202 protein-coding genes, 6 tRNA genes and 2 pseudogenes (1 of these 210 cut by a window edge) are annotated in these 230,686 nt (G+C 36.7%); 92 read left to right on the forward strand and 118 right to left on the reverse strand.

Features of this window, described 5'->3' with window-relative positions; translation table 11 throughout:
* The 5 genes from H4J52_RS16380 to H4J52_RS16400 all read right to left on the reverse strand — a co-directional run.
* On the reverse strand, positions 1 to 3,734 hold a 3,734-nt coding region (locus H4J52_RS16380; protein WP_182225185.1), incomplete at its 3' end, for an ATP-binding protein.
* A gap of 39 nt (positions 3,735 to 3,773) precedes the next feature.
* Complete coding sequence (locus tag H4J52_RS16385; protein ID WP_182225186.1) at positions 3,774 to 4,364, reverse strand: hypothetical protein; 591 nt, start codon at positions 4,362 to 4,364, stop codon at positions 3,774 to 3,776.
* Entirely contained in the window at positions 4,361 to 5,053 is a 693-nt protein-coding gene (locus tag H4J52_RS16390; RefSeq protein WP_182225187.1) for an RNA polymerase sigma factor, read from the reverse strand. Before H4J52_RS16390 ends, H4J52_RS16385 begins: the two co-directional genes overlap by 4 nt.
* A 117-nt stretch (positions 5,054 to 5,170) precedes the next feature.
* Positions 5,171 to 5,401 (reverse strand): hypothetical protein, encoded by a 231-nt coding sequence (locus tag H4J52_RS16395; RefSeq protein ID WP_182225188.1) that lies wholly within the window; start codon positions 5,399 to 5,401, stop codon positions 5,171 to 5,173.
* Positions 5,402 to 5,499: 98 nt separating this feature from the next.
* On the reverse strand, positions 5,500 to 5,697 hold the full coding sequence (locus H4J52_RS16400; RefSeq protein ID WP_182225190.1) for a hypothetical protein: 198 nt from the start codon (positions 5,695 to 5,697) through the stop codon (positions 5,500 to 5,502).
* A gap of 616 nt (positions 5,698 to 6,313) precedes the next feature.
* Between H4J52_RS16400 and H4J52_RS16405 the strand changes: the two genes are divergently transcribed.
* From H4J52_RS16405 to H4J52_RS16425, 5 genes are all read left to right on the forward strand, one after another.
* Positions 6,314 to 9,217 carry an ATP-dependent RecD-like DNA helicase gene (locus H4J52_RS16405; protein ID WP_182225192.1) on the forward strand — a complete coding sequence of 968 codons (2,904 nt, stop codon included), beginning with the start codon at positions 6,314 to 6,316 and terminating at the stop codon, positions 9,215 to 9,217.
* Positions 9,217 to 11,160 carry a DUF7017 domain-containing protein gene (locus H4J52_RS16410; protein ID WP_182225194.1) on the forward strand — a complete coding sequence of 648 codons (1,944 nt, stop codon included), beginning with the start codon at positions 9,217 to 9,219 and terminating at the stop codon, positions 11,158 to 11,160. Before H4J52_RS16405 ends, H4J52_RS16410 begins: the two co-directional genes overlap by 1 nt.
* Positions 11,161 to 11,293: 133 nt before the next feature.
* Positions 11,294 to 11,845 carry a hypothetical protein gene (locus H4J52_RS16415; protein ID WP_182225196.1) on the forward strand — a complete coding sequence of 184 codons (552 nt, stop codon included), beginning with the start codon at positions 11,294 to 11,296 and terminating at the stop codon, positions 11,843 to 11,845.
* A 1,011-nt stretch (positions 11,846 to 12,856) separates the two neighbouring features.
* Positions 12,857 to 13,333, forward strand: coding sequence for a hypothetical protein (locus H4J52_RS16420; RefSeq protein WP_182225198.1), 477 nt, complete (start codon positions 12,857 to 12,859; stop codon positions 13,331 to 13,333).
* 64 nt (positions 13,334 to 13,397) lie between these two features.
* Positions 13,398 to 13,814, forward strand: coding sequence for a hypothetical protein (locus tag H4J52_RS16425; RefSeq protein WP_182225200.1), 417 nt, complete (start codon positions 13,398 to 13,400; stop codon positions 13,812 to 13,814).
* A 431-nt stretch (positions 13,815 to 14,245) separates the two neighbouring features.
* Here H4J52_RS16425 and H4J52_RS16430 read toward each other — a convergent pair whose 3' ends face one another.
* The 4 genes from H4J52_RS16430 to H4J52_RS16445 form a co-directional block, all read right to left on the reverse strand.
* Entirely contained in the window at positions 14,246 to 14,398 is a 153-nt protein-coding gene (locus H4J52_RS16430; protein ID WP_310649996.1) for an MIT C-terminal domain-containing protein, read from the reverse strand.
* A gap of 495 nt (positions 14,399 to 14,893) precedes the next feature.
* On the reverse strand, positions 14,894 to 15,295 hold the full coding sequence (locus H4J52_RS16435) for a GNAT family N-acetyltransferase (protein ID WP_182225201.1): 402 nt from the start codon (positions 15,293 to 15,295) through the stop codon (positions 14,894 to 14,896).
* Positions 15,296 to 15,343: 48 nt separating this feature from the next.
* A complete protein-coding gene (gene folE / locus H4J52_RS16440; RefSeq protein WP_182225202.1) occupies positions 15,344 to 15,892 on the reverse strand; it encodes a GTP cyclohydrolase I FolE in 549 nt (182 codons plus the stop codon).
* A 54-nt stretch (positions 15,893 to 15,946) separates the two neighbouring features.
* Positions 15,947 to 16,138 (reverse strand): hypothetical protein, encoded by a 192-nt coding sequence (locus H4J52_RS16445; RefSeq protein ID WP_182225203.1) that lies wholly within the window; start codon positions 16,136 to 16,138, stop codon positions 15,947 to 15,949.
* A gap of 147 nt (positions 16,139 to 16,285) precedes the next feature.
* Between H4J52_RS16445 and queD the strand changes: the two genes are divergently transcribed.
* The 5 genes from queD to queC all read left to right on the forward strand — a co-directional run bounded on the left by queD (position 16,286) and on the right by queC (position 20,931).
* A complete protein-coding gene (gene queD, locus H4J52_RS16450) occupies positions 16,286 to 16,648 on the forward strand; it encodes a 6-carboxytetrahydropterin synthase QueD (RefSeq protein WP_182225204.1) in 363 nt (120 codons plus the stop codon).
* Between the two features lie 3 nt (positions 16,649 to 16,651).
* The gene (locus tag H4J52_RS16455; RefSeq protein ID WP_182225205.1) at positions 16,652 to 17,566 is read left to right on the forward strand and encodes a DUF6884 domain-containing protein; all 915 of its coding nucleotides are present in this window, start codon (positions 16,652 to 16,654) and stop codon (positions 17,564 to 17,566) included.
* Between the two features lie 74 nt (positions 17,567 to 17,640).
* A complete protein-coding gene (gene dpdA, locus H4J52_RS16460) occupies positions 17,641 to 19,053 on the forward strand; it encodes a tRNA-guanine transglycosylase DpdA (RefSeq protein ID WP_182225206.1) in 1,413 nt (470 codons plus the stop codon).
* Complete coding sequence (locus H4J52_RS16465) at positions 19,053 to 20,252, forward strand: DGQHR domain-containing protein (RefSeq protein WP_182225207.1); 1,200 nt, start codon at positions 19,053 to 19,055, stop codon at positions 20,250 to 20,252. The genes dpdA and H4J52_RS16465 overlap by 1 nt, the downstream gene beginning before the upstream one ends.
* 19 nt (positions 20,253 to 20,271) lie before the next feature.
* Positions 20,272 to 20,931: a 7-cyano-7-deazaguanine synthase QueC gene (gene queC, locus H4J52_RS16470; RefSeq protein WP_182225208.1), complete on the forward strand. Its 660-nt coding sequence runs from the start codon at positions 20,272 to 20,274 to the stop codon at positions 20,929 to 20,931.
* 190 nt (positions 20,932 to 21,121) lie between these two features.
* Here queC and dpdD read toward each other — a convergent pair whose 3' ends face one another.
* From dpdD to H4J52_RS16530, 12 genes are all read right to left on the reverse strand, one after another.
* The gene (dpdD, locus tag H4J52_RS16475; RefSeq protein WP_182225209.1) at positions 21,122 to 23,314 is read right to left on the reverse strand and encodes a protein DpdD; all 2,193 of its coding nucleotides are present in this window, start codon (positions 23,312 to 23,314) and stop codon (positions 21,122 to 21,124) included.
* Positions 23,301 to 23,903, reverse strand: a complete 603-nt coding sequence (gene dpdK, locus H4J52_RS16480) for a phospholipase D-like domain-containing protein DpdK (RefSeq protein WP_182225210.1) — start codon at positions 23,901 to 23,903, stop codon at positions 23,301 to 23,303. Before dpdK ends, dpdD begins: the two co-directional genes overlap by 14 nt.
* Positions 23,900 to 28,354 (reverse strand): protein DpdJ, encoded by a 4,455-nt coding sequence (dpdJ, locus tag H4J52_RS16485; RefSeq protein WP_220461110.1) that lies wholly within the window; start codon positions 28,352 to 28,354, stop codon positions 23,900 to 23,902. The genes dpdK and dpdJ overlap by 4 nt, the downstream gene beginning before the upstream one ends.
* Before the next feature lie 28 nt (positions 28,355 to 28,382).
* The gene (locus H4J52_RS16490) at positions 28,383 to 29,177 is read right to left on the reverse strand and encodes a hypothetical protein (RefSeq protein ID WP_182225211.1); all 795 of its coding nucleotides are present in this window, start codon (positions 29,175 to 29,177) and stop codon (positions 28,383 to 28,385) included.
* On the reverse strand, positions 29,174 to 32,251 hold the full coding sequence (dpdH, locus tag H4J52_RS16495; protein ID WP_182225212.1) for a protein DpdH: 3,078 nt from the start codon (positions 32,249 to 32,251) through the stop codon (positions 29,174 to 29,176). The genes H4J52_RS16490 and dpdH overlap by 4 nt, the downstream gene beginning before the upstream one ends.
* Entirely contained in the window at positions 32,251 to 33,201 is a 951-nt protein-coding gene (dpdG, locus tag H4J52_RS16500) for a protein DpdG (RefSeq protein WP_182225213.1), read from the reverse strand. The genes dpdH and dpdG overlap by 1 nt, the downstream gene beginning before the upstream one ends.
* Positions 33,192 to 35,717 (reverse strand): protein DpdF, encoded by a 2,526-nt coding sequence (gene dpdF, locus H4J52_RS16505; protein ID WP_182225214.1) that lies wholly within the window; start codon positions 35,715 to 35,717, stop codon positions 33,192 to 33,194. Before dpdF ends, dpdG begins: the two co-directional genes overlap by 10 nt.
* Positions 35,717 to 38,791, reverse strand: a complete 3,075-nt coding sequence (dpdE, locus tag H4J52_RS16510; RefSeq protein WP_182225215.1) for a protein DpdE — start codon at positions 38,789 to 38,791, stop codon at positions 35,717 to 35,719. The genes dpdF and dpdE overlap by 1 nt, the downstream gene beginning before the upstream one ends.
* Before the next feature lie 222 nt (positions 38,792 to 39,013).
* On the reverse strand, positions 39,014 to 39,694 hold the full coding sequence (gene queE, locus H4J52_RS16515; RefSeq protein ID WP_182225216.1) for a 7-carboxy-7-deazaguanine synthase QueE: 681 nt from the start codon (positions 39,692 to 39,694) through the stop codon (positions 39,014 to 39,016).
* A 161-nt stretch (positions 39,695 to 39,855) separates the two neighbouring features.
* On the reverse strand, positions 39,856 to 40,455 hold the full coding sequence (locus tag H4J52_RS16520) for a DUF1294 domain-containing protein (RefSeq protein ID WP_259367877.1): 600 nt from the start codon (positions 40,453 to 40,455) through the stop codon (positions 39,856 to 39,858).
* A 32-nt stretch (positions 40,456 to 40,487) separates the two neighbouring features.
* Positions 40,488 to 42,668 carry a VIT and VWA domain-containing protein gene (locus H4J52_RS16525; RefSeq protein WP_182225220.1) on the reverse strand — a complete coding sequence of 727 codons (2,181 nt, stop codon included), beginning with the start codon at positions 42,666 to 42,668 and terminating at the stop codon, positions 40,488 to 40,490.
* Position 42,669: 1 nt separating this feature from the next.
* Positions 42,670 to 43,077: a helix-turn-helix domain-containing protein gene (locus H4J52_RS16530; protein WP_182225222.1), complete on the reverse strand. Its 408-nt coding sequence runs from the start codon at positions 43,075 to 43,077 to the stop codon at positions 42,670 to 42,672.
* A gap of 1,330 nt (positions 43,078 to 44,407) precedes the next feature.
* Here H4J52_RS16530 and H4J52_RS16535 point away from each other — a divergent pair.
* Positions 44,408 to 46,780 carry a hypothetical protein gene (locus H4J52_RS16535; RefSeq protein ID WP_182225224.1) on the forward strand — a complete coding sequence of 791 codons (2,373 nt, stop codon included), beginning with the start codon at positions 44,408 to 44,410 and terminating at the stop codon, positions 46,778 to 46,780.
* A gap of 169 nt (positions 46,781 to 46,949) precedes the next feature.
* Here the strand turns inward: H4J52_RS16535 and H4J52_RS16540 are convergent, their stop codons facing one another.
* The 6 genes from H4J52_RS16540 to H4J52_RS16565 all read right to left on the reverse strand — a co-directional run bounded on the left by H4J52_RS16540 (position 46,950) and on the right by H4J52_RS16565 (position 50,927).
* On the reverse strand, positions 46,950 to 47,801 hold the full coding sequence (locus H4J52_RS16540; protein ID WP_182225226.1) for an ADP-ribosylglycohydrolase family protein: 852 nt from the start codon (positions 47,799 to 47,801) through the stop codon (positions 46,950 to 46,952).
* A gap of 21 nt (positions 47,802 to 47,822) precedes the next feature.
* Positions 47,823 to 48,053 carry a hypothetical protein gene (locus H4J52_RS16545; RefSeq protein ID WP_182225228.1) on the reverse strand — a complete coding sequence of 77 codons (231 nt, stop codon included), beginning with the start codon at positions 48,051 to 48,053 and terminating at the stop codon, positions 47,823 to 47,825.
* 48 nt (positions 48,054 to 48,101) lie between these two features.
* Positions 48,102 to 49,331 carry a hypothetical protein gene (locus tag H4J52_RS16550; RefSeq protein WP_182225230.1) on the reverse strand — a complete coding sequence of 410 codons (1,230 nt, stop codon included), beginning with the start codon at positions 49,329 to 49,331 and terminating at the stop codon, positions 48,102 to 48,104.
* Positions 49,328 to 49,672 carry a hypothetical protein gene (locus tag H4J52_RS16555; protein WP_182225232.1) on the reverse strand — a complete coding sequence of 115 codons (345 nt, stop codon included), beginning with the start codon at positions 49,670 to 49,672 and terminating at the stop codon, positions 49,328 to 49,330. Before H4J52_RS16555 ends, H4J52_RS16550 begins: the two co-directional genes overlap by 4 nt.
* A 58-nt stretch (positions 49,673 to 49,730) precedes the next feature.
* On the reverse strand, positions 49,731 to 50,090 hold the full coding sequence (locus H4J52_RS16560; protein WP_182225234.1) for a hypothetical protein: 360 nt from the start codon (positions 50,088 to 50,090) through the stop codon (positions 49,731 to 49,733).
* A gap of 438 nt (positions 50,091 to 50,528) precedes the next feature.
* Positions 50,529 to 50,927 (reverse strand): hypothetical protein, encoded by a 399-nt coding sequence (locus tag H4J52_RS16565; protein ID WP_182225236.1) that lies wholly within the window; start codon positions 50,925 to 50,927, stop codon positions 50,529 to 50,531.
* Positions 50,928 to 51,266: 339 nt separating this feature from the next.
* Here H4J52_RS16565 and hisF point away from each other — a divergent pair, with 339 nt between their 5' ends.
* From hisF to H4J52_RS16585, 4 genes are all read left to right on the forward strand, one after another.
* A complete protein-coding gene (gene hisF, locus H4J52_RS16570) occupies positions 51,267 to 52,043 on the forward strand; it encodes an imidazole glycerol phosphate synthase subunit HisF (RefSeq protein WP_182178444.1) in 777 nt (258 codons plus the stop codon).
* On the forward strand, positions 52,037 to 52,657 hold the full coding sequence (gene hisIE, locus H4J52_RS16575; RefSeq protein ID WP_182225238.1) for a bifunctional phosphoribosyl-AMP cyclohydrolase/phosphoribosyl-ATP diphosphatase HisIE: 621 nt from the start codon (positions 52,037 to 52,039) through the stop codon (positions 52,655 to 52,657). Before hisF ends, hisIE begins: the two co-directional genes overlap by 7 nt.
* Positions 52,658 to 52,894: 237 nt before the next feature.
* Positions 52,895 to 53,191, forward strand: a complete 297-nt coding sequence (locus tag H4J52_RS16580) for a DUF6559 family protein (RefSeq protein ID WP_182178434.1) — start codon at positions 52,895 to 52,897, stop codon at positions 53,189 to 53,191.
* Positions 53,192 to 53,268: 77 nt separating this feature from the next.
* Complete coding sequence (locus H4J52_RS16585; RefSeq protein WP_182178432.1) at positions 53,269 to 53,733, forward strand: GNAT family N-acetyltransferase; 465 nt, start codon at positions 53,269 to 53,271, stop codon at positions 53,731 to 53,733.
* On the opposite strand, the gene H4J52_RS16590 is transcribed toward H4J52_RS16585, so the two are convergent.
* The 3 genes from H4J52_RS16590 to H4J52_RS16600 all read right to left on the reverse strand — a co-directional run bounded on the left by H4J52_RS16590 (position 53,726) and on the right by H4J52_RS16600 (position 56,351).
* Positions 53,726 to 54,121, reverse strand: coding sequence for an MAPEG family protein (locus H4J52_RS16590; protein WP_182178430.1), 396 nt, complete (start codon positions 54,119 to 54,121; stop codon positions 53,726 to 53,728). The two genes, H4J52_RS16585 and H4J52_RS16590, sit on opposite strands and share 8 nt — an antisense overlap.
* 168 nt (positions 54,122 to 54,289) lie before the next feature.
* Positions 54,290 to 54,934, reverse strand: coding sequence for an adenylate kinase (gene adk / locus H4J52_RS16595; protein ID WP_182225240.1), 645 nt, complete (start codon positions 54,932 to 54,934; stop codon positions 54,290 to 54,292).
* Positions 54,935 to 55,355: 421 nt separating this feature from the next.
* Positions 55,356 to 56,351 carry a catalase family peroxidase gene (locus H4J52_RS16600; protein ID WP_182225242.1) on the reverse strand — a complete coding sequence of 332 codons (996 nt, stop codon included), beginning with the start codon at positions 56,349 to 56,351 and terminating at the stop codon, positions 55,356 to 55,358.
* Between the two features lie 296 nt (positions 56,352 to 56,647).
* Between H4J52_RS16600 and H4J52_RS16605 the strand changes: the two genes are divergently transcribed.
* From H4J52_RS16605 to H4J52_RS16615, 3 genes are all read left to right on the forward strand, one after another.
* Positions 56,648 to 56,908: a hypothetical protein gene (locus H4J52_RS16605; RefSeq protein ID WP_182225244.1), complete on the forward strand. Its 261-nt coding sequence runs from the start codon at positions 56,648 to 56,650 to the stop codon at positions 56,906 to 56,908.
* 228 nt (positions 56,909 to 57,136) lie between these two features.
* Positions 57,137 to 57,346 (forward strand): hypothetical protein, encoded by a 210-nt coding sequence (locus tag H4J52_RS16610; RefSeq protein WP_182223391.1) that lies wholly within the window; start codon positions 57,137 to 57,139, stop codon positions 57,344 to 57,346.
* Positions 57,347 to 57,744: 398 nt separating this feature from the next.
* Positions 57,745 to 58,182, forward strand: a complete 438-nt coding sequence (locus tag H4J52_RS16615; protein ID WP_182225246.1) for a thioredoxin family protein — start codon at positions 57,745 to 57,747, stop codon at positions 58,180 to 58,182.
* A gap of 66 nt (positions 58,183 to 58,248) precedes the next feature.
* On the opposite strand, the gene htpG is transcribed toward H4J52_RS16615, so the two are convergent.
* Positions 58,249 to 60,210, reverse strand: coding sequence for a molecular chaperone HtpG (htpG, locus tag H4J52_RS16620; protein ID WP_182178422.1), 1,962 nt, complete (start codon positions 60,208 to 60,210; stop codon positions 58,249 to 58,251).
* Positions 60,211 to 60,531: 321 nt separating this feature from the next.
* On the opposite strand from htpG, the gene H4J52_RS16625 reads away from it, so the two are divergent.
* Entirely contained in the window at positions 60,532 to 61,722 is a 1,191-nt protein-coding gene (locus tag H4J52_RS16625; protein ID WP_182178420.1) for a YbfB/YjiJ family MFS transporter, read from the forward strand.
* A gap of 123 nt (positions 61,723 to 61,845) precedes the next feature.
* On the opposite strand, the gene recR is transcribed toward H4J52_RS16625, so the two are convergent.
* The gene (gene recR, locus H4J52_RS16630; RefSeq protein ID WP_182178418.1) at positions 61,846 to 62,451 is read right to left on the reverse strand and encodes a recombination mediator RecR; all 606 of its coding nucleotides are present in this window, start codon (positions 62,449 to 62,451) and stop codon (positions 61,846 to 61,848) included.
* Between the two features lie 142 nt (positions 62,452 to 62,593).
* Between recR and H4J52_RS16635 the strand changes: the two genes are divergently transcribed.
* Positions 62,594 to 63,877 (forward strand): MFS transporter, encoded by a 1,284-nt coding sequence (locus H4J52_RS16635; RefSeq protein WP_182225248.1) that lies wholly within the window; start codon positions 62,594 to 62,596, stop codon positions 63,875 to 63,877.
* Positions 63,878 to 63,886: 9 nt separating this feature from the next.
* Here H4J52_RS16635 and H4J52_RS16640 read toward each other — a convergent pair whose 3' ends face one another.
* From H4J52_RS16640 to H4J52_RS16655, 4 genes are all read right to left on the reverse strand, one after another.
* Positions 63,887 to 64,450 (reverse strand): hypothetical protein, encoded by a 564-nt coding sequence (locus H4J52_RS16640; protein ID WP_182178414.1) that lies wholly within the window; start codon positions 64,448 to 64,450, stop codon positions 63,887 to 63,889.
* Positions 64,443 to 64,673, reverse strand: a complete 231-nt coding sequence (locus tag H4J52_RS16645; RefSeq protein WP_182178412.1) for a helix-turn-helix transcriptional regulator — start codon at positions 64,671 to 64,673, stop codon at positions 64,443 to 64,445. The genes H4J52_RS16640 and H4J52_RS16645 overlap by 8 nt, the downstream gene beginning before the upstream one ends.
* The gene (locus H4J52_RS16650) at positions 64,673 to 65,188 is read right to left on the reverse strand and encodes a DUF2975 domain-containing protein (protein ID WP_182178410.1); all 516 of its coding nucleotides are present in this window, start codon (positions 65,186 to 65,188) and stop codon (positions 64,673 to 64,675) included. Before H4J52_RS16650 ends, H4J52_RS16645 begins: the two co-directional genes overlap by 1 nt.
* 173 nt (positions 65,189 to 65,361) lie before the next feature.
* Positions 65,362 to 66,279: an aldo/keto reductase family oxidoreductase gene (locus H4J52_RS16655; RefSeq protein ID WP_182178408.1), complete on the reverse strand. Its 918-nt coding sequence runs from the start codon at positions 66,277 to 66,279 to the stop codon at positions 65,362 to 65,364.
* A 108-nt stretch (positions 66,280 to 66,387) separates the two neighbouring features.
* Between H4J52_RS16655 and lgt the strand changes: the two genes are divergently transcribed.
* On the forward strand, positions 66,388 to 67,176 hold the full coding sequence (gene lgt, locus H4J52_RS16660) for a prolipoprotein diacylglyceryl transferase (RefSeq protein ID WP_182178406.1): 789 nt from the start codon (positions 66,388 to 66,390) through the stop codon (positions 67,174 to 67,176).
* Positions 67,177 to 67,207: 31 nt separating this feature from the next.
* The gene (locus H4J52_RS16665; protein WP_182178404.1) at positions 67,208 to 68,044 is read left to right on the forward strand and encodes a ribonuclease H family protein; all 837 of its coding nucleotides are present in this window, start codon (positions 67,208 to 67,210) and stop codon (positions 68,042 to 68,044) included.
* 116 nt (positions 68,045 to 68,160) lie between these two features.
* Here H4J52_RS16665 and H4J52_RS16670 read toward each other — a convergent pair whose 3' ends face one another.
* The 5 genes and pseudogenes from H4J52_RS16670 to H4J52_RS16695 all read right to left on the reverse strand — a co-directional run bounded on the left by H4J52_RS16670 (position 68,161) and on the right by H4J52_RS16695 (position 71,681).
* Positions 68,161 to 69,120 carry a glyoxylate/hydroxypyruvate reductase A gene (locus tag H4J52_RS16670; protein ID WP_220460007.1) on the reverse strand — a complete coding sequence of 320 codons (960 nt, stop codon included), beginning with the start codon at positions 69,118 to 69,120 and terminating at the stop codon, positions 68,161 to 68,163.
* A 17-nt stretch (positions 69,121 to 69,137) separates the two neighbouring features.
* On the reverse strand, positions 69,138 to 69,725 hold the full coding sequence (locus tag H4J52_RS16675; RefSeq protein WP_182225250.1) for a phospholipid scramblase-related protein: 588 nt from the start codon (positions 69,723 to 69,725) through the stop codon (positions 69,138 to 69,140).
* Positions 69,726 to 69,972: 247 nt separating this feature from the next.
* The gene (locus H4J52_RS16680; protein WP_182225252.1) at positions 69,973 to 70,734 is read right to left on the reverse strand and encodes a DUF1835 domain-containing protein; all 762 of its coding nucleotides are present in this window, start codon (positions 70,732 to 70,734) and stop codon (positions 69,973 to 69,975) included.
* Positions 70,734 to 71,360 (reverse strand): annotated as a pseudogene (locus H4J52_RS20145) (DUF2785 domain-containing protein). The gene H4J52_RS16680 and the pseudogene H4J52_RS20145 overlap by 1 nt, the downstream one beginning before the upstream one ends.
* Positions 71,361 to 71,534: 174 nt before the next feature.
* Positions 71,535 to 71,681: a hypothetical protein gene (locus H4J52_RS16695; protein ID WP_182225258.1), complete on the reverse strand. Its 147-nt coding sequence runs from the start codon at positions 71,679 to 71,681 to the stop codon at positions 71,535 to 71,537.
* Positions 71,682 to 72,162: 481 nt separating this feature from the next.
* Between H4J52_RS16695 and H4J52_RS16700 the strand changes: the two genes are divergently transcribed.
* Positions 72,163 to 73,683 carry a M4 family metallopeptidase gene (locus H4J52_RS16700; protein WP_182225260.1) on the forward strand — a complete coding sequence of 507 codons (1,521 nt, stop codon included), beginning with the start codon at positions 72,163 to 72,165 and terminating at the stop codon, positions 73,681 to 73,683.
* A gap of 517 nt (positions 73,684 to 74,200) precedes the next feature.
* Here H4J52_RS16700 and H4J52_RS16705 read toward each other — a convergent pair.
* Together H4J52_RS16705 and H4J52_RS16710 are read right to left on the reverse strand one after the other, a co-directional pair.
* On the reverse strand, positions 74,201 to 74,530 hold the full coding sequence (locus tag H4J52_RS16705; RefSeq protein WP_310649998.1) for a nuclear transport factor 2 family protein: 330 nt from the start codon (positions 74,528 to 74,530) through the stop codon (positions 74,201 to 74,203).
* 506 nt (positions 74,531 to 75,036) lie between these two features.
* Positions 75,037 to 75,210 carry a hypothetical protein gene (locus H4J52_RS16710; protein WP_182225264.1) on the reverse strand — a complete coding sequence of 58 codons (174 nt, stop codon included), beginning with the start codon at positions 75,208 to 75,210 and terminating at the stop codon, positions 75,037 to 75,039.
* 521 nt (positions 75,211 to 75,731) lie between these two features.
* On the opposite strand from H4J52_RS16710, the pseudogene H4J52_RS20560 reads away from it, so the two are divergent.
* Together H4J52_RS20560 and H4J52_RS16720 are read left to right on the forward strand one after the other, a co-directional pair.
* Positions 75,732 to 75,785 (forward strand): annotated as a pseudogene (locus tag H4J52_RS20560) (hypothetical protein); the annotation flags it as partial.
* 133 nt (positions 75,786 to 75,918) lie between these two features.
* The gene (locus H4J52_RS16720) at positions 75,919 to 76,464 is read left to right on the forward strand and encodes a phage tail protein (RefSeq protein ID WP_182178381.1); all 546 of its coding nucleotides are present in this window, start codon (positions 75,919 to 75,921) and stop codon (positions 76,462 to 76,464) included.
* 167 nt (positions 76,465 to 76,631) lie between these two features.
* Here the strand turns inward: H4J52_RS16720 and H4J52_RS16725 are convergent, their stop codons facing one another.
* Complete coding sequence (locus H4J52_RS16725) at positions 76,632 to 77,462, reverse strand: ABC transporter substrate-binding protein (protein WP_259367879.1); 831 nt, start codon at positions 77,460 to 77,462, stop codon at positions 76,632 to 76,634.
* Positions 77,463 to 77,999: 537 nt separating this feature from the next.
* Here H4J52_RS16725 and H4J52_RS16730 point away from each other — a divergent pair.
* Positions 78,000 to 78,401, forward strand: coding sequence for a hypothetical protein (locus H4J52_RS16730; RefSeq protein ID WP_182178379.1), 402 nt, complete (start codon positions 78,000 to 78,002; stop codon positions 78,399 to 78,401).
* Positions 78,402 to 78,596: 195 nt separating this feature from the next.
* Here H4J52_RS16730 and H4J52_RS16735 read toward each other — a convergent pair whose 3' ends face one another.
* A complete protein-coding gene (locus H4J52_RS16735) occupies positions 78,597 to 80,354 on the reverse strand; it encodes a hypothetical protein (protein WP_182225266.1) in 1,758 nt (585 codons plus the stop codon).
* A gap of 449 nt (positions 80,355 to 80,803) precedes the next feature.
* Positions 80,804 to 81,508 carry a porin gene (locus H4J52_RS16740; RefSeq protein ID WP_182225268.1) on the reverse strand — a complete coding sequence of 235 codons (705 nt, stop codon included), beginning with the start codon at positions 81,506 to 81,508 and terminating at the stop codon, positions 80,804 to 80,806.
* A gap of 1,119 nt (positions 81,509 to 82,627) precedes the next feature.
* Between H4J52_RS16740 and H4J52_RS16745 the strand changes: the two genes are divergently transcribed.
* Together H4J52_RS16745 and H4J52_RS16750 are read left to right on the forward strand one after the other, a co-directional pair.
* Positions 82,628 to 83,143 (forward strand): TIR domain-containing protein, encoded by a 516-nt coding sequence (locus H4J52_RS16745; protein ID WP_182225270.1) that lies wholly within the window; start codon positions 82,628 to 82,630, stop codon positions 83,141 to 83,143.
* Positions 83,144 to 83,215: 72 nt separating this feature from the next.
* Positions 83,216 to 83,458, forward strand: coding sequence for a hypothetical protein (locus tag H4J52_RS16750; protein ID WP_182225272.1), 243 nt, complete (start codon positions 83,216 to 83,218; stop codon positions 83,456 to 83,458).
* Positions 83,459 to 83,579: 121 nt separating this feature from the next.
* On the opposite strand, the gene sucD is transcribed toward H4J52_RS16750, so the two are convergent.
* The 8 genes from sucD to sdhC form a co-directional block, all read right to left on the reverse strand.
* The gene (sucD, locus tag H4J52_RS16755; protein WP_182182097.1) at positions 83,580 to 84,452 is read right to left on the reverse strand and encodes a succinate--CoA ligase subunit alpha; all 873 of its coding nucleotides are present in this window, start codon (positions 84,450 to 84,452) and stop codon (positions 83,580 to 83,582) included.
* Positions 84,452 to 85,618 (reverse strand): ADP-forming succinate--CoA ligase subunit beta, encoded by a 1,167-nt coding sequence (gene sucC / locus H4J52_RS16760; protein WP_182173260.1) that lies wholly within the window; start codon positions 85,616 to 85,618, stop codon positions 84,452 to 84,454. Before sucC ends, sucD begins: the two co-directional genes overlap by 1 nt.
* A 170-nt stretch (positions 85,619 to 85,788) precedes the next feature.
* Positions 85,789 to 87,264 carry a 2-oxoglutarate dehydrogenase complex dihydrolipoyllysine-residue succinyltransferase gene (gene odhB, locus H4J52_RS16765; protein WP_182225274.1) on the reverse strand — a complete coding sequence of 492 codons (1,476 nt, stop codon included), beginning with the start codon at positions 87,262 to 87,264 and terminating at the stop codon, positions 85,789 to 85,791.
* Between the two features lie 19 nt (positions 87,265 to 87,283).
* Positions 87,284 to 90,091 carry a 2-oxoglutarate dehydrogenase E1 component gene (locus H4J52_RS16770; protein WP_182182094.1) on the reverse strand — a complete coding sequence of 936 codons (2,808 nt, stop codon included), beginning with the start codon at positions 90,089 to 90,091 and terminating at the stop codon, positions 87,284 to 87,286.
* A 159-nt stretch (positions 90,092 to 90,250) separates the two neighbouring features.
* A complete protein-coding gene (locus H4J52_RS16775) occupies positions 90,251 to 90,961 on the reverse strand; it encodes a succinate dehydrogenase iron-sulfur subunit (RefSeq protein WP_182182093.1) in 711 nt (236 codons plus the stop codon).
* 13 nt (positions 90,962 to 90,974) lie between these two features.
* Positions 90,975 to 92,747, reverse strand: coding sequence for a succinate dehydrogenase flavoprotein subunit (sdhA, locus tag H4J52_RS16780; protein ID WP_182225275.1), 1,773 nt, complete (start codon positions 92,745 to 92,747; stop codon positions 90,975 to 90,977).
* Positions 92,748 to 93,095: a succinate dehydrogenase, hydrophobic membrane anchor protein gene (sdhD, locus tag H4J52_RS16785; protein ID WP_182182091.1), complete on the reverse strand. Its 348-nt coding sequence runs from the start codon at positions 93,093 to 93,095 to the stop codon at positions 92,748 to 92,750.
* Positions 93,089 to 93,463: a succinate dehydrogenase, cytochrome b556 subunit gene (gene sdhC / locus H4J52_RS16790; protein ID WP_182182090.1), complete on the reverse strand. Its 375-nt coding sequence runs from the start codon at positions 93,461 to 93,463 to the stop codon at positions 93,089 to 93,091. The genes sdhD and sdhC overlap by 7 nt, the downstream gene beginning before the upstream one ends.
* Positions 93,464 to 93,870: 407 nt before the next feature.
* Between sdhC and H4J52_RS16795 the strand changes: the two genes are divergently transcribed.
* Together H4J52_RS16795 and tcdA are read left to right on the forward strand one after the other, a co-directional pair.
* Positions 93,871 to 95,157 (forward strand): citrate synthase, encoded by a 1,287-nt coding sequence (locus H4J52_RS16795; RefSeq protein WP_182182089.1) that lies wholly within the window; start codon positions 93,871 to 93,873, stop codon positions 95,155 to 95,157.
* Between the two features lie 775 nt (positions 95,158 to 95,932).
* Entirely contained in the window at positions 95,933 to 96,733 is an 801-nt protein-coding gene (tcdA, locus tag H4J52_RS16800; RefSeq protein WP_182182088.1) for a tRNA cyclic N6-threonylcarbamoyladenosine(37) synthase TcdA, read from the forward strand.
* On the opposite strand, the gene H4J52_RS16805 is transcribed toward tcdA, so the two are convergent.
* The gene (locus H4J52_RS16805) at positions 96,730 to 98,409 is read right to left on the reverse strand and encodes a SufS family cysteine desulfurase (RefSeq protein ID WP_182182087.1); all 1,680 of its coding nucleotides are present in this window, start codon (positions 98,407 to 98,409) and stop codon (positions 96,730 to 96,732) included. The two genes, tcdA and H4J52_RS16805, sit on opposite strands and share 4 nt — an antisense overlap.
* 180 nt (positions 98,410 to 98,589) lie before the next feature.
* On the opposite strand from H4J52_RS16805, the gene H4J52_RS16810 reads away from it, so the two are divergent.
* Positions 98,590 to 98,778, forward strand: coding sequence for a hypothetical protein (locus H4J52_RS16810; RefSeq protein WP_182182086.1), 189 nt, complete (start codon positions 98,590 to 98,592; stop codon positions 98,776 to 98,778).
* Between the two features lie 132 nt (positions 98,779 to 98,910).
* Here H4J52_RS16810 and H4J52_RS16815 read toward each other — a convergent pair whose 3' ends face one another.
* The 9 genes from H4J52_RS16815 to rimP all read right to left on the reverse strand — a co-directional run bounded on the left by H4J52_RS16815 (position 98,911) and on the right by rimP (position 110,616).
* Positions 98,911 to 100,308, reverse strand: a complete 1,398-nt coding sequence (locus H4J52_RS16815; RefSeq protein WP_182225277.1) for a hypothetical protein — start codon at positions 100,306 to 100,308, stop codon at positions 98,911 to 98,913.
* A 32-nt stretch (positions 100,309 to 100,340) separates the two neighbouring features.
* A complete protein-coding gene (nlpI, locus tag H4J52_RS16820; protein WP_182223383.1) occupies positions 100,341 to 101,237 on the reverse strand; it encodes a lipoprotein NlpI in 897 nt (298 codons plus the stop codon).
* A gap of 98 nt (positions 101,238 to 101,335) precedes the next feature.
* Positions 101,336 to 103,453 (reverse strand): polyribonucleotide nucleotidyltransferase, encoded by a 2,118-nt coding sequence (gene pnp, locus H4J52_RS16825; RefSeq protein ID WP_182182083.1) that lies wholly within the window; start codon positions 103,451 to 103,453, stop codon positions 101,336 to 101,338.
* Between the two features lie 344 nt (positions 103,454 to 103,797).
* A complete protein-coding gene (gene rpsO / locus H4J52_RS16830; protein ID WP_070376186.1) occupies positions 103,798 to 104,067 on the reverse strand; it encodes a 30S ribosomal protein S15 in 270 nt (89 codons plus the stop codon).
* 232 nt (positions 104,068 to 104,299) lie between these two features.
* On the reverse strand, positions 104,300 to 105,262 hold the full coding sequence (truB, locus tag H4J52_RS16835; protein ID WP_182182082.1) for a tRNA pseudouridine(55) synthase TruB: 963 nt from the start codon (positions 105,260 to 105,262) through the stop codon (positions 104,300 to 104,302).
* Between the two features lie 12 nt (positions 105,263 to 105,274).
* Positions 105,275 to 105,697 (reverse strand): 30S ribosome-binding factor RbfA, encoded by a 423-nt coding sequence (rbfA, locus tag H4J52_RS16840; RefSeq protein WP_182182081.1) that lies wholly within the window; start codon positions 105,695 to 105,697, stop codon positions 105,275 to 105,277.
* Positions 105,698 to 105,869: 172 nt separating this feature from the next.
* Positions 105,870 to 108,533, reverse strand: a complete 2,664-nt coding sequence (gene infB, locus H4J52_RS16845; protein ID WP_182182080.1) for a translation initiation factor IF-2 — start codon at positions 108,531 to 108,533, stop codon at positions 105,870 to 105,872.
* A 20-nt stretch (positions 108,534 to 108,553) separates the two neighbouring features.
* On the reverse strand, positions 108,554 to 110,047 hold the full coding sequence (nusA, locus tag H4J52_RS16850) for a transcription termination factor NusA (protein ID WP_182182079.1): 1,494 nt from the start codon (positions 110,045 to 110,047) through the stop codon (positions 108,554 to 108,556).
* A 101-nt stretch (positions 110,048 to 110,148) separates the two neighbouring features.
* A complete protein-coding gene (gene rimP / locus H4J52_RS16855) occupies positions 110,149 to 110,616 on the reverse strand; it encodes a ribosome maturation factor RimP (RefSeq protein ID WP_182182078.1) in 468 nt (155 codons plus the stop codon).
* A gap of 573 nt (positions 110,617 to 111,189) precedes the next feature.
* Here rimP and H4J52_RS16860 point away from each other — a divergent pair.
* From H4J52_RS16860 to H4J52_RS16900, 9 genes are all read left to right on the forward strand, one after another.
* A complete protein-coding gene (locus H4J52_RS16860) occupies positions 111,190 to 112,983 on the forward strand; it encodes a GGDEF domain-containing protein (RefSeq protein WP_310649682.1) in 1,794 nt (597 codons plus the stop codon).
* Between the two features lie 156 nt (positions 112,984 to 113,139).
* Positions 113,140 to 113,721 carry an electron transport complex subunit RsxA gene (gene rsxA / locus H4J52_RS16865; protein WP_182182076.1) on the forward strand — a complete coding sequence of 194 codons (582 nt, stop codon included), beginning with the start codon at positions 113,140 to 113,142 and terminating at the stop codon, positions 113,719 to 113,721.
* Positions 113,721 to 114,287 carry an electron transport complex subunit RsxB gene (rsxB, locus tag H4J52_RS16870; RefSeq protein ID WP_220460131.1) on the forward strand — a complete coding sequence of 189 codons (567 nt, stop codon included), beginning with the start codon at positions 113,721 to 113,723 and terminating at the stop codon, positions 114,285 to 114,287. The genes rsxA and rsxB overlap by 1 nt, the downstream gene beginning before the upstream one ends.
* A gap of 10 nt (positions 114,288 to 114,297) precedes the next feature.
* Entirely contained in the window at positions 114,298 to 116,427 is a 2,130-nt protein-coding gene (gene rsxC, locus H4J52_RS16875) for an electron transport complex subunit RsxC (protein ID WP_182225279.1), read from the forward strand.
* Between the two features lie 4 nt (positions 116,428 to 116,431).
* Positions 116,432 to 117,508 (forward strand): electron transport complex subunit RsxD, encoded by a 1,077-nt coding sequence (gene rsxD / locus H4J52_RS16880; protein WP_182182074.1) that lies wholly within the window; start codon positions 116,432 to 116,434, stop codon positions 117,506 to 117,508.
* On the forward strand, positions 117,508 to 118,170 hold the full coding sequence (rsxG, locus tag H4J52_RS16885) for an electron transport complex subunit RsxG (RefSeq protein ID WP_182223381.1): 663 nt from the start codon (positions 117,508 to 117,510) through the stop codon (positions 118,168 to 118,170). Before rsxD ends, rsxG begins: the two co-directional genes overlap by 1 nt.
* Before the next feature lie 2 nt (positions 118,171 to 118,172).
* Complete coding sequence (locus H4J52_RS16890) at positions 118,173 to 118,880, forward strand: electron transport complex subunit E (protein WP_182225281.1); 708 nt, start codon at positions 118,173 to 118,175, stop codon at positions 118,878 to 118,880.
* Between the two features lie 20 nt (positions 118,881 to 118,900).
* Positions 118,901 to 119,563: an endonuclease III gene (gene nth / locus H4J52_RS16895; protein WP_182182071.1), complete on the forward strand. Its 663-nt coding sequence runs from the start codon at positions 118,901 to 118,903 to the stop codon at positions 119,561 to 119,563.
* 194 nt (positions 119,564 to 119,757) lie between these two features.
* Complete coding sequence (locus H4J52_RS16900) at positions 119,758 to 120,177, forward strand: VOC family protein (RefSeq protein ID WP_182182070.1); 420 nt, start codon at positions 119,758 to 119,760, stop codon at positions 120,175 to 120,177.
* A 54-nt stretch (positions 120,178 to 120,231) separates the two neighbouring features.
* Here the strand turns inward: H4J52_RS16900 and H4J52_RS16905 are convergent, their stop codons facing one another.
* Complete coding sequence (locus tag H4J52_RS16905; RefSeq protein WP_182182069.1) at positions 120,232 to 122,307, reverse strand: fused MFS/spermidine synthase; 2,076 nt, start codon at positions 122,305 to 122,307, stop codon at positions 120,232 to 120,234.
* 250 nt (positions 122,308 to 122,557) lie between these two features.
* A complete protein-coding gene (gene topA, locus H4J52_RS16910; RefSeq protein ID WP_182225283.1) occupies positions 122,558 to 125,263 on the reverse strand; it encodes a type I DNA topoisomerase in 2,706 nt (901 codons plus the stop codon).
* Between the two features lie 398 nt (positions 125,264 to 125,661).
* Between topA and H4J52_RS16915 the strand changes: the two genes are divergently transcribed.
* Entirely contained in the window at positions 125,662 to 126,774 is a 1,113-nt protein-coding gene (locus tag H4J52_RS16915; RefSeq protein WP_182182067.1) for an arginase family protein, read from the forward strand.
* 72 nt (positions 126,775 to 126,846) lie between these two features.
* Here the strand turns inward: H4J52_RS16915 and H4J52_RS16920 are convergent, their stop codons facing one another.
* Positions 126,847 to 129,564, reverse strand: coding sequence for a hypothetical protein (locus tag H4J52_RS16920; protein ID WP_182182066.1), 2,718 nt, complete (start codon positions 129,562 to 129,564; stop codon positions 126,847 to 126,849).
* Positions 129,565 to 129,735: 171 nt separating this feature from the next.
* Between H4J52_RS16920 and H4J52_RS16925 the strand changes: the two genes are divergently transcribed.
* Positions 129,736 to 131,088: a dicarboxylate/amino acid:cation symporter gene (locus H4J52_RS16925; protein WP_182182065.1), complete on the forward strand. Its 1,353-nt coding sequence runs from the start codon at positions 129,736 to 129,738 to the stop codon at positions 131,086 to 131,088.
* Positions 131,089 to 131,166: 78 nt separating this feature from the next.
* Here the strand turns inward: H4J52_RS16925 and kdsA are convergent, their stop codons facing one another.
* The 7 genes from kdsA to hemA form a co-directional block, all read right to left on the reverse strand.
* Positions 131,167 to 132,015 carry a 3-deoxy-8-phosphooctulonate synthase gene (kdsA, locus tag H4J52_RS16930; protein ID WP_182182064.1) on the reverse strand — a complete coding sequence of 283 codons (849 nt, stop codon included), beginning with the start codon at positions 132,013 to 132,015 and terminating at the stop codon, positions 131,167 to 131,169.
* 35 nt (positions 132,016 to 132,050) lie between these two features.
* The gene (locus H4J52_RS16935; protein ID WP_182182063.1) at positions 132,051 to 133,313 is read right to left on the reverse strand and encodes a DUF819 domain-containing protein; all 1,263 of its coding nucleotides are present in this window, start codon (positions 133,311 to 133,313) and stop codon (positions 132,051 to 132,053) included.
* A gap of 62 nt (positions 133,314 to 133,375) precedes the next feature.
* Positions 133,376 to 134,176, reverse strand: coding sequence for a SirB1 family protein (locus tag H4J52_RS16940; RefSeq protein WP_182182062.1), 801 nt, complete (start codon positions 134,174 to 134,176; stop codon positions 133,376 to 133,378).
* 64 nt (positions 134,177 to 134,240) lie between these two features.
* Complete coding sequence (locus tag H4J52_RS16945) at positions 134,241 to 134,603, reverse strand: SirB2 family protein (protein WP_182182061.1); 363 nt, start codon at positions 134,601 to 134,603, stop codon at positions 134,241 to 134,243.
* Entirely contained in the window at positions 134,600 to 135,514 is a 915-nt protein-coding gene (gene prmC / locus H4J52_RS16950; protein ID WP_220460130.1) for a peptide chain release factor N(5)-glutamine methyltransferase, read from the reverse strand. The genes H4J52_RS16945 and prmC overlap by 4 nt, the downstream gene beginning before the upstream one ends.
* Before the next feature lie 8 nt (positions 135,515 to 135,522).
* Complete coding sequence (gene prfA, locus H4J52_RS16955) at positions 135,523 to 136,611, reverse strand: peptide chain release factor 1 (RefSeq protein ID WP_182182060.1); 1,089 nt, start codon at positions 136,609 to 136,611, stop codon at positions 135,523 to 135,525.
* 162 nt (positions 136,612 to 136,773) lie between these two features.
* Positions 136,774 to 138,033: a glutamyl-tRNA reductase gene (gene hemA, locus H4J52_RS16960; protein ID WP_182182059.1), complete on the reverse strand. Its 1,260-nt coding sequence runs from the start codon at positions 138,031 to 138,033 to the stop codon at positions 136,774 to 136,776.
* A gap of 233 nt (positions 138,034 to 138,266) precedes the next feature.
* Between hemA and lolB the strand changes: the two genes are divergently transcribed.
* The 3 genes from lolB to H4J52_RS16975 all read left to right on the forward strand — a co-directional run bounded on the left by lolB (position 138,267) and on the right by H4J52_RS16975 (position 140,908).
* The gene (gene lolB, locus H4J52_RS16965; RefSeq protein ID WP_182225285.1) at positions 138,267 to 138,902 is read left to right on the forward strand and encodes a lipoprotein insertase outer membrane protein LolB; all 636 of its coding nucleotides are present in this window, start codon (positions 138,267 to 138,269) and stop codon (positions 138,900 to 138,902) included.
* A complete protein-coding gene (gene ispE / locus H4J52_RS16970) occupies positions 138,895 to 139,824 on the forward strand; it encodes a 4-(cytidine 5'-diphospho)-2-C-methyl-D-erythritol kinase (RefSeq protein WP_182182057.1) in 930 nt (309 codons plus the stop codon). The genes lolB and ispE overlap by 8 nt, the downstream gene beginning before the upstream one ends.
* A gap of 136 nt (positions 139,825 to 139,960) precedes the next feature.
* Complete coding sequence (locus H4J52_RS16975) at positions 139,961 to 140,908, forward strand: ribose-phosphate pyrophosphokinase (RefSeq protein WP_182182135.1); 948 nt, start codon at positions 139,961 to 139,963, stop codon at positions 140,906 to 140,908.
* A gap of 212 nt (positions 140,909 to 141,120) precedes the next feature.
* Here H4J52_RS16975 and H4J52_RS16980 read toward each other — a convergent pair whose 3' ends face one another.
* Both H4J52_RS16980 and H4J52_RS16985 read right to left on the reverse strand, forming a co-directional pair.
* Positions 141,121 to 141,999, reverse strand: coding sequence for a hypothetical protein (locus tag H4J52_RS16980; RefSeq protein ID WP_182225286.1), 879 nt, complete (start codon positions 141,997 to 141,999; stop codon positions 141,121 to 141,123).
* A gap of 454 nt (positions 142,000 to 142,453) precedes the next feature.
* Positions 142,454 to 143,575 carry an alanine--glyoxylate aminotransferase family protein gene (locus tag H4J52_RS16985; protein ID WP_182225288.1) on the reverse strand — a complete coding sequence of 374 codons (1,122 nt, stop codon included), beginning with the start codon at positions 143,573 to 143,575 and terminating at the stop codon, positions 142,454 to 142,456.
* 350 nt (positions 143,576 to 143,925) lie between these two features.
* On the opposite strand from H4J52_RS16985, the gene H4J52_RS16990 reads away from it, so the two are divergent.
* From H4J52_RS16990 to H4J52_RS17035, 10 genes are all read left to right on the forward strand, one after another.
* Positions 143,926 to 144,537 (forward strand): 50S ribosomal protein L25/general stress protein Ctc, encoded by a 612-nt coding sequence (locus tag H4J52_RS16990; RefSeq protein WP_182182053.1) that lies wholly within the window; start codon positions 143,926 to 143,928, stop codon positions 144,535 to 144,537.
* 19 nt (positions 144,538 to 144,556) lie between these two features.
* A complete protein-coding gene (pth, locus tag H4J52_RS16995; protein ID WP_182182052.1) occupies positions 144,557 to 145,141 on the forward strand; it encodes an aminoacyl-tRNA hydrolase in 585 nt (194 codons plus the stop codon).
* 43 nt (positions 145,142 to 145,184) lie between these two features.
* Positions 145,185 to 146,276 (forward strand): redox-regulated ATPase YchF, encoded by a 1,092-nt coding sequence (gene ychF / locus H4J52_RS17000; protein WP_182182051.1) that lies wholly within the window; start codon positions 145,185 to 145,187, stop codon positions 146,274 to 146,276.
* Between the two features lie 279 nt (positions 146,277 to 146,555).
* Positions 146,556 to 146,903 (forward strand): DUF3718 domain-containing protein, encoded by a 348-nt coding sequence (locus tag H4J52_RS17005; protein ID WP_182182050.1) that lies wholly within the window; start codon positions 146,556 to 146,558, stop codon positions 146,901 to 146,903.
* Between the two features lie 216 nt (positions 146,904 to 147,119).
* Positions 147,120 to 147,196: transfer RNA gene (locus H4J52_RS17010), tRNA-Met, on the forward strand.
* Positions 147,197 to 147,224: 28 nt separating this feature from the next.
* Positions 147,225 to 147,309: transfer RNA gene (locus H4J52_RS17015), tRNA-Leu, on the forward strand.
* A 52-nt stretch (positions 147,310 to 147,361) separates the two neighbouring features.
* Positions 147,362 to 147,436, forward strand: a tRNA-Gln gene (locus tag H4J52_RS17020).
* 102 nt (positions 147,437 to 147,538) lie between these two features.
* Positions 147,539 to 147,613 (forward strand) — tRNA-Gln (locus tag H4J52_RS17025).
* A 131-nt stretch (positions 147,614 to 147,744) separates the two neighbouring features.
* Positions 147,745 to 147,829, forward strand: a tRNA-Leu gene (locus H4J52_RS17030).
* Positions 147,830 to 147,881: 52 nt separating this feature from the next.
* Positions 147,882 to 147,956 (forward strand) — tRNA-Gln (locus tag H4J52_RS17035).
* A gap of 101 nt (positions 147,957 to 148,057) precedes the next feature.
* Here the strand turns inward: H4J52_RS17035 and H4J52_RS17040 are convergent.
* A complete protein-coding gene (locus H4J52_RS17040; RefSeq protein ID WP_182225290.1) occupies positions 148,058 to 149,269 on the reverse strand; it encodes an FAD-dependent oxidoreductase in 1,212 nt (403 codons plus the stop codon).
* 250 nt (positions 149,270 to 149,519) lie between these two features.
* On the opposite strand from H4J52_RS17040, the gene miaB reads away from it, so the two are divergent.
* The 6 genes from miaB (at position 149,520) to H4J52_RS17070 (ending at position 156,758) form a co-directional block, all read left to right on the forward strand.
* Entirely contained in the window at positions 149,520 to 150,962 is a 1,443-nt protein-coding gene (gene miaB, locus H4J52_RS17045; RefSeq protein ID WP_182225292.1) for a tRNA (N6-isopentenyl adenosine(37)-C2)-methylthiotransferase MiaB, read from the forward strand.
* A 34-nt stretch (positions 150,963 to 150,996) separates the two neighbouring features.
* Complete coding sequence (locus tag H4J52_RS17050; RefSeq protein ID WP_259366517.1) at positions 150,997 to 152,043, forward strand: PhoH family protein; 1,047 nt, start codon at positions 150,997 to 150,999, stop codon at positions 152,041 to 152,043.
* Positions 152,043 to 152,501, forward strand: coding sequence for an rRNA maturation RNase YbeY (gene ybeY, locus H4J52_RS17055; RefSeq protein ID WP_182182047.1), 459 nt, complete (start codon positions 152,043 to 152,045; stop codon positions 152,499 to 152,501). Before H4J52_RS17050 ends, ybeY begins: the two co-directional genes overlap by 1 nt.
* Before the next feature lie 109 nt (positions 152,502 to 152,610).
* Positions 152,611 to 153,486, forward strand: a complete 876-nt coding sequence (locus H4J52_RS17060) for an HlyC/CorC family transporter (protein ID WP_182182046.1) — start codon at positions 152,611 to 152,613, stop codon at positions 153,484 to 153,486.
* Positions 153,487 to 153,488: 2 nt separating this feature from the next.
* A complete protein-coding gene (gene lnt, locus H4J52_RS17065) occupies positions 153,489 to 155,087 on the forward strand; it encodes an apolipoprotein N-acyltransferase (RefSeq protein ID WP_220460128.1) in 1,599 nt (532 codons plus the stop codon).
* Between the two features lie 9 nt (positions 155,088 to 155,096).
* On the forward strand, positions 155,097 to 156,758 hold the full coding sequence (locus H4J52_RS17070; protein WP_182182045.1) for an amidohydrolase: 1,662 nt from the start codon (positions 155,097 to 155,099) through the stop codon (positions 156,756 to 156,758).
* A 65-nt stretch (positions 156,759 to 156,823) separates the two neighbouring features.
* Here the strand turns inward: H4J52_RS17070 and H4J52_RS17075 are convergent, their stop codons facing one another.
* Together H4J52_RS17075 and H4J52_RS17080 are read right to left on the reverse strand one after the other, a co-directional pair.
* Positions 156,824 to 157,792, reverse strand: a complete 969-nt coding sequence (locus tag H4J52_RS17075; protein ID WP_182182044.1) for a diguanylate cyclase — start codon at positions 157,790 to 157,792, stop codon at positions 156,824 to 156,826.
* Between the two features lie 2 nt (positions 157,793 to 157,794).
* On the reverse strand, positions 157,795 to 158,904 hold the full coding sequence (locus tag H4J52_RS17080; RefSeq protein ID WP_182223378.1) for a response regulator: 1,110 nt from the start codon (positions 158,902 to 158,904) through the stop codon (positions 157,795 to 157,797).
* A gap of 175 nt (positions 158,905 to 159,079) precedes the next feature.
* Between H4J52_RS17080 and tpx the strand changes: the two genes are divergently transcribed.
* The 5 genes from tpx to H4J52_RS17105 all read left to right on the forward strand — a co-directional run bounded on the left by tpx (position 159,080) and on the right by H4J52_RS17105 (position 162,863).
* A complete protein-coding gene (gene tpx / locus H4J52_RS17085; RefSeq protein WP_182182042.1) occupies positions 159,080 to 159,745 on the forward strand; it encodes a thiol peroxidase in 666 nt (221 codons plus the stop codon).
* Positions 159,746 to 160,034: 289 nt separating this feature from the next.
* On the forward strand, positions 160,035 to 160,526 hold the full coding sequence (locus tag H4J52_RS17090) for an Hsp20 family protein (protein ID WP_182182041.1): 492 nt from the start codon (positions 160,035 to 160,037) through the stop codon (positions 160,524 to 160,526).
* A gap of 224 nt (positions 160,527 to 160,750) precedes the next feature.
* The gene (locus H4J52_RS17095) at positions 160,751 to 161,731 is read left to right on the forward strand and encodes a methylenetetrahydrofolate reductase (protein ID WP_182182040.1); all 981 of its coding nucleotides are present in this window, start codon (positions 160,751 to 160,753) and stop codon (positions 161,729 to 161,731) included.
* Between the two features lie 220 nt (positions 161,732 to 161,951).
* Positions 161,952 to 162,656, forward strand: a complete 705-nt coding sequence (locus H4J52_RS17100) for an ABC transporter substrate-binding protein (RefSeq protein ID WP_182182039.1) — start codon at positions 161,952 to 161,954, stop codon at positions 162,654 to 162,656.
* Between the two features lie 15 nt (positions 162,657 to 162,671).
* Complete coding sequence (locus tag H4J52_RS17105) at positions 162,672 to 162,863, forward strand: hypothetical protein (RefSeq protein WP_259366516.1); 192 nt, start codon at positions 162,672 to 162,674, stop codon at positions 162,861 to 162,863.
* On the opposite strand, the gene H4J52_RS17110 is transcribed toward H4J52_RS17105, so the two are convergent.
* Genes H4J52_RS17110 through H4J52_RS17120 form a run of 3 tightly spaced genes read right to left on the reverse strand, consistent with a single transcriptional unit; the run spans position 162,864 to position 165,247 of the window.
* Complete coding sequence (locus H4J52_RS17110) at positions 162,864 to 163,202, reverse strand: HopJ type III effector protein (RefSeq protein WP_182182037.1); 339 nt, start codon at positions 163,200 to 163,202, stop codon at positions 162,864 to 162,866.
* Positions 163,203 to 163,229: 27 nt separating this feature from the next.
* Positions 163,230 to 164,369 (reverse strand): RNA polymerase sigma factor, encoded by a 1,140-nt coding sequence (locus H4J52_RS17115; protein WP_220460127.1) that lies wholly within the window; start codon positions 164,367 to 164,369, stop codon positions 163,230 to 163,232.
* Between the two features lie 2 nt (positions 164,370 to 164,371).
* Positions 164,372 to 165,247 carry an alpha/beta fold hydrolase gene (locus H4J52_RS17120; protein ID WP_182182036.1) on the reverse strand — a complete coding sequence of 292 codons (876 nt, stop codon included), beginning with the start codon at positions 165,245 to 165,247 and terminating at the stop codon, positions 164,372 to 164,374.
* Between the two features lie 194 nt (positions 165,248 to 165,441).
* Between H4J52_RS17120 and H4J52_RS17125 the strand changes: the two genes are divergently transcribed.
* On the forward strand, positions 165,442 to 165,681 hold the full coding sequence (locus tag H4J52_RS17125) for a hypothetical protein (RefSeq protein ID WP_182223376.1): 240 nt from the start codon (positions 165,442 to 165,444) through the stop codon (positions 165,679 to 165,681).
* 196 nt (positions 165,682 to 165,877) lie between these two features.
* Here the strand turns inward: H4J52_RS17125 and H4J52_RS17130 are convergent, their stop codons facing one another.
* The 5 genes from H4J52_RS17130 to H4J52_RS20160 all read right to left on the reverse strand — a co-directional run bounded on the left by H4J52_RS17130 (position 165,878) and on the right by H4J52_RS20160 (position 169,612).
* A complete protein-coding gene (locus H4J52_RS17130) occupies positions 165,878 to 166,267 on the reverse strand; it encodes an acyl-CoA thioesterase (protein WP_182225294.1) in 390 nt (129 codons plus the stop codon).
* A gap of 184 nt (positions 166,268 to 166,451) precedes the next feature.
* Positions 166,452 to 167,933 carry a VCBS repeat-containing protein gene (locus tag H4J52_RS17135; protein WP_182225295.1) on the reverse strand — a complete coding sequence of 494 codons (1,482 nt, stop codon included), beginning with the start codon at positions 167,931 to 167,933 and terminating at the stop codon, positions 166,452 to 166,454.
* A 169-nt stretch (positions 167,934 to 168,102) separates the two neighbouring features.
* Positions 168,103 to 168,636, reverse strand: coding sequence for a redoxin domain-containing protein (locus H4J52_RS17140; protein ID WP_182225296.1), 534 nt, complete (start codon positions 168,634 to 168,636; stop codon positions 168,103 to 168,105).
* Positions 168,637 to 168,734: 98 nt separating this feature from the next.
* Positions 168,735 to 169,199 (reverse strand): hypothetical protein, encoded by a 465-nt coding sequence (locus tag H4J52_RS20155; protein WP_259367880.1) that lies wholly within the window; start codon positions 169,197 to 169,199, stop codon positions 168,735 to 168,737.
* A complete protein-coding gene (locus H4J52_RS20160) occupies positions 169,142 to 169,612 on the reverse strand; it encodes an alpha/beta hydrolase (protein WP_259367881.1) in 471 nt (156 codons plus the stop codon). The genes H4J52_RS20155 and H4J52_RS20160 overlap by 58 nt, the downstream gene beginning before the upstream one ends.
* A 296-nt stretch (positions 169,613 to 169,908) precedes the next feature.
* Here H4J52_RS20160 and H4J52_RS17150 point away from each other — a divergent pair, with 296 nt between their 5' ends.
* Positions 169,909 to 172,341 carry a DUF748 domain-containing protein gene (locus tag H4J52_RS17150; protein WP_182225297.1) on the forward strand — a complete coding sequence of 811 codons (2,433 nt, stop codon included), beginning with the start codon at positions 169,909 to 169,911 and terminating at the stop codon, positions 172,339 to 172,341.
* A gap of 37 nt (positions 172,342 to 172,378) precedes the next feature.
* Here the strand turns inward: H4J52_RS17150 and H4J52_RS17155 are convergent, their stop codons facing one another.
* The 4 genes from H4J52_RS17155 to H4J52_RS17170 form a co-directional block, all read right to left on the reverse strand.
* A complete protein-coding gene (locus H4J52_RS17155; protein WP_182182029.1) occupies positions 172,379 to 172,651 on the reverse strand; it encodes a hypothetical protein in 273 nt (90 codons plus the stop codon).
* A gap of 90 nt (positions 172,652 to 172,741) precedes the next feature.
* The gene (locus H4J52_RS17160; RefSeq protein ID WP_182182028.1) at positions 172,742 to 173,383 is read right to left on the reverse strand and encodes a LiaF domain-containing protein; all 642 of its coding nucleotides are present in this window, start codon (positions 173,381 to 173,383) and stop codon (positions 172,742 to 172,744) included.
* A gap of 189 nt (positions 173,384 to 173,572) precedes the next feature.
* A complete protein-coding gene (locus H4J52_RS17165) occupies positions 173,573 to 173,989 on the reverse strand; it encodes a hypothetical protein (protein ID WP_339379418.1) in 417 nt (138 codons plus the stop codon).
* Positions 173,990 to 174,120: 131 nt separating this feature from the next.
* Entirely contained in the window at positions 174,121 to 174,360 is a 240-nt protein-coding gene (locus H4J52_RS17170; protein ID WP_182225298.1) for a hypothetical protein, read from the reverse strand.
* A gap of 153 nt (positions 174,361 to 174,513) precedes the next feature.
* On the opposite strand from H4J52_RS17170, the gene H4J52_RS17175 reads away from it, so the two are divergent.
* From H4J52_RS17175 to H4J52_RS17185, 3 genes are all read left to right on the forward strand, one after another.
* The gene (locus tag H4J52_RS17175) at positions 174,514 to 174,840 is read left to right on the forward strand and encodes a DUF2956 domain-containing protein (protein WP_182182026.1); all 327 of its coding nucleotides are present in this window, start codon (positions 174,514 to 174,516) and stop codon (positions 174,838 to 174,840) included.
* A 239-nt stretch (positions 174,841 to 175,079) separates the two neighbouring features.
* Positions 175,080 to 176,951, forward strand: coding sequence for a GNAT family N-acetyltransferase (locus H4J52_RS17180; protein ID WP_182182025.1), 1,872 nt, complete (start codon positions 175,080 to 175,082; stop codon positions 176,949 to 176,951).
* A complete protein-coding gene (locus tag H4J52_RS17185) occupies positions 176,948 to 177,901 on the forward strand; it encodes a histone deacetylase family protein (protein WP_182182024.1) in 954 nt (317 codons plus the stop codon). The genes H4J52_RS17180 and H4J52_RS17185 overlap by 4 nt, the downstream gene beginning before the upstream one ends.
* A 79-nt stretch (positions 177,902 to 177,980) precedes the next feature.
* Here the strand turns inward: H4J52_RS17185 and H4J52_RS17190 are convergent, their stop codons facing one another.
* The 6 genes from H4J52_RS17190 to H4J52_RS17215 all read right to left on the reverse strand — a co-directional run bounded on the left by H4J52_RS17190 (position 177,981) and on the right by H4J52_RS17215 (position 185,332).
* Positions 177,981 to 178,898 (reverse strand): DUF808 domain-containing protein, encoded by a 918-nt coding sequence (locus H4J52_RS17190; RefSeq protein WP_259366515.1) that lies wholly within the window; start codon positions 178,896 to 178,898, stop codon positions 177,981 to 177,983.
* 197 nt (positions 178,899 to 179,095) lie between these two features.
* Positions 179,096 to 179,434: a ribosome hibernation-promoting factor, HPF/YfiA family gene (hpf, locus tag H4J52_RS17195; protein WP_182182022.1), complete on the reverse strand. Its 339-nt coding sequence runs from the start codon at positions 179,432 to 179,434 to the stop codon at positions 179,096 to 179,098.
* Between the two features lie 126 nt (positions 179,435 to 179,560).
* A complete protein-coding gene (locus H4J52_RS17200) occupies positions 179,561 to 179,905 on the reverse strand; it encodes a YajD family HNH nuclease (protein ID WP_182182021.1) in 345 nt (114 codons plus the stop codon).
* Between the two features lie 332 nt (positions 179,906 to 180,237).
* Positions 180,238 to 180,915 (reverse strand): hypothetical protein, encoded by a 678-nt coding sequence (locus H4J52_RS17205; protein ID WP_182182020.1) that lies wholly within the window; start codon positions 180,913 to 180,915, stop codon positions 180,238 to 180,240.
* A gap of 99 nt (positions 180,916 to 181,014) precedes the next feature.
* The gene (gene yegD, locus H4J52_RS17210; RefSeq protein ID WP_182182019.1) at positions 181,015 to 182,373 is read right to left on the reverse strand and encodes a molecular chaperone; all 1,359 of its coding nucleotides are present in this window, start codon (positions 182,371 to 182,373) and stop codon (positions 181,015 to 181,017) included.
* Between the two features lie 226 nt (positions 182,374 to 182,599).
* Positions 182,600 to 185,332 (reverse strand): M1 family metallopeptidase, encoded by a 2,733-nt coding sequence (locus tag H4J52_RS17215; RefSeq protein WP_182182018.1) that lies wholly within the window; start codon positions 185,330 to 185,332, stop codon positions 182,600 to 182,602.
* Positions 185,333 to 185,938: 606 nt separating this feature from the next.
* Here H4J52_RS17215 and H4J52_RS17220 point away from each other — a divergent pair.
* The 3 genes from H4J52_RS17220 (at position 185,939) to H4J52_RS17230 (ending at position 188,219) form a co-directional block, all read left to right on the forward strand.
* A complete protein-coding gene (locus H4J52_RS17220; protein ID WP_182182130.1) occupies positions 185,939 to 186,376 on the forward strand; it encodes a DUF3083 family protein in 438 nt (145 codons plus the stop codon).
* 146 nt (positions 186,377 to 186,522) lie between these two features.
* The gene (gene rlmF / locus H4J52_RS17225; RefSeq protein WP_310649598.1) at positions 186,523 to 187,488 is read left to right on the forward strand and encodes a 23S rRNA (adenine(1618)-N(6))-methyltransferase RlmF; all 966 of its coding nucleotides are present in this window, start codon (positions 186,523 to 186,525) and stop codon (positions 187,486 to 187,488) included.
* A gap of 8 nt (positions 187,489 to 187,496) precedes the next feature.
* A complete protein-coding gene (locus H4J52_RS17230; RefSeq protein WP_182223372.1) occupies positions 187,497 to 188,219 on the forward strand; it encodes a tRNA (adenine(22)-N(1))-methyltransferase TrmK in 723 nt (240 codons plus the stop codon).
* Positions 188,220 to 188,393: 174 nt separating this feature from the next.
* On the opposite strand, the gene hppD is transcribed toward H4J52_RS17230, so the two are convergent.
* The 4 genes from hppD to H4J52_RS17250 form a co-directional block, all read right to left on the reverse strand.
* Positions 188,394 to 189,449 carry a 4-hydroxyphenylpyruvate dioxygenase gene (gene hppD / locus H4J52_RS17235; RefSeq protein ID WP_182182016.1) on the reverse strand — a complete coding sequence of 352 codons (1,056 nt, stop codon included), beginning with the start codon at positions 189,447 to 189,449 and terminating at the stop codon, positions 188,394 to 188,396.
* A gap of 279 nt (positions 189,450 to 189,728) precedes the next feature.
* Positions 189,729 to 191,534 (reverse strand): DEAD/DEAH box helicase, encoded by a 1,806-nt coding sequence (locus tag H4J52_RS17240; RefSeq protein ID WP_182225299.1) that lies wholly within the window; start codon positions 191,532 to 191,534, stop codon positions 189,729 to 189,731.
* 505 nt (positions 191,535 to 192,039) lie between these two features.
* Positions 192,040 to 194,442, reverse strand: a complete 2,403-nt coding sequence (locus tag H4J52_RS17245; RefSeq protein ID WP_182182014.1) for a Lon protease family protein — start codon at positions 194,440 to 194,442, stop codon at positions 192,040 to 192,042.
* A gap of 118 nt (positions 194,443 to 194,560) precedes the next feature.
* Entirely contained in the window at positions 194,561 to 195,046 is a 486-nt protein-coding gene (locus H4J52_RS17250) for a zinc ribbon-containing protein (RefSeq protein WP_182182013.1), read from the reverse strand.
* Between the two features lie 246 nt (positions 195,047 to 195,292).
* Here H4J52_RS17250 and leuS point away from each other — a divergent pair, with 246 nt between their 5' ends.
* The 15 genes from leuS to H4J52_RS17325 all read left to right on the forward strand — a co-directional run bounded on the left by leuS (position 195,293) and on the right by H4J52_RS17325 (position 210,095).
* Complete coding sequence (gene leuS, locus H4J52_RS17255) at positions 195,293 to 197,896, forward strand: leucine--tRNA ligase (protein WP_182182012.1); 2,604 nt, start codon at positions 195,293 to 195,295, stop codon at positions 197,894 to 197,896.
* A gap of 19 nt (positions 197,897 to 197,915) precedes the next feature.
* Positions 197,916 to 198,437, forward strand: coding sequence for an LPS assembly lipoprotein LptE (lptE, locus tag H4J52_RS17260; RefSeq protein WP_182182011.1), 522 nt, complete (start codon positions 197,916 to 197,918; stop codon positions 198,435 to 198,437).
* Positions 198,437 to 199,480: a DNA polymerase III subunit delta gene (holA, locus tag H4J52_RS17265; RefSeq protein WP_182225300.1), complete on the forward strand. Its 1,044-nt coding sequence runs from the start codon at positions 198,437 to 198,439 to the stop codon at positions 199,478 to 199,480. Before lptE ends, holA begins: the two co-directional genes overlap by 1 nt.
* The gene (gene nadD, locus H4J52_RS17270) at positions 199,473 to 200,135 is read left to right on the forward strand and encodes a nicotinate-nucleotide adenylyltransferase (RefSeq protein ID WP_182182009.1); all 663 of its coding nucleotides are present in this window, start codon (positions 199,473 to 199,475) and stop codon (positions 200,133 to 200,135) included. The genes holA and nadD overlap by 8 nt, the downstream gene beginning before the upstream one ends.
* 70 nt (positions 200,136 to 200,205) lie before the next feature.
* Complete coding sequence (gene rsfS / locus H4J52_RS17275; RefSeq protein WP_182182008.1) at positions 200,206 to 200,523, forward strand: ribosome silencing factor; 318 nt, start codon at positions 200,206 to 200,208, stop codon at positions 200,521 to 200,523.
* 28 nt (positions 200,524 to 200,551) lie between these two features.
* On the forward strand, positions 200,552 to 201,022 hold the full coding sequence (gene rlmH / locus H4J52_RS17280) for a 23S rRNA (pseudouridine(1915)-N(3))-methyltransferase RlmH (protein WP_182223369.1): 471 nt from the start codon (positions 200,552 to 200,554) through the stop codon (positions 201,020 to 201,022).
* A 2-nt stretch (positions 201,023 to 201,024) separates the two neighbouring features.
* Positions 201,025 to 203,034 carry a penicillin-binding protein 2 gene (mrdA, locus tag H4J52_RS17285; RefSeq protein ID WP_182225301.1) on the forward strand — a complete coding sequence of 670 codons (2,010 nt, stop codon included), beginning with the start codon at positions 201,025 to 201,027 and terminating at the stop codon, positions 203,032 to 203,034.
* Positions 203,034 to 204,149, forward strand: a complete 1,116-nt coding sequence (gene rodA / locus H4J52_RS17290; RefSeq protein WP_182225302.1) for a rod shape-determining protein RodA — start codon at positions 203,034 to 203,036, stop codon at positions 204,147 to 204,149. Before mrdA ends, rodA begins: the two co-directional genes overlap by 1 nt.
* 32 nt (positions 204,150 to 204,181) lie before the next feature.
* A complete protein-coding gene (locus H4J52_RS17295; RefSeq protein WP_310649597.1) occupies positions 204,182 to 204,979 on the forward strand; it encodes a septal ring lytic transglycosylase RlpA family protein in 798 nt (265 codons plus the stop codon).
* Positions 204,980 to 205,081: 102 nt separating this feature from the next.
* On the forward strand, positions 205,082 to 206,269 hold the full coding sequence (locus H4J52_RS17300; protein ID WP_182182004.1) for a serine hydrolase: 1,188 nt from the start codon (positions 205,082 to 205,084) through the stop codon (positions 206,267 to 206,269).
* Positions 206,270 to 206,602: 333 nt separating this feature from the next.
* Entirely contained in the window at positions 206,603 to 206,866 is a 264-nt protein-coding gene (gene ybeD / locus H4J52_RS17305) for a DUF493 family protein YbeD (RefSeq protein WP_182182003.1), read from the forward strand.
* Positions 206,867 to 206,969: 103 nt separating this feature from the next.
* On the forward strand, positions 206,970 to 207,635 hold the full coding sequence (lipB, locus tag H4J52_RS17310) for a lipoyl(octanoyl) transferase LipB (RefSeq protein WP_182182127.1): 666 nt from the start codon (positions 206,970 to 206,972) through the stop codon (positions 207,633 to 207,635).
* The gene (lipA, locus tag H4J52_RS17315; protein WP_182182002.1) at positions 207,625 to 208,593 is read left to right on the forward strand and encodes a lipoyl synthase; all 969 of its coding nucleotides are present in this window, start codon (positions 207,625 to 207,627) and stop codon (positions 208,591 to 208,593) included. The genes lipB and lipA overlap by 11 nt, the downstream gene beginning before the upstream one ends.
* 247 nt (positions 208,594 to 208,840) lie before the next feature.
* The gene (locus H4J52_RS17320) at positions 208,841 to 209,221 is read left to right on the forward strand and encodes a GntR family transcriptional regulator (protein ID WP_182182001.1); all 381 of its coding nucleotides are present in this window, start codon (positions 208,841 to 208,843) and stop codon (positions 209,219 to 209,221) included.
* Positions 209,222 to 209,231: 10 nt separating this feature from the next.
* Entirely contained in the window at positions 209,232 to 210,095 is an 864-nt protein-coding gene (locus tag H4J52_RS17325) for a hypothetical protein (RefSeq protein WP_182182000.1), read from the forward strand.
* 87 nt (positions 210,096 to 210,182) lie between these two features.
* Here the strand turns inward: H4J52_RS17325 and H4J52_RS17330 are convergent, their stop codons facing one another.
* Both H4J52_RS17330 and H4J52_RS17335 read right to left on the reverse strand, forming a co-directional pair.
* Positions 210,183 to 211,577 carry a hypothetical protein gene (locus H4J52_RS17330; protein WP_182181999.1) on the reverse strand — a complete coding sequence of 465 codons (1,395 nt, stop codon included), beginning with the start codon at positions 211,575 to 211,577 and terminating at the stop codon, positions 210,183 to 210,185.
* Positions 211,578 to 211,711: 134 nt separating this feature from the next.
* The gene (locus tag H4J52_RS17335; RefSeq protein ID WP_182181998.1) at positions 211,712 to 212,044 is read right to left on the reverse strand and encodes a PBPRA1643 family SWIM/SEC-C metal-binding motif protein; all 333 of its coding nucleotides are present in this window, start codon (positions 212,042 to 212,044) and stop codon (positions 211,712 to 211,714) included.
* Between the two features lie 227 nt (positions 212,045 to 212,271).
* On the opposite strand from H4J52_RS17335, the gene H4J52_RS17340 reads away from it, so the two are divergent.
* On the forward strand, positions 212,272 to 213,006 hold the full coding sequence (locus H4J52_RS17340) for an EAL domain-containing protein (protein WP_182181997.1): 735 nt from the start codon (positions 212,272 to 212,274) through the stop codon (positions 213,004 to 213,006).
* A gap of 227 nt (positions 213,007 to 213,233) precedes the next feature.
* Here the strand turns inward: H4J52_RS17340 and H4J52_RS17345 are convergent, their stop codons facing one another.
* The 15 genes from H4J52_RS17345 to trmJ form a co-directional block, all read right to left on the reverse strand.
* On the reverse strand, positions 213,234 to 213,818 hold the full coding sequence (locus H4J52_RS17345) for a YceI family protein (protein WP_182181996.1): 585 nt from the start codon (positions 213,816 to 213,818) through the stop codon (positions 213,234 to 213,236).
* 47 nt (positions 213,819 to 213,865) lie between these two features.
* A complete protein-coding gene (locus tag H4J52_RS17350; RefSeq protein ID WP_182182126.1) occupies positions 213,866 to 214,426 on the reverse strand; it encodes a cytochrome b in 561 nt (186 codons plus the stop codon).
* A gap of 239 nt (positions 214,427 to 214,665) precedes the next feature.
* A complete protein-coding gene (gene cobO, locus H4J52_RS17355) occupies positions 214,666 to 215,295 on the reverse strand; it encodes a cob(I)yrinic acid a,c-diamide adenosyltransferase (protein WP_182223368.1) in 630 nt (209 codons plus the stop codon).
* A gap of 373 nt (positions 215,296 to 215,668) precedes the next feature.
* Complete coding sequence (locus tag H4J52_RS19705) at positions 215,669 to 215,809, reverse strand: hypothetical protein (RefSeq protein WP_220460124.1); 141 nt, start codon at positions 215,807 to 215,809, stop codon at positions 215,669 to 215,671.
* A gap of 87 nt (positions 215,810 to 215,896) precedes the next feature.
* Positions 215,897 to 216,067, reverse strand: coding sequence for a hypothetical protein (locus H4J52_RS20565; protein WP_404851989.1), 171 nt, complete (start codon positions 216,065 to 216,067; stop codon positions 215,897 to 215,899).
* Positions 216,068 to 216,895: 828 nt separating this feature from the next.
* Positions 216,896 to 219,313 carry an EAL domain-containing protein gene (locus tag H4J52_RS17365; RefSeq protein WP_182225303.1) on the reverse strand — a complete coding sequence of 806 codons (2,418 nt, stop codon included), beginning with the start codon at positions 219,311 to 219,313 and terminating at the stop codon, positions 216,896 to 216,898.
* A 257-nt stretch (positions 219,314 to 219,570) separates the two neighbouring features.
* On the reverse strand, positions 219,571 to 219,909 hold the full coding sequence (gene fdx, locus H4J52_RS17370) for an ISC system 2Fe-2S type ferredoxin (protein ID WP_182181993.1): 339 nt from the start codon (positions 219,907 to 219,909) through the stop codon (positions 219,571 to 219,573).
* 21 nt (positions 219,910 to 219,930) lie between these two features.
* A complete protein-coding gene (gene hscA, locus H4J52_RS17375; RefSeq protein ID WP_182181992.1) occupies positions 219,931 to 221,793 on the reverse strand; it encodes a Fe-S protein assembly chaperone HscA in 1,863 nt (620 codons plus the stop codon).
* A 116-nt stretch (positions 221,794 to 221,909) separates the two neighbouring features.
* Positions 221,910 to 222,440: a Fe-S protein assembly co-chaperone HscB gene (gene hscB, locus H4J52_RS17380; protein WP_182181991.1), complete on the reverse strand. Its 531-nt coding sequence runs from the start codon at positions 222,438 to 222,440 to the stop codon at positions 221,910 to 221,912.
* Between the two features lie 45 nt (positions 222,441 to 222,485).
* Positions 222,486 to 222,809 carry an iron-sulfur cluster assembly protein IscA gene (gene iscA, locus H4J52_RS17385; RefSeq protein WP_070376089.1) on the reverse strand — a complete coding sequence of 108 codons (324 nt, stop codon included), beginning with the start codon at positions 222,807 to 222,809 and terminating at the stop codon, positions 222,486 to 222,488.
* 15 nt (positions 222,810 to 222,824) lie between these two features.
* Positions 222,825 to 223,205 carry a Fe-S cluster assembly scaffold IscU gene (gene iscU / locus H4J52_RS17390; protein ID WP_182181990.1) on the reverse strand — a complete coding sequence of 127 codons (381 nt, stop codon included), beginning with the start codon at positions 223,203 to 223,205 and terminating at the stop codon, positions 222,825 to 222,827.
* 71 nt (positions 223,206 to 223,276) lie between these two features.
* Positions 223,277 to 224,491: an IscS subfamily cysteine desulfurase gene (locus tag H4J52_RS17395; RefSeq protein WP_182181989.1), complete on the reverse strand. Its 1,215-nt coding sequence runs from the start codon at positions 224,489 to 224,491 to the stop codon at positions 223,277 to 223,279.
* A 32-nt stretch (positions 224,492 to 224,523) separates the two neighbouring features.
* Positions 224,524 to 225,036: a Fe-S cluster assembly transcriptional regulator IscR gene (iscR, locus tag H4J52_RS17400; RefSeq protein WP_182181988.1), complete on the reverse strand. Its 513-nt coding sequence runs from the start codon at positions 225,034 to 225,036 to the stop codon at positions 224,524 to 224,526.
* Between the two features lie 170 nt (positions 225,037 to 225,206).
* Positions 225,207 to 226,013 carry a serine O-acetyltransferase gene (gene cysE, locus H4J52_RS17405; protein ID WP_182181987.1) on the reverse strand — a complete coding sequence of 269 codons (807 nt, stop codon included), beginning with the start codon at positions 226,011 to 226,013 and terminating at the stop codon, positions 225,207 to 225,209.
* A gap of 60 nt (positions 226,014 to 226,073) precedes the next feature.
* Positions 226,074 to 226,880, reverse strand: a complete 807-nt coding sequence (gene trmJ, locus H4J52_RS17410; protein WP_182181986.1) for a tRNA (cytosine(32)/uridine(32)-2'-O)-methyltransferase TrmJ — start codon at positions 226,878 to 226,880, stop codon at positions 226,074 to 226,076.
* A gap of 362 nt (positions 226,881 to 227,242) precedes the next feature.
* On the opposite strand from trmJ, the gene suhB reads away from it, so the two are divergent.
* Entirely contained in the window at positions 227,243 to 228,046 is an 804-nt protein-coding gene (gene suhB / locus H4J52_RS17415) for an inositol-1-monophosphatase (RefSeq protein WP_182181985.1), read from the forward strand.
* 168 nt (positions 228,047 to 228,214) lie between these two features.
* Positions 228,215 to 230,686, forward strand: partial view of a pitrilysin family protein gene (locus tag H4J52_RS17420; protein WP_182225304.1) — the 5' portion only. It continues 396 nt past the right edge of the window; 2,472 of the gene's 2,868 nt are visible here — the first part of the coding sequence; its start codon is at positions 228,215 to 228,217; its stop codon lies beyond the right edge, outside the window.

Genomic DNA, 230,686 nt, shown 5'->3' on the forward strand with positions numbered 1-230,686 from the left:
ATTTTTATTGGATAATTTTTTTGTTTCGTTTCGTTGGACAATATATGAATATATTGTCCCTTTTCATCATAATAATTAATTGATGATTTATAATTCCCCTTAACTGAATATTTAGTTATTTCTTTATGGTAATTAAGTTCCTCAGCAATAACAGGTTCATCAAATTCATCAAAATATGCTACTTCTGTTTTTCGGCCTAAATCATCGTATTTAGTCTTAAACTTTGTTTGACCTTCAATGTATACTGGTTTTTCATCCCTCCCCCAATAAGATTGCTCAATTCGATTCCCTTTAGCATCGTATTTGTACTTCTCTATAGCAGCACCATCCGTTCTAGAAGTTAAGCCCCCATCACCCCCAAAAAATTTAAATTCAACTTTATTACCTTTTGAGTCATTCTTAATAACTGCTTTTGCAAAACCCTCATTATTCAACGTTGGTTTACCATCAGTACCATAAAATGAAAAAGAATTAAGGTGACCCAACGCATCGTATGTAGCGTTAATCTTTGCTACTGGAATAACATTCATTAGTGTCAGTTTGTTATTCTGATCCAAACAACGCATCTCAGCCATGCTGCCATTTTCATTCAACAATACTTTTGTAAGGGCACAGCCTAGATTATTTAAACTCAACTCACCTTTGGGGTTATAACAAACTTCGCTAATCTCATTACCATTGTCATCATACTCACGTGAAACTTTATGGCATTTTTGAACCCCATAAGCTGGTTGCTCTCTTACATCAAAAAAAGCTCTGTCTGCAACACGACCATTTTCATCATGAGTGATTTTTTGTATTGCTACCCCGTACTTTTTAGCCACATAATTTCCACTAATATCGGTAAAGTAACGTTTGATAAGGTTCCCATCAACATCAACTTCGTAATGTCTTCTAGCTACACCTCCTTCAGAAATTATTTTTTTATCGTTATTTAGAAGTTCTTCGTGATTTAAATTCCCCCACTCATCGTAAGTTAATTTTTTTGATGCTACTTTTCCATTTTTATATACTCTTTTCTCTTCAACAACTTGACCAAATAAATTATAAACATATTCATTTTCATAACTACCAAAGACACCTCCGTTTTTGTCCAATGAAAAAGTAGTATTTTTTAAGCCTTTTTCATTATAGGTATATGAAAAGCCATAGTGTTCATTATTTAACGGCGTTGGTAAATCGTAAGGGTTTTGGTATTCACGCTTTAACTCATCCCCATCTAGCGAGTAAGTAATTAAGTGCTGAGAGATATCAGAGTTTGTTTTGGTCATATCAACGTTAGTTGAGTCGATATAGAGCATATATTGCAGATTATTTGATATTTGATTAAAGTTTTTATTACCAAAACTTTTATTAAACGATGCTATTGCCTGATTGTTTTTACCAAGCTCAAAGTTAATTGTTTGTACTTCTTTCGTGGTTTCACTTTTAACCGTTACTGATTGAATCTTCCCTTGCTCTGTATATTGATATTCCCATAAGGCATTGTTTTCTCTATTCTCATCTTTTGTTAATGTACCTACGCTATTAACATGACTTAAGCGTTTTAATACACTATTTTGGTATTCCATTTTATAGCTAAAGGTTCGGTGACTAACTTGCTCATCCGTTAACTCATTTATACCAAAAGGAACACTCCATCTCTCACCTACAGCCGAATAGTAATAGGTTTTAATGCGCTGCTTATCCCATTGATAAAGACCTACAAGGAACAGTGGAAGAAGAATAAACACAAAAAACACACTAAGTTGCTTTCTATTTTTTTGTTTTAATGAGGTACTTAAGTAATAATTAAGTTTTGAGTCTCGAATAAGGTTTAACTTAAGGTAGCCTTTACCTTCGTTAAGTAGCTGATTATCTTTTAATAAATAGTCTTTCTTGTTTGCTGTTACTTGTTGCCAACGCGTATATTGACCATCAATACTATAGCGCCATAGAAGATATTCTTTAGTATCTACAATCCACTTTTTTAAAGCAACCCAATGTGTGAACAGACTGTCATGGGCAAGTTGTACTGCTGAGCTGTCTGCATCTCCTCCTACGCTCACAATTAAGTTCGCATCGATAAAGCCCTTTACAAGATTAGCAAGCGTTGTGTTTGATGAAATATCCGCTAGCTCAACACATCTTGCAAAAGGTAGTCCTTCAGGGTTAACCCCAACAAAGTAATCAAATAAGGTTGAGATTGTTTTTTCTGATGCCTCACTCTCTTGTAAAACCGTTGATGCGCGATAAGCAATAGCACCTGTTAACCCACCCAGTGCTTGATAATGCTTATGTTGTAATACTGTTGCGTTTGTCTTTTCCTCTATACCTTTACTATAAAGCTGCTCAAGTAAAAAGCTCACCATAGGCAATGCATATGGAGTGTTGATAGCTTCTTCGATGATAATGGTATCTAATGCTTCATTATTTTCATCTTTTTGCTCAAAGGTAATACCTGAAAACAAAGCTTGCTCATGTACAATGGCTTCCCACTCTTGTGAGGTCAGTTGTGAAGCAACATTAGAGATAATCGGTGAACGAAGTGCTTGGTTATCGAGTAAACGCCCTAAGTATTCATTTCGTATGGCTAAGACAATATTTAATGGGGAGAGCGCTTTGGCTAAGTCATCAATAATGCTTAACTCACTGCCAATACTTTCAATATCTTGCTCGCTTTGACTAAACACTTCTTCATATTGGTCTAAGTACAACAAGCATTGCTTCGTATCAGGGGTTAACAAAGAAGATAAAGACGTTATTCCTTCTTCAATGGAGTGATTAAGTGTTGAGACTAGCTCATCAAGGTTTTGGTCTTTTATATCCCAAGCAATAAGTAGTTCTTCGAGAATAAAACGTAAAACACCTTGTTTTTCTTTTAAAGAATTCGGTGTGCAATACGCCCAATGTAGCCCATCATACTCTTGCTCTAGTTTGGGAATTAACCCCGCTTTGATTAAGGAGGACTTACCTGTACCACTAGCGCCTGAAACAATTAATAAACCACTGTTTTGTTTTATATCATTGTATAAGCGTTCAACATCTTTATCTCGACCAAAAAAACGCACACTGTCTTCATAGTCAAAGCTTTTTAATCCTTTAAAAGGTTGCCAGCGCCCTAACGGGTCGCCATTGTAGGCATCGCCTAACAATTGGCCTAGCGTGTGTTGTAATCGCTCAGAAGGAATGAGTATTCCGCCAAGACTCTCTACACGTTTTCGAAGCGGTTCTGGGATGTCTTTGTCGTTATCTTGAGGATAGCAAAGGTAAAAAGATGAAATGCTATCTTGATTTTGCTCAACATATTTACACGTAGATTCAAGCTTCTCAACGATATGACCAATCGCTTTTATATGACCTGACGTTACGACCTCTCCTGTAGCAAATACAGGATGAGCAAAGGCGCTATTTTTTTGTAAATTGATTCTCCACCAGTCATCAAAGCAGGCTAACGCATAGCCTAAACCACTACTTGAACTGCCCTGGGTGAAATTATAATTTTCATTATTACAGGGAAGTAAATTAACACTTGCGCGAAAACGATGGCGCTGGTCTAGCTTATTAAAAGACACATAAGCAGCCGTAGCTGAAGCTGTTAAATAGGCTTGCTGCTCCTCAAAAGATTGGGACGTTAAGGTTTGTTTGAGCTTTAGGTTTAAAACACCTTCAACATTTGAGTCACCAGTTCGACTTTCTTGCACTCTAACATCTACGTTAAGAATGGTTTTTGTGCTAGTTAGAATGTAGAGCATTATTAACTTCCGTGTTGCGGTTATACTTGATTTAAACTTCTATTTATCATCCAAAAGAATATTTATACTAATTTTTCCTTTAATATCTTTCGAATCACTATCTGTGCTCAGGTAACCACTTCCTTCCGCATTACAGCCTGATTCATCAACATATAAAGTAGCATTTAATAAGCTCGCACCATTATTATTCACATCTATCGTTAGTGACTTTCCAAGGTATGATAACAAAGAACTTTTCATTTTAGAGTTGTCTTTCTCATTTGGGGTAAGGTACAAATCAACTTCATTATCTGATCCTAAAACACGACGAACATCTAATACAAATCCTGCGCCACCAAAATTCATCGGTTGAGCGAACCAATCCGCTAATGATTTACCAGAAGCTGCAAGCAATTCTGTTTCTGCAAAAGGAAATGCGACTATATTATTTTCTTTTGGTGTGAATGAAATTACATGATCTGTAGATTTTCTCTCACTCATATTTGCTTTGCTTAAGCATAAATCTAATTCTTTTTGTAGATCACTAGGGATATCGCTTGCAAGCTCTTCTTGAGTATCCGTTATCATTTGTTGAATAACTTCTTCTTCATGCATTTTTAAAATTTGATCAGTTATATCAATAGGTTTCATGAGTACACCTCAGCACTTTCTATTTGCTCTCGTAAAAATTGAATTTGCTCATGAGGGTTATTAATGGTTATCCCATGAGGCTGAGTACACATTGAAACCTTTTCTACAAATCGTTTTAATTCTTGTGTTGGATTACTTGAGTCATATCCTAAGTGCTTTGCCAATGTTTTAAGTGGCATATCATATTCATTGAATTGCCAGAAAGCCGCTTCAAAAAAAGTTTTTCTATCGGTGTCATTTATTTTCGTTAAAAGGTTGGTATAGCACCCTTTGATCCATTGATAAGCTTCTTTAACAAACACATATTGATCTGGATTTTCAACACTAGGTAGTGCAATATCATTTTCATTAACATCTTCAATTAGTTCATGTTTAATATTTTCATATTTTTGGCCTGAGCTAATTGACTCGGCTTTAGTCAATCTTCTATTTATACCTAAGGTTTTAAGTTGATCCATAAAACATGAATAAATAGCTTTACGGATATAAGCTCCGATCATTTTTTTGTCATCTTCAGAATCAAGCTTATTGTTATTAAAAAAGTCTTGCTTATATAATTTTAAAAATGTCTCTTGAACTATATCTTCAGCGAAGCTTTGATAAGCAGGATCTTGTGTTTTCAATTTATAATGAGTTAATTTTTTAATTAATAACATATATTCAGCTAATTCTTTATTATTTGCTTCCACTTAACTACCTGTCATTTGATTATGTTGAAACCATCCATAAATCATAATATACAAGTAATTAAAACCTAATTGAAATAAAAACCATTGGAAGTTGATATTTCTTTGTTTTCTACGTTATTAATGTTTAATAACTTTTCCTCTTTGCCAGATAACATCACCATTAGATTTAAAGCCAATAGCTTTATATGCAGTGCGACTTGAGTAGCCATCTAACCAAACAACTTCACCTAATTCAGGATCTGGACAAGCTCGCTCCATTCTTTCAATCCAACTATTTAAATTTCCTTTTCTACCTAATGGCTGTGGCACCCAATTTTTTCTATTCGATTCAGTATTTTGATAACGCATAATTGTCTCTCTTTTAACAAATAACTTAAATTCAATTACCTAAGTTTGTCTGTTCATAAAGAGAACGTTGTGGTGATAGCAAAGTTAACAATTATTTTTTAACCACAAGAATTACAGTGAGAACAAATTAGCCAATCACATACCTCGCATTGTTCTTCAGTTGAGCTGTCTACATCATTTTGACAGTTAAAGCAGTGGTTATGATATTCACTCTCTTCATCATCGTTGTCTGTCTTTACAACTTGATCACGAGTAGATATATTATTGCCAGAAATCGATAAGCCGCTTTCTGCCATTTTTCATATGTATGTCCTTTTGCCAATTTGTTGTCCCCCTATAAAGCTTGAATTTTAATATCAGAAGTTCAAACTTTATGAGTAATGTATAATTAACAATTTTTTTATTTTGTTAATTTTGTTAATTTTACGGCTGAAGTCATGTTTGTTTATATAGGAAGCATCGACAATTAAATACAATGGGATAAGGTTATGCGACATAGATTTTCATACTTCTATAATCATGCATTGCAACGAATTCGGTGTTTTTCAAGACAGTTTTCGCCTAAATTGTTAAGCAGCTTCTTTGTGTTGCTCTGGATTTAACTCCACAGCGTCTATGTCTGGTATGTATTAATAAGTATCGGTTGGTTTTTTATATGGGGGGCCTTTCGCCATTCTTATATTCGTCGAATTGATTGTTAGTGATGCACTTGCCAGGAAAATACAGGGCAAGAAATACATTGATGGCTATAACCGTGGCAACTGGTTAGGAATTATTGAGTGGCAGGTAGAGCATATGTCTAAGTTTTTTATCGCACTTAAAGAACCATTGGTTTAGGTCAACAAATTAGTTAAGAGAACAGATAACCGATAACCGATAATAATAAAATATAAATTAAAAGGAATTAGCGCAATGAATTCAAACTTTGACTTTCTTCTCGTTTACAGTGATTTTAAAAGGTTAGCAGAGCTAGGCTCTGCTGCTGAAATATATGCCTATACAGACCCTCAGGCAGCGTTAGTTAAACTAAGATGTTTTACTGAGTTGTTTGTTGGAAACATATTTTTAGCGCTCTCCATTGAAATAGAGCCTCAGTCAGATCTATGTACAAAGATAAATCATCGCGGCTTTAAAGAGGTTGTTGATGCTAACATTGTTGCAAAACTACACGCTCTTCGAATGCACGGAAATAAAGCAGCTCACAACAGCACTAAACATACTGTTGAGCAAGCGCTTTGGCTGGTTAAAGAAGCTTACTTGGTGGTTAGATGGTTAATTCAAACTATAAATACCTCTTACCTTGATATCCCTGAGTTTATTGAACCAGCACAGCCTAAGAATATTGAAGATGTTTTGGCGGTAGAAAAAGAAAATCAGCAACTTACCGAAAAAATGAATAATGAATCTAAAGCTCTCGCTAGTGCTGAAGCGGAGTTATTGTTAGTTAGGCAAGACTTAATAGAAGCGCAAAGTAAAATCACTGAAACAAACAATTTCCATCAAGTTGAAAAATTTAAAGTAGCCAGTAGCCAAGCAGTCACAAGCTTTGACTTACAAATGGATATGACTCGCGCAAAAGTAAATATTTTTGATAGTTTTAAAGAGCACTCTCTTACATCTGGGCAGTCAGAGTTAGTTAAAGAACTTGATGTTTTTCTCAATGAAAGAAAAAACTCTGTATTTATATTAAATGGCTATGCAGGTACAGGTAAAACGTTTATCACTCAAGGGTTAACACAATACCTAGATGCAATTGGCCGCCAATTTGTATTAATGGCACCAACTGGAAAAGCCGCTAAAGTTATCAGTGATAAAGCAGGCCAAGAAGCCTCAACCATTCATCGTGTTATTTATAACCTTGATAATATAAAAGAGTATAAGGTTGAAGGCCTTGATGGCTCTGAAACATTTCGCTTCTATGCTGAAATAAAAGTGAATCAACATTGCTCAGAAACGGTATATATTGTTGATGAATCATCAATGGTTTCGGATATCTACTCTGATGCTGAATTCTTTCGCTTTGGATCAGGTTATTTGCTTACAGATTTACTGAACTATATTAATTTAGATCATAACGACCATACTAAAAAAATTATATTTATTGGTGATAATGCTCAGTTGCCTCCTGTTGGTATGAATAATTCTCCAGCACTTAATAGGGATTATTTAAAAAATAAGTATCAGTTTAACTCAGACAGTTATGAGCTTACAGAAGTTGTTAGACAGAAAGCTGAAAGTGGTATTATGCCTAATGCCAAAATATTGAGAGAGGCACTTTTAAAGAAGACTTTCAACCAGCTAGATTTTAAAACAAACGATACTGATGTGCTGTCGCTCAACACAAACGATTTAATAAGTGAGTTTTTGAATGTATGTCAGGGGCGTATTGCTAATACAAAAGACTCTATTATTATTGCATCATCTAACAGCCAAGTTAGCCAATATAACCGTGTTGTTAGGGAGCATTTTTTTCCTGAGCAAAAAGAGGTTGTGCCAGGAGATAAGATTATTTCTGTTGCTAACCATTATGTTCATGAAAAAGTGATCACTAACGGTGAGTTTGGTATGGTTAACCAAGTTCACTCTGAGCCTGAAATAAGAAACGTTATTCTTCGGAAAAAAGGCAAACATGGTGAAACAGTTACTATAAAAGTTGAGCTTTGTTTTAGAAATGTTGAGCTGGGTTTTAGGAATGAAAATGGAGAGGTGAGTTTTTTTGTTTGTAAAATTATTGAAAATTTACTTTATAACGATGAGCCTGGCTTAAGCTCAGATGAGTACAAAGCTTTGTATGTTGATTTTGTTAACCGCCATCCAGGATTAACAACTAAAGATAAGAAAAGTGAATTTAAAATGGCACTACTAAGTGACCCTTACTTTAATGCTTTTAAAGTGAAGTTCGGTTATGCCATTACTTGTCATAAGGCACAGGGCAGTGAGTGGCAGAATGTATTTTTAAAGTGTAGTTCACATTATAAAACACTGAGCCAAGATTATTTTAGATGGTTATATACGGCGATAACTCGTACCTCATCAACATTATATGTGATAGATGAACCGTATATTAAGTTAGGCAGTGGAATGAAGAAGGTGGCTAATATGGATTTTACAAATCACAATTCGATGGATGCTTCATCATCAAAATCAAATTCAATACCTCAACCGATTATAGAACAAGTTAGTGATTCATCAATAAGTTTGACACCAGATGTTTTAATTCCCCCACTAGTTACAGAGTCAACTAGTGATCAGTCTTTTGGTATTCCTGAAAACAATCCCCCCTTATTAGCTTTGTTGTCTGAAATTAAAAGTAGTTTAATAGGGTTATCAATTGAAGTAGTTGAAATTACTCATAATCAATACCAAGAGGCTTACTTATTTCAACAAGAAGATGACTTCTCTACAGTGAGAATTGGCTATAACGGTAAATATAAGGTTACCTCAATTCAGGCAAGTGATGATTTGGAGCTGAGTCGTTTAATTACAGATAGAGTTTTACCGTTAAAAGGTAGGATTTTAAATACCTTTAGTAAGAGTGAAATTGATTACATTATTGAGTTACCACAACCATTTTTGGCTGATTTCCATCAGAGAATGGTTGATGTATTTGATAAGTCGTTTGTAGTTATTTCTGAAGTTAGATCGAGAGATTACGCACAAAGGTATTGCTTTAAAAAAGAATCAAATAGTGCTGTTTTTGATGTTTTTTACAATGGAAAAAGTCAATTTACTAAATATGAAGCAAAAAAGGCATTATCTAACTCTAATGAGTTTGTTAATGAGATTGAAAATATTATTGCTGAGGCATTAGGTTAATGAGTGATAATAATATTTCAAGCAAACAAGTGTTTGCTATGCGTAAGACAGGTGCGTTAGATGATGCTTATCAAATGGCAACCAACCTTGTAAATCAACAGCCTAACGACGAGTGGAACTTACAAGCGCTGGCTTGGTGTTTAATTGATTTATGTAAAAGAGAGTCTGGAAACAATAATGTAGCGGCTATAAATAACTATTTACAGAAATTACAAGCAATTAACTTTTCATCTGTGAATGATATTTTATCAAAGCAAATAGAATTTGTTGCTAAGTTATCAAATCCTGCTAATGAAAAAATACAAAATGCCAAACAAGCAAGTAAGGCTGGTAATCATCAAGTTGCGGTTAATATTTATAGAGAGGTTTTACAGCAACAACCACAAAACCAAGATATTAAAACAAGTATCGGTTGGGAGCTATACCGGCTAATAAAACCCCTAATAAAGGCTGAAAATACGAATGTGTTTGCTGTAAAAAAATTATTGAATGAATATTTGCAATTACAATGTGAACGGCCAGCACTTTTACACTCTCTTATACTTGGAGTTGCGGATAAGTTAATTGCAGAAAGTAATTTTAATCTTGTTGGTTTTATCAAAATTTGGGGGATAGAAAATTTACGTGATGATGACTTTCAGCCATATGTTGATAGCGAATCGGGTAAGCGTTACCCTTGCCTAGCTCAAAAGATAGTTCAGCATGCGACTAAACAAGCGGTAGAGCAAAATGAAACCTATTTATTACAAGCATTCATTCCTTTAATTGATAGAGTGCTTTCTGTAGCTGATGAAACTATATGGTTAAATTTATACAAGGCAAGAGCTTTAAGCTGTATTGGTGAACATCAAAAAAGTTTTGCGCTTGCTGTTGAAGTTGCTAAACAAAAATCTGGAGATTACTGGGCTTGGGAGCTACTTGGTGATATTCAATTGTTTATCGACAGAAACAAAGCCTTAAGTTGTTATTGCCGTGCTTTATCTTCTAATCCTAAAGAAGGTTTTATTGCAAAGTTGCGTTTGAAGCTAGCAGAGTTGTTAGTTTCGATGACAATGTTTTCTGAAGCCAAATATGAAGTTGAAAAAGTAATAGAAGCTAGAGCTCGTGAAGGTTGGGCAATTCCTGATGTAGCAGAAACACTTCGTAACCAAGAATGGTTTAACCAAAGTAATGCCGTTCAATCTAATAAATCACTTTATATTAATTATAGTAAAGAAGCAGAAACACTATTGTTTGACAGTTTACCTTGGCTGAATGGTTGTTTAGGCGAAAGCTTTAGTTTACCGGATAAACCGGGTAAAAAGAGACGAAAGCTGTATTTGTTAAAAGCTGGAGAACAAGACCCAGTGGAAGTGATTATTCCTGATAATAAGTTTAATTTTAACTCTATTCAAAATGGTGCTCCAATCCAAATGAAAGGCGAATTTGATGCTAATGATCGATTTAATGCGCTTCAATTTTCTAAAAGAGATAGTGGTATTGATTGGGATATATTTCCTGAGAATATAGGTATTGTTGATCACGTAAATAAACCTAAGAGCCTAATTCATGTCGTGATTAAGCAAGGTCTTGAAACGGTAATTCCATTTAAGGAATTACCTAAGCTATTTAAGGTTGGTGATGCCGTTTTAATTAGAGTAAGTCAATCTAATAGTAAGAATGGAGTTCGAACAAAAGCTATTGATTGCAAAGAGACAAGTCAACTGCCTAGTAGCTCCATTTTCAAACCTTTTAGTGAAACAGTAAGGGTTTCAAATGGTTTAGGGTTTACAGGAAATGATATTTTTATAGATAGACCATTAATTGAAGGATTTAGCATTGAAGACGGCGGAAGTGTTTCAGGCCATGCAGTTATAAATTTCAATAAAAAACGTTCAACCTGGGGATGGAAAGCGTTAATTATTAAGGAAGCGAACAGGTGTTCACTGAAGAGCAGCTTTTGATCGGTGTATTAAACTTGTTACATGCGAAACGTAAAGCTCACTATGGATTGATTATATCGGATAGGGTATGTATATACTTAGCGTCAAAACTCAGCCACAGTCAAATATTTTAACACCAAAAGGTTGTCTTCACATGGAACTATTTTTGTTATTCTTATGGGCATTCTATGCTATATGGGTAATCTCAGTAACTAACTCATTTATAAGCTTTGTTCTATTAATTTTGGTAGGTCTTGGTGTTACATATTGGGGAGTAATGTCCTATGATAATATATGCAAGAAGAACGATGATGCTAAAAATCCAATCGATACTGTTAGTGTTGAGCCAACAGCAACAAAAATATCTACACGTAAAGTTGAACCATCCCAAGAAAATAACTTTGATTATGAAAGCTATTCTAATGGGCATTCAGAAAAAGCATGGGGAGATATTGGTTTCAAGGTCTCAACTAAATATAAAACAACGGCAAAAAAGAATTATATCTTTAAAGAGGTAGAAGCCTCTAATTCATTAAGGTATTTACACCTTACAAAGAATCAGAAAAAAGTAAAAATATTAGGTGATGCGTTAGTTAAAAATACGAAATCAAAAAGGCGAGCACGCGACATATTAATCAGCCAATATAATTTTAAAAACAATACGGCAGAATATGCTGTTGGATATGAAGGTTACAACGATTGGTAAAGTAATTCGAACTACTTTGGAGTGCTAAACTTAGCAACAAAACTGTGGCCAATATTACTTGATCAGGTCAGTCTGCTATATTATCTGAAAGTTGGCCTTCATATTTGGGGAGTTTTTATGTTTCCAATTAGCACCAAGGGAATGTGTTTTTCCCAAAGATTTAGCTCTACTGAACTTCTTATAGTGGTCAATTTTTTTGTTAGTTCGCAAAGATAATAACGTCCGGAATTTGTAGAACTCGTTACAAGCTAATGTGAAAAAACACTATGAACTACCTTTAGCTTTGATCAACAAAAAATCATGTTAATGATATTATATGAATGACCGCTGTGGTGGCGTTGTTCACACTCAGGCAGAACGACTCATTGGCAAAAATCCATCATCGAAACCCTCATCTTTTTATCTATGGGGAACGTCAACAATCGGGAAACTGCCAGAGTAATTTGATCGTTCAGTCATGTCCGTTGTAGATCAAAATCGACTTAAAATTTCGACCAACTTCTCAATTCTCTAATGTCGCGAATGTGTGCACTAGCAGTGTTGAATATATCCAACCTGATCGTTCTAATAAGCTCTAAATTTAATATAAAATAGATGTGGCAGCATTAAATACAATTGAGTGGTGGCACTGATGGTGTAGATTTTCCACCACATACTATACCATATAATATATACTTATAAAACATTTAAAAACCTAGTTAATTTCACTTTCAAATAAGTAACTTAACTAAGGCGACATCATGATCTTTAATGTAATAAAAAATAGTCACCTCTTCGTAATCCGCAAGGAATGATAATAAAATAGCACTTACAACTCTAAAAACAGCAAAATATTTATTTAAAAAACTAGTTGTAAAAAATACTTTTAAGTTGACCACTTAACTATTGACGAGATAAATAATTATGAATACAGATTACATTATCATTAAATAATAGATTGCCGTTATGTTTTATTTTTGAGAAAATAAACTATCAACTTAAAAAATAAAAATAATAAGAAAGGCAAACCTCATGAAATCATTATCACTTATCATTGCAACAGCACTAGCTCAAGGCTGGTTAGATATTCGACATACATCAAGTGAGCAGACTGCTAAATTAGTTGCTTTTACAACTGAACTTTGTTGCAAAGATAATCAGATTTTTATACCTGATCCTTTGGTTTACGTTTTGAACGATGAGAACCTTGAATACAAAGATACTCGCAAATTAATTGCTAAATTCTTAATTCATTTTGCTGCTTCATCATCAATGAGCAAAGACTTCAGGCTGACTAAAAAAGAAAGGTACGTAGTTGCTCAAGCAATCATTATTTATCATAAAAACAAATCAGATCTTAGAGCAACGAACATATCTCTGATGACAAATTGGGTACTTGATCAATCCAGTGTTCAAGGTCGCCATTTCTTTATTAATGATGTAGAACCCACTGCGGATGAATCTAATAATTGGGATAAATTATTTGAAGCGGCAAGTAAAGCAGCATAAACAATACTGGCTTGTCTTCACGCAAACGAAGTGAAGTGTGGTAATAGCAAATAAAGACTTAATTATGCGTAAATCAAAAACACCAAATTTTACTAAACACTATGTCTGCGCAGTATTTAAAACATGCTTGGATATAATTGAATTAAATACTATTTCTAGTGCAAAAAAGCACACAAAGAAAATGCTGCAAGATACGGCTATTGATTCTGACCAAGATGCTAGTTTTTTTGATAGCGAAATAGATGAGTTTACGTCAACTATTGCAGCTGAAGCGAAAGATATTGTTGAGTTTTATCTTGATTGCAGAGACAACACGTTATTAAAAATAAACTTAAGACAAAGAGAACAAGATTATCTAAATCAGATTAGCAAGATCTATAAAACAGTTGCAGAGTTTGTAGGTGCTAAATTTAACGAGGATTTTGAATTATCTCTAGCGTTACTGCATTATGAATTACACGTTAAAAAAGCAGCTAAATAATTTTAACTAGTTAAATATGAATACTTTTATATACAAAGGTTTCAAATTTTTTGCATATATACTCCAGATTTATTGGCACAATCCATGCTACTAAGAAACACACCCTGAAAGTAGTGTTTTCCAGTAATTTCAGTTAGTTAGGTATTTTAAGTTTGTAGCCAGTTACTAGTGATTTTAGACTTTTTGACAAGAAGCATCTATTTGATAGGATCTTTTTTCTGCCGCGTAGCTGCTTCGTCCAACACTTTAAATTAACATTGGTGGGACTGAATTGTTATTTTCTTTACAAATACCAAGTTGCGGTGCAACTTGAAGTTTAGGCCAGTATCCTACCAACCTATTCTAAATTAAATGGAATACTAACCTGGCATAATTTCGCTCTAAGAGCGGATAACAATGAAAAGTTATGAGCTTAATAATTACAATCGAAACTATGACTCAACCTTAATAAACGTTACTTCAAATGCCTTACAAGGACGGTGTTTTTGAAGGCGTGTAGTTAAACTAAAAGCATCATTTACATCGTATTGTTGAAATATGTCTAACCCACGATCCAATGAAACTTTCCAGCCAGTATCAGTCACTATATGTCTAACATGCTGGCCGCTGTCTGTCTGAAGTATCAAATGAATAAGCGAATTTGATACCCACCGCAATCACTAACTGATCGACTCTAATTGCACTGGGGTTATAACAAACTAGAACGAATACACACAAGCCACAAGAACAACCTAAACCAATGATTTAATGGAACATTATTAACTTTCTTTGTGTTCGTTTTGAAAGTAAATAAATATTGAGTGTTAAAATCAAAAACTGATAATAACTTTTAAAGTTCAAACTAAAATCAGTGAATTCTACCAAATATGTGATTAATCTCGCTGAGAATGGGTTTAGTCCCTGTGGTGGATTTACTTCCAGAAGCATGAAATTCTACAATACTGATATTTTCTAAATTATCACTCCAATCAAAATGTCTATTGTCGTTTAGAGTTCGATGACCTAAAGAGGTTAATCGTTTATTTAATAATGCCACTTGGTTTTCCCTAGTAAATGGAGTTATTAATTCCTTTAGATACTTATAATGGCGTGCTCATTAACTTATGACTACTAGAAAAACCAAATTGCTCATAAAGTGAATGTGCATCATCAGTTACAAGCAATTGAAATTTTCTTTTCCATCTGGGGTCATTAACTATTGTATCCACCAACCACTTTCCAAGACCTTCATTGCGGTGTTCCACATCAATAATTACGTCTGAAATGTATGCCACAGAGGCAAAATCAGTAACGACTCGACCAAAGCCAACTTGTCTTTTATTATGAAATAACGAAAAACAAATACTGTTGTTAATAGATGTTTGAATAGTTTCAATATCTCTATTATTAGCCCAATAAGATTGTTTTAGTAGTGACTTAACCTCATCAAATTGAACCTTATCTCGATCATCACTAATATAATAGTTATCTTTAAAGTACATTTATAACCTCGCAAAAATTAGTAATAATCTATTTTAATTAAATCATGATTATGGCTTAATTAGTGCTAGCATTTCTTGCCTAGCAGAGGCATCCTCTCTCATTTCCCCTAACATTACGGATGTTGTCATTGATGAGTTTTGCTTCTCTACACCACGCATCATCATGCATAAATGTTGTGCTTCTATAATTACACCTACACCAATAGACCCAGTTATCTCTTGTATAGATAAAGCTATTTCTCTCGCTAGGTTTTCTTGAATTTGTAACCGTCTTGAATACATATCAACAATTCGAGCAAACTTCGATAAGCCTAAAACTTTTCCACTGGGAATATAAGCAATATGACATTTACCTATAAATGGCAGCATATGGTGTTCACACATTGAATATAATTCAATGTTCTTGATAACAACCATTTCATCTGCATCCGATTCAAATAGAGCACCATTAACAATATCATCAATATTTTGATGATATCCTTGCGTTAGAAACTCCATTGCTTTCGCTGCTCGTTTAGGAGTATCAATTAAACCATCACGATTTATGTCTTCTCCGATAGCAGAAATAATATTTTGATAATTTTTCTCTATGCTCACTTATTTTTCCTAATTATTATCAGTAGTACTGTTCAACCAACTAAAAAATAGAACTTATATCAAACGCATAAATTTTTCGATCTGCTCTTCTGATATTTCATTTATCATTTCTCGTATAGAGTTGTGTTCGATTTCGATTCCAAGCGCTTCTTTTGCCATATTGACTGCTTCTTCTTTACAACCGTGATGATCACTTTGCAAAGTCAAAATAATCTTTACGAATAATTTTTTTTGATCTATTTCCACAACTCCACCACTCAGTTAATATTAAATTCCAATCTTGAAGTGCACTATAACAATTCATCGTAATTAAACAATCGATAGTAGTGGCTGGTGATTTAATTGTGGTGTACAATGCTGTCTTTATTGACAGTATGATATCTTAGAAAAACTATGAAAACAGCCATATATAAGGACTTTACGTTCGAAGCCGCACATAAATTACCCAATGTCCCCGCAGGACATAAATGTGGGAGACTTCATGGCCATTCCTATAAAATTAGAATTCATTTAGAGGGAACTGTGGATGAAAATTTAGGCTGGTTTATAGACTTTTCTGACGTAAAATCAATTTTCAAACCTATCTATGATCAGTTAGACCATAACTACCTTAACGATATTAAAGGGTTAGAAAACCCAACGGCTGAAGTCATTTCCAAATGGGTTTGGGGAGAGCTAAAACCGATCTTACCAGAGCTTTCTGCAATTGAATTAATGGAAACATGCACGTGTGGTGTTGTGTACAAAGGCAATTAACCCTTGAAAATCCATTTAATCACTAATTGTACAAACCTTAAGAAGTCGAATATTAAGGGTAAAATTCAATTAAAAAATTTAATTGAGAATAATAGTGCACAAACCATAGTTAATTCATGGTGTGAAAAACTTGAGAAAGCAGAACAAAAAGCTCCTGCAAATGAAGTATATGCAGGTGATCATTGGAAAGTTGCCAAGAGTATTATAAAGCCAAATCTCGAGTTATGGGTTTTATCGGCCGGTTATGGACTAATTCATAGTTCATCACAAATAGGTTCTTATGATGCAACCTTTTCAAGTGGAAGTGAAAACTCAATTAATAAATCGGGATTAACTAATAGTGAATGGTGGAACACATTACACCAAAGAAGAAATAGTGATGTATTTAAATGCGAATCACTCCATTCACTGGTCTCTATTAATACTGATGATATTTTTTTTATTGCTGCTTCTCCTGATTATTTAAAAGTAATACAGGATGAGCTAAAACAATTAGTTTTAGAGAAAAAACTAACGAATGAAAACTTTTTTATTGTTTCAAGTAAACATAAGATTAGCGAACAACTCATCCCATACTATCTAGAGTCAAAAGCAGACTTTTGTAGCACTTTAAAAGGCGGTAGAGTTTCCTTAAATATTAGATTAGCTAAATATTTACTTGGTGAATCTGAGGTTAATGTTTTCGAGAGTAAAAATGTAATTGATAAATACAATGATCTTGAAGCAAACGCTATTAAGCTATTAGTTAACAATCGTCAAAAGCTTTCAGATGAAGAAGTTATCTCTTTTATTAAAAACGAATTAGATATACATCAAGGGACTAAAGCATCGGCTTCTATGCTTTTAAAAAATTTAAGAAATAAAAACTTAGCATGCGAGCAAAAACGATTTAGTAGACTGCTCAAAGATTTACTTTAATGTGGTTATTTAAAACAGCAATACTCTAACAAATAATCGACGATATCTAACAATAAAGAATACATAGGTTTAATGTGACAACTTTTAATTATTACTTTCCAGACAACTTAGACTTTGTCGATCCTAATTTTAATGGCATTACCAACGAAAAAACCAAGAATCATCGTAAATATGATGATGATGCCTATCCACATGAAATCTTAAAAGAACTACCCTATAACGGTATGCTCGTTTCATTGGCTGGTGTTGGAACGATGCAGAAAAAAGGAAAGTACTACACCCAAGAACTCACTGAAGATTTCTATTATTACGGTGCTAAGAAATTTTTAAGATTAAACCAAGATAAATATTCAAATGTATTACTGATGGGGGATTGTGGCGCATTTGATTATGTAAATGAACCTGAGCCACCATTCACAATTGATGAGTTAATTGAATTCTATGACCGGGGAGGATTCGACTGTGGAATATCACTCGATCACATCGTATTCCCATATGCCAAAGATGATGAAGCATTAAAAGCTATGGATTATGCTGACATAAGAGAAGCTGAACGCAGAATAAAAATAACTCTAGATAATGCCGTTCTATTCTTAGAACGTTCTAAGGTTCTTAATACTTCTAAAGGTAAGTCTTTCATTCCTTATGGTGTAGCTCATGGTTTTAGCAAAGAGTCTTTTATTAGTTCGGTGAAAAAGCTAGAAGAGATCGGATACACTTATATTACAATCGGCGGTATGATTAAATCAAAAACGCCTGACTTATTAGATTTATTAGAAACCCTCTCTTCTATTAAAAAGAAAGAGACGCAGTTTCACTTACTGGGAATCTGTAGATTTGAGAATATACCTGCATACGCAAAATATGGTGTAACTAGTGCAGATAGTACGTCCCCACTAATGCAAGGCATTAAAGCTGGCAAATACTTTGAATTTAATGATGATGCCCATGAGCTTATTCAATCCTTATCAATAAGAATCCGTCAATGTGATCATGATAATGTTCAGAAATTAATTGATAAACATCGCCATGAAATTCGAAGCCTAGTAGTTAAAATGCTAAACAATAATGAAATTGATATAGACCTTTCCAACAATGCACTATCCACAAATGAATGTGTAAAAAGGCTTGAAACTGATTGTATCAAAAAATTAAAACAATATGACGCAACCGGCGAACACTTTGACGCTACATTTAAGGCTCTAATGGCTTATGAAAAAGTCACTACGGCCGATCATTTAGCAGAAATAACACCAGTTAAACAAGCTATCTTAAACAAAGATAAGTTAAGAATTAAAAAGTTTTTGTTAGAAAGGCCCTGGAAAACTTGTACATGCGGAGTTTGTGAAAGTGGAATAATGAACATCATTTTTCGTTCTAACCAAACAAACCGCCGCAGAGGTATACATAACTTAGCTATGGTGACAAAACATAAAGATAAAGTTATTGATGACATGAAAAGTACGATGATTAAGGCTAATAAATAATGAAACCAGTCATTTTAAAAATCCAAGTAATAAGAAAAATCGTTAATAATGTTGAAGTATTTTCTGGTTGGGTAGAAGGTAAAAAAGTAAGAGATATTGCTAAAATCGTCCATATAACAAGGGAAGGTAAGTATATCCATGGATATCAAAGAAGTGAACTACCAAAACACATTGAATCTATAAAGGACTATGTTGAATCTCCTAAATCTACTATTCTGGCAAATCTCGTTATTGGCTTTAATAAGTCAGTAACTTTTACTCCTTTAGAAGGACAAACTGAGTTCGGGCATTTGGAAGTTCCATACTTCCCTGAATCTCCATCACAAGAGTTACCAGGCTCAATTGTAGATGGCCAACAACGCTCAGGGGGAGTTAAAAATAGCTTTCATGAAAGTTATCCTCTCCCGGTTTCTATTTTCATCTCTGAGGATGAAAATGACTATATTCAGCAATTTTTGATTCTCAATCTTGGCAAGCCTTTAACATCTGTTCAGTTGAATGCTTTAGCACTAAATGATGACATTTATAAGCCGCCCGCATTAGCAATAAAAGCCTTCCCGTTATCTATCTCTGAAGAACTGGGCTTTGGGGATAATAAAAATGGAACGCCTCCTTTAAAGGGACTTATCAAATCAAATGGCAACCCTTTAGGAAAAATTGCTGAATCATCAATTACTGAGTTTGTTTCTAACGTCGAAAGAATGATCTTGAAGTCTATTAACGTAAGAGTCCATCAAGACTTAACAAAAGAGTCAAAGCAGTTGTTTGCTCAAATAATTAATAACTTTTGGATAGCGGTTACAATAGTGTTCGAAACTGAATGGAAAAACACCTCTAAAAGCATGAAAGATACTTATATCATTCATGGCACAAGCATATTTGGTTTCTCATTTCTATGTCGCCACATGATAAGAGTATTTCTCGAAGACAAACCTTTGAACACAGTAAACATCCCCACTATTGAATTTTTTACTCAAGAGTTAAAGCTTATATCTAATAAATGCCATTTCAGTAAAACATCATGGAATTTGGGACTTATAAGAAGTGATGAAGAAGGTGGTGATGATATAAAGTTTTCTCGAAGGTGGCATGATTTTCAGAATACGACCTCAGAGAAACAGTTATTTGCTGGAAACTTATTAAAAATTTATGAAGTGGCTAAAGGGTTTAAGACAGATTACGATGTTTACTTTAGCTAATTGGAAGGGAATTTAAGAAATGAAAAAGCTTGTTGTTATATATTCTGGAGGTATGGACTCTTTTACGGCTTTAAACAAAGCAGTAAAAGAAGGCTTTGATGTATATGCTCTGTCTTTCGACTATGGTCAAAAGCATAATAAAGAACTCATTTACGCACAAAATGTGTGTAATGAACTTAATGTTCCACACAAAATTTTAGATATAAAATCTATCTCAACATTATTTACCAGTTCGTCATTAGTTTCAGACAATATTAATGTCCCTGATGGCCATTATGAAGCTGAAAATATGAAATCGACTGTTGTCCCAAACCGTAACATGATTCTCATCTCCTTGGCTATTGGCTACGCTGTCGATATAGAGGCTGAAGGTGTTTGGTATGGTGCTCATTCTGGTGATCATTTAATTTATCCTGATTGCAGACCTGAGTTTGTGAAAGTAATGGACCAAGCTTCTAAAGTAGCTAATTTTGAGCCTGTTTATGTCCACGCTCCTTATTTAGATACCGATAAAATCGGTATTCTTAAAGATGGTATCAAAATGGGCCTAGACTATTCAAAAACATGGACATGTTATAAGGGGCAAGAGAAAGCTTGTGGTACTTGTGGTTCATGTGTTGAAAGACTTGAAGCTTTTCAAGCCAACAATATTAATGACCCTATTCAATACAATATTTAAAGAGTTGATTCTATGCGAAGTTCCTTAATTATTATCAATAGTGATGACTAAGTAAAATATAGGTTGGGGATTAGTAGAGAATAGCGAAGAATATTTTCTACTAATTGGAAAGATCATAACAGCCTGAAAATAGGCTCGAAAGACAGTTCAAATCGCCCTGAACTCGCACTAGCCTAGTCTTACAAATAAATTAGTTAATGAAGTCTGTTAATGCTCTTATAATAGAAGAGCTACCTTTCCCATCACAATATATAATATCTTTATTAATTGCCTTAACAGCATAATATGATTGGTGCGCAGCACTCTTATTACAGAAAATAAAGTAATCTGCGGTTGAAGCAAGATTCTTCAACTTATCTGTCGCGACTTTATCATGGTTAAGCTTAATAACAACTCCAGGAAACAAGTTCTGTAGCATTTCAGCGGCTCGTTGCCCTGCTTTTTCAGTAAGTGTTGATATACCTATTAATTTATCTTTTAAAGAAACTTTTACATCTTCATCAGATGAATTATCCACACTTATTAAATGATCAAAAGATTTATCTTCTGGTGCTATCTGTTTATCTAGCCATGTAAGAACTGTTTGTAGTTCGAAATCAATATCAGACCAATGAGTTATCGAATATTGGCATATGCCATTCCAAAATGGATATCTCACTACTTCTGGTGACTTTATTGCATAATCAAATAACATTTCGCTAAATTCAATAATGAGAGGTAGTGATTTTCGACTTATTTCTACTTTTACAACAACCTCAAAAGCTTCTATTGCAGACGAGTACTGTTCTTTAGAGTGAGGTGTCTTGAGTAAGCCTTGAATTAAATCTCTCATCAAGCCAATAGTTATGTATGACGTTTCATCATCCAGTGCAATTAACTCAATGAGTCCTAACCAAAAAGCGCTAGAGGTTTCTACCTTGTTATCATCTAGCCAACTTAGTAAGTGCGGTGCTATATTTCGAATACTCTCGGCATCTGCTGAAGTTGATATTTCCTCGGTAATAAATTTAATGTCGAACTCACATGGTTGCCACTCACTTATTAAATCAAAATTAATAAGCTCTCCACTAGCGTAGTGCTTAAAACAGTCATTCCAAGAGTTAATGACTGAACCTTTAGGGTTTTCGACTGTTGGTTCAACAATTTCACTTTCTTCAATAATTACAGCATCACTGTTGCTACCATATATAAAATCTTCTAATGAACTCCATAACTTCCTAAAGGGAACCGATGCTTTTGTTTTTTGACGAATTTCAAAAGGAAGCTCTTCTAACCAACTGAATATCTCACTAGCTTCAGAGGGCATACATGCTTTTGAGTAATCCAGAACTTGAATAACCACATCAAGACTTATAGGGGAATCAAATAAAGCTTGAAGTCTTGAAGACTCTATTGATAAAGCATTACGAGTTTCAATGAAGGATTCAATTTTTCCAAATAACTCACTCACCCACTCTTCTGTAATAAAACTGGGTGAAAATGAGATTATGTCGTTTTTATCAATCCCTATACTAACAGCCAAAGCAGACCAAGCTTCCCAGTCCTCTTTATATTTGTCTTCTTCTTTCAGTCTAGGTTTAGAGAGTAAAAATGACTCGTAATCGACTAAACTAGACTTTAAAGCAACCCAGTCTACATTTGATAAATCTGTTAAAACTAAATTGTTTACATGCATCAATGCACGAATTAATAAATGGTATATTCTCGTAGGGATTATACCAGCTAAATAATCAGGTAAATTCTTATGTTCAAGTATTTCATGCCATGAAGCGTTAATAGCCAAGGATTGAAGTTCAAGACCAACTAAGTTTCTATGACTTAACTTACCTGAGCCTTTAGCTTCATTATAAAAGACTAATGCACTTTCTCCGTCACTTTCACGACTCGCTAAAAAGAAATCACGTAATATACGCCCTATTGGACGCAACCTTATATTGGGAAAGTTAGGTTTTGCTTCAAACCGTGCAGAAACCTCATTTAACGTTGTAACTATATAGCTTGTATCTTCCTTAAAACTGTCAGTAATAACTTGAGAGAACCTAATTACGCCGTGCGATTGATTCTGTAATAACGACTGTTCAAACTTAAGTTCGGGTGACTTTATTATTTCATAAGATGATGTATGTGAAGATCCTAATCCGTAATATAAGCAGTTTTTCAACTCATTTAATGATTTTGTGTCTGGACACATACCATAGAAATACAATTGACCTTTTACATAAGCCGGTAGAAAGAATGGAGTTTTAGATTCCAAATTGCGTATGGACTTCAATAATAATAAATTTATAGAGTCAGAGATTTCTTCCACTGTTTTCTCTAATTCAATTGCATTCTCGGCTGTAAAAAAGTCTACAAACCAAGATGGATAGTTAGAAAAAGTCATGTTCATCATCCTCATCGTCTTCAATTTCAACAACTGGATTTTCTATCGCTTTTATTTTTTGTTGATAGTTTTTAAAATAAAGATTACTGAAATCAATCCTAGTGGTTGAAATCTGATGGGTATCACCTGAAATAGTGACTAACTCATCATTTCTATTCGCCCCTGAGAAAGTAAAGTTCATTGAACCGTCAAAAAAACACGACTCTGTAACTAACCCTTTAATATGCACTTTATCTGATATCTCAAACCTAAAGTCGTCTTCATTGACAAGCTTGTTTTTCAATAGGCTAAGTGCAGAATCATTTGTTTTAGTCTCATTAACTACAAGGTTGAGTTTACAACCATTCAGCACAGCTGTTTCTAATAACTCTATAAAGGTAACCATTCTATTACCCCAACTCGCATTAAGGTAACTCCAATTTCCAGAGCGATTATCGAGTATCTCAAAATCAGTAAACCAGGCTGTTACTAACCATATTTCTTGCGGTGATAGTATTAGCCCTGCAAAAGTACTTCCTAAAACCTCTTTTAAATGTCGCTTACCTAATGGCGTGTTTGTTAATATTTTACGAGAATTGGAATTAATCATTGAATAGCCTCCGCGAGCTCGACAAATAATATTATTTCACCTAATTGTCTATCAATTCTATTAACCCTAATGTGGAAAAACATACCTAGTTGATCTATCTGAATTGTATTTATTTTTAATATAATTTGATTTAATTTAGATAAGTGTTCAGGTGAAATTACAAGCTTAACTATCCCTTTACGACTAATTCTTTGTTGTAATTCTCCCTCCCAGTTATTTCCATAATTCATTGTTTCACTATTGCCAGATATCATTTGTTCGACAATTAGCCTTTCTGTTCTATTATTTCCACTTATGAAGCGATTATAAAACTGTGTACTGGACTGACGTATAACATTGCCTCTAGGCCATAACTGCCCAATGACCTTATCTTTAAGCTTGTTTATAGTTACATTCGTATCCGATGTAATTTCTTTAGCTATTAGAAAAGATGCTATGTTTAAAGGTATCTCTACTTTTAACTCTTTTTCGATTTCTCGCCATCTGTCCATCCAGCTCTTTAAATCTCTATCTGTTTCTTTAGAACTGCCGGCTTTTAATACTCGAGTATGAAGAATGCTATTGAAGCTATGAGATAAAATGACTCCCATTTTTCTTAAGTTTTCATTAATAGCCACATTTGCTTTAACTCGTGCACTAAATTTTTGTGAGTCTCTATGAGACTTAAAAGATGATTCTAAATTTTCGTCACACTCTAATTTTGATAATAATTGATGAATATCAAAATCAACCTGCTCATAATCACCTGCCTGAAAACACCTAGAAAAATGATTTAGAACATTAAGAGGATCACTACTGTATACCCTCTCAAACCTATTAATTATACCTACCCCACCTGATTCATTCTCAGTTAACCAAATAGTTAAGTCATCACCCATCCATACCGGATCTACATTTAAATCATTATCACCAACATCTGGTAATACCGTACTTACCAATTGATTAATGCCTCCAGAGAGAGTATTTGACATTAACATTCTCAACCATGAAATATACGAATCACCTGACAATTCAGTATATAAAGGGGTTAATAAGTTACTAATTTCACCAATAATTAAATCGTTCGATAAAAGGGAAATCAACTCACTTTGTAACGCCTGCTCTTCATCTTCGTCCTCACTTAATACATTCAATTGAAATAATTCTAGAGGGATAGTATTTAGTAACTCTCGTCCTTCTTTTGAACTCAAAAACGTAATAGAGTCTTGGATAGATAAGTTTTTTTGCGTTGAAATGAATATCACTGTGGTAGTAACACACTCAAATGCCCAATTTGCTTGAAATGTATTGTTAAAAATAGAAGAATTTACAAAGCTATCTTGAACAAAAGAAAAGCGTAAAGAAGACTCAACGTTTTCATTTGTCCCTAAACTAAGTAACTGATCATCTGAGAATGTAAAGTTCCACCTCATTCCATCGACAAAGAGAATAGTCCCTATACCAACTGATTCACCTTGTTCTTGCCAATTTAATTTAATATTAGATGCTTCTTTAGTCTTAAATTTAATCTGAGCATTAGAGCCCGTTGTATACCTTGTAACCTCAACTGGTTGCATATGTTTGTGCTCAAAAAAACAAACATTACTTAAATGACGTTTCCAGTCACAATTAGCAGGAAGTGACAGTTGATGCTTGTCTTCATCAATTTCAAATATGCTCTCCCAGTTCAAAAAAGCATTACTTGTTTCTGTAACATTCTTTAGTTCAAGTCGTTTCGTTAGTATTTGCCTTGGTTGATAAATTTTCATCTGAGTACCAGGCTTATAAATTATTTCTTTAATAAAGTCTCTATTTAGTCCAAAAGCATCTTCAACTTCGAAGCCTATTTCATCATCAACTCCTACCTCTGGCTCAAAACCTTCAGGGACTAGCCAATCAGTTTCATAACGGTTATTTAATGTAAATCGTTTCGAAATTCTTCCCGGAGCATATTCTTTTAATCCCTGAAAGAACCCCATACTTTGCCATTCCTGGATTCTCCCCTCTTTACTCCCCCTAAGTAAGGAGATATCAAGTGACGGGAGAATTAGCTCACTAAATAATGTAGCAGGTATAAACTCAGGCATAGGTGAACCTTTACTTTGAACACCTAACCACTCTTGCCCATTTACAGACCAATTAGTTCGTAGCTTTTGTAATAAGCTGGGAATAAAGTCCATAAATAATGAGCGAGGAGGTTGCCAACAAAGTTTTTCAACATCTGGTCTTTTAATTCCCAATGATGATATTAAATACCCTTCAAGAGAACGTTGTTGTCCTGAATCCTCCAACAGCTTATTTAAAATCCCCTTTAATTTTTTTAAATAGTCAGACTTATATAAATTAAATTGTTTATATTTGGGGTCATCACTTGGCTGAGGGTATTTTAATATTGTCCAAATACTTCCATATCCAACCTCTATCCCTAACCACTCGATAGTAGCTAGGCTTGCTTGCATCTTTTGAATATGACTGTTATTTACAGGTAGTTTATTGACTTTAATTTCTGGGTCTACGAGACTTTCATATCGATGAAAAGCAACTCTATCACGACCATAATCAGAGAGAACAGTGATCATCCAAGGTCTCATTCCTCTTGAGCGTCCAGCACGCCCCTTTCGTTGAAGATATGATGCTACGCCCCTTGGTGCTTTATGCTGAATAACAGCCCCTACTTTAGAGTCATTATAACCAACTTCTAAAGAGGCCGTTGCAACAATAATCTCAGCAGTTTCACTTACCCCTGAATCTTGACTTGAAGTTCGAGCAACATCTGCTCGATCTTCTTCATCTGTACTATGGCCAATATACTCACAATTCGACCAATCTTGACCAAGCAATTGCATTTGTTCTTTGTTAGCCTGATAGTTAGGGTGTTTTTCGCTTCTTAAAAATGCTAGCGGCTCAGCTTCGGGTGTTAGTTTTTTAAATGCGTGACTCCATCCCTCTGCGTCTGCAATCATCTCAAACAGTCTGTTATTTACATCTAAGTCATCTGTAAAAACAAATGTTTTAGTGCCAAAAGTACCTTTTGATACCCCTTCTTTTCTGCTATTACTATCTAACATACGCCGGGTTAGCATGGATGTTTGAATTGTTGTTGATAAAAGTGCTGATTGGGATACAGGGTCTCCGCGTAAAGCCAATAGATATTCAGCACCTTCCTCTATCATTTCAGAGGGTAAAGGCTCAATTAACTCAACATTATGTTTTTCCGTTCCAGTTAAACTGCCAAAAAAACCAGCAGCATCACTAAGTGTTGCGGATAATCCAACGAAATGGGGTTTGTTGTCTGAACGTTTCATCCATCGTTTCAGTAGATAGGACGTTTGGGCACCTGTTGTGCCTTCATAGGTATGAACTTCATCAAGTAAAACTAGTGGTATTGGTTGTTTGGTATCAACGCCAAACAGGTGGTTATATTTATTGTTTGCTAAATGTTGATTTAACATCTCCGTAGTTGTAAAAAGGATATCAGGGGCAGGTGATTGACGAGTTAGAGATATCTCATCGTCATTGACTTTACTTCCGCAGCGACTGCAAGTCAGGACTTCATTATTTATTTTTATATCTTCTTCTAGCCACTTTAATTTACCAGAGCATTTACAATTTAATAATTCGAATTCAATAGCATTAAATTTAATTTTTTTATTCAACTTATTGCGATCTAATGTTTCCCCAAAAAAAGACCCAATTCTAATTCTTCGTTTATTATTAGTTAACAAATAATCATCTAACAACCTCGCCTGTTTAAAGGTTTCATTAAATTGATCTTTAAGAAGTTCATTACGCGGGTAAATAGCTAGTATTTGAACACGATGACTTTGGTCACTGCAAATATTTTGTGATAGTTGTGTCAAAGCAGGTAAGTAGAAGGAAAGAGTTTTACCACTGCCGGTTCCTGAACATACAATAGTTCCTGAAGGTTGATTAGGCTTCGATGCAGACATGTGCTTTGAGTACTTATCTAATACCCTTTCTGTTGCTCTTATTTGAAAACCAGAAAGATTAAAAGGAGTTCGTCCTCCTCCTAGTAATGAAAGTAAGACCTTGGTGTGCTCATCAGTGATTTTCAGCTTTTCTTTCAATTGATTAATAGCAATTGAAGCGGATACATTTCTGTTAGGATATTGGCGCGGGCGACGAATAAAACGAAAGTCGGAGACTAAGGTTTTAGCATTTCTTAAATCTTGGCCATGAAACCATTGTCTTAAGTTGCTATAAAGATAAATTGCCTCAGCCATTCTAGATCGATAACAATCAACTATATAAGAAGATTTTACTTCTACAATTAGGCTTTGATCACTTAACGCTTCAAAAATCTCTTCCCAATCAGATGGTGTTCGTAACTTTATGAGTTCTATAATCTCACTCTTATTAAAATAAAAGCTCGTGTCACCCCATGTTAATAATTTAATTTCTTTCTCTTCTATTAAATCAAGGCATGACAATAGTAGGCTTTGTTCGATCATAATTCCCTCTATACTTTTAATAAACCTGCTACCGTGAAACTTTATACTTAGAAAGCAAATCTTTTTTGGTTAACCACTCAAGAACTTTAGGTGTTAATAACTCTAATGTTGTTGTGCTATAAGGTGAACTAACTTCTTTTAAAAATTTAGCCACACCTTCAGGTAGATCAGAGGTATCCATTTGCCCTCTTAATATAACTAACTTTTCTTTCAACGATATGAGAGAAGAAACTAAATCAGAATTAACATCTTTTGAAGTTTTTTCAGCATCAAAACGGGCTTTCAGCGTTATATACTTTTCGAAAATCCCTTTTTTACCAAGATTGCTTTGCCTCTCTAAAACGGCTTCTTCCTCAAAAAAGTCCTTCTCTAAATTAATTAACCACTGGTCCCAATACTTATCATTTAAACCGCTGATTATTTTTGTAAGACTTTTTAACGCAACAATTGAATTATTTAACGAATCATCCTGTTGCGCTTCATGCCCTAACTCTTTCCACTTTTCGGATAATAAAGGTAGAGAAACCTTAGCGCGATCTAATAAAGCCTTAATGTCATCACCTAGAACTAATCCTGATGATTCGCTAATTAAAAATCCGTCACTTTCATCACCTTCAGTACTCGGTATTAATTGCTCATCAAGTTGACTGATAAGAGGGATAACATTGAATTTAGTCTTATTACTTGTAAGTTCACCTAATGATTTATTTAGACGGTTTAATATATTGGAATTAGCCTCTATGATCGTTTCATTTTCCTGAGCATTAGAAGATAGCTTTATTTGGCTTTGGAGTTTGTCAACTTGAGATTTTAAGGTGCTCATTTAACTTCCTCCAGAACATGTTCATCTAATTGGTTTAAAATCAATCCGATAGAGGTAAAAGATGCATTTATTTCATTATTTATTTTATCTACCTGCTGGGTGCTTGATGTATCATTAACCTTCATGATTTTAGGAAGTACGTTAACATTAAATTGTTGCCAATTTTTTAGGACTTTACATACATTTTTGATAACATAACCATCCAATGACGAAAGAATTTTTAGTTGAGTTAACTCATCTTTTGCAGATAACAATTTTATACTATTTTGAATATCACTCCATTGACAGTTATCGACAACCTCTTTGATGTCTTTACTTAAAGTAGGTCTTGTCACAAAATCTTTAGGGTACAGTCCCATATCCAATATGGTTTTATAAATCGACTTAATATCCTCTAGCAGTTTGATAAAATCGTCTTTATTATCGCAATCAATAAGATGATTTTCCATTAAGTGAATATCTGATTTTAATTCATAAACAGATTCGTTCTTAAGTTTTTTTTGTGATGCGGTTAGTAGCTCTTGATTTAATTTTTTGGCTTCCTTTTGAGCAAAATTAAAAATGTCATTATCAATAGCTACATTGCTAGTTTGTATCAAACTCAACCACATTTGCTGTGTCTCATCCCAATGACTCAATAATTCCTCTCTAAACTCCTGATATTTTTCATTTATAGCAGGCTTCAAACTATCTACAATATGAATAGATCTTTTGAGTAAGGTACTTTGTAGAGTACCTTCAGATTTTATGCCTAACCCTTTCATGAGTAGTATATGCTTAGCTATAGAGTCAACCAAATATTTGCCCCTAATGTTTTTGAGCATATATTTAATCGCATTAGGAACCCAAATTTCTACAAATTTAGTAAAGTAAATAAAGTCGTCATAACCTTCAGGATAATTCCAATCTTTAGTTTCCTCTTTTTCATTAAAGCTATGATAACGAAGGATTGCTAAAGCAGAACGTTGATAAAACAACGAGGTTTTTTCATTAACAAAGTCGTCCTCTGAACAGAAAGTGTAATTTTCTCCTTGCGGGTTACCACCAGCAAATGGTAAATCAAATAAATACCTTTGACCTTGTTTGAAAATACATTCATAAACATTCTTATTATGTGTATTTGTAAAAATACTCAAGTTTTCGAACCCATTCCATCCAGAAGGTTGACGGTTTTTTATCATCTCGAAAAGTTGTGTTCTGATTTTATTTGCTGATCCAGAAGAAAGAGGTTGTTCACGATTAAACCAAAGCTGAACTTCTTTCAGAATAACATCATCTTTCACTTTAATTGTAGAAGGTACTTCAACTTCACCTGATGTAGGACCTTCGGGTGAATCAGGGATGTCTACTTCTGTATCAGCAGATAATTTTTGTGCAAAGTCCTCCATTGAAAAAGCTAAAGCCACATTGCTATTCAAAGATTCCTGGATAGATTTGAGACTTGATCCTTCTCCCCAGATTGTAGAAAGAATCTGTGCTTTTCTTGGAGAAACTAACCCTAAGTTCAAAATCTCACTATTTAGTCTTGTAATTGATTCTTTTATAGAAAAATTTTGTGGGAATGTTTTTTCTAAATATTCATCCCTATAATCACGAAGTAAGTTTAAAAGTATCCCGTTTATAATAGTTCTTGGGTTAAATACAACGTTTTTATCCTGATCTATACAGTACCATTTTGTTAAAGTGTTAATTGCTTGTTGATTATAAGGAAATAAAGGAATACCTATTGATGATGTACCAAAAGCATTTAATTCTTCTGATTCTCTTTCTGAAAGATCCCCCTCCCAGATAGGTATATCATCATGATTATTTTCTAAACTAATATGACTTTCCAGTAAATGTTTACCAAATCTTGCAGCATTTATATAACGACTACAAAAATCAACAATCCGTTTAGGTATGTTTTCCTGGGTGTCACTACCTTGCTCAATATGCCACTCAAAAAGAGCTCTTGACCTTATAGTAGCTTGCCTACGTATATACCCTTGGTAACCTGTGGTGACAGCTAGAACAGATCGTAATACACAGAGTTCTTCTTGACGCTCTTCCAATAAGCAATCAATTAATACATCCTCTATTGCCGATATTGCTGCTAAATCTTCGACTAGAATAACTAACGTTCTACCTAATTTCTTTAGATGTATTCTAATCTCTTTAAACAAGTCTTGGAAATTACCATTGTTAAACTGAAACAGTTGTTGAAAAGCTGTTTGAGTTGCTTTTCCTATCGCTTCATTTAACATAGTAACTGCTTTGTTTCTTTGCTCTTTATCTGAATCTAGCCTGAGATCACTTATAACCTTTCTCGCGGGCAATGCTAAATTATCGATTTCTATTGCATCAAGCATTGCCTCAAAGTCGCGTAGGGTAAGTTCGTATTCCGTATTATTAATATCTTCATCTGAAGCGCCCTTAATCCATCTTGTAGCAATACTGTAAACGCAACTTTCACCATCCAACAATTGAGACTTGAAAAGAATATCAGTAATCAATATAGGGAGTAATTTAGACATACTCATTCTTTCTCGTAATGCTGTATATGTAGCATTATCGGGTCTTTGAGTAAGGCTTTTAAGATGTTTTGATGTTTCAAGCCCTATGTCTTTTACTCGATGCGAAATAAAAGTAACAAACAAATCAGCAACTTCTTCTGCATTTAGGGCATTACCAACTTGATCAATTCTTTTTCTTGCTTGGTCAAACACCTCACCTTCCAAGCCCTCAAGCAATGAATTCAATGTTTGCCTTAAACTGGCATTTTTCGGTAGGCGAACAATCTGCCATTGTTCATCAATTACAACTTTCTGTATCTTTAATTTAGCATGTAACCATCGAATTAGATGTGACTTTCCCATGCCTGCGGCTGCTACAATAGGGATAGGCCTTTCTATTTTTAAAAAATGCTTAAGTAGATCATCCTCTGTTGCATTATCTTTTGTTCCTTTTTCATCATACTTTTTCAAATGCATAGGTTCATGCACTGCTAGTAAGGTATGTTCCGACAATTCTTCTGCTTCTGTTCTAATGCACTCAAATATATTCGGCTTAGTTGGCCAATAATTTTGTAAACTCATTATATATCTCCAACCATACGAATATGGCTTACAGTTCTGAGTTCACCATTTGGTAATAATAGAGTAACTGCTTCTAAAGAATCTGAAAGTCGGTCTAAATATATTAAACCTTCTAAATTTAGGCGGTATAATGCGTGACTCAAACTTTTAGACAATGTGTGAGGAGGGTTTGGCTGCCAATCACTTTTTTTAGTCTTCATCATTGCCTCTACTTCTACTCGATATTCCCCTCTATCAAAAACTGGAATATTACTATTAAGTCGATCTATAAAGGTATTAACACTAATACTACCTTCATTTTTTTCAGAAAAAATATCAGAAAGGTAAATCTTTATTAGTCTTGTAGGGTCAACAATATATTTATCCCTACTCACTTTCTCCATATACCCTAATAACAAGCCATACTCTAAAAATGTGGCATTTTCTGAAGGGTTAATTGAAAGTCTTGTATCATCAGTTGATCGCTCAGGCATATATTTAGCGCTAATTAATGGTATTTCTGTGGACTTAAATGAATTTTGTCTCGAAAATGTCAATTCATCTAAAGCCAAAAATAAACAAATTCCTCTAATAAGCGGTTCTATTTTTAAACCCGTTTGAAGATTATACTTTTCACTGAAAACTGTTCGTACAATACGTGTAGAAATATTCGTATCATTCGATAATGCTGAGAAAGCTTTGATGCCTTGTTCAGAACTATCCCAAAGACCGTGTTCTCTCCAGAAATCGATTGTTTGTCTTACCTTTTTCTTGGGATTAGGATTCGAAATAAAATTACCGTCATCTCCAACTTCATCACTAAGAAATAAATTACTTGGTCGATAATCTTCAAGAATTTTTTCAATAGAAATATATTCTGACTTTTTTATAATTTTTCGGTTTAGTATACGATCGATAAAAATTAATGATGCTATATGACTACCAGGGTATGAGTTATTAATTACTGACACGTGTTTTTCTCCACAAGATTCTTGAAATTAACTAATGGGATCGACCTATTATTATCTTGCCACCACAATCGATACTTACTTGATTTTGTTTTTTGAGAGCGCTCACCTATAAAAAATGTAATTTGCTCTTCGAATAAAGGAATTGTTACTTCTACATCACTTAGTGAAGTGATATAGAGAGAAGGCCATAAGTTACTACTATCGGTAATATCTTGAGAGATCCAGAATGACTTAAAACTTTTTGGAAGTTTATTTTGAATATTATTTAAAAAAGTCGAATCTGCTTTAACAGAGCAGACATGCTTGTTATCTAGCATTTTTTTGATTAGCTTAGACCATTGTAAATCCGAGGTAAGCTCGTTGCTATTATCGTAATAAACACTACAGACATTATCGAAAGATATATATTCAGCAAGAGATGATGGAAGGGAATTTGAAAAACTATAATTACCAACAGAGACACTATCACCTAACGAAGGTAAAAAACCATCACACATAATACACCCCCCACACGCTCTTTGGGGGCTAAAACTATTCAAGGTGTAATATTTTACTAACTCTTTACAAATAGGCTTTCGAAGAGATGATATATTATCAGATAGTGTTAAATATGCACGATCCTGAGAATTAATTTCATTTTTACGATGTTTTTCAATATTAGTTTCCCAATACAAATTAGAGAGTGATTGTTCATTAATAATTTGAACTAAAACTTTGCTTTTATAACCCTTCCAATACTCTTTTCGTTGGCTATTCCTTTCAAAATCATTTAATTCATTGTCATCTTCAATTTCTGGCACATCATAAAAAACTCTAATTGAACCAGCGCGTTGCATGAGGAGAAGTGTTAACCAATTCCAATCTTCATTTCGACCACTCTTCTTATCGAGACCGTCATGATAAAACGATGTGTCCAGTTGGTATAAATCACCTTTTAGGGTTGGATGAGAAGATATATCAACCTTTTTACTCCACATTCCTTTCCACTTTTTATAGCCTAACTCTGTAGAAATTAATATTTCCTTGTTTATTCTTTTCGCTTCAGAAAATTGTTTTTCATGATAAATTAATTCCGATGTTGCTGCTTCTCCATTTCTACCAGCGCGGCCTATTTCTTGATAATACCTATCGATATTATCCGGGACGCAAGCATGTATTACACTTTTTACATTTGACTTATCCATGCCCACACCAAATGCTGAGTTTGCAACTATTATATCTAGTTCGTCATTTTTCCATTGTTCAATTATTTCTTCTTTTGAGTTAGCTGGAGTATCACCAATAAACAAAGCTATTCTGTTAAGACCTATACCTTTTAGCTCATCTATGAAAGTAATAGAATCTTGAATAAGTGTTGTATAAAGAATCAAAGGCTTTGGTAAAACGACCACCCGGTTAGTAACCGTTTGAATATGACTATTCTTATCTACTTTTTCATATAATGAGCTAACCTCTGGGCGTAAAAAATTACCATTAACAATAATTGGAGCTATATTGGGTTCACAATATAAAGTGGTTAAAGAATCTATATTGCTTTGAGTGAAAGTAGCTGACATAAGAATAGTTTTAAAAGGTGAGTTACTTACTTGTCTTAATGATGCCACCAAAGCTCCAAACCTTTGAAATTCTGAGCGAAAATTACTCCCCCAAGTGTCAATCAAATGTGCTTCATCAATTATTATATTAGCAATATAGTTGTTTTCTGCTAAACGAAAGAGTAGAGGTAGTAGGCTTCCGGTAATTGATTCAGGAGAGGTGAAAATTACTTTTTGTTGTCCATTGTCAATATTATCGCGAATTTCTGATTTGTCACCATCAGACAATTGGCTATGCCAAGCATAGTTTTGAACAGAAAAGTTATCCGCTTTTTCAAGTAATTCTTTTGCTCTTTTACCTTGCTCTATAGCTAAACCAACAGTGGGCACAATAACGATTGTTAACGCCTTACTTTTACTAAACAACATGCTGGCATGAGCGACTAATGTTTTACCGCACCCTGTAGGTAAGTTAATAAAAAGGGTCGAGTCTTGAGGGCATGTTAAAGCAACCCTCACAGCCATTCTTTGCCCTGCACTAGAGTAGTGACTATAGTTTTGGTCTGATAACCTTGAAACTAAGGCTAAATCCATTTCTACCTTTTTCACTTTACGTTTTTGTTTCTGTTCGTACACATCCACCAACTTTTGACTAACTACTGGAGTTGATAAAGTAAGGAAGTTTGAACCAACTTGATAATTCAGCATAGCTTTGGCGCAGAGTACTCCCTCTTCACTAGATAAACTTCTAGGTAATGGAAAGTTATTGTGCTGGTTATCCAGCTCTTTTTGAGATGAATATAAGTAATCTTTAATTGATAAAAGCAAGTCCAATAAACTCGTGTTATCTCCATCAACTACTTTTTTTAATCTCTGTGCAAAATGATTATCAGGATAATGGCTAATCACACTATCAACCGTATGATGTAAATCCCTTAACTCGGTATCTGAAAACAATGAGGAAACAATTAAATTATTCATTACGACTTACCTACCAAAGTAACAGACCTCATCGTAGATAGATTGATGCCAAACTCCTCACTTGAAGATAAATCATATTGTTGAGTAAGTTCAGATCTTACTTTTTCGGTACAACTCGATGCTACACTCAACACTAAATCTCGCCATTCATCCTTATTTAAAAATGAATCAACTGCATCCCACATATCTTGTTCAAAACCTACACTAATATTGTAATCCCGGTATAGGCCTTTAGTTACATCACGTGACTTCTCATAGGGTTTATTCAGTATATTTAATAAAGCTTCTTTTTTTACTTCATTCCCCAACTCGTCTACCCAACGCTCTAAAATTTTAGGGGCAAGTTTTCGATCGTTGTTCCTCTGACTAACTCTTGTATGGCAACCACTCTCTAATGTACAAATCCAGTTTAATTTAAAGAAAGTTTTAGGCTCTTTAAGAGCTACATTAATCTCTCTAATTATCGCATTTGATATACCTAAAGTGGTTTGTTGGGAAAATGAATAAACTGTATCAACAAAAGGTTGTCCATACCTAAATGGATATGAACCAGTTTTCGCACTTTGGTCTCTAGATGCGTTCATGGGTTTAGTTGAAGGGTTTTTTAAACCACTATCAAAGTCCATTCCTAATATACAATGACTAACAAAGTCATCGACATTTAGGCGAGTTCGTCCTAATTGGTATTGAAAGACAAAATTGTCATCCTCAGTCTTCCTAGAATCAAATCTAAGACTCTTGTTAATCCACCCTTGCATCTCTTTACTTAAGTCATCGGCATTTTCATCAACAATTCTTAATCTTTCTGAAAATGTTTTTATTTCAGAAAGATCTACTTGCATTCCATTCCATACTTCCTGATCTGCAACTTTCTTTCTTTCTTTTGTAGCTAAACCAGACTCTCCTGCTATTTCTTCTGAGAGTTTATTTAATTGTGTATATCCCTGATGAATAATACTTTCACAATAAGATTCTATCTTCTCATCCAATACCAATTGAATACTTGAACAATTTTGATTAAAAACACCTATATCAGTTTTTAGTAACTGAGCCCAAAAACCATAAAAGCCCTCACGACAAGGAGTAAGCACTAAGTTCTCAACAGGAAGAACCCCTGTGCTACTTGCACTATATCTATTTAAACGACCGATTCTTTGTTCAATTCTCATTACCGTTCTAGGTAAACTATAATGGATAGCTAGACGACATTTTCCTTGTAGGTTTAGACCATCTTCTCCTGATTGGTCACATATCAGAACATTATATTGAGGTGATATATTGAAAATTGGGAGTTTGCCATCAATGTGCCTTTCAACTGAAGGCAAGTTGTGTTCTAAAAACTTATAGACATTATCAGCTACAGTTTTATCCCCACAAAAAACGACAATTTTACCATCCTTCTTTTTTTCCAACCATGATGTAATCTCTTCCAGTAATAATTCATCTTTATTGGATTGCTCAACATGACCCATTTCAATCATTGTTGTCAAAATCAATTTTTCTTCATCTGTAATGGTGTTACTAGATGCCAATACAGACTTTGCCTTTGCTACAAGTGAAGAGGGAGATATAAGTAAAGCATCTAACCATTGGAAATAGTTTTCACGTGTAATTCCGGCAAAATTTTGATCTCCGTGAATTAAAGAATTTCGGTAATCATCTAATTGCTCATCTAATGAAACAAATTCATCGCCTATCTGCCATGATGATGTATTACAATCTCCTAACCCTGGGAATATTTGCTCAATATAGCTATTTTTACTTCCTCTTCTGTTTCTTATAAAACGCTGGAATAATCTATACTTATCCCCAAAGTAATCTTGTAATGCCTTTACAGCCAACTTACGTTGATTTTCATCTTTTTCTTCAGAAAAGTAATCAATATGAGGTTTAAGATTAGCGATTAATAAATTTAATTCATCATCTTTAAAATCAAAACTATCAACCTGTTCTACTATACCCTCCAGAGTGAAATCATCACTTTCCGGCACTAGTGCACCATATATTCCTGAATATTTTTCTCTTTCTTCAATCTTGTTATTAAATGATGATATTCCATCATCATTTAATTGATAAGAATCGGGATTCAAGCAATGAAGCATAGCCAAGAAGTTTTTGGTATTCCCCGTTATAGGTGTACCTGACAGAACGATTGTCGAAATAGAATTATGGCAAGCTGATGCTATTTGGGAAAATACACCTTTATTGTCTTCACCCCAAGCAAATGAACCCAACTGGTGACCTTCATCTATAACAACCATTGTAGGTTTTTTAGTAATAAACTTACTTGTCAAAATATCTTGAAAACTTCCTATAAAGACTTTTTGATCTTCTTCATCAAGATCCTCATCCATAACATCTTCTAAATGAAATTTCTGACTCATTTCACCTCGCCATTGCTGAACAAGAGAAGGAGGGGTTAAAATGAAAACACAAGCCTTGTCTGTGTATTCTAATATATGTTCACGAACAAGAAATCCAGCTTCAATAGTTTTACCTAACCCTACTTCATCACCAAGAAGGTACTTCTGTACATTATCATTCAAGACTTGTAGAACTACGGATAGTTGATGTATTTCTAGATTAACAGCACTACTAGGGATTGAGGATATTGAGGAACATGAAGCTCTTTGATTTAAGTAGGAGTTAAAAAAGGATGTACGATCATTGATGTACATAGGAGAAGTTGTAGCTCTTCCAGCTAAGAAGTTGGCTGGGCAGAATTGAGAGCCTTCTAATAGGTTGGGTACAAAAACTTCCTCCAAAGGAACTACATCGGAGTCGTTATAGTTATATTTAATTAAGTGTTCATCATTAGGCCTTTGCCCATCATAAAAGCCTGCTCGCCAGTTATCTGACTTCCCAACTTTACAATAAACCACCGTTTGCTCGAACAACTTTGATTTACCAATAAGCTCGGAACCTGCAACTTCAATTTGATTTGAAATTGGAGATAGCGGAGAAGTAAAGAACCCCACTATTGCACTTTTTTTCTCACTGGAAATAGAGACTACTTTACCGACGCCTTTGAAAGCGCTCTCACTTTCAACTAAAGAACCTACACCTATCTTCACTATTTACTCCTTGTGATAATCAAAAATGATCTGGGTTCTAATACCCTACATATGAAATTATTTTAATTAAAACTAAGCAAAGATATTGTAAATTAATGTACTGTTGACACATCCATGCACTAAGTAAAATATTCCATAACTAAACGGTTACACTTTATTTGTACAATTAAACTATATTATATTTATTTAATCAACAATTTGTTTTATATCAAGTAATTATAACTATTCAATTCCAATGTATTTATGTACTTGTACAGATAATCTCCAATTATTTTCAATGCATGATCTAATAGCTAGCTCTGTAGCTCTCTTCTTTTGGCTTATTGGCTGTATATAAATTTGTTTATCGTGAATTTCATGCTCGTTTAACAGTGATTTCAATTCATCAATATGCTGCTCCGTTGCGACTGGGTGCTTTATTTCATTGGCACGCATAAGAGCTGAATTCAGTACTTTATAACCTCCTTTCATGTTCACTTTAGGGGATACTGTGACCCAGCATTTTTCTGAAACTTTAATTTCAAAAGTACCTGATGTTTCAACTTGACAACTGTAGCCAATATCCTCTAACTCATGACAAAGGGGAGTCAAATCATACATACACGGCTCACCACCAGTTATAACTATATGTTTAGCTTGATAACCTTCTGAGATAAATAGCGCTTTTAATTGCTCAATTGTGAATACTCCCCAGTTATCATTTTCTGATTTTTTAGAAACGATTTTTTGGGGTTCCATTTCCTGCTCTAGTGATACTGTCCATGTATGCTTAGTATCACACCAAGAACAGCCCACAGGGCAACCTTGTAATCTTAGAAAAATGGATGGTTGACCGGTAAAAGAACCCTCCCCTTGGAGTGTTTCAAATATTTCATTTACTTTATAGGATATTTCTTTTTTCATAAGTTCTTATATGCAGTCACATGAGACGTATATGGATTATTTATATTTAAAAACGTTAACATATCGAATAAGACTATTCTCAACAAATTGCCTGTTAAAATAGGGATTAAATAAACTGATAATCTGTTTGCGTAAACTTTAAGAATGTAAAAGTAATAATACTACTTAAATATTACCAATAATTGTTCTCCTCTGGATGACATTAGCCACATCAACGCACCAATATTTACAATAACAGTAAACCAGAAACCAAGCCTAAATTCTCTTTTCTGCGACTTATGCCGAAGTACTTGTTGCGCTATAGCAGCACCAGGCCAGCCACCAATTAACGCAAATAAATGTAATGTACTTTCCTGAGTTCGCCAATCACCTCGCTGTGCTTTTGATTTATCAAACGCATAAGCTATATATGTAAGGACGCTACCACCAAAATAAGCTAAGATCAGGTTTTGAGGAATGTGACCAAGGAAGTGCGCTACAGTTATTAAACTAAGGAATATGATGGATAAGTATATTGAAAACATACTCACTTTCTTTGCTTGTTTCTTCTTCAACTTTTCACCGGTGAATGTCGCTTCATCAGCACAATACCGACCTAGTTTATCCTTTGATATCGAGAAAGTAATGACATCATTAATTTGAGGTGTTCGATTTCGATTCGATAAAGCGGTTTTATGAATAAAAACATGATCGCCACCGCTATTGGGAGCAATAAAACCAAACGCTTTATCATCATTCCAATTGATGAGTTTTCCTTTCATGCGCATTTTAACATCCTTGTTTGTAATTATTTTTACTCAATGAATAAATCAAGCAAATCATTAATTTTATCTTGCTCTAATACGAATTCATTGTCGAGATTTGAAAGTGCTTTTTGCAATGTTTTCTCTGTATTTTTAGATAGAACACTTCCATATCGTTCAGACAATATTAACAGCAATTCAGCAAAATAAGCTTGATGTAAATCTTCTTCTAATTGCTTAAATAATTCAATAAGTTCAGCAAGTCTATACCCCGGAATTAATGTTTCATTAAGCTCACCTAAATCAAAATGAGTTATTTTATCACCTTTAAGTTCAACCAGGTTACTTATACTTTTCAATAAAATAGGAACATCAAACTCAAACTCTACATCATTATTTCCAAAGCAGAAGTTTTTAATTTTGCTGAATGTACTACTTACTTTATCAACTACTGCACTATCTTGAAGTAAATCACCATCGGCTGACTTTCTCATAAATGCCGGAATATCAAGATAGTTATCCATATCATATGAAACACACGCCATCGAAGATTCACAAACCGACAACATTTGTGGGATATGCTCAACTTGTGGCATTTGCTCAAGTGACTTTTTATCACGCTCTGCCACCATAATGAAACTTGTAAACTCAGAAACTTGCTGGTATTTTTCGGCTAAACTACATTGTAGTGCTCTGTCACTCGTTAACATACGTTGATTAGCAACGATGACCTTTAAAGCTTTGGCTTTAATACCTTCAAGTAATTGCCAATGAGCATCTATTTTGTGTGACTGCTCTGCATAAGTTTGTTCGCTAGCTATTCTTTCTGCCAAGCCCTCTTTCGTCATATAAAATGCATTACTAACACCATAACTTAAACATTTGTTCGGTATTTTTTGCCAGCTTGGCTCAAAACCTACAGTTAACTTTTGTGAACCTTTGACCGCTTTCATTTGCTTGAGAAATAATTCCACTTTTGCAGCAGTGTTTTCAGATGGATTTATTAAACAAAGTTCACCGTGCGTTCTTGAAGCTAAAGTATTGAGAAATGATTCGTTTACTGAACTGCCTAAGCCGATAACTGAAACTCTGCACTCTGCTTTCATAGCTTGATTAACAAGTGAATCTACATTGTTTTCATCACCCCACACTTCGCCATCGGTCAGTAATAGAATCTCAGCATTAGGAACTTTTTTTGCATTTTCAATAGCCTTGCTTACTGCTTGAAACAATTCGGTTCCCCCCATGTCAGCATTAAGCATTGAAATGCTGCGTCTAAGTTGTGATTTCGCTTTGCCTTCGAATGATTGCCACTGCTCAACAACTTGTTCTATATGACTGCCAAATTTAATGAGGTTAACTTTGTCATTATCATCAAAAAGGTTAAATAACTTGGTTAACCCTAATTTTACTTGCTCAATTGAACGGCCTCCCATAGAACCAGAGCAGTCTACGACTACTTGTACGTTTGCAGGTTTTTCAGGAAGCTCTATTCGAGTAGGAAAAGAAGCGATTGCGCAATATTCATTCTCTTGCTTTGTATATAATGCTTTAGCTACCATGTTAGATGGAAGAGAAAATGTCATGGTGAAGTCTTGATCTAAAAAACCATCAACACAGTACTTTCCCTCAATACTTTCTTCTTTTAACTTTAGAGGACATGAGATTTTCTGGTTTACTAACTCTTCTTCAACTGTAATGTTTGCTAAAAACTGATATTCAGCAAAAAAATCATTTGTTAAACTATGATAATCCTTAAAGGGATTTTCACCATATTTAGGTGCTATAACAGTAGGCAAAAAATACCGAGCAAATTCACTTGATTGCTCAAGCATGGTTGCAATCGTTAATTTGAATTCAACTTTATCATCAGGCGCTAAATTACCGATGTTAATTTGAAATATACCTTCGCCCAATTGCTCTAACAAAATAGCAGTGTTACATTCAGATATCGCTTCTTCATAGTTAGACTCGGCTTCCTTACTCGCTTTGATCACGCCATTGTAACTCGTACCGTTTAAAATGGTTTCAAAAGCAACAAAGCCAGACTCTTTCGGCAGCGGAAATTGATAAATACCTTCGATATTTTTTGTAGTACTGTTATGAAAAACCTGCTTAAGCTCTGTAATGGCAAACGGATGAGTAATGGTGATATCTGCTTCAAGGCGACTAAGTAAAGACTGTTGTTCATCAACAGGTAAAAACATTTCATTTTCTTGTAAAGTCGCCACGTTATTCATCCTTATCAAGTTCATTTAAAGTAGATAATATTTGTTTAGTCAGTACTCTCAATTGACTATTAGTTAACTGTGCTTTAAGCATATCGACTTCAAGGTGAACGCCATCAGCAATATGTATTTTACTAACCATTTTCACTGAACCTGGCTCAGGAACTGGCTCAGGAGGGAGTTGTTTTGATTCATCATGATGTAAAATCCCTTGAATCCTTTCAAGAGATAAGCCAGCCTTTTGCCATTTTTGAATAGTTAATATTTGTTCTAAATGGTCTTGGTTATATTTAGCCTTTTTTCTTGCGCCAACTGGTGGGTCAACTAAATCCCGTTGAATGTAATACCTAATTTTACGCTCAGAAATATCAACCAATTCTGACAACTGTTTCAGTGAGAATTCTTTCGACATTTAAATGACACCATTAAAAGACACAATAAGTGTCACTTAATATATGTCCGTTTAATTAAAAAATCAAATTTAGTTCTGTGACAATGGAACGTAAAAGGAATTTAAATTATTTTAATGTCAACAAAAACATGCATTTCCCTTAAACCACCAACACACAGAGACTAAACATTAACCGAATAAAATCAGATGGATAACCTATTCCTAATACTGTCTATTTTCATTGGGTTTTGAAATTACACACACTATCTTTAGTTATATCAAACTTAAAAAGAGGGGCAATTATGACAAATAAAAACAATATAATTTGCCTTGGGTAAATAAGATTTACCAAGATAAGCAAGTCCAATACCCTCCTACGATATTGCCTACCTTGTGCTTTTTCGAGTTCAATCAGGAGCTACAAGATACAATCGATGACGCAAGAAAGTTATTATTTGAACAAGACCTTCATGAAGTAACCATCAAAACATCAACGATAAATTGGTACTTTAATTTAACCAATAGATATCATCACAATATTCAGAGTTTAATACATATCGATGCAATGTTTATCCGCTCCTCCGGTATGTTAAGACCTTATAAAACCCTCATTTTCGACAGCAACAACAGGCAGGATTCTAAGGGCTAATTGGTATTTAAATAAAAATATCATTCTATCGGGCCTCTGTGATTTTTTAAACTAAATAGCCATCAAAATACATTTTGTACAGTGGCCTTTTTATTACCCTCTGCGAAACTTGTTATAGGTTAGGACTTACTATCTGAAGAATAAGTTCAAGCCATCATTTATTATATGACAATATAATCAATATACTTATTAAACATTAATAAGAGAACATAAGAATTGCGTTACCTTAAGCCTTCGCTGTAAACAATAGCTATTTAAAACATACAATTTTATTTTACCTTTTCGCAAGCTCAAAGAATTTAAACCAGTATTATTCCTGCTCTGCCTCCTCTTTTTTATTATCTAATGACCGTGGTACAAATACCAATACACCCCAATAATATAGAGAATTACTTAATTAATAAGATTTGTCCCACAGCAAAGAACAATAATTCTGGCTAAGATTCAGACGAAGTCTGGTAAATCCCAAAACAATAAAATATTTTTGACAATCATTTCAATTTATTTTTAAACTCTCACTATCTGATTGTACTGTATTTTTTTTAATATAATTACATAACCATAAAACAATACCATTATTATATACAATAGTATTGTTAAATCCTTATTGTTTTGGTAAAATAATTAAACAAGTCGAGGAATCAGAACTACTGAAACCAGCATCATTGATCAGATGTAGACACATAAAAAGAGAGTAAAACAATGAACTTATATATTAGTCGTAATGACACCTCAGCAATTCCAGCTAAAGCACAAAAGCAAATCACTAGCTACATAACTCAATCAGTTGTTAATGCAATCGAAGAAGAAGTTAAAAAATCAAACATTATTATCGTTTCTAACGAAAGCAACATTTATCGTGATGCATGTATAGCACGAACTTATCAAGTAAAAATCCAGCTTAATGAAGCAAAAATCAAACTAGGCTCTACACCGCTTTCTAAAGCACTTTTCATCTTAAATCTTGCACGTGCTAGCAGTGACATCGAACGAGAGAAGATAAGAGTGTTTAGAGAGTGCAAGAAAGCATTATCAAAGAAAAGCATTGAAGATATCGAGCTTATTATTAAAGAAGAAGTTCAAAACTCTGAACAGCTAATTGAAGAATTAAGAGACGATATCAAAATAACAAAAGAAGAAATCATTAATTCTATTAGCATAAGCAAAGATGACAAAAGAGTTGTTTTTGTTGATGTCGATTACAAAGATGACTTGAACTACTTACTTAACAAACCTGGCTTCCATATTTTCAATGGTGAAAGAGGCACTGGCAAGTCAGAACTATTTAAACGCCTTTTTGAGCAATCATGCCTTAATATTAATTATCCAATTTATATGTCAGCTTTAAAACTTTTAACAAAGCAGTTAATTGATGATGAAGATGTAAGAGAATACCACAATGCATATGCAAACACTTCAGCCCAGGGCGTTCTTGGCGTAATGCTTAAGCTAATGCTAGATGACAAATACGATAACATGCGCAATAAATCTAAGAGCTTATTTCTTGATGAAATAGAAGATCTAGAAGACCTTTCAACATCAAACATAGTCGGTAATGGCACATTAAGCGACAGAGCTTTACTTCAAGAACGATTAGATAAGCAAATAATTAATTCTGAATCAGTATTTATTGCTGACGAGTTCGCAAATGAAAATACTCTTGAGTGGTTACACGAACTTGCAGAAAATAATAACAAAACTATCTATGTTTATAATCAAAAAAGTCAGTTCAAAAAGCCAGTAGTCAAAGTTATAGCTTACGCTACAAATGTTGAACTAATGAGACAGTCATTAATAAATAATGAAAAAATAGCAGGCTTCATTGATGCTCAACATAGTAATAAAAAATCAAAATATGACGCTGACATCATAGCGATCAACGGTATACCTAAAAAAGATCCTAAAGATCCGAAAGAAGAGCAAAAATACATTGCTGAATACGCACAAATTGACGCTGCATTTATGCAGTCGGAGCAAGCAAAAAATATGAGTGATTTTTCTGAGGTAGCTAAATCAGTACAAGCAGTTTTTTATAACACAGCTGCAAAAAATGGTTTAAGTGTACTTGATTCTGATTATAAGAAAGTTTCATTACTAGCGAACGGCACATCAGCCCCAAATGATTTAACTCAAGCAGACAATAGATTTAGGCTTAGAGAAGAGATTCTTCTTAGTTTTAACAGAGTTGAGCGCAAACTTTGCACTAATCCCACAAGCATACTTATTGATATGATTAACAAGGAATTTAGTGATGACATTACTGAGGAAAAACTTGTAAAAATGATGAACAATGTTTACTTAAAGCGTATAGCGAATCGCATTGCATACAAAAATAAAATGCGTGAAAATTATGAATTTACAGTAATTACAATTTATGAGCACCTTGGCCATGAGATTGAGTTTTACTGTAATGATGAAGAAAATCAAAACGGCATTAAAAATCTAAAAGCTGGACAAAAAGAAGAAGTTATTGTTCGTGACAGAGAAACAATTGCTGCTGAAAAAATTGATGAAACAAAAGCTAAAAACATAATAAGAATGGGTGCTCATGCAAATAATGATAACAAACATAAACTTAGAGCTTTTAAATTGAGAAAGCTCTATCGCGTGTCTGAAGTTAATCAAGAGCTACTTGATTTCGACAAAACGGGTAATAGCACAATCAAGGCATTACTACTTGCTGAATCAAATGAATCTCTTACTATTGACATGCAATTCAAAAAACTCTTTATTAAGCGCTTAATAGATACAGTTAAACTTTACGATGAAGAATACAGTTTTAATAGTGATGATGCCGCTGAATTCCATGACTTTTTAGTTAATGCAGAATTAAATATTGGTATTCATAAAAGAAAAGTTATTGATGTTTTCAACAGTCACTTTGAAAACACTATAATCTCGTACACAAACAAAATGTCAACGCTAACATCAATACTTGAAAAAGAGTTTAATATCGAGGTTGTGCCAGCCAAGAAAAAAGATAGACAGCGTGCCAAAACAGCTAATCTAACAACTGAAACAAAGATGTGGTTGAATCATATTAGAAGTGAAAGTTCATGCTTACTTGCAGCATAGAGTCATAAAAAAGACATAAGAAAAGGCAGGTGATCAAACCTGCCCCTATGGCGACGAGAGTAGTGTCGCTTTCTTATACTTAATTATAACACTTCCAAGCCAACGTGTGCAGTAAATAAGCGCATTAATTAGTTAAAAACACTGCTTATTACGCTTTATTTTTAATTAACTAAAAAGGCAATCCGCATATCTGTTTACTTAGTTCATAAGACTGAATAGCATTTAAAACCGGATGGTATTTTTTACTTTGAAAAAGATACTTTTTGGTTTCAAATTCAAGCTTTTTATACTCCTTATCTTTGTTAGCATTCTTTGCATTGCCGCCAAAATGATAAGCATACGCAATACTTGATGCCATACTCATTATCGAGTCTGTATCCAGTCCATCATTATTTATATACAGAATATTTTTCAAAGTGTCAGTATAGCTTTTTCCAGACATACCCAGCCAAATTGCCATCGGCACAGTGTTAAATGCGGAACTACCGGTTTCATTTGTTTCCTTCAACTGCTCAAGCGTATAAAAGTCAAGCAGGTAATTAAACTCGCAAAAGAGGTATTGGAAAATTTGTGCCTTTGACTTCCCTCCGTGAACAATCGCCCAGACAGAATAAGTTATTGCTCTTGCTCCATTTATACCCTCCTCAGAGTTATGGGTAGGGGTTGCTGAGTCAGTCGCATAGTCTAGCAGTAATGACAAGGGCAGGTCTAAATAACCAATTGGTGCGGCTCTTGATGCAGCTAGATTCCCTTCTGAGTTACCTACAAAATCCGGGTTGTTTTCTATAATAAATTCAGAAGTACCAAACCCGTAATTAAGATCAGGATATCTGTTAAACCATTTCAAGAAAGACTCTGCATAGCTCAGGTTGTGTCCAAGCAATACATCACACACGGCAGAAATTGCGACCGACTCATCTGTAATATGAGATGCAGGTGAAATCAAAGGTAAATTATACGAACTAATTGATTGATCTTCATAAATACTGCCAAAATAATCACCCATTACTGCACTAATCATATATATAAAACCTTGTATAAATTAACGTGACAGCGCTGAGTCGATACTTAGACCAATGAGTCCAAAAAACAGAATATACACAATCATCATCACATCATTGATCAATAAGTGAGCCACCCCATTAGAAATGGCATGAGGAAACCAGCTAAGAAAGTCATCAATACCCCTGATGTAGTCTCGTTGATACGAAGGTTTTCTTAGCAACAACCACGTAACCCAACCGAACAACGGCCCCAACACTGGTGCACCCATAATTTTATCCTTTTTTTGAAACCAAAATTAAACTGCTAGTGCTAAGTGTTATTGAGACATTAAAGATTGATAGTCAGCTCTAAACTCCTGAATTGTTAAAACGCCCCCACCTTTTTGTGTCATGTTATTATCGAATGCTGACTCAAAAGCTACTCCTGAAACGTGGTTACTTGGAGAAATTTCGCCTTCGCCTTTAAAGTATCTAATGTCATAAAGCATTTCTTTCATTTGATTGGCGCTGTTGTTTTCATCAAGATAGCTGTATGCAAGTGCATAGTGTTTATAAGCATCACTAGTAGTAGCAAATACACTTGTTTCATCGGCCCAAGTCACGACATCAACCGGATTAAATCCATCCGTTGAACTTGCGGTTGTTTGACCAGCTAAAAATGTTGCTTGGCCTTCCTTGAACCAATGATCCAGGGTTCTGCCAATTCCGCGAACTGGTGAAGAAATATTTTGCTGAATGGTGTGTATTAGCTCGTGTAAAACAACTTGAGACTCATCACCATATTTTCTTGTAGCATAAGATTTTGGAGGTAAGTTCATTCCAAGAAGTGTACCCTCACCATAAACAATGCTATCCATTTCATCGGTTAAGCAAACCATGATCTTCTGAGTCATTCTATACTCACCATCATATAACTCTGATACCTTTCTATTACTTACAGATTCAAACTCTTTTCCAAACATATATTGTTCTGCATTATTTAATGCGTTCCAATAAGCTTCAACATGCTTATATTTAGTCTGATCATTCATGTCCACCCAAGCACTATGAGCATGAAATGGCGTAGTCAATTGCATGTTAGTAATATCATAATGAACACCATCCACATCCCACCCATACGACATAAAATCAATAATGGAATTAGCTACTTTTGTAATGTAATAAGGTCTAGCGTCACTAAATTCTTCTTTGTTAATTCCTATTTTTTCAAATGCAGAATCCAGGTTATTTTCAACAAGAGTTGCTGCATATTTGAAATCACTATCTGGGTAACCTGCACTACCAAACACAACGACATTTGCAGATTCAAAGTAATAATTATTATTGATTGAACATGCATAACCTAGGTTACCGTAGGCTGCATCATGAGCAGGTGCGTACAAATCATCAGCCCCTGTTGATACCTTCATTTCGCCAACGACATAAGTAATGTCAGTACCAACGTTATTGCCATTTGAGTTAGAATTGGAATCAGATTCTGACCCAGAACCACCTCCACAAGCCGCTAAGAAAAACACGAACAAAAACGATATAAATAATTTAGTCATTTAATTAATACTCCAAATTGATTGATTTTTTGAAAGTCTGTCGCTCTACTGACACTTACTTTAAAAACAATATTTTCATGATTAAAATGTTTCGCCTTAACTGCTTCCCCTGTTTTTTTATCAACTGTTGTTATGTGCCAAACTGCTGGTACACCGTTTATATTTATATAGCCAAGATTGCATTCGTCATACAAATGCAAAGGCTTAAATTTCTTTTGTATAAATAATTTCAACTTAATTTCATTGATGCGCTTTTCAAAACAAGCCTGAAGCCTGTCATCTATAACAAACATCAAACCGGCTTTTGCTAACTTGTAAGCGCGTTCAGCCGTATCGCTCAAGTGAAGCGCTTTAATCACAGCTGAATTTACATACGCTTCAATTTCGCAATGCCTGCTTTTATATATCAAGTATGATCACTCCATCTTCTAACCAATCTGTCATTTGTTTTTCCGACTCAACTTGCTCTAGCCACTCTTCCAGCAACCTAAAGCTAAAAAATTTAACAGGGTCACTATTTGTTGAACCAGGTTCTGTAAAGTTAAAAACATTAAGTCGTACATCAACATCATTAAAAGCAAACACAACCGCATTTTCATCGCTTAATGTAAGTTTGCTTACAACTCCAAAAAACTCAGTTTCATCACTCAACCTAAGCGCCTCAGTTGCTCTTCTGCTAAAGCTAAGACAGATAACATCAAACTCAATCAATAAATCACGTTGTTGCTTACTAGCTAGCATTTTAAGTAGTTTTATCATTCAGCTTTAACTTCTCCGGATTGATAATATGTAAATATTCATCGCATTCTTGTGTTTCAATATTTACTGGGAATCTCGATAAAACGACTGTCTCTCCGGATTTGAAACAGCACGATAGCGATAGCAATTAACGCGCTTAGTACAATCCTTGCCCATGCACTTGCTAATATCAGGCATGCTTACTCCAAAATTCCTCAGCATCCTCTAGCGACATAACTGGAGTAAGACCAACTGCTTTGAACGCCTTACAATGTTGTATTTTGTGATCAAAAGGCGCTTGAAAATATGGCTGCACAAAATCTGGTGCAGCGCGATATCGATAGCATAAATTTTTAACCGGACACTCAGATCCCTTGCACATACAAAAATCTGGCAAAATGACTTCTCCCTTCAAAAAAAAATTGAATTCAAAAATATGGTTTGTTAATTAGTGGTTGGTTAGAAGTCTTTAACTGCTTCTAAGCTGTAGTACTGATATTCAGCAAATCTTGAAATGTACTCAGTCTCGCTTAGAAAACCTATTAAAATGCTGCTGTGTCGCTCTCTAAAGAATATTTTGTTATCTTTGTGCTCAAAAAACCCAGCAGATTTAGTTAGAAAATCTTTTTCAGGATCTATTACATAAGCTGCTACTTCATTTAATAGCTCGCGCAGACCTTTATTTTCTTGTAGATGCTGTGCTAGTAGACAGCAAAAAGTTATTTTAAATGTTTCATCTTCGTCGAGCTTTAGAAGCTCAGAAATTGGAAGTGTTAATTTTTTGCGTTGGTTTTTAGATGGCGTGAATGGATTTTGGTACGTGTCTTTATCTCTGTTTTGTTTAATTTCATCTTGCATTAAAACTCCTTTATCAAAAACAGGATCACACTCTACCATAAATGTCAACACTTGTCAATCGAATTTTTTGCATGACGATATTTTACAGTGCTTTATTGTTCTATTTAATAACTATTTAATTTGCTATTTATCTTAAATTTGATATGTAAATACTGTATATTACACTGCACAAATGACTGCATATTTATGCATCTTAATTTTTATTATGAATTCTTATTCAGGGTTTATTAGCAACTGTATATATGAAGTGTATCCTATGTGTATCCTAAAAGAAAAAACACAATCAAAAAAAACAAGCGAAATACAGATTATTCAACGAGTTAACTGGTGGCTATTACTATGTTAGCCAAACGAATTATACCTTGTCTTGATGTTCGCGATGGCAAGGTCGTTAAAGGTATTCAATTTCGAAATCATGAAATAATAGGTGATATTGTTCCTCTTGCGCAAAAATATGCACAAGCCGGTGCTGATGAATTAGTTTTTTATGATATCACTGCCAGCGCTGATGATAGAGTCGTTGATAAGAGTTGGGTTAGCAGAATAGCAGAAGTTATCGATATCCCTTTTTGTGTTGCTGGTGGTATAAAAACAGAGCGAGATGCAAAAGAAATATTAATGATGGGCGCAGATAAAATATCGATAAACTCCCCTGCTTTACGAGACCCTGACTTGATCACCCGCTTAGCTGATGTATTTGGTCAACAATGCATTGTTGTTGGTATTGACAGTTTTTATGATAAAGAAACCGGTTTGTATCAAGTTTATCAGTTTACTGGTGATGAAACCCGTACTCAACAAACGAAATGGACAACGTTTGATTGGATCAAAGAAGTGCAACAACGTGGGGCTGGTGAAATTGTTCTAAATTGCATGAACCAAGATGGTGTTCGTCAAGGGTATGATATTGAGCAATTGCAAAAAGCACGCGCTGTGTGCAATGTTCCCTTAATAGCTTCGGGGGGAGCGGGCGAAATATCACATTTTTCTGACGTTTTTAAACAAGCCGATGTAGATGGTGCATTAGCGGCGAGTGTTTTCCATAAAGGTATCATTGAGATGAACGAATTAAAACAAACGTTGAAAAGTCAAAATATAGAGATCAGATTATGTTAGTTAACCTAGAGAATATCAACGAATTAGCTTGGGCTAAAATGGCTGATTTAATACCGGCAATTATTCAGCATCAAGATACGGGGGCCGTGCTAATGCAAGGATATATGAATATTGAATCCCTTGAAAAAACATTAACCACAGGCAAAGCCACTTTTTTTAGTCGTTCAAAGCAAGCGCTTTGGGTAAAAGGTGAAACGTCAGGAAACTTTCTGAATGTTAGCCAGGTTTTGACAGATTGTGATAACGACAGTTTGTTAATTGCTTGTCGGCCTATCGGTCCTAGTTGTCATCTGGGTACAGAGTCTTGTTTCCCTGAACAAAAATTAAGCCAACAAAACTTTCTGAGCAAATTAGAACAAGTCATTGCCAGTAGAAAAGGACAAGAGCCGGAAACAAGTTATACCGCTCATTTATTTTCTCGTGGCACAACCAAGATAGCTCAGAAAGTGGGTGAAGAAGGTGTTGAGGTTGCACTCGCCGCTGTTGCAGAAACAAGAGATGATTTACTCGGAGAATGCGCAGATTTGTTTTATCACACGCTCGTTTTACTTCAAGATCAGAATATTGATATGTCAGAGGTCATGGCTGTGTTGCAAAAGCGCCATAACAAATAGATAAACGAATAGCTGTGCTGCTTATAAAAACTCATAGGCAGCTCATTTTTTATAAACCCTGATAAAATCAAGGTTTTAAATGCTCAATAGTACAGTTAACTAAACCGCTAACTTCTCTACACCCCTTATTTTATATAGTATAAAAATCAGCTAATCGCTAAAACTATTGACATTTACATAGAACAGCGTATATTTTTCTCGAGAAAATGGATGATAAAAAACAGCTAAGGAATAGCAATGTTTAAATACTGGTCAATAAAAAGTTACGGCACAAAACTTCTTCCAACCCTTGAAAGAAATTTTGGCTGCAAACAATACTACACTGCTTCTGAAGTGCGTACGACAATATTTCAAAACAACTTTTCTCCAAAATACTTACCTTTAGGCTACATACTCTTTCTTGATGATATTTCATTAAAAGAGACGATGTACATTGAGTTTCCTCAAGTAAATATTAGTGAATATCGTAAAGACATTTCCAATTACTTAACAAGCAAAAGTTATCATGGTTATTTACAAGTGCTTCATCACTAAGCATATAGGTTATTAACTTTACCTGTATCAAAAATCATGAAAAAATAGCCTTTTTTCTCATCGTAATAGGTAAGATAATGACTATAGCTTGGCAAGTAAAAAATTTTAAAGATCTCAATATTGATGAACTATACGAAATATTAAAACTGCGTATTGATGTCTTTGTTGTTGAGCAAACTTGTTTTTATCCTGATATAGATAATATTGACCGACATAAAGATACTGTCCACCTATTTTGTTATCTAGAAGGTAATATTGCAGGCTATTTACGTATTTTAGCCAAAGGTCAAAGTTACGATGATTATATTGCAATTGGTAGAGTTATTGTGGCAGCACAAGCGAGAGGCACAGGTTTGGGTCATCGGCTAATGACTAAAGCTTTAACCGTTTGTCAACGGTACTTTCCCGATCAGAAAATAAAAATATCAGCACAAGAACACCTAGAAAATTTTTATAATAAACATGGTTTTGAACGTGTATCAAAAATGTATTTAGAAGATAATATTCCGCACATTGCCATGTTATTAAAGACGGTTAACTGATAAATAAACGTATATTTTCAACCGCTAAAATAAGAATAACGATAAATAGTGAGACCATACCTATTTGTCGCTGTTTTGAAAGTCCTGTTGTTTTTGATAGTCCTATAGCATGTAATATTCGGCCAATAAATAAAACCGCTCCTAGAAGGTGCAACGCTATAGGGTTTGCTCCATTGACTTCATATATTCCTAACATCAATAACGCTAAAGGAATAAATTCAGCGAAATTACCATGCACACGAATAGCTTGTGCTAATGCCTGATGACCACCATCACCAATCCCTGTTTTAAACTGTAAACGTAACCGGATAATATTCATGGCTAAACCAACAAATAAAAGTGCCAACAAACTCGTATAAAGACCGGTTATAGATAAACTGACTATCATTGTATTTCTTCTTATATTTATAAATGAGATATTATAGTTTACGTTCTAAAATCTATTTTGATAGGGAAAAACATAAATTTTCGACATGTAAAACAAAAAAGTTCGCCGAAGCGAACTTTATATTAATTATTTTATGACGAGTAAGGATTATCAATAAACTTATTTCGCTTAACTTAGTTCATCAGCAATTAAGGCACTCACTTCTTCAACAGGCTTAGTACCGTCAATAGTCAAGTATGAACATGCACCGGCTTTCGCTTCACTTTGATAATACGCCACTAATGGTTTAGTTTGTTCATGATAAATACCTAAACGTTTACGAACAGTAGCTTCTTCATCATCAGGGCGAATAGACAAGCTTTCACCCGTATCGTCATCCTTACCTTCAACTTTAGGTGGATTATAGACTAAGTGATAAACACGACCAGAACCAGCATGAACACGACGACCACTCATGCGGTCAACAATAACTTCATCTGGCACATCAAATTCAATAACACTATCAACTGATACACTATTATCTTTCATGGCGTCAGCTTGTGGAATGGTACGAGGAAAACCATCAAGTAAGAAACCCGCTTTACAGTCATCTTGTGCAATGCGTTCTTTTACTAGAGCAATGATTAAGTCATCAGAAACTAATTGCCCAGCATCCATAACCGCTTTAGCTTTTTTACCAAGTCCTGTACCTGCTTTAATTGCAGCACGTAGCATATCGCCCGTAGAAATTTGTGGAATACCAAATTTAGCCATTAGAAATTGTGCTTGCGTGCCTTTGCCAGCGCCCGGAGCACCTAATAAAATAATGCGCATAAAATATTGCCTTATATGTTTAATATACTAATTGGGCTGTTGTACTTGTGTACAACATACCGCTAATATAACAGCCAAATGAGTATTTTTTGAATGTGCAACACTATACAAGTTCAGTTGTAGTCAAACAAGTAGCATTACCGCTCTATCATCAAAAAAGACCGTTAAAAGACATTTTTTATACTAAAGTCTATGCCTTTTCGGCTCTGTTAATTAGCTACACCAACATAAATCATATAAATATAATAACCAAATGTGATACTGATGTCATATTACATCCCTCTCTCCCCAAGAATTCTAAAAAATGAGAGCTATTCTGTATTGACTCTTAAGCATTCAAAAAATCAATCGAGTAACGCTCATTAAGCCTCGTGTTTAGGACAATAATCCGATAATAAACATATCTTTTGTTAGCGGCTCTTTATTGACCACTTAACCTTTTACCAAAAGAAATAGCATAAGCGGGTGAGCGCATTTTTAACACAGGATCCGCGCTTGGTGTAAAGCCTGCGGACATCATATTAGGATCAAAGTTAATATTTTTACACGCATCACCACCACTCGCATTAACGGTTACAGTACCTAGTATTACTTGAGGGCGTTCACTCGGCCACTGTTGTGAGGGATCAATAACACTGTCTTCAGCTTCTCCTAAGCTTGCCATAATGGTAAAACGAACCGTTTCATCTTTAAGTTGTTGCGCAAAAGTATCAGCTAAAAACTCATTTGGCATCTTAGCTGCTTCTGCTTTTTCGAGTGTTTTTACACCTAAGTTTGGCTGAATATTCCAACGAAATTTAGTTTTCTGTCCATTGGGATGATCAAAGTAGAAAGTGTGCAAACCAAAAAATGCAGTATTCGCAAATGACGCAGCTGTTTTAGCCGTTTTATTCCACATTACGTTAGCTTGCACACTCGGGTTCTGCTGAATAAATGCCACTGTTTTAGCCGGATCAGGCTTTCCGTTTTCATCAGGAAGAAGTGTTGATAAAAATCCATAAAAAGTTTCAGGGTCTTTGCCAGCAAACACAGGAAAATTGTTACCTGTAAAAGTATGTAAAGCGCCATTAGGTAATTTTATTTGCATGCCCATGCCCCGAGTACCAGGGGATTTTTCATCACTGTTTGGGTTAGTCCCCCCTAATGAAAAGCGCATCGACACCGGCAGTTCACCATTTGAGAGTAGCGCGGCTCCTGAAAAGTGCTTATTAGGTGCTGGCATAAAAGTGCCCGAAGCACATAAACCTTTAGCATGTGCCTTTCTAAAACCAGGATATTTTCCTCCTAGCTTTTCGAACATTTCAACTAAATCATTTGCTTCAATTTTCTTTTCATTTGCTACCGCATTCGATGTTGTAGCCGTGCCAGTAATGAGAATAATAGCGGTTATACTTGAGGTGATAATATTATGCTTCATTTATATTCCTTAGTCTTATTGTTATACAGATAGCTAAAATTACGAAACTTTATAACCTTAAGATCATAATGTTACCTACAATGATAGCAAAAGATATTCGCAACACACACATTCTCCCGCATAGTGTATACCTGTTTAGGTAAATAAATTTTGGGGAAATATAGTCCTCCTTTTGTAGAATTTTAACATTGATCTGTTAACGTAAACTTAAATGCTACGATTAACAAAAATTTAACTTAATATGAACCAGAGAAGGCTTCTTTGATATAAATGTAACGAAAAGCCTTGTCGTTGTTATGTTTTTTTACATTATTAGTGTTTTCATTGCTCATGCTATCGAAAAAGAGGCCATTAATGTCTATGTGTATCACCTAAAACCTCGATTTATTATTCACTTAAAAAAGGAGCAAGGGCTTTATTATGATTTTTCTACTTATTTAAATAGTAAGAGTGAAAAGTATCGTTTTAAAACCGTGTTTATTCCTCGCAAGCGCATCGACCACATGATGGTGCAAAACACATTAAATGGCATATTACTGGGTGTAAATCCTATTTAGTTTAAGAACAAAGAAGAAAATAAATACCTGTGGACTTCAGATATTTTCATTGACCAAGATGAAGTTATCTCTCTAACAGATACCCCTATTGAATATACCAATCCATCCTCCTTAAAAAACCTTGAATTTGGGGGAGTTAGAGGGTTTTATTACTATGGTATAAATGAGTTGGTCGCTAAAAATGAAATAAATCGCATTAACACAATTAGCGAGCAGGCATTAATTAACATGCTTATAAGTAAGGGGATTGATAGCACAATAACCAGTCAGTCTACATTTAATTATATTACTAGACAAAGTAAAAAACGCGACCTCTTTCATGTCTCTCTTCATCGACACGATAAGTATGCAAGAAAAGTTATGGTATTACATAAAAACCAAGCCGTTTTTGAAGATATTGAACCGATTATTCAAAAAATGAATAATAATGAAGCTTAGTCTGAAATATTATTACGTTATACTCAAGATTAGGCTTAGGGATAAAGTTAAAGGTAACAACTAATCCTTCATTATTAATAGCGATTAACTAATAATAAGTTATTCCTTTTTCTCAGGGTGTATTTACTTTACTGAATATCTGTCATTAACATCAGAAATACATTCCCTTTCGTATCTAAGTCATTTATTAGAAAGAAAGTTTTACGCATAAATTAAAGCCGTTATACCATAGTGGTGACTTATAATTTACACTGAAAGCATTATTGCTTACTCCTCGAAATTATTTTTAAATTATAGCTAAAACGCTGTTATTGTTTTAAATTTTCATGATAAGTTGAAAGTATATAGCCGTTTTCAGGGTCTAGTTAATACTTATACTGTTGAACAATGAGCACTCTATGAATAAGTTTTTTATCGCACTAATTGCCGCTATTATTTTAATACCAAGCTTCTATGCTTTAATTTCACCGACGTTATATGAACCTAACGTTCAATGGCATAATTATAAAAGTGCTCGAACTATCGACTCAACAAAACCCATTTTTGTTTTTGCTAAAATGCGTTTTTGTACAACCTGTGCAGCGATGGAAAAAAATGTTTTTACTGACCCTGCATTAGCTGAAGTATTAAATGAAGACTTTATCCCCGTAAAAGCAACCATCAACTTTATGCTTTCAAGCTTTGTTTTTGATGACCTTAAAGATAAAGAAGGTAAGCAACTTACCTTTCGAGGTTTTCCGGCGGTTATGATTGTGCGCGGCGACAATTACTCATTGAGTCATGGATATAAAAGTGTTAAACAGCTACAAGCTCTATTAAGTGAACAAATAAAATAAAGACTTTTATGGGATCAAAAAAAGGGGCTAAAGCCCCTTTTTATATCATCAAATTTATACGTTAACTTACTTAGTGAGGCTCAACATTAATTTATTTAAACGTGCAACAAAACTAGCAGGGTCTTTTAAGCTACCACGTTCAGCTAACATTGCTTGTTCAAACAATACTTCAGTCCACTGGTTGAATTTCTCATCATCAGTTTCATCAGCAACATGTTTTACTAACTCATGTTCTGCATTAATTTCAAATATAGGCAAGGCATCTGGCACTTCCTGTCCAACTGATTGCATAAGCTTCATCATTTGGCTGCTCATGTCGTGTTCATCGGCAACAATACAAGCTGGTGAGTCTGTTAAACGTTGCGACAATTTAACATCTTTCACTTTACCCTCTAGTGATTTTTTAATACGAGTAACAACTGAGTCAAACTCTTTTTCAAGTTTTTCTTGAGCTTGCTTTGTTTCTTCATCATCCATATCACCAAGGTCTAAACCGCCACGAGTTACCGATTGCAATTGCTTACCATCAACTTCTGTTAAGTGACTCACTAACCATTCATCGATACGGTCAGACATTAATAATACTTCAATGCCTTTTTTACGGAAAACTTCTAAATGTGGGCTATTTTTAGCCGCTTCAAAGCTGTCTGCAACCACGTAGTAAATCTTTTCTTGGCCTTCTTTCATACGTTCTACGTATTCTGGAATTGAAACACTTTGCACAGCCGTGTCACTTTCTGTTGAAGCAAAGCGTAATAAGTTTGCAACTTGCTCTTTATTACCTTGATCTTCTGCAGGGCCTTCTTTTAAAACTTGACCAAACTCATTCCAAAATGATTGATATTGCTCTTTATCTTTTTTACCTAATTTTTCAAGCATTTTAAGGACACGTTTAGTACAGCCTTTACGGATTGCTTGGGTAATTTTGTTATCTTGTAAAATTTCACGAGAAACGTTTAATGGTAAATCATTTGAATCTAATAAACCTTTTACAAAACGCAAATAAGTTGGCATAAACTGTTCAGCGTCGTCCATTATAAATACACGTTGTACAAATAATTTTAACCCATGTTGCTTTTCACGGTTATGCATATCAAATGGCGCTTTACTTGGGATATAAAGTAATGACGTATATTCTGTTTTACCTTCTACTTTGTTGTGCTCCCATACAAGTGGGTCACCAAAGTCATGTGATACATGCTTGTAAAATTCTTTATATTCATCATCAGAAATCTCTGACTTTTCACGTGTCCATAATGCCGTAGCTTTATTTACAGGCTCCCATATTGCAGGAACTTCAGCAACAGCTTCAGCTGCTGGAACAGTAACATTGCCTTCATCATCTTTAACTTCAGCAACCGCTTCTACAACCGGAACTGCTGGCGTTAACATTTCAACAGAAACTGAGATATGGTCTGAGTACTTAGTGACAATTGACTTTAAGCGCCAGTCGTCTGCATATTCTTTTTCTTCTGCTTTTAGGTGAAGGATTATATCAGTACCACGGTTTGTCTTTGAAATTTTAGCCGTAGTGAACTCGCCTTCACCAGCACTTGTCCATTCAACACCTTCAGAAGCGTCGACACCAGCAGCGCGAGAACGCACAGTTACTGAGTCAGCAACGATGAATGCTGAGTAAAAGCCAACACCAAATTGACCAATAAGTTGTGAGTCTGAAGCTTGATCGCCAGAAAGTTGCGAGAAAAACTCAGCCGTACCAGATTTAGCAATAGTACCTAGATGATCAACAATTTGATCATGAGTCATACCAATACCGTTATCAGAAATAGTCAGTGTATTGTTTTCTTTATCACAACTAACACGTACACGTAAATCGGCATCACCTTCGTATAAATCAGCATGTGAAAGTGCGTTAAAGCGTAATTTGTCAGCGGCATCAGCAGCGTTTGATACTAACTCACGTAAGAAAATTTCTTTGTTTGAGTAAAGTGAGTGGATCATTAATTTGAGTAATTTAGCGTTATCAGTTGCAAACTGATGATTTTCTTTTTGGCCTGTTTCTGACATTTTCGATATTTCCTAAATTTAACAGTGTTTAAAAGCGCACATCGAAGCTGATGTTCACATAGATAGTTAACATGTGGGGGGTAGAGAAAACAATTTCAAGCAAAAAATTAAAAAATCTTACATAAATTATGCGCCCCTATTTTACCCCTCTTAGGAGAATAATTTTATTTATATCATTTTTAAATATCCTTCATCACAAATAATGATTTGCTTTCAGCCATTACTATCCTTAAATTGAAGCTTGTGCTTAGCAAAAAATTTTCATTCTAAAAAAGCGGCCTTGGTCGCTGTATTTATAAAATTGACAACACAGGATTTAAAATGTTGCTTGACCGAAATAACAATACGGCTATTTTATTAGCAGGTATCCTTGCTTTGGTTGTTGGCGTAGGCGTTGCTCGTTTTGCGTTTACTTCTTTATTACCCGCGATGCTAGAAAACCACCTAAGTATTGCTTTCGCTGGCATACTCGCCTCCATTAATTATGTTGGCTATTTATCGGGTTCAATTTTCTCAATTTTTATTAAAGATATTCATGCAAAAGTAAAATTTTTTCGTATTGGCTTAGCTTTGTCTATCATAACTTCGTTATTACTCGCCGTTACCGAAAACAATACACTTTGGTGGCTATCTCGGCTTTTTGCTGGATTTGGTGCTGCGATGGCATTAGTCGTTGGCTCAGCCATCGTGATGTCAAAATTACAAAATACGAATAAAACTAAAGCAATGGGCATACATTTTAGTGGCTTAGGATTCTCAATACTTATTGCTGATTTAATTATGCGTAGCGTATTTATTTATAGTGATAATTGGCAACATGCTTGGCTTGCCCTAGCAATTGCAGGGACGATATTCGCGAGTTATTCAGCCTATATTTTAAGTTTTGATAAACAAACATCAAATAAAGTTATTAAATACAAATTTGATAAATCGTTGTTTAATCCCTTGGTGATCATTTTAGCCCTAGCGTATTTCACAGAAGGCGTTGGTATGGTTGTACAAGCAACATTCCTCCCTGATATTATTAATTCATTAGAAGGATTGTCAGGGTATGGTGGTTATGCTTGGTTAGCCGTTGGTTTAGCCGGTATACCCTCGTGTATTATTTGGATGCGTTTGGCACATCGTTATAATAGTATCAACATTATGATGGTAGCGATGGCGCTACAAATTGTTGCTATTTTAATTCCTACCTTCTCTTCAAATATTGTACTTAATTTAATAAGTGGCGTGTTATATGGTGGAACCTTCATTGGCCTTGTTGCACTATTTATGAATTTTGGTGGGCAATTAGCAGGTAAAAACCCTGTATTTATCATGGGAACCATCACAGCCGCTTATGGTGTAGGACAAGTGGTAGCACCGCTTTATTGTGTCGCATTAATAGAGCACTTTAAAAACTATAATGCTGCGCTTTATCTCACCGCTTTTATTGTTTGTTGTGGCATATTATTACTCAAATACGCGAAAACTCATTTTATGACAGGAAATCATCTTGCCAATAATTTATAAAATGCCTAAGGGTATAATTATTTAAAAGATGACAATACTCAAATTGTTATTGCTGAACTTAGCTTTTAGTTAAGAGGACACGCTTTAGCCTGCATATAATATTCTGCTAAGTTTACAGCGAAACTAAAAGCTATAGTTTTTACGTCCTGACAACGCGTGAGATAACGTATTACCGTCAACATATTCCAATTCACCACCAACAGGCACACCATGAGCAATACGAGAAATAACAACTTGATGTTTTTTAGCCAGTTCAGCAATAAAATGAGCCGTTGCTTCACCCTCAACCGTCGGGTTGGTTGCTAAAATTATTTCTTTAAACTGTTGGGTCGCCAGCTGTTTTTCTAATATATCTAAACCAAGATCGTCTGGCCCGATTCCATCTAGCGGAGATAAATGTCCCATTAAAATAAAATAGCGTCCTTGAAACTCGCCGGTTTGCTCTATCGCGATCACATCTCCTGGACTTTCAACAATACAAAGCTGTTGATTAATAAGTCGTTTAGCACTTTGACAAATTTCACAGGTATCATCTTCAGTAAAGTTTCGACATTGTGAGCAATGACCAATATTTTCCATTGCTGACTTTAATGTTCCGGCAAGTTTAGCACCACCGATACGATTACGTTCAAGTAACTGAAATGCCATACGCTGAGCAGATTTAGCTCCAACACCCGGTAAACATTTAAGTGCATTTATTAATTCTTGTACAAGGGGACTAAATTTCATAACAACCTTAGTAACAGTATTTGTCGAATTTCAACGAACGCAGTTTATCATTTGAATAATAAAAACCAACATAAATTATGTTCTTTCAATTAAAAATAATACGTTATGATAGCAACAGAATAATTATCATAAATGAACAACTATGTTATCCAATATTTTTATTACCTTAGCCTTATTAATTGCCAGTGCTTTTTTATTGTCTCGACATTTCACCTTACCAAAAAATATTTGGCTGTTGTTTATTGCCCAACCTTTAGTGATGGCCGCATCACCAGTCATTGTTTTCATTGGGGGAATATTGTCAACCAGCATGGCAAGTGACCCATCTCTAGCTACCCTTCCCATTACGGTTATGATTTTAGGTGTTGCCTGTGGCGCGATTCCTGCAGCGATGCTTGCCAAAAACAAAGGCCGTCGTTTTGCGATTTTTACCGGTTATAGTTGTGGCTTATTGGCGACATTAACCGCTATGGTATCTGCGCTTATTGCCAATTTTGAACTTTTTGTTTTCTCAGGTTTACTCTTTGGTATTAGTACGGCATTTATTCAACAGTTACGTTTTGCTGCGATAGAAAGCATAAAAAAGGATAAAGATATCCCTACTGTATTGTCAATTCTTATGCTAAGTGGCATTTTTTCTGCCTTCTTAGGGCCTGAAATTGCCGTAGTTGCTAAAGACTGGTTAGTTTCACCTCATGGCTATGCTGGCTCATTTTTAGTATTAGCGGGCTTAATCATTTGCGCGATGATAATCATGTTGAACTTTAAAAATACGCAAATTGAAAGTCATCAGCAAGCAGAAGATATTCGTCCATTAAGTAAAATCATTAAACAACCCATATTTATTATCGCGATACTATCAGCGGCAATTGGTTTTGCCTTAATGAGTTACTTAATGACCGCAACACCTTTAAGCATGCATCAAATGCACGGACATAGCTTAAATGATACAAAGTGGGTTATTCAAAGTCATATTGCGGCGATGTTTATTCCTTCTCTATTTACCGCTTGGTTAGTAAAAAGAATAGGCTTAAAAAGTTTAATGTTAATAGGGACCGCAATTTACGCGATAGTAACTGTAGTCGCGCTTTCAGGCGAACAAGTCATGCACTACTGGTGGGCACTGATTTTGTTAGGCATCGGTTGGAATTTTTTATTTTTAACCGGTACAACATTACTACCGCAAAGTTATAAGCCGGGTGAACGACATAAAGTACAAGCGATTAACGACTTCATTATCTTTGGTTTACAAGCAACTGCATCGTTACTGGCAGGTTGGGTGTTATTTAAAGCGGGTTGGCATATGGTGGTACTTACCAGTATGCCATTTATCGCGATACTCTTTGCGGCGACTTGGTTTTATTATATTAAAGACAGAAAAAAAACGGCCGAAATAGCCGCTCAATCGTTGATAAATAATCGGTAAATTACAAAATCAAAGATTGTTGTCGTTATCTGAAAGACCAAAGCCAATAGAGAAAGTCATGTCGTTAGCGACTTCAAACTCTACACCTGTTATCGCTTTATAAGCAAGATCTTGGTTTTTTTCTTCACCAAAAAGTGTACCGTGGTTCGTTTGTACGGCGCCAACAGCTAACTCGATAAAAGGAGATACATTTTCACTCAAGCTAACATACTTAAAACGTGATGTAGCCCATAAACCAAGCGCGTCATAATTACCCGAAAAAATTTGTTGCTCTGCAGAGAAGTTATTAACATTCGTCTTTTCAACTAAACCACTAAAATGTGCTTTAGCATAATGCAGCGAAATCTCTGTGGCAACTTGCCAATCTTCGTTTAATTGATAATGCTTGCCTACCCCAAAAGAAATCTCCGGCACTAAATCAATTGTAGTGTGACTTAAATCTACGTTTTTTAGGCTATCGTATTTCGTTAAGTTCAAAGCCACAAATTTATAAGGTTCGTCATCGTTTGCTACCACTGAAATACTCGTGGCGAAGCAACTACCTAAAAGCATTATGACTAAAGATTTATTCATCATCATTCCTTGTTTGTTGATCTTTTTCGTAAAGTAAAATGTCGCCTGGCTGACATTCTAGCGTTTTGCATATCGCTTCAAGTGTTGAGAATCGTATTGCTTTTGCCCGACCACTTTTAAGCACCGATAAATTTTGTGCTGTGATACCTACTGACAGAGCAAGATCGTTTAATTTCATTTTACGTTTTGCTAGCATAACGTCCAGTTCTATAATCATAGCCACTAGATAACTAACTCCTGCTCTTGATGCAAGCTAGTCGCTTCGCTCATTATCCAAGCTATCACGTATATCACTAAACCAATTAATAAAAATCTTAACTCATCAGAGCCTAAGCTTATGTATAACGATAACGTATCAGAAGCGCCTGAAAATCGTAATACTAAGGTCACCACTATCGGATAAAGAAGCTTTAAGGCAATCCAAGCTAACAGCACAGTACCAATATTTTTAATGCATTGAATATTGGCGACAGTGAAGACTAAACCCTGCTGATATAAACCAAATAACTTAAACAAAGACCAATAAATTAAAAGGCTTGGCAACAAATCTGCACTGCCTAGTATAAGCAAAGCGTTAAAACCTTCATCCGTTAAGGCTAACGCTAAATTTTCCCAGCTACCTGAAAAATCGATACTGGCAGCAGAAGAAATAAATGAAAAATGTTCAGAAAGCTCATAGGTGCCATTATTATTAATTCCTAGTAATAACAAAAGTGCAAAACTGAAAATTTGCATCATAACGAAGAGTGCCACTAATGCCCTAACGATTTTACTTACTTTGCTTATCCGATAATGCGGTAACATAAAACTCATAATCTAAATTGATTCGATAAGCTTAATGTAGCAGATACAATCTGAATTTCAACCCCTTATTTACCGATAAACGATAACTTATTATTGATAGTTATTAGTTATGGAACTGATTGACCATTTCTGGCTTCCAATAATCGATACCAATCTTCGCGGCTGTAGTTAAGTTCAAGTGCGACTTTTGCCGCTACAATACGTTCAGGTGTGGTTGAACCAATAATAGGAAATATGTCTGCAGGGTGCTTTAATAACCAAGCGAGAATAACTTGCCAAGCTTCACAGTTATATTTTTGCGCTTGCAATGTTAATTCACCAGCAATGCGTTGTTCGTCTTTTGCCAAGAAAGTATTGCCCCATGCAGCGTAAGCAACACCTCCGAGGGGACACCAAGCAATAGGTGTAATACTATGCTGTTGACATTGATCCAATGTACCGTCATTAAGTGCATCAATATTATGAATATTAATTTCCACCTGATTAACCAATAATGGTAAACCTAAAGCACTTTGCAACATAGCCACTTGCGAGGGTTTAAAGTTACTCACCCCAAAGTGGGCAACTTTACCACTGGCTTTAAGTTGCTTGAATGTTTCAGTAACTTCATGAATATCAAGTAAGTAGTCTGGACGATGTAATAAAAAAAGATCAAGTTGTTCTGTGTGCAAACGCTTTAAAGAACCTTCTACACTCGATAAAATATATTGTTTACTAAAATCATAACGTGTTGGCGCATAAGGGTTCTCATTGTTTTTTGGGCGAATACTTGCTTTGGAGGTGAGGATCATTTTCTCTCGCAAGTGTGGTGATCGCTTTAACAATTCACCAAATAATTGCTCACTCGCCCCACCACCATAAATATCTGCGTGATCAAAGTGATTGTATCCAGCATCGATTGCACTATGAACAGCAAGTTTACCGTTAGCAATATCATTTACTGACTGATCACCTGCAATTCGCATACAACCATAGATTAATCGTGATGACTGAAGATTGCTCTTTCCTAAACTATAATTTTTCATTACAACTTTACGCTCGTTTTATCGCTAATTGACTGACATAATAGCGACTTTATGGTTGTTGTTCATCAATAACAAACTCATTGCATACGTATAAATAAGGTTTTTTCATTGCAACATTTTATTTGGGATATTGATCCAGTTTTACTTTCTATTGGTCCGTTAACGATTCATTGGTATGGCGCTCTTTTTGCAGCGGCAATCATTTCAGGCCTACAGGTGATGAAATGGGTTTATCAAACAGAGCACAAAGATATTGAGGCGCTCGACAATTTACTCATGTATGCCGTATTTGGTATCATTATTGGTGCTCGCTTAGGCCATTGTTTTTTTTACGACCCGCAATATTACTTTGCTAACCCATTGAAGATACTTGCCATTTGGGAAGGTGGACTTGCCAGCCATGGCGGCGGTTTAGGACTCATAGTTGCATTAGGTATATACGCAAGAAAGTATCAAGAAAACTATTTATGGCTACTCGACCGATTAGCTATTTGTACCGCTCTCTTTGGTGTATTTGTTCGTTCAGCTAACTTTGTTAATTCTGAAATATTAGGCGTTGCCAGTGATGCGCCTTGGGCTATTATTTTTGCGCGTATAGATAATATACCTCGCCACCCCGCGCAACTTTATGAAGCCATAGCGTATTTACTGATTTTTATTATTCTCTTCTTTATCTATAAAAAATCAAAAGATAAAACACCCAAGGGTTCATTATTGGGCTTATTTTTGATTTTAACCTTCACGGCTCGATTTTTAATAGAGTCGGTAAAAGTGAAACAAGCCGCGTATGAATCAATATGGGCATTAAATACCGGACAAATGCTGAGTATTCCCTTTTTCATTGCGGGTATTGTCTTATTAATTTGGTCGTTATCAGCTAAAAATAAACATAAATAAACATTCAATAAAAGAACATGAGTAAAAGAACATGAGTAAAAAATATTACGTCGTTTGGAAAGGGTCAAAAACCGGTGTGTTTGATAATTGGACGACGGTTCAGTCAGTAACGTCAGGCCGTGCAGATGCACAATTTATGGGATTCCCTTCACAGGCCGAAGCCGAAGCTGCTTTTAAATCAACATACACAAAAGCATTAACCCAGCGCTCTTTAAAAACGCCACCAAGAACAGGAACTGAATATCCAGCTGCCGCTAAAACAGCGAGTTCGTCGTCGAGTAGAGCGACAAGTTCAACAAAACCAGCGGGGAGCACGGTTCGTAGCGATCGTGAGGTAACTCAATCAAATATTGATATTTATTGTGATGGTGCATGTTCGCCAAACCCAGGAAAATCAGGAACAGGTGTAGCTGTTTATCACCAAGGCGAAATTAGTAGCCTCTGGTATGGCGCTTATAACGCAAATGGTACCAACAATACCGCTGAGTTAATTGGCATGTTACAGGCCTTTAAATTGGCAAAAGCTTATATCGACACTAACCCCGATAAAACCATTCAAGTGTTGTCTGACTCGAAATATTCTATCGACAGTATAACTAAATGGGCAACAGGATGGAAAAATAAAGGTTGGAAAAAAGCTAACGGTGAAGCGATTAAAAATCCAGAATTAGTCAAAGCTTGCTACACACTTTATCAAGAAATTAAAAAGCAAATATCTATTACTCATGTTAAAGGCCACGCTAATATTGAGGGTAATGAACTCGCCGATCGCATGGCGGTACTCGCTAGAACATCACAAGAGATAGGCTTTATAAAATACGAAAAAAATATCAATATTCGTGAAATATTAGCAACTGAGTCTGACTAAATGAACCTAGCTAAATTCATCTCAAAAGGTCTTTAACATTAACTGAAAATAAACCTCAACCTTTGTGAGGTTTTTTTCGGTTTATAATTTTAGATAATCCTTAAAAATAAAAAGTGCTAATAACCTTGTTGCCAATCAATACAAACAGGTAACTGACCGTTACTTCGATATTCACCGATATTACTAGCAACGATTTCGCCAGCACTGGCAAAGTGGGTGGGTGCAGAAATATGAGGGAGTACCGTCACTTTTTTATGTGACCAAAATGCATCACCTTCATCTAAAGGTTCTTGCTCAAAAACATCTAAAATGGCATGTTTAATATGACCGATATCTAAGCATTTAATTAGATCGTCATTAGCAACAATACCACCTCGGGCAAAATTAATGACACTGGCACCTAAAGGTAAATTCCTCAGTAGACTATTATTAATAAGTTGGTAGGTGTTTGGTGTGAGCGGAAGTAAACAAATTAATATATTGCATTGTTTCACCATCGCGAGTAATCCGTCATCGCCTGAGTAGCAATTAACCCCGTTAATTAACTTTTCACTTTGACTCCAACCAAGCACATTAAAGCCATTCTCATGCAGCCGTAAAGCACTACATTTTCCGAGTTTACCTAAACCTAAAATGCCTACCGTTCGCTCTTGAGGAAGAACATAGCGATGCTGTAGCCAAAGTGCTGATTGTTGTTGTTGTAAATATATGGGCATATCTCGATGCAAGTACAGTACCCAAGTTAATACTGCTTCACTCATTGTTCGCGCTAATGTCGGATCAATTAAACGCACTAACTTAAAAGGGGGGTCTGATTTATTCTTTGATAATTGCGAAACGAGTGCATCCACACCTGCCCATAAACTCTGTACCCATATTAACTTAGGGTATTGAGCAAAAATAGTGGGTTCTGGGTTAGCAACAATAGCAATTTCACATTGAAGCCTTTCCTTATCAGATAAGTCTTGGTCGAGCTTTATACATTCATTAGGCAGTTTAGCCGATAATAGCGCTAACCAATCGGCTTGCTCGCGTTGAGAAAGTTGACTAACAAAAGTAATTATAGGGGAATTCACGACGATTCTCTTTTCAATTATTCTTTTAACACCATATCGATACACATAACGGCAGCCAGTATTAGCTTTCTAACAGGATGATCATCAGGAACATCTTGAGATATTTCCAGTACATAATTGTCTGCACTGGTAAAAAATTCTTTACCTATTCCGCCCCACTCTTTTGAAATATGAGCTAACTCCTGATCACCGTCCATAAAACGAAAATTCCAGCCAACCCAGTTTCCTTTAAGTTGACAGACAAGGTTGTCTTGATTGTCAAAAAGATCGAACTTACCGCCAATTGAAAAAAGTTTTTGTTGAAAATAACCGATAGTATTACTTTCACTATCAGTGACCGTCACTTTTGAAACAAAAAGCGATATACCTCGCTGAATTCTAATAATACGTTGATCGTTTGGTGTGCGTATCTGAACATCAAACGGTGTCATGGTTTTATAGTCGCTAAAACGCAGCATTTTCGTAAAAAAACCTAAATTTGGCTCTCGACATTCCATAATGATATTGCCCGTTTCAGGATCATAAACATCATAATTATTAGCCGCTTTGAATATGCCGACATGCTCTTTGATTAAAAATAGATTGTTATTTAGTATGCTTGTCATTTTTAGAAATCCTTTTTCATTTTATACTGTTCAGTGACTTAAATTTATCTGAGAGTAATACTAAACGAAAAACAGCCGACACCGTGCTTACCTTCAATAATATTAACAGTAATTTATAAACTATTAAGTTATTTTAAGCGGTTGACGTTTTTCGTAAGTCATACTTCGCCATAACTATTCAAAAGGTCCGAATTGAAAACGTGTCATCCAAAAGTTGAGTTTTATTAAAAAATTAAAATATTTGGCTTTAACCCAGTGAACTAGATTTAATAAGTTCATCAAACATTCGTTTAACTTGCAGATCACCAAAACGGTAGATAGCTTCATTTTGGTGAAATACTCGGTATACCGTTGCGAAATCTTGAGTCTCTAGATTTTTCATCGTCAATAACAACTGTCTTTCAGGCCTGCCATAACCACTATCATCAGGTAATCTGTCTATTTCTGCATTGATAGCAGGAAGTAAAAAAGGAAACTTATCTAAGTGACTTTCGGCAATTTTTAACATTTCATCAAAATTCTTTTGTTGATAATGAGCCCACAAATTTCCTAAGCGCTTACATTCAAATGTCTCGATAATGCTAGCTGAATTAAAAGCTGTGATTAACTCTTCCTGGCTCATATCACCAAAACTATATTCATTGCCTTGATTAGGTCTAACTAAGTATATTTTGTAGATCTGCTGATTTTTAGCAAGTAAATGTAAGACGAACCAAAAATTGACCTGACAAAACAGATCATCTTCAAACCAACAGTATACAATTGATTCTTGTGGAATATTCGTTATTTTTGTTATTTCTGGTACGGTACTTTTGAAATAAGTCCCTTCTGGTACTTGCGGGTAACGCTCTAAATATTCAGATCGGTTGCCAAATAAGTCACTCAAGTTGTCCCCTTGAATATTCCCATCAACTAAGCATTCACGAGCAACAATTAATTCACCCAAAATAGATTTTGGGCATTGGCTTTTCAGCGTATCTCCATTAAGTATGTGATAGCGGTTATTCATTAGTTAACTTCTTTGATTGCCATTTCTAGGTTAAGAACCATTTGCGTTAGTGTTTCGTTCTTACTTGGCTTAATAGTGGCGTATAAAGCATAGATAAAACTCTGCGTGTTATGCAATTTTATTAAACCTTTTTCGTCTTGATATGCTGCTTGCCAATGATTAAAAGGAGATGAGTCTGTTACGCTTTTCAACCAGTTATTCCAATCATCTCCAGAGTGCTCTCCTCGCAAGAAAATATAGATGACTGCCATAGCAATACGCTTTGACTCACCATTAATATAATAGTGTTGTTCATGCGCGGTAATTTGACTTGCTAAAGATTTAAGCATTTTATCTCATTGAGTTTTTGTAATTGCGGGATTCAAAGCTAATTGCAGCATAAGATCTGATGAATGTGCAACCCCATGTCTCCAACCCACTTTAGTTGAAAAGCCACGATAATCCCTTAAATTAATCAAAAAGTCAGTACCAATATTAACTAAGTAATCTCTTTGAACATCAGTTAAAAAAGGTTTTTTACGATCTACTCTCGAAACTTCAGACAGCATTAATATTGAAAATGTTTGATAAACCCCCGCGGAATCATCTACTTCAGATGCAAGGACGTTGGTTAAGTAATGATACATATCTAGTTGTACTTTTTCACTAAGTTGCCCTGTCCTTAGCCAAAAACTTAATGCATTAAACGCAATTCCATCTCTTATTTTTGTGTCAGGATGTGCTAAACAATGAAGTAATTGTAATGCTAAAGCTTCTTTTTTTACTTTATTTTCAAGCGTAAATTTATTTTCTTTTAATTGCTATAAATTTTGTTTTTGCCATTTGTTTGATAAACACTGAGTATTAACTTGTTCAACACTGATAAATTTTTTTTCATCAAATGAAAAAGCAAAACAGCTAAAAAGTAACACCGAAGTAATTATCGATATATGAAGTGTTTTTTTCATTTTATTCCTTAATAAGTAAACTTTTATCCATTTATCCATTTATTCACAACAAAAAAACAATATTTAAGCTACAAAGTAAAAACTTAAAACGATGAAATAACGGATAAGTAAGGTAACAAGAAAAAATTATGAGTTACTTAGCACTACTCTTTTTCATTGACCACATAAATTATAATCTAATTGTTTAAATATATAAAATTACGCAAAATAACAGGCAGTTAACTATTAAAAACCCAAAAAATATTCAAATGGCACAATCAAATTCATTTATATTTTGTCGTTTTAATCCTAAAAATCGCCGTTTTTTTGCTATTAATATATCCCATAAAACTACAATACTCATTGCATGCTTTATTAAAGCGTCACACTAAGTGAATCTTTAATATCAAGTTACAAACTTAATGATTATCAACATCATTTGATAATACTTTTACGTTAGTACATATAAAAACTATAAAATAATAATCAGAGGTTTAATATAATGAACTTAACAAAATTATCTGTAGCAACTTTAATAGCTCTTTCAGCATCAACATCAGTAATGGCTGCTAATAGTGTCAGTGCAAATCACAGCAACATGAACGGTAAATCAATTAATAATGTTGCACAATTAAGTGCTGATTACAGTTTTAACAATGGTAAGTCCTTTTCAACCGTAAAAGGAAATACCAAACAAAAAGCGCAAATGTTTTATAAAGGTGTTCCCGTATTCGGACAGTCACTAGTAGTAGAACAAGATAGTGCTGGTCGTAATGTTGGTTTGCAGGGTTCTTTAATGGTTAACATTTCTGATGATTTAAATTCAGTAACACCAGGTATGCTGAACGGCAAAGCGCTTGGTAAGTTAAAACAGCTACTGGGTCACAATAATATTAAAAATTCAAAAACTGATTTAGTTATTTATGTAAACAGTGACAATAAAGCACAGTTAGCTTATCGAGTTGAATACCTAACAAGTGAGAGTGATGTACCAAGTCGTCCAATGGCATTTATTGATGCAAACGATGGCGGAATATTAATGTCTTGGGAAGGCATTAATCATGCGCAAAAATCAGTAAAAGGTAAACCTGGTGGCGGTAGTGGTGGCGGGTCAACAACACCTACAACATTAACAGGCCCCGGTGGTAACTCTAAAACAGGCATTTACTATTATGGCACTGACTTCGCGAATCTTATAGCCACTTCAAATGGCTCGACTTGTTCATTAGATAGCCCAAATGTTATAACAACTGATATGGGTAACAGCACACGTCGCGGAAGTACTGCACAAGTAACTTGTGGCGATACAGGTGAAGATTTAACAAATGGTGCTTTTGCGCCAATGAACGATGCTCAAGCTTTTGGTAATGTTATATTTGATATGTACGGCGAATGGTACGGCGTAACTCCTTTATCACAAAAATTAGAAATGCGTGTTCATTACGGACGTAACTATGAAAATGCATTTTGGGATGGTACAGCAATGTCTTTTGGTGATGGGGCAACTACATTCCACCCATTAGTTAGCCTTGATGTGTCTGCTCATGAAGTTAGCCATGGTGTTACAGAACAACGTTCTGGTTTAGTTTATAGTGGTGAATCTGGTGGTATGAACGAAGCATTCTCTGATATGGCGGGTGAAGCTGCAGAAAACTTTATGCACGGCACGAACGACTGGATGGTTGGAGAGCAAATATTTAAAGGTAACGGTGCATTACGTTATATGGATGATCCAACAAAAGATGGTCGCTCAATTGCTCATGCTTCGGATATGACTAATGGCTTAGATGTACATTTGAGCTCAGGCGTTTACAACAAAGCTTTCTACTTGTTAGCAATGACTAATGGCTGGTCTGTTGAAACGGCATTTGGTTTAATGCTACGAGCCAACGATTTGTACTGGACAGCAAGTTCTACTTTTAATGCGGGCGCTTGTGGTGTTGAATCTGCAGCGGCGGATCTTGGTTTAAATTCAAGTGACGTATCATCAGCTTTTTCAGCTGTTGGTGTCAACTGTCAGTAAGTATAAAACGACATTAATATGAGGGCCAGCAATGCTGGCCTTTTAAAGTTCTAATAACATAATTTATTGTCCAAATTAGCATAGCTAATAAATTCTCACTCCATAATAAAGAGGAGCTAACTGTCGTTTAATTATACCCAAGTATATAATGTTCATTATCTTCATTGAGTGATAATTCAATATCAATACTTTCATTTTTGTGGCTGTTATCCAATATTTCTTTTCTCTCTTGCTAAAAAGAATAAAGATTTTTTGCTGAAAGTATTAATCGTCTTTTGGCGTAAAATTATTGCTAATCATACTACTACCCTCGGTTTTAAATATAGCTTAGTACCTAAGGCTGCATTAATAATGCCACAAACAAATAAAAATAACCCATTGAAAAAATAATGGGTTTAAAAGTCAGGGTTTGTTTTTTATGCATCTTTTATTATATTAAAAAAAGAATTGAGCAACTTGCAAAAAATGAATGAATCCTTCCTTTAATCTATACACTCTAATTTTACTATTAACCTGGTTACTTTGAGCTATTCCACATATCAAGATGTATAAGCCAAACCCCGTCTATTTTTCTCCAAACAATAACATAAGCACCACTAAACTCTCTTTTACGACCCTCTTGATACTGAGAATCGCCGGTATAATAGCCAATATCGCTAGCCATGTTTCCTTCTATTATTAACTCTTCCGATATGACAGTATATGAAATAAGCTGCCATTGACTTTCTTTATTTGGTGTCCAATATTTTTTAATGGCTAAATTATCACTTGTGATTTTCTTATCACCACTGATAACATGAGCATTTGGTGTATAGATAGCCATCAGCTTATCAATATCACCATTAATGAAAGCTTAGAGAAAGCTTTATTTTGCGCCAAGATATCTGATCGGTCTGAACTATCTTCCTGAGCTAAAACAGCCCAACTCGATAAAGTAATAAATAACACTAAGATACTTTTAATAAAATTTTTAATAAAATGAACTGAGACCTCTAAATACACTTTGATAAAACTCAAAAATATACATCCACCATATCAATAATAAACGGATATTAAAATACTCCTCTATATCCCAAAGCGCAGTATTTAATTCAAGAGGGAGAAAATAAATCCTTATAATTATTCAACCTCAAAACTAAATTATTTTTAGATAATTAAAGAGCTTTAAAGTGATAAATAAGTCAGAACCATGTTCGTTCCTCCTCTTTTAGATAAGGATAAATATCGGATACTTTATAGGTAAAAACACCCTATTCATGTCAGCATTCTTTACACTTTATAACAAACAACAATCGTTTTCTTTCTGTACAGTCCATTTTTTATACCTTGGTACGCTACATGCCTATATCACGATTAAGTCACTAAACAAGCATCACTAAAATGGAATTTAGACATGAAAAACTCTGTATCTAATAAATTATTATCACTATGCGCTTTGTCGTTTTTCGTACTCACTTCGGTAGCTAATGCTGGCATTATCAGCATTACATTAGGAAATGGTGCATCAGGGTTAGTTGATGGCGACATGCCTACCCCTGTGATCTAGTCTGTGCCGGTGGTATATCATACGGCCAGGTCCCCCCTTTTGACGCTGTTAGAGGGCATGAGATTATATTGGATCCCAAAAATGTTAATTGGTCATTCAATTATGGTCCAATTACCGATACGATTCTTAGTGCAACATTTAGTTTTGGTATTTGGGATCATGACTCTTCTGCATCAGGTAGTCAGTTAGATTCGTTTGCACTAGATGGCATGAACCTTACCACTGAATTAGATGCATTGTTTGAGTCTGCTGGAGGCTCCCTTGATAGACAATTCAAAATTTACACGATGAATTTAAGCACTAGCCTTTTTGCTAGTTTAGCTGATGGGCTATTTTCAGCTAATTTAGACATTGGTGGAACAGGTTTACTCACTAATGGACTAACACAAGTAGTAAGTGAGTCACGATATAATGCTTTTCTCTTAGTTCATTCAACATTAAATATAACCACTCAAGATGTCGTTGACCCTGAACCCCTACTGATGTACCTGAGCCAAGTACTTTATTATTGTTTGCAGTCGCATTGTTAAGTTTTAAACGCTATAGCCGCAGATAAGCCCTTATTTCAATACCTGATGGTATCGATAGGATGAAGAGATAACAATGTTGCCTCTTCATCATTAATATGCTGATTTTACTGAGTGTTAGTAAAAACCAGCAACATAAAATTAATATACAAGGAAAATATTATGGAAGGATACATAGGTCAACTATTAATGTTTGCAGGTAATTTTGCACCAAGAAATTGGGCTTTATGTGATGGTCAGCTAATCGCTATTTCACAAAACCAATCACTATATGCCATTATAGGGACAACTTACGGAGGAGATGGACGCAGCACTTTTGCTTTACCTGATTTACGAGGAAGAACATCTACCCATCCAGGGGGAGGACCAGGCTTGACGCCTGTTAGATTAGGTCAACACGGGGGTAGCGAGAAACACACACTTATTGAAGAACAAATGCCGAGTCATAACCACCAAGTTACTGCCAGGGCAATGTGTGTTAATGGTCCAGGTAATACTAGTACACCTGTTGAAAATAGTTGGTCATCTGATGCTGGCGGTACCTCTATTTCTTATTCTAATCTAGCTTCAGACACACAAATGAATGGAAGTACCATAGAAGTTCAACAAGAAAGTAAGGGAGAAAATCAACCAATTAATAATTTGCCTCCTTACTTAGCGGTAAATTACATTATATGTACGGAAGGTCAATTTCCATCTCGTAATTAATCCCAAGGGTGATATCACTTAACGATTCACCCTATTCATATTTACCCTAGTAATCATTTACACTTTACTTATAATGGTTATTCTTTGAAAATAATAATAAATAATGATTCGATTTTTAGCCATTATACAAATTGCTATTCAACTTAATGATCGCTAATGAGTATAAATTACCGACGATTAACACTGAAAACATCTAGCTCAGCCAATTCTATTAACTTTTTCAATTCACCGCTTTCTTGAAGACGTAAGATTTCTTGATTAATAATAGGCACTAGTGTTGCGTGGTTTTTATTAATATAATGATAAAGCGGTAACACAGCTAAAGGTCTACTCGTCGGTATAATATTTTTGTAACCTAAACGCTTTAAGGTCAACTCTCCATCAAGCGTATTCGTTAATACGACATCGACTAGCCCCTTTTTCAGTACCTTAAACATATTTTCAGTACTGTTCATTTCATAAATTTCACTTAAACCCCTCGTTATATTACTCGTATGCTTTACACCACGGATCTTAGCCAATTTATACTTTTTCAAATCGTCTATTTCATGAATAATAAGTTGACGTTCTTTAAGACTAAAAGGCATGGTTTCCAGGTAATAATAAGGAGTGGCTACTCTAATCATTTGATTATTTTCAATGCCATATGACCAAATTCTCATTATTTCCCCGTCCTTCTCCCCCGTGTTTGCGACAAGTTGCGCTCTTTGTGCTGGTAATGGGGTAACCGTGATATTAATACCTATATTTTTATAAATTTGAGGGAGAACAATTCGACCAATTTCTTGCTCAATTAATAGTTCAATTGAAGCAAAATTGTAATGGATAACTTGGGGAATAACGTCGGTTTTTTTTTTTACATTAACGTCTGATATTACATTTACAATAAAGGTTGGCGCTATGATTGTTGAAGTGGCAAAAACAGGAAGCGAAACTATAAACAAAATGCATATAGCATTAAGCTTAAGTAAAAAATATTGGCTGAAGAGTATCTTCAATTACCCTACACCTTTAACTGAGTATTTATAAAATATAACGCTGTTCGCTTGACCTCCATGTGTGTTCTTTTGACTTGGCTTAATAACAACATTTGAAATATTAATTGACTAAGTATGGTCTATAAAATAGGACTATTGTATAAATTGGTGAATAAAAGGGCAAGTAAAACGTTTACGTGTCTCCCCTGTATACTCTGCAAACTTGGTTATAATAGCTATAAAATGGGTTACAGTTTTAGCGAAAAAGGCTTCAGCCAGGGTTGTATTTTCAAAGTAAGAAGACAAAACTTGAGCTAATTTAATAGAGTAAAAACAATTAAATCATGATATTTTGATTAAGTCAGTCTAGATGATAGTAAAAATTATTTTTTATATTCATAACAACTTTAGGCTGTGGTTACACTAAACATAAGTAGAATAAACAGAGTATTTTAAAGCAAGATTACCCTGCTCGCGGTGAAATTCAATTATATGAGTCGACGATTATGCTACTGTTTAAACATCAGTAAGCGACTTTTTTATTATTTAGGCTATTCAATGATCGCAAATAAACACACAATATTACCTGTATTGATCAGTTTTATTTTTTACTTTGCATGGACGTGGTACGCCAATAGTAGAGTAACAGATGATGTAGCCTTGTTATTACGAACAGCGCTCATTCAGAGCACGTACAGCGCGTTTATGACATTAACTTTTAGCACGCTGTTAATTTGGGTAATAAATAAAATGAAATGCCACGACCACCCATACATGGCGATTCTTCCTCCTTTGTTAATGCAATCAAGCATGGTTTATTTGATTAATGTCCTTAATCAAACACCCAACTTACTACTGACGATTATGCCAAGCATATTTTTTACTGCAATTTATGGGGCTATCTTTACATTCACCTTGTTAAAGAAGCCTGAATACCAATGTGATAGTAAAGTTAAATAATATCTCTGTATCCTAGGTGTCAAAGACTACAATCGTAACTATTATGGGGGATTAAAAACAATAAAAAACCCGCAGTTCAGCGGGTTTTAGATAATAAGTGAACGCCATCATTCATTTTACTGAATAGTGTAACGTTTTAAGTGAGGATATATATCCTCACTTAAACACTTGATATTAGACACTTTCAAACGTGATTTATTGCACAGGGATAGTTAGGGTGCCTGTAGCGACAACACCAGCTTTAGTTTCATAGGCATATTCAAACGTCATGCTGTTTTCAGAACCAACCAAATTGTCAGACATATATTCGTTTGTACTAGTGCGATAAACTTTTTGACTATCAAGTTGAGCGCTACCAATTTCGATACTTATGTTTAGATTATCACGAATTAAAGTTTCGTTTTCCGCTAATTGCACTAATCCTATAGCATACGCATTATAAGGGTTACCATTTCTGACAAGGTTAAAGTCTCTTATTGAATTAGAGTTTACGCCGTCTTGAGTTATAGAAACACTACGCAGTGAAAGCGTTTGTAAAGCGTTAATACTTGTAGGTAAGTACAAATAAGCATCACGATTGTAATTGTATGGACTAGACGAGTCGCCCGCTGAATTAGTTGGAGTTATAATTACTCCATTAGTCTTATAGTTATTATTATCTAGACGAATGTCATTAATATCAAAAGTATCACTGTTATCTTCAATAGAAAATGAAAGGGAATCACCATTAACATCAACTAATTTTTCAGTCGCTTTCACAGCTAAAGAATTAACCTCATAATTATAATCTTGCCCTGAAGTTAACGTACTAACTGGTGTAACCGTTAATTTTGTATCGTTTAAACTTGTTTCGAATGTTACAGGGATATCTACATTACCACTTACAATAGTAGTCCCTGCTAAAACGATATCATTTGAGTCATCATTGCCTTTTATTACTGTAAAACCAGAAGTATTTGTTAATGCAAGACTGCTTGCAGATACCGTAATTGGCTGTGAATAAAACACGCTAAAGCTATGATCAACAAAGTCTACTTTATTAGCAACTGCGATGACTTCTAAAGCAGAAGAGCCGTTATCGAGCACTCTTGGCATTACAGCCAACTCAACAACATTTGAATACGGGATATTATAATAATTATTTCCTGAAGTACCAGAAACATATACTGTTAAAGTTTCAATATCATCAAGATTTAATTGTACAGAACTACTTCGATAAACGACATCATTAGCAGTGAAAGAAGGTATTTCTATCGTTGAAGAATTAGCAAATTTTGCAGATAAAACATATTGCTCAGTTAATTCATCATAAGTAGAGGTAGATTTCTCTCCATCTGAACCTGTTGCTGTGAGATCTGCCCCTAAAATAGTGTTAGCACTTTCATCAATAAGTGTTATGCGATACTCAACTTCAGCTAATGGCATTTTGTCTTGAACATATATAGTTAATGACTCTTGCTTATTGGCAGATGGGTAATATAATTCAGTGCCATTGAGGTTGCTATTAGACTCAGGAACAAAGTCTATATCGCCATCTTTATTGAGATCTAAACTTGCTCTAATGGTGGTATTAATGAATTTTGGTAAGGTTATATTATAAACACCGTTCACCGCATCATAAACTGAAACATGCTTATACTTGTTAGCTCTTGAACTGGTACCAGAATGAGAATATGCGATAAATTCTAAGGTTGGCAGCGGTAGACCTGTCGTATTGTTCATAACAGTAACTTGCACATCTGTAGCTTCTGACACTGTTAATGTTCCATAGTCTTTTGGCGTATTAACCCCGTTTGAATCACCGGTATTTATAAAGAATGTACGGGATAAAAAACGGTTATCACTGCTTGAAATTATAAGCGTAATGTCAGAGCTAGATGGAAGGTTTTCAATCTTAAATTCGCCCCCCGTAAAAACAAGGTTTTCCTGAATAACAACATCTGCCGCAATCACGGTAATATTGGCTGCAGAGACTTCGGTATTGTCAACAGCATTAACAATTAAGCCGGTTAATGCAACTGTTGAATTTTCGGAAGTTGTAGGATTAGTGCCACTAAGAATTTCATTTTGCGCCTGATATGGCTTGTGCTACATCTGAATTACTATCGTCTTCAACTTCTTTATGCTGTTAACAAGCATAAAGAAGTGGTTATCAATACGAGGTTTACATACTTCAATTTAATTTTCCTTTTAAAATTTAGAAGGTTAACATAAAATTAAATTACTGTTAATTATAAAGTTAATTTTTTTGCACAATGATATAAAAAGGTAAAAAATATCGGGATTTATCGGTTGCGTGTCATATAACACGTTCAATGTTTTCGTTATTAAGGATTTGAAAATGACTTAACGATTAAGCAGCTATATTGCGCTTGATTTCATGGGCTAAAAAACACAGTATTTTAGAAACGATAGGTAGTATAAATACCAACAAAACGATCATAACTATTATCAAGTTTATAACCATTTTCTTGCGCATCGAAGTCGGAATAGCCTGTAAAGAAACCAATATCTGTATTCTTAGAAAGGGCATAATTAACACCCACACTGATTTCATTTGCGCCGCTTTGATTGAAATCTTTTAAATCACGGTAAGTGTAATTCGCCGTCGCGGTCCAATCTTTTGCTATATTAGTTTGTAAACCTACCGAATAACGATATTCATCTTTATTTTTGAGTTTTTCTTCATCCCACTTTACGTAGCCCACAGAGAAAATTAAGGCGAGGTTTTTATCAAAGACATATTTACCATTTAAATCAGCGCCATAAGCAACAGAATCACCGTTAATTGTTGACTCTTGATAACCTCTAACACCTAAGCCTGCGGCTAACTCTAAACCTGTATCATTATCCTGACGAGCTAAAAAACGGTAATTAAGGCCGCCTAAGCCGACGGTTAGGTTATCGGTTAAACCATAAGCAGCATTTAGATTTAATGCTACATGCCTCTGATCTTTTTCTTCGCCCCATGCTAATGCCCCACCAACAGAAATTGTGCCATCTGTTAATGTTAATGGTCGTAATACGGGATTTTCAGGATATTCCATTTCTGCAAAAACAGTTGATGATGCTAAAAGTAACGCGATGCTAATAAGTGATTTGTTCATAATGTTAATTCCCAATTTTTTGTGTTTGTAGTTTATAAGGGAATAATAAAGTGTTGTTACGTTCGTTTCCTTATGGGTTTTGTTGATTAAATGTAGGCGTAACGTGAGAAATTGTAAGAAGGTATACGGCTAAAAAACAGCAATGCTTGGAGTTTGATTAACTGTTTGGCATCGCGGTGGCGATGGTACAGAAAGGGAACGAACGATCCCCTTTCCAATCCCAAAAGCGCCCTGCTAAGCTAAAACTGAAATATTAATTTTAATTTTTGCCGTTATCTATACCTAACGAATGCTCGTCTCTGCGCGGCGTTAGTTATAGCCATCCATTGCTTCGATAAATATTGCACTTATCTAAATTAAGTCTCCGTTGCTGTGAGGGAACTGGAGTTTGTTGGACTAGTCGTGATGACTAACGAAAAAAACACAAATGAGTATATATTAACTACAGAAGAACCAAACACCAAATCTGCTCCATTAAACGCCGGAATGATGACCAATATTCACGTATCACTGGCATGGATGCCAGTGAAAGCGCTGTTGGCACAGGGAAGTGCCATCAGCGCTGGTACGTCGAGAATATTGAGGAGCATGGAGAAAACACGTTTAATGTTGCAGCGACGGGTGAGTCCAAAGCAGAAGGTTAGAGTGGAGGCAGTATGCTTTTCTTCTTGGGTGTCGTCACCACAGCGATAATGCATGAATAACGTACGCTAATTAATTTTACCCTGACACTATTTATTCAAGGTTCACCGTTTTACTGGACTAGATTCCGTACAAGAGACTTACGGAATGACGGTAGCTCCCCCCCACCCTACCAACGCGCACCAAGTCTGCTTGAATCAAGTTCCGAAATGAAAGGTAATATTCACGTATGTTCATCAGGGATGATGAACAAAGCGATGTCGGCACATGGATGTGCCATCAGCGCTGTTACGTCTAAGATATTACCTTGAATATAGGATAACACTTGATTAGCAGTGCCGAGGGAGTCCAGAGGGAGGTCGGCGTCAGCCTCCCTTTGGGTGTCGTCGCCACCGCGACAATGTACAGTATAATTAAACTAAATAAGTTGTTAACATTAAGAAAGTTGGATCATTAAAAGTTATAGGCGTAATATAAATGGAAAGCAAACCTAGAATTTTCATTGGGTCATCAAGCGATAGTATAGATATAGCTAATGCATGTAACGTAGCATTAGATTACTCCGCTGAAGTATCCGTTTGGCCAAACATATTTGACAAAGCTGGAACTGACACTTTGAGCTCTTTAATGACAAAAGCTGATAACGTTGATTATGCACTATTTGTTTTTTCTCCCGATGATGTGGTCACTATGAGAGGAAAAAACCAACCAACGGTGAGAGATAATGTTCTTTTTGAATTAGGCTTATTTATAGGTTCACTTGGTAAAGAACGTTGTTTCATTCTAAAACCACGTAATACCGAACTATATATTGCCAGTGACTTAGCTGGAATCAATACTCTTGGCTTTGATATAAATAGAAGTCATACAAATTTAGATTGTGCTGTGAATGCTGCTTGTATAAAAATAGCTACTCAAATGAAGCAGCAAGGAGCATTTACAAAAAGTTTTGCCACAGATAAAGTGTTGTCTCCTAAGGTTTCCAAAAGCTAATACTCAATAAATGACAAATCTCTCCGTTTGTTATCCGAGCTATTATCTACTCATACGACAACAGTAAATGGTATGTTTTTTTGGGATATAGAGCAAAAAGCACTTCCATTCACAGAAGCCCAGCTTCAAATAGCCTTGATAAAACTAACTCGAATAGGCTATATATCTAGAATGATCACCGAAGACTATAACGGTAATAGTGGATATGGCTTCACAATTACAAATGGTGGTATTGAGTATTTATTAGAAAACGAACAAAGACTAGATGAGATAATTAGGCTTGAAGAGGAACAGGCAAGGCAACAAACTCAGTAACCCCAACAACAGTTTGGCGGATTTAATCCGCAGATTAAAAATATATAGAATTCATATTATTAAACAAAAAACCCGCTAGCTAGCGGGTTTTTATTAAGAATTACAAGTTGTAAGCATTAGCCTACCAACCTGTTTTCTCTTTAAGTGCTACGCCGATATCAGCTAAAGAACGAACAGTTTTAACACCGGCCGCTTCTAATGCTGCAAATTTTTCATCAGCAGTACCTTTACCACCGGCAATAATCGCGCCAGCGTGACCCATACGCTTACCTTCTGGTGCAGTAACACCAGCAATGTAAGATACAACAGGTTTAGTAACGTGTGCTTTGATGTATTCAGCAGCTTCTTCTTCAGCAGTTCCGCCAATTTCACCAATCATTACGATTGCTTCAGTTTGTGGATCGTTTTGGAACATTTCCAATACGTCGATGAAGTTAGTACCTGGGATAGGGTCACCACCAATACCTACACAAGTAGATTGGCCAAAACCAGCATCAGTTGTTTGCTTAACGGCTTCGTACGTAAGCGTACCAGAACGTGAAACAATACCGACTTTACCTGGTAAATGGATATGACCAGGCATGATACCAATCTTAGTTTCGCCTGGAGTAATAACGCCAGGACAGTTAGGACCGATCATACGAACGCCAGATTGATCAAGCTTAGCTTTAACGTCAACCATATCTAAAGTTGGAATACCTTCAGTGATCGTAACGATAAGTGTAATGCCCGCATCAATAGCTTCTAAAATTGCATCTTTACAAAACGGAGCTGGAACGTAGATAACTGTTGCTGTTGCGCCAGTTGCTGCTACTGCTTCACGTACTGTATTAAATACTGGTAGGCCTAAATGCGTTTGACCGCCTTTACCTGGGCTTACACCACCAACCATTTGTGTACCGTACTCAAGTGCTTGTTCTGAATGGAATGTACCTTGACCACCAGTGAAACCTTGACAGATTACTTTAGTATCTTTGTTAATTAAGATAGACATTATTTGCCCTCCGCAGCTGCTACAACTTTTGTCGCTGCATCAGTTAATGACTCAGCAGCAATGATATCTAAGCCAGAGTTTTTAAGAACTTCACGACCTAATTCAGCATTAGTACCTTCTAAACGTACTACAACTGGTACTTTAACGCCTACTTCTTTAACCGCGCCAATAATACCTTCAGCAATCATGTCACAACGTACGATGCCGCCAAAGATGTTAACTAAAACAGCTTTAACATTGTCGTCAGAAAGAATGATTTTGAATGCTTCAGAAACACGTTCTTTCGTCGCTCCGCCGCCAACATCTAAGAAGTTAGCTGGCTTGCCGCCGTGTAGATTTACGATATCCATAGTACCCATTGCTAGGCCTGCACCGTTAACCATACAGCCAACGTTACCGTCTAAGGCTACGTAGTTTAATTCAAAGCGTGCTGCATGAGCTTCACGTTCATCTTCTTGAGATGGATCGTGGAACGCGCGCATTTTAGGTTGACGGTATAAAGCATTACCATCGATACCAATTTTGCCATCTAAACAGTGAAGATTACCTTCGTCAGTAATAACTAACGGGTTGATTTCTAATAAGGCGAAATCGAAATCTTCAAACATTTTTGCAAGACCTAAAAAGATCTTAACAAATTGCTTCATTTGCGTTGGATTTAAACCTAACTTGAAGCCTAATTCACGAGCTTGGTAAGGTTGAGCGCCAACAAGTGGATCGATTTCAGCTTGATGAATTAACTCAGGAGTCTCTTCAGCAATTTTCTCAATATCAACACCGCCTTCAGTAGAGGCCATGAATACGACTTTACGACTTGCGCGGTCAACAACAGCACCAAGGTATAATTCGTTAGCAATATCAGTACAGCTTTCTACTAAAATTTTAGCAACTGGTTGACCGTTCGCGTCAGTTTGGTAAGTCACTAAGTTCTTACCTAACCAGTTTTGAGCAAAATCTTTGATTTCTTGCTTAGATTTAACTAGCTTAACGCCGCCCGCTTTACCGCGACCGCCCGCGTGAACTTGAGTTTTAACAACCCACATAGTGCCGCCGATTTTATCAGCCGCTTCTGCAGCTTCCTGAGGTGTATCGCAAGCGAAACCTTCAGAAACTGGTAAACCATATTCAGCGAATAATTGTTTCGCTTGATACTCATGCAAATTCATGGTGTATTTCCATTTATCTGTGAATGATAATGACAGCTGCTTTTAGTTATAAATATAAATAAAATTCGCTGTCATCGAAAAAAGTTGATCGATTATAGTATAAAAGCTCTAAGGAACAAAGTCCTCAGAGCTAATACTATAGTCTAAATCAAAAGATTTAATATTCTCGACTATATATCAAGAAGTAGACGTGTTGGATCTTCTAACAAGTCTTTAATTGCCACTAAAAAACCAACAGATTCTTTACCATCAATTAAACGATGGTCGTAAGAAAGTGCTAAGTACATCATAGGAAGTATTTCAACTTTTCCATCAACAGCCATAGGTCTGTCTTGGATTTTATGCATACCTAAAATAGCCGCTTGCGGTAAGTTTAAAATAGGTGTTGAAAGTAATGAACCAAAAACACCACCGTTAGTAATCGTGAAATTACCACCTGTCATATCTTCAATTGAAAGTTTACCGTCACGACCTTTGATTGCTAAGCCACGAATACCATTTTCAATGGCGGCCATACCTAATTGGTCAGCATCACGTAAAACAGGTGTAACTAAGCCACGTGGTGTAGAAACAGCAATAGAGATATCAAAAAAGTTATGATAAACAATATCATCACCGTCGATTGAAGCATTTACCGCGGGGAAACGTTTCAATGCTTCGGTAACTGCTTTAACATAAAACGACATAAAGCCTAAACGTGTGTCATGTGTTTTCTCAAACAAGTCTTTGTATTGTTTACGAAGATCCATGATTGGCTTCATGTTAACTTCGTTAAACGTTGTTAGCATTGCTGTTGAGTTTTTAGCTTCTAATAGACGTTTGGCAATTGTCTTGCGTAAACGTGTCATAGGTACACGCTTTTGAGTACGTTCACCTAGATCTTGAACAACAGGAGCTGGAGCAGCAGCTTTTGCCACAGGTGCAGCCACAGGTTTATTCAGAGCCGCTTCAACATCTTCTTTAGAGATACGCCCGCCTTTACCGGTGCCTGAAACATCAGCAGCAGTTAAGCCTTTTTCCGTCATTAAACGACGTACTGAAGGACTCGCTAATTCGTCAGAGCTGATTGCTTCTTCTGCAGTTGCAGCAGGAGCGCTAGTTGTTGCCCCCGCATTTAGTTGACCAATAACTTGTGAACCTAATACCGTATCGCCTTCAACATGAATGATTTTACCAATCACGCCATTGTCTTGAGCAACAACTTCGAGTACCACTTTATCCGTTTCAATATCAACCAAGTTTTGGTCAACAGAAACCGTATCGCCTTCCGCAACATGCCAAGTAGCAACCGTTGCATCAGCAACAGATTCAGGTAAAACCGGTACAATAATGTCGATAACTTTTACTGCTGTTGCCGCTGGAGCTGAAGCTGCAGGCTTTGCAGGAGCTGAAATATCAGCTGATGCGTCGCCTTCAGTAAGGATAGCAATAACTTGCTCGCCTAATACTGTTGCGCCTTCAACTTGAGAAATTTCAGTGATTACGCCATCAACGACGGCTTGTACTTCAAGCACGACTTTGTCAGTTTCAATATCTACTAATACTTGGTCACGTGAAACTTTATCACCTACTTGTACATGCCAAGTAGCTACGGTTGCGTCAGCAACTGATTCAGGTAAAACGGGAACCTTAATTTCGGTGGTCATTTATTTTATTCCTTACTCACTAGTCTTCAACAGATAGCGCGTCATTGACTAGCGCTTGTTGTTCTTTTACATGGACAGACATATAACCTACAGCTGGTGCTGCAGAAGCCTTGCGACCTGCATATGTCAAATAAGTACTTTCAGGTATTGCCGCTCTAAAATGATGCTGTGAACAATACCATGCACCTTGGTTTTGCGGCTCTTCCTGGCACCAAACGAATTGCTTCACATGCTGGTATTTCGCCAACTCTGCTTGCAGCTCTTCTTCTGGAAATGGATACAGTTGTTCGATTCGAATGATGACAACATTGTCTTGCTCACTCTTGCGACGCTGGTCAAGTAATTCGTAGTAAACCTTACCACTACAAAATACAACACGTTCAACTTTTTTAGGGTCGATATCGTCAATTTCACCAATAACATTATGGAAAACACCCGTCGAAAGTTCTTCTAATGAAGAAACAGCTAAAGGATGTCGTAATAATGATTTAGGTGACATAACAATTAAAGGGCGACGCATTGGACGTACGACTTGACGACGAAGCATATTAAATACTTGCGCAGGCGTTGACGGCACACAAACTTGCATATTGTGATCAGCACAGAGTTGTAAGAAACGCTCTAAACGTGCTGATGAATGTTCTGGACCTTGACCTTCATAGCCATGTGGTAACAACATAGTTAAACCACACAAGCGACCCCACTTTTGCTCACCAGAACTAATGAATTGATCAAATACTACTTGTGCACAGTTAGCAAAGTCGCCAAATTGTGCTTCCCAAATAGTTAAACCAGCAGGTTCTGCTGTGGTATAACCGTATTCAAAAGCGACCACTGATACTTCAGACAAGACTGAGTCATGGATATCAAATGGACCTTGACCTTCACGAATGTTTTTTAAAGGTAAGTACTTGCTTGAATCTTCTTGGTTATGAAGAACAGCGTGACGGTGGAAAAAAGTGCCACGACCAGAATCTTGTCCGGTAATACGAACACGCTTACCTAGGTCAACAACAGATGCATAAGCTAAGTTCTCAGCCATACCCCAGTCGAGTAATTTCTCTCCCGATGCCATTTTAACACGGTCGTCGTATATTTTCTTGACACGACCTTGCACAGGATGAGATTCAGGATATGTTGAGAGTGTCCCTGCAAGTTCTTTTAACTTCTCAATAGAAATTTCTTTCTCGTAATCATCATCCCAGTTATGGCCGATGTATGGTGACCAATCAACTGAATGTTCAGTCATTGGTCGCCATTGCTCAACGGTACACTGGCCTTCGTCAAGTAACTTACGATAATACATCGATAATTCATTCGACTGTTCGAGGTTAATTGAACCTTCCGTGTCAAGTCGCTGGGCATATAACTGACGAGGTGTTGGATGTTTTTTAATTTTTTTGTACATCAATGGCTGCGTTGCACTAGGCTCATCAGCTTCATTGTGACCATGACGACGGTAGCAAACAAGGTCGATAACGACATCACGCTTAAATTCGTTGCGATAATCAAGGGCAATTTGTGTAGCCAAGATAACAGCTTCTGGGTCATCGCCATTAACATGAAGAATCGGAGCTGAAACCATTTTTGCTATTTCAGTACAATATTCACCACTGCGCGTATCTGCAGGATTAGACGTTGTAAACCCAACCTGATTATTGACAACGATACGTATCGTTCCGCCCACTTTAAATGCACGTGCTTGTGACATATTAAAAGTTTCTTGAACCACACCCTGACCGGCAATAGCAGCGTCACCATGAATAGTAACCGGAAGAACCGTATCACCGACTTTATCACCACGTCTGTCTTGACGTGCCCGGACTGAGCCAATAACAACAGGGTTAACAATTTCTAGATGCGATGGGTTAAAGGCCAAAGCTAAATGAACATTGCCACCAGGCGTTACAAAATCGGATGAATAACCTTGGTGATATTTAACATCACCTGAAGATAAAATTTCATCGTGTTTACCGCCAAACTCGTCAAATAACTTTGATGGATTTTTACCCATCACGTTAACTAAGACATTTAAGCGGCCACGGTGAGCCATACCAATAACAACTTCTTTAGTGCCTTGCGTACCAGCACGAGTAATAAGCTCTTTTAGCATAGGTATTAACGCATCACCACCTTCAAGGGAGAAACGTTTAGCGCCTGGAAACTTAGCCCCAAGGTATTTACAAATACCATCGGCAGCGATAAGACCTTTAAGAATTTCTTCTTTTTGGTCGACAGAAAATTTTGCTTGCGACTGAACAGACTCTAAACGTTGTTGGATCCAACGTTTTTCATCGGTGTCAGTAATGTGCATATATTCAGCACCGATAGAACCACAATAGGTAGTTTTAAGGGCATTGTATAAGTCACCTAACTTCATCGCATCTTGAGAAGTAGCAAATGAGCCGACGTTGAACTCGGTATCAAAGTCATTTTCTGAAAGTTCATGATGCGACAGTTGTAAATCGCGTACCTTATCTCGCTTCCACAAACCTAATGGGTCAAGGTTAGCATTTTGATGTCCACGAAAACGAAAAGCATTAATTAGCTGTAAAACTTTAACTTGTTTGGCATCACTACTACCAGAAACAACAACAGTTTTATGGGATTGCTTAGCTAATTCTTTAAATTCATTGCGGATTTCAGAGTGCCTGAATTCTAAGTCAGCACCTTCAATTTTTGGAAGTTGTTGGAATAACGTTCGCCATTCTGCAGAAACAGATTGGGAGTTATCCAAATAAGATTCGTATAATTCTTCAATGTAAGTAGCGTTAGCACCACTTAAATGAGAAGACTCTAACCAAGCCTTCATTGTACCTTCGGGCATTGCCTGTTCCTTTATGGGATAAAAGCAATAAAAAAATAAACAATTATCGTTAGCAAGTCAACTAGACTAATAGCTAATTGTCATCTGCTAATGATGACTATTCCTGTTTTAAAACACCAAAGTGCTAGATAATTTCATCTAACACTCTGCTATTTAATTTTATACTGCGCGTGAAATCAACATCGACTTAATGTGGCCGATAGCTTTCGTTGGGTTTAATCCTTTTGGACAAACATCAACACAGTTCATAATACCATGACAACGGAATACGCTGTAGGCATCTTGCAAACCATCTAAACGTTCTTCAGTTGCAGTATCACGGCTATCAATTAAGAAGCGATAAGCATGCAACAAACCTGCTGGTCCAATAAACTTATCTGGGTTCCACCAGAAAGACGGACAAGAAGTTGAACAACAAGCACATAAAATACACTCATATAAACCATCAAGCTTTTCCCGCTCTTCAATCGATTGAAGATGCTCACGTGCTGGAGGGTTTTTACCATCATTAATTAAGAACGGCTTAATTTTTTCATATTGATTATAGAACTGTGTCATATCAATAACTAAATCACGTACTACCGGTAAACCAGGTAAAGGGCGTAACACTATTTTCTTTGCTGGAACAGCCGATAATGGTGTAATACAACCTAAACCATTCTTACCGTTAATATTCATACCATCAGAGCCACATACTCCCTCACGACATGAACGACGGAAAGAGATAGTAGTATCTTGCTCTTTTAATAAAATAAGTGCATCAAGTACCATCATATCTGAGCCTTCTGGAATTTCCAGCTCATAATCTTTCATGTAAGGTGCATTATCAACATCAGGGTTGTAACGATAAATCGAAAAAATTTGTTTCATTGCAATGCTCCTATTAATATACGCGGGCTTTCGGTGGGAAAGCTTCACGGTGAACGGGTTCCATATTTACTTTACGTTTAGACATAGCTTGTGTCTCTGGCGTATAAATACTATGGCACAACCAGTTTTCATCATCACGAACAGCAAAATCTGCGCGCGCATGAGCACCACGTGATTCAGTGCGGAAGTTAGACGCTTTGGCTGTACAAAAAGCCGTTTCCATCAAGTTGTCTAATTCTAAACACTCGATACGTTGCGTATTAAATTCTGAAGACTTGTCATCGAGGCTAGCATGCTGAAGACGTTCACGGATTTCAGTCAACTCTTTCATGCCTTCAGCCATAGCATCACCTTCACGGAATACCGAGAAGTTAAATTGCATACATTTTTGCAAGTCTTTACGTATTTTAGTTGGACTTTCACCACCTTTAAGAGATGACTCCCAACGATTAGTACGTGCTAATGAAGCTTCTAAGTCAGACTCAGAGGCATCTTTCCCGCTTTGCGTATCATTTAAGTAAGTGCCTAAGAAATTACCCGCTGCACGACCAAAGACCACTAAATCAAGAAGAGAATTACCACCTAAACGGTTTGCACCATGAACAGATACACAAGCGATTTCACCAACGGCAAATAATCCTTCAACGATAGTTTCTTTACCCGTTTCTGGATTAAAATTAATCGCTTGGCCATTCACGTTACAAGGAACACCACCCATCTGATAATGACAAGTTGGTATAACTGGAATAGGTTCTACTGCTGGATCTACGTGAGCAAATGTTTTCGATAAATCACAAACACCTGGTAAACGTTTTTCAAGCGTTTCACGGCCTAAATGATCAAGTTTAAGTTTAAGATGCGGACCCATAGGACCGTCAAAACCACGACCTTCACGAATCTCTGTCATCATAGAACGAGCAACTACGTCACGACCTGCTAAATCTTTAGCATTTGGTGCGTAACGTTCCATGAAACGCTCGCCATCTTTGTTAAGTAGGTAACCACCTTCTCCACGACAACCTTCAGTAACAAGCGTACCTGCACCGGCGATTCCTGTTGGATGAAACTGCCACATTTCCATGTCTTGCATCTGTATGCCAGCACGAACTGCCATGCCAACGCCGTCACCAGTATTGATGTGAGCATTAGTTGTTGATGCATAGATACGACCAGCACCACCGGTAGCTAATACCGTAGCACGGGCTTTGAAGTAAACAATCTCGCCTGTTTCAATACAAATAGCGGTTGTACCAACAATAGCACCGTCACTATTTTTAACTAAATCTAGTGCATACCATTCAGAGTAGACATTAGTTTTATTTTTAACGTTTTGTTGGTACAAGCAATGTAATAAAGCATGACCAGTACGATCGGCTGCGGCTGCTGTACGTGCAGCTTGTTCGCCACCAAAGTTTTTAGATTGGCCACCGAAAGGGCGTTGATAAATTTTACCTTCTTCAGTACGAGAAAAAGGTAGACCCATTTTCTCTAACTCAATAATAGATTCAGGACCTGTTTTACACATATACTCAATAGCGTCTTGGTCGCCGATATAATCAGAACCCTTAACGGTATCGTACATATGTTGTTCCCAATGATCTTCATGCGCATTACCTAGCGCAACAGTGATACCACCTTGAGCCGATACTGTATGAGAACGAGTAGGAAAAACTTTAGAAATCAAGGCACAAGATTTACCTGATTCAGAAATAGCTAATGCAGCGCGCATACCTGCACCACCGGCGCCAATGACTATAGCGTCAAATTCACGAATTGGAACGCTCACTTATACACCCCACACAATTAAAAAGCCTGCCGCAAGGTAGACTAGTAAAGTAACAGAAAAGAGAAATTGTAATGACCCACGTAAAGATGCTGGTTTGATATAATCCGACAATACTTGCCAAATACCAATCCACGCATGTACTACAAGTGATAAAAGAGCAAGCAGTGTTGCAATTTTCACTGACATTAAACTAAAAAAGCCATGCCATGTTTCAAAAGTAACTTCTGGGGTAACCACAAAAAAGCCAGCAATTATTAACGTATATATTGTTAATATTATCGCGCTCGCTCTTACAAGCATATAATCATGTACGCCATTTCGGCCTACAGTAGCGATGTTACTTACCATAACCATACTCCTACTACTACAGTGAATACAAACCAAAGAGCCATAGCAAATTTAGCACTGGTATTACCTGAAGCTAATTCTTCAAAATAGCCTGAGTCCATGAATAAGTGACGAACACCCATTAATATATGGAAGGTTAACGCAGAGATTATGCCAAACAAAATGAATTTGAATAGGAAGCCATCAAGAAATGCTTGAATTTGAGCAAATCCTTCAGCGGAAGATAGAGATAATGAAAGTGTCCACAATAAAATACCAATAGCAAATACCATAATGACACCGGAAATACGGTGCAATATCGAGGCGTTTGCCGAAGGATGCATTTTGATTGTAGTCAGATCTAGGTTTACAGGACGTTGTTTTTTCACAATTTCGCCTAAAGAGTTTTTTGAGTCTTTAACTTTTTTACTATTGTCCAATGAGATAACCAAACATATTTACCCTTAATTGAACAATCCCCTAGTGATCTCGGTTTATATTTGTATATTAATAAAATAACAAACAAATTAAAATTAAATCAATGTGATTATATAGCTGAACATTTTTAATTACAATTTTCTTAAGCGACAATTCATCTTTATCTTACAAATCTCTGTTTGTTTTTTAACCAGTTAGAGTGCTTATTTAACTTTAGTCTAATGTTAAAACATTACGTTTGACTTTAAGGGGGTATAATGAAGTAGAATACGGCTAGTTTTATATTCATAAAAACTGATTAAGTTTTCAAAAGCTGAAATCAGAAAAGCGAATTAATAATTTATAGGGGATTAAACATATGGCTGAATCTAAAGCCACTCTCAGTATTGATGGTAACGTAGTTGCAGATTTACCAATACTTTCAGGTAGCGCCGGTAACGACGTGATAGACATCAGAACCTTAGGGAATTATGGTTATTTTACTTATGACCCGGGTTTCTTAGCAACCGCTTCATGTGAATCAGCTATTACTTTTATCGATGGCGGCAAAGGTATCTTGCAACATCGTGGTTATCCAATTGACAGCTTAGCGAAACAAGCTGATTACTTAGAAGTTTGTTATATTTTGTTAAATGGCGACGCGCCAACAAAAACACAATACGATGAATTTATTAAGATTATTACCAACCATACGATGGTTCATGAGAAGATAGCTCACTTCTTTCAAGGTTTCTTACCTGATGCACATCCAATGGCGATGCTTTGTGGTGTTGTTGGTGCTTTATCATCATTTTATCATAGTGATTTAGACATAGAAGATCCAGCACAACGTTTGCGTAGTGCACATCGTTTAATTGCTAAAATGCCAACTATTGCAGCGATGGCATACAAATATAGTATCGGTCAGCCATTCGTCTACCCACGTAATGATTTAAGATACGCAGAAAACTTCTTACACATGATGTTCTCTGTACCTGCTGAAGAATATATTGTTAGTCCAACAGTTGCTCGCGCAATGGATAGGATCTTTACGTTACATGCTGATCATGAGCAAAATGCTTCTACATCAACAGTACGTTTAGCTGGTTCATCTGGTGCTAATCCTTATGCTTGTATTGCAGCAGGTGTTGCATCTTTGTGGGGCCCAGCGCATGGCGGCGCTAACGAAGCTTGTTTAAAAATGCTTGAAGAAATTGGCACATTAGACCGTGTTGATGAATTTGTTGCTCGCGCAAAAGACAAAAGCGATTCATTCCGCTTAATGGGTTTTGGTCATCGTGTTTACAAGAATTTCGATCCACGTGCTACTGTAATGCGTGAAACTTGTCATGAAGTACTGAAAGAATTAGGTATCAATGACCCACTTTTAGACGTAGCAATGGCTCTTGAGAAAGTAGCTCTTGAAGACCCATACTTTATTGAGAAAAAACTTTACCCTAACGTAGATTTTTACTCTGGTATCATTTTGAAAGCTATCGGTATTCCTACAAATATGTTCACAGTAGTATTTGCAATGTCTCGTACAGTAGGTTGGATTTCTCACTGGGATGAGATGCTAGGTCAACCAGGTCAAAAAATTGGTCGTCCTCGTCAGAACTATATTGGTGAAATTGATCGTGAGTTTGTACCATTAAATAATAGATAATAACCTCTTATTTAAATAACTTATTAAAAGGTAGCATGTGCTACCTTTTTTATTAATTTAATTTAATTTAATCATCATATATAACCGTTTTATTATCTTTCGAGCCTTCATCATCAAGATAATATCGCCATAAACACCTTTTAATATTTACGCAGTTTCCATCTACAATTATTGGTTTAGCACATAAATAAGCAGTATCGCTCAGAAAAAAACCATTATAATCTAAAGGGATTATAATAATTCATGTAAAAAATAATGATTAAAAACAATAAAATAAAAAAAGTCACTGATGTAAATAAAATATAGTTAAAATTCGGTCAAAACATTATTTTTAATGTTGTATATAAGGATTTTAAAGTACTAAAATATTAATTTCGAAGGAATAAAATTGCCCTATAGATAAAACAAGAGTAATTTTCAATTCAATTTCCTGAAGATTCGCTCTTACACATCTCTTGCTCAAGCGCTAAATCATTTAAAATATCACGAGATACATCACATATTTAATGGCTACTGCACTTATATTATGTATTTTATCCATTTAATATTCTATTTATCGGTCTATCAGTTAATATTTTCATCCGTTATCCTATACAGAAATATTAATATCTATGACTTCCATCACACTTAATCATACCTAGATAAATATAAAAGAGCGTAATCCTCTGAAAAGGCTAATAGAAAAATAAAATAGCTAATTCGATCTCTGATTTATTGTCTTCACCACTCATTGCCCCTTATAATGTTAAAAATTTTATGAACTGAATATAACAGTATGTCTGAATATCAAATGAGATTTGGCGGTATTGCCCGCCTTTATGGTGTTGCGGGTGCAGCCTTATTAGAAAAAGCGCACTTCTGTGTCATTGGCATTGGTGGTGTTGGCTCTTGGGCCGCAGAATCTTTAGCAAGAACAGGCATTGGTGCAATAACATTAATCGACCTCGATGATATCTGCACGACCAATATTAACCGTCAAATTCATGCTCTCAGCCAAACCATTGGTGAAAGTAAAGTCGAGGTTATGGCTGAGCGTATAAAACAAATTAATCCAGAGTGTCGTGTTACTGTTATTGAAGACTTTGTGACTTTAGATAATTTACGAGAGCTATTAAACAAAGATTTTGATTATGTCATTGATGCTATTGATTCAGTCAAAGTAAAAACAGCGATTATTGCGCATTGCCGACGTAACAAGTTGCCTATTATTACTATTGGTGGTGCTGGTGGTCAAACAGATCCCAGTAAAATTCAACTTTGCGATCTAAGCCAGACTTTTCAAGATCCATTACTCGCTAAAGTAAAAAATCAACTGCGCCGTGAATTCAACTTTCCAAAAGCGGATGCAAAGACTAGTAATAAACGAAAGTTCTCAATTGATGCCGTTTTTTCTACAGAACAACTGGTTTATCCAGATAATGAAGGAAATGTTTGTCATGCTAAACAAGTGAATGAAGGTTCGGTGCGCTTAGATTGTAGTTCTGGTTTTGGAGCCGTTACTCACGTTACTGCGACTTTTGCTTTTTTTGCAACAAGCCGCGCGATTAAAAAATACTTAGCGAAAAACAGCAATTAATACTCGTTTGCGATAGTTTTAATTTTTTCTACAATCGCTTTTACGCCGTTACTTCGCGAAGGACTCAAGTGCTGCGACAGACCCAGCTTGAGAAAGTAAGCGTGATCATCAAACGCTAATATTTTCTGCGCAGAGCAATGTTGAAAGGCGGCTAAAATAATCATCATTAACCCTCTTATAACTTTAGCATCGCTGTCGCAACTAAAATAAAATTGACCCTGAGCGTTTGTCGTGGCATATATCCAAGCATTGCTCTCACAACCTTGTATTAAAGTAGTATGGTTGCGTAAAACTTTATCCATTCTATCTAAGGTTTTACCCAATAACATTATTTCTCGATGGCGAGTATCCCATCCTTTTAGTGGGATAAATCGTTCAATCATCGCTGTTTCGTTATTTCGATTAGGGGCGTCTTGGTCAATAACAGGGTCACTGATCACGCCTTCATCATTTTCTTTGGCATTTTTAATCAGTAAATTTAGCTTTTCAATGAAAAAGTCGACTTCAGCATAAGTATTGTAGGCGGCTAGCGACACTCGGATACAGCCACTAAGTTTTAAATAATCCATTAATGGCATTGCACAATGATGACCACTTCTAATAGCAATACCATATGCGTCTAACCCGGTAGCAATATCGTGATTATGAGAACCAATAACGGTAAAAGAAATTACTCCAATATCGGGTTGCTGCTTGGCAACAAATTTTATTGCTTCGATACTTTGCAGTTTTTCATAACAATATGTTGTCAACTTATATTCATATTCAGCTAACTGAGTTAAAGAAAATAAATTGATAAATTTAATACTCGCTGAAAAAGCAATAACGCCTGCGTAATGAGGTGTTCCTGCTTCAAACTTAAAAGGCAATTCATTAAATGATGTTCCCTTAAAACTCACCCGTTTAATCATTTCACCACCACCTTGGTACGGGGGCATACTATTGAGTAATTCACGGCGCCCATACAAAACACCGACACCTGTTGGGCCAAACATTTTGTGTGCTGAAAACACGTAAAAGTCACAATCAAGGGTTTGCATATTAAGTGCTAAATGAGCACAAGCTTGGGCACCGTCAATAACGGTTATTGCTTTGTATTTTTTAGCTAAAGTAATTAATTTTTTTACTGGGTTAACTTTACCAATCACATTAGAAATATGTGCAAAGCTCACCACCTTAGTTCTTTCATTAAAATAACCTGCTAGTGCATTTTCATCAATCAGACCATTAGTGTCTAAAGGTAATACTTTAATAACAGCACCTGTTTTTTCGGCAATCATTTGCCAAGGTACGATATTGGCATGATGTTCAACATGACTTAATAATATTTCATCACCACAGCATAAGTTATTATGCCCCCAGCTTTGTGCAATTAAGTTGATGCCGCTGGTTGTACCTGAAGTCCAAATAACTTCTTCTACGTGCTTGGCTTGAATAAAGCGTTGAACTACGGTTCGAGCTTGCTCAAAAGCCAATGTAGCTCTAGCACTTAACGCATGCGAAGCTCGATGAACATTAGCATTATATTGTTGATATACCTCAGTTTCAGTATCAATAACTACATTAGGTTTTTGGGTGGTAGCACCATTGTCAAAATAAACTAAAGGTAAATTATTAATTTTTTTGCTGAGCAAAGGAAAATACCGACGAAATGTACTGACATCAAATTTATTCATAAAAAGTTACATTGAAAGATAATATTACTGACACAATTATACCTTACATTACCTAAAGTTCAGATCATTTAAACAATTAAGTGCCCACCTCCCTTATTTGTACAATGATCCAAATAAGAGAGGTAAATTTGCAAATTCTCAACTAAAGTTAATGAGTGAAGAAAATGAAAGGTGATATGTATGAAGTTATTTTCATGGTTCATTAAAGCAAATAGCAACTCAAAGGCTAAACAGGAACAATCAGCATTGTTAAATAAAGTACCTTTAGAAAATACTATTTATGATGAAGTGCATACTTTTAATAACAATACGATGTGGCCAATAGCCAAGGTAAAAACCACAACAATGATGATTAAAAAGCCAAGTTAAGCAATTAATTTGCATCATAATATCAAGAAAAATAAAGCTAAGACCAGCGTAGAACAACCCAGTTTTCTGAGTGTTCCCTTAGGTCAAGAATAGTGGTTAAAATGACTCCTGCCATAAAGTAACGCGAAGGCGTTATTTTTTTGCTTTCAATGCCCTATTCACATTTTGTAAATAATGAGGCATTAAAAATTTCTTTGGATTATCAGCCAACATCTGTAAATATAAATTTGGAAAAGCTTCTTCATAATATCGCATAGCTGTTCTTTGATTTAAGGGTTGTATTGCAACAAAGTTTTGCTCATCGCAGCTTTCAGCAATATATGCCCCAACACTACCTGACTTATCTTTAGTTGTTCCTAGCTTCCAGCCTTGTTCAGCTTTACTCACCAAGGGGGTATGACTTTCAATGTATTTAGCCCATGGCAGTTCACTTAAAACTTTCTCACGTACAACCAGTCGTGACCCCTGATAAAAACGGGGTAAAATAGCAATATTATGTGAAAACATTGAATTTTGAATCGCTAAGCAGCGATAATGATTTTCTGCCAATTGATATTCATCAATAAAGCCAAATAGATGCGCCAACTCATGAAAAAAAACATCTTCATTATCATTGCTATCGATATATAAGATACCCGCATTTACATTAGCACCTCCTTTTTCAACAAGTACTGCAATAAAACGGTTATTGCCCACTAATTTATTCTCTTGCCAGATAGACTCGTTGCATCGAATCGGTTCCTTTTCATCATGCTGACAATCGAGCTGTATTTTGCTGATATACTTTACGGGTGAAAAACAGAGGTAAGGCTTTAATGGAGCTAGTCTTGCTGAAGATATAAGTTCTTCAAAGTACTCTAAGTTTTCTAAGCTGGTTGCAAAGGGAGATATTGTCGCTAAACAACTAACTTCGGAAGCTATTACAGGCTTATTTATTATTTTATAACGCTTTAATTTTTGATAAAAAGACTGTTGTTCATCTGTTTTATCTTCTGAACTAATGGCGGTAAACCTTTGAATATAATGATCAGTTTTTTTATATTCTCCCGTTAAAATCGAAATTTCAATTAAAAGCTTTAACGCTGATGGATCGGATTCTATCGGAAGAAGTAATGTTTTGGCGGCTAAGAAGCTATGCTCATTAAGATAAATTTTAGCTAATGTGATTCTCGATTTCTTATGATTTAAGCGAATAGCTTGCTTAAGCCAGAGTTCACCATTTCGATTTTTTCGATAATTTTCTTTAGGCTTAGCAAGATAATAGTTGGCTAACTTGAATGCTATTTTCCCATCATTTTTTGCAAGCGCTTTAGCAATATTTTGCCATTGCTTATTCTCATCTTGCTGGCCATATAAGTTCAAGCGTTTATATAATATTGAATGTAGACCAAGCTGATTAATAAGCGCTAATTGTGAGTGGCTAGCATAGCCATCTTCTACCCGTTGGATCAGTGAATTTATCCATAAAAAAGAGCTTATTGATAGGAGGATCAATAAGCTCATGATTGTTAGGCTAACTTTAACTTTCATTTAAGGTATCGATAAAATATTTATATAAGCCACTAAGACGACTTATCAGCTTGTAGTGTTTCTTGTCGCATTAAGTCTAACTCAAGTTTAGCGTATCTGTGTTCAACAAATTCGTAAACATTGGTACTGAGTGCTACTTTAAAAAAGTTAGCCGCAATATCATTGCTTCCCTTAAGTTGATAATACTTTCCTAGGTAAAAATAAGCTTCGCACAAACGTTCGCTTAACGCTTTACTTGAGCTTGTGCCGCTTGATAATTGGTTAACAAATTGTTGTTCAGTAATATCGCCAAGATACAACTGAATGATATTTTTAGCCCAAACGCTATCATCGACTAAATCAACAGCTCGTTTTAATGCTATCTGAGCAGTTAAATCATTTGTTGCTGATTCAGCTAAATACAACCATAAGATACGATAAGGGTCGTTTTTTTTACGTTGATGGAAAGTGCTAAAGTCATCAATTGAAAGACCTGGGCGGCCACCATAATATAAGGCAATACCTCGATTTAAATATGCATATTCATGTTCAGGATCTAAATCAATCGCGGAATCGAAGGCTTGATACGCTTGCTCGAATTCTTGTAATTGTGTGTAGTGGATCCCCAAAAAATTATAAGCATCGACAAAATCAGGTTTTAACCTTAGTGCCCGATTAAAATCAAGGCGAGCTAGTGAGCGTAAACCCACACTGTCAAAAATAACACCCCGGTCATAATAAAGCTCAGCTCGTTGTGCGTCGGTTATTTCTGCTCTTTGAATAACGTCAGTCAGTCGAGCTATAGCTATTTCACTTTTATAGTTTATTGCCAAGGGCTCGGCAATGATGAGCTGATTCATAGCAATAGAAGAAGTCTCTGGTTGATTACTTGCACAACCTTGAAGGGCAGAGATAGCGATAACAAATGCTACTTTAAAGAGTTTATTCACAGAAATAAGGTACCTAATAAAATATTTTTATTAATTTAGTTTCAGTATATAAAAAAGGGAGCCATCAGGCTCCCTTTTTATGTAACTTTTTAAGTATGCTATTCAGCAGCGTCAGCTACTGTCGCTTCTTTCTTTTCAGAAGCTTCTTTAATACTTAAACGTACACGGCCCTGACGGTCAACTTCAAGTACTTTAACAGTAACTTCTTGACCTTCAGTTAATACATCGCTTACAGCATTTACACGTTCTTCAGATATTTGAGAGATGTGAACTAAACCATCTTTACCTGGAAGTACGTTAACAAAGGCACCAAAATCAACGATACGTACTACTTTACCTTGGTAAATTGTACCTACTTCAATCTCAGCCGTTAATGCTTTAATGCGGTTAATGGCATCTTGAGCTTGATCGCCATTTGTTGCAGCAATTTTGACAGTACCGTCGTCGTCAATTTCGATAGTTGTACCCGTTTCTTCGGTAAGCATGCGGATAGTAGCACCGCCTTTACCAATGATGTCACGAATTTTATCTTGGCTAACTTTAATGGTGTGAATGCGTGGTGCAAACTGTGAAATATCATCACGGTGACCAGATATAGCTTCGTCCATTACAGATAAGATATGAGTACGTGCAGCTTTAGCTTGGTTTAAAGCAAGTTGCATGATTTCTTGAGTAATACCTTCAATTTTAATGTCCATTTGAAGTGCAGTAATACCACCGGTAGTACCTGCTACTTTAAAGTCCATGTCACCTAAGTGATCTTCATCACCTAAAATGTCAGAAAGAACAACAAAGTCGTCACCTTCTTTAACTAGGCCCATTGCAATACCAGCAACAGAAGCTTTAATTGGTACACCAGCATCCATTAATGCTAATGAAGCACCACAAACTGAAGCCATTGAAGATGAACCGTTTGATTCTGTAATTTCAGAAACAATACGCACAGCGTATGGGAATTCTTCAAGTGAAGGCATAACAGCTAACATACCGCGTTTTGCTAAACGGCCATGGCCGATTTCACGACGCTTAGGGCTGCCAACAAAACCAGTTTCACCTACACAGTATGGAGGGAAATTATAATGAAGCATAAATGCATCAGTCTTCTCACCCATAATAGTATCAAGACGTTGTGCATCACGTTGTGTACCTAAAGTAGCAGTAACTAATGCTTGAGTTTCGCCACGTGTAAATACTGCGCTACCATGAGTTCTTGGTAATACACCTGTCATTACGTCTAAAGCACGGATCATTTCAGGATCACGACCATCGATACGAGGCATGCCTTTTGTGATGCGACCACGAACAACCGTTTTTTCTAGGTCGTGGAATAAATCTTTTGCTTCTTGAACGTTAAGCTCTGCATCGCTTGCCAATAATGTTTGAACAACACCATCGCGAATTTCTTTAATTTTTTCGTAACGAACTGCTTTTTCAGTAATTTGGTAAGCTTCGTTAACTTGTGCTTCACTCAATTCTGCAATTTTAGCAATAAGATCAGCGTTTTTAACTGGTGCAACCCAATCCCACTTAGGATTGTTAACTTCTGCAGCCATTTCTTTAATCGCTGTGATTGCTGTTTGCATTTGCTCATGACCATACATAACGGCGCCAAGCATAACTTCTTCAGATAAAACATCAGCTTCAGACTCAACCATTAATACGGCTGAATCAGTACCAGAAACCACTAAGTTTAACTTAGACGTTTCTAATTCCGATTGTAATGGGTTAAGAATGTATTTGCCGTCAGTATAACCAACACGTGCTGCGCCAACTGGACCACTAAAAGGCATTCCTGAAATAGCTAATGCCGCAGAAGTACCTAATAAAGAGATAATGTCTGGGGCAATTTCTGGGTTAGCAGAAACTACAGTGATGACCACTTGAACTTCGTTAGTAAACCCTTCAGGGAATAGTGGACGAATTGGACGGTCAATTAGACGACAAATTAATGTTTCTTCTTCAGAAGGACGGCCTTCACGTTTAAAGAAACCACCTGGGATTTTACCTGCAGCGTATGTACGTTCTTGGTAATTAACCGTTAATGGGAAAAAATCTTGTCCTGGCTTCGCTTCTTTTTTACCAACAACAGACACTAATACACACGTATCGTCCATGCTAGCCATAACAGCACAAGTTGCTTGACGAGCGATAGCGCCCGTTTCTAAAGTTACGGTATGTTGACCGAATTCAAATGTTTTTGTAACAGTATTGAACATAAATGTTCCTTTTATTAAATTAATATTCTTAAGTTATTAACCAATCTGTACAATTATTTATTCACTTAGAGCAAACTTTGCACTGCTTAAGTTGAACAAAAAATTATACAGTTTGGATTGATTAGTTTTGCAAAAGCTTAGTACTTCTAAAAATTTGCACGCACATTATACTACCTCACCACGTATTTACTAGCGACAAAAGGGAAATGTTATTAAGAAAAGACAAAAAAGGAAGGTTTGTGACCATTTGGGTAACGGTTCATAAAAAAAAGGTATAAAAAAAGGAGCTTATTAGCTCCTTTTTTCGATACTATCTTTAGAAAAGATAATAAATAAGTTACATCTTAACGACGTAGACCTAGTTTAGCGATTACAGTTGTGTAACGCTCAACGTTCTTGCCTTTTAAGTAATCAAGCAATTTACGACGTTGTGCAACCATGCGCAATAAACCACGACGTGAATGGTGATCATGGATGTGCTCTTTGAAGTGACCTTGTAAGTGGTTGATTTGAGTAGTTAACAAAGCAACTTGAACTTCTGGTGAACCAGTGTCACCTTCTTTTTGAGCATATTCTGCAACAATTGCAGCTTTTTCTGTAGCATTTAAAGACATAAATAATCCTTAGTGTTATGTACCCGAAAGTACTTAAAAATTCGCACCCAGCCAAACACTAATTCAGCGAAGATGACAAAAGAGCGCGCATTGTATCAGCGCAAGGTGTAATTGCAACCGATATTTTTAATATCATTAACTCGCCGTTAAGTATAAATAATTTTCAGTAGAAATATTTATGCTTAAGGTAAGTGCTATTGCAACCAAGCTATCAGTGCCTAAAGTCGCTTAATTACAGTGTTTTCAAAAACTCATCTAAAACTACAATGCGTTTAGGGGCAACTAAACCGTTGTCATCTATATGGCCAACACCAATAAACTCGCCATCAATAATGTTATCACCGACAAAAACTTGCACTAAGCCTTCACTGGGTATATTTGATGCTTGTACTGGATTACCGTGGCGTAAAAAATTCGCTGACATATCATCAATGAAAACTTCAGGAATGCCATCACAAGCCGTCGTCATCGGTAATAATAATGGGTCTAGCAATTCACTGGCCGATAACTCTTGTTCTTCAGCCTGCTCAACTAATGATTGTAACTGCTCAAGTGTTACCATTTTGTCTGTTGGATAATTACCTACAGCGCTACGACGTAAGTTCGCAACATGTGCTCCACAACCAAGTAATTCACCTAAATCATCGATAATAGTACGAATATAAGTCCCTTTGGATACATGAATATCTAAATCAACTTCGTCAGCTTCAAAGCGTAATAAATCTAAACGAAAAACCGTAATGTCGCGTGACTCACGAGGTACTTCAACACCTTCTCTGGCATATTTATATAAAGGCTGACCTTTATATTTTAATGCTGAATACATGGAAGGAATTTGCTGTGTTGTACCGCAAAAAGATTCAAGCGCGAGTGCTAACTGCTCACTTGAAACATTGACTGGTTTTTCTGCAACAACTTCGCCATCAGCATCACTTGTTGTGGTGCGGACACCTAATTTCGCAGTCACTTGATAAGTTTTATCAGTATCCAGCAAAAATTGTGAAAACTTAGTTGCTTCACCTAAACAAATAGGCAGCATTCCCGTTGCAAGGGGATCTAATGCACCAGTATGCCCAGCTTTTTGTGCGAAAAAAAGTCGCTTAACTTTTTGCAAAGCACTGTTCGATGACATTTCATAAGGTTTATCAAGTAGGATCACCCCATTAATTGGGCGACCTTTTCTGCGTTTAGCCATCTAGCTTATACCCTATGAATTTTCTTCATTGTTTACATCAGTAGCAGTAGCGTCTCGTTCTGAACTCTCCGCTATGTGCTTGTCGCTCGCTACAGCTTCGTCAACGAGTGAGCTCATACGTACACCTTCAGCCATAGAACTGTCATAGACAAAACGTAAATGCGGCATAATACGCGCACGTAGTTTTTTTGCTAATAACGAGCGAATAAAGCCAGCTGCATCATTTAACACTTCAATAGAGCTTTTTATTTCTGACGCTTCGTTAGTAAAAAAAGTAACAAATATTTTTGCGTAAGCTAAGTCACGCGTTAATTCCACAGCTGAAACTGTTGTCATCGCCAAACGAGGATCTTTAACTTCGCGCATCAATATCGTTGCGATTTCTTTTTGTATTTCTTGTCCGACACGGTCGGTACGGGCAAATTCTCTTGCCATAAGAAATTCTCCTAATGAGGTTATCAAGGTTCTTTGCCTGATAACCTTTAATATATGAACAAAAATGGAGGCAAAGCCCCCATTTAGTATTTTACCAACAGTAAGTTACATGTCACATTGAATTAACGCTAATAGATAAATATAGAATCAACCCATTAGCAAAAATTTAGTGTTACAGCGTACGCTTAATTTCTATTGTTTCGAATACTTCAATTTGGTCACCAACACGGACATCGTTGTAGTTCTTAACACCGATACCACATTCAGTACCGTTACGAACTTCTGGCACATCGTCTTTGAAACGACGAAGTGATTCAAGTTCACCTTCGTATATAACAACCAAGTCACGTAAGACACGAATGGGTGCGCTACGTTTAATAAGACCTTCAGTAACCATACAACCAGCGATCGCACCAATTTTAGGTGACTTAAACACGTCACGTACTTGTGCAAGACCAATGATTTCTTGTCTAAACTCTGGCGCTAACATGCCGCTCATGGCTTGTTTAACTTCATCGATTAATGCATAAATAACACTGTAGTAACGTAAATCGATGTTCTCAGATTCAATCACTTTACGTGCAGATGCATCGGCACGAACATTGAAACCAACAACAATGGCATTAGAAGCCGCCGCTAACGTTGCATCAGTTTCAGTAATAGCACCAACACCTGAACCAATGATTCTTACTTTAACTTCATCAGTAGATAACTTAAGTAATGAGTCACTAATCGCTTCAAGTGAACCTTGAACATCTGACTTAATTACAACGTTAACTTCTGAAATTTCGCCTTCAGCCATACTTGCAAACATATTTTCAAGTTTAGCTTTTTGTTGACGAGCAAGTTTCACATCACGGAATTTACCTTGACGGAATAAAGCAACTTCACGTGCTTTCTTTTCATCTTTAACAACAGTCGCTTCGTCACCAGATTGTGGAACACCACTTAAGCCGATAATCTCAACAGGAATAGATGGACCCGCAGATTGAATATCTTTACCATTTTCATCGCGCATTGCACGAACACGGCCATATTCTAAACCACAAAGTACGATATCACCTTGCTTTAACGTACCTTCTTGTACCAACACCGTTGCTACTGGACCACGGCCTTTATCTAATTTAGATTCAATAACAACACCGCTTGCCATTTTGTCGACAACAGCGGTTAATTCTAATACTTCAGATTGAAGTAATATTGAATCAAGTAATTCGTCGATGCCTAAACCTGTTTTAGCTGAAACATGACAGAATTGAACTTCACCGCCCCACTCTTCAGATAAAACACCGTGTTGAGATAACTCACTCTTAACACGTTCGATATCAACACCTTCTTTATCCATCTTGTTTACGGCAATGATAATAGGCACTTCAGAAGCTTTAGCATGTTGAATAGCTTCAACAGTCTGTGGCATAACACCATCATCTGCAGCAACAACAATGATAACAATATCAGTTGCTTTAGCACCACGAGAACGCATTGCAGTAAAGGCAGCATGACCTGGAGTATCTAAGAACGTGATCATACCATGACCCGTTTCTACGTGATAAGCACCAATATGCTGAGTAATACCACCAGCTTCACCGTCTGCTACCTTCGCTTTACGAATATAGTCAAGTAGTGATGTTTTACCATGATCAACATGCCCCATAATAGTAACAACAGGTGCACGAGTAATTTCTTCACCGGTATGGCTACGATCAGCAAGTACGGCTTCTTCCAAAGCATTTTCTTTAACAAGTACAACGTCAAAGCCCATATCTTCTGCAACAAGTGCTGCGGTTTCTTGGTCAATTACTTGGTTAATGGTTGCCATTGCACCCAATTTAAACATAGCTTTAACAACTTCAGCACCTTTCTTTGCCATTTTGTTGGCAAGCTCTGCTACTGAAATCGTTTCGCCAATACGAATATCTTGTACTTTAGTTTCAACAGGTTTTGTAAAACCATGCTTTAAACTTTCAGGTGAAGATAACGTTTTACCTTTGCCACGTCCGTTATTACGGCCACGAGCAGCAGGTGCTTTTTTCTTCTTACGGCGACGACCACTTTCATCAGCTGAGTCACTTTTGTCTTCAGCTTCTTGCGCGTACTTAGAAGAAGTTAAATGTACAACTTCCTTCTCTTTAGCTTTACGTTCAGCTTCTTGCTCTTTCCAGCGTGCTTCATTTTCTTCTGCTAGCTTCTTAGCTGCGGCAGTAGCTTCTTTAGCTTCTTCTTCAAGCTTAGCTTTTGTTTCAGCTTCTTGAGCAAGACGAATTTTTTTAGCTTCATCGCTTTCTGCAACTTTTACTGGCGCTTCTTCAGCATTTTTTGCTTTTGCTGCGGCAACTTGTTTAGCTTTAGCATCCGCCTCGGCTTTTGCTTGAGCTTTACGTTCAGCTTCGGCTTCTGCTTTTGCTGCAGCGACTGCCTTGCCATTTTCAGCTTCTTTAGCATCAGCAATTGCTTTTGCTTCTGCTACTGCTTGAGCAGCAATTTCAGCTTCAGCATTGGCTTGAGCTTCTGCTTCTGCCTGTTGTTGCTCTTCAACTTCGCTACGTTTAACATAAGTGCGCTTTTTACGTACTTCTACATTAACCGACTTAGCTTTACTGCCATGTCCCATCGTTAACGTTGATTTAGATTTACGATTAAGCGTCATCTTTAGTGGTCCGGCTGTTGAGTCGTCACCATGTTGCTTTTTCAAGTGATCTAATAATGCTTCTTTTTCATCTTGTGATACAGAATCAGTTGCGGATTTGTTCACGCCAGAATCAGCCAATTGGCTAACTAAGCGGTCCACCGGTGTACCAATTTCTTGAGCAAGTTCTGCTACAGTTGTGTTTGACATCTACTATATTCTCCCGGGAATTATTCTTCGTTAAACCAACAAATATTACGCGCAGCCATAATTAACTCGCCCGCTTTGGTTTCATCTAATTCTTCAATATCGGCAATTTCGTCTACGCCTTGTTCAGCTAAATCTTCAAGGGTAATGACACCACGACTCGCTAATACAAAAGCTAAATGACGTTCTAAACCATCTAATGCTAATAAATCAGCGGCTGGTTCAGCATTTTCAAGAGATTCTTCACTTGCTAATGCTCGTGTCGTTAATGCCGCTTTTGCTCGTTCGCGAAGCGCGTCTACAATTTCTTCGTCCATACCATCAATTTCTAGCATTTCAGCGGCTGGTACGTAAGCAATTTCTTCTAACGTAGCAAAACCTTCTTCTGCTAATAAATTAGCAAAGTCGTCATCGATATCTAAGTTATCTGTGAATAAAGAAATAACTTTATCATTTTCAGCTTGATGTTTTTCGTTCATATCAGCAACAGTCATTACGTTCAGTTCCCAGCCAGTCAATTGGCTAGCCAAACGGATATTTTGACCACTACGGCCGATAGCCATCGCTAAATTGCCTTCTTCAACAGCGATATCCATAGTGCCTTTGTCTTCATCAACAATAATTGATGCAACTTCAGCTGGAGCCATTGCGTTGATTACGTACTGTGCTGAATTATCGTCATATAAAACGATATCCACACGTTCACCACCAAGTTCAGTCGATACAGCTTGAACACGTGAACCACGCATACCGACACAAGCGCCGACTGGGTCGATACGTTTGTCGTTTGACTTAACTGAAATTTTGGCACGTGAACCAGGATCGCGAGCAGCACCTTTTATTTCTAACATTTCTTCGCCAATTTCCGGTACTTCTACACGGAAAAGCTCAATCAACATTTCTGGTTTAGAACGAGTCACTAATAATTGTGCGCCACGTGTTTCTGTCTTTATCTCGTATAACAAACCACGAATACGGTCACCTGGACGGAATGTTTCACGAGGCAACATATCATCACGATAAATAACAGCTTCTGCGTTATTACCTAAATCAATGATAATACTATCGCGACTCGCTTTCTTAACAACACCCGTAACTAACTCACCGATTTGTTCTTGGTAAGCTTCGACGATAAGTGCACGTTCTGCTTCACGAATTTTTTGTACAATAACTTGCTTCGCTGTTTGCGTAGTTACACGGTCAAATTTAACTGATTCAATTTGATCTTCAATGTAATCACCAAGCTGTAACTCTTCATTATCGTATTGTGCTGCTGACAGGCTCATTTCTGCAAACGGGTTTTCTGCTACTGCGTCATCAGCAACAACTAACCAACGTCGGAATGTATCAAATTCACCATTAGTGCGGTCAATAGCAACACGAACAATAATGTCGCCTTCATATTTTTTCTTTGTTGCTGTCTCTAAAGCAGTTTCCATTGCTTCAAAAATACTTTCACGTGGTAATGCTTTTTCGTTAGATACGGCATCTACAACCAGTAATATTTCCTTACTCATGCTACTTAGCCTTTTTAATCGTTTCTGAACAGTCCAACTTGTGTTTATGGTACAAAATTGAACAACTACGTATTTTTTATTTTATTATTATGATTTTTTGATTAAGTCTTTTTATTATGGTTAAAAACCAAATTAGCCTTAACTATATTACCGAGCACTAAATCATAGTCTTCGCCATCAACCGTTACAATTAACGTGTCATTTTCAACGGCAACTAAACGCCCTTTAAATTTACGACGACCATTTAATGGTATAGACAATTTCACTTCGATAATTTCACCAATCACTGCTTCATAGTGGGGTTTATCGAATAAAGGTCGGTCTAAACCTGGCGATGATACTTCTAAATTAAACTCACTGCTGATAGGATCTTCTACGTCAAGAATAGCTCCTACCTGACGGCTAACTTCTGCGCAGTCATCAACATCAATACCATTCTCATGGTCGATAAATAAACGTAATACTGAATTATTACCTGCACTGATATATTCAATACCTAATAATTCCTTGCCAACTTCTTCAACAGCAGGACGTAACATGTCTGTTAATTTATGTTCAAACTTAGCCAATCATTTTCTCCAAATAAAATCTTACTTTATCTTTCTGTATCAACATTCAGATACAAAAAAAGGGCTTATAGCCCAGCAATTCTTAAAACTTATCGTGCTGAAAAGGTTCCAGATACGAAAAAGCCCCATTACGCGGGGCTTATTACACTGACCCACGATGTTGATTTAACCTAGTGACTTATAAACTAAGCCGTTAAATCGATACAACAATATAAAATTATTTTAAAGTTTTGCTTTAAGCACTTTTAACTTTACTTCAAGCGTAAGGAACTAAAAAATGAATTTCAGTGAAATATTGTTGTATTTAAGCTAAGCTAATTATATAGCGCCTACCAGCGAATCGCAAGCCTAATTCATACTATAAGCAATAAAAGCTCAACTTATGTGGGGCATTGCTCTTAATATAATATATCACTCTAAATAACAGCTAGTTAGTAATTTTTTATCAAGCATGCTATAAATTAAGTAAGTCTAATCTTTGCAGTAAATCGACATATTATGTATAGCTATTTTCAATTATTAATTCGCAATGTCCTTTTAGGGATTTTTTTTAATATTCTTATCGCTGTAATCGTGAGCTATATTTTCTCTTCTGCTCTGTCGAGCAGACAGTTAGATATACAAAAATCCATTGCCGCTGTTGTTGATATTTCAGAAAGAAACGATCAATTTAAAAGCGTTAATAAATTGATGAATTTAGCTGATTTTCAGTTATTCTCATTAACAAAAGAAAACAAAGATATATTTGAGCATAAAACACCCCGTTCAAATATTCTTGTCACTTTAATTTCCCCTGAAAAAATAGTTTTTACAAGCGAACTAAAAACAACTATCAGTTACCAAGTAAATAGCAATACTTCAGCAACATTAGTGTTGAAAATAATGACTATATCCATTCTTGTTAGCCTTATTATTATTTTTATTGCTTGCTCTTTAAGTGTTAAACACACTAAACAGCTTGTTTTTGTCGTCAATAAAAAAATTAAACACGGCATCGCACAAGTCATCTCGATGAATAAACTTGAACCTGACGATGAAGTTATGGATATTCCTGAATTAACCTCTGGATTAAAAAAGGTTGAAGCGCTTATCTCATCGCATATCGATGACACTACGGCACTCGAAAAACAAGCCTATATTGAACCATTGACAAAATTAGAGAACCGTAATCGATTTATTCAATTCTTTGCTAATGACGAAAACCAAGTTGAATTTGGCGTTTTAGCTATAACTCGTTGCTCTGAACTGCAAATAATTAATCAAATACACGGTTACAATGAAGGTGACCATTATATTTGTAAAGTAGCAGAAATCATCAAAAGTGTTACTGCAACCTATCGCGGTGCTAATGTTTATCGACTCAACAGCTCTGACTTTGCAACCCTTTTACCCAATATTACTCTAAAAGAAGCAGAAAACGCAGCAAATGAATTATCGCGTAAGTTTAACGCTTATCAACAATCATCAGATCTAGATTCAGTTGGCTATACTGGATTAGTTTATTTTGATAAAGACAAACCACTGGGTGAATTACTCGCATTAGCAGACACGGGTATAAGCATTGCACAAACTCAGCAAATAAACGCCTGGTTTTCACAAAGTAACACAGATATTTTACAGAGCGCGAGTGCTAATTATGGTAACCAGAACTGGCGTCAAGAAATAGAGAGTGTCTTAGAAAATCAACGCCTAAAATTACTTGTTCAGCAGATAAAACCCAATAGTCGTAACAATAAAGTTTATGGCGAAATTCTTGCTCGGTTTTTAAATTCAAGTGGTGAAGTGCTCCCTACCGCCTCTTTTATCGCTATGGCGGAAAAGCTCGATAAAATGGTTGCTGTAGACAAAATGATTATCGAAAAAGTCATCAATGAAATTAAAGTAAAAAACTTACATGAGCAGTTTTTTGGTATCAATATCAGTGCTCGAAGTATTCATGATGAACATTTTTTAATTTGGTTGGAACGTCGTTTATTAAAAGAGGCAACAATTGCGTCGAAATTAATTTTTGAAATTACTGAATATGGCCTGCAACAAAACATCAAAACCAGTAAACGCTTTATCGATATGATTCACCGTGTCGGCTCACGCATTACTGTTGAACGTTTTGGTGTTGGATTAACCTCATTTAAGTTTTTTCGTGATCTTAAACCTGATTTTATTAAAATGGATAGCTCCTACACACGTGATATCGATGATGATAAGAACAATCAATATTTCATCCGATTGATGGTTGACCTTGCACATAGACTTAGCATAACAGTTTTAGCTGAAAGTGTTGAAAGTCAAGAAGAAAAGTTTACTTTAGAAAAGTTATTCATTGATGGTTGCCAAGGTTTTTATTTAGGAAAACCTGATGTTCTTTAATCTAAAAAAGCTAAAATATTAATAATCTTTAGTAAAATTGTCCTTACACCATAACAAGGTGTTGCATATGCAACAAAAATTAAGCCATTGAGCGGTTGTCATCTGATGAATAAAGTCGGATAATAGTGCGAATTATCTCATAAAATTAATTCTCAAATGACAGATTATCTACTGCTGTTAGTTAGCACAGTATTAGTCAATAACTTTGTACTCGTAAAGTTCCTAGGTTTATGCCCATTTATGGGTGTGTCTTCTCGTACTGAAACTGCTATCGGTATGTCATTTGCCACCACCTTTGTAATGACTATTGCTTCGTTGCTCAGTTACATCGTTAACACCTATATTTTAGCCCCCTTGGGTCTAGAATATTTAACGACAATGATGTTTATATTAGTCATTGCCGTGGTTGTTCAATTTACCGAAATGGTCGTACATAAAACCAGTGCCAACTTATACCGTTTACTGGGTATCTTCTTGCCACTCATTACGACTAATTGCGCAGTATTAGGTGTCGCCTTATTAAATATATATGAGCAACATAACTTTCTTGAATCAATCGTTTATGGTTTTGGTGCCGCTGTAGGGTTTTCTCTTGTTCTTATTATGTTTTCAGCCATGCGCGAAAAACTGGCTAATGCAGATATCCCTAAACCTTTTAAAGGTTCTGCTATTGCGATGATAACCGCGGGCTTAATGTCGCTTGCCTTTATGGGTTTTACTGGATTGGTGAAGTTATAATGAGCGTACTAGTGACCACTCTTTTGGCCATATTAGTCCTTGGCTGTATGGCATTAGTCTTTGGTGCTATCCTCGGTTTTGCCTCGGTAAAATTCCATGTCGAAGGAGATCCTCTTGCCGAACAAGTTGACGCTATATTACCGCAAACACAATGTGGTCAATGTGGATACCCTGGTTGTAAACCTTATGCAGAAGCAGTAGCAAATGGTGAAGCGATAAATAAATGTGCTCCTGGTGGTGAAGACACTATCAAAAAAATTGCCGATTTGATGGGAGTTGAACCACCACCATTAGATGAAAGCCATGATACAGATAACTCTCCTAAAGTTGCGTTCATTATTGAAGAAGATTGTATCGGCTGCACAAAATGCATCCAAGCCTGCCCTGTTGACGCAATTTTAGGAACAACCAAACAAATGCACACCATAATAGCCGATGAATGTACCGGCTGTGATTTATGTGTTGAACCTTGCCCAGTTGATTGCATAGTAATGATACCTATTGCTAAAACGCCACAAAACTGGCAATGGGATCTTAATAATATACCCTTAGTACAGCTTGATTAGGTGAGGATTCGTGGGATCAGTGATTGAACGTATAAAACGAGGCAACTTTTGGACTTTTCATGGCGGCATTCACCCTCCTGAACAAAAGTTTTTAACCACTGACAAGCCAATCAGAGCGGTTAGTATACCTGAACAACTAATATTACCATTACAACAACACATCGGTATTGCTGGTGAGTTACAAGTAAAAGTTGGTGATAAGGTATTAAAAGGGCAAGCACTTACACACAGTATGCACCCAATGGCCGTGCCTATTCATGCACCGACAAGTGGCACTATTAGTGCTGTCAAAAATGCGGTTATTGCGCATCCTTCAGGTCTAAGTGAATTATGCTTATTTATTACGCCTGATGGTGAAGACAAATGGCGAGAACGCCATATTTGTATTGATTTTAATCAACTAACAAATAATGAATTAATTGATAAAATTGCGTCCGCTGGTATTTCAGGTATGGGTGGCGCGGGCTTCCCTACACAAGTAAAGGTCAGTATTCGAGAAAAAATAAAATTTCTTATTATTAATGCCGCCGAGTGTGAACCTTATATTAGCGCTGACGATTTATTAATGCGTGAACACAGCCCGTCAATCTTAGATGGTATTAATATACTCGACCGTATTCTTTCGCCTGCTTATATTCTTATCGGAATTGAAGAAAACAAACCCGAAGCAATAAAAGTGTTACAACAAGCAACCGCCCATAATGAGCATATTCAAGTCTGTGTAGTACCCACTAAATATCCTACAGGTGGTGAAAAACAACTCATTCAAATATTAACAGGTCAAGAAGTGCCATCTGGTGTTTTACCAAGTTCTTTAGGTATTGTTATGCATAATATTGCGACTTGTTTTGCTATTGCTGATGCCGTAATAAACGATATACCTCTAATAAAAAGAGTGGTTACGGTTAGTGGCCAGGCTTTAAAAAAGCCTCAAAATGTCTGGTCATTACTTGGAACTCCTGTAGGTTTTTTACTTGAGCAGTGTGGTTACGCTAATAAAAATAAAAAGCATATCATTATGGGCGGTCCGATGATGGGCTACAGTTTGCCAACAGATCAAGTGCCTGTGGTAAAAACAACCAACTGTGTACTCGCCCCAAGTGAGCAAGAGATATCGTCACCTTATTCCACTGGCACAGGGGAAATTGAATGCATTCGATGTGGGCAATGTAGTGATGTCTGCCCTAGCCAACTTTTACCACAAGAATTACAGTGGAGCGCTAAAGCAAAAGATCAGCCACAACTTGAAAAACTCAACCTATTCGATTGTATCGAATGTGGCGCTTGTGCGTATGTTTGTCCAAGCCAAATTCCATTAGTACACTATTATCGTGTAGCAAAATCTGAAATTCGCACACAAAAGCAATTAGATATAAAAGCAGAACATGCAAAAGTAAGGTTTGAAGCGCGTAAAGAACGCCTGGCAAGAGACAAAATAGCACGAGAAGAAAAGCACAAAGCAGCAGCCGAAGCACGTAAAGTACGAATGAACTCAGGTACACCCCAAGCAAAAACTGAGAAATCAGCGGTTGCTGAGGCTTTAGCACGCGTCAAAGCCAAGAAAGCTCAACAAACTAAAATCGGCGATAGCGTAACTGCTGACCACACAGTTACACCAATAGACGTAGAACAAAAAAGTCAGGTAAGTGCGGCTATTGCTAGAGCAAAAGCAAAAAAACTTGCTGCTCAGCAAAACATACCAACAGAAAAATCTGTATCAGTTGATACAACAGATGATATCGCAATCGAGCCTGTTAATGACAAAAAAGCTAAAATTGCTGCCGCAGTTGCCAAGGCTAAAGCAAGAAAGCTTACTGAGAAAAGTAATGATACCGCACTAGCCACGAATAAAAATACGCTCGACGATAACACTGTTATATCAAAGCAGGTCGAAAAGTCTGTTGACGATAAAAAAGCGAAAATTGCTGCCGCAGTTGCCAAGGCTAAAGCAAGAAAGCTTGCTGAGAAAAGCAATGATACCGCACTAGCTTCGAATAAAAATACGCTCGACGACAACACCGTTATATCGAAGGTGGTCGCAAAGCCTGTTAACGATAAAAAAGCGAAAATTGCAGCCACAGTTACCGAAGCCAAAGCAAGCAAACTTGCTGAACAACAAACAAAATTAGAGTCGACATAATATTATGGCCTTTTGGATAGCAAGCTCACCACATAATCACGTGCAAAGTGAAACCTCAGCAATAATGCGTCTAGTCATTTATGCCACGATCCCAGGGGTATTTGCCCAATGGTACTTTTTTGGCTGGGGGAATTTAATACATATTTCACTCGCCATTATTACCGCCCTAGTGGCAGAGTTTACTGTGTTGTCTTTACGAGAAAAGAATATAAAGGCGCAACTATTTGATGGAAGCTCAATTCTAACCGCGGTATTAATCGGCATTAGCTTACCCGCAATAGCGCCATGGTGGATCACTGTGATTGGTGCATCCTTTGCTATTATTGTTGTTAAACAACTTTATGGTGGTCTCGGACATAACCCTTTCAATCCTGCAATGGCCGCTTATGTGGTGTTATTAATCTCATTTCCCTTACAAATGACTTCATGGCTACCACCGTTAGAACTCATGGCATTGCCCTTAAACTTTGCTGATACCTTATCTGTAATTGTTAGTGGCTTTACCATTGACGGATATTCTGTTGAACAACTAAGAACACATATTGACGGTTATACTATGGCAACACCGCTCGATACAGTAAAAACAAACCTAACACTGGGAATGACGATTGCTGAAAGCATGGAAAGCCCGGTTATTGGCGAAAATTTTGGTGTAGGTTGGGAATGGGTTAGTGCTGGGTTTTTACTTGGTGGTCTCTTCTTAATAGGTAAAAAGACAATTCATTGGGCAACACCATTTAGTTTTTTAGCAAGCATATTTGTATGTTCATTAATCGCATTTTTATATAGCCAAGACAGTAATGCTTCAACTTTGTTTCATTGGTTTAACGGCGCATGCATGTTTGGAGCGTTCTTTATCTTAACAGACCCTGTTTCCGGTGCGACGAGTGTTAAAGGGCGTATCGTTTTTGCCGCATTAGCAGGCTTTCTCGTGTTCATTATTAGAAAGTACGGTGGCTACCCTGATGGAGTAGCATTCGCTGTACTAATTTGTAATATGGCAGCACCATTGATCGATCAATATACACGCCCTCGTACCTATGGGCATAATATTTCACCAAGTAAATCAGGAAATGAATAATGGCCCTTTCACTTACTAGTGCCGTCAGTAAAAACGCCAAAATTCTCGCTTTATTTGCTATTGCTTGTACCGCTATTGTTGCAGTCGTCCACTTACTCACTAAAGATCAGATTATCTTGCAACAACAACAAGAATTATTACGCAACTTAAACAGTATTATCGCCAAAGACAGCTACAACAATGTGATCTATAAAGACTGTTATATTTTGCCAAATGCTGCATTAGGTACGGTTTCACCACAAAAAGTTTACCGTGCAAGAAAAAATGATAGCGCAGTCGCTGCAGCTATTACGACAGTTGCCCCAGACGGATACAGCGGAAATATAGAGCTTATTATTGCCATTAATATAGATGGCAGTATTAGTGGTGTCAGAACGTTAAAACACCAAGAAACGCCCGGGCTTGGCGATAAAGTAGAAGAAAAGAAAAGCGATTGGATAAACAGCTTTACCGGCATGAAATTAGCCCATGATAATGATGGCCGTTGGTTAGTGAAAAAAGATGGTGGCATGTTTGACCAATTCACCGGGGCCACTATCACACCACGTGCTGTCGTTAAAGCCGTTCGCAACACCGTTAGCTATTTTAACGCACACCAAAGTGAACTATTTGAAGCTACCAGTAATTGCCCAAGCCAGAAAACGGCTAAAGGAACCAAATAGTCATGAAAATTAACGACGAATATAAAGAATTAGCTTGGCAAGGTTTATGGAAAAACAACCCTGGTATCGTACAACTTTTAGGCTTGTGTCCATTACTGGCAGTCACTTCAACGTTAACAAACGCGATTGGTTTAGGGCTAGCAACTTTATTTGTACTTATTTGTTCAAATACGACCGTATCGGCCATTCGTAAGTGGGTACCTAAAGAAATTAGGATCCCTATTTTTGTGTTAATCATTGCGTCTTTTGTTACCTGTGTACAACTACTCATGAATGCCTATACCTTTGGTTTGTATCAATCATTAGGTATATTTCTCCCCTTGATCGTCACCAATTGTGCGATTATTGGTCGAGCTGAGGCATACGCCTCTAAAAACCCCATCAAACGAGCAAGTTTTGACGGATTAATGATGGGCCTAGGTTTTTTATTAATACTGATGTTGTTAGGGGCCGTAAGAGAAGTACTTGGTCAAGGAACATTGTTTGATGGTGCGACTTTATTACTTGGAGAATGGGCAAGTATATTGCGTATCGAAGTCTATACGCTCGATAGCCAATTCTTACTGGCAATACTGCCCCCTGGTGCTTTTATTGTGATGGGGTTATTTATTGCTTTAAAAAATGCGATTGACGATCGAGTAGCGGCTGCTAAACCTAAAACAGAAAATCACGAAATTTCCCGTGTTCGTGTCAATTTTGATGAAAAATAACAATCATAAAGAAAACAATTATGAATAAAGTGCAGCGTTTAGAAATATTAACTCGTTTACGAGATAATAACCCTCATCCGACCACTGAACTTAACTTTTCTTCACCTTTTGAACTGTTAATCGCTGTACTACTTTCAGCACAGTCAACTGATGTCGGTGTTAATAAAGCGACAGCGAAGCTTTACCCTGTTGCTAATACGCCTCAAGCTATTATTGATTTAGGGCTTGATGGTTTGAAGTTTTATATAAAGACCATTGGTTTGTTTAATACTAAAGCTGCCAATACTTTAAAAACTTGCCAAATGCTGGTCAACTTGCATGGCGGTGAAGTACCTGAAAATAGAGCAGCACTAGAAGCCTTACCCGGCGTTGGCAGAAAAACGGCTAATGTTGTGTTAAATACGGCTTTTGGTCAGTTAAAAGATAATGAAGGAAAATACTTTATTGCTGTGGATACCCATATTCAACGACTCGCAAATCGTACGGGTTACGCAAAAGGTAAAACTGTTGAAGAAACAGAAAAAAACATTATTAAGAATACGCCAAGAAAAAGTGAATTTTTTTATAATTTACACCACTGGTTTATTCTCCATGGTCGTTATACTTGCATAGCAAGAACCCCTCGTTGTGGCTCTTGTATTATTGAAGATTTATGTGGCTTTAAAGAAAAAACTAGTGAGTAGGGCTAATAAAGTCAATTGATTTTTAAGTTTATAAATAATTAAGAGGATTAGGCTTTAATTATGATAATAAATAAAATACCCTCTATTTATAGCATTCACTTACTATTATTAACCATAATTTCTTATAGCGTATCAAACAAATATTTTGATGCTGTAAAGAATTTAGCTTTACTAACTAAGCAAACAGGATCAAGATGAAATTTTTACATACTATGGTGCGCGTTCATGACTTAGAAAAGTCTCTCAATTTCTATATCAATCAGCTAGGCCTCATTGAAACAAAGCGTGTTGATATACCTAAAGGAAAATTTTCATTAATATTTCTTGCCACAGAAATTGGCGCTCCTGAAATTGAACTGACGCATAACTGGGATTCTCAGGAAGACTATACAGCGGGTAGAAACTTTGGTCATTTAGCTTTCGAGGTTGCTGATATCTATAAAACCTGCGAGAAGCTTATGGCAGCTGGGGTTATTATTAATCGTCCACCACGAGACGGCCATATGGCTTTCGTAAAATCACCAGATGGCATATCCATTGAGTTATTACAAAAAGACGAGTCATTAGCCCCACAAGAGCCTTGGTTAAGTATGGAAAATATAGGTAGCTGGTAGGTTTATCTATCACCCTCTTGTCGATAACCGATGGTTTAACAAGCGGGTGAATTATCATTTAAGCACAGACAATAAATCACTGTGTTCGTCGGTCCAAACTACCTTTTTATTTTGATCTACGCTTTCTGCTGGCCAATCACGCCGATAGACTTTTATTCGAGCATTATCTAAAAACAATCGATTATTCGTCAACAAAACCCACTGAACATTATGTTCGTTCTCTTTATTTGCATTCGTTTCAACATAAATAATTTCTTTATTTAAAACGCTCGCTAACCCACGCACTAAAGGCGTTAAATTTAAGTGTGAATTCGAAATATGTATCGCCAGCACACCATCATGCTTTAAGTGCTTAAAATACAGTAATAAGGCTTCTTGTGTTAATAGATGCTGTGGAATAGAGTCACCAGAAAAAGCGTCAATCACTAAAGTATCAAACTGCTGACTGCCTAAATCATCTAACTGTTTCTGTAAGCTCACCCGACCGTCCCCTAGCACCAGCTCAATGTTAGCAGCAGAATCTTTTAGGTAGCTAAAGTAGTTTTGTGCTGCAAAGATAACCGCAGGATTTAATTCATAAAAAACATAGTGGTCACCTTCATTACCATAGGCAGCTAAAGTTCCAGCACCCAAGCCAACAAAACCGGCATTGATCTTTTGATGCCTGCCCTCGTCTAACCTCTGTTTTGTGAGTTGTTCGAGCACAAGAGCAACACCGGTATTTTTTCTATAATAACTTAGCGGAATAGTCTCTTCTCCACTTTCTAAAGATTGTGTGCCGTGCGATGTCGTTCCATCAATCAAACGACGTTGAATTTTATTGTTAATTTCAACATCTTTAACACTTAAAATACCGTAAAAGTTACGCTCACTCGCTACATTTGTTTTAATAAAAAGGGTATTCAAATAGAATAATCCCCCCATAAAACTTATAGCTAAAATGAGATTACTTGTTACTAACCACGTTTGCTTTTTAAGACGAGTTCGCTGTTGTGAATAAATACTCAATGCTAAAAGGACAAAGACACCAATAATAGCCAAAGGGAACTCTAAGAATTGATCAAAGATATTTTGCGCAATAAAAGCGACAAAAGCACTGCCCAAAAATCCGCCCAGTGACATAAATAAATAAAATAAAGTTAACTGTTCAACTTGTGGTTTTAAACGCGCTAACTCACCATGGCAAATCATACATGCAATAAATAGAATGCTCGCATAAATAACAACTTGTGAAATAATATCGAACCCAGATCCAATAAAATACATCAACAATGCCAAGCAAGCAGTAAGTACAAATAACGCAAACCAATATTCACGCACATACCATTTAGGGCTATGAAAACTAATAATAAAAGTAAGAAGGTATAAACAAAGGGGGAGTATCCATAAAAAGGGGACCGGTGGAACATTTTGCGTCATTGCATTCGTGGTTGCCACTAATAAAATCACCCCAACCATAGCAAGGGCTATCCATAAAGTTTTATCAAGTAACGAGGCGCTATCATGGTTTTTAACCTTTTTGTCACGCGTATGTACCTGTTGAGAACTCAATGATAATTTCGACATTTTCCACAGTAGAGTTACCATCATCAATGAATATATTACATAACCCAAAGTCCAATAGTTCGATTGCTGAGTTGTAGAAAAAAGTGGCTCAAACAGAAAAGGAAAGCTTATTAGCGCCAGCAATGAGCCTAAATTAGATAATGAATATAATTGATAAGGAAGTTTGCCTACTTCGATATACGTTAACCATCGCTGTATTAACGGACCCGTTGACGACAAAATAAAATAAGGTAAACCTATTGAAATGGTTAATAACAACAATATATTGTGGAGAGGCGAAGTGGACGGTGAAAAAGTGCCCAAACTTTGAATGCCAATAGGAAGAAATAACACACTACAGACAATCAATATTAAATGAATACTTAACTGTTTTTTTACTGACTTAAGGTGCGTTAAGCAATGTGCGTAGAAATACCCCAAAAATAAAAAGGCTTGAAAGAATAACAAGCATGCGGTCCAAACAGCTGCTCCACCACCAAAATAAGGCAGAATTAATTTAGCAATGAGTGGCTGTACTTGAAATAATAAAAAAGCACTTAAAAAAATAATCGCTAAATATAGCATTTAATATGTTTCTCTTAATCGTCAATATAGACCGAGTATTGAATAATATAGCTAGGCTTAAGAAATCAGTACTCAATGAGACTTAGTGAGCGTACTTCCTGTACATCGTCATTCTTTCACATCCATGTGATCATGACATTGCCTATACAGATGTAGGTACTAAGCTTTTGTCCGGAACAAAAAGCGGACCGCACTTCCTGTACATAAAAAAAGCGCTACATAGCGCTTTTTTTATTATCAGCTAAATTGATTATTCAGCTTTTGCCTTTGGTTTCGCTTTGGGCTTTGCTTTGGCTTTGGCTTTGGCTTTGAGTTTTACTTTTTTCTTTGCTTCTTCAACCCATTTACCTTCAACATACTTTGCATTCCACCCCGTTGCTTTAGGTTTTGCGCCTTCCGCTTCAGGTGCAAGTTCGGTCATTACATATTGTTCTTTTGTTTTACGACTATAACGTACAACAGCTAAGTTACCGTCTGGATCTTTAGCTGGAGCATCGGCTAAATAATAAAATTTACTCGAAATTCTATCTCTAAAACGTTGTAACTCTTCAACTTTAGGTGCGCGTGTTTCTCTTGAACGTGGGAAAGTATTCGCTGCTAAGAAAATACCTGCGGCGCCGTCACGTAAAACAAAATGTGCTTCCGACTTTTCACAAGGTAATTCAGGTAACTGAACAGGGTCTTCTTTCGGAGGAGCCGCTTCACCACTCGCTAATAACTTACGGGTGTTTTTACATTCAGCATTGGTACAATCAAAATACTTACCAAAACGACCTGACTTGAGTTCCATTTCAGCTTCACAACGATCACATTCTAAAATAGGACCGTCATAACCCTTAATTTTAAACTCGCCCTTTTCAACTTCAATACCATCACAAACAGGATTGTTACCACACACATGTAATTTACGTGTTTCATCAATCAAGTAACTGTCCATCGCCGTACTACATTTATCACAGCGTCGCATGGCACGTAAGGCATCTGTTTCTTGGTCTTCAACTAATACACTAACGGCTTCTTCACCTGAAGTAAGGTTCATGGTTTGCGTACAGCGTTCTTTCGGTGGTAAAGCATAACCAGAACAACCTAAAAACACTCCTGTAGAAGCCGTGCGGATCCCCATTTTACGACCACACGTTGGGCAATCAATATCGGTTAATACCGGCTCATTGTTGCGCATACCACCTTCTTCAGTTGGCATGTCAGCTTGACTTAATTGTTTAGTAAAGTTTTTATAAAAACCGTTAAGTACTTCTTTCCAATTGGTTTTCCCCTCAGCCACTTCATCAAGCTCTTGTTCCATGTTGGCGGTAAAATCATAGTTCATTAAGTCTTTGAAGCTTTCAGATAAACTGTCAGTGACAATTTCACCCATTTTTTCAGCGTAAAAACGCTTTTTATCCAAGCGCGCATAACCACGGTCTTGAATAGTCGAGATTATTGATGCATACGTTGAAGGACGACCAATTGAACGTTTTTCTAATTCTTTAACTAATGATGCTTCGCCAAAACGTGCAGGCGGTTTAGTAAAATGCTGAGCAGGGTTTAATTGTTCAAGGGTTAATACTTCACCCACCGACAAATCAGGTAAGTGCTTATCATCACCTTTTGATAATTGCGGGTGAACTCTTGTCCAACCGTCAAATTGCATTACGCGACCTTTGGCTTTTAAATCAAAGCCTGAAGCACCAACCGTAATCGTACTGACGGTATAACGTGCTGCCGTCATTTGACAAGCGACAAATTGACGCCAAATAAGATCGTACAGTTTTTTAGCATCCGCTTCGATACCGTCCATAAAAGCAGATTCTATTTTAACATTTGACGGACGAATCGCTTCATGAGCCTCTTGCGCACCAGATTTACTGTTATAAACTTTTGCTTTTTCAGGTAAGTAATTCTCACCAAAATTCTTAGCAATATAGCCACGACACATTTCAACAGCATCTTTACTTAAATTGGTTGAATCGGTTCGCATATAAGTAATATGACCGGCTTCATATAAGCGCTGTGCCAAGCCCATAGTACGTTTGACGCCAAAACCTAATTTAGTACTCGCCGCTTGTTGCAGCGTCGACGTAATAAAAGGAGCAGATGGCGTACTTTTTGATGGTTTATCGTCTCGTTTATCAACGGTATATGCCGCACTTTTTAAGGTTGCTAATGCTTTATTTGTATCGGTTTCATTGGTAGGTTTAAACGCTTTACCATTTTCATGGGTAACATCTAATGGAAAGTCTAACCCTGAGGCTGTTTTTGTATCTGCGGTAATTTCCCAAAATTCTTTTGGATCAAACGCCTTAATTTCACGTTCTTTTTCAACAACTAACTTTACGGCTACCGACTGCACACGACCTGCAGACAAACCGCGAGCAACTTTCTTCCACAATAATGGACTCACCATAAAGCCAACGACGCGGTCAAGAAAGCGTCGCGCTTGTTGTGCGTTAACGCCAGGCATGCTTAATTCACCTGGGGTAGAAAAAGCTTGCTGGATAGCATTTTCGGTTATTTCATTAAAAACAACACGTTTAAACTTGCTGTCATCACCACCAATAATTTCTTTTAAGTGCCAGGCAATCGCTTCACCCTCGCGATCCAAATCGGTTGCGAGATAGATAGTGTCGGCTGAGCCGGCAAGTTTGATTAATTCAGCAACAACTTTTTCTTTACCTTCAAGTATTTGATAATTTGCTTCCCAATCGTTTTCAGGATCAATACCCATACGGTTAACAAGTGCTTGCTTATCACGTTTAGCTTTATATTTCGCTTTTGCTGCTGGTGCCATTTTTCTGACTTCAGCAGGAGATTTTGCAGCAACTTTTTTACCTGTACTGCTATGAGGAAGATCACGAACATGACCAACACTAGATTTCACAATAAAGTCTTTACCAAGATATTTGTTAATTGTCTTCGCTTTGGCTGGTGATTCGACAATAACCAGAGATTTTGCCATATATATATACTTTCCTACGTCACTGGCTATTTTTTTTGCCAGTATAATTACATTTCGGTTATAACTGTCTAAAAATTAGCCGAGCAACTCATTTTTAGCGCAATTAAACCATAAATCATTGAAATTAGAATTCCTATTAGATATATCGGTAAATAACCAAGCTGACAAGTTATTATTTTTAATAACATCGCCTAATTAAGCTATTTTCGTTATAATGCCATCAATATTTCAGTCTCATCACAATATAAATCTAATAAAATTTTAGGTGCTGACGATAATTGAATTCTTTATCTAATTCAATTATTCAGAAAATAAAACCTAAAAACACCTATGTAAAACACTATTCCTTTACTATTAATAAATAGCATGAAAGGGATAAATAACAAGAGTATAAATATATGACAACTTCATGGACCAATTTACAGGAAAAACTTGCCAACTGTCTATGCCCTGCAGGTAATGGGGTTTTTACCGTCAATACCGCTAAAGAGCGTAAAGAGCAACTGCATCAAGCATTATTTGGCCAATCAACCGATATTGATAATTTATGGAAAGACTCTTTAAACAAGCTTCCTGATGCATCAAATGCTGTTATCTTAGGTGTAGCCTCTGATTGTGGTGGTGGAATTTTACGTGGTGCAAACTGGGGACCATTATTTGTACGTTCAGCCTTACTTGAACAGTATCCTGACCTTGAAGCATTTGACATAGGAGATGTGCGTGTTATTCCTCATTTACTTCATGACAAATATTTAAATGAAGCCACACTATCTAACTGTAGAAAAGCACTTTATAAAGATGAAAACAGCCCTTATGCGGTTAGCCCATTAACCATTACTGAAGATGTATTACACGATTTTTATGCTGAGTTTCCTGAGAAAGGTATTTTCGGTATTGGCGGTGATCACTCAGTAAGCTATCCGTTAACAAAAGCTTATTTACAAGCGAAGAAAAAACGTGGCATCCGTGCAGCTATTATTCATTTTGATGCCCACACTGATTTGTTGGTTGAACGCTTAGGTATCGATTTATGCTTTGGCTCTTGGTGTACCCATATTTTAGATGATTTACATGAAAAACATCATTTGATTCAAGTTGGTATTCGATCGAGCGGTCGTCCAAAATCTCACTGGGAAAGCACTTTTGGTGTCAGACAGCATTGGGCTCATGAAGTGAAAGAGCTGGGTGTTGAAAAAATCATTGAAAATATTTTAGCGCAATTACAAGATGAAAATATCGATGAGCTTTATGTCAGCTTTGATATTGATGCGCTCGATGAAACTGTCGCTGCTGCGACAGGCACACCAGAGCCCGACGGTTTATTTCAAAATGAAACAATGGATATTCTTCGCGCTTTAGCGGCGAAATACCGTATTACCGGTGCCGACATGATGGAAATTGCTCCTTTTACTGACAGCACAGGTTTAGGAAAAGAAAGTCGAGACAAAACATTAGCGGCTGGCGCTGAAATATCAGCATTCTTATTAGCCGAGATGGCTAAGGCCAAATAGCTATTCGTTGTAACTATCATTTTTAGACAATAAAAAAGCTCCCTTAGGAGCTTTTTTATTGTCTAAATTTTACTACTGAATATCTATTTTAGTTTCTGAAAAAAAAGTAGTGAGTCCATTAGGTGTTGTTACTTCCATAATTAACACCCCTGCTTTAGCTTCTTTCTCACCTTTAATACTCACAGCATAAGTAGCGCCGCCATTATTATTATCGTTTGGCCAAGTAAAATCGCTAGGACCAACGATAGTGCCAGCCGTTGCAGTAAACTTTATGGTGGTTCCAACTGGCATTGGTTGGTTATGTAAATCAGAAATAGTAACAGATACAGAGCCAGTATTTTCACCCTTGATGTAGACTGTGTTGTCATAACGGCTATCAATATAATTATGCGTTTCAAGAGTATCCGTGGTACCCGAATCATTATCCCAATCATTCGATATTTCGATAGAGACAACATTAGCACTACATAGGCCGTTTTTGCGCGCAATGATTATTGCATCCTCATCAGCCACTTTGGGTGTCTGAACAAGATCTGAATTAAATTCCGTCTTAACACGGATATCACCACTAGTACCTTCATCAACTCTCAAAAAATTAACAACCGTCGATGAATTATCTGACGTAGTCGCAATGCACACTCTCGGGTTACTGCCGGACATTACTAATACCAATTGCCCTCTAACATCAAGTGATTTTTGCGCGGAACAGCCTGCATGATTAGGTATGGCACATAATACACCGTTATATAACCCATCTTTGCCATCGTAGAGTCCATTAGCGTTAAAATCTGAAGGTTCCTCTAGTTCTCCTCCAATATCCCCACTGCCATCACTTGGATTAAAGACTTGATCTTCGTTATAGTCAGAAAAGGCTTCGGGTAAATCATAAGGTTGGCCAGAAACATCATTACCTGAGTAAATTATATCTGCTCCAGCTTCATTTATGCTGCCATCAGCATTACAAGGTTTACCTGTGCCTCCATTAAAGGCCTTGACTTCACAAACATCAAAGCGACCATTACCATTTAGATCAGGAAAAGACTCTTCTCCAATAGTTGTAGCTAAAACAGTTGCCCTACCTCCATATCTTTGTCCCATTGTATTTATATTTTCAGGTGCATGTAATGGGTTGTTTAAATCAACCAATATATGCCCTTCAGGACGAGGGTTTTGGCTTCGCCAAATTACGAAGCACGCTCCACTATCATCTGTTGTGCATTGCTTTTCAGCTGATGAATTACCTATTGAGCCACCCTCTGTAGTAAAGTAAACCACTGTAGGAGGAGGTGGATTATTAAAAGCATCAGCTAAACGAGCAGTAACAATAACTTCGGTGCCAGTTAGATTCCATGCTTCTGGGTTTAATATATCAGCTCCTAGGGTAAAACTGTCCTGGTCTGGAATCCCCGTCGATACAATTAAATTACTTGATTGTGTGGAAATAAGGGGATTGGTGTCTCGAATACTAGCGGTAACAACAACCGCATGAGAAACCGAACCAGAATTCACAACAGTTTGCACTAAACCATTATTATCTGTAGTAGCACTGGTAGGAATAACATTCATACCACCTACATCTGTATTTAGAGAAAAATCAACATCACTATTGTTTATAGGATTACCATTGGTATCTAATACTCTAAAAATAATGGTAGAGCTTTCAGGTCGTTCCGTACTACCTGTTCCTAGAATAGAAATATATTCAGGTGTTGCTGAAACAAACTCTATGCTACCAGCATCCGCAGGTAAAACGGTGACCATTCCGTTAGCTGATAAATTTATCCCCCCTGCATTGGCGGTGACATTAATTTGATCTTCCCCAATACAACCTTTCGCTAAATAAGTACTGGTAGCAACGCCATTAGATGTTGTTACCGGCGAACTTAATGTGGCTGTTGGTATTGTTTGACTGGTACAGCTAGAGGAAAATTCTATATCGACAGGCTCAGCAAAGTTATTACCTTGGTCGTCAATAATAATCACAGAAACAACGGTTGTTCCCCCTGCAGAAATGGTATCTAGACTTATATCAGCAACACCTTCCACAAACGGGTCACCGCTACCAATTTCAACAGTAGAAGAGCCAACAACTAATAATACTTGCCCGGTTTCACCACTAGTAATAGAAGCTGTCACAGTGCCCGCACCTAATGAGTCTCCAGCATAAATATCAACAATGGCTTGATTGTCGGCATTAGTTATCGCCGATGGGATCGGTATGTCGCCAACTGTTGAACTAAAAGTAACGATTAAAGGTGCGCTAATACCATCAATAGTCGCGATTACTCTCGCAGGTTTTGATGACGTTACCGTATCAGTAGAGGCCCCTTCTCCGTCTATTAAAGTGACACTGATATTGATATCACCAACAATACCAATATCATCACCTTGTGTTTTAAAGCCTAATGGAACGCTAGAGGTTTCACCAGAGGAAAGAGAAGCGGATATTTCACCAGCACCACGAACACTCCCCGCGGTTAACGTGATAGTCGCTTCACCGTTGTCATTGGTTAATGCCGAGCCAGACGATGGCGAAAAAACGCCTAAAGTTGTCGTAAAAGTAACCGCTCTATTGGTTACGGGCAAAGCGCCTTGCATGACAGTCGCGGTAACGATAACCGGTGCAGCACCCGTAACGGTCGTATCAGAAATATTTAATAAAAGTGTACTCACGACCGAACCACCTTCAACAGGTGTTTCAACTCGAGACAAGCCGCCATCTCCACTTCCACCACAGCCACTTAGCGTGATAAATAAAATCCAAAAACCCAAACGTTTAAGTTGTGCCATGCAAGTATCCCTTAATTTTTAATTACATCTTCATTAATAGTAACTTATATTATAAAAATTTCATTAAAAATAGCGCTATAGTTGCTTTTTAATCAATAGCTTTTTAATCAATGAATTACCTGTTAATCTACTCTTCATAATTTATAATAAAAAATAACGTTGCATTTCTTTATGACTGATAAAAAAAAAGCTAGTTTAACCGCTAGAATCGTTACTGGTATGCTTGCTGGCATCGCAGTAGGCGTGTTCTTACAATTTCTGATGCCAAACAAATCAGACTTTGTTATCCCTCTCTATTTCTTTGAAATTTCATTACGATCATTTTTGGTTGACGGGATTTTTGAAGTCATTGGGCAAATTTTCATTTCAAGTTTGAAAATGCTGGTTGTTCCACTTGTTTTTGTATCCCTTATCTGTGGCACGTGTTCATTAAAAGACACGACAAAACTTGGCCGCATTGGCGGTAAAGCTATTGCCCTTTATTTAATCACTACAGCAATAGCCATTAGCTTCGCGATGTTTTTAGCGTTATTAATAAGCCCAGGTGAAGGGGTCAACATGGCCTCAGACACAACTTTCGCCAGTAAAGAAGCGCCATCGTTAGCGCAAGTTTTTATTCAAATGTTCCCGAGTAACCCGTTTGAAGCTTTTGCAAAAGGCAATATGCTACAAGTCATTGTCTTTGCCTTACTGTTTGGTATTGCCATTGCGCTCTCAGGTAAAGCTGGCGAACGTGTAGCTAGCTTATTTGAAGACATGAGTACAGTTATTATGCGCTTGGTCACTATCTTAATGAATCTTGCCCCATACGGTGTCTTCTGTTTATTAGCGAGTTTGTTCACTGATATGTCGATTGATATTTTCAAGAACCTAATGATCTATTTTTTAGTGGTTTTCTTTGCGTTAATATTGCATGCAACAGTTACTTATTCGACTATCTTAAAAGTAATGACAGGCTTGAGCCCTATTACCTTTTTAAGAAAAATGCGTGATACCGTTATCTTTGCATTTTCTACCGCCAGCAGTAATGCAACTATACCCGTGACACTAGAAACCGTGACAAAAAAAATGGGTGTTAAAAATTCAATCGCTTCGTTTACGGTACCATTAGGTGCAACCATTAATATGGATGGTACCGCTATCATGCAAGGTGTTGCCACCGTATTTATTGCGCAAGTATTTAATGTCGATTTAACGTTTAGCCAATATTTAATGGTAATACTTACCGCTACACTTGCATCGATAGGTACCGCTGGGGTTCCAGGAGTCGGTTTAATAATGCTTGCCATGGTATTAGACCAAGTAGGCTTACCTGTTGAAGGTATTGGATTAATTATCGGTGTGGACCGCTTACTTGATATGACCAGAACGGCAGTGAATGTTACCGGTGATAGCATGGTATCGATTGTAGTCGCTAAATCTGAAAACCAGTTTGATGAAGAGGTTTTTTATAATGACAATGCCGGTAGTAAAATTGAGAATATTGATTTTCATCATTTAGATAAAAATCAAAGTGACAGTTAACACATTTAACCTCATAATCGCTTAATAAAAAAGGTGCTTTTAAGCACCTTTTTTATTAAGTTGAATTGGTACAACAAGCTAGCCAGTAATTAATGGCGTAAATGATTTAACTAAATCATCAATTGATTTCATTTGCTGTAAGTAAGGTTCAAGTTTATCGAGAGGTAACGCGCAAGGGCCATCACACTTAGCCTTATCGGGGTCAGGGTGTGATTCTATAAATAAACCCGCCAAACCTAATGCCATGCCACTACGTGCCAATTGGGCGGCTTTAGCACGACGTCCGCCAGCAGAATCTTCTCGACCACCTGGTTGTTGTAAAGCATGAGTTGCATCAAATATGACTGGCGCATAATCTTTCATTTCGTCCATCGCCAGCATGTCAACAACAAGATTGTTATAACCATAACAGCTGCCACGCTCACAAAGAATAACGTGCTCATTACCAGCTTCTGAAAATTTCTTAATGATATGGCGCATTTCATGGGCGGCAAGGAACTGTGGTTTTTTAACGTTAATAATTGCATTGGTTTTCGCCATTGCTACCACAAGATCAGTTTGGCGCGCTAAAAATGCGGGTAGCTGAATAATATCAACTACCTCTGCAACTGGCTGTGCTTGATGTACTTCATGGACGTCAGTAATAATTGGTACATTGAACGTCGACTTAATTTCTTCAAATATTCTCAAACCTTCTTCTAAGCCTGGTCCTCGGTATGAATGAACAGAAGAACGATTAGCTTTATCAAAAGATGCCTTGAACACATAAGGAATATTGAGTTTTTGTGTCACTTCTACATAGTGCTCGGCAGTACTCATCGCTAAATCACGCGACTCTAATACATTCATACCACCAAATAATACAAACGGCTTATCGTTCGCTATTTCAATATTGTATTTATTGAGTTTTATTGAAGCTATTGTCATAATTTTTCCCAAGTAAGTCTGGTGCTAACAAACGATTAGCTACCAATAATTCTTAACAACTGGCCACATAGCCAAGCCATATAGGTGCCTAAAGCGTAACCTAACACCGCAAGTAAAACGCCTACAGGCGCTAAAGAAGGATGAAATGCTGAAGCGATAACAGGCGCAGAAGCAGCACCACCAATATTCGCTTTACTACCAACAGCTAAGTAGAAAATAGGCGCTTTAATTATTTTTCCTACAATGAGTAGTAAAATAACATGCACTAACATCCAAACAACGCCAATAGCGATATATTTCGGTGACTCTACAATTTGAGTAACGTCCATATGCAAACCTATAGTCGCCACTAACACGTATAATAAACTGCTACCTACTTTCGATGCACCTACAGCTTCAAGCTTTCTCGCTTTAGTAAACGACAATCCTAAACCAATGGTTGTCACTAATACGATGATCCAGAATAGCTTTGAATGTAAGCTAAACCTTTTCAAGTCAGGGAAGTTCATTTGAAAGTACGGCACTAAATAGTCTGCGGCAAAATGTGCTAAACCAGCAGCGCCAAACCCTACGGCGATAATCAGCATAAAGTCTTTTAAAACAGGTGATTTGGTGTTTTCCCGTTGCGAAGCTTCAACACGGTCAATTAATCTATCGATTGCAGAAGTATCAGCGCCACTCTTCGCATCAATGCGTTTATGATTAGCGGCTAAATACAGTAATACCGCCATCCACAAGTTGGCGACAACAATATCAACGGTAACCATAATAGTGAATATTTTTCCGTCAGCGCCATAAATCTCTTTCATTGCCAACATATTCGCACCACCGCCTATCCAACTACCTGCCAGTGCAGCCATACCACGCCAAACAGCTTCAGGCCCTGTAACACCAAGCAGTTCAGGCCAAATAGCTGAAATCGCTAATAAGGCAATTGGGCCGCCAATAACGACACCAATCGTCCCCGTTAAAAACATGATAATGGCTTTATTACCCAAACCAACGATAGCTTTTATGTCAATGCTCAAAGTTAATAAAACTAAACAAGCCGGTAACAAGTAATACTTAGCGACTTCGTCTACTTGACTCAATTCTGCACTAACAATGCCAAAAGTGTTTAACAAAGACGGCAGTAAATAACACATCAGTAATGCGGGTATGTATTTATAGAACTTCTTAAAGGCTGGATGTTCACTATTAGATGTATAGAAAACGAACCCAAGTATTATCGCGAGCAATCCCATAACGGTGGCATCATTCGTGATAAAAGGGCTATTATTGATTATTTGATCTTCCATTGATTAACCTTGTTATTTTTATTGGGTTTATGTGTAAGGCTTACCTTACTTTCAGGATTTATTTAATGTAATACCGTATCAGCTATCGTAATTTTGTCCAATTGCATTTTTAATAATTGCGCTGCAGGGTCCTTTGGACATTTTTCGACAAAATATTGATAATCATCGTAAGCGACTTTAAAACAATCGAGTTGATGTAATAAAAACCCTCTATCTCGACGCTCAAAGGGATCATCTGGCCGCAAAGCAATTAAAATATCGACACATTTTAGTGCTTGAGGAAACTGCCCTTCACGGATCAACGCATTTTTCAACGAGCTAACATGTTTAACAATTAGGCTTAATCTCGAAATATCTTCTATTTGATCACTTTGTGGATCACCATCAAGGTCGTCCATACATAAATCAAGCTCATGCCAGTTTAATGATTCTCCCGTAATGGGATCAAAAACAATCGCATAAAGTTCATCACATACTACACGGATCATATTTTTCTTTGGTACAAAGACCACATCAGTTTCAAAACCACAAAGACGAAATATATGACACAATACAATACTTTTTAATGCGGGCGACATTAACTTAAAATCAAGACCACTCTTTAACATATGAGCAGTAACTGGCCAAAAATCACGTTGGTTATCAATAAGCAGTTGTTCAATGAAAAGTTCATTGATCAATTGTTCAGCCTTTTCCAGATACTCTTCTGTATCAACAATCAATTCTGAACATTGTTCAACAATATGATCAAGATCTGCGGGATCAAAGTCACTATGACCAAAAACAACTTCTTCAATAAGGACAAAAGCGTCAATGAGGGATTTATCGTCATCATTGAGCTCGGAAAATAATAATTCATTCATACTGTAGTTTTTAATTGCTTACCCTATTGTAAAGTTATGGCTTATTTCGGAGGGAGGATATTAATTATAAAAATACCGTTTGTTTTGTTGTTGCTATTTTTACCGCTAACATGATCCAACTTATAGCACCTAAATAACCAATGATCTGCATCGTTCGATTACGTGCTAATTTTAAGGTGTAATAACCGGTAAATATATAAAAAATTATCGCTATAATTTTTTCGGCTAACCATAATTGTTCTAATGGGTTAATCGCTAATTTAACCGCTAGGCCAACACCTAATAACAATAAAAAGGTATCAACGATATGAGGACTTATTTTCAGCCATTTTTTATTTAATTGTGATGAACCCACCAGCGTTAATGCAAAACGGTAAGTGAACAATAGAATGGTTATTGCGACTAGCGTCATATGTAAATGTTTCATCGACATACCTCATTATTATTTTTATTTTTGTTGTCACTCAACATAATACAACAAGTGACTCGATCGTTTCCGGCATAATCTTTTAGTGTTTCAATCGATTGATAGCCTAATCGATGTAATATATCTCTAACACCTTCCCCTTGTTCAAAACCATGTTCTAAATAAAGCGCACCATTGTCTTTTAAGTAAACTTGTGCGTCTTTAGCAATGCGTTTGATATCTGCAAAGCCGTTATCACTAGCAACAAGTGCCGATAACGGTTCAAACCTAACATCACCTATCGCTAAGTGTTTATCGGCGCCATCGATATAGGGAGGGTTACTCACAATAATAGTAAACTTTTTATTTGCTGTTATATTGGAGAACCAATCACTTTGATAAATTTCAACATGTGATAGCTGCAAGCGTTGAGCGTTCTTTTTAGCTAAAGTTACCGCATCATCACTAAAATCAACCCCATGAATTTGCCATTGATTTTTTTCTGATGCTAACGCTAATGCAATAGCCCCAGTACCTGTGCCCAAATCTAAACAGGACAAATCATTTTCTACATGGCGCGCTAAAATGTGTTCAACGAGTAATTCTGTATCAGGACGAGGAATTAACGTTGCGGGTGACACGTAAAAAGGTAATGACCAAAATTCACGTTCTTGGGTGATATAAGCAATAGGTTCACCCTGTAAACGGCGTTCAAACAAGGCCATAAAAGCTTGAAAATCTTGCTCGGTTAGTTTTTTTTCAGGCCAAGTTAACAGGTAACTTGTTTCTTTGTTCAAAACAAAAGCGAGTAAAATTTTACAATCAAGTTTTGCGCTGTCTGAAAAGGCAGCGAGCAACTGCTGCCCTTGATTAATTATTTCAGCAAAGCTCTGCTGGCAATATGTTATTGACGATTTTAAAGATTCGCTCAAACCAGTAACTAGTTTTGTTCAGCGAGAGCCGCAAGTAAATCGGCTTGGTTTTCTAACATTATAGGCTCTAAAACTAAGTGCAGATTTCCTTCAAGGACCTCGTTTAAGCGATATAAGGTAAGATTAATACGGTGATCTGTCATACGCCCTTGTGGATAGTTATAAGTACGGATACGCTCTGAACGATCGCCACTTGCCACAAGATTTCGACGTGAAGACTCTTCTTCACTGCGGCGTTTTTCGTCTTCAGCTTGTTGTAAACGTGCTTGTAATACTGACATCGCTTGCGCACGGTTTTTATGCTGAGAGCGTTGCTCTTGACACTCGACAACGACACCCGTTGGAATATGTGTAATACGGATCGCCGAATCAGTTTTGTTAACGTGTTGTCCACCGGCACCTGATGCGCGGAATGTATCAACTTTTAAATCAGCTTTGTTAATTTCTATCGCATCCGCTTCTGGAATTTCAGGCATAACAACCACTGTACAGGCAGAAGTATGTACACGACCTTGAGATTCTGTTTCAGGCACACGTTGCACGCGATGACCGCCAGACTCAAACTTCATTTGTCCGTAGACACCTTCACCAATGACTTTGAAAATAACTTCTTTGTAGCCGCCTTGTTCACTTTCATTCGTGTTCATGACTTCTATACGCCAGCCTTTCTTTTCACAGTAACGGCTATACATACGATATAAATCGCCCGCAAAAATTGCGGCTTCATCACCACCCGCACCCGCCCGTAATTCAACAAAACAGTTATTGTTGTCATTTGGATCTTTAGGTAATAATAAAATTTGTAATTGATCAGTTAATTCTTCAATCATTTTCTTAGCGGATTTAAATTCTTCTTGCGCCATTTCACGCATATCAGGGTCTTCATCTTTTAGCATTTCTTCGGCTAAAGAAAAGTCTTCTTCTGCACTTTGGTAGTCATTAAACACACTAGTGACTGCTTCTAATTGAGAAAACTCTTTTGATAAGGCAATAAATTTTTCTTGATCCGAAAGTGTTCCAGGATCAGAAAGCAAGGCTTGAACTTCTTCAAAGCGCTCGACTAATATTTCAAGTTTTTGATAAACAGATTTATTCATTAAGAAATCTTATAATTAGGGAACAGCGGACGAAAATTGGTGGTCTGCAGTTTAAAGGGTTAGTTGTACACTTTCAATCAAAGGTGTAAAAAAGCTGTAAATAGCCAAGTTAGCCGAAATTACCATCTTCATATGTTTGGGATATACGGTAGTTAAGTACGGCTATTTAATATTATAAATGTCACGTAAGTAAACCAGTTTGTCTAATTCTCCACCTTGTGCAGCTGATTGAATAGCGCTGGTTGGTGCGTGCATAAATTTATTAGTCAATTTAGTAGCTAATTCAGCCATGATAGCCTCTGGTGATTTATTGCTTTGTAGCTGTACAAGGGCTTTTTCAAGTAATAAATCGCGGTGCTCTAAACACTGCTTGCGATAGTCTATAACGGTATCTTGCGTATTTAAGCCGCGAAGCCATGACATAAAAACATCTGACTGCGAAGAAACAATCGCCTCAGCTTGAACCGCTTCTTTGCGACGGTTCGCTAAATTTTTGGCAATAATGCCTTGTAAGTCGTCAACAGTGTATAAAAAAACATCTTCTAAATCGCCTACTTGCTCTTCGATATCGCGAGGAACCGCTAAATCGACCATAAAAATAGGTCGATGCTTACGTTTTCGTAATGCGTGTTCAACCATTCCTTTACCGATAATAGGCAAAGTACTACCCGTTGAACTAATAACGATATCGGCATCAGCCATCCTGTCAGGGATTTGCGCTAACGTAATAACATCTGCGCCAATGGCGCCTGCCATTGCTTCGGCTCGTGCAAGAGTACGATTAGCGACGGTTATTTTACCCACTTTATTTTCGTATAAATGTTTAGCAACCAGCTCGATGGTGTCACCGGCCCCAACTAAAAGCACTTTTACATTTTCAAGATTAGCAAAAATATGCTTTGCTAAATTTACCGAAGCGAAAGCCACTGAAACAGCGCTAGCGCCGATTTCTGTTTCTGTACGAACTTGTTTAGCAACACCAAAAGTGCGTTGAAATAAACGGTCCATGATTAATGACATAGAGCCTGCAGCTTTTGCTTGGCTATAAGCTTGCTTCATTTGACCCAGGATTTGCGGTTCGCCTAAAACTAAAGAATCAAGGCCACAAGCTACACGCATCATGTGGTTAACCGCTTGTTGATCGGTATGCCAATATAAACTAGGCGTGATAATTGAAGCAGGTACATTATGATGTTGTTCTAACCACCGCACGACTTTCTCTTGGGTAATACTGACATCACCTTCTTGAACTAAATAGAGTTCGGTTCGATTACAGGTTGATAAAATCGCTGCTTCGCGACATTTTACGTTCCCAAGTAATTCAGTTAATGCCACACTTAAGTTGTCGGGGTTAAAAGAGATTTTCTCTCTAACAGCAACGGGGGCAGTTTTGTGATTGATTCCAACAGCAACTATCGACATAACGGGAACTATTCAGCCTTAATATACGATTAATACAAAAAATAAAAATTATCGTTGACCAATTTATTTTCGATTAATCTTTTCATTAACCACATTATTAGTCAGGTTTTACAAAAAACCTATGATCTATAATAAATAATGATGTTAATTTTACGAAAAATCACAGAAAATTAAAAGCACCAAATACGCGACAACGCGATATTTTAACGTTTAACTTAATATTAATGGCTTATATGAACAAATTAAGAGTATCATTTTTCATTTTTCTCAGTTTATTCCTGATACTTTTGTCTGGTTGTCGTTCCTTAACAAATAACCATCAGCAAATTACAGAACATCAGAACATCACCGAGCGCACTAAAAAACTTAAAACATTGTCCACTTGGAAAATTCAGGGGAAAATAGCCATTATTAGCCCCAAAGAGCGCCATAGTCTAACACTTAATTGGCTCTACCAAGAGAATAATAATCGTCAAACATTGAATTTAAGTACGGTACTGGGTATTCAAGTGTTTAAGCTAGAATCGTTAAATGGTGTGCATGTAATTAACGTTGATGGTGAACGTTACCTAAGTTCAGATTTAAATGCCCTGCTTTCATCTCTGACAAGTTTTACTCTGCCAACACAGGCAATGACCTTTTGGTTAAAAGGCTTACCTTATTTAGCTCGTGATAAAATTGTATATAGCGATAAAACACAATTACCGATAACGCTGACCAGTTATCATGACAAAAAAATATGGCAGCTAAAATATGGGGGGTATCAGCAGGTAGAGCAATATCAATTGGCAACGAAGTTCTCCATAAAACAAGAAAACATCACCATTAAAATTAATGTTCATCAATGGGACGTCACAAGCAATGATTAATACTCACGAACAATTCCACCGCTTTCCGGCCCCTGCCAAGCTTAATTTATTTCTCCATATTATTGGTCAACGCAGCGATGGTTATCATCAGTTACAAACCATTTTTCAGTTCTTAGATCACAGCGATACTATAGATATAAAAGTTACCAAGGGTAATCGAATTGAATTACTTACACCTATTGACGGCGTCTTAAATGAAGATAACTTAATTGTTAAAGCCGCTCAGTTATTACAAAAACATTTAATAGACAATAAAGTACTAGAGAACTCGTTAAGTGGTGATAAGCAAAAGTTAGGCGCACAAATAAAAATCACAAAAATTCTCCCCATGGGAGGCGGCTTAGGCGGAGGTTCTTCAAACGCTGCAACAATTTTATTAGCCTTAAACACCTTGTGGAAAGCTAACTTAACAATAGCTGAATTAGCACAACTTGGTTTATCACTTGGCGCTGACGTGCCTATTTTTATACATGGCTTTGCCGCTTTTGCTGAAGGTATTGGTGAAGAACTGACCCCTGTTACACCTAAAGAAAGTTGGTTTTTAGTCAGTAAACCCAACGTAAGCATTTCTACTGCTAGTGTTTTTACCTCTCCTCATTTAATCCGTAACACTGCGAAAGTTAATTTAAATGATGATATTAGTAAGTTAGACATAGACTTATGCCACAATGACTGCCAAACCTTAGTAATAAAAGACTATCCTGAGGTTGCCAAGTTACTGGCTTGGTTGGTAGAATACGCGCCTTCTCGTATGACTGGTACCGGAGCGTGTATTTTTTCCCGCTTTGATACTGAGCAAGAGGCCTGTCGCATTCAGTCATTACTTCCTAAGGGAATAATTTCTTTTGTGGCAAAAGGTATGAATATTTCTCCTTTACGTAACGTTATTGATCGTTTAGTAACATTACAAAAAAGTAATTGAGCACAATAATACCCATGAGAATTTATTTTCATAAAATGCTAAGAACCACTGGAAAAAATTTAATAATTTGCTAATAGTAAACTCACGTTAACTAATAGCGTAACTTAATATGTCAAAAGTTTCCGAGGAACTGACCGTGCCTGACATGAAAATATTTGCGGGTAATGCCACCCCTGAACTGGCCAAGAAAGTAGCTGATCGTCTATACATGACTTTAGGCGATGCCAAAGTTGGTAGTTTTAGTGATGGTGAAATTAGTGTTGAAATTAACGAAAACGTGCGCGGTGCGGATGTTTTTATTCTTCAATCAACTTGTGCGCCAACAAACAATAACCTAATGGAATTAATTGTAATGATTGACGCATTACGCCGAGCATCTGCTGGTCGTATTACTGCCGTTATTCCATATTTTGGTTATGCTCGACAAGATAGACGTGTGCGCAGTGCACGTGTGCCAATTACGGCAAAAGTTGTTGCTGACTTTTTATCAAGTGTCGGTGTTGACCGCGTATTAACGGTTGACTTACACGCAGAGCAAATTCAAGGTTTCTTCGATGTACCTGTAGATAACGTATTTGGCACCCCTATTTTACTTGAAGATATGATTTCTCGTGATTTAGATAACCCAATTGTGGTTTCTCCTGATATTGGTGGTGTAGTTCGCGCTCGCGCTGTAGCTAAGCTACTTAATGAAGCTGACCTTGCCATTATCGATAAGCGTCGTCCAAAAGCTAATGTAGCACAAGTTATGCACATTATTGGTGATGTTGCTGACCGTGACTGTATCATTGTTGACGATATGATAGATACCGGTGGCACGCTAGCCAAAGCGGCTGAAGCATTAAAAGCACATGGCGCAAAACGCGTTATCGCTTACGCGACTCATCCCGTACTTTCAGGTAATGCCGCGCAAAACTTAAGAGACTCTGTAATTGACGAGTTAGTGGTAACCGATTCTATTCCGCTTACTGATGAAATTAAAGCATTAGGCATTGTTCGCCAATTAACCTTAAGTGGTATGTTGTCTGAAGCGATTCGCCGTGTATGTAACGAAGAGTCAATTTCAGCAATGTTTGACAGCTAAGCATTTACTGACAATACAACGTAATAAATAATAAAGCCCCGAGTAACTCTTACTCGGGGCTTTTTCATTTAAAGCGACTCACAATTTATTTATAGTCGAATGTATAAACGTTGTTCGTGTTTTTTTGAGCGGTACTGACCAAAATCGACCATTGCTTGGTTAATGAATTGACTGCAGTGCATAAGAAATCAATACAGATGGGTTATTTTACTCTAGATAAGCCGAGGTGCTAGCACTGTTAACCGTTCATATAGCGAAGGGTTGTCCTGTTCTAACAATAGTAACAATTTTTTATGACTACTTCCTATAGAAGCGCCATAATCAATTAACGTCTCAATATAATAAAGTGTTGAATCATTTTCTTTTAGTAGCTTTAAAAGTGCCATATCTAAAGGGTCAACTCCTAGTGTGCGGGGGTTAACACTAACACCGTTATTAAGAAAAAAATCAAACATATCACGCGAATCAAAAATAACAAGTGTCTGACTAATACCATTTCGCCCTTGTTTATCAACGCCGTGAATATCAAGGCCGAAAGGAATTAACGCTTTTGTGAGAACTACATTATTCTTTAATGCAAGTATGGTTAATACTTCTGGTTGAAACTGTGCCCCTAGACCTAATAACTTTTTAATGACTTCTATCGGGGCGTTATTTGAAATGGCTTTAAACAAAGCTAAATTTAATGTTGTAACATCAGCAACATTCAGCAAATCAGTCAAAGATAAAAATGATTCCCAGTCATTGTCACGTGATGACTTAAATAATCCTTCCATAGCATTAACAAGATCAATATCAATATTCTCAAGTATTTCTTTTTTACTTGCTTCTGTCTCTGTTGAATTAAGAAGTTTAGCTTTATATATAGCATCATTTTGTAGTTTTTTACTTAAACTAGCAGTGTTTACTAACATTTTAGTATTGGATATATTACTTTTTGTTTCCTTATTTTTTATGATTATCTTTTCTGAAATAGCCATATCTAATTCACTACTTGACGAAATTGTATTTTCATTATCACTACTTGTGCCTTGAAAGACTATAAAGTAAACAAACACACAAACTAAAGAAAACATTATAAGTAACTTCATTATCAACCTTTACCTTTTTTTTTTATTAATGAAATCAATATGGCGATTACGGTAAACATAATAATATCTACAATAGATATATCTATTACTCCACGTATATAATACGAGGACAATATATTAACAAGGCATAAAAAAACAAAAGCTGCTCCTACCTCCATCCATTTTATTTGATTAAGTTTTTTAAACATAATATACCTATTGTTTTATAATTAACTTTAATTATTATCTTTACTACTTACACTTTGCATTTGCATCAAAAAAATCTTCGTCAGCGGACCTTCTATCTGTATCACGAGTTAGAACTGTAGCAGCTTCACAAGCATAAACTAAAGGTTTAAGCCTTAAAGCTAAGCAGAGAAAACCATTAGCTACGGAGATTTTGTCAATAAAAGCGTATTCATCATGCTTTGCAACTAATGCCGCTCTTTTACATTGTGTAATGGATGTTTCCTTATTATTTATCTAAAATATCAGCTAACGCCGCTAAGCAAAGTGTTACGTTTTCAGTTCGTGCTGCATACCCCATCAAACCAATTCGCCATGCTTTACCCGCAAAGCCGCCAAGACCTGCGCCAATTTCTAAATTATAGTCGTTTAGTAACGTTTGACGAACAAGGGCATCATCAACACCTTGGGGGATCAATACCGTATTTAATTGTGGCAAGCGGTACGGTTCTTCAACCACAAACTTAATACCTAATTTCGTTAATCCCTGCTTTAATTTCTGATGCTGTTTATCATGGCGTTCCCAAGCATTCTCTAATCCTTCGTTTTGCAACATCACCAAAGATTCATGTAAAGCATATAAAGAATTAACGGGGGCAGTATGATGATAACTACGCTTACCCGAACCGCCCCAATACCCCATAACCAAAGATAAATCTAAAAACCAACTAGGGACTTTAGATTTTCTACTTGTTAATTTTTCGACCGCTTTTGCACTAAAGCTAATGGGCGATATGCCAGGTACACACGATAAACACTTCTGGCTACCTGAGTAAACAGCATCAATACCCCAGTCATCAACTCTAAGCTCAACACCACCTAACGAAGTCACCGCATCCACTATCGATAATGCTGAGTTTTCCCGCGCTATTTCACATAATGTTTTTGCGTCAGATAACACACCGGTAGATGTTTCAGCATGAACAAACGCTAGAAATTTAACCTCAGCATTCTCTTTAAAAGCTTGTTTTACTTTTTCAACACAAACAGGAGTCCCCCATTCATCATTAATAACAATGGCTATAGCGCCTAATCGTTCGACATTTTCAACCATGCGAGAACCAAAAACGCCATTCACACACACAATGACTTTTTCGCCTGGCTCAACTAAGTTTACAAAACAAGTTTCCATACCAGCAGAGCCTGGCGCTGAAACAGCCATCGTTAATTCATTTTTTGTTTGGAAAGCATACTGAAGTAAAACTTTAATTTCGTCCATCATCTGAACAAACTCAGGATCCAAATGACCAATTGTTGGGCGACCTAAGGCAGATAAAACGCGCGGTGAAACATCACTAGGTCCAGGACCCATTAAAGTACGAGGAGTCGGATAAAAAGATGTAATTGTCATAGTTAATTCTCTTATAAGCATTATACATTACTGAGTATTAGGCACATATATAGCCGTTATTAATCAAGATTCAGTTTTCAGAGTGGACTTTTAATGGTAACGGGTATGATACCCAACTTTCAATATAAAAATATTTATAACCGTCATTTAGCGCAATGATATCGACAACAGACAGGAATAATTAATCACTTATAATAATATTAACGTTGGATCTGTTTAAGTTGAGGTGTTATTATGCCGCGCCTTTTATAGCGATTAGATTAAATTCGATGGCTATTTTATAAAGGTTCACGGTTGTTTTTGGTCGCAAAAAACAACTCAACTAACTATTTAATATTAGGTATTAAAAAATGACTGATTTATTTACTTTAGAAGCTGAAGTTCGTACTGACCTAGGGAAAGGTGCGAGCCGCCGCCTACGTCATGCAAACAAAGTTCCTGCAATTTTATACGGTGAAGGCCAAGAGCCTGTTTCTTTAACGTTAGAGCACAAAAATGTTTACCGTGCACAACAAGAAGAAGCATTTTACTCTCACGTTTTAACGGTAAACATTGACGGCAAGCCAGTTGAGTGTCTTTTAAAAGATATGCAACGTCACCCGTTCAAGCAACTTGTAATGCATTTAGATTTCCTACGCATTGATGCAACTCATGCAGTTCACGTTAACGCTCCTATTCACTTCCTTAACGAAGAAGAAGCAGAGAAAAAAGGTGGCAAAATTGCTCACCAGATTAATGAAATTGCAATTAGCTGTTTACCTGCTAACATTCCAGAGTTCATCGAAATTGATGTTGCTGGTTTAGAACTTGGGCAAACATTGCATTTATCAGACGTTACATTGCCTAAAGGCGTAACATCTGACGAATTAGCAAAAGGCGAAGATCATGATCAAGCTGTTGTTTCATTAAATGCCCCGAAAGGCGTAAGTGAAGAAACAGAAGCAGAAGAAGCTACTGAATAATCATTAAGTTTATACTTAAATGACTATTCAACTAGTTGTGGGCCTGGGTAATCCAGGCCCCGAATATACAAAAACCCGCCACAATGCCGGAGTTTGGTTCGTCGAAGAACTCGCTTCTCGCTACAACATTTCCCTTAGACCAGAAAAAAAATATTTCGGACTTTATGGCAAAGGCCTAATAGGTAACGAAGTTGTTCATTTACTTGTTCCAACAACGTTTATGAATAGAAGTGGTCAGTCTGTAGCTCCCCTTGCTAATTTTTTCCGTATTCCCTTAGAAAACATCCTTGTTGCTCATGATGAGTTAGACATGGAACCAGGAGTCTGTAAAATTAAAAAAGGTGGTGGGCACGGTGGACATAACGGCTTGCGTGATATTATATCTAGCATGGCGAATAACAAAGAATTTTATCGGTTACGCATTGGTATTGGCCACCCAGGTCATAGAGATCGCGTTACCGGACATGTACTTGGCAAAGCACCAGCTATTGACCAAGACAAAATAGATCAAGCGATTGATGAGGCAAGCCGATGTATCGATATTTGGCAAACAGACGATTTGAAGAAAGCTCAAAACCGTTTGCATTCATTCAAACCGCTATAACTTAAACTTCAAAAAAATTTTGCAAAACAATTAAGGTATTATCATGGGATTCAAATGCGGTATTGTTGGCTTGCCCAACGTTGGTAAATCAACACTTTTCAATGCATTAACAAAAGCAGGTATTGAGGCGGCTAACTTTCCATTTTGTACTATTGAACCTAATACAGGTGTCGTTCCAGTACCAGATCCTCGTTTAGATGCTTTAGCCAAAATTGTAAACCCAGAGCGCGTTCTAGCAACCACCATGGAATTTGTTGATATTGCGGGTTTAGTCGCTGGCGCTTCTAAAGGTGAAGGTTTAGGTAATAAGTTCCTTGCTAACATTCGTGAAACCGATGCAATTGGTCACGTAGTGCGTTGTTTTGATAATGACAATATCATTCATGTTGCCAATAAGGTCAGCCCTAGTGATGATATAGAGGTGATCAATACCGAGCTGGCTTTGTCTGATATGGACACAGCAGAACGTGCAATTTTTCGTTTAGCAAAAAAAGCTAAAGGAGGTGATGCAGATGCTAAATTTGAAATGCCAGTATTAGAGAAGATATTAAAGCATGTTGAAGAAGGTCATATGATACGTTCTTTAACCTTATCTAAAGAAGAAAAAGCAGCTGTCGACTACTTAAACTTTTTAACACTTAAGCCGACTATGTATATTGCTAATGTTAATGATGATGGTTTTGAAAATAACCCTTACCTAGATAAAGTGCAAGCAATAGCCGATGCCGAAGGTGCAATCGTTGTTGCTGTTTGCGCTGAAATTGAAAGCGAATTGTCTGAAATGGATGATGAAGACCGTGTTGAATTTATGGCTGACCTTGGACTAGAAGAACCTGGGCTTAATCGTGTTATTAATGCTGGTTATTCTTTGCTTCACTTACAAACCTATTTTACAGCAGGTGTAAAAGAAGTACGTGCATGGACAGTAAAGCAAAATGCTACGGCTCCACAAGCTGCTGGCGTTATTCATACCGACTTTGAAAAAGGCTTTATTCGCGCAGAAGTTATTGCCTACGATCACTTTATCGAGTTCAATGGCGAATCAGGTGCTAAAGAGTCCGGTAAATGGCGTCTAGAAGGAAAAGAGTACCGCGTTAAAGATGGTGACGTAGTTCACTTCAGATTCAATGTTTAATCGTATAAGTTAACATAACTATAAAGGAGCTTCGGCTCCTTTTTTGTTTTTTAAAAGCAAGTAATAGCAAGCATTAAATCCAGAGAATCCATTAACAAATAAAAAACATAAATAAAACATAATAAAAACAAAAGGCTAATCAATTCAAAAAACGCAAAAAAAAATCTTGTTTTATCTCTAAAATATACCACAATTACGTTTTAAACTGTCTGATATAAGAAAAACGTACGCCTATCAGATCACAAACCTCGACAATAAAAATAAATATAAAGGCAAACCATGAAAAAAACACTTCTAGTCGCTAGTTTGATTGCAGCTTCAGTAACTTTTGCACCTGTTACTAAGGCAGACAACATGTCTCTTCGTATTTGCGAATACATTGCAGCAAATGATAAAAACCGCTTACGCTCATTCATGAAACAAAATAAATTGAAAATTCGCACTCTTTTTAAAAACATTGAATGTAATGGACAAAATTTATTAGTTTTTGCAGCATCAAACAACGCTTTGGAAACCGGAGAGTTCTTAATAGGTAAAGTCCCTGCGAAAAAGGTTGCTGAACATATTGCCGAAATTGGAAAATACTCAAAACATTTAGAAGAAGAAGCGAAAGATCGCGTAAATTAATCATAATTTGATATCTACGGTTCTTTACCATAAAGCAAGAACATACCGTTCTTGCTTTTATTTTAAAGAGACTGTGCTTTCCTAGAATATTAAACACCCAATTTGTAGACTAAACAAGCAAACAGAAAAAAATTACCCTTTTTTATAAAAAAACGGTTGACGTAGCCTAAGCAGATTTGCATAATACGCGCCACTTGCTGAGAGGCAATACGGAAAGGCTACATAGCTCAGCTGGTTAGAGCACATCACTCATAATGATGGGGTCCCAGGTTCAAATCCCGGTGTAGCCACCATTTAACTCTTAGTAGTGATAGAAGAAATGCGGGTTTGGCGGAATTGGTAGACGCGCTGGATTTAGGTTCCAGTATCGAAAGATGTGAGAGTTCAAGTCTCTTGACCCGTACCATTCTAACTAACATTTATCACCATGATATTTGTTAGGAAGTAAGTAACATTGCAGGGGTATAGCCAAGCGGTAAGGCAGCTGGTTTTGATCCAGTCATTCAGAGGTTCAAATCCTCTTACCCCTGCCACTTTCTTGTTTAACATTCCTTTTTTAAAACTCAATCAGTCTTTATTAAAATTAATATTAAACATAATAAGTGTCGTATTTACACGTTATTTAGAATACCTACAGGGGTATAGCCAAGCGGTAAGGCAGCTGGTTTTGATCCAGTCATTCAGAGGTTCAAATCCTCTTACCCCTGCCACTTTTTTGTTTATTATTTCTTTTTAAAACGTAATTAGTCTTTATTAAAAAAATAGTAAACATTACTGAGTGACATAATAATTATTTGAAGTGTCTACAAGGCTATTAACGCTTAGTAGTATTACAAGCAATGCGGGTTTGGCGGAATTGGTAGACGCGCTGGATTTAGGTTCCAGTATCGAAAGATGTGAGAGTTCAAGTCTCTTGACCCGTACCATTCTAACTAACACATATCATCATGGTAGTTGTTAGAAAATAATTGACATTACAGGGGTATAGCCAAGCGGTAAGGCAGCTGGTTTTGATCCAGTCATTCAGAGGTTCAAATCCTCTTACCCCTGCCATTCTTTTTAAATATTACCTTAAACACCCAAGACATATTATCTTAAGATTTAATGTCTTACTGCATTGAAAAATTCCTTTTAAGATTGATTGTCACTTCAACTTATACACCACAAGCATAGGCTAATGCCTTCTTTTTTAAAAAAGGTATCTTATTAGCCATAGCAAGCCCTATATTACGAAAGAGTTTCACAGCAGGCGACGGGTGACTAAAAGCTACATATAATGAATCCATGGTAGACATCATCAATAAATTGTCTTTGCGCCGCTTTGTTTCATAGCGTGACAAAACACTAGGCTCATGCCAACATTCATTATTACCAATAGCACTAGCAATTACTGTTTGTAATGCCTTTACGTCTTTAAAGCCTAAATTCACGCCTTGTCCTGCCATTGGATTAATGGTGTGTGCTGCATCACCTAATAATAGAACTCTGTTTTTTTGATAAGTATTTGCATGTCTACGCGTTAAAGGAAATGCCCCTTTATCAATGACCTTTATTTTTCCTAGTCGTTGAGGAAAAGTTTCTAAAATCTCGACTTGCAGTTGTTCACACGATAATGAAGATAAACGTTTCATCTCATCTTTACCTTGATACCAAACTAAAGAAGCATAACCGCCTAACTCACTTTTCCCGGGTAAAGGGAGCAAGGCTAAAGGACCTGTCTCAAAAAACTGCTGCCAAGTAATATCTTGCTGCGGGGTTTGTGTCTCAATATTGATTAACATCGCTGATTGCTGATAGTCCCAGCCTGTTATACCAATATTAGCTAATTTTCTAACGTGCGAATTAGCGCCATCAGCAGCAATCAATAGTTTTGCCGTGATTTTTTGAGTTTTTCCTTGCTCAGTTACAGCTGAGTTATCGGCTAAAGTTATCGCTATCTCATTTGTAGACTGAGTAAAGCTCTCCAAATTGGCTGGCGAAAATAAAGTAACCTGAGAATGGTTTTTAATTTGTTGCCACAACGCAAGTTGAACTAAACGATTTTCAATAATATGACCTAAGTGGGATTGTTCAATATCATCGGCATTAAATTCAGTATAACTGGCTTGATGCTCCCAAACCCCTAATCGTTTATAAGGACACAACCTCCACTGCTGTAATTGCGGCCATGCTCCCAACTGTGTTAACAAATGTTCAGAGGCAAGTGAGATGGCTGAAACCCGTAAATCTAATGCTTGGGTTTTGTCAAAACAATAAGGTTGATGCTGCTCGACAAGAGCAACAGTTAGCCCCAAATTTGCTAATGACAACGCGCTAGCCGCTCCAACCATACCACCACCAACAACTACACAATCAAAATGATTCATAAAATTTACACTTAATTATTTAATGATTTTCGTCGTTATTCTAACTAACCTATAACACTTATACGAATATTATTATTAGTGACAGCAAATAATTGATAAGGCTTACATTGCTTTACTTAAAGTTTAATCGGGTACTGGCGTCAAGCGTCAAGAAGGAGTAAAATACGCATCCTTAAATTGAACTAACACAGAAGCTATACGTTTCATGTTAGCTTCTTTAGACTTTAAATATTTAATGAGTGGAAAGTTAATGAGTAAAAAGCTATACATCAAAACTTGGGGTTGCCAAATGAACGAGTATGACTCGCAGAAAATGGCTGAATTATTAGACTCAACACATGGTTTTGTATTAGCCGACGAAGCTGAAGATGCTGATGTCATCTTGTTAAACACTTGTTCTATACGCGAAAAAGCGCAAGAAAAAGTATTTCATCAGCTAGGCCGATGGAAACACCTAAAAGACAATAAACCGGGTCTATTGATTGGCGTTGGTGGCTGCGTGGCTTCACAAGAAGGTGAAGCAATTCGTCAACGAGCACCTTACGTTGATATGGTTTTTGGACCACAAACCTTGCATCGCTTGCCAGAAATGATCCAACAAGTTACCGGAGATCATAATCCCGTTGTTGATGTAAGCTTTCCTGAAATTGAAAAGTTTGATCGCCTACCTGAGCCTAAAGCTGATGGCGCAAGCGCTTTTGTATCCATAATGGAAGGCTGTAGTAAATACTGTACGTTCTGTGTTGTGCCTTACACCCGTGGTGAAGAAGTGAGTCGTCCACTTGACGATGTGTTATATGAAATAGCCCAACTTGCTGCACAAGGTGTCCGTGAAGTTAATTTATTAGGGCAAAATGTCAACGGCTATCGTGGTATTACTCATGATGATGAAATTTGTCGTTTTTCTGAGTTATTGCGTTTGGTTGCTACTGTTGACGGCATTGACAGAGTGCGTTATACAACTTCACACCCTATTGAATTTACTGATGATATTATTGAGGTCTACAAAGACGTCCCTGAGTTAGTCAGCCACTTACATTTGCCAGTTCAAAGTGGTTCCGATCGCATTTTAACGCAAATGAAGCGTGGCCATACCGCCTTAGAGTATAAATCTCAAATTCGAAAACTTAAGAAAGTACGCCCGGATATTTGTATGAGCTCAGATTTCATTATTGGCTTCCCTGGCGAAACTGATGCAGATTTCCAAGCAACAATGGATCTTATTAAAGCGGTTGATTTCGATTTAAGCTTTAGCTTTATTTATAGCGCGCGCCCAGGTACTCCAGCAGCAGATATGATTGATGATATTTCTGATATCACTAAAAAAGAGCGTTTACAAATTCTTCAAGACCAAATTACCCATCAAGCGCTTCGTATTGCTCGCCAAATGCTTAATACAGAACAACGTATTTTAGTTGAAGGCCCTTCAAAGAAAAATCCAATGGAGTTAAGGGGTAAAACAGAAAATAACCGCACAGTGAACTTTCTTGCTCCACATACCGTAATAGGACAATTTGTCGATGTAAATATCACTGATGTTTACGCTAACTCATTACGTGGTGAATTGGTTCGTCAAGAAAGTGAAATGGGGTTACGTATTGCACACTCTCCACAAGACATTCTAGCTAACAGTCACCACACAACTAGTGGCAATAACATTGACGATTTAGGTGTCGGTACTTTTACACCTTAACGATTAACCATAGCCTATAAAAACGGATATAAATTTGACTATAAGTATTAGCAAACAATTTGACTTAGCACCACTTGATAACAATCGCCTAGCGAATTTATGTGGTGCTATGGACGATAACTTAAAAACAATTGAACGCCGGTTAGGCGTTAAAATAAGTTACAGCAGTAATCAATTTAAAGTGACGGGCGAACCTGCAAACTGTGATGCCGTGATTATATTGCTTAAAAATTTATATATTGAAACAGCAACTGTCAAAAATGAACGAAAAGAAATCAGTGAAAAAATTGTACATTTAGCCATTTTAGACGTAAAAGTACTTGAGCAAGAACCGCCTAAGGTTGATGTTGATTTTGATAAGTTGGTGACGATAAAGACCCAACGTGGCGTAGTAAAACCTCGCAACCCTAATCAACAAAGCTATGTGCATAATATTATGAATAATGATATTAGTTTTGGTGTGGGTGTTGCCGGAACGGGCAAAACTTATTTAGCGGTTGCTTGTGCAATTCAAGCCTTAGAGAAACAAGAAGTACGACGGATTTTGTTAACTCGCCCTGCGGTTGAGGCGGGTGAAAAGCTTGGCTTTCTCCCTGGTGATTTATCACAAAAAGTCGATCCCTACCTGCGCCCATTATATGACGCACTCTTTGAAATGCTTGGCTTTGAAAAAGTTCAGAAACTGATTGAGCGAAATGTTATTGAAATAGCCCCTCTTGCCTATATGCGTGGTAGAACATTGAACGATGCTTTTATTATTCTTGATGAAAGTCAAAACACCACGGTTGAACAAATGAAAATGTTCTTAACCCGTATTGGTTTTAATGCGCGTGCGGTTATCACCGGTGATATTACTCAAGTCGATTTACCCCGTGGTGCAAAATCAGGCTTACGACATGCTATTGAAGTACTTGATGATATTCCTGGCATTAGTTTTAACTATTTTCAATCAAAAGACATTGTTCGCCACCCGGTTGTGGCTAGAATTGTTGATGCATATGATGCTTTTGAACAAAAAGAAAAACGTTTAAAAGATGAAAAAAGAAATAAAGCGGCACTTGATGCTATGGATAATCAATAGTGGCAACACTACTCGATCTTCAACATGCTTGTGATGCCAAAAATTTACCCAGCAATGAACAGTTTCAATCTTGGGTAAATATCGCTTTAAATAATGATAAAACGGATTTTGAACTTACCATTCGTCTCGTTGACGTTAAAGAAAGCCAGTCTCTGAACTTACAGTATCGTGGAAAAGATAAACCGACCAATGTTTTATCATTTCCTTTTGAAGTACCTGAAGGAATTGAACTAGACTTGCTTGGAGATTTGGTGATTTGTGCTGAGGTTGTTGCCCAAGAAGCGAATATTCAGCACAAAACTCTTGATAATCATTGGGCTCATATGGTTATTCATGGCTGCTTACATCTATTAGGTTACGATCATATTGATGATGTAGAGGCCACTGAAATGGAAGCACTTGAAACGAAGTTACTGAAAATACTCGAAATATCAGATCCCTATATTATAAGTGAATAAATTCATTCATTTATAATCCATTACAAAAATATCAATTTACTACTTGAATTTATTGTCAATTGATTAGAAACTAAGCAACAAGTTAACTTACAGGAAATAAATAAGCTCTATGAGCGATGACCACCCCCACTCTAGCAACGGCTCTGCAAATAAATCGATACTTGATAAATTAGTACAAGTTTTCACTGGAGAGCCCAAAAATAAAGATGAACTGGTTGACGTATTAAATGACGCAGAAGATCGCGACTTAATTAAACCTGAAACTAAATTAATGATCCAAGGTGTATTAGAAGTTTCTGATATGCGTGTCCGCGATATTATGATCCCAAGATCACAAATGGTCACGCTTGATATTAACGACCCTATCGAACTTTCCTTACCTATCATTCTAGAGTCGGGACACTCTAGATTTCCTGTTATTAACGACGATATAGATCACATTGAAGGTATTTTATTGGCTAAAGACTTGCTTGCTTACGGTTTTGGTCAGCAAGAAGAGTGTACAATAGCAAAGGTTATTCGTCCGTCTATTATCGTTCCAGAAAGCAAACGAGTAGAACCATTGTTACAAGAATTTCGCTCGCAGCGCTATCATATGGCCATTGTTGTAGACGAATACGGTGGTGTTTCAGGTGTGGTTACCATTGAAGATATTCTTGAATTGATTGTTGGCGAAATTGAAGATGAAACTGATGATGAAATTGAACAAGACATAAAGTACCTTGCTGGTAATGTTTATCAAGTGAAAGCGCTCACAGAGCTTGATGACTTTAATGAATACTTCAATACTCAATTTAATGGCAATGACGCAGATACTATCGGCGGTGTAGTTTTACATCAATTTGGCCATATGCCCAAAAAAGGTGAATTAATAACGATAGGTGATTTTGAATTCAAAATTACTGCGGGTGATAATCGACGTATCCAAAGTTTGCATATTACCGTTCCAAAAGATCATAAAATAACTGGCAAAATTGTCGACTAACCTTGATAAATATCAATACGCTCGTTAATCGCCTAATACACCCGCTACGCGCTAACTTATTTAATAAGCGTAACTGGCTCAGCTTTATTGCTGGGCTAAGTTTAGTGCTTGCATACGCGCCATTTTCTCAATGGTGGGTCATGTTTGTTGTTCTGCCATTATTTTTTAATTCAATTAATGGTGCAGAGGTAAAGACAGCAGCAAAACAAGGCTTTATTTTTGGGTTAGGCTGGTTTGCTAGCGGTATTAGTTGGGTGCATGTCAGTATTGATCAATATGGTGGTTTACCACTGTTTTTTTCACTTTTATTGATGTTATTACTTTGCTGTTATCTAGCGCTTTATCCTGCACTTGCATGTTATTTATCAAGTAGATTTGCACCAAAGCGGCAATTTTCATTGTGGCTACTGCCACCTTTTTGGCTCATTGCTGAATACTTACGCGCTAATCTTTTAACGGGGTTCCCCTGGTTATCCATTGGCTACAGCCAAATAGACGGTCCTTTATCAAGCTTCGCTCCCTTAGTGGGTGAAGTAGGTATTGGCGCTATTTTACTGGCAAGTAGCATCACCTTAATAAATATTGTTAATAACCATTACCGAAAGTCACACTTATTACTGTTAGTGTGCATTTTTACCAGCGCCTTTTCATTGTCAAATGTACAATGGTTAACTCTCACGGGCAAGACAGTAACAACAGCACTCGTTCAAGGTAATATTGAACAATCAATGAAATGGCAGCCAGAAAGAGAGTGGCCGACGTTATTAAAATATCTTGACCATGCCCGAGAAAACTATGATGCCGATATTATTGTTTGGCCAGAGTCAGCTGTAACAGCACTAGAGCCAACAGCACAAGACTTTCTGACTATGGCTGATAAGTCGGCGGCATTGAATAATAGTGCCATTATTACTGGTATTTTGAATTATAAATATGACTCAAAAGCTTACTTTAATTCACTGATCGTACTCGGTAAGAAAGAAAGTGATGACGAGACTGGGCACTATCGCTACGGACACCCTAATCGTTATAATAAAAGCCATCTTCTGCCTATCGGTGAGTTTGTTCCTTTTGGAGAATTACTCAGAAAAGTTGCACCAATATTTAATTTACAATATTCATCATTTACCCGTGGAGATTATATTCAACCAAACCTGATGGCTAAGGGGTATCACCTCTTACCACTTATTTGTTTCGAAATAGCCTTTCCTGAGCAACTCGCCGCTAACTTTACTGATGAAACCAATATTTTACTCACCGTAAGCAATGATTCATGGTTTGGAGATTCACATGGTCCTCATCAGCATTTAGAAATTGCACGAATGCGCGCGCTGGAGTTTGGTCGACCTTTACTTCGCGCAACGAACAACGGTGTTACCGCCATTGTTGATTATCGAGGTAATATTGAAGCTAAACTGCCACAATTCACTGAAACTGTGCTCAAAGCAGAAATCAAGTTAGTACATGGGAAAACATTTTATAGTCAATATTGGCAATTTATTCAGGGGTTACTGCCATTAATACTGTTAATTTTATTTTTCTCCCTTTATCCTCTATTGAATAAAAATAATACATTAAAAAATAAAAATTATAAAACCTAGGATTTATTTATGAAAATACTGAATAAGCACTTGCTCACAACAATCTCTTTTCTCCTGCTATCAAGCAGCTATGCCATTGCACAAACAACTATTATTACCAATGTTCAAGGTTACACACTCTCAGATAAACAGTTAAAAGAATTTACGGCGATTCAATTCACCCATGATAAAATTGATAAGCTCTTTACAAAAGGTGAAACCGTACCTCAGTCTGAGAATGTGACGGTAATAGATGGTCAGGGCAAAACCTTACTTCCAGGTTTGATTGACGCCCATGGCCATATATTGAGTTACGGATTAAGTTTGATGCAAGCTAATTTAGTTGGCACACTTTCAGAAGACGCTGCCGTAGAATCGGCCATTAATTATGCTAAAGCCAATCCAGGTATTGCTTGGATACAAGGTCGTGGCTGGAATCAAACTCAGTGGGAAAACACAAAGTTTCCAACCGCAAAATCTTTAGATAAACACTTTCCTAACACGCCTGTTTGGTTAAGTCGTGTTGATGGGCATGCGGGCTGGGCGAACACTAAAGCGATGGAACTTGCTGGCATAACATCTGCAACAAAAAGCCCAGCGGGCGGCGATATAATTCGTGATGAATCAGGTAAGCCAACTGGTATTTTCATAGATAATGCTATGGACCTAATGACCAAAAGCATCGCTCCCTTAACGAGGCTAGAACAAAAATTAGTGTTAAAAAAGGCCCTAAATAAATTGGTCTCTTTTGGCTTAACCAGTGTTCATGATGCTGGTATTTTTACAGACAACCTTGAGTTATTTAAAGAACTCAGTAGTGAAGGCTCTCTCCCGATTCGTATCAATGCTATGTTGTATTTACCTTCAAAAAATTGGCAAGCAACACTCAAACAAGGTCCGTTCAATAGCCGTGATGACATGCTGAATTTTAATAGTGTAAAAATTCAAGCTGATGGCGCTTTAGGTAGTCGTGGTGCTTCGTTAATTGCAGATTATTCAGATCATGCGGGGCATAAGGGGCTTATGCTACATGAAAAAGAAGCATTAACCCTTTATATGAATACGGCAATGAATGCAGGTTTTCAGGTAAATACTCATGCTATTGGTGATAATGCGAATAAAGTGGTTTTAGACTTATATCAAGCGCAAATAAAAGCGACCCAGACTCAGGCATTACGTCATAGGGTTGAACATGCACAAATATTGCGTTTGAGTGATATTCCTCGTTTTGCTGAGCTTAATATCATCGCTTCAATGCAAGCGACTCATGCCACTAGCGATAAAAACATGGCTGTTGACCGAATTGGTAAGCAGCGTATTTTAGGTGCGTATGCTTGGCGAAAACTAATGAATGCTAACGCAGTTATTGCCGCTGGCTCAGACTTTCCTGTGGAGTCTCCTAACCCATTCTTTGGTTTACACTCTTCAGTAACTCGCCAAGATCAACAAAATCTACCTGAGAATGGCTGGTACAATGAGGAAAGTATGACGCGCTTAGAAGCTTTTAGAAGTTTCACTATTGATGCGGCTTATTCTGCACACCAAGAGAAAGTAATCGGTAGTCTAGCAGCAGGTAAAAAAGCAGATTTTATCTTATTAGAAAATAATTACTTTACCGAAAACCAGCAAAACATTTGGAATAATAAAGTACTCGCCACTTGGGTTAACGGTAAGCAAGTATACCAACAATAAAGATGTGAACTTAAACGCATAAAAAAAGCCCTTATGGGTTTTTTTTATGCGTCTGTTTTAATGGGTTAAGCTATTGGGTTAGTATGCAAAGCTATTTGGTTTCGCCCAGCGTCTTTGGCACGGTACATGGCTAAATCAGAACACTCTATCCAAGCTTCATAACTTTCAATGCTAGTATCAATTTCAGCAATTCCCATACTTACCGTATATTTCACGTCGATATCATTGTATTTGACTATTGACTTTTCAATCTCTTCCCTGAGTCGTTCAGCAAATACTTTGCCGTTATCTAATGTCGTATCCGCTAATAATATAACAAACTCCTCTCCACCATAGCGCCCCGAAACATCAGTTTCTCGGACATGATGACGGATGAGCCCTGAAATATGACGAATAACTTCGTCACCCACAACGTGTCCATAGGTGTCATTAACGACTTTAAAATTATCGATATCAATCATCACGAGACAACTTGGGTTCTGACTACGTATCCAGCGTTTATATTCCGCTTGTAAGCAGTGCTCCCAGTGCGTGCGATTAAATAATTTAGTTAAACCGTCAGTTTGACTTAAAATCGCTAATTCTTTATTTGCTTGCACCAAATCTTTTTTATGAGAAGCGTTGTCAGTAACATCATAAATAATTAAGCATAAATGGGTAACAACCCCTGTTGCTGACATTAACGGAATAAAGGTGGTGTTTTGATACATGTAATCAGCTGCACCGGTGATGGGACGATAATTTTGAAACTTAAATAAATAGGGACGCTGCTCCCAAATGGTAAAAGCTTTGTTTTTTAATAAAAATACTGATTCAGCTTTACGCTTAAACCATGCTTCTGGAATTTCATCAAATAAAGGGAAGAGCACTTTATCTTTGACTTCACGTGGCAGTAAACCGCTGTGGTTTTCCATGAAGCCATTCCATATTTGCACCTTATAATCTCTATCTAGTACAACCAACCCCACATCGATGGTATGCAACATTTCCATTAACCAATGTAATTCATTTATCTGTGATGTTTCTAATGACATAGTTAATCCAGTAAGTAAGAGATTTTATTATTAAGTGTTCGCATAGACTCTTCAGTGAAAAGTAAGAGTAAATCACACTTTATTGAATAGTCTTCAATGCTATAGCTAATTTCAATAGCTAATGTACGTTTCCACTTTTTAGAGTTTGTTGCGATGAGCTCTGATATTTTTTTATGCTGCCCTAAAACAACAGGATGTCCTTGGCTAAAAGGCATATCTAATTGCGCTGAAACGCCGTTTAAACAAGCGCCAATGAGCACATTAGCTAAATCCATAAGTAATTCAAGCTCTGTACTTTCATCAACTTCATACGTGTAATTCATTAACGAAGCAACATCTTTAAAACTTGAATCATTTAAAATAAGTAGCGCTTCTCCAGAAATACCCGCACCAATAAAACCTTGGCAAATACCCGAAGTACTTTCTTGTTCTTCAACATCAGATAACGCCATACTCAGTTCACTAACCTCAATTAAATTGACATTAGGGATAGGGAGTACGACAAACACATCAAGTAAGCGTGCTAATAGATCCCCAGCTTGTCCCATAGCCACATTCGCTATTTCTTGATAACAATCTCGTAATTCAGGGTCGAGGAAAAAGGCTTCCTCTGGTAGTTCTTTTTCAATGCTAACAGCTTCAGCAGCCTGTGTAATCGGTGTCAGTTCAATATGTGCAGGTGACATTTCTATTACTGGAGATTTTTCTAAAAGAACAGGCAATAGCTCTTCTTTATTGCTCTGCTGAGTAAAAATACCGTAGGCAGAAAGTATTTCTGTTAATTTAGTCTTATTGACGGGCTTTTGAATAAAATCTAATGCCCCCAAACTTGTAACACGCTGATGTGCTTCTGGCTGTATATCACCGGAAATAACAATCACCATGGTATTTAGATCTTCTTTGATAATAGTTTCAAGTACTTGATAACCATCCATTACCGGCATATTCAAATCAAGTAAAAGCACATCGCCTTTACCTGCTTTTATTGCTTCAATGCCTTCTTTGCCGTCGGTGGCAAAGCTTATATCGACATCCCAGTCATCAGGTAAAGAGCGTGCTACCTGCTTACGCGCCATATTTGAGTCATCACAAATTAACAAGGGTATTGACATATTTTCATTTTTCCTATTTTTGAGATAATAGTTGAGGTGATGATTTTTCAACATTTTACTGTTTATCTATAAATAACAATAGATAATATTTGAAATAATGCACTAAATAATGGCTATTTTTTATCGTCAAAGTTAACATCTATTCATCAATAACTTTATAACGCGCTTAAACACTATGAAATTTTCAACGATATTCGTTAGCCTTCCACTGCTATTAACTTTAAATAATTTTACTCTTTTTAAGGCGTCAGCTAATTCACTTCACGAAGATAACTTACAACAAACAACAAATTTAGTTAAGGCAAACAACAAATTTATAACCTTATTAGGCACACAAGTCGATGTTGGTCAAAAGGCTCCTAATTTTAAAGTGGTTAATGAAAGCTTTGTCCCGGTAACACTACATGAATTCTCGGGGAAAAACTTACTTATCTCAATAGTCCCAAGTTTAGATACCGGTATATGCTCTTTACAAACAAAGCGTTTTAATGAAGAAGTAGCAAACTTGCCAACAGATATTGTCATGCTAACGATTAGCAATGACTTACCCTTTGCACAAAAACGTTTTTGTGAAACAGAAAATATTGATAAAATAAGAGTGTTATCTGACTCTGTATGGCGAGATTTTGGTACAAATTATGGCTTGCTTATTAAAGATATGGGATTATTAACTCGAGCGATATTTATTATCGATTCATCTGGAATAATTGCTTATAAAGAAATTGTTGCCGATATTTCAAAACATCCAAACTATGAGCTAGCGCTTTCAACAATCATAGCCCTTAGCCCAATAGAGAGCTCCCCCCAAGAAAGTAGCCCTACAAACATTGAAAAAAAATAAATTAAATATCAACACTTTAAAATAATTATTTGTTTTTATTTATAGATAAACTTGAAAAGCACAGCATCGTTCCCATCTTTATTAATGTAGTCGCCATAAGTTTAAAGGGGCTACATTAACCGCCTGTTCAATATTGAAAGGCACTTAAAATTCTTTTGAATAATAATTTCAGCCTGTCTATTTCGCGACTAATTGTTGGCCATAGTAAGCACAGAAATATTCCAAAGGAAATCACATATTGCTAATACCCTCAACGATACATTAGGGTATAACTAATAGGATATGAATTATGCGTACACAAACAGATTTCAGCCCACTTTACCGCTCATTTATTGGTTTTGACCACTTAGCAGGGTTAATTGAAAAAGCATCTCGTTCAGACAAACAATCATCTTACCCTCCCTATAATATCGAATTACTTGCTGAAGACCAATACCGTATTACGATGGCTATTGCTGGCTTTGCCGATGAAGATCTTGATATTGAATCAAAAGAAAACACCTTAATCGTTACGGGTACTAAACCAGTAAGCGATAATATTTCACCCAGAAACTTTTTACATCAAGGTATTGCAGAGCGAAATTTTGAGCGAAAATTTCAGCTCGGTGAACATGTTAAAGTTATTGGTGCTTTTATGAATCATGGTTTACTTCATATTGATTTAGAAAGAGAAATACCAGAAGCATTGAAACCAAGAAAAATAGCAATAAATGGTAAAAGTTTACTGCAACCACGCGCTGCTTCAAGAACTAATCATTCGATAAGAGCAAACGAAAGCTAAACTTTTATTGATTAGGTTTCTCCCTTATATTTTTTGCCCAGTCATTGACTGGGCTTTTTTATGGGTAAGTAATCTAGTGCGCCAGCAATAATATTCACATAAAGTGCTTCATTCCCTTTTTATTTTTTTATCGATAATAAAATATAAATATAGCGCAGATTTATAACGACCAAGCAGGTATTATAAAGTCATCAGTTTTATCAAAATTATGGTATAGAAATAAAGTGAACAAAGGATCTGAATTAAGAGCTCGTTATAACGATAACACCCGTGGCGTCTATTTTATTGGTACAACCCCTCCCAAAAGCGATACTGCTGTAGAACAAGTTGAATTAATTGCAGAAAAGCTGCTTGAACGCGTTAGTGATATTGATTTCGATGGTTTGATTGTTTACGATATACAAGATGAAAATTCTCGTACGAATATACCTCGCCCTTTCCCTTTTAAATCAACATTAGATCCCCGTTACTATTCATCGTTACTACAAGATAAATCTCAACGTCCGGTGATCACTTACAAGAGTGTTGTTCAATCAAATAGTAATGACTTTAATCAATGGGCTAATGAAGCTTGGCAGAAATATGACATTCGTGATGTTGTTCTTGTAGGAAGCCCTTCTCAAAAGAATAATATTTCACTACCGCTTGCCAGTGCATATAAAACTTTAGTTGATAACAAAAATGATTTCTTTATCGGCGGTATTACCATCGCAGAGCGTCATGCAAATAAAGGTAATGAACATACTCGGTTAATAGAAAAGCATCAGCAAGGATGTAACTTCTTTATCTCTCAAGCTATTTATAACCCACAAGCCACCATAGATATGTTAACGCGCTATGCGATCGAATGTCAGCAACAAGGATTAAAACCACAACGTATCATTTTAACGTTTTCACCGTGTGGCAGTAAAAAGACATTAGAGTTTATTGAATGGTTAGGCGTCAGCGTACCTGAAGCGACCAGCTTACGTATCCTTAACGCACAAAAACCGCTTTATGAATCTATTCGTATCTGCTTAAACACACTTCAGCAAATACTCGACGCCGTATTACCCTATGATTTACCATTAGGTTTGAATATAGAAAGCTTAACTAACCGTAAAGAGGAAATTGACGGTTCAATTTTATTATATAAATTACTTCGTTCGACAATGGAAAACTATTTATCAAAGCAAGAACTTGAACGATTAATTCATCAGCAATAATAATTTACTTGAACGCTATTTAATGGTTTGTAAGGTAAATTTCGTTTGGTTATTTAACTCAACTCAAGATATATTTACATGTTCTTAGGAGTATATCGCCAGTAAATTTGAAGAATAGTTCAGTAAAATAATGTTTAGACAAACATTTATTAAGCAGATTTCACTGTTGTTGTTATAGTTAAGTGATATAACGACAACAGTAACTGTGAGTTTGAAAAACATGAAGTGGATTTCAATTTTTTTGTGCATATCTTTAAGTGCCCAAGCTGAAACCATTAAGGTGGCTCTCTCTTTTGAAGGACACCCTCCTTATTCATTTGGAGAAAAAGAACATCGCGGTATTTATGTTGAAGTATTTCAAGAAATTTTTAAACTCACCCCTTACCAATTAGAATTTGTTTATCTTTCATCTGCGCGAATACGTTCTAGCTTTATAGAAGGTAAAGTCGACATTGAATGTTGCCCTATCGCCAAGTGGCGTTCAAGCGAAAGTACGATTTCTTTATACAGCCAACCGTTATTTAAAACCGAGGATGTTTTTGTTTTTCCACAAGGCCAATTCAGAAAAATTGACGTATTAGCAAACGAAACCATCGCTACGATTAAGGGCTTTGGTTATGCTTTTGATACCTTATTTAAACGCTATGATGTAGAAAGTGAGCTAAAACTTTTAAAGCTTATTGAAGGTAATAGGTTACATGTTGGTATTGCTAACCAAACCATTGTTAACTACCTGAGTAATATTCATCAATTAAACATAGAAACGGGGCAAGTGCATGAGTCTTCAATACGCCCATTACGTATACAAAAATCTAAAGCCTATATCGTGCCTGTTATTAATCAAGCGATTAATAGATTAAAACAGGAAGGAAAAATACGCGCAATAATAAATAAGTATACTCATCCTTTAACAAAAGCGAATTAGCATTTGAAACTGATCATGAAAACAGAATTTGATAATTTAAGAAAGAATTCAATACACCAATACCAATCAGATTCCAATGGTGATAGAGAAGTGGTCAAAATATATTTTGGCGACTTACTTATCGCCAAAATGATCAAACTTAAAAAATCTATTCGCTATTTTGGCGTAAAGGGTTACCAGCAATATCTCTTAGAAGATAAGGTTTAATTAAGAGAGCGCAATACCTTCAAAGTGAATACCTTGCCCCCCCTGCTTGATAAATTTTCTAATATTTCCGTGATCTGTCCCCTCAGGATGAAGTAAAACATCTTGACGGTAATATTGACCAAAACACGCTAATGTTGCCTGGTCAGACAAATGATGCAACTTTGCAAAATAAAAAATCTTACATGACCCTTCATTGGTACCAGCCTCATTAAGGAGTTCTCCATTACTAAACGTACAAGGCTTATAATGGTAGGTAGCCAAAATAACAGCCATCACTTCGTTAAATTCAACCTGCGCGGGTGTGGCACTTAACTTTTCAAGTAAATCATTTAATTGCATACAATTCCTATTTAAATTATTTTTTTGTTAAAAAAAGGTCGTAAATCGACCACTATTATATAAGCCAACCATCAGACCAGTGCAACCTCCTACAAAACCTACTATGAGACCAAATTGGCACCAAAACTGATCTTTTCTTGATTGCTGCATCAAATCAGTGTCAGTTAATTTTGTTATATCCTTCGGAAGTCCAACAAGTGCGTTCACTTGTTGAGTTGAGCGATAGATAAAATAAAATAATGTTATAAAACATAAAAAAGGCATCCCCCAACCTTCTGTAAATTCATAACTTAAGGTAAATAAAATACCACTAAGGAACAATTGAAAAGCGGTTTTATTACGTAAAACCTTAAGCTGAGCTTTTTGTTTTTCATCTACCAATTTTTCAATGACTTTAGACATGCCAATATAACTTGCCACCATACCAAGTAAAGCGCCGAGCATCGCTCCTCCTAAAGCTAGCAGTATTTTTACTAACCAATGACCTTGACTGCTGACTATACTTTTTGTGACTACTGCAGCCGCAACAGGCGAGCTCACTGAAAGCCCCGATAAAACTAACGTCGCTAAACTTAACGGACTTGTTGATAATATAACATGACCATAACGTGCTAATACTTGGTCTTTTATTAAGGCCCGCACGCGACTTAAACGTTTTCTGACTGTCGCTGTATTTAAGCCTAATAAGGTGGCTACTGATTCGGTATTCTGCTGTTCTCTATAATATAGCAGCACAATTTCCCGACTCTCATCAGGTAATTGAGCTAAAAGAGTTTGGATTAAAGTATTCTGTTCTTCCCTCAGTAATCCTACGTCAGCTGAATGACTAGGGTCAATAAGTGTAGCAAGCAAAAGTTCAGTTTCATCTCCTTTTATGTTTCGGTTAACTTTTTCATCTCTTATATGGTTTAACGCAGTGTAGCGCGTTATTTGTCGAACCCAAGGTAAAAAGCTTATATTTTCTTTTAGTTGATTTATTTCCTGCCAGACTTTAATAAAAACTTTTTGGCTAACATCTTCACTGCTATCAAGATCTTGGGTAATAGCTAAAGCAATAGAACCAACTGTATTAGCTAACTGTTCAATTAAGCGGGTAAAGGCAAGTGAATCACCCAACTTTGCTAAAGCAATATCAGGCAGCAGTTGTTGTTCATCAGTAAGTAGCATGTTTATAAGACGCCCTGTAAAAATAAATCAGTTGCTGCCATTAGCCATTCATTATCGTCCCACATAATAAAATGTCTAGCATCAGTATTGGTAATTAAATGAGCATTGGGTACAGTTTCTATTTGTTGTTGGTATAGAGCGGTAGCGAATCGACGAGACGCTTCATTGGTAAATGCACCTTGGGCAGCAATAAGTAACACGGGTGTTTTAACCTTTTTTAGTGGCTCCCTTAAATCATTAAGTAATAAAAAATGTAAAGCTGAAGCCACTGTATTTTGATCAGATACTTTTGCCATAGCAATAACCGCTTGTTGATTTTCTATTGACGTTGCTTGAATAGCAATGGTTTGTTTAGTCATATCAGCCATTTGCTGAGCTGTTGCCTGTTGATAGATATTTTTTATGTAGTCAGCTTGTTGCCGCATGTCTGTTGGCGTAGTCGCTAATGTTTTGGTAAATATTGGCGCAATATAGGGTAAGCCATCGACGGCAATAACCGCAGAAAATAGCGTTTCATTTTCTATTACTAGACTATAAGATAAAAATGCCCCTAAGCTATGACCCATTAATACTGGCTTTTGTAATTTATGGTGCTCTATGTAACTTAATAATTCAGACTTAACTTGAGGCATAATATTATCTGCCGCTGCACATGCTGCTGTATTAGCAAACCCTGCAATACTGACCGTATGTACTTGATAATTTTTTGCTAAATATTTTTCACTTTGCTGCCAAACACGTCCATCACTCATTAACCCTGGAATTAAAATTAAGGGTTGCCCTGTTCCTTGTACTTCAACACGAATACAACTGTCGGCTTTAGTATTAAGACTCATCGAAAACACAAGCACTGCTAATATTATATGTACTATATTCATACTGGTCCTTAAAATAATGTATAAAAAGAGAAAACTTCTTATTTCATTAACAAGACCCCATGACATTTTACTTTGTGACATCTATTTAAATTAACCTTCGAAATCTCATGTAACATTTATGATTAATTTCGCTATAGAGCGAATAAGATTTCTTTGCTAAGCTCATTTGTATTGAATACAAAAAGGAATGGAGCATGAAAATATTTCAAAATAAAGAGGTGCAAGGACTGTGTTTATGTCTCGCTGTAATGGGATTAACTTATGCACTCTTGTTAATGCTTTTAGTTATGTTTACTGGCATAAAGTTATATAAAACAATAATCGTTGTCGCTACTATTTCAAGCATACTTTTCACAATGGGCCTGAATAAACAGGTTAAAAATAGACTGCGATTACAAATTGAAGGTTTATTTGCAAAAAAAATGAGTGCTTAGCTTTTATCGTTCATGCGGAAGTATTCACTATAGCGTTCACTAAAATGGGCGAATAAAGACAGGTCATGAAAAATAGATTTTTTTATCATACATTACAGCCACATAAAAAATAGCATTATAAATCAATAGGTAATTTTAATTTACAATGCTTATTTTAAAAGAAAACGCCAAACAAGGGATCACTGTGTTGGTAAATTTATAACGTTTCTTGCGCTTGTAAAGCCGCTAATGTTTTTCCGTGAGGAATAGGTTCTTTGGTTTTAGGGTCAACTTGCACAAAGACAATATCGTCAGCTAAGCAGATGGTTTTTTTAGTAATTTTATTACGCATTAAACAAGTAATGGTAATTGAGGTTCTGCCAACGCTTTTGGTCGATAGACCAAACTCAACAACATCTCCCTGCACAGCTGGAGATTCAAAATTAATAGCGCCAATATGTTTAGTCACTAAGCAGTTAGTCTCTAATTGACAAATGGCAAAAATCGCTGCTTCTTCATCAATCCACGCTAACGCTCTACCGCCAAAAAGTGAGTTTGCATAGTTTAAATCATTAGGAAGAACCAATCTACGGGACAAAAAACGCATAATATAACCTTAAAAATCGTCATTTATTGCTATCTATAGCGCAATGACATTACTAAAAAAAGATTGTGGTATCGATGATTTATATAGCATAAATCATAAGAATGCATCGAAGATATCGAAACGCCTTGTGAACCATGACACGATACCCTTCAACATTTATAGTATAGCGAATTTTTAGTGTTAATTAACTCGCAGATAACCATAAGGTGAGTTTATGCTCACCGACTTCTTTTTCTTCGTCTTCATCATAGTGTTTACCATATAAAAAGAGGATGTCTGCTTTACCATCGTTGTTAAAATCTTTAACTTCGGTGCGAACACTCTTAGGTAACGCAATTTCGTAATCAGCACCACGTTTAGCAAATAAGCGCTTACCTTTAGCGCCTGAATAAATAGTGAATTCTTCATCATCAGTCTTGAGGATCAAGTCGTTAATACCGTCACCATTAAAATCGCTTACCTCAGTAAGCGCTTCACCGTCACTGCTTGAACCAATTGACACTTCAACTTCATTTTCATAAGAAGGTTTTTTAACATATTTGCCATTTTGGCCTAATTTATAGAATCGTAAATCCATATCAATAGCACCAGACATTGCAGACATCATTGTGCCAATCCCCATTTCAACACTCAGTGTGTAGTAGTCTTTCAAGCCATCGCCGTCAACATCTTTAAACTTAATCATACCTTGACCATCAAAAGTAGCTTGACCATCAGCTTCTTTCTTATAACTCATGATACCATTGTCGATAAAGCCATAACGCAACATAAGTACATTAGTTCTAGACATCATGCCTTCTCGTACCGATTCTTTAGTGACTATATCAACGAGGCCATCACCATTAATATCTTCAATAGTTTCAAGATTCACATCTGCACTTTTTTCACCTTGCTGTTTTTTTATCGCAGAGTTTTTATTTTCTAAATGAGCATTTAAGGAAACAGTCATTATTTTATTATTAAATGATTTATCTTCTGATTGAGCAAAGACTAACAATTGGTCATCAACTTGGAAGGCAATATCTTTTTTATCATCATGTGTAAAATCAGCGTGATAAAAATTTTGTGGTTTAAAGGATATACCACTACCCGACTTTTCAATCCGAGGAGAAATAGCTAACGATTGATGAGTGAATGACCCATCAGGTTTTTGCAGATACAGATGAGTTTTATCTAAACTGTAAGTAATAAAGTCGCTTAGCCCATCTTCGTTAAAGTCTTGGACAAATTCACCAAAGTTCATTTCAAAAATGCTTTGATATTTATATAAAGTATCAACATCTAACAATTTGCTGAGTGTTTTATCTTCTATATTGTAAGACATCACCGCATCGCCGGTTAAATATACGACAACTTCATTTTTCTTATTAGCTAATTTTGCTTGATTATAAAACTGCGCATTATCAGGTGTTTCAATAAGTTGAGCTTTTTTTGTTAAGCCGTCTTTAGCAATGCGTGGGTAATAGCTAAAACGTTTATCGTCATGAATGAGTAAATCAACATCGCCATTTCTGTCATTCAAATACAACAGTTTTCCCGTTATTTTATGTTCAGAATTTTGTTGAGATTTATGGAAGTTTAATTTATTCGCTTTGGCGAGTGATAAGGGGGAAGCTAACGTTGTTAATAATAAAGCTGTCGTTATTGTTGTTTTTGTTTTTGACATGATAATCCTTTAAAGTTTTATTTATTTGTCCCTGAGCATGAAATTAGCCACAAGGAAGTAGCACTACTGTTGATTACAAATAATTAACAAAGTTCAATTCTAATAAAATGGGTCGTAAAAACCAAATAGAGAATTGTAACAATTCCTGCCCTAATTCTGCTAGCCAGTCCTACCATTGAATAAGCTTGAGTTGCTCTTGCTCTTCAGCTAAGTTCATCTTTATTACTCTATTATCTTTACCTACCGTAATTAAACGAGGAATGCCACCTACGGCAAACTGTTGGTAAATACTACGATTAATATCTGTGGCTAATGGCACACGAATATTATTTTTGTCGCGCCACTTAATGACATCTTCGTTTGTTTCTTCGCGGTCAATTGCAATAACATCAACCGCGGGGTCATTCAATAATGGCGATTTATTGAGTGCTTTAACTGCTCGGTTAGAATCTGGGCAACAGGTTGCAAATAAAATCACCAACTTGCGTTTTTTATTATTCGTTAAATCAATAGTATTACCCTTAATATCAACAACATACTGAATAGGTAAGAGGTCGCCGCTATTAATAAATTCTTGATATTTAGGTATTGATTGTTCTCCAGGGTTTTTTTCTTTTATGGGAAGAGTAGTTTGGGCGGTATAAATTGACTGACACCCCGCAAGAAAAAAGGCACTTGTCATAAAAACGATAGTTTTATTCATATTCTAAATCCATTTAAAAAAGTGATGAGATGACTTATAACAGTATTACTCAATATTTAGTCGCGTAAAGGCTTATAAAAAGTAATTAAGGGGATAGCTTAGTGAGACTTCAACCATTTAACCAACTGCGGATAATGATCAATTCGAGCATTGGGATGAGTAAGAATATTAATATGATCGTAATTTTGCATATTGCCCAAAGATTTTGACAGTAAAGTAAACTTCGCCTGAGGGTTCGATTCATTAATGAAAATATTTACATCGCTAGCATGGCCTAAGACTTTATCGTTACTCCCAGTAAAATGCCATGTCGGTGGCCAATCTACCCGTTTTGCTGCTTGAAAGTAATCAAAGCCATCCGTAGTATCATGCCATTCGCTTTTTTTGACCCAAGCAACACTATCTGCTAATGATTGTCTTGTTTCGTTATCAGAGCCAATACCATGTTTTTTAGCATCTAAGAAGCCTTTTTGCTTTGCCAGTTTAGGGGCTAAATTATTCCAACCTATATTGACTTTAAAAAGTTTCTTTTCACGGTCACCATTCGTTTTGTTCCAAAACAAGTTTTACTGCGAATATTTTCCATAACTGCTGGAAACCTAGCAAGCGTACTCGCTAATAAAACACCTCCCCATGAATGGGCAACAAGATGAATTTTCTGCTTTGTTGTTTGAGAAATGTAATCGATAAAAAGTGGTATATCTTGGGTGATCGCTTCAAATTGACCATGTTCAGCACTTGCATCAATACGAGGAGTACTTTCACCTCGGCCACGTAAATCAGCTACATAAACATCAAACCCCTGCTCCGCTAAGTAGCAAGCTAAACCTTTACCTTTCTTAGTATAAAAAATCAAACCGTTTTCAATCACACCATGTAACATAAAAACGGGTATTCCCCCTTTTTTTTTCCAGATATGTCTTAAATGAAGTTGATGTTCACCTTGAGGTAAAAATAAAGATTCTTGATTTATCATAGGTTTATTAAACGTTAATTAAATTGGCAATAGTTAAAGGTCAGACCACTTAAAATGAGCATACGATGTTGAATCCTATAGAGCAATAAAAATTACTGAATCGACCTGATATTACTTACGCCATTACGACCATAACACTAGACAGTAGATAAAAAAGTCAATAACCTACGCACGCTTAACCAGAATATTGCAGTTAAGTATCCTTTGAGTAACAACGCCATCATGTTGAAAAGTAAATTCCCTTGCTCAACCGGATAATCAATTTTAATAACACGCCCCCTTAAATTAGGAAATGTATGTCTTCTTCTTTTGTAAAAACCGCCACTAAAACAGTCAAATTTGTCGGTTTATTCTTTATTGCTCTTTTTCTAGTTATTTGGATATCATCACCTTTTATGAGTCAACATTATCTCGGTAAGTACCTTAGTGAACAGCAGTTGATATTGGCTGATACAACCACCATTCGTTACAACCCTTTTTTGTCACGCTTAACGATAAGTGAACTTGCCATAACGACAAAAAACACTATTAAAAAGCCTGTTGTAGAGGTTAGATCATTAGCGGTTACGGCGAGTTTATATAGGCTATTAACCGATACTTTACATTTTTCAGAATTTGCTATTGATGGTTTATATCTTGATATTAATTTAAATAATAAAACACCGATAATTGGTGGTTTTGTGCTGGCTGGTAATACAGAATTTCCTTCGTCTTCTGTTACACAACCGGATGAAATTCAGCCAAAAAACAAACCGAATAATTATCAATTCTCGTTACCTAATTTTAGCCTCTCTAATGCTGTTTTTAATATAAGTGTGAAACAAAGTCAGCAAGAACTTGCAATTAATTCATTACTCATAAAAAATGTTCTCGCTTCAGCTCAAGCACAACGAGCTGAACTATCCCTTAACGCTTTCATCAATAAAGCTCCCTTACTTTTAACATTAAAAGCACAACTAGCTGAAAAAAAAGGTGAAATAAATTCAGAATTAACTATATCTGAATTGGCGCTGTCGCCATTTCAACCTTTTATAGCTGGTAATAGCACAGGGCAAGGCCCTTTAATAATGCAGGGCTCTGTCAGTATTAAGAGTAAACAGTTAGTTTCAATCACCGAGACTGCTACGCATATTAACCTTGAAAAATTTGAGCTGACATCAGCAGGCTTTAAGGCAGCACAAAGAAATAAAACAGTTGCACTTAATATCGACCCTTTATCTTTGCAAAACTTATCTATCGAACTCGTCAGTGACCAAGCCCCGAAGATATCAGGAACCGCTAAATTAAACGTCAATAATTTAATGGCGTACGATGAGATAGAGTCACAAGTTTTGGCCAAAATATCAGCGATAAAGCTTGATGACATTGCCATAACAACATTGGAGTCGCTAATAACAGCTAATATCGCCAACCTTGTTATTGAGCAAAGCCTATTTGCTGAAAACACCACCGATGAGCTACCACCTTTAGCCCAGTTCAAAAATTTAAATATTAATAATATTACGGTATCGCAGCAGGGTTTATCTATCGACACTATTAGCCTTTTAGGCTTAGCAATTGATACCAACCTTGATAAAGAAAAAAATATTACCGGATTGCCCGTTTCGCCAAAAGGTGAGCAACCTACTGAAGCGGCGATAGAAAAAGATGTCAATCAGCCAAATACTGCTGACGTAGCGACAAAGAGTACTGAATCACCCTTCTTATTGTCACTTAATAGCTTTTCATTGGGTGACAGCGCACAAATTCATTTTATTGACCGTAGTACCAGCCCTCATTATGAAAGAGAATTTAGTATCACAACCCTTAACGCTGGCCCTTTTGATAATCAAAAACCAAAGCAAGAGAGCCAATTTTCGTTAAAGGGAAGCAGTGATAAGTATGCTAATTTTGATTTGTCAGCCATTGCTAAGCCTTTTAGTCATGAAGACTTTTATCAATTAAAAGGTTTCTTCAAAGAAGTGAGCCTACCGTCATTATCAACCTATATCTCAGGCGCACTTAAACATGAACTTAAGAGCGGCCAGCTTGATGTAGAACTTGATATTACCGTTAATAATGCCAATATTGACGGTAATACCGTATTACTTTTAAGAGGCGTTGAACTTGGCGCAGCCAACGATCATGAAACGGGCACCATAAAAAGCCAGACATCAGTGCCGTTTAATATAGCATTAGGCATGTTAAAAGACGGCGATGGGAATGTAGAGCTAGATATTCCATTAACAGGCAGCACCAATGATCCATCGTTTGGCATGAGTGGTTTTATCAGCTTAATGGTTAAGCAAGCAACAATGTCAGCAGCTAAAGAGTATTTGATGGCAACATTTGTTCCCTATGCCAATGTTGTCAATATTGCTATATCAGCAGGTGGTTACTTACTCAAAGTGCGCTTTAATGACCTTGAATTCCCTGTAAAAGATACTCAATTAACAGATCAACATAGTAAGTTTCTCACTCAGTTTTCTTCGTTAATGAAAGACAAACTTGAGACACAGTTAACGTTATGTGCAATTGCAACACCAGCGGATATTAACAAACCCTTAGGTGCTGCAATTACCAACAAAGATGAAATAAAGCAACTCGCTAAATTGTCTGAGCAACGTCTCAATGCTTTTAAAGATTACATGGTTAAAGAACAAGACATTGCCTCTGCAAGACTGTTACTTTGCTACCCTAAAATAGATTCATCTATCGGTGCGAAGCCAAGGATTACCTTTACTGATTAGGCTTTATCAGTTTCATTTAACAAAAAACGCGAGCATATTACGTGCTCGCGTTTTTTTTATCTATTTTTTGTGCTTTATATTTACAAGTTTGATCATTCTCTCGTTTAACCCATAAAAAGGTTAGATACATTTTTGTAGGTAATGAAAAAATCAACCCAAAAGCCATACAGGCAGCGCAGATAATAATACCTTTTACGCCCATTTTTTCAGGCAGATCCGCATAAGATAAAAGATAATAGCCAAGTAAGAAAAGAAAAAGGCCAAAAAACATCATCACTTTTAGTAATTTAATCGTTTGCTTATCAGTCACTTTATCCCCTCTACTTTGTTAAGACTAAAAATAACATAAGGGATTTATAAAAGGTTTGCCGAAGTCAATAAAGTGTATAAATAATAAAAGCTAATTAAATATATCTTTTAAACCATCAGCAAAAGCGATAAAACGTTCTTTCAGTGTACGTTTAAGGGTGATATCTAAAGCTCCGAATAACACGACTCCTTCAACGTAAATGGTGGGGGCATCAATATAATCAGTAGATGGCGCTTTATTGTCGACACCACCAAAAACACAAAAAGCTTTTGAAACGACTTTCACATTTTCAGGCACATATATATCAATGCCACCAAACAAACAAAAGACTTTTACCGTAACTTCTCTTTGCGTAAATATGGCTTCACTAAAATCGATATCACAACCACCAAAAATATTTATTGACTTAATTTCTTTAGCGACACGCCATTCGCCACTGCGGCCACTTCCACTAAAAATATTAACAAGTAAATCACTTTCATCAGTTGGAGTAGAAGCATAATTAAAGCGAAAGTCTTCCTTTTTCTTCTCTATATATTCTTGATCGACGGTTAAGTCTAAATCTGCAACAAGTGAAACAAGCTCTTCATTTGATTCAAAAGCCATTGCTTGGTCTAATCGTCTTTCAAAAGCTTCATGTGAAAGCTCACCGTGACTATAATTCATCACTAATTGGTCAACAACCTCTTCTCTTACTTTATCGATAGGTCGGTCTGCAATGTTAACGGCCATCTTATTATTCCTTTAAACAGTTAAAATACGATTGAAAATAAAGCAATAAACAGACCATCAATAATAATAATAAATTACAATAACTTACATATATAGGGTAATAAAAAAACATAAAAGACATTATGATTTAGTACTTTTAACCATTATCCATGTAATTTAACCAACCCATCAAGCAAAAAATAAGGCTTGTTATTTACAATTACCATAAAATTGTGGCGCTAATTCATCATAGGCTTTATCAAGTCGATTAATCAAATCTGTTGAGGTATTAAATCTACTCGCTAAATAAAAATTACGCGTTAAATAATTGATAGAAAAAACAGGTTCTATTTTGTCAGCATAAGGTGAGTTTGTTGCTATGAGTGATGTAAAGTATGTTGAAGAGAGAACAATCAGTTCAACACGGTCAAAGGCTAACATTTGAATAAAATTATCGTTATTATAAGAAATAGACAGATTCTTTTCTGGTTCAAAACCTAGCCTTAATAAATACTCCGCTGATGCTTGCCCTTTTTGTGCATCAATAAGGTGATTTTTTGCTTCGGCTACTGAATTCAGTTGAATGTCAGGTCTGCTTTTTGACCGATAAAATGAAAATTCTATCAAACATAATGGTGCTACCCACCGAAATAAAGACTCTCTTTCTTGTGTCCTTAACAACGAAAATATAAAGAGATTAGGTTGCGTTAACGCTAATTGATAACCTCGTGCCCACGGAAATATCTTTACCTGATAATTTATAGACAGCGATGAAAGAGTAATTTTACTTTATCAACAGACAGTCCCCCAAGCTCACCGATTTCATTAATCACTTGGTAAGGCGGATAAATTTCAGATACCACCTGAATGACAGGTCGTTCTTTTTCTGAAGTTTTCGCTTCATTTTCATTATATGCATAACTATCCATACTAATAAAAATAAGTAAAATAAGTAAAATAAGTAAAATAAGTAAATTATTTTTAAATAATAAGGTCATAAAACAAGGCAATATTCAGTCAAAGTTTAACAACTACCTAGGTTGACATACGCATGATTTATCACTTTAAAAAGTTAAGATAAGCCTTGATCAACCGGTGAGGTTCTTATAAATTCATCCTTATGATATGAATATTAGACGATAATAAAATAAATGATGCATAAACAATCGCAAGAACGTCAAGTAGAAGCACAAAAAGTTGCCAAAAGTATACAAAAACCCAAGCAAACCAAAGAACAAACCAAGCTTATTGCTCAAGGCATTGAAAAAGGTATTGCCGAATATAAAAAGCAACAGGGGAAGAAATCACGAGAGCGAGATAAAGCTAAAAAATCACTATTAAGAGAAAAGAACAACCAAGAAAAACTCGCCACAAATAATATCGATGAAAGACCACAAACAAGAAAATCACTCAACTTACCTTGGTCGCTTTTAACATTAAGTTGGGTCAGCTTTATCCTTTATATTAACCTCTCATAAAAGCGAATAAAAAGTAATGATGCTAGCAAATGACTTTATAATGTAGCTCGATTTTTTTATCTTTACTTAAATATCGCACTAAATTAATACCCCCTAAATAGATAATCAAGGGTTAAGACTAAGGTATAAGTCGATTTACAAGCACGTTACGTTATACTCAGTTGCCTTGATTATAATCAATAAAGTATTTCTCAGTTACGGCATACTTTATTTATCATCATTAATAAGAGCGACTTACTATGTCATTATTCGACCAAGACAAGAAAAAAGTAAAATGGGATCAGTTTCTAAAGTCCGGTAATCGAATTTTTATTGGCTCTAATGCCGCTGTTCCCAACGCCTTAATCGACGACTTAATTGCTAATAGCGCTAAATTACACGACATAGAAACGGTACATATTTTAACGCTCTCTGATAATAAGTGGGCGACGCCTGAACACAAAGATCTATTCAAAGTAAATGCGTTATTTATTGGTGGGAAAAATATTCGTGAAGCCATTGCTGAAGGCCGGGCTGATTACACTCCCAGCTTTATTTCTGATATTCCCCGCTTATTTCGTGAAAATGTTTTACCACTTGATGCCGCTTTAATCATGGTGAGTCCTCCAGATGAATATGGTTATTGCTCACTGGGTGTTAGTGTCGATATCGTCTCATCGGCAGTGAAATCAGCAACCTATGTTATTGCACAAATTAACTCAAAGATGCCACGCACTAATGGCCATAGCTTTGTTCATGTTAATCAGATACATGCATGGCTAGAAGCCGAGCAAACACTTCCTGTTTTCCCACAACCCACCATTGACCGTGTCGCAGAACAAGTAGGACAATATGTTTCAATGCTCATTGATGACGGCTCAACTTTACAAATAGGCATAGGAAAAATTCCTGAAGCCGTTTTACGGTATTTGGCGAACCACAAAGATTTAGGTATTCATAGTGAGATGATTTCTGATGGCGTGATTGACTTAATGCTCTCAGGTGTTATTAACAACCGTAAAAAAACCTTCCATAAAGGTAAAGCAGTACTGACCTTTTGTATGGGTACGCAACGCTTATATGACTTTGTTGACGGCAACCCTCATGTTGAGTTTTATCCATCAGAACATGTAAATTCACCTGTAAACATAGCAAAAAATGACAATATGATTTCTATCAATAGCGCCATTGAAGTAGATTTAACCGGACAGGTTGTTTCCGACTCAATTGGCTATCATTTTTACAGTGGCATTGGTGGTCAAGTTGATTTCGTGCGTGGTGCTTCATTAAGCAAGGGTGGTAGACCTATTATTGCGCTACCTTCTACAACTAAAGACGGTCAAATTTCTCGTATTGTCGCTCATATTACTGAAGGTGGCGGTGTGGTGACTTCTCGAGGCCATGTTGCTTATGTTGTTACCGAATATGGTATTGCCTCATTATTAGGTAAAAGTATCCGTGAAAGGGCTTTAGAGCTCATTCGTATTGCTCACCCTAAATTTCGCGAACAACTCTTAAAAGATGTCCGCAAAAACTATTGGGTGCCTGAATATCAAGAGGGTTCACCCACTTCCGTACCTGAATTAGGCGAAATAGAACTAAAGAAGTTCACCTTTGGCGAGATTAATTATTATTTGCGACCATTAGCTCCTGCTGATGAACGCCGCTTGCAAGAATTTTTCTATTCGCATACCAAACAAACATTGATCATGCGTTATAACCACCATGCTACGCAAATGACTCGTGAGAACGCTTGCAAGCTCGTGAGTGTTGACCAACATAAAGACTTAGCTTTGTGTTTTACCCAGCGCACTAATTTAGCTGATGTTATTCATGCGGTTGGCCGCTATTACTATATTGAGAGTCATAATTGTGGTGAGGTTGCTTTTGTTATCAGCGAAGATAAACGAGGCAAAGGAATGGCAAAAACGTTATTAGACGAAATAATAAAAATTGCCACTATACGACAATTAGATAAGCTTATTGCGTGTGTTCGCCGAGATAATGCACCTATGTTAAAGGTATTTGAAAAAGCAGGCTTTATTCGAAAGTATTCTGAAGAAATGGACGAACTTAACTTAGAGTTACAACTAGAACATACGAAAGCAGCAGACACAGAGGAAGCAAAATGACAGTTGGTATAATTGGTCATCATAAATGTAATGGTCACAACATGGGAGATTATCACCCAGAAAGTCCGAAAAGAATGGGGGCAATTCAAGATCAGCTCATACGTAGTGGTCTTGAATGTGTTATTCGACAATACGACGCCACCCCTATTGACCGAGATTTAATTTCACTCGCCCATGATACAAAATATATCCAACATATTTTTGATAATGCTCCAGATATAGACAACAAAGCAGCTATTTTTCGTATTGATGACGACACAAGTATGAATGCTGACACATTATCCGCAGCACTTTTATCGGCAGGCGCGGCAATTAATGCCGTTGATTTAGTGATGGATAAAACCTTAAATGCTGCTTTTTGTGCTACCCGCCCACCAGGACATCATGCAGAATATGATAAAGGCATGGGTTTTTGTTTTTTCAATAATATTGCTATTGCCGCCGCCTACGCAAAAGATAAATATCAATTAGAGCGCGTTGCTATCGTTGATTTTGACGTGCATCACGGTAATGGCACAGAAGATATCATTAAACGAGCAACAGCAAATAACAAAGAAGCCGGTTACTTATTCTGTTCAAGCTATCAGTACCCTTTTTATCCCTTTGAAATGCAAGAAAGTGATACGCCTCCTATTATTAATACGCCATTACCTGCAACGTGCAAAGGGCCTGAGTTTAGAGAAGCGATTAGTAAGCATTGGTTGCCTGCTTTAGAAAAATTCAAACCGCAAATTATTTTCATTTCAGCAGGTTTTGATGCTCACATTGAAGATGAGATGTCGCAAATCAGTCTAACTGAAAGCGATTATCGGTGGATCACCGATGCACTCAAGGTTATTGCTGATAAGCACAGCGAAGGTCGAATCATATCAATACTTGAGGGAGGCTATGCCTTAAGTGCTTTAGGAAGGAGTGTTGTTGAACATATTAAAGGCTTAATAGGTAACTAAGTAAAGTAAACATGTAGCTGGGCATATGAATATACGCCAGCTACATTGCGTTAAACATTATAGTGAAGATAATAAAAAATCAAGATGTCTTTTTAAGTGACTTCGCCAATGTTACCGCTAATAAAACGCTCCCTCCAGCCATAACACCTAAGATCCCTTCGATTAAAGTAGGTACAACAACCTCAGCCATAGTCCCTAAAAAATTAGCGAGGAATTCAACAAAATGGTGCAGCTTTTTGTGTAACCATGCAAAGCTATAGACTAAAATTTCACAACCCACAAGGAACATCGCAATGGTACCAACCACAGCTAACGTCTTCATTAACACTGGAGCGAAAATAAGTAAACCACGCCCTAAAGCACGTTGCATGGTATTAAATCGACCCGACACTGACTTTCTTAATAAATAAAGACCTAAATCATCAAGCTTTACAATACCGACAACAAGACCATAAACACCAAACGTAATAGTAAGTGCGAGCCCAAAAACTACCGCCACTTGAATGCCAAAAGTTGCTCCTTGCACCGTACCTAAGGCAATAACAACAATTTCGGCTGACAAAATAAAATCGGTGCGAATCGCACCTTTAATTTTTTCCTGCTCAAAAGCCACTAAATCGACACTTTCATCAACTAGCGCCAATAATTTTGTGTTATGCGCCTCTTTTTTACCTTGCTGGGAACGTTCATTTTGATGAAAAACCTTTTCAAAACCTTCAAAACATAAAAAGAGTCCGCCAATAACTAACAAAAAAGTAATCAAGGGTGGCGCAAAAGCACGAATAGCTAAAGCCGTTGGGACAATAATCAGTTTATTTAACAGCGAGCCTTTAGTTACAGCCCACACAACGGGCAACTCTCGGTCAGCTTTTACACCTGAAACCTGTTCAGCATTGAGTGCTAAATTGTCTCCAAGTACGCTGACAGTTTTCTTTGCTGCTACTTTTGATAATATGGCAACATCGTCAAGTAAGGTTAATAAACTTGACCCCGCCAATGGTTTCCTCACTGAAAACAACGTTAATTATAAACATCATCATTCTTTGCCATCCATGGCATCACGACATACCGTTCTTCCTGAACATGGTCATTCCTTGCCATCCATGGCATCACGACATACCGTTCTTCCTGAACATAAAAAAGGCTGCTTATAGCAACCTTTATCATTAACACTGCAAGCGAGTATAATTGCATTTACTCCACAAGTAAAAATGCATCTGACTGTTCAACTTGATACTTTTTATGTAACTTTGCGGCTAATACACCTTTACGATGCGCAAGGGCTGCTTGTAACTTCTTTGCGGCACTTGCAATAGCAGCATACAACTCTTTTCCTGATGCTTGTACGGAGATTTCACTACCTTCGTAGTGAGTAGAAACTTCTAATCGTTGTTGATGAGGCTCAACGGTAATAATTGAGCTAATACTCATAAGGCTTGGATAATGTTTGGCAATTTTTTGGAACTTGGCCTCAATTGACTGCTTGATGCCTTCAGTAATTTCAACATGGTGACCGGAAATATTTATTTTCATAATGTTACCTTTTACTAAGAAAGAAATTGTCTACACTTAATATACTCGGGGTTATACCAAGAAAAAACAATAGTAATTTACTAAAAAAATGAAAAAAAATTTGTAACCGTATTGAAATATAATAAATTATTTTTTAAGCATTGATTTTAAGTCAGCAAACGGATTATAAGTTGCGGTATCTTGGTTAGTATCACCTGCAATAACTTCAGTTTTATATTGCGCATGGTCGGTGTATTTAGCGTGCTCGTTATCATGACAATAAATGCATAACAGTTCCCAATTACTGCCATCGTTTGGGTTATTTGTATGATCATGATCAACATGATGTACGGTTAGCTCCATCAGGTTTGAATAAACAAACTCACGAGCACAGCGACCACACACCCAAGGGAATAATTTTAAGGCGCGGTCACGGTAGCCTTTTTCTTTTGACTTATAATTAAGGCTTGCGCCTAAGGTATCTGAGGACATAATTGACTGATATGGTATTAATGATAAGCTATTGTAAAATTATGCTTAAACATGTTCAATGCCTATTTCACTTCAATTGTATATCTAATATCTTGCATCACTATATTCCAATAAAGGTGAGCTCTAGATAAGACTTTTTAAAAGATTGCGGGTTATTTCACTTCAATTGTATATTCAATATCTTCTATCACCATATTCTAATGAAAGTGAGCTGTTGATGAGCATTTTTAAAAGATTGCGGATTATTTCACTTCAATTGTATATTCAATATCTTGTATCACCATATTCTAATGAAAGTGAGCTGTTGATGAGCATTTTTAAAAGATTGCGGATTATTTCACTTCAATTGTATATTCAATATCTTGCATCATGTTGCCATGAATAGCGGTTTGATGATGGTATTGCGCATTAAACTTTAGCGAATGTATTCCCTTAGACAAGGGTCTTAGCATGAGCCAATAACCATCTGTAGCGGCAGGATAAACTTTTTTTGTTGGTTCTATTTCTGCAAGGAGTTCATGTAAATCAAAACAATTATTTGATTTTATTCGATTATTGCGCATATTAGGAATTGAGTAACCGTTAAGTTCAGCATAAACAAAATATAATTCACTATTGTTTAATGCTGACTCTTGCTTTACTTCTTCACAGGTTCTACTGACATCCCTTTCTGGCCAATAGCCCATATTAATAATAGGAAAAAATATATATTTACCATAAGGAATAATGCAATGACGTTTGATTTTTGAGGTGCCATAACCCCCCGCTAAAAACCAAACATCACCACTTTGCTTAACATCACAATACTGCCCTGTTTTATCACGCACCGGCGAATTTTCATCCCCCATAGTGCGGGTCCACTGCCACCAAATATTTGCATATTGATGAAGCGCCTTGCCCGCAACAATTTCATTGGTTTTAACAGCGATTGACTGATAATTATTGGCCAAGCCACTGAAAGCAAAGAAGCAGTAAAAAAAACAAATAAAATTTAACGTTTTTGCATACATATCAATTCCTTTTTAAATGTAAACCAGTGACTACTCCTTATATTATTTTTAACATTGTTGCGCGTACAATTACAAGGTAATTGCACTAAAATCTCAATTTTATTGAAATACTTTTTCAGCCCAACGCGCTAAACCAACCGTTACACTACCAAAATGATCGCCAACAATCAGTGGAGTATTTGGCATTTGATCACGTAAGAACTGATTTAATACCGGTGATTTTGCTGAGCCTCCTGTCACAAAAATAACATCAGGTTGGCAATTTGCTTGCACAACACATTCATTCATCAAAAGAGCAATTTGCTTCAATTGAGCCGAACTTGCTGTTAACATTAAGGCACGACTTACCTCTACTTTTAAATTTCCAGCTAAATCATCAAGGTATATTTGCTGAGAATCATGTTCCGTTAACCCTATTTTTGCTTGCTCTGCCCCATTAACGATTCGATGACTTAATTTTTGCTGGTGTACCTTTAATAAACGCGAAAATACATCAGGCTGTTGAGCGTCACGTTGCAACGTTTGCAAATAACGATAATTTGCTTGGCTATAAAAATTAGTTTGTTCATTAATATTATTAATCGCCACGGCTTGATTAAAACTATTAACAGGCATAGGTTTACCAGTTTTCAACGTATCATTCATACCTAAGCTAGGCATTATGCCTTTTAACGCTAATTGGATATCAAAATCATTGCCGCCAATACGAACCCCCGTATGTGCGAGCAAATGCTGTTCTCTTGAAGCGCTGTCTTTGAATTTTGGTCCCATCAACAGCATTGAGCAATCGGTGGTACCACCGCCAATATCAACAACCAATACCTTAGTTTCTTCTTGTAAACTCGCTTCGTATTCAAAACCAGCAGCCACTGGCTCGTATTGAAATTCAACGCTCTTATAGCCGACTCTCTTAGCAGCATTCGATAAAATAGTTAATGCTTGACGATTACTCTCTTCACCTTTTAAGCCTTGAAAATTTATTGGCCGACCAATAACAGCTTGCGTTATTTCTTTTTGCTGATTTTCTTCTGCAAGTGTTTTTATATTACTCATCATTGCCGCAACAATGTCTTCAAACAAATTCACTTGGCTTTCAACTAAGCCACTTGCGCCTAAAAAAGATTTAGGTGATTTGATGTAATAACCTTCTTCAGGATCTTCCAAGTACAAATTTAAAGCCGCTTGCCCAAACGACAAATCACTTGGTATACCATCAAGCTTTAGCTCTCGTAATACATTTTGGCCTTTTCTTAACGGTAAAGCCCGTTGCTCTTTAAAAAGAGGCTGTTGTTCTTCATTTAATTGCTGACATAACCAATGAGCAATAATATCTCGACTCGGAGCATAAAGCGTTGAAGGAATATACTTACCATGTTCGCCTAAAGATAATATCTTTGGCTGGCCATTTTCCATTACTGCGACAGCACAATTTGAAGTGCCGTAATCAAAACCAATCATTGTTTATTTATACCACTGAGTCTAAAACGGGTCGCGTAGCATACTGGGCGAGTGGTTTATTTTCAACTCATTAATAAATTTCAATAGGTACAATCTCTTTGATAAAGCTGAAGTTTGAATATTTTTTCTTTTTTAGTTCAGTAACATCATGTAATTACATTTATTGTGATCAAAAAATAGCGTGATTGTTATCACGCTATTTTAATTTCAATATAAATAAATTTGGCTAAAATTGATTGTCTGCCTGCCTTAATACGATAGCACTACATATTTCAATTCGCTCTAAGGTTTTCGATAAGTTTCTTTCTAAACCGGGTATTTCATCAGTTTTCGGTGTAAAAAATGCTTTTACATCTTGCTGCATTGCTTTACTACAAAAACCATTCGCAATTAAAGGTGATTGTGACAAATATTGCTTAGGTATCAACAGACCAACCAGTTCAAAATTGCTTTTTACCCACAAGTACACTTTTTTAGTATTTTTCTTACGCTGCAAATGTGTGATTAATAGAGTAATACGTTCATTCACCCGCAATGAAAAAGAGGTGACTAAATCAAGTACCTTCTCACTAATAGCCTCATCTTCAGACATAGCGATAGCCACTAAAATTCGCTGCCTAAATGTACCGTCATCACTCTCATCGAGTAAGGTCAATAAATAATCAACAAATGGCATACCATGCACTTCTACAGCGCTAGCAAGTGCGATACCAATAGTATCAGGGTCAATACCTGTTGGATGAAGTTTCCCATCACCTTCTCCCTTACCCATCAATTCACCCGAATAGCCACTATAAGCTACACCCATTGCTGCCAGTTTTTTAAGCAACGCTGGTTGCTTTAAGCCCATAGACATTAAACTGACTATTTGCATACGCAACATTTTTGCGTCATTAGGGTGAGTTCTATCTAATTCAGTGTCAGGTTTTAGACCGACGCGATCCAATACCGGCTGATATAGCTCGCTGAGATAATCGAGTAATATTTGTTGTTGTTCTCCCTTAGCAATTCGCTCTGCTATAAACTTTATCATGCCAACTGGCTGGGTAACTAAATCCCAATCATCTGCGCCAGCAAAAGGCGCTATAGCATTGATATAGGTTTTCACATCAATACGCCCCGCTTCAAATTCAGCAGTAAGCATACTGGCAATACTGTATTTCTCTGAAGCATTAACTCGTGACATATTTGCTAATAGCGATGACAACTTATCGTCGGGTAATGACCAACGATAATAGCCTTTACCTGATAAATTGGGCATGACCGCAACCGGACATTCCGAATTTTCAAGCGTTAATGTCGACTGAGTATCCGTCATCAACATACAACTTTTACTGTTCTCACTTTTTCCTATAACATTCAAACACACGGGTAACGTCCAAGACTTTTGCTTAGATGAACGCGCCCCAACAGGTAGGTAACGCTCTTGCGTCAAGCTAAAGTGCACTCGATTGTTATTACATTCATAATCAACATTAACTAAAGGCACACCTTGTTGATTTAAAAAACTGTTAAACGCTTCTTTAATATTTTCTTGCTTTGAAAAAGCTTCGATTTCACCAATAAAATCTTGAGCAGACGCATGACCAAAAGCATATTTTTTCATATAAGCACGCACACCTTTTTGAAAACTTTCTGGCCCAACGTAAGCTTCAAACATTTGTAATACCGCACCACCTTTTTGATAAGTAATACCATCAAAAGCATTGTCAATATCACCATTGTGCCTGATCGGTTCTCTAATCTGCCTGGTATCGGCATAGATATCTTGATTCATAACGCCGTGGCCGCCACGTACCATAGCGCGCTCAAAACCAAACTCAGGATTCCATTTTTGCATTGTCATATTTGCCATCCAAGTAGCAAACGATTCGTTTAACCATAGATCATCCCACCAACGCATCGTGACTAAATTTCCAAACCATTGATGAGCTAATTCATGTGCATGTGTACCAACATAACTTTGTTGTTGGCTTAGCGAAGGATTGTCACCTAATAATAATAATTGTTCTCGGTAGGTGATCAATCCTGCATTTTCCATAGCTCCAGCGCTGAAATCAGGCACCGCGACTATATCAAGCTTTTCGTAAGGATATGGCATATCAAAATAAGCTTCTAATGCGGCTAAAATACTTGCGGTATTTGCTAAAGCATATTCCATTTCCTTGCCTTTTCCTTTTGTGGCAATACCACGAAAAGGGATTTCCCGATCACGTATCTTAGAAACTGGAATATTGGTGTAGTTAACGATATCGACTTCGCCAACGACAAAAGCAATTAAGTAAGTAGGCAGTGGTTTAGTGGTGCTAAACGTCAGTTTTTTAAAACCATCACTTAATGATTTTTCATTTATTTGCGGAGTATTCGTAACACCTTGATGATGTGACTTTACCTCTAGTTGAATATCAAAGGGGGTTTTAAATCGTGGTTCATCAAAACTTGGAAAAGCACGACGTGCATCCGTTGCTTCAAATTGACTAAATACATAAGCAAGTCCAGCTTCTTCAACTTTATACAAACCTGCTAAGTCATCCGCTAATTGCCCTGAAAATTCGATAGAAATAATACCGTTTTGAGCCGCTAGCAATTGCGACGACACTAGGCTAACAACACCAGAGTGTCCCATTTCCTCATAAACGAGAGGTAACGTTTCTCCTTGCTCTGACGTAAAGCTTGCAAGGCTAACGTCAAAGTCTTTGCCATGTAACCAAAGCTGTTTGAGATCTTCAGTTAGCGTAACACTTATTGCCACGCTACCTGAAAAACGTCCTTCTTCTGGATTAATACGCAATGATAAATCGTAATGTGTCGGTATAATATTGTCAGGTAACTGTCCTTGTGGTGAAACAGCTTGCTCTGCTAAATCATTTTCATTTTTCCAATTACTGTATTGGTTATACCCCATAACACCAACAATAATAATGACAATGACCAGTAATCCTTTAAATAGCTTTTTCATAATGCTCCTATAGTTTTTATTATTCATTTAACGCAGCTGCGCTTAATTTTATTATTTTTCTATTGATGACAAATCAGATAGTAAAGAATTTACACACGTTTATCTATAAAGAGAGTGAAAACATCAAATCGTGTTTTTCTTCATTAAGGGTGCATATCTTTTTGATGCCATGTGACTTAATACGATTTAGCTAATAAAAAACGCTTATTACCGAAAAATAGATAACATAATGAAAAACAATAGATATTATTAATTTTAAAGTTTTTAGCATAAAGAAAAGACCATCACCCTAACCTTTTTTTAGATCATATGAATAAAAGTCTTACTTGCTACAATGTCTTCAGATTTATTACCCATTCAATAAGGACATCAAATCTCTATTTCTCGTTCTCGCAATAATCAGCACAAAGTTTATATTCCATCCTCTGCGCACTAACCAATATTTATTCGTTAACTTTCCAGTCACTGACGAACTGATCAACCTAAACAAGTAATTAATTGATAAGACCAGTGAACAACCCTAACAAAAATTCTACTCACAATTAGTCTTCCTGACAAAAGAGATTTATTTACCTATATGGTAGCTGACTTACCCATTAACCGTGTATCAAAGAACGGCTTAATGTCGAAAAATTAAAAGCTAAACCTTATCAACCCTTGTATGATTTAATCAGCCGTACTTTTATTGAGTCCGCTAATAAACAGCACTTATTTGAACGTGCTATTTTAGCAAATGGTTTAACACCTATCGTTAGAAGTCGTTTAGAAGAAGATCACAAAGCGGCAGGTGAGTTACAAAAATTAAGCGTCAACCCATTTGAACCCAATAATATCTTTACCCTGCACTTCGATGGCGATTGCTTAGATGATTCAGTACAATTTATGATCATCGCTACAAAAGATTATAAAATGAGCCAAGGATACGGTAAATTCCTTAACTTGGTAGAACAAGCCTTTCGTGCGACGGCTGAAAAACTTAATTATGTAACGACTAAAGAAGAGTCGGTTATTCGTCTGCATCAATACCTTGATTATGACCTTTAAGGGATTTAGAAAAAGATCATAATATAACGTTTGCCGCATTATATTTATAAGCGGCAGATCCCTTTACAAAATGCCTAAATTTGATGTGGTATGGCTATAAAGGAAGTGATAAAATTCTCTTTGTTATTTATGAGCAGAGAAAATTCGTGACATTAAAAAAAAATTTACACCCAAACAACCGTCATAATAACGGTTATGACTTTTTAGCACTCTGCCAAGCATCCCCGGCATTAAAGCCGTTTGTCCATACCAATAAATATCAAAACTTGTCGATAGACTTTGCTGATGCTAACGCGGTAAAAGCACTTAACCAAGCATTATTAAAGCACCATTATCATATTAAGCAATGGGATATTCCAACAGGATATTTATGCCCTCCGATCCCAGGTCGTGTTGACTATATTCACTACCTAGCTGACTTATTATCAGCAACACTTCCAACAACTTTAACCATGGATAAAACGAAAGTCTCTGTGCTTGATATAGGCACCGGTGCAAGTTGCATTTATCCTATTTTAGGGCAGCGTGAATATCAATGGCAGTTTACAGCTAGCGATATAGACCCAACTTCAATTATTGCTGCCCAACATAATATTTCAGCAGATACACAACTAAAAAAATCAATTGTTTTTCGCTCACAGCCCAATGCAGCACAAATCTTTAAGGGCGTTGTTCAAGAAAATGATCGCTTTGAATTAACACTGTGTAACCCACCTTTTCATCGCTCTCTGGCTGAAGCAACCAAAGGTTCTACGCGCAAAGTTAAAAATTTAGCGGCTAATAAAAAAGGTGAGAAAATCGCCTCAAGTGCGAATAAAACTGTACCGTTAAATTTTGGCGGTCAAAATGCTGAATTGTGGTGCCAAGGCGGAGAGCTTTCCTTTATTAATAACATGATAAAAGAGAGTAAGAATATAAAAAATCAAGTACTCTGGTTTACTTGTTTAGTCTCAAAAAAAGAGCATCTAAGCCAACTAAAGCTGTCACTAAAAAAAGCAAATGCTAAGCAAGTAAAGGTTGTTGATATGGCGCAAGGGCAAAAAATCAGTCGTTTTATAGCTTGGAGTTTTTTGGATGAGACTCAACAAAAAAACTGGTTTGATTTGGTTTAAGTTTATCAATGAAAAAAATCAGTCATCGTTTGCAAAAAATAGACCGTATGGTCAGCACTCACTACCAAAGTATTTGGGATTGTTGCTGTGATCACGGTTTTTTGGGATTAACGTTATTAAAACGCCAAGCGGCAGACACCATTCATTTTGTTGATATTGTCCCCTCACTAACAACACACCTTGAATCTGTATTACAACAGCACTTTAGTAGCGACGACTACCTTCATCGCTGGCAGGTACATTGCCTTGACGTCGCAAAACTACCACTAACAAACCAAGACAAACAATTAGTGATCATTGCCGGAGTGGGTGGTCAGTTACTCATTCACTTTATTAAAGAGATCATAAGTCACTTTCAGCAGATAGCACCTGTGAATTCAATCAGTGACATCGAGTTTATGCTTTGTCCGGTGCATTACAATTATCAAGTAAGACAAACGCTGATCGCCGATCACTGTACCTTAATTGATGAATATATCGTAACTGATAACAAGCGTTTCTATGAAGTTATTCATGTAAAAAAAGAATTTGGCATATCTGCCGATATCCATAGACCCTTAAATAAAATATCGCCAACAGGTGATATAATGTGGGACTTGTCGATGAAATCTCATCAGCAATATTTAGCGAAAACTATCAACCATTATCAACGCATGTTACTAGCGAAAAAAAGTGATGAGCAGATAAAAATTAAACATATTATTAAACAATATTCTAACTTGCTCACTTGAGCAGGTTGAAATACATACAACTGACCTTGCCTAAATACCCCCATCCTTGTAGATATCAATTAAACACTTTAATTTATTTTCCTTGCCCGCAACAAAATAAAAAACTCAAAAAAGTGATATAAAAAAGGTCTGCATAAGCAGACCTTCAATAATAGCGCTAGCAACTGTTATAAACTAAACAGTGCCCTTTTCCATTTGGTTTAGCTCGATAGATTTAAATAAAGCAGTAAAGTTACCTTCACCAAAACCTTGATCATCAACGCGTTGGATCATCTCGATAAAAATAGGGCCAAAGATGTTTTTAGTGAATATTTGTAATAAGTACGAATTTTCTTTCTGGCTATCAACAAGAATCTGATGATCTTGAATACGTTTGTGGTCTTCTTTAACCCAAGGGATACGTTTGAAAACATCATCGTAGTATTCAGGGACAATATCAAGCGTATCAATAATATTCTTATCAAGCTTATCTAAAGAGCCAACTAAATCGTCACTGATAAACGCTAGATGTTGAACACCTGGACCATTGTACTCATCTAAGTACTCATCGATTTGATTGTTTTTCTTGCCTTTACCTTCATTAATCGGTAAACAAAAAGTGCCACAAGGTGATGCTAACGCATAAGAAACTAGGGCCGTTTTCTCACCTTTAATATCAAAGTAACGCACATCAGTAAAGCCAAAAATGTCTTTATAGAAATTAGCCCAATGCTCCATAGTACCTTGATGAACATTGTTCGTTAAATGATCAACACGTAAAAAACCTTTATCTTCGTTAATCACTGGAGCGTCAATCGGTTCAAAATCATCTTCGTAGATAGAACCTGGATTTGTCGTTGAGGCTGCAAATTTTTCAATAAAGTAAATTAAGCTGTCGCCAATACCAAAAATAGCGGGGTATGGTAATTTATTTTCTTCATTGGCCGCAGATTTAGCGCCACGCTTAATAGCTTCTTCAAAAGCAAAATCAGCATTATCAACACGCCAGCCCATAGAACAAATAGCAGGACCATGACTTTTAGCAAACTCTTTTGAAAAACCTGCTTTTTCATTATTTAATAAAAAATGAATATCATTTTGATTAAAGTAATCAATATCACGACCTTTAAACGTTTTCGTTTTTGAAAAACCAAAACCATAAAATGCGTTTTCCATAAAATCTGAGTCAGGTGTTGCATATTCAGTGAATTCTATACCACGAAGGTTAAGTGGGTTTTTTACATCTGTCATGTTTATCTCTCTTAAAGAACCATTGTAGGCATTATCACTAGCTTTGCGTCGAAGAGAAAGCGATTAACAAATCTAACAAGGCACTGGCGCGTAACAAAAAATGTACGAGTAATATGCTCGGAATTTATTCGACGTGAGGACAGACCATATAGTACTTACAGAACAGGTGTTCACTTATGTGTACAACTGTATTTCACCGTAAAACATTCACCAGCTTTGGCAAATTACAGGCATAAAAAAAGGTACGATATACGTACCTTTTTATTATTTATTTATCGACTAGCTAGGACGATTAGAACGCTCTTGACGTTTACGAGGACGGTCAGTTGTTGGTGTAGATTCAACCGTCTTAACATCTGAAACCGTAATTTCTAACGATTGACGACGAATTTTAACACGCTTTAATTGGTCAAATGACTTCTCAGGCATGCCTTTTGGTAACTGAACATAAGTATGCTTGTCATGTAAGTTAATAGCACCAATGTAGCTGCTGTCTAATGAGATTTCATTCGCGATTGCGCCAACAATATCACCAGGACGAGCGCCATGCTCTTTACCTACTTCTAAGCGGTATGTCTGCCAATCAACATCAGTACGGTTAACTTTAACTTTACGAGGAGCACGTTCACCACCACGCTCAGCGCCACGTTCACCACCGCGTTCATTTCTGCCACCACGACTTTCGTTACGACCACCGCGATCACCACGGTCACTTCGACTATCACTACGTTCACGAGTTTCGCGACGAGGCTTAGGATCTTCTTTTGGTTGTAATGGCTGATTTAATTGTTTTTGGAACAATAAAGCTGCAGCTAAGTCAGTCATAGAAAGCTCTGATTCATTCGCCATAGCTTCAACAATTTCACGCATGTTTGCTAAATCTTTATCTGCAACAATTTGTGCCATTTCAACACGTGTACGTTCAATACGTTTCTTACCAATTTCTTCTATGTTTGGTAATTCATAAGTGTTAATAACACCTGATGTTAAACGTTCATAATGACGTAAAGAGTGCATTTCGCGAGGGCGAACAAATGCAATTGACATACCTTCACGACCGGCACGACCTGTACGACCGATACGGTGAACATAAGCTTCATTGTCACCTGGTAAATCATAGTTAACCACTAAAGAGATACGTGGAATATCTAAGCCACGAGCAACAACGTCTGTTGCTACCAATATAGATGACTTACCTGATTTCATTTGATCAATACAACGTTCACGCTGTGCTTGGTTCATATCGCCGTTCAACGCTAATGCAGGGTAACCAGCACGTTCTAATTGTTCAGCAACTTCTACCGTATCGCTACGAGTACGTACGAAGACTATCATCGCATCGTAATCAACGATTTCAGCTATACGTTCTAAAGCAGTAATTTTACGAATGCCACTCACTTTCCAAGCAAATTGAGAAATATTTGCTTTTGACTGTTTAACGGCAGCAATTTTAATATGTTCTGGATCTTTTAAGAAACGGTTAGCAATTTTACGAATTGCTGGTGGCATAGTTGCAGAGAACAAAGCCATTTGCGTCGTTTCTGGTAAATGGTCAAGTATCCACTGGATGTCTTCAAGGAAACCCATGTTAAGCATCTCGTCAGCTTCATCAAGTACACAAAAAGATAAGTTACCTAGTTTTAGACTTTTACGACGTAAGTGATCCATTAAACGACCAGGTGTTCCAACAACGACTTGAGCGCCACGCTCTAATTGTTGAAATTGTGGTTGGTATGATTGACCACCATATAAAGTAGCAACCAATAAACCTTTCATATTTTTACCAAAGCTTTCGATCGCTTCAGCAACTTGCATTGCTAATTCACGTGTTGGCGCTAAAACCATTAATTGTGGTTTTTTCAATGACACATCAATTTTGGCAAGAGCAGGTAAACCAAAAGCAGCAGTTTTACCTGTACCTGTTTGTGCTTCACCTAATACATCTTTCCCGGCTAATAATGGGGGAATAGTTTTTGCTTGGATATCCGTTGAATTTTCAAAACCAATAGATTTTACAGCAGATAATAAAGTTTCAGGCAAGCCTAAAGAATCAAAGCTCACAGGAGCATCGTTAGAAGTAGTCATAAATTTTGTCTTCTCTTGTGGCGGAATAGATTAAAAATAACCAAAACATTCCGCGTTATATACGAGGAAACCACCAGGAAGACTTAAGGCACGTTCACTAAAGAACATAGGGCTAATAATGAATATTAGCTAAGAAGTCTATTGGGCGGAAAACCCCACTCATTTCGTATAACCGGTGTGAAAGATATAATTCAAGTCAGAATCACCGTTAACGAGGCGCGCATTATACTGACATTTATTCATTGTTCAAGTAATATATATCAATTCGTTCAAAAAACACTCGAAAAAGTGTATTTACTCCAAATACAATAAATAATAGGGTTGGCGAGTTGATTCTTTAAAATGGAACCCAATGCTTAAAGGATAAATACAGATAAATTTCCTCCATAGCCTGTAATATATTGGTGGGACTATGTAAGTATTAACATACCTTTATATAAGAACAGGCCAGTAGTTTATATGTGTGGCCTGTATTAGCGTCGTTCAAAGGCAGATGATATTTTAATTATTCGTCAGTGCCATTTAACAAATCAGAAAAAAGAGACAGTTTATTTAAGACCAAGCCATGAATCGATTTTCGAGGATAACGCCCTGTTCTACTAATTTCTCCAGCAGGTTCGTTCATGAGTAATTCTAGCGCTTGGTCAATATCTTCAACGGCATAAATGGCAAATTGATTATTTTTAACCGCTTCTATTACATCATCAGCTAGCATAAGGTTGTTGACATTAGTACGAGGAATAATAACCCCTTGCTTCCCAGTTAAACCTTCGTCTTGACATAAACGATAGAAACCTTCAATTTTTTCATTAACGCCGCCAATAGATTGCACACCTCCGTGCTGATTAATCGACCCAGTAATAGCAAGACCTTGTTGAATAGGCAGTAACGAGATAGCAGAAATGAGTGCACAAAGCTCAGCCATTGAGGCACTGTCGCCATCAATATGTCCATAAGACTGTTCAATAGCCAAATTAGCTGAAATTGACACGGGGAATCCTTGGCCATATTTATGCCCTAAATATCCGGTGAGTAATAGCACTCCTTTGGAATGAATAGACTTACCTAAATCAACTTCTCGCTCGATATCGGTAACCCCTTCGCTACCGGCATAAACCGTTGCCGTAATTCGTGCTGGCGTACCAAAAACACTGTCCCCTATTTCTAGCACCGTTAAACCATTAACCTTGCCGATATGATGACCTTCAGTATCAATGAGGACTTGCTTTTCTTTTATTTCACCTAACCATGCCTCGCTCATTCGGCCTGTTCTGCGTTGTTTGGCCGCGAGTGCTAAGGCGACATGATTTGCCGTTAGCTCGCCTTGACTCCCTGCTTGCTTCCATAAGTAGAAAGCTTCATCAAGCAAATCGTTTACTTGGACAATATTGGCTGAAATTTTTTGTTGATGCTCTGCGCGTCTTAGTGCATAACGCACTAACTCTAATACGGCTTCATTACTCACATGTGGGTAATTATATTTGTAAGCACGCTGGCGTATTAAATGAGCATAATCATTGAGATTATCTTCATTGCTTTCAAGATATTGATCAAAATCAGCTAAGACACGAAATAATTCGGTAAACTCTTGATCGTAGTCTTGCAGCATATAATAAATTTCAGGATCACCGAGTAATATCACCTTAACGTTTAATGGTATTTTTTCAGGTTGTAAACTAAACGAACCCGGTTGACTATATTCGGAATAAGGATTTTCAATGGTAATTTCTTGAGACTTAAGCGCTAACTTTAACCGAGCCCACACAAGCGGTTGGTTGAGGAGTTTATCTGCCTCTAAAATTAAATAACCGCCGTTAGCTTTATGCAGCGCCCCTGCTCTTATTAATCGATAGCTGGTATAGGTACTTCCTTGAAAACTTGCAAAGTCGACGTGACCAAATAAATTTTGAAAAGTCGGATTTTGCTCATAAATCACCGGAGCACCAGCATCGGGTTCTCGCGAAACTAATAAATTAGGCAAAAATTGCTCAACCATTAATTTTCGAGCATCGTTGTCGTTTCTATTTTCAACACTTTCATCAACAAGAATTTCTAAAACTGTATCAACCACATGACTTTTAACTTTTGATAGGTACTTCAGCACACCAATATTACTGGCAAATTCAAGCTCTAATTCTTTTAAGAATGGACGGATGGCTTGTTCAGCTGTTTCATTTTTTAACTTGCGTAACTTATCAGAAGAAATCCGTTTCCATTGTGGTAATTCAATAAGCTTCTCAGACAGAAGGTTCTCTAACTTTTCTAACAATAAATAAAAATCAGCTCGTTTTCCTTCGTCTAATCCCGCGAACTCTTTGTCATTTAAAGGTTTACCGTCAACTAAAGGTGAAAAACCAATTTCGCCACTTTCTTCATAAAGTAAAACATTATCTTTTAAAGCACTCTCTTCTACTTCAGTAATAGCTTGATCGTATTTTTTATTAAACGCTCTATCTACAGCTGATTTTTGTCGCTGATAGCTTGGATTGTCAAAAATCTCTGGAAATAAGTCTAATAACTCATCAATAAAAGTATTGATACGAGCCAGCAGTTGTTTGCCATCACCGGGGCTTACATAAAGTTTATGAGGAGCATGAACGTCATCAAAGTTATTGATGTAACACCATTCATACGGGGTTTCTTTATTTCCAGCCGTTGTCGCTAACATTTGCTTGATTAAGGTTTGTCGGCCAGTGCCATGCTCCCCCATTGCAAAAACATTAAAACCAAGAGCCTCCATTGACAAACCAAATTCAAGCGCTTCTTTAGCACGAGCATGACCAATAATAATTTGTTCAACATCAGGTGTAACTTCAGCATAAGAGAACTGCTCAGCAGATAACTGAGCAGTGAGTTTTTCAATGGGTAAACGCGTGACTGAAGACGTTAACTTAACGGAAGAAGGCATACAATATCTCACTGATAACGCTTAAAAAAAAAGCGTGTGCTGGTTAATAAATTTAATATTGACAGTGTACGCTGATTTTAAATAATTAGTAAATTTTAGTCGTATTTCATCCTTGATATTAAGGAGAAAAAGGTAGCCGAATGAAGGTTCCACTACCACAAACAAAACAATCAGCTACATCAGAGGCATGATTATAAGTTATTTTTTCTTTACAGTTTTGACATTCTAATAAACCAAAACCAATAAAGTCACCACTTTTATATTCACCATGATGCTTAAAGTCATCATCAAGCTCTGACCATTCAACTTGTGACTTATCAGTGATCGATTGCATATTTTGCCAGAAAGATTCATTTAATAAGCCTAAATAGAGTGAATGTTTAGCTTGTGCTTCGTTTTGCGTAATAAATTCTTTTAAATCAAGGCGTAAGTTATTAACGAACTGCTTAACCTTCTCTTCAGGTAATTCCTCTGCCGCTTTAAGGTATAACTTACTGTGTTCAACGCCCTCAACAATATCAGTAATTTCATGCTGATTAACGTCCTCAGCCCAGGTAACTAACGCTTGGTACAGATCTTGAAAAACACTATTTTTTGATTTCATAATAGACTCCTTGATGATTTATATTAAGTATAGTCGTAACATAATTTATAGAAAAAATTAATCACATAAACTTGTTAAAACTAAGACATATAGCGGTAACACACTAATATCCTGAAAACAGTATCTTGATGTGACACAGGTATATAAGGTATTCTATCGCCATTATTTTTATGCGTTCATGATCGCGGTCAATTTATATCGACAAGCTAATGAACACCACATTCTAAAGTGTTTGAGAAATCTTTAATGGAATCCATTTACAACCCCCAAGCTATCGAAGCGCAAGTTCAGCAATTTTGGACTGAAAACAATACCTTTAAAGCCGAAGAAAAGCCCGGCCAAGAAAAATTCTACTGTCTTGCTATGTTCCCTTATCCTAGTGGACGTTTACATATGGGGCACGTGCGTAATTATAGTTTAGGCGATGTTATTTCTCGCTATCAACGCTTGCAAGGTAAAAACGTTATGCAACCTATGGGTTGGGATGCATTTGGTTTACCTGCAGAAAATGCCGCAATTAAAAACAAAACAGCGCCAGCAAAATGGACCTATGAAAATATTGATTACATGCGTAACCAATTAAAGTCATTAGGCTTTGCATACGACTGGAGTCGTGAATTAGCAACCTGTAAAAAAGATTATTATAAGTGGGAACAATGGTTCTTTACGCAGCTTTATGAAAAAGGTTTAGTTTACAAAAAGAATGCTACGGTAAATTGGGACCCTGTTGACCAAACAGTGCTTGCCAATGAACAAGTTATTGACGGCCGTGGTTGGCGTTCAGGTGCCCTGGTTGAACGAAAAGAGATTCCGCAGTGGTTTATAAAAATCACTGATTATGCTGAAGAGTTATTAACAGATTTAGACCAACTGACGGAATGGCCTGAACAAGTTAAAACCATGCAACGTAACTGGATTGGTCGCAGCGAAGGCATTGAGATGACCTTCCAAGTTGAAGGTTCAGACGAAAGTTTTGATATCTACACGACACGCCCCGATACATTAATGGGTGTCACTTACGTCGCACTTGCCGCGCAACACCCGTTGGCATTAGCTGCTGCTAAAAATAACAGCGCATTAAGCGATTTTATTGCTGAATGTAAAACAAATAAATCTACCGAAGCTGACATGGCGACGATGGAGAAAAAAGGTGCTGACACTGGCCTTAAAGCCATTCACCCTTTAACCGGTGAAATTGTGCCAATTTGGGCCGCAAATTTTGTTTTAATGGATTACGGATCAGGCGCTGTGATGTCTGTACCTGGACACGACCAACGTGACTTTGAATTTGCCACTAAATACAACTTAGCCATAACCCAAGTTATTGCCGGCACAGAAAGTGACGATTTTAGTCAAGCGGCGATCACCGAAAAAGGCACGTTAATTAATTCTGGTGAATTTGACGGTTTAGAATATGAAGCGGCTTTTAAAGCGATTTCAGAAAAACTGATCAGCGAAAACAAAGGCAGTGTAAAAGTTAATTATCGTTTACGTGATTGGGGCGTTTCTCGACAACGCTATTGGGGTACACCTATTCCAATGATGCACTTAGCTAATGGAGAATCTGTAGCTGTGCCTGTTGACCAACTCCCGGTTGAGTTACCTGAAGATGTCATCATGAATGGTGTAACGTCACCGATTAAAGACAACCCTGAGTGGGCAAAAACCACTTATAATGGCGAAGAGGCATTTCGTGAAACTGATACTTTTGATACCTTTATGGAATCGTCTTGGTATTATGCGCGTTACTGTTCACCAAATGACGACACGCAGATGCTCGATCCTGCTAAAGCAAATTATTGGTTACCTGTTGACCAATACATTGGTGGTATTGAACATGCTATTTTACATTTATTGTATGCACGCTTTTTCCATAAATTATTACGTGACGCAGGTTTAGTAAACTGTGACGAACCGTTTAAAAAGTTATTATGCCAAGGCATGGTATTGGCTGACACTTATTATCGTGAAGCGGAAAATGGCGGACAAGATTGGATTTCACCTACTGATGTAGACGTTGAGCGTGACGAAAAAGGCGCAGTAACTGCAGCGATTAGCAAGCTTGATGGCCAACCTGTTATTTCTGCAGGCATGAGCAAAATGTCAAAGTCTAAAAACAACGGCATCGACCCACAAGAGGTTATCGGTAAATATGGCGCAGATACCGTGCGTTTATTCATTATGTTTACGTCTCCGCCAGAGCAAACGTTAGAATGGTCTGACTCAGGTGTTGAAGGCGCACACCGCTTCTTAAAACGTGTTTGGAAACTTGCCTTTGATTTTAGCGAACAAGCCAAAGAACACGGCAAAATTCCTGCGTTAAGCCAATTAACCTTGAATGGCGCGCAGAAAAAATTACGCCGTGAGTTACATAAAACAATAGCGAAAGTGAGTGATGACATTGGCCGCAGAAATACCTTTAATACCGCTATCGCTTCAATTATGGAATTAATGAACCATTTGTCGAAAGCTAAATTAAACACGGTTGAAGACAGAGCTGTCATGCAAGAAGCAGTTCGTGCCGTGATTGTTATGCTAACGCCAATTACGCCTCACATGTGTCACGAGGTTTGGAAAACATTAGGTGATGATAAAAGCAATAACGCCTCAATTGAAGAAGCGTCTTGGCCAATCGTTGATGAAAGTGCTTTAGTTGAAGATGAAAAATTAATCATTGTTCAAGTCAACGGTAAAGTACGTGCAAAAATTACCGTTTCAGCAACAGCAAGCAAAGAAGAAGTTGAAGCTTTAGGCCTAGGCGACGAAACAGTAACCCGTTTTATTGATGACAAAACGATACGTAAAGTCATTTACATACCCGGTAAACTTTTAAACATTGTTGCTAACTAATAGCCTAAAGGTCAAAAACATGAGCTACACTCACAGATCAATTACAAAGTACAAAGCACATTTAGTGATGGCTTTTTTTGCTTTATCAACCTTGTTTTTGTCAAGTTGTGGCTTTGCTTTACGCGGTGACTATTTATTGTCACCGCAACTACAAACCTTACATTTAACTTCAGAAGATAAATTTGGCGAGCTTACTCGCCAAGTTAAACAACATCTGAGCTTAAATAAGATAACGTTAGTTTCAAGCGCTGCCGAAAATGTCCCACAACTTAAACTGTTAAAAGACACTTTAAATCGTCGTACACTCTCAGTTTTTCCGAATGGGCAAGTAGCTGAATACGAATTAATTTATACGGTTCGTTATCAACTGGCGCTTTCACAAAGTGATATTCGGTCTTACGTGTTTGAGCTTAACCGTGATTATCAAGACGACCCCAATGTTGCCCTGGCTAAAAGTCGTGAACTCGACTTAATGGTCAGTGAAATGCGTAAACAAGCCGCTAATAAAATTTTACGCGATCTCTCTACGATTAAGATCTAATGCGTATTTATCATAACCAATTAGCTAACACACTCAATCAAGGCTTTAAGCCTGTGTGGTTAGTTTTTGGTGATGAACCTTGGCAAAAAAACGATAGCTTAAACACCATAAAACTACATTGTCAGCAACAAGGCTTTAGTGAAGTGATTCGCCTAACTGCAGACGACAAGTTTGACTGGAATATATTGGTTGAAGAATATCAAGCAATGAGCTTGTTTGCTGCACAACGTATCATTGAAATAGAGTTAGTCACGGGAAAAATAGCCGAAGCGGGCAGTAAAATATTACTCAAGCTGAGTGAAAAATTCCATCGTGATGTACAACTTATCTTTCATGGTCCTAAAATCGATGCTGCAGGTCAAAAGCGGAAGTGGTTTAAAACGCTAGAACAATTAGGTTGCTTTTTACCCCTTTACGATATCGAAGGTCGCCAACTTCAACAATGGCTAAACCAACAAATAAAACAGCACAAGTTAACTATTCATCACGATGTTATACCACTGATGATAGAGTTATTTGAAGGTAATTTACCCGCTTTAGAACAAGAATTACAAAAGTTTTCATTACTCTTTGGCTCTCAACTGATCACCGCTGAGGATGCAGAAAAATTATTAATTAAACAAGCAAAGTTTAACCCTTTTCAAGTGGTTGACACTTTACTCAGTGGTAACCTTACCAAATGCGTTGCCATGCTAGATCAACTTCAACATGAAGGAGTAGCGGTTGGCCAGCTTGTTTGGTTTCTTCACAAAGAAATCACCCAGTTATCAGCGATGTTGGAACAAATTAAACAGGGTGAAAACATTGATAGCATCTATAAAAAATACCGTGTATGGGATAAAAAGAAGCCCCTTTACCAGTACGCACTGACTCATATCACCCGCGACAATATTAACCAAGCCCAAGCGCGTTTAGCTCAAACAGATTTAATCAGTAAAACCAGTAGTGATTTTAACCCTTTTATATTATTGGCTGATGTTTGTATAAGCCTATATCATGGGCAAACCACAAAAAAATTCAATCTTGATTATGAATTTGGATAAGCATCTGCCAGCAGATAAGAAAAACATCGCTATTATGGGGGGAACATTTGACCCTATTCACAATGGGCATGTAGAAACAGCAAAAGAAACAGCAAAATGGCTTAATGTCGAACAGCTTTTTTTCCTCCCTGCTCATATACCACCTCATAAAAACACCACCACGACCAGTGCGCGTCACCGAGCCGCCATGGTAGAGCTTATTTGCCAGCAACAGACATTATTTCAACTGGATAATCGTGAACTCAAACGCCATACCGCCTCTTATACGGTCACGAGCTTACAAGAAATTAAAGAAGAGCGACCTAATAGCAGAGTCTTTTTTATAATCGGCATGGATTCACTCCTTAATTTTACGCAGTGGTATCAATGGCAAACTATTCTTTCTTTGTGCCATATTGTGGTAAATATTCGTCCTGGTTATCAATTAAATCAAATTAATATCGCTACTCAGCAATTATTACAAAACCACCAAGTAAATGATCTGAACGAAATAAAACAACAAACTTCCGGTGGCATTATTTTCCATCAAAACCAGTCGCTTAATATATCTTCGAGCGAAATAAGACAACAACTTTTGGACAAAAAAAGTCACAATAATCAGCTAGCAGAATGTGTGCATGATTATATTATTGAAAAAAAACTCTATCAAAAATAATTTGATAGTTAACCTGCAGAATAAATGATGATATTATAACGCATTATTATTTACACTAAGAGTATTCCCCTTGCAAGTTGAAGCGTTAAAGGCATTTGTTATTGAAAAAATTGAAGAAATGAAAGGTCGTGACATCACGACTTTAGACATCGCCAAAAAATCAGGTTTTGCTGATTACATGGTTGTCTGTTCGGGTAACTCAAATCGCCATGTAAAATCTATTGCACACTCGGTTGCTGTCGAATGTCGCGCTAAAGGCCTGGAACCATTGGGCATTGAAGGTAATGACATTGGAGAATGGGCGTTAGTTGATTTAGGCAATGTAATTGTTCACGTAATGACAGACGAAATTCGTGACCGTTACCAGCTAGAAGAATTGTGGAACTAAACGAGTAGTGAAGGTAAACTAAACTATTATGCGGCTTACCTTATATGCTGTTGGCAATAAAATGCCAGCATGGGTTACTCAAGGCTTTAACGAATATTGTCGTCGATTTCCTCGAGATATGTCGTTTCATTTAGTAGAAATCCCGCCGGGTAAACGCGGTAAAAATGCTGATATTGCTCGTATTCTAGAAAAAGAAGGCGAACTGTTATTAAGCGCAATTCCCAGAGGTAATCGAATTGTTACGCTTGAAGTGGAAGGTAAACCGTGGACAACACCACAACTTGCCCAACAACTTAAGCGTTGGCAATTAGACAGTCGCGATGTTGCTTTACTGATAGGGGGTCCTGAAGGTTTGGCGCCAGCGTGTATTAAAGCTTCGGAGCAAAAATGGTCTTTATCTACACTGACTTTACCCCATCCTATGGTTCGTATTGTTGTTGCTGAAAGTTTATATCGTGCGTGGAGCATTAATAATAACCACCCATATCACCGAGAATAGTAATGGCTTCGAACAAACGTGTTGCTATTAGAAATCACTCGGCTGAAGCTAATTTATTTGCTCGCAGAACATTCATCGCATTTGTTGGTATCCTCGTTTTATTATTGATTTTATTTAGTAATATTTATGATTTAGAAATTAATTCTTATGAAAAATACCAAACACGGTCTAATTCAAACCGTATAAAACTCCTGCCCGTAGCACCAAACCGCGGAATTATCTACGACCGAAATGGCGTTCTACTTGCCGATAACAAACCCGTATATTCATTAGAGATTATTGCTGAACAAACGACTGACTTAAAAAAACATATTGCCGAAATCAGTGAATTACTTGATATCAGCGAAGAAAAACAGCAAAAGCTCTTTAAAGCCCTTAAAAGTAAACGACGCTTTAAACCCATAGAGCTTCACTCGAGATTAAGCGCACAACAAGTCGCTCTTTTTTCTGTTAACCAACACCGATTCCCTGGCTTTTTTATTGATGCTCGCCTTAAGCGCTACTATCCTTTTGGTGATTTAACGACGCATTCACTGGGCTATGTTGCACGTATCAACCGTAAAGACTCAATTCGCTTAGACGAGCAAAATTTAGCAGAAGATTACGCAGCAACGCGTAATATAGGTAAGCTAGGTTTAGAGAGGTATTATGAAAAATTACTGCATGGCACTATTGGACATCAAGAAGTTGAAATAAATAATCAAGGTCGCGTAATAAGAACACTTGACTACACGCCGCCAATTTCAGGACAAAATTTAACCCTGAGTATAGATATTGAACTACAAATGATCGCGAAACGCGCCTTAGCAGGTAAGCGCGGTGCGGTTGTAGCGATGGATCCGCGCAGTGGTGAAATACTCGCTATGTATTCAAACCCCAGTTACGATGGTAATTTATTTGTTCATGGTATCAGTAGTAGAAATTATCGTAAATTACTTAACCCCAAAAACAATCGCCCTTTGCTTAATCGCAGTGTACAAGGTTACCCTCCAGCTTCAACCGTTAAGCCTTTACTAGCCTTAACTGGTCTAGAAGAAAATGTTATCACGCAAACGTCACGTTTTTACGATCCTGGCTGGTTCCAACTTAAAGGTCTTGAGCACAAATATCGTGATTGGTGGGCACCAGGACATGGTTGGGTTGATTTAAATAAAGCCATTGAACATTCTTGTAACGTGTACTTTTATAATTTAGCCTATAAATTAGGTATAGACAGCATTACCGACATGATGGAAAAATTTGGTTTTGGTGATTATACCGGTGTTGACATATTGGAGGATAGCCGCGCTATTTTACCTGGCAGGGAAACTAAACGTAATCGTTACAATAAACCTTGGTATACCGGCGATACCATTTCTATTGGTATAGGACAGGGGTACTGGACAGTAACACCTTTACAATTAGCACAAGCTATCTCTATTTTAGCAAACAAAGGTGAAATAAAAATTCCACATTTTTTACGTTCAACAGCGGAGCTAGTCAGCGAAAATATCCAAGAAGAAAGGTCAAACACCGATGAGATTATTAAAACTGGAAGTGATGTCAATATCGTTACTAAAATGATCACTAAGATGACAGAATATGACGATAAACCACCGATTATTTTAAAAGACAATAAACACTGGAATTTAGTGCTTGATGCTATGCATAATACCGCACAAAGAGCTTATCCCGCCTTTCGAGGGACTCATTATGATGCGGCAGGGAAATCAGGTACGGCTCAGCTAATTTCAAAGAAACAAGATGAAAAATATGATGCAGAATCAACGAAAGAAAAACAACGAAACAATGCAATGTTCGTTGCCTTTGCTCCCTATGAAAACCCAGAAATAGTAGTTTCTGTTGTTGTAGAAAATGTTTTAGAAGGCGGTGGTGGCACTAACGCAGGGCCAGTAGCACGCCAAGTAATGGATCAATATTTTGGTGACAGAAACATCATCAGTACAGATAAAAACAAGCACCCTCAACACACCAATGTTTATGGTATAGACAAAAAAACAGGGCCTAACTAGTGCGTAATATTGGGCATGATCAACAAAAACTACGAAGTTTTTGGCAAAGAATTCACATTGATGTACCATTGTTGCTGGGCATAATTGCGTTAATGATTTTAGGTTTATTTGTTGTTTATAGCGCAGGTGGCCAAGAAATGGCGATTGTTTATCGTCAAATAACTCGCCTAGGCATTGCCTTGTTAGTGATGTTTACTATTGCTCAAATTCCCCCTCTTGCTTATCAAAAGTGGGCAGTGCCTGTATTTGTTTTAGGTTTACTTCTTTTAGTTGCCGTATTACTAATTGGTCATGTTGGTAAAGGTGCACAGCGCTGGTTAGATGTGGGTTTTATGAAGTTTCAACCTTCAGAAATAATGAAGCTTATTGTCCCTATAATGATCGCTTGGTATGTTAGTCAGTTCGACTTACCTGCCAAAACATCAAAAATAATAATGGCATTTATATTGGTTTTAATCCCAACATTATTAATTGCTAAGCAACCTGATTTAGGTACCTCTTTATTGATCGCAAGTTCAGGTATTTTTGTCATATTTCTTGCGGGGACCAGCTGGAAACTCATCAGTGTTTGCGCAGGTTTAGTCTCAGCATTTATTCCTGTTTTATGGTTCTTCCTAATGAAACCTTATCAAAAACAGAGAGTAACAACCTTTTTGAATCCTGAACAAGATCCTTTAGGCTCAGGGTATCAAATTATTCAATCGAAAATAGCAATAGGCTCTGGTGGCTTTGACGGTAAAGGCTGGCTACAAGGCACACAGTCGCAGTTAGAGTTTTTACCTGAGCGACACACTGACTTTATTTTTGCCGTATTCAGTGAAGAGTTTGGCTTTGTTGGTGTATCAGTCTTACTCAGTGTGTATCTAATGATAGTAATGCGAGGTTTATGGATTGCTGTACATGCCGATCACGCATTCACAAAATTATTAGCTGGTAGCATTACCTTAACTTTTTTCGTTTATGTCTTTGTGAACATAGGCATGGTTTCTGGTTTATTGCCCGTTGTAGGTGTCCCTTTACCTTTAATTAGTTATGGCGGAACATCAATGGTGACATTACTCGCAGGTTTTGGCATTCTAATGGCTGTTAGTACTCATAAGCGTTTTATCGCTTAAATTCATTGATAACATCATAAGATAAATCGACAGTGCAAAAAATAATTCTACTCATCATAATATTAACCCTACTCTCTGCTTGTAGTATGAATACAGGCCGCTATCAACAAAAAAGTGATAGCAAGCCAACACGTTCGCCCTCGGTAAGTGAGCTTGTTGATATAACACCAAGAGCAGAAGCCCATAGTAGAGGTGGCAATAGAAGCCAGTATCAAGTGCGTGGCAAAACTTATTCGGTATTAAAAAGTGCTGAAAATTTTAGCCAAACAGGTATTGCCTCTTGGTATGGCGAAAAATTTCATGGTCACTTAACGTCAAATGGTGAAATTTATAATATGTACGCGATGAGTGCGGCACATAAAAATTTACCGTTGCCCACATATTTAAAAGTAACGAATAACGCAAATAATCGTTCCGTTATTGTTAGGGTCAATGACAGGGGGCCGTTTCATCAAAACCGTATTATTGATTTATCGTATAGTGCGGCCTATAAACTCGATATGATGAAAACAGGCGTAGCGAATGTGACGGTTACCGCTATTACCGATTTTTCATTACCTGAAGAGAAACAAGTAATTCCTGCTGTTCTAACAACCTCCGAAATTAGTGAAGAGCGTAAATATATTCAAGTTTTTGCCACTAAAAATGAGCAACTTGCCAATGAAACAGCACAAACACTGCAAAACTTGTATCAAGTCAATACGATTACCCCAAAGAACAATGATATTTTCCGTGTACAAATGGGCCCATTTACTGATGTGGAAGCATTAAATACCATCCTAATAAGCTTACAAAAAACAGCCTATCCCAGTGCATTTAGCTTGAAATAATTATTCGTAACCATTTGCCACGATACCAAGATAGTAATCAGTAATAAAGATGGTATACTGCTGAAAAATCCTCCTTTTATCATTCAGTTTCGTAGGAATATTATGACTTACCCATTAGCTAAAAAAACAGCTAAAACTTCAAAAAAACTTCTCTGCCTTTTCGGTGCCTTTGCTTTAACAGTTTCTTCTTTCTCTCAAGCATTAACTATCACCCCATCACCACCAGAAGTAAAAGCAAAAGGTCATATATTGATTGACTTCACCACAGGTAAAGTTCTTGCTCAAGGTAATGCCGATGCTCTGTTAGCCCCAGCTAGCTTAACAAAGATGATGACCAGTTATATCATAGGTAAAGAATTAGACAGTGGCAATATCAATAACAGTGACTTAGTAAAAATTAGTGAAAAAGCTTGGGCTAAAAATTTCCCTGGTTCATCACTTATGTTTATTGAGGTAGGTACAGAAGTTTCAGTAGAATTACTCAATCAAGGTATTATTGTTGCTTCAGGTAATGATGCTTGTGTTGCTATGGCAGAACATATAGCCGGTAGCGAAGGTCAATTTGCTCAATTAATGAATGGCCATGCTGAACAACTAGGGATGAACAGTAGCTACTTTGAAAATAGCCACGGGCTTGATAGCCAAGAACATAAAACAACACCTCGCGATATGGCAACACTTGCCATAGCACTTATTCGCGATGTTCCAGAAGAATATAAAATTTATAGCCAAAAAACCTTTAGCTATAACAATATTAAACAATACAACCGTAATAATTTATTATGGGATAAAAGCATGAATGTTGACGGTTTAAAAACAGGTCATACTTCACAGGCGGGTTACAGCTTAGTTTCTTCAGCTACTAAAGGCGGAATGCGCTTAGTGAGTGTGGTAATGGGTACCGATAGTGAGCGTGCGAGAAAAGTTGAAAGTAAGAAGCTACTCAATTATGGTTTCCGTTTCTTTGAAACCTACACTCCTTATAAAGCCGGCGAAAAATTTACTACCAACCGCATATGGATGGGCGATGTAAAAGAAGTTGATTTAGGTATATCACTTGATACACCCATCACTATACCTCGTGGACAGCGAAAAAATCTAGCCGCAAGTTTTGAGCTAGATCAGCAATTAGAAGCTCCTTTAGCTAAAGGTACTGTTGTTGGAAAGTTATTTCTACGACTAGAAGGTGAGGACATTGCAGAATACCCCTTAGTCACTTTGCAAGAAGTCAATGAAGGTGGCCTGTTTAGTAAACTAATGGATTATATAAAACTACAATTCGTTAACTAATTAAGAAACATAAACTCCTTTCTTATGAAACTCGGCTGCTGCCGAGTTTTTTATTATCAATATCATGACCTTAATAAAAGCCATCAATACAATGATCACATTCTATTTAAATAATGATAAAATACCCCAATATAGACTATTAACCCAATGATAAAGGTCTCATTAAATTGATGTACTTATTATGTGTAATAAAAATAAATTTGCACAAGGCGCTTCATTGACTAATAGCCTGTTATTAGCATTGAAAAGAATAAAGTTTTATAGTTATTTACCCGCGCAATTGGTCAATAGTTTAATGAAATGAGTATCACAGTATTATTTTAGAGAGTAAACATGAAAACCAAGTTTGATGAATTATTAGAATTTCCAACCGTACTTAACTTTAAAGTGATGGGCGTTGCTTGCGACGAATTGCCTGATTTAGTGATTAATGAGCTACAAAAGCATGCACCTGGTGATTATTCCCCTAAAATAAAAGCCAGTTCAAAAGGAACTTACCAATCTCTTTCTATCGCTGTTACGGTAACAAGTAAAGAGCACATCGAAACTATTTACACAAAACTAACGGCTATTGAAATAGTCCGCTACGTTTTATAACAACATTTACCACTTATAGTGTAACGATAATAACCTTAGTATTTATCCGGTGTATTCCTATTATTATTTGGATATAATCCATATCAATAGAATTAAGTGAAGTATAAACTTGAAAAATTCGTTAATCATTCGACAACTTGCCACTATGGACTACACAACCGTTTGGCAAGCGATGCAAAAATTCACTGATGATCGCAACGACACCACTCAAGACGAACTTTGGTTAGTAGAGCACCCTGCTGTTTTTACACAAGGCCAAGCAGGTAAAGAAGAGCACCTACTCATGCCTGGCGATATTGAAGTTGTCAAAGTGGATCGTGGTGGACAAGTGACTTATCACGGTCCTGGTCAACAAGTTATCTATTTTATGATTAATTTACGTCGCAGAAAAATGGGTGTCCGTGATCTTGTCACCTTACTTGAAGATGGGTTAATTACCGCATTAGCCGATTTTAATATTATCGCAAAAGCCAAACCTGATGCGCCCGGCGTTTACGTCGATGAAAAGAAAATAGCGTCCTTGGGTTTAAGAGTTCGCAAGGGCTGCTCTTTTCACGGCCTAGCACTGAATGTAAATATGGACTTATCGCCATTTCTTCGAATAAACCCTTGCGGTTACCAAGGGCTTGAAATGGTGCAAACAGCCGATATCAGTCAATTAACAGATACAGCTCAAGCAGGTGAATCCTTAGTGGGACACCTCGCTAAATTATTAAATACCAATAACATCAGTTATAAAACTGGTTGGGACGAAATCAATGACCACTAAAACAACTCGAGTTATCCCTGGCACAAAAATGCGCGATGCTGAAAAAATGGCGCATATCCCCATTCAAATTGTGCCTTCAGAGCGTGAAACCATGCTGAGAAAGCCAAAATGGTTACGTATTAAGCTGCCTCGTACAACAGACCGAATCGACAGTATAAAAGCTGCACTACGCAAGCATGATTTACATTCGGTATGTGAAGAAGCCTCTTGCCCAAACTTATCGGAATGTTTTAATCACGGTACCGCAACCTTTATGATTTTAGGCGACATCTGTACACGTCGCTGTCCATTTTGTGATGTTGGCCACGGTCGACCTTTAAAACCTAAAGTTGATGAAGCTCAAAAGCTAGCATTAACACTTAAAGACATGAAGCTAAAATATGTCGTGATCACCTCGGTTGACCGTGATGATTTACGTGATGGTGGCGCTCAACAGTTTGCTGATTGTATTAGTGAAATAGCCATACATGCTCCAAATACTAAAGTGGAAATTTTAGTCCCTGATTTTCGTGGTCGCATGGACCGTGCATTAGAAATTTTGAATGCCAAACCACCACATGTATTTAATCATAACTTAGAAACTGCGCCACGCTTATATACAAAAGCACGTCCGGGTGCAAACTATCAGTGGTCATTAGACTTGCTGAAAAAATTTGGAGAGGCTAATCCAAAAGTACCAACAAAATCAGGCTTAATGGTTGGTTTAGGTGAAACTGATGAAGAGATTTTACAAGTAATGCGTGACTTACGTAGTCATGGTGTAACGATGTTAACTATTGGTCAATACTTGCAACCCAGTAAACATCATTTACCTGTAGAGCGCTACGTACATCCAGATGTTTTTGATATGTATCAAGCTGAAGCGATTAAGATGGGCTTTGAACACGCCGCCTGTGGACCTCTTGTACGCTCAAGTTATCATGCCGATAAACAAGCGGCAGGTGAAGAAGTTAAGTAATACTGTTTAAGAATAAACTAAAGCCTGAATTTATTGGTAAATTCAGGCTTTAACGCTAATATCTCCCCTCATCATTAAATAATTAAACCCTCAATTTATTTATAATTCCTTGATTATATTTGTAAAAAAAAATTTAAAGTCTCCCTTTCAATTTTAATAATCAAAAAACACTCGAATTATTCTTGTACTGATCAATAAAATAGATGTACCATTACCACACACGGAACAACTGGAGCATAAAGAAAAGATGGAAATTACCATTGATATAGAAGATCCAATACCTTTATTTACTCAACTCGTTGAGCAAATAAAGGCAGCAATCATCGAGAGTAAAATTAAACCAGGTGACTCGCTGCCTTCTATTAGGCAGCTAGCGAATGATTTAGAGCTCAATAGTAAGACGGTTGCTAAAGCGTATAAGTTATTGGAGCGCGACTTAGTCATTCAAAGCAGAGGTTATCGGGGGACATTTGTTCATCCTGAAGCGCTAATAAATAGCAAAATGGATTTAAATGCTGACGTTATAGCCCAGTTGAACTTCGCAATTTCAGCATGTAAAAAAGCTGGCGTTACCGACTCAGAAATACGTATTGCATTTAGCTGTGCAATGAACAGCAAAAACAATTAAGGAGAAGAAAATGTCAATTAACATTTTATTTTACGCTTTATTTTTAAGCCAGATTATACTCATTTCATATTACTACCCTAAACAAATTATCAACCGAATTGAGGGCGTTTTAAAAAAATTCCCGCCTGAGGACTACCCAAAGCTTTATCCTGAATCTACCGAAAAAGTCATTGCGGCTAAAGCTCGCTATAAATTACTCAATCAAATAATATTCTTTGCGGGTCTAGCGCTGATGGGAGTTTATGCGCTTATGTCGACCGAATATGATAGCAACCAAAAGTTTGCCGAAGGCTTACCCTTAATGTTTGGTATGGTACAGTTCATTCCGTTTATGCTGTTAGAAATTTCAGGCTGCCGTCAGTTCAAATTGATGAGGAAAGCGAATAGAAATACCAGTCGTTCAGCCGGTTTAGCACCGCGGAAGCTATTTGATTATGTATCCCCAATAGCCGTGATATCATCAATAGTCTTAGTACTTGCTTATATATTATTTGACTTATACGTGAATGACTTCATATTCACTCATGACATAATGATTAAAATATTGGCGCTTAGCTTAGTACACGCCTTATTTATAGGTTTAACCATTTGGCATTTAACGGGGAAGCGTTTAGACCCATACCAAGCAGTAAAAGACCGAAGCCAACAAACTGAATTCTCTTTACAATCTATGGTTTCAGTAAGTATGTTTTTAAGTCTATTTTTAATAGCAAACTCTGCTGTCGATTTTTATCAATTAGGGTATTTAGAAATTATTATTAACAGTATCTATTTCCAAGTTATCGCTTTTTTGGGTATAGGTGGCATGTTAAAAACGATTAGGTTAGATAACATTAATTTTGATGTATATAAGGCGGATAAATCGGTCGTCTAGTTAATGATCAGTCAATAATGTTAAACTCTGATGGCTCATCTACAAGGTAACTCTTTTGTAGGTGAGCCCTTATTATCTGCACTACTATTAAGCCCCTTCATAATTTTGTTCTGACTTCATCCCTTCAATGTTAATAATTTTAGAGCGGTTTAATGTTATTTTAAAGCGTTGAACATATTGTTGAGTTTGGCTGCCCACTACTTTTTGTTCTTGCACTACGGCTAAATTTATTTGATAGCGCCGCTCAACACTTTGATTCGATATTTTACTACCATCAAGGGCATACAAGCGGCCTTCACCTTTTTTCAAAAAACGTACAAACGGTGTTAAGTTGAAAAAAACTTGGTGCTGTATTTCTTTAAAGCCAGGCATAAACTCTTTTGCCAAAACTTTTGAGTCACAGCGAAAATGTAATAACTGCGCCGCTTGCTTATTTTGTTGGCGGCGCTTTTGAAAGTGCTTGTCGACAATATTGGGTAAATCTTTTTTATCTATATAATCAAGCCATAACGTTTGCATAGACATTTTATTTTTTGATAAGCTATCGGTAAACACGTGCTGCCATTTTGGGCGGCCACGTTGAATTTTTCGCCAAATATAACGTGTTAGATCATCTTTAAAAATTTCACGGATACCATAAATCACCCCTAAGAAGGTGATCAATACTAAGGTTACTTCTGTGAAAGCTGACCGAGCATTTAGCACAATAGACATAACAAATGCCATAACAACGGTGGTAATACTGCCACGAACTAAACGTTTTAAATTGTCATCTAAATCATGTGTCGTTCTTTTAAATACAACACCAAACTCACTTAAACGTTGTAATAACCGCATTTTATTAGTGATGCGGTTAGGATCTGCGAGGGTGATTTTTGAATTATATTGCTGCTGCTTTCGATAGTTATTTTCTTGGCGACATAACTCGAATAAGGACTCTCGTGACTCAGAATAATCAGAGCTTTTTGGTCCATTAGCCAATAAATTAAGAAATGACTGCTCGGTATGCCAACTTAAATAGTTGTCAACATTTTCAAAGTAAGAGCTTAATTTTGGATCTAATGGGGTATATCGGCGTAGTTTCTTTAACAGATTTTGTGTTTGGTCAACAAGTTCGAGGGCAGATTGATAAAATATTTCAATATCGTCTTCTTGTAATGCCTGCTTAATATCTGTTTCGAGTGCTATTCTGAATTGGTATGAGAATAAATTTAAGTTACTGCGGTAATCGCCCTTTTCACCTTTTTTTTGGCTAATAAATCGGCTTCTGACTAAGGGAAGATGCACTTGACGAGAAAAGTAAGCACTATGACTTCTGATACTGCTATGGAAGTAATTTTCTTCACTGAGAGTGATGGCATTAATCCCCATTTCTTCGGGGATTGAAAAATAGAGGTCAAAACGTTGTGATTCTTGTTGTGATAATTGCTGGTTAACTTTAAATGATAAATTTTCATCTTGCGTTAAACTGATTTTTTTCACTTAATTATCCTCTCCTGCTTACTCCGATTGATAGTTAAGTATCTGTCAATTTAACTATTTTTACCATAATTGTATCAATAAAAAAGGCTAAGGAATATCTCCTTAGCCTTCGTTTATTTATGGGAGTGAGCTATTTATCCACAGCACTTTTTATATTTTTTTGTACTTCCACAAGAACAAGGATCGTTTCTGCTTGGTGTTTTATCAAAACGTTGCGTTTTAGGCGTATTTAGCACCGCTTCAAGCTCAACTATGTTTTCCTTTTCGTCAGCATTAATTTCAATATTGGCAATAAAATTATGCTCTGCAACAATAACTAAAATTTCTTCTTGTCTTTCTTTTGATGTAACAACAAGCGTTAACGGCTTTGCTGCGCTACCAAGCTTAATATCACGATTAGGTTTGTAACCTGCAGTTCCGTGAGTTCCCATAACATCAGGAGTTCCTCGATAGAAAAATTTAGACATAATATGCACCTTTATTAAATGTGAGTGCCGAATGCTCAGCCATTAAAAAATCGCGCGAATTCTAACAGCTAAAAGCCATTTTTGCTAAATTTATATACGCCTATATTGCTAATTTTATAATCATCTTAACAATATAACCAATAACTTCACATGATAATGATTATCATTTACAATACAGTTATATTTAAGCTGTAGGACAGGTTAGTCCTATGGCAACCTGATTATTTATGAAAACTAAAACTCATCTTTCACCCTCCACTTTGATAGATCTGATGGAAAGTCAGCGCTATGGTGTTGAATATCAGCCTATTGTTTGCATTAATAGCCAAGAAATATATGCCTATGAATGTTTATCACGGTTTTTTACTAAAGATAACTCAGCGATACGACCTGATCTTGTTTATTCTTCTTTACATGACAGTCCACTTAGTTTATTTCAAGTAGAATACCAACAAAAAAAATTACAACTCGCCTATGCTCCCAATAAGATAGACATTTTTGTTAATTTAGACCAAGACTCATATTTTTCAACGGGGACTTTAAAAGATGACAATCCATTTTTAAAATTATTTAAAGGTTTTCAAAAATCTAAAATCATTGTTGAACTCATCGAAAATTCAGAAATAAACGATGCTATTATGAGCTTAGCGATGATTGATAATCTATCAAAAAATAACATTCATACCGCTATCGACGACCTCTGTAATCCACAATCAATGGTGTCGATGGCTGTGATTCAACTTGTTGAATATATCAAACTTGACAGATATGTCGTCACTAATAGGTCTAACCGTAACTTTATGTTACTCGTTGAGTCGATGATCAACTATGCACGAAATACCGGTAAAAAGGTTATCTTAGAAGGCGTAGAAACCGCAGAAGATTTACGCTTCGCAAAACAGTTGAATGTTGATTTTGTTCAAGGTTTTTTTTACCAAAAACAATTTAAAAAGGTAAGTTAACTTATTAATCATAAGACTTTCCATAAAATCTTCTTTTATTATTTTTCAATAAAATATGAATAAGCACAATAAAACCATCACTGTTTGTAAAGTTCACCGATGAAGTCACTGTGATTTTATAAAAATAAAGCCAGCATTGATGCTGGCTTTATACATATAAAGTCAATTAATATGATTATCTAATAAAATTTAGAAATAAAAACATCGGTCAGACGTTTAACCAATCACTATTTTCTGATGCCTTCTATATGTAATTCTAATTCAACATGTGATGAAGCAGGCCCTAACGTGTCTGGAATACCAAAATCAGCTAAACCAATTTTTGTTGTACCGCTAAAGCCAACACGGTAACCACCCCAAGGATCTTTACCCTCGCCAATTTTTATCGCGTCAATAATAATGTCTTTACTAACACCGTGTAAGGTTAAAGTCCCGTTAATGGCTAATTTATTTTGACCTTTATCAGTAATGCTAGTGCTAATAAACTTTGCACTTCCAAACTTGTCGACATTAAGAAAATCATCGCTACGTACATGCTTATCACGTTCAGCATGATTGGTGTTTAAACTGTTTGTATCGACGAACATTTCAATTTTAGCTGAAGATAGATCCGCTGCATCATAACTAAAACTGCCGCTAAATTTATCAAAACGCCCCGTTAACCAGCTATAACCTAAATGTTGAATCTTAAAGTTTACTGAGGCATGAGCGCCTTTATAGTCAACGACATAATCTGCTGCATTGGCAGTTGACGTAAAAGCGGGTGCAAAAAGTAATGCTGAAAGTGTTGACGCAAGTAATAATTTTTTCATGTGATCCCTTTTAAAATAGTTGAGTTGAATGTTTTAGTTAAGTCTATTTATTGTTTATCTGCTCGATATCCAAGCATTCTTTTTAGCGTTGTATCTTTATCGATAAAGTGATGTTTCAGTGCAGCCAATGCATGCAAAACAACTACGGATATGAGTACGTAAGCAAGATATTTATGTACCATGCCAGAAAGATCTTCTTGGTCAGTAAATAGCTCACCAAAACTTATTACCGATATTAATTCAAACACCTCTATGGCACGTCCATCAGCTGTTGAAATTAAATAGCCACTGATCATTAGAATAAATAGCGCGCTATACAAAAAAACATGTACTAAATGGCCTAATTTTTTTTCTGTGTCAGTATGAGTTTCAATAGCCTGTGGCTTTACTTGAACAAGACGTAAAAGAATACGGACAACCATGACTAAAAACAAAAGGATCCCTATGCTTTTATGAAGATCGGGGCCTTGCTTATACCAAGGATCATAATACCCCAGATCTACCATCCAGTAGCCTAATGTAAAGAGTCCGACAACGGTCACGGCAACTAGCCAGTGTAAAGTAATAGTGCCCCAACCATAGTGGTTTATCGTATTTCTCATTTTAATTCCGATATTCATCAATACTGTGCGGTGATTTTATTGTTAATAATAGTATATGAATATTAATAATGTATTAAGTACGTAAATAGTGACTCAATGTTTCCATTTAGTCACTAATGGCGTCAATATGAGATTGAAAATTCTAAATATATGACAGCTAGTTTTCCCCCTCAAGGTAAATATGAGTCAAGCCACGTTGTAACACCAATAATATAACTTTACTGACTTAATCAATCTGCTAACGATCACCAATCAAGTCCTTTTTGTGCTTTAACTCCCGCTTTAAAAGCATGTTTGATTGGTTGTACTTCTGATACCGTATCTGCCAATTCAATTAACCGACGATGACAGGCACGGCCGGTAATTAATACGTGCTGCATTTTAGGGCGATTATTTAACGCCTCGATAATTTCGTTTAACTCAATATAGCCATATTTCACCATGTAAGTCATTTCATCGAGTAAAACAATATCAAGTGTTTCGTCACTGAGCATTTCTTTACTTCTTTGCCATGCAACTTTTGCTGCGGCTAAATCAGTTTCAGTACTTTGCGTTTCCCAGGTAAACCCCGTGCCCATCACATGATGCTGAACCGAGAATTGCTTTAAAATATTCATTTCGCCGCATTCCCACTTACTGCCTTTAATGAATTGTACAACACCCGCTTTTTGCCCATGACCAATAGCGCGTAATACGGTACCAAAACCAGAAGTACTTTTGCCTTTGCCATTACCGGTTATAACAACAAAAACACCGCGCTCTTCTGTCGCTTGAGCAATTCGTTCATCAACATTGGCTTTAATTTTCTTTTGGCGTTCAATATGTTTTTGTTCTTTCGCAGCTGCTTTTTCAGCCTCTTTATTCACATCACTCATAATATTCTCATTCTATTTAATCATTACGCTATTAATTGCGTTATTCATTACTGCTCAATATTAACTTACCTGTTTCAGGATCGCGATAAACTTGGCCCATTGACTGATAACCTTCTTGCCTTTTTAGCTTATTTTTCAATGCTTCAGGTATTGAGGTTAGGGCTGTATTCTCAATATGACTAGCAGCTTGATCGAGTTATTCATCAATATCTACGAGCTCTTGCGCCTTTACTAAACCTAGATGCCGCTCTGGCAAAGTTATCGATTCATCTTTTGGGATACAGCCATAGAAGCGTAATTCACATGGCACGTTACTACTGAGCATTTCAGCATAACGATCTGAATTGACTCGATTACCAATAACACCAGAAAATTATAAGTTTTCTCTAAATTTAGCTAAACCAAAAGCCACTGCGGCAAAGGTTTGAGCCATTGCCTTAGCATCAATAACAGCCAGAACAGGGATATTAAAATGCTGAGCTAAATCTGCCCTACTTGAGGTACCATCAAACAATCCCATCACACCTTCGATTAGAATCAGATCTGAGTCTTACGCCGCGCGATAAAGTAGCGCTTGGCAACCCTGCTCACCGACTAACCATCAATCTAATTGATAAACTAATTCACCACTGGCTTTACGTAATATCATCGGGTCAATAAAATCTGGCCCAGCTTTAAATACTATTACTTTAAGGCCTTGATTACGGTGGTAACGGGCAAGCGCAGCTCTAATTTTTGTTTTTACAGAGCCAGAATGCGGTGCAGCAATAATGTGTGCTGAAACATAACACCACTCCCTTTTTTATACTCGGATTTATCTTGAAATGGGAGTGTCTTTTTATTAGATAACGCCATTAATTGGTCTCTTCTCTTTAATTATTTTTATCGTGTTGATTGTCGATTATATTTGTCATTATTGCTTTTCATTTCAAGGCGAAACTACAATCGACCATTTACGTGTGTATTAACATTTATTGATTTTGCCTTGAAAAAATGACTCAAAGTAAAATCGAGGATCATAGCTGAAATAACCTAAAAAATAGGATTTGAAATAGACTCAACATAATACTTATCGACACGTGTTGCATATTCCGTCCATGACAACACAGGGAATTTACCTGAAAACGCGTAATAACCACCATTTGAAATAAAGAAAGTAATTGAGCTGGCAATAAACAAAGCCAAAGCCACTTTAATAATATTGACTTACCAAACACTTTTTTGCCAATTCGGTAGAGTATAAAAGCCAGCAGTAAACATAACAGCGTAACTTAAGACTAATGCAGGGTAAGAGATAGTAGTACAATCACCAAATTGATCACGATAATAAGACGAAGCAAGATCAATGATTTTAGTTTTATAGGAAGAGTACCCACCAAAATCAAAGGTTCTTCTTTAGAGGCTGAAATAAAAAGCCCTCATTGCGCCGTGGTCTGTCTATCTGCTTTTTTTCAAAGTTGGCAATAGGTATTATCATCCTTAAAAGACTAAGCTACGCCATAAAGAGTGAAACAGCCTTGTGCAATGAGTAAACCTCAAAGCGCGACTTGAGATGCAGATACGGTGTTACTTCGAGATTATATGGTCGATACCAAAAAAGTTAACGAGCTGTTGATGCCATCCTCTTTAACATTCCCTCCCAATTTAAGAAGAAAAGTTTAAAGTCCGTATCAAGCATCGGTTTTGCAATATGGTACCCTTGGGCAACATCACAGCCAATTTCTTTAAGCTTTTGGTATTGTTCTTCGGTTTCAATACCTTCTGCTGTCGTTTTTATTTTCAATGATTTGGCTAAATTAACCACAGCATCCAATATTAAGATTTTATTGCTCACTTCATTTAAGTCATCAACAAAGCTTTTGTCTATTTTTAAATAATCTAAGGAAAATTGATGTAAGTAACTTAGCGATGAAAAGCCTGTACCAAAGTCATCTAAAGCAACTGGTATGTGAAGATTTTTTAAAATATCTAAATGTCTTTTCACCGCATCAACATTTAGAATTAAACTTTCTTCAGTAATTTCGACACATAACCGTTCGGTGGTCACTGCAGATAGATGATGTTGCGATTGCAAATAGTTAATAAAATCTTGTGACGCAAAGCCTGATGTTGAAACATTAACACTCAGCTTAAATATTTGGGGAAGCCAATGAGCCCAAAGGTTGAGTTTACTCATAGCGAGCTTTAGCATATAGAGATCAAGTTGAACTATTTGTCCTGATTTTTCTAAAATAGGAATAAAAAAATCTGGATACAAAAGCCCTAATTTAGGGTGTTGCCAACGAACTAAAATTTCAGCTCCAATAATATCTCCCGTATCAAAATCAATCAACGGTTGATAATTGCCAATAAACTCTTGATTTTTTAATGCTTTATCAAAATCATACTCAACTTTCACATTAATTGATTTACTTTGTTCTTCAAGTGCTTCAAAAAATACATATTGGTTGCGACCTTTCAACTTTGCTTGGTACATAGCATGGTCTGCATCAATTAATAACTGTTCAGCACTTTCACTCGTATCGCTATAGGTTGCTATACCAATACTTACACTACTGGAAATATTCAAGCCATCAATATTAAAAGCCGCGGCCATAACCGCAAGAATACTTTCAGTTATCCGACAAATGGTCTCATGATCAATATTACCATCAAGTAATATGGCGAATTCATCACCACCTAAACGAGCGAGTGTATCAGTGTTTCTTAACGTTGTTGTTATTGACTTCACAATAGCAACCAGTAACTTATCGCCAACATGGTGACCATAAGTGTCGTTAATTTTTTTAAACCTGTCCACGTCAATAAAGAGTATTGCTATATTGTCGTGACGATTATTTTGGCAATGCAAGAACGCATGTTGGAGCCTATCTTTGAATAACGAACGGTTCGGTAAGTTCGTTAATGGATCATGTAAGGCTAAAAATTGTAACTTTTGCTTAGCCTCCATTCTTTCAATAGCATTATTAATATGCTTGGCAACAAACATGAGTAATTGTTTGTCTTTTTCTTGAAATAAGAACTCGGTACTGTAACTTTGTACAACCACAATCCCTTTATTTATACCGCTCCCAAATGGTACACCCAACCAAGCTTTGGGGATACTACCGCGTATATAGATTGCTTTTTCATTAAGCATCTTTTGAATGTCTTTTTCGTAAAAAAGAAAAGGTTGGTCTTTAGCTAGCGCATAACCAGTAATACTTAAGACATTAGGATCGATGTTTAAACTTGTGAAATTTGAAGCACTGTCAAACTCGTCAATAGCATAAGGAAAGTCGATCCTTTTGCCATTGTCTTTTAACAATGCAACAAAAAAGTTTTTTGCTAGGGTAAGGCGACCAATACATTGATGTAAGTATTGATAAAATTCATCAATACTTTTAGTTTTAAAAATAAGTTCCGCTATTTCAAAGAGTGCGTCTTGAATTTTATTGGCATATTCTAAATTTTCAATAACTTCTTCCAAACCATCAACCCTGATGATTTGAGATATTTTCATCGCGGTTATTGTCGCTAACGCGGTCAGTGTTCTTAGGTGATATTCAGTATAAAAATTAATACTTTCATGTTCAGAATCAATGACGCCTAATAATTGCTGTTTAAATAAAATAGGTACGGCTAACTCTGATAGCGTAGTTTCGTCATCAACAATATAACTTTCAAATTCTCGCGTATCTTTAACTAATATTGGTTTTTTAGTAGCGGCAACCTTGCCAATAACACCTTGATTGAATGGGATGACTATCGAGTTAGATGTTGTATCTCTTATTTGAATATCACTACTTTTATCATTATTGATAGACGTTTTCTTTTCAAAGCCTGACATTCGACTTAAGGTCTGCCCACCAGCATCTAAAGTATAAATAACGGCATCGTCAAAACCGAGCTTTTCAACAATATTTTGTGCTAAATATTGCCAAATTTCACTTGGGGTATTTAATAACAAGATATCCGTAGCAAACTGGTTAGTAATGGTTAAACTTTTTATCGTTTGTGATTTAGATAGTTCAGACAAATTTATGAGGCCTAAAATTATTTATAAAATATATATCTACGGTTATTAAACATTTTATTGCGCAAATATCGGTTTCAAGTAGAACAAATTTTTAATCTGCTGTCTATTGACCTAAACAAAATAACGCTTAATCATTCTTGTTGAAAGTTAAAGAAACTATCAAGATATAAATATCCAATCATATCTTAGCTGCGATCAAAAAGGGCAATAACATTAACATGTTATTGCCCTTTAAAATAAATACCTATAATAATAAACTAGTGGTTTTCAGACACCATATTCACCGTGTACTTTGGAATTTCAACAACTAAGTCTTCATCTCCAACCAACGCTTGACAACCTAAACGAGATTCTGGCTCTAATCCCCAAGCTCTGTCAAGCATGTCATCTTCAAGTTCATCTGATTGTGCAATTGAATCAAAACCTTCACGGATGATCATATGACAAGTAGTACAAGCACATACTTTTTCACAGGCGTGCTCTACACCAATATCACTACGTAGCGCAACGTTAAGTACACTTTCTCCCTTTTCTGCTTCAACAACTGCACCGTCTGGGCATAAGTCTTCGTTAGGAAGGAATATAATTTTCGCCATTTTCTTAGCTCCTAAAAGTTTTTAAACTTCGTCTACTGAATGTCCTGCTAATGCTGTTTTTATCGATGAATCCATACGACGTTCAGCAAAAATAGCAGTGCTTTCATTTAATATTTCAATAGCTGCTTCAATATCATCCGCAACCGTGCTTTGGGCAATCTTCGCTAACGCGTTTATTGCATTATTTATCGTGGTAATTTCATCTTGATTTAATAACGCGCTGTCATTAATCAATGCAGATTGCACTGACTCAATAACTCGCGATGCTTCAACTTGTTGCTCTTTCAACATGCGCGCTTGAATATCTTGTTCAGCATTGCTCATTGAATCCCGCAGCATTTGAGTAATTTCTTGCTCTTCGAGGCCAAATGAAGGCTTAACTGTTATGCCTGTTTCTATCCCCGTTGACTTTTCCATGGCTGAAACTTCTAATAATCCATCCGCATCAACTTTGAAAGTAACGCGAATATGAGCAGCGCCAGCAGTCATTGCAGGAATACCACGTAATTCAAAACGTGCTAACGATCGGCAATCTTCAACAAGCTCACGTTCACCTTGGAGCACATGTACGGCCATTGCAGTTTGACCGTCTTTAAAAGTAGTAAATTCTTGAGCTTTAGCAACAGGAATTGTTGTATTTCTAGGGATAACTTTTTCAACCAATCCGCCCATTGTTTCTAAACCAAGCGATAATGGAATAACATCAAGCAACAAAATATCGCTATCGGGCTTATTACCCGCCAAAATATCAGCTTGAATCGCGGCGCCAATGGCTACAACTTTATCGGGATCGATAGAGGTTAATGGCAGACGATTAAAATATTTTTCAACTTCCTGGCGCACCAGTGGAACACGCGTTGAACCACCTACCATAACGACTTCAATCACATCATCAATAGTAATTTCTGCATCTTTTAATGCGCGGCGACAGGCACGCAATGTTTTGGTCACTAACACATTGATCAAAGATTCAAACGTATCACGATTAATTTCGCCATGTTTTTCATCTCCATTATCTAATGTTAATGAAAAACTAATCACCAAATTTTCAGTGAGTTGCTCTTTAACATGACAAGCTTGTTGCAGCAATTGACGTTCTAATGTCGTTGATAATGGTCGTTGTAGATCAGTCTGTTCGATGATGTGATCAACAAGAATATTGTCAAAGTCATCACCACCTAATGCAGAGTCACCACCGGTAGCTAACACTTCGAAAACGCCTTTATTTAAACGTAATACTGAAATATCAAAAGTACCACCACCTAAATCATAAACAGCAATAATGCCTTCTTTTCCGCTATCTAAACCGTAAGCAACAGCCGCTGCTGTAGGCTCATTGAGTAAACGTAAAACATTTAGGTCAGCAAGTTTTGCTGCATCTTTTGTACTGTGTCGCTGAGCATCATCAAAGTAAGCAGGAACAGTTATAACAACACCGCTTAGCTCACCACCTAACGCGTGTTCAGCTCGTTTTTTTAAACTTTTTAAGATTTCAGCTGACACTTGTACTGGGTTTACTTCACCGGTACGTGTAGTGATGCTTGGGTGACTTTCGTCACCTGAGAAAGAATAAGGCAATGAAGGATATTTGTTACGAATATCAGCTAATGAGCGACCAATCAGGCGTTTGGCTGAAACGACAGTATTTTCTGGGTCACTAACCGAATGTGCTTTAGCGGCATTTCCCACTAATATTTCATTCGCTTGATAACTTACGATTGAAGGTAATATGTCTCGTCCTTCGCTGTCTACTATGGTTTCAGATAAACCACTTTTAACACTAGCGATAAGAGAATTAGTTGTACCTAGATCAATGCCTGCGGCGAGACGATGTTCGTGAGGAACCGTACTTTGGCCGGGCTCGGCTATTTGCAATAACGCCATTTTTAGACTCTTTTATATTCGATTACGATTAACGGGCGGTATGATATTCCATTGTAAATAAAAAAACACATTTTTGCTGTTAGTTTATTACACTAAAAATTCATTTGAATTAGCGATCATTCATCATTAAAAAGCTGATCTTCTAATTTATCAAGATCAACACGTAATTTTTGATAAAACTTTAATTTGCGTAAATTATTACCCGCTAATAGATTTGACTGTATTGTGTTTTCGTCAAGGTGTGCATGCATTTCTACAGCAAGCCCTTGAAAGCCTATATTTAATACTTCAGCATACGCTAGAATTGCGGCTTCATGGTCATTAGCATGTTTAACATCATCAAGCATTTCATGTAATTCCATTTGGCGCATTAAAAAGCTGTTATCACTAAACGAAGCTTGTTCGTTAGGCTGATCGCTTTCTCGTAATTCTAATAAATATTGGGCACGCATTAAGGGGTTTTTCAGCGTTTGATAAGCATCGTTAATTAAGGTTGATTTTTTAACGGCAACTAATTGCTCTTGGCTTGATGCATGAGCGAACTTGTCTGGATGTACTTTTTTTTGTAGTGTTTGGTAAATATCAGCTAATTTATGAACATCAAGTTCAAACTGCGATGCAAAACCAAATATCTGAAAATAATTCACAAAAACTCCAGTAAACGGCTTATTCATAAGCCGTTCACAAATCACTTAAACGTTAAAGCTTTCACCACAACCACATTCGCCTTTGGCATTTGGGTTTGTGAATTTAAAACCTTCGTTTAGACCTTCCTTAACAAAATCTACTTCAATACCATCAAGGTAAACTAAACTTTTTCCGTCGATAATAATATTCACATCAGAGATAGAAAACAATGTATCGTCTTCATTCAACTCATCAACAAATTCCATCACATAAGCTAGACCAGAACATCCTGTAGTTTTAATACCAAGACGCAAACCGAGACCCTTGCCTCGATTGGTAATAAATGACTGAACACGGTCTGCTGCGTCTTTCGTCATTGTAACACTCATAAATAACTCCGAGGTCTAAGCAGTTTTAGTGCGATAATCTTCAATCGCTGCTTTGATAGCATCTTCCGCTAGAATAGAGCAATGAATTTTTACTGGCGGTAAAGCAAGTTCTTCAGCAATTGCCGTATTTTTAATCGTCGCAGCTTCGTCAATAGATTTACCTTTCACCCATTCCGTTACTAATGAACTTGACGCAATAGCAGAACCACAACCATAAGTTTTAAATTTAGCGTCTTCGATAATACCGTCAGCGTTAATTTTCAATTGTAGCTTCATTACGTCACCACATGCGGGTGCGCCAACCATGCCTGTTGCTACTTGTGGATCATTTTTATCCATTGAGCCAACATTACGTGGGTTTTCATAGTGATCAATTACTTTTTCTGAATAAGCCATTATTTCTCTCCTGATTAGCGATGAACCATACAAAAATGTATGTTCATCAGTAAAATTTTCATTAGGGATGCTTAGTGAGCAGCCCATTCAATTGAATCTAAATCAATACCGTCTTGGAACATTTCCCAAAGTGGTGACATATCACGTAAATGCCCAATTGATTTTTGAATAAGTGTAATCGCGTAATCTACTTCTTCAGTAGTCGTAAAACGACCGAAGCTAAAACGAATTGAGCTATGCGCCATTTCGTCGTTCAAACCTAATGCACGTAAGACGTACGAAGGCTCTAAACTGGCAGAAGTACAGGCTGAACCAGAAGATACCGCTAAATCTTTAAGCGCCATAATCAAAGATTCACCTTCAACAAAATTAAAACTTACGTTTAAGTTACCTGGGTAGCGATTATCAAAATCTCCGTTAACAAAAACTTGTTCCATCGTGTTCAAGCCAGCCCATAAGCGGTCGCGCATTTTAGTTACATGAGCGATGTCTTGGGTAATTTCTTCTTTAGCAATACGACAAGCTTCACCTAAACCAACGATTTGATGCGTAGGTAATGTGCCACTACGCATGCCACGTTCGTGTCCACCACCATGCATTTGCGCTTCAAGACGAATACGAGGCTTACGACGAACATACATTGCGCCCATACCTTTTGGACCGTAGAATTTATGTGCAGAAATTGACATTAAATCAATTTTCAACTTTTCCATATCTACTTCAATTTTACCAACGCTTTGTGCGCCATCGACATGAAAAACAATCTTACGTGCACGACACATTTCACCGATTGCAGCAACATCTTGAATTACGCCAATTTCATTATTTACATGCATAATGCTTACTAATACTGTGTCATCACGCATTGCATCTGCTAATTTATTAAGATCAATCAAGCCATTGCTTTCAGGATCTAAATAAGTAACTTCAAAGCCTTGACGCTCTAATTCGCGGCACGTATCTAAAACAGCTTTATGCTCTGTTTTACAGGTAATAACATGCTTACCTTTTTTACGATAAAAGTTAGCAGCACCTTTAATAGCTAAGTTATTTGACTCTGTTGCTCCGGAGGTGAAAACAATTTCACGCGGATCAGCATTAAGAAGGTCAGCGACTTGGTTACGCGCAATATCTACCGCTTCTTCAGCTTGCCAGCCAAATTTGTGTGAACGAGATGCAGGGTTACCGTAAAAACCGTCAGTAGTCATATACTGCATCATTTTTTCTGCAACACGTTTATCTACAGGTGTTGTAGCTGAGTAATCAAAATAAATAGGAAGCTTCATTCGCTAACGTTCTCCAGTTTAACAACATGCATTTAGTGCATGTCGTGCATAATGTTTTTGGTTTCAATTAATGTTTCTAATGACGGCATAGTTTTATTGGCTTGTGCATGCGCTTTATCTTGTCGTCTAGACACTAATTTCACGTTGCTTTGCTCAACAAGCTCTGCCAACGTTATGTTCTTTAAAAAATCTTCGATACGGTCACTTAAGCCTTCCCACAACATGTGTGTTAGGCATTCGTCACCATTTTGGCAATTACCTTTACCGTCACATCTCGTCGCCTTAATGGATTCATCAACAGCATTGATGACATCAGCAACAGAAATTTTTGCAGAGCACATTCCAAGGCGATAACCTCCACCTGGGCCTCTAATACTATTTACCAAGCCATATTTTCTTAAGCGGGAGAAAAGTTGTTCTAAATAAGACAACGATATGCCCTGCCGCTCTGAAATATCAGCCAAAGGTACGGGTCCAGTTACGGCGTGAATTGCTACATCTAACATAGCAGTTACCGCGTAACGCCCTTTTGAAGTCAGTTTCATTGTGTACCCCTATCGAATTACCAACAATTTTACATAACCCTACAAAATAGTCAACTAAATACCTGAGTGTTTTACTCAAGTATTATATGTTTGTTCGAAAAAGAGTCAGTTAGTCGCGAATTCCCTCAGTTTAATGGAAGGAAGTATCCGTAACAGGTAAGGTGTTTATATTATATTTCAGGATCAAATGACGCTACGCGTTTTTCACGACGTTGAGCGGCGGCCTTTTCATCATCAACGAATTCACCCACACTCAATTCGGGTAATGCTTCTTGGCAAACTTCACCACCGAGCTGATTTACTTCTTTGCATAAGTCAGCAACCTTTTTATCCATCAAGTGCATATGATCTAGTACACGGCCAATAGCTTTAGCAACCGGATCAGGGTTATCAGCGGAAACGGCATAAGCATCGAATCCAAACTTTCTTGCAACTTGGTCACGCTGCTCTTTTTCTGATTGACTTTTTTCATTGACAATACGTGCAGGAATACCAACAGCGGTTCCATTTGCAGGTACATCTTTTACCACAACAGAGTTAGAACCTACCTTGCCACCTTTACCGATAGTAATAGGTCCAAGCACTTGTGCTCCAGCCCCTATAACAACATTATCTTCTAACGTTGGGTGACGTTTACCCGCAGTCCAGCTTGTCCCACCTAAAGTAACGCCATGATATAAAGTAACATCGTTTCCAATTTCAGCCGTTTCACCGATGACAATTCCCATACCGTGATCAATAAAGAACCGACGACCTAATGTTGCCCCTGGATGAATTTCAACCCCCGTCATCCATCGAGAAAAGGTTGATAAACTGCGCGCAAGAAGATACCAGTTGTTTTTCCACAGTTTATGACTCAAACGATGAATCCAAATAGCATGCATACCTGGGTAGTTAGTTAACACTTCTAACGTATTTCGAGCGGCGGGATCTCGGTCAAAGACACTTTTAATGTCTTCTCTGATACGGCTGAACATAATTATATCCTTCTATATATCGGTGAAAATAAGCACCAATATAATGAGTACTTACTTTTATTATTCTTTATTTTTTTCTTTCTCGTTTACTTTAGCCGCTCTTTGTACGGAAGCTAATATTCCACGTAACATCTTGACTTCTTTTACATCCGGTCGCGCTCGGTTAAATAAACGACGCAGTTTAGTCATCACTAAACCTGGATGTGTAGGCACAATAAAACCGGTTGCTTTTAACGCATCTTCAAAGTGTTGATAAAATCGCTCCGTTTCAGCAATAATCGGATACTCGTCTTCATCAAGCTCTTTTTTTGGCAAATTTTTACTGAGGTTTTCACCTTTCGCTTTAAATGCTTTTTGCTGATTAATTAAATAACTGGTCCGCACTTCATAACTTAAAGTCTGCACGGCCATCGCTAAGTTTAATGAACTGTAATCCGGGTTCGCAGGAATTTGAACATGAAAATGACAAAGTTGTAACTCATCATTAGTCAAACCACTACTTTCACGACCAAAAACTAAGGCCACTGGAAAATTATGCGCCTCTTCTACCAGTTTTTCTCCACAGCCTCTTGGCTCTAACATAGGCCAAGGTAAGGTGCGAGAACGTGCACTTGTACCGACAACCAAACCGCATTCACTGATCGCTTCAGCTAAAGTGCTCACTACTTTTGCATTTTTTAATACATCGGTAGCCCCAGCGGCTAAAGCTTGTGCTTGGCCATTTGGCATTTCTATAGGGTCAACTAATATAAGTTCACTTAACCCCATCGTTTTCATAGCACGTGCGGCCGAACCAATATTACGACAATCGGAAGTATTTACTAATACAATCCGAACATTACCTAAAAGTGATGATTGTTCTGACATTATCTTCAATTACTCAATTTATAGTTAATTTATAGTTAATTTATAAAATAAATTATACCTACTGGTATTAACTATCTAGATGGCTAAAATTGACGATGATATTATCACAGAACATTAACCTTGTGCTCAGAAAAAATCATCAAGTTTATTGAAATTAGTTAGTGCGAAAAATTATGTGTTAGTTATTAAACATCTATGAAATTTTTTCTTTATTCTTCTTTATAAAAAACAGTGTCGCTAATTACAGATAACTTTGCTATAATTTTCGCGCTTGAAAATCCGCTCGGCGGCAAGCCTCGTTCTTTATAAAAGTTGTTATACTGTTTAATTCTATTTACAAATATGTAAAAGGTAGTCTCTATATGCATCCTATGCTTAATATTGGTATTCGTGCTGCGCGTAACGCAGGTAAAGTTATTGTTCGTGCCATTGAACAATTAGATAAAGTTGAAGTTCAAGCAAAAGGAACAAATGATTTTGTGACGAGTGCTGACCTAAGCGCTGAAGAAGCCATTATTGAAACATTAAAAAAATCATACCCAGATCACACCATTGTTGGTGAAGAATGTGGGGTGATCAAAGGCAAAGATGACAACTTCCAATGGATTATTGATCCAATAAACGGTACAACAAACTTTATTAAAGGCATTCCACATTTTTCTGTATCTATTGCTTTAAAAGTAAAAGGCAAACTAGATCAAGCGATTATTTTTGATCCTTCTCGTGGTGAGCTATTTACAGCTAGCCGTGGCAAAGGCGCACAACTTAATGGTTTTCGAATCCGTGTAAAACAACATAAAGAACTTTCTGGTGCCATTGTTGCCACAGGCTTCCCATATAAGCATAAACAACACAGCAACGCTTATTTAGAAATGTTTAAAACATTATTTACTAAATCTTCAGATTTACGTAGTTCAGGTTCTCCTGCTCTAGACTTAGCTTATGTCGCTGCTGGCCGTGTAGATGGTTATTTTCAAATAGGGTTAAAACCTTGGGAATCTGCTGCAGGTGAATTATTAATTATAGAAGCCGGTGGTTTAGTCACTGATTTTGTAGGCGATCATAATCATACTGTTTCAGGTAATACCGTTGCAGCGTGCCCGCGTTTATTAAAAACTATTTTAAAAGATATACGCCCACATTTAGGTGAAGCATTAAATAAATAATTAAAAATTATTTATTATTGTTTTTAAAAGCGCTTTTAGCGCTTTTTTTATACCTTGGTAATATTAATTAACATTGATTTTACGTTTTTACAGTGGTTTTATTGGTGTTTTATCGAATAACAGGCACAATATCAGCAATAATAAATAATAATTAAAATAGGTTTCCCAATGAAATGGACTGCACTAAGCTTTTCGATAATTACCGCCTTATCAGTAGCTGGCTGTAATACGATAGAAGCACCATCAAAAAACGCATTAAACAAACAAAGCATTAATAAATCTTCTTCAGCAAATAGCGCTATAGATATTAAATACCATAAGTTTGTTTTAGATAATGGCTTAGAAGTCGTTTTTCATATCGACCGTTCAGACCCTGTTGTTGCTGTAGCGTTAACTGCACATGTTGGGTCTGCTCGTGAAATTCAAGGAAGAACTGGCTTTGCTCATTTGTTCGAACACTTGTTATTTCTCGAGTCTGAAAACCTTGGAAAAGGAGGTTTAGACAAAATGAGTGCACAAATTGGTGGCTCAGGCGCAAATGGGTCAACTAGTCGTGATAGAACAAATTACTTTCAAACCGTACCCAGTGATGCTTTAGAAAAAATGATTTGGGCAGAAGCTGACAAACTTGGTTTTTTTATAAATACCGTCACCGAGCAAGTACTTGCAAAAGAAAAACAAGTTGTAAAAAATGAAAAACGACAAAGTAATGACAACCGACCTTATGGCCATACTCAGTATGTTATCGATAAAAACCTTTATCCTGAAAATCATCCATACAACTGGCAAGTTATTGGGTCTTTAATCGATTTACAAAATTCAACACTTCAAGATGTTAAGGACTTCTTTAAGAGTTGGTATGTGCCCAATAATGTGACCTTGGTGATTGCAGGTGATTTTGATGAAGCTGAAGCGAAAGCTTGGGTTCATAAATATTTTGATGAAATTGATGCGGGTGAAAAAATCGAACCTCTCGCCAAACAGTCAGCAAACTTAACAAAAACCAAGAAAATATATCATGAAGATAACTTCGCTAAATTACCAGAGCTCAGCTTAACTTGGCCAACTATCCCTCAATATCATCCAGACAGTTATGCCTTACAAGTATTAGTTGAATTACTCAGTGATGGTAAAAAAGCGCTATTAAATCAAAAATTAATTGATGAATTAACGCTAACGTCTCGCGTTACTATGTACCACTATCAATCAGAGTTAGCCGGTCAACTCATGTTGAAAGTAAGAGGCTTTGAAAATACTAATTTAAATAATATTAACAAAGCGATCAGCGAAGCATTTCTCAAATTTGAAAAAAAAGGCTTTAGTGATGAAGACCTCGCCACCATAAAAGCAGGACAAGAAACTGCTTTTTATCGGGGGCTTTCAAGCGTTTTAGGTAAAGGCTTCCAATTAGCACAATATAATATTTTTACGAAAGATCCTGGTTTTATTAACCAAGAAGCTAAAAACATTTTGGCGGTGAGTAAAGAAGATGTTTTACGTGTTTATAATAAATATATTAAAAATAAATATGTTGTTGCCACAAGTTTTGTACCAAAGGGGCAGCAAAATCTAGCGTTAGAAAATTCAGTAAAGGCACAAATAACTGAAGAAAAAATTGTCGCTAACGCAGAACAAAGTTTTGATGCTTCACAGCAATCAACGTATATCAAAACACCTTCAAGTTTCGACCGTTCAAATGAACCTGCCTATGGTAAATCGCCGACACTATCGGTACCTAAAGTTTGGCAAGACACGTTAACCAACGGGTTACATATTTATGGTATCAAGAACAATGAAGTTCCACTGGTGCAGTTCAATATAGATATCGCTGGAGGGATGCTATTTGATGATATTGACCGAGTCGGTGTCGCGAATTTAGTCGCTGAACTGATGAACAAAGGCACTAAAAATAAAACACCACAACAACTTGAAGAAGCAATTAATAAGCTTGGCGCTACAATTAGTGTTTATGCAACGCCAGAGTCAATAAAAATATCAGCAAGTACTTTAGCAAGAAATCATCAAGCAACAGTCGATTTAATAACAGAAATGATCTTAGCACCTCGGTGGGATGAGAAAGAGTTTACGCTGACCAAACAAGACATAATCAGCCAAATAAAACAGCAACAAACGAATCCTAATCAATTAGCAGACAATCAAATGAATAGATTGCTCTATGGTAAGTCGAGTATTTTATCGAACAATCTATTGGGCACATTAGCTTCACTTGAAAAAATAACGTTAACTGATTTAAAAGCCTTTTATGAAACAAAACTGTCACCAAATTTAACTAACATTCATATTGTTGGAGATATAAACGAAACAGCAGTATTAGCTGCTTTTCAAAAATTAGAACATAATTGGTTGAAAAAAAATGCCGTATTACCTGAGGTTTTAGCGCCGGTACCACCCAAAGAATCAAAAATCTATTTCTATGATGTCCCCGATGCTAAACAATCTCAACTCAGAATTGGCTTTCCTGCCATGAATGCTATGCATAAAGATTTTTATAGTGCTCAAGTAATGAATTATATTTTAGGTGGTGGCAGCTTTGCTTCAAAACTTACACAAGAGTTGCGCGAAGGCAAAGGCTACACCTACGGTGTACGTTCGAGCTATAGCGGGAGTAAAACAAGTGGA

Source organism: Colwellia sp. MB02u-14 (assembly GCF_014076915.1).
GTDB lineage: Bacteria > Pseudomonadota > Gammaproteobacteria > Enterobacterales > Alteromonadaceae > Colwellia_A.

What these genes read in the sequence shown, in the direction of transcription:
- H4J52_RS17105 (WP_259366516.1), top strand. Translation starts at nt 162,672, where the DNA reads ATGAAAACAGAATTTGATAATTTAAGAAAGAATTCAATACACCAATAC.
- suhB (WP_182181985.1), top strand. Translation starts at nt 227,243, where the DNA reads ATGCATCCTATGCTTAATATTGGTATTCGTGCTGCGCGTAACGCAGGT.
- H4J52_RS17175 (WP_182182026.1), top strand. Translation starts at nt 174,514, where the DNA reads ATGATGCATAAACAATCGCAAGAACGTCAAGTAGAAGCACAAAAAGTT.
- lolB (WP_182225285.1), top strand. Translation starts at nt 138,267, where the DNA reads ATGAACAAATTAAGAGTATCATTTTTCATTTTTCTCAGTTTATTCCTG.
- H4J52_RS16530 (WP_182225222.1), bottom strand. Translation starts at nt 43,077, where the DNA reads ATGTCGAAAGAATTCTCACTGAAACAGTTGTCAGAATTGGTTGATATT.
- H4J52_RS16740 (WP_182225268.1), bottom strand. Translation starts at nt 81,508, where the DNA reads ATGAACAAATCACTTATTAGCATCGCGTTACTTTTAGCATCATCAACT.
- iscR (WP_182181988.1), bottom strand. Translation starts at nt 225,036, where the DNA reads ATGAAACTGACTTCAAAAGGGCGTTACGCGGTAACTGCTATGTTAGAT.
- H4J52_RS16395 (WP_182225188.1), bottom strand. Translation starts at nt 5,401, where the DNA reads ATGCGTTATCAAAATACTGAATCGAATAGAAAAAATTGGGTGCCACAG.
- H4J52_RS16920 (WP_182182066.1), bottom strand. Translation starts at nt 129,564, where the DNA reads ATGGCACAACTTAAACGTTTGGGTTTTTGGATTTTATTTATCACGCTA.
- fdx (WP_182181993.1), bottom strand. Translation starts at nt 219,909, where the DNA reads ATGGCGAAAATTATATTCCTTCCTAACGAAGACTTATGCCCAGACGGT.
- pth (WP_182182052.1), top strand. Translation starts at nt 144,557, where the DNA reads ATGACTATTCAACTAGTTGTGGGCCTGGGTAATCCAGGCCCCGAATAT.
- hppD (WP_182182016.1), bottom strand. Translation starts at nt 189,449, where the DNA reads ATGACAGATGTAAAAAACCCACTTAACCTTCGTGGTATAGAATTCACT.
- hisIE (WP_182225238.1), top strand. Translation starts at nt 52,037, where the DNA reads ATGTTAGTTAACCTAGAGAATATCAACGAATTAGCTTGGGCTAAAATG.
- H4J52_RS17320 (WP_182182001.1), top strand. Translation starts at nt 208,841, where the DNA reads ATGGAAATTACCATTGATATAGAAGATCCAATACCTTTATTTACTCAA.
- sdhD (WP_182182091.1), bottom strand. Translation starts at nt 93,095, where the DNA reads ATGGTAAGTAACATCGCTACTGTAGGCCGAAATGGCGTACATGATTAT.
- dpdK (WP_182225210.1), bottom strand. Translation starts at nt 23,903, where the DNA reads ATGATTAATTCCAATTCTCGTAAAATATTAACAAACACGCCATTAGGT.
- hisF (WP_182178444.1), top strand. Translation starts at nt 51,267, where the DNA reads ATGTTAGCCAAACGAATTATACCTTGTCTTGATGTTCGCGATGGCAAG.
- H4J52_RS16810 (WP_182182086.1), top strand. Translation starts at nt 98,590, where the DNA reads ATGAAGTTATTTTCATGGTTCATTAAAGCAAATAGCAACTCAAAGGCT.
- H4J52_RS17135 (WP_182225295.1), bottom strand. Translation starts at nt 167,933, where the DNA reads ATGTCAAAAACAAAAACAACAATAACGACAGCTTTATTATTAACAACG.
- H4J52_RS16415 (WP_182225196.1), top strand. Translation starts at nt 11,294, where the DNA reads ATGGAACTATTTTTGTTATTCTTATGGGCATTCTATGCTATATGGGTA.
- rsxA (WP_182182076.1), top strand. Translation starts at nt 113,140, where the DNA reads ATGACAGATTATCTACTGCTGTTAGTTAGCACAGTATTAGTCAATAAC.
- H4J52_RS16400 (WP_182225190.1), bottom strand. Translation starts at nt 5,697, where the DNA reads ATGGCAGAAAGCGGCTTATCGATTTCTGGCAATAATATATCTACTCGT.
- H4J52_RS16635 (WP_182225248.1), top strand. Translation starts at nt 62,594, where the DNA reads ATGTTATCCAATATTTTTATTACCTTAGCCTTATTAATTGCCAGTGCT.
- miaB (WP_182225292.1), top strand. Translation starts at nt 149,520, where the DNA reads ATGAGTAAAAAGCTATACATCAAAACTTGGGGTTGCCAAATGAACGAG.
- H4J52_RS17060 (WP_182182046.1), top strand. Translation starts at nt 152,611, where the DNA reads ATGAGCGATGACCACCCCCACTCTAGCAACGGCTCTGCAAATAAATCG.
- H4J52_RS16520 (WP_259367877.1), bottom strand. Translation starts at nt 40,455, where the DNA reads ATGAAAGGAAAACTCATCAATTGGAATGATGATAAAGCGTTTGGTTTT.
- H4J52_RS16665 (WP_182178404.1), top strand. Translation starts at nt 67,208, where the DNA reads ATGAGTAAAAAATATTACGTCGTTTGGAAAGGGTCAAAAACCGGTGTG.
- H4J52_RS20160 (WP_259367881.1), bottom strand. Translation starts at nt 169,612, where the DNA reads ATGATAAATCAAGAATCTTTATTTTTACCTCAAGGTGAACATCAACTT.
- H4J52_RS17150 (WP_182225297.1), top strand. Translation starts at nt 169,909, where the DNA reads ATGTCTTCTTCTTTTGTAAAAACCGCCACTAAAACAGTCAAATTTGTC.
- cysE (WP_182181987.1), bottom strand. Translation starts at nt 226,013, where the DNA reads ATGTTCAGCCGTATCAGAGAAGACATTAAAAGTGTCTTTGACCGAGAT.
- H4J52_RS16745 (WP_182225270.1), top strand. Translation starts at nt 82,628, where the DNA reads ATGGAAAGCAAACCTAGAATTTTCATTGGGTCATCAAGCGATAGTATA.
- lptE (WP_182182011.1), top strand. Translation starts at nt 197,916, where the DNA reads ATGAGCTACACTCACAGATCAATTACAAAGTACAAAGCACATTTAGTG.
- H4J52_RS16775 (WP_182182093.1), bottom strand. Translation starts at nt 90,961, where the DNA reads ATGAAACAAATTTTTTCGATTTATCGTTACAACCCTGATGTTGATAAT.
- nusA (WP_182182079.1), bottom strand. Translation starts at nt 110,047, where the DNA reads ATGAGTAAGGAAATATTACTGGTTGTAGATGCCGTATCTAACGAAAAA.
- H4J52_RS16640 (WP_182178414.1), bottom strand. Translation starts at nt 64,450, where the DNA reads ATGAATAAATCTTTAGTCATAATGCTTTTAGGTAGTTGCTTCGCCACG.
- H4J52_RS16905 (WP_182182069.1), bottom strand. Translation starts at nt 122,307, where the DNA reads ATGCTATATTTAGCGATTATTTTTTTAAGTGCTTTTTTATTATTTCAA.
- H4J52_RS17340 (WP_182181997.1), top strand. Translation starts at nt 212,272, where the DNA reads ATGAAAACTAAAACTCATCTTTCACCCTCCACTTTGATAGATCTGATG.
- H4J52_RS17130 (WP_182225294.1), bottom strand. Translation starts at nt 166,267, where the DNA reads ATGCGTTTTTTGTCCCGTAGATTGGTTCTTCCTAATGATTTAAACTAT.
- H4J52_RS17245 (WP_182182014.1), bottom strand. Translation starts at nt 194,442, where the DNA reads ATGCCTTCTTCCGTTAAGTTAACGTCTTCAGTCACGCGTTTACCCATT.
- H4J52_RS16550 (WP_182225230.1), bottom strand. Translation starts at nt 49,331, where the DNA reads ATGACTAAATTATTTATATCGTTTTTGTTCGTGTTTTTCTTAGCGGCT.
- hscA (WP_182181992.1), bottom strand. Translation starts at nt 221,793, where the DNA reads ATGGCGTTATTGCAAATAGCCGAGCCCGGCCAAAGTACGGTTCCTCAC.
- H4J52_RS16720 (WP_182178381.1), top strand. Translation starts at nt 75,919, where the DNA reads ATGGAAGGATACATAGGTCAACTATTAATGTTTGCAGGTAATTTTGCA.
- queD (WP_182225204.1), top strand. Translation starts at nt 16,286, where the DNA reads ATGAAAACAGCCATATATAAGGACTTTACGTTCGAAGCCGCACATAAA.
- H4J52_RS17180 (WP_182182025.1), top strand. Translation starts at nt 175,080, where the DNA reads ATGTCATTATTCGACCAAGACAAGAAAAAAGTAAAATGGGATCAGTTT.
- hemA (WP_182182059.1), bottom strand. Translation starts at nt 138,033, where the DNA reads ATGTCGATAGTTGCTGTTGGAATCAATCACAAAACTGCCCCCGTTGCT.
- H4J52_RS17335 (WP_182181998.1), bottom strand. Translation starts at nt 212,044, where the DNA reads ATGTCTAAATTTTTCTATCGAGGAACTCCTGATGTTATGGGAACTCAC.
- H4J52_RS17125 (WP_182223376.1), top strand. Translation starts at nt 165,442, where the DNA reads ATGAAAATATTTCAAAATAAAGAGGTGCAAGGACTGTGTTTATGTCTC.
- H4J52_RS16935 (WP_182182063.1), bottom strand. Translation starts at nt 133,313, where the DNA reads ATGGAAGATCAAATAATCAATAATAGCCCTTTTATCACGAATGATGCC.
- H4J52_RS16815 (WP_182225277.1), bottom strand. Translation starts at nt 100,308, where the DNA reads ATGAAAGTTAAAGTTAGCCTAACAATCATGAGCTTATTGATCCTCCTA.
- iscU (WP_182181990.1), bottom strand. Translation starts at nt 223,205, where the DNA reads ATGGCTTATTCAGAAAAAGTAATTGATCACTATGAAAACCCACGTAAT.
- H4J52_RS16985 (WP_182225288.1), bottom strand. Translation starts at nt 143,575, where the DNA reads ATGACAATTACATCTTTTTATCCGACTCCTCGTACTTTAATGGGTCCT.
- ispE (WP_182182057.1), top strand. Translation starts at nt 138,895, where the DNA reads ATGATTAATACTCACGAACAATTCCACCGCTTTCCGGCCCCTGCCAAG.
- H4J52_RS16750 (WP_182225272.1), top strand. Translation starts at nt 83,216, where the DNA reads ATGTTTTTTTGGGATATAGAGCAAAAAGCACTTCCATTCACAGAAGCC.
- H4J52_RS17080 (WP_182223378.1), bottom strand. Translation starts at nt 158,904, where the DNA reads ATGTCAATACCCTTGTTAATTTGTGATGACTCAAATATGGCGCGTAAG.
- iscA (WP_070376089.1), bottom strand. Translation starts at nt 222,809, where the DNA reads ATGAGTGTTACAATGACGAAAGACGCAGCAGACCGTGTTCAGTCATTT.
- H4J52_RS17345 (WP_182181996.1), bottom strand. Translation starts at nt 213,818, where the DNA reads ATGAAAAAATTATTACTTGCGTCAACACTTTCAGCATTACTTTTTGCA.
- dpdF (WP_182225214.1), bottom strand. Translation starts at nt 35,717, where the DNA reads ATGAATAATTTAATTGTTTCCTCATTGTTTTCAGATACCGAGTTAAGG.
- H4J52_RS16435 (WP_182225201.1), bottom strand. Translation starts at nt 15,295, where the DNA reads ATGTACTTTAAAGATAACTATTATATTAGTGATGATCGAGATAAGGTT.
- tpx (WP_182182042.1), top strand. Translation starts at nt 159,080, where the DNA reads ATGAAATTTTCAACGATATTCGTTAGCCTTCCACTGCTATTAACTTTA.
- H4J52_RS16980 (WP_182225286.1), bottom strand. Translation starts at nt 141,999, where the DNA reads ATGAAGTTACTTATAATGTTTTCTTTAGTTTGTGTGTTTGTTTACTTT.
- H4J52_RS17395 (WP_182181989.1), bottom strand. Translation starts at nt 224,491, where the DNA reads ATGAAGCTTCCTATTTATTTTGATTACTCAGCTACAACACCTGTAGAT.
- H4J52_RS16940 (WP_182182062.1), bottom strand. Translation starts at nt 134,176, where the DNA reads ATGAATGAATTATTATTTTCCGAGCTCAATGATGACGATAAATCCCTC.
- dpdJ (WP_220461110.1), bottom strand. Translation starts at nt 28,354, where the DNA reads ATGATCGAACAAAGCCTACTATTGTCATGCCTTGATTTAATAGAAGAG.
- H4J52_RS17070 (WP_182182045.1), top strand. Translation starts at nt 155,097, where the DNA reads ATGAAAATACTGAATAAGCACTTGCTCACAACAATCTCTTTTCTCCTG.
- sucD (WP_182182097.1), bottom strand. Translation starts at nt 84,452, where the DNA reads ATGTCTATCTTAATTAACAAAGATACTAAAGTAATCTGTCAAGGTTTC.
- H4J52_RS16585 (WP_182178432.1), top strand. Translation starts at nt 53,269, where the DNA reads ATGACTATAGCTTGGCAAGTAAAAAATTTTAAAGATCTCAATATTGAT.
- H4J52_RS17205 (WP_182182020.1), bottom strand. Translation starts at nt 180,915, where the DNA reads ATGTATGCAAAAACGTTAAATTTTATTTGTTTTTTTTACTGCTTCTTT.
- odhB (WP_182225274.1), bottom strand. Translation starts at nt 87,264, where the DNA reads ATGACCACCGAAATTAAGGTTCCCGTTTTACCTGAATCAGTTGCTGAC.
- H4J52_RS17100 (WP_182182039.1), top strand. Translation starts at nt 161,952, where the DNA reads ATGAAGTGGATTTCAATTTTTTTGTGCATATCTTTAAGTGCCCAAGCT.
- H4J52_RS16425 (WP_182225200.1), top strand. Translation starts at nt 13,398, where the DNA reads ATGCGTAAATCAAAAACACCAAATTTTACTAAACACTATGTCTGCGCA.
- H4J52_RS17230 (WP_182223372.1), top strand. Translation starts at nt 187,497, where the DNA reads ATGAAAAAAATCAGTCATCGTTTGCAAAAAATAGACCGTATGGTCAGC.
- H4J52_RS17110 (WP_182182037.1), bottom strand. Translation starts at nt 163,202, where the DNA reads ATGCAATTAAATGATTTACTTGAAAAGTTAAGTGCCACACCCGCGCAG.
- nth (WP_182182071.1), top strand. Translation starts at nt 118,901, where the DNA reads ATGAATAAAGTGCAGCGTTTAGAAATATTAACTCGTTTACGAGATAAT.
- infB (WP_182182080.1), bottom strand. Translation starts at nt 108,533, where the DNA reads ATGTCAAACACAACTGTAGCAGAACTTGCTCAAGAAATTGGTACACCG.
- H4J52_RS17140 (WP_182225296.1), bottom strand. Translation starts at nt 168,636, where the DNA reads ATGAATAAAACTATCGTTTTTATGACAAGTGCCTTTTTTCTTGCGGGG.
- rlmH (WP_182223369.1), top strand. Translation starts at nt 200,552, where the DNA reads ATGCGGCTTACCTTATATGCTGTTGGCAATAAAATGCCAGCATGGGTT.
- H4J52_RS17005 (WP_182182050.1), top strand. Translation starts at nt 146,556, where the DNA reads ATGAAAAAAACACTTCTAGTCGCTAGTTTGATTGCAGCTTCAGTAACT.
- H4J52_RS16805 (WP_182182087.1), bottom strand. Translation starts at nt 98,409, where the DNA reads ATGAATAAATTTGATGTCAGTACATTTCGTCGGTATTTTCCTTTGCTC.
- H4J52_RS17115 (WP_220460127.1), bottom strand. Translation starts at nt 164,369, where the DNA reads ATGCTACTTACTGATGAACAACAACTGCTGCCTGATATTGCTTTAGCA.
- H4J52_RS17090 (WP_182182041.1), top strand. Translation starts at nt 160,035, where the DNA reads ATGCGTACACAAACAGATTTCAGCCCACTTTACCGCTCATTTATTGGT.
- H4J52_RS17200 (WP_182182021.1), bottom strand. Translation starts at nt 179,905, where the DNA reads ATGTCCTCAGATACCTTAGGCGCAAGCCTTAATTATAAGTCAAAAGAA.
- holA (WP_182225300.1), top strand. Translation starts at nt 198,437, where the DNA reads ATGCGTATTTATCATAACCAATTAGCTAACACACTCAATCAAGGCTTT.
- lipA (WP_182182002.1), top strand. Translation starts at nt 207,625, where the DNA reads ATGACCACTAAAACAACTCGAGTTATCCCTGGCACAAAAATGCGCGAT.
- rpsO (WP_070376186.1), bottom strand. Translation starts at nt 104,067, where the DNA reads ATGTCTTTAAATGCTACAGAAAAAGCTGCAATTGTTGCAGAATATGCT.
- H4J52_RS17300 (WP_182182004.1), top strand. Translation starts at nt 205,082, where the DNA reads ATGACTTACCCATTAGCTAAAAAAACAGCTAAAACTTCAAAAAAACTT.
- H4J52_RS17120 (WP_182182036.1), bottom strand. Translation starts at nt 165,247, where the DNA reads ATGAATATAGTACATATAATATTAGCAGTGCTTGTGTTTTCGATGAGT.
- rsxB (WP_220460131.1), top strand. Translation starts at nt 113,721, where the DNA reads ATGAGCGTACTAGTGACCACTCTTTTGGCCATATTAGTCCTTGGCTGT.
- H4J52_RS16675 (WP_182225250.1), bottom strand. Translation starts at nt 69,725, where the DNA reads ATGACAAGCATACTAAATAACAATCTATTTTTAATCAAAGAGCATGTC.
- kdsA (WP_182182064.1), bottom strand. Translation starts at nt 132,015, where the DNA reads ATGACAATAGCTTCAATAAAACTCAATAAATACAATATTGAAATAGCG.
- H4J52_RS17215 (WP_182182018.1), bottom strand. Translation starts at nt 185,332, where the DNA reads ATGAAAAAGCTATTTAAAGGATTACTGGTCATTGTCATTATTATTGTT.
- H4J52_RS16680 (WP_182225252.1), bottom strand. Translation starts at nt 70,734, where the DNA reads ATGAATAACCGCTATCACATACTTAATGGAGATACGCTGAAAAGCCAA.
- H4J52_RS17325 (WP_182182000.1), top strand. Translation starts at nt 209,232, where the DNA reads ATGTCAATTAACATTTTATTTTACGCTTTATTTTTAAGCCAGATTATA.
- tcdA (WP_182182088.1), top strand. Translation starts at nt 95,933, where the DNA reads ATGTCTGAATATCAAATGAGATTTGGCGGTATTGCCCGCCTTTATGGT.
- H4J52_RS16655 (WP_182178408.1), bottom strand. Translation starts at nt 66,279, where the DNA reads ATGAAAAATTATAGTTTAGGAAAGAGCAATCTTCAGTCATCACGATTA.
- H4J52_RS16600 (WP_182225242.1), bottom strand. Translation starts at nt 56,351, where the DNA reads ATGAAGCATAATATTATCACCTCAAGTATAACCGCTATTATTCTCATT.
- yegD (WP_182182019.1), bottom strand. Translation starts at nt 182,373, where the DNA reads ATGATTGGTTTTGATTACGGCACTTCAAATTGTGCTGTCGCAGTAATG.
- cobO (WP_182223368.1), bottom strand. Translation starts at nt 215,295, where the DNA reads ATGAGTGATGTGAATAAAGAGGCTGAAAAAGCAGCTGCGAAAGAACAA.
- H4J52_RS17160 (WP_182182028.1), bottom strand. Translation starts at nt 173,383, where the DNA reads ATGGCCGTTAACATTGCAGACCGACCTATCGATAAAGTAAGAGAAGAG.
- rbfA (WP_182182081.1), bottom strand. Translation starts at nt 105,697, where the DNA reads ATGGCAAGAGAATTTGCCCGTACCGACCGTGTCGGACAAGAAATACAA.
- H4J52_RS16410 (WP_182225194.1), top strand. Translation starts at nt 9,217, where the DNA reads ATGAGTGATAATAATATTTCAAGCAAACAAGTGTTTGCTATGCGTAAG.
- ychF (WP_182182051.1), top strand. Translation starts at nt 145,185, where the DNA reads ATGGGATTCAAATGCGGTATTGTTGGCTTGCCCAACGTTGGTAAATCA.
- dpdH (WP_182225212.1), bottom strand. Translation starts at nt 32,251, where the DNA reads ATGAGTTTACAAAATTATTGGCCAACTAAGCCGAATATATTTGAGTGC.
- H4J52_RS16945 (WP_182182061.1), bottom strand. Translation starts at nt 134,603, where the DNA reads ATGAAACATTTACATATGACGCTAGTCGCAATAACCATTCTATTGTTC.
- ybeD (WP_182182003.1), top strand. Translation starts at nt 206,603, where the DNA reads ATGAAAACCAAGTTTGATGAATTATTAGAATTTCCAACCGTACTTAAC.
- H4J52_RS17185 (WP_182182024.1), top strand. Translation starts at nt 176,948, where the DNA reads ATGACAGTTGGTATAATTGGTCATCATAAATGTAATGGTCACAACATG.
- H4J52_RS16650 (WP_182178410.1), bottom strand. Translation starts at nt 65,188, where the DNA reads ATGATGCAAATTTTCAGTTTTGCACTTTTGTTATTACTAGGAATTAAT.
- leuS (WP_182182012.1), top strand. Translation starts at nt 195,293, where the DNA reads ATGGAATCCATTTACAACCCCCAAGCTATCGAAGCGCAAGTTCAGCAA.
- htpG (WP_182178422.1), bottom strand. Translation starts at nt 60,210, where the DNA reads ATGTCAGAAACAGGCCAAAAAGAAAATCATCAGTTTGCAACTGATAAC.
- H4J52_RS16695 (WP_182225258.1), bottom strand. Translation starts at nt 71,681, where the DNA reads ATGAAAAAAACACTTCATATATCGATAATTACTTCGGTGTTACTTTTT.
- H4J52_RS16580 (WP_182178434.1), top strand. Translation starts at nt 52,895, where the DNA reads ATGTTTAAATACTGGTCAATAAAAAGTTACGGCACAAAACTTCTTCCA.
- H4J52_RS17250 (WP_182182013.1), bottom strand. Translation starts at nt 195,046, where the DNA reads ATGAAATCAAAAAATAGTGTTTTTCAAGATCTGTACCAAGCGTTAGTT.
- H4J52_RS16385 (WP_182225186.1), bottom strand. Translation starts at nt 4,364, where the DNA reads ATGAAACCTATTGATATAACTGATCAAATTTTAAAAATGCATGAAGAA.
- sucC (WP_182173260.1), bottom strand. Translation starts at nt 85,618, where the DNA reads ATGAATTTGCATGAGTATCAAGCGAAACAATTATTCGCTGAATATGGT.
- topA (WP_182225283.1), bottom strand. Translation starts at nt 125,263, where the DNA reads ATGGCAAAATCTCTGGTTATTGTCGAATCACCAGCCAAAGCGAAGACA.
- H4J52_RS16915 (WP_182182067.1), top strand. Translation starts at nt 125,662, where the DNA reads ATGACAACTTCATGGACCAATTTACAGGAAAAACTTGCCAACTGTCTA.
- H4J52_RS16770 (WP_182182094.1), bottom strand. Translation starts at nt 90,091, where the DNA reads ATGCCCGAAGGTACAATGAAGGCTTGGTTAGAGTCTTCTCATTTAAGT.
- H4J52_RS16545 (WP_182225228.1), bottom strand. Translation starts at nt 48,053, where the DNA reads ATGGGTGCACCAGTGTTGGGGCCGTTGTTCGGTTGGGTTACGTGGTTG.
- H4J52_RS16405 (WP_182225192.1), top strand. Translation starts at nt 6,314, where the DNA reads ATGAATTCAAACTTTGACTTTCTTCTCGTTTACAGTGATTTTAAAAGG.
- H4J52_RS16605 (WP_182225244.1), top strand. Translation starts at nt 56,648, where the DNA reads ATGTTTTTTTACATTATTAGTGTTTTCATTGCTCATGCTATCGAAAAA.
- H4J52_RS16420 (WP_182225198.1), top strand. Translation starts at nt 12,857, where the DNA reads ATGAAATCATTATCACTTATCATTGCAACAGCACTAGCTCAAGGCTGG.
- rsxG (WP_182223381.1), top strand. Translation starts at nt 117,508, where the DNA reads ATGGCCCTTTCACTTACTAGTGCCGTCAGTAAAAACGCCAAAATTCTC.
- dpdD (WP_182225209.1), bottom strand. Translation starts at nt 23,314, where the DNA reads ATGACTTTTTCTAACTATCCATCTTGGTTTGTAGACTTTTTTACAGCC.
- H4J52_RS16540 (WP_182225226.1), bottom strand. Translation starts at nt 47,801, where the DNA reads ATGATTAGTGCAGTAATGGGTGATTATTTTGGCAGTATTTATGAAGAT.
- H4J52_RS16795 (WP_182182089.1), top strand. Translation starts at nt 93,871, where the DNA reads ATGGCTGAATCTAAAGCCACTCTCAGTATTGATGGTAACGTAGTTGCA.
- H4J52_RS17240 (WP_182225299.1), bottom strand. Translation starts at nt 191,534, where the DNA reads ATGACTACTTCTAACGATGCTCCTGTGAGCTTTGATTCTTTAGGCTTG.
- H4J52_RS16625 (WP_182178420.1), top strand. Translation starts at nt 60,532, where the DNA reads ATGTTGCTTGACCGAAATAACAATACGGCTATTTTATTAGCAGGTATC.
- H4J52_RS16890 (WP_182225281.1), top strand. Translation starts at nt 118,173, where the DNA reads ATGAAAATTAACGACGAATATAAAGAATTAGCTTGGCAAGGTTTATGG.
- prfA (WP_182182060.1), bottom strand. Translation starts at nt 136,611, where the DNA reads ATGAATAAATCTGTTTATCAAAAACTTGAAATATTAGTCGAGCGCTTT.
- H4J52_RS16925 (WP_182182065.1), top strand. Translation starts at nt 129,736, where the DNA reads ATGACTGATAAAAAAAAAGCTAGTTTAACCGCTAGAATCGTTACTGGT.
- mrdA (WP_182225301.1), top strand. Translation starts at nt 201,025, where the DNA reads ATGGCTTCGAACAAACGTGTTGCTATTAGAAATCACTCGGCTGAAGCT.
- H4J52_RS17075 (WP_182182044.1), bottom strand. Translation starts at nt 157,792, where the DNA reads ATGTCATTAGAAACATCACAGATAAATGAATTACATTGGTTAATGGAA.
- queE (WP_182225216.1), bottom strand. Translation starts at nt 39,694, where the DNA reads ATGAAAAAAGAAATATCCTATAAAGTAAATGAAATATTTGAAACACTC.
- rsxD (WP_182182074.1), top strand. Translation starts at nt 116,432, where the DNA reads ATGGCCTTTTGGATAGCAAGCTCACCACATAATCACGTGCAAAGTGAA.
- H4J52_RS17040 (WP_182225290.1), bottom strand. Translation starts at nt 149,269, where the DNA reads ATGAATCATTTTGATTGTGTAGTTGTTGGTGGTGGTATGGTTGGAGCG.
- H4J52_RS16730 (WP_182178379.1), top strand. Translation starts at nt 78,000, where the DNA reads ATGATCGCAAATAAACACACAATATTACCTGTATTGATCAGTTTTATT.
- H4J52_RS16900 (WP_182182070.1), top strand. Translation starts at nt 119,758, where the DNA reads ATGAAATTTTTACATACTATGGTGCGCGTTCATGACTTAGAAAAGTCT.
- H4J52_RS16560 (WP_182225234.1), bottom strand. Translation starts at nt 50,090, where the DNA reads ATGATAAAACTACTTAAAATGCTAGCTAGTAAGCAACAACGTGATTTA.
- H4J52_RS16590 (WP_182178430.1), bottom strand. Translation starts at nt 54,121, where the DNA reads ATGATAGTCAGTTTATCTATAACCGGTCTTTATACGAGTTTGTTGGCA.
- H4J52_RS16700 (WP_182225260.1), top strand. Translation starts at nt 72,163, where the DNA reads ATGAACTTAACAAAATTATCTGTAGCAACTTTAATAGCTCTTTCAGCA.
- adk (WP_182225240.1), bottom strand. Translation starts at nt 54,934, where the DNA reads ATGCGCATTATTTTATTAGGTGCTCCGGGCGCTGGCAAAGGCACGCAA.
- H4J52_RS16565 (WP_182225236.1), bottom strand. Translation starts at nt 50,927, where the DNA reads ATGCAAGATGAAATTAAACAAAACAGAGATAAAGACACGTACCAAAAT.
- H4J52_RS16535 (WP_182225224.1), top strand. Translation starts at nt 44,408, where the DNA reads ATGAACTTATATATTAGTCGTAATGACACCTCAGCAATTCCAGCTAAA.
- queC (WP_182225208.1), top strand. Translation starts at nt 20,272, where the DNA reads ATGAAAAAGCTTGTTGTTATATATTCTGGAGGTATGGACTCTTTTACG.
- H4J52_RS17170 (WP_182225298.1), bottom strand. Translation starts at nt 174,360, where the DNA reads ATGACCTTATTATTTAAAAATAATTTACTTATTTTACTTATTTTACTT.
- H4J52_RS16990 (WP_182182053.1), top strand. Translation starts at nt 143,926, where the DNA reads ATGACTGATTTATTTACTTTAGAAGCTGAAGTTCGTACTGACCTAGGG.
- trmJ (WP_182181986.1), bottom strand. Translation starts at nt 226,880, where the DNA reads ATGTCAGAACAATCATCACTTTTAGGTAATGTTCGGATTGTATTAGTA.
- H4J52_RS16490 (WP_182225211.1), bottom strand. Translation starts at nt 29,177, where the DNA reads ATGAGCACCTTAAAATCTCAAGTTGACAAACTCCAAAGCCAAATAAAG.
- hpf (WP_182182022.1), bottom strand. Translation starts at nt 179,434, where the DNA reads ATGAAAATAAATATTTCCGGTCACCATGTTGAAATTACTGAAGGCATC.
- truB (WP_182182082.1), bottom strand. Translation starts at nt 105,262, where the DNA reads ATGGCTAAACGCAGAAAAGGTCGCCCAATTAATGGGGTGATCCTACTT.
- H4J52_RS16465 (WP_182225207.1), top strand. Translation starts at nt 19,053, where the DNA reads ATGAAACCAGTCATTTTAAAAATCCAAGTAATAAGAAAAATCGTTAAT.
- H4J52_RS16615 (WP_182225246.1), top strand. Translation starts at nt 57,745, where the DNA reads ATGAATAAGTTTTTTATCGCACTAATTGCCGCTATTATTTTAATACCA.
- H4J52_RS16610 (WP_182223391.1), top strand. Translation starts at nt 57,137, where the DNA reads ATGCTTATAAGTAAGGGGATTGATAGCACAATAACCAGTCAGTCTACA.
- recR (WP_182178418.1), bottom strand. Translation starts at nt 62,451, where the DNA reads ATGAAATTTAGTCCCCTTGTACAAGAATTAATAAATGCACTTAAATGT.
- H4J52_RS16710 (WP_182225264.1), bottom strand. Translation starts at nt 75,210, where the DNA reads ATGTCGCCATCAACTAACCCTGATGCACCATTTCCTAATGTAATGCTG.
- pnp (WP_182182083.1), bottom strand. Translation starts at nt 103,453, where the DNA reads ATGTTCAATACTGTTACAAAAACATTTGAATTCGGTCAACATACCGTA.